Source organism: Pseudomonas sp. S3E12 (genome assembly GCF_001702295.1).
Classification (GTDB): Bacteria; Pseudomonadota; Gammaproteobacteria; order Pseudomonadales; family Pseudomonadaceae; genus Aquipseudomonas; species Aquipseudomonas marginalis.
This window is the reverse complement of record NZ_MBDT01000021.1, coordinates 398,383-607,926: the sequence shown is the minus strand read 5'-3', so window position 1 is coordinate 607,926 and position 209,544 is coordinate 398,383. Positions and strand designations below refer to the sequence as shown.

At 61.5% G+C, this 209,544-nt stretch carries 203 protein-coding genes, 9 tRNA genes, 3 pseudogenes and 1 riboswitch (1 of these 216 only partly in view); of the genes and pseudogenes, 151 read left to right on the top strand and 64 right to left on the bottom strand.

Annotated elements, in window-relative coordinates:
* Both BB029_RS33575 and BB029_RS32350 read left to right on the top strand, forming a co-directional pair.
* On the top strand, positions 1–192 hold a 192-nt coding region (locus BB029_RS33575), incomplete at its 5' end, for a hypothetical protein (RefSeq protein WP_218188809.1).
* A 159-nt stretch (positions 193–351) separates the two neighbouring features.
* Positions 352–3,099, top strand: coding sequence for a pentapeptide repeat-containing protein (locus BB029_RS32350; RefSeq protein ID WP_083236454.1), 2,748 nt, complete (start codon positions 352–354; stop codon positions 3,097–3,099).
* Between the two features lie 161 nt (positions 3,100–3,260).
* On the opposite strand, the gene BB029_RS19455 is transcribed toward BB029_RS32350, so the two are convergent.
* Positions 3,261–3,599, bottom strand: coding sequence for a DUF6124 family protein (locus BB029_RS19455; protein WP_065940417.1), 339 nt, complete (start codon positions 3,597–3,599; stop codon positions 3,261–3,263).
* 443 nt (positions 3,600–4,042) lie between these two features.
* A complete protein-coding gene (locus BB029_RS19450; protein ID WP_065940416.1) occupies positions 4,043–4,978 on the bottom strand; it encodes an alpha/beta fold hydrolase in 936 nt (311 codons plus the stop codon).
* A 96-nt stretch (positions 4,979–5,074) separates the two neighbouring features.
* On the opposite strand from BB029_RS19450, the gene BB029_RS19445 reads away from it, so the two are divergent.
* Positions 5,075–5,656: an ABATE domain-containing protein gene (locus BB029_RS19445; protein ID WP_065940415.1), complete on the top strand. Its 582-nt coding sequence runs from the start codon at positions 5,075–5,077 to the stop codon at positions 5,654–5,656.
* Between the two features lie 93 nt (positions 5,657–5,749).
* Positions 5,750–6,256: a peptide-methionine (S)-S-oxide reductase MsrA gene (msrA, locus tag BB029_RS19440; RefSeq protein WP_065940414.1), complete on the top strand. Its 507-nt coding sequence runs from the start codon at positions 5,750–5,752 to the stop codon at positions 6,254–6,256.
* Between the two features lie 45 nt (positions 6,257–6,301).
* On the opposite strand, the gene BB029_RS19435 is transcribed toward msrA, so the two are convergent.
* From BB029_RS19435 to BB029_RS19420, 4 genes are all read right to left on the bottom strand, one after another.
* Positions 6,302–6,748: a hypothetical protein gene (locus BB029_RS19435; protein ID WP_065940413.1), complete on the bottom strand. Its 447-nt coding sequence runs from the start codon at positions 6,746–6,748 to the stop codon at positions 6,302–6,304.
* Positions 6,749–6,847: 99 nt separating this feature from the next.
* Positions 6,848–7,078, bottom strand: a complete 231-nt coding sequence (locus BB029_RS19430; protein ID WP_065940412.1) for a hypothetical protein — start codon at positions 7,076–7,078, stop codon at positions 6,848–6,850.
* 244 nt (positions 7,079–7,322) lie between these two features.
* Positions 7,323–8,648 carry a glucarate dehydratase gene (gene gudD, locus BB029_RS19425; RefSeq protein ID WP_065940411.1) on the bottom strand — a complete coding sequence of 442 codons (1,326 nt, stop codon included), beginning with the start codon at positions 8,646–8,648 and terminating at the stop codon, positions 7,323–7,325.
* Between the two features lie 19 nt (positions 8,649–8,667).
* Positions 8,668–10,029, bottom strand: a complete 1,362-nt coding sequence (locus tag BB029_RS19420; RefSeq protein ID WP_065940410.1) for an MFS transporter — start codon at positions 10,027–10,029, stop codon at positions 8,668–8,670.
* A gap of 338 nt (positions 10,030–10,367) precedes the next feature.
* On the opposite strand from BB029_RS19420, the gene BB029_RS19415 reads away from it, so the two are divergent.
* The 3 genes from BB029_RS19415 to BB029_RS19405 all read left to right on the top strand — a co-directional run bounded on the left by BB029_RS19415 (position 10,368) and on the right by BB029_RS19405 (position 14,156).
* On the top strand, positions 10,368–11,078 hold the full coding sequence (locus BB029_RS19415; RefSeq protein WP_065940409.1) for a FadR/GntR family transcriptional regulator: 711 nt from the start codon (positions 10,368–10,370) through the stop codon (positions 11,076–11,078).
* Positions 11,079–11,091: 13 nt separating this feature from the next.
* Entirely contained in the window at positions 11,092–11,787 is a 696-nt protein-coding gene (locus BB029_RS19410; RefSeq protein ID WP_065940408.1) for a tRNA (adenine(22)-N(1))-methyltransferase TrmK, read from the top strand.
* Positions 11,788–12,098: 311 nt separating this feature from the next.
* Positions 12,099–14,156 (top strand): methyl-accepting chemotaxis protein, encoded by a 2,058-nt coding sequence (locus BB029_RS19405; protein WP_065940407.1) that lies wholly within the window; start codon positions 12,099–12,101, stop codon positions 14,154–14,156.
* A 153-nt stretch (positions 14,157–14,309) separates the two neighbouring features.
* Here the strand turns inward: BB029_RS19405 and BB029_RS19400 are convergent, their stop codons facing one another.
* A complete protein-coding gene (locus BB029_RS19400; protein ID WP_065940406.1) occupies positions 14,310–15,431 on the bottom strand; it encodes a lactonase family protein in 1,122 nt (373 codons plus the stop codon).
* 126 nt (positions 15,432–15,557) lie between these two features.
* Between BB029_RS19400 and BB029_RS19395 the strand changes: the two genes are divergently transcribed.
* From BB029_RS19395 to BB029_RS19385, 3 genes are all read left to right on the top strand, one after another.
* Positions 15,558–16,466, top strand: coding sequence for a hypothetical protein (locus tag BB029_RS19395; protein ID WP_065940405.1), 909 nt, complete (start codon positions 15,558–15,560; stop codon positions 16,464–16,466).
* A 536-nt stretch (positions 16,467–17,002) separates the two neighbouring features.
* Positions 17,003–17,461: a transposase gene (locus BB029_RS19390; RefSeq protein WP_065940404.1), complete on the top strand. Its 459-nt coding sequence runs from the start codon at positions 17,003–17,005 to the stop codon at positions 17,459–17,461.
* A gap of 131 nt (positions 17,462–17,592) precedes the next feature.
* Positions 17,593–19,332, top strand: a complete 1,740-nt coding sequence (locus BB029_RS19385) for an OPT family oligopeptide transporter (RefSeq protein ID WP_065940403.1) — start codon at positions 17,593–17,595, stop codon at positions 19,330–19,332.
* Positions 19,333–19,355: 23 nt separating this feature from the next.
* Here the strand turns inward: BB029_RS19385 and BB029_RS19380 are convergent, their stop codons facing one another.
* The 3 genes from BB029_RS19380 to BB029_RS19370 all read right to left on the bottom strand — a co-directional run bounded on the left by BB029_RS19380 (position 19,356) and on the right by BB029_RS19370 (position 21,881).
* Positions 19,356–19,982, bottom strand: a complete 627-nt coding sequence (locus BB029_RS19380; protein ID WP_065925058.1) for a glutathione S-transferase family protein — start codon at positions 19,980–19,982, stop codon at positions 19,356–19,358.
* 99 nt (positions 19,983–20,081) lie between these two features.
* Positions 20,082–21,338, bottom strand: a complete 1,257-nt coding sequence (locus BB029_RS19375; RefSeq protein ID WP_065940402.1) for a hypothetical protein — start codon at positions 21,336–21,338, stop codon at positions 20,082–20,084.
* A 162-nt stretch (positions 21,339–21,500) separates the two neighbouring features.
* Positions 21,501–21,881: a cupin domain-containing protein gene (locus BB029_RS19370; RefSeq protein WP_065940401.1), complete on the bottom strand. Its 381-nt coding sequence runs from the start codon at positions 21,879–21,881 to the stop codon at positions 21,501–21,503.
* A gap of 142 nt (positions 21,882–22,023) precedes the next feature.
* Here BB029_RS19370 and BB029_RS19365 point away from each other — a divergent pair, with 142 nt between their 5' ends.
* Positions 22,024–22,746, top strand: coding sequence for a hypothetical protein (locus tag BB029_RS19365; RefSeq protein ID WP_065940400.1), 723 nt, complete (start codon positions 22,024–22,026; stop codon positions 22,744–22,746).
* A gap of 98 nt (positions 22,747–22,844) precedes the next feature.
* Here the strand turns inward: BB029_RS19365 and BB029_RS19360 are convergent, their stop codons facing one another.
* The 3 genes and pseudogenes from BB029_RS19360 to BB029_RS19350 all read right to left on the bottom strand — a co-directional run.
* Positions 22,845–23,216 carry a hypothetical protein gene (locus tag BB029_RS19360; protein WP_065940399.1) on the bottom strand — a complete coding sequence of 124 codons (372 nt, stop codon included), beginning with the start codon at positions 23,214–23,216 and terminating at the stop codon, positions 22,845–22,847.
* A gap of 60 nt (positions 23,217–23,276) precedes the next feature.
* Entirely contained in the window at positions 23,277–24,230 is a 954-nt protein-coding gene (locus BB029_RS19355; RefSeq protein WP_065940398.1) for a hypothetical protein, read from the bottom strand.
* Between the two features lie 80 nt (positions 24,231–24,310).
* Positions 24,311–24,520: pseudogene (locus BB029_RS19350) on the bottom strand (VOC family protein); the annotation flags it as partial.
* A gap of 303 nt (positions 24,521–24,823) precedes the next feature.
* Here BB029_RS19350 and BB029_RS19345 point away from each other — a divergent pair.
* Positions 24,824–25,057, top strand: a complete 234-nt coding sequence (locus BB029_RS19345; protein WP_027604039.1) for a hypothetical protein — start codon at positions 24,824–24,826, stop codon at positions 25,055–25,057.
* On the opposite strand, the gene BB029_RS19340 is transcribed toward BB029_RS19345, so the two are convergent.
* Together BB029_RS19340 and chrA are read right to left on the bottom strand one after the other, a co-directional pair.
* Positions 25,038–25,274: a DUF6124 family protein gene (locus BB029_RS19340; protein ID WP_065940397.1), complete on the bottom strand. Its 237-nt coding sequence runs from the start codon at positions 25,272–25,274 to the stop codon at positions 25,038–25,040. The genes BB029_RS19345 and BB029_RS19340 overlap by 20 nt on opposite strands.
* Before the next feature lie 312 nt (positions 25,275–25,586).
* Positions 25,587–26,795 (bottom strand): chromate efflux transporter, encoded by a 1,209-nt coding sequence (gene chrA, locus BB029_RS19335; RefSeq protein WP_065940396.1) that lies wholly within the window; start codon positions 26,793–26,795, stop codon positions 25,587–25,589.
* Between the two features lie 129 nt (positions 26,796–26,924).
* Between chrA and BB029_RS19330 the strand changes: the two genes are divergently transcribed.
* From BB029_RS19330 to BB029_RS19315, 4 genes are all read left to right on the top strand, one after another.
* A complete protein-coding gene (locus tag BB029_RS19330; protein WP_065940395.1) occupies positions 26,925–27,497 on the top strand; it encodes a nucleotidyltransferase family protein in 573 nt (190 codons plus the stop codon).
* 68 nt (positions 27,498–27,565) lie between these two features.
* The gene (locus tag BB029_RS19325) at positions 27,566–28,006 is read left to right on the top strand and encodes a TspO/MBR family protein (protein WP_065940394.1); all 441 of its coding nucleotides are present in this window, start codon (positions 27,566–27,568) and stop codon (positions 28,004–28,006) included.
* Positions 28,006–28,932, top strand: a complete 927-nt coding sequence (locus BB029_RS19320; RefSeq protein WP_065940393.1) for an alpha/beta hydrolase fold domain-containing protein — start codon at positions 28,006–28,008, stop codon at positions 28,930–28,932. The genes BB029_RS19325 and BB029_RS19320 overlap by 1 nt, the downstream gene beginning before the upstream one ends.
* Positions 28,933–29,141: 209 nt before the next feature.
* Positions 29,142–29,681 (top strand): hypothetical protein, encoded by a 540-nt coding sequence (locus BB029_RS19315; RefSeq protein WP_074847333.1) that lies wholly within the window; start codon positions 29,142–29,144, stop codon positions 29,679–29,681.
* Positions 29,682–29,924: 243 nt separating this feature from the next.
* Here BB029_RS19315 and BB029_RS19310 read toward each other — a convergent pair whose 3' ends face one another.
* From BB029_RS19310 to BB029_RS19295, 4 genes are all read right to left on the bottom strand, one after another.
* On the bottom strand, positions 29,925–30,689 hold the full coding sequence (locus tag BB029_RS19310) for an ABC transporter ATP-binding protein (RefSeq protein ID WP_065940392.1): 765 nt from the start codon (positions 30,687–30,689) through the stop codon (positions 29,925–29,927).
* A complete protein-coding gene (locus BB029_RS19305) occupies positions 30,686–31,690 on the bottom strand; it encodes an iron ABC transporter permease (RefSeq protein WP_065940391.1) in 1,005 nt (334 codons plus the stop codon). Before BB029_RS19305 ends, BB029_RS19310 begins: the two co-directional genes overlap by 4 nt.
* Positions 31,687–32,697, bottom strand: a complete 1,011-nt coding sequence (locus BB029_RS19300) for an ABC transporter substrate-binding protein (RefSeq protein ID WP_065940390.1) — start codon at positions 32,695–32,697, stop codon at positions 31,687–31,689. The genes BB029_RS19305 and BB029_RS19300 overlap by 4 nt, the downstream gene beginning before the upstream one ends.
* A 113-nt stretch (positions 32,698–32,810) precedes the next feature.
* Positions 32,811–33,005: riboswitch (cobalamin riboswitch) on the bottom strand.
* A gap of 36 nt (positions 33,006–33,041) precedes the next feature.
* Positions 33,042–33,971 carry a DNA/RNA non-specific endonuclease gene (locus BB029_RS19295; protein WP_065940389.1) on the bottom strand — a complete coding sequence of 310 codons (930 nt, stop codon included), beginning with the start codon at positions 33,969–33,971 and terminating at the stop codon, positions 33,042–33,044.
* Positions 33,972–34,100: 129 nt separating this feature from the next.
* On the opposite strand from BB029_RS19295, the gene BB029_RS19290 reads away from it, so the two are divergent.
* Positions 34,101–35,162, top strand: coding sequence for a M4 family metallopeptidase (locus tag BB029_RS19290; protein WP_065940388.1), 1,062 nt, complete (start codon positions 34,101–34,103; stop codon positions 35,160–35,162).
* A gap of 14 nt (positions 35,163–35,176) precedes the next feature.
* Entirely contained in the window at positions 35,177–35,482 is a 306-nt protein-coding gene (locus BB029_RS19285) for a protealysin inhibitor emfourin (RefSeq protein ID WP_065940387.1), read from the top strand.
* A 2-nt stretch (positions 35,483–35,484) separates the two neighbouring features.
* Here the strand turns inward: BB029_RS19285 and BB029_RS19280 are convergent, their stop codons facing one another.
* The 3 genes from BB029_RS19280 to BB029_RS19270 form a co-directional block, all read right to left on the bottom strand.
* A complete protein-coding gene (locus tag BB029_RS19280) occupies positions 35,485–35,841 on the bottom strand; it encodes a response regulator (RefSeq protein ID WP_027604054.1) in 357 nt (118 codons plus the stop codon).
* 23 nt (positions 35,842–35,864) lie between these two features.
* The gene (locus BB029_RS19275) at positions 35,865–37,307 is read right to left on the bottom strand and encodes an ATPase domain-containing protein (RefSeq protein WP_065940386.1); all 1,443 of its coding nucleotides are present in this window, start codon (positions 37,305–37,307) and stop codon (positions 35,865–35,867) included.
* A 73-nt stretch (positions 37,308–37,380) separates the two neighbouring features.
* Positions 37,381–38,772, bottom strand: coding sequence for an aldehyde dehydrogenase family protein (locus tag BB029_RS19270; protein ID WP_065940385.1), 1,392 nt, complete (start codon positions 38,770–38,772; stop codon positions 37,381–37,383).
* Between the two features lie 103 nt (positions 38,773–38,875).
* Between BB029_RS19270 and BB029_RS19265 the strand changes: the two genes are divergently transcribed.
* Complete coding sequence (locus BB029_RS19265) at positions 38,876–39,748, top strand: LysR family transcriptional regulator (RefSeq protein ID WP_065940384.1); 873 nt, start codon at positions 38,876–38,878, stop codon at positions 39,746–39,748.
* On the opposite strand, the gene BB029_RS19260 is transcribed toward BB029_RS19265, so the two are convergent.
* Complete coding sequence (locus BB029_RS19260; RefSeq protein WP_016970937.1) at positions 39,745–39,954, bottom strand: hypothetical protein; 210 nt, start codon at positions 39,952–39,954, stop codon at positions 39,745–39,747. The genes BB029_RS19265 and BB029_RS19260 overlap by 4 nt on opposite strands.
* 101 nt (positions 39,955–40,055) lie before the next feature.
* Complete coding sequence (locus BB029_RS19255; protein WP_027604058.1) at positions 40,056–41,252, bottom strand: amino acid aminotransferase; 1,197 nt, start codon at positions 41,250–41,252, stop codon at positions 40,056–40,058.
* Between the two features lie 343 nt (positions 41,253–41,595).
* Between BB029_RS19255 and uvrB the strand changes: the two genes are divergently transcribed.
* The 13 genes from uvrB (at position 41,596) to BB029_RS19190 (ending at position 53,209) form a co-directional block, all read left to right on the top strand.
* A complete protein-coding gene (uvrB, locus tag BB029_RS19250; protein WP_027604059.1) occupies positions 41,596–43,611 on the top strand; it encodes an excinuclease ABC subunit UvrB in 2,016 nt (671 codons plus the stop codon).
* Positions 43,612–43,811: 200 nt separating this feature from the next.
* On the top strand, positions 43,812–45,293 hold the full coding sequence (gene gltX / locus BB029_RS19245) for a glutamate--tRNA ligase (protein ID WP_005789780.1): 1,482 nt from the start codon (positions 43,812–43,814) through the stop codon (positions 45,291–45,293).
* 147 nt (positions 45,294–45,440) lie between these two features.
* A tRNA-Ala gene (locus tag BB029_RS19240) sits at positions 45,441–45,516 on the top strand.
* A gap of 78 nt (positions 45,517–45,594) precedes the next feature.
* Positions 45,595–45,670, top strand: a tRNA-Glu gene (locus BB029_RS19235).
* A 50-nt stretch (positions 45,671–45,720) separates the two neighbouring features.
* Positions 45,721–45,796 (top strand) — tRNA-Ala (locus BB029_RS19230).
* Between the two features lie 79 nt (positions 45,797–45,875).
* A tRNA-Glu gene (locus tag BB029_RS19225) sits at positions 45,876–45,951 on the top strand.
* 181 nt (positions 45,952–46,132) lie between these two features.
* On the top strand, positions 46,133–46,672 hold the full coding sequence (locus BB029_RS19220; protein ID WP_065940383.1) for a TetR/AcrR family transcriptional regulator: 540 nt from the start codon (positions 46,133–46,135) through the stop codon (positions 46,670–46,672).
* 14 nt (positions 46,673–46,686) lie between these two features.
* A complete protein-coding gene (locus tag BB029_RS19215) occupies positions 46,687–47,520 on the top strand; it encodes an alpha/beta hydrolase (RefSeq protein ID WP_065940382.1) in 834 nt (277 codons plus the stop codon).
* Positions 47,521–47,559: 39 nt separating this feature from the next.
* Positions 47,560–47,994 carry a thioesterase family protein gene (locus tag BB029_RS19210; protein WP_065940381.1) on the top strand — a complete coding sequence of 145 codons (435 nt, stop codon included), beginning with the start codon at positions 47,560–47,562 and terminating at the stop codon, positions 47,992–47,994.
* Between the two features lie 55 nt (positions 47,995–48,049).
* The gene (locus tag BB029_RS19205; RefSeq protein ID WP_065940380.1) at positions 48,050–49,009 is read left to right on the top strand and encodes a tRNA-dihydrouridine synthase; all 960 of its coding nucleotides are present in this window, start codon (positions 48,050–48,052) and stop codon (positions 49,007–49,009) included.
* A gap of 488 nt (positions 49,010–49,497) precedes the next feature.
* On the top strand, positions 49,498–50,796 hold the full coding sequence (locus tag BB029_RS19200) for a hypothetical protein (protein WP_141696568.1): 1,299 nt from the start codon (positions 49,498–49,500) through the stop codon (positions 50,794–50,796).
* A gap of 97 nt (positions 50,797–50,893) precedes the next feature.
* Entirely contained in the window at positions 50,894–51,862 is a 969-nt protein-coding gene (locus tag BB029_RS19195; RefSeq protein ID WP_065940378.1) for a hypothetical protein, read from the top strand.
* Positions 51,863–51,934: 72 nt separating this feature from the next.
* A complete protein-coding gene (locus BB029_RS19190; RefSeq protein ID WP_065940377.1) occupies positions 51,935–53,209 on the top strand; it encodes a hypothetical protein in 1,275 nt (424 codons plus the stop codon).
* Positions 53,210–53,212: 3 nt separating this feature from the next.
* On the opposite strand, the gene BB029_RS19185 is transcribed toward BB029_RS19190, so the two are convergent.
* Complete coding sequence (locus BB029_RS19185; RefSeq protein ID WP_065940376.1) at positions 53,213–56,491, bottom strand: EAL domain-containing protein; 3,279 nt, start codon at positions 56,489–56,491, stop codon at positions 53,213–53,215.
* A 66-nt stretch (positions 56,492–56,557) separates the two neighbouring features.
* Positions 56,558–57,448 (bottom strand): LysR family transcriptional regulator, encoded by an 891-nt coding sequence (locus tag BB029_RS19180; protein WP_065940375.1) that lies wholly within the window; start codon positions 57,446–57,448, stop codon positions 56,558–56,560.
* A gap of 140 nt (positions 57,449–57,588) precedes the next feature.
* On the opposite strand from BB029_RS19180, the gene leuC reads away from it, so the two are divergent.
* The 19 genes from leuC to BB029_RS19085 all read left to right on the top strand — a co-directional run bounded on the left by leuC (position 57,589) and on the right by BB029_RS19085 (position 76,484).
* Entirely contained in the window at positions 57,589–59,007 is a 1,419-nt protein-coding gene (gene leuC / locus BB029_RS19175; protein WP_065940374.1) for a 3-isopropylmalate dehydratase large subunit, read from the top strand.
* A gap of 10 nt (positions 59,008–59,017) precedes the next feature.
* Positions 59,018–59,662 (top strand): 3-isopropylmalate dehydratase small subunit, encoded by a 645-nt coding sequence (gene leuD / locus BB029_RS19170; protein WP_027604069.1) that lies wholly within the window; start codon positions 59,018–59,020, stop codon positions 59,660–59,662.
* Positions 59,663–59,798: 136 nt separating this feature from the next.
* Positions 59,799–60,563 carry a class I SAM-dependent methyltransferase gene (locus BB029_RS19165; protein ID WP_065940373.1) on the top strand — a complete coding sequence of 255 codons (765 nt, stop codon included), beginning with the start codon at positions 59,799–59,801 and terminating at the stop codon, positions 60,561–60,563.
* A 52-nt stretch (positions 60,564–60,615) separates the two neighbouring features.
* Positions 60,616–61,698 carry a 3-isopropylmalate dehydrogenase gene (leuB, locus tag BB029_RS19160; protein ID WP_017530190.1) on the top strand — a complete coding sequence of 361 codons (1,083 nt, stop codon included), beginning with the start codon at positions 60,616–60,618 and terminating at the stop codon, positions 61,696–61,698.
* A 64-nt stretch (positions 61,699–61,762) separates the two neighbouring features.
* Positions 61,763–62,875, top strand: a complete 1,113-nt coding sequence (asd, locus tag BB029_RS19155; RefSeq protein WP_027604071.1) for an aspartate-semialdehyde dehydrogenase — start codon at positions 61,763–61,765, stop codon at positions 62,873–62,875.
* Positions 62,876–63,124: 249 nt separating this feature from the next.
* Positions 63,125–64,135 carry an aspartate-semialdehyde dehydrogenase gene (locus tag BB029_RS19150; protein ID WP_065940372.1) on the top strand — a complete coding sequence of 337 codons (1,011 nt, stop codon included), beginning with the start codon at positions 63,125–63,127 and terminating at the stop codon, positions 64,133–64,135.
* 163 nt (positions 64,136–64,298) lie between these two features.
* The gene (locus BB029_RS19145; protein ID WP_065940371.1) at positions 64,299–66,860 is read left to right on the top strand and encodes a FimV/HubP family polar landmark protein; all 2,562 of its coding nucleotides are present in this window, start codon (positions 64,299–64,301) and stop codon (positions 66,858–66,860) included.
* A gap of 140 nt (positions 66,861–67,000) precedes the next feature.
* A complete protein-coding gene (truA, locus tag BB029_RS19140; RefSeq protein ID WP_027604074.1) occupies positions 67,001–67,825 on the top strand; it encodes a tRNA pseudouridine(38-40) synthase TruA in 825 nt (274 codons plus the stop codon).
* A gap of 64 nt (positions 67,826–67,889) precedes the next feature.
* On the top strand, positions 67,890–68,522 hold the full coding sequence (locus BB029_RS19135; RefSeq protein ID WP_065940370.1) for a phosphoribosylanthranilate isomerase: 633 nt from the start codon (positions 67,890–67,892) through the stop codon (positions 68,520–68,522).
* A 243-nt stretch (positions 68,523–68,765) separates the two neighbouring features.
* Positions 68,766–69,686, top strand: coding sequence for an acetyl-CoA carboxylase, carboxyltransferase subunit beta (gene accD, locus BB029_RS19130; protein ID WP_027604076.1), 921 nt, complete (start codon positions 68,766–68,768; stop codon positions 69,684–69,686).
* Positions 69,683–70,990, top strand: a complete 1,308-nt coding sequence (folC, locus tag BB029_RS19125) for a bifunctional tetrahydrofolate synthase/dihydrofolate synthase (protein ID WP_065940369.1) — start codon at positions 69,683–69,685, stop codon at positions 70,988–70,990. Before accD ends, folC begins: the two co-directional genes overlap by 4 nt.
* The gene (locus BB029_RS19120) at positions 70,974–71,633 is read left to right on the top strand and encodes an SPOR domain-containing protein (protein WP_065940368.1); all 660 of its coding nucleotides are present in this window, start codon (positions 70,974–70,976) and stop codon (positions 71,631–71,633) included. Before folC ends, BB029_RS19120 begins: the two co-directional genes overlap by 17 nt.
* Before the next feature lie 196 nt (positions 71,634–71,829).
* The gene (locus tag BB029_RS19115) at positions 71,830–72,387 is read left to right on the top strand and encodes a CvpA family protein (RefSeq protein WP_003192538.1); all 558 of its coding nucleotides are present in this window, start codon (positions 71,830–71,832) and stop codon (positions 72,385–72,387) included.
* Positions 72,388–72,428: 41 nt separating this feature from the next.
* Complete coding sequence (gene purF / locus BB029_RS19110) at positions 72,429–73,934, top strand: amidophosphoribosyltransferase (protein ID WP_027604079.1); 1,506 nt, start codon at positions 72,429–72,431, stop codon at positions 73,932–73,934.
* A 65-nt stretch (positions 73,935–73,999) separates the two neighbouring features.
* A complete protein-coding gene (locus BB029_RS19105) occupies positions 74,000–75,211 on the top strand; it encodes an O-succinylhomoserine sulfhydrylase (RefSeq protein WP_065940367.1) in 1,212 nt (403 codons plus the stop codon).
* An 11-nt stretch (positions 75,212–75,222) separates the two neighbouring features.
* A complete protein-coding gene (locus BB029_RS19100; protein WP_027604081.1) occupies positions 75,223–75,987 on the top strand; it encodes an SDR family oxidoreductase in 765 nt (254 codons plus the stop codon).
* A 107-nt stretch (positions 75,988–76,094) separates the two neighbouring features.
* A tRNA-Val gene (locus BB029_RS19095) sits at positions 76,095–76,170 on the top strand.
* Positions 76,171–76,225: 55 nt separating this feature from the next.
* A tRNA-Asp gene (locus BB029_RS19090) sits at positions 76,226–76,302 on the top strand.
* Between the two features lie 105 nt (positions 76,303–76,407).
* Positions 76,408–76,484, top strand: a tRNA-Asp gene (locus tag BB029_RS19085).
* Between the two features lie 157 nt (positions 76,485–76,641).
* On the opposite strand, the gene BB029_RS19080 is transcribed toward BB029_RS19085, so the two are convergent.
* Complete coding sequence (locus tag BB029_RS19080; protein WP_065940366.1) at positions 76,642–77,925, bottom strand: FAD-binding oxidoreductase; 1,284 nt, start codon at positions 77,923–77,925, stop codon at positions 76,642–76,644.
* Positions 77,926–78,109: 184 nt separating this feature from the next.
* Between BB029_RS19080 and BB029_RS19075 the strand changes: the two genes are divergently transcribed.
* Both BB029_RS19075 and BB029_RS19070 read left to right on the top strand, forming a co-directional pair.
* Positions 78,110–78,186 (top strand) — tRNA-Val (locus BB029_RS19075).
* Positions 78,187–78,344: 158 nt separating this feature from the next.
* Positions 78,345–78,779, top strand: coding sequence for a hypothetical protein (locus BB029_RS19070; protein ID WP_065940365.1), 435 nt, complete (start codon positions 78,345–78,347; stop codon positions 78,777–78,779).
* Between the two features lie 39 nt (positions 78,780–78,818).
* Here the strand turns inward: BB029_RS19070 and BB029_RS19065 are convergent, their stop codons facing one another.
* Positions 78,819–80,246 (bottom strand): DHA2 family efflux MFS transporter permease subunit, encoded by a 1,428-nt coding sequence (locus BB029_RS19065; protein ID WP_083236453.1) that lies wholly within the window; start codon positions 80,244–80,246, stop codon positions 78,819–78,821.
* Positions 80,247–80,594: 348 nt separating this feature from the next.
* Here BB029_RS19065 and BB029_RS19060 point away from each other — a divergent pair, with 348 nt between their 5' ends.
* The 5 genes from BB029_RS19060 to BB029_RS19040 all read left to right on the top strand — a co-directional run bounded on the left by BB029_RS19060 (position 80,595) and on the right by BB029_RS19040 (position 84,191).
* The gene (locus BB029_RS19060; protein ID WP_065940364.1) at positions 80,595–81,311 is read left to right on the top strand and encodes a DUF969 domain-containing protein; all 717 of its coding nucleotides are present in this window, start codon (positions 80,595–80,597) and stop codon (positions 81,309–81,311) included.
* Positions 81,308–82,258: a DUF979 domain-containing protein gene (locus BB029_RS19055; protein WP_065927250.1), complete on the top strand. Its 951-nt coding sequence runs from the start codon at positions 81,308–81,310 to the stop codon at positions 82,256–82,258. The genes BB029_RS19060 and BB029_RS19055 overlap by 4 nt, the downstream gene beginning before the upstream one ends.
* 7 nt (positions 82,259–82,265) lie before the next feature.
* The gene (gene pcp / locus BB029_RS19050) at positions 82,266–82,871 is read left to right on the top strand and encodes a pyroglutamyl-peptidase I (protein WP_065940363.1); all 606 of its coding nucleotides are present in this window, start codon (positions 82,266–82,268) and stop codon (positions 82,869–82,871) included.
* A 63-nt stretch (positions 82,872–82,934) separates the two neighbouring features.
* Entirely contained in the window at positions 82,935–83,381 is a 447-nt protein-coding gene (locus BB029_RS19045) for an anti-virulence regulator CigR family protein (protein WP_065940362.1), read from the top strand.
* 132 nt (positions 83,382–83,513) lie between these two features.
* Entirely contained in the window at positions 83,514–84,191 is a 678-nt protein-coding gene (locus tag BB029_RS19040; RefSeq protein ID WP_065940361.1) for an HAD-IA family hydrolase, read from the top strand.
* A 19-nt stretch (positions 84,192–84,210) separates the two neighbouring features.
* On the opposite strand, the gene BB029_RS19035 is transcribed toward BB029_RS19040, so the two are convergent.
* The 3 genes from BB029_RS19035 to csrA form a co-directional block, all read right to left on the bottom strand.
* Positions 84,211–84,507, bottom strand: coding sequence for a hypothetical protein (locus BB029_RS19035; protein ID WP_065940360.1), 297 nt, complete (start codon positions 84,505–84,507; stop codon positions 84,211–84,213).
* A gap of 101 nt (positions 84,508–84,608) precedes the next feature.
* A complete protein-coding gene (locus BB029_RS19030; RefSeq protein WP_065940359.1) occupies positions 84,609–84,854 on the bottom strand; it encodes a hypothetical protein in 246 nt (81 codons plus the stop codon).
* Positions 84,855–85,065: 211 nt separating this feature from the next.
* Positions 85,066–85,260 carry a carbon storage regulator CsrA gene (gene csrA, locus BB029_RS19025; RefSeq protein ID WP_003192511.1) on the bottom strand — a complete coding sequence of 65 codons (195 nt, stop codon included), beginning with the start codon at positions 85,258–85,260 and terminating at the stop codon, positions 85,066–85,068.
* A gap of 263 nt (positions 85,261–85,523) precedes the next feature.
* On the opposite strand from csrA, the gene BB029_RS19020 reads away from it, so the two are divergent.
* Entirely contained in the window at positions 85,524–85,889 is a 366-nt protein-coding gene (locus tag BB029_RS19020) for a penicillin-binding protein activator LpoB (protein WP_065940358.1), read from the top strand.
* A gap of 30 nt (positions 85,890–85,919) precedes the next feature.
* Here BB029_RS19020 and BB029_RS19015 read toward each other — a convergent pair whose 3' ends face one another.
* The 3 genes from BB029_RS19015 to BB029_RS19005 form a co-directional block, all read right to left on the bottom strand.
* Positions 85,920–86,609, bottom strand: a complete 690-nt coding sequence (locus BB029_RS19015; protein ID WP_027604097.1) for an endonuclease — start codon at positions 86,607–86,609, stop codon at positions 85,920–85,922.
* Between the two features lie 4 nt (positions 86,610–86,613).
* Positions 86,614–86,865: a DUF1654 domain-containing protein gene (locus BB029_RS19010; protein ID WP_174557003.1), complete on the bottom strand. Its 252-nt coding sequence runs from the start codon at positions 86,863–86,865 to the stop codon at positions 86,614–86,616.
* Positions 86,866–87,062: 197 nt separating this feature from the next.
* A complete protein-coding gene (locus BB029_RS19005; protein ID WP_010209102.1) occupies positions 87,063–88,151 on the bottom strand; it encodes an asparaginase in 1,089 nt (362 codons plus the stop codon).
* 551 nt (positions 88,152–88,702) lie between these two features.
* Here BB029_RS19005 and BB029_RS19000 point away from each other — a divergent pair.
* Genes BB029_RS19000 through BB029_RS18970 form a run of 7 tightly spaced genes read left to right on the top strand, consistent with a single transcriptional unit; the run spans position 88,703 to position 95,670 of the window.
* A complete protein-coding gene (locus tag BB029_RS19000) occupies positions 88,703–89,662 on the top strand; it encodes a sugar ABC transporter substrate-binding protein (protein ID WP_065940356.1) in 960 nt (319 codons plus the stop codon).
* Between the two features lie 57 nt (positions 89,663–89,719).
* Positions 89,720–91,273 (top strand): sugar ABC transporter ATP-binding protein, encoded by a 1,554-nt coding sequence (locus tag BB029_RS18995; RefSeq protein WP_065940355.1) that lies wholly within the window; start codon positions 89,720–89,722, stop codon positions 91,271–91,273.
* Positions 91,270–92,247 carry an ABC transporter permease gene (locus tag BB029_RS18990; protein ID WP_065940354.1) on the top strand — a complete coding sequence of 326 codons (978 nt, stop codon included), beginning with the start codon at positions 91,270–91,272 and terminating at the stop codon, positions 92,245–92,247. The genes BB029_RS18995 and BB029_RS18990 overlap by 4 nt, the downstream gene beginning before the upstream one ends.
* 3 nt (positions 92,248–92,250) lie before the next feature.
* Complete coding sequence (locus BB029_RS18985; protein ID WP_065940353.1) at positions 92,251–93,273, top strand: LacI family DNA-binding transcriptional regulator; 1,023 nt, start codon at positions 92,251–92,253, stop codon at positions 93,271–93,273.
* A 23-nt stretch (positions 93,274–93,296) separates the two neighbouring features.
* Positions 93,297–94,214, top strand: coding sequence for a ribokinase (gene rbsK / locus BB029_RS18980; protein WP_065940352.1), 918 nt, complete (start codon positions 93,297–93,299; stop codon positions 94,212–94,214).
* Positions 94,211–94,615 carry a D-ribose pyranase gene (gene rbsD, locus BB029_RS18975; protein ID WP_065940351.1) on the top strand — a complete coding sequence of 135 codons (405 nt, stop codon included), beginning with the start codon at positions 94,211–94,213 and terminating at the stop codon, positions 94,613–94,615. Before rbsK ends, rbsD begins: the two co-directional genes overlap by 4 nt.
* Before the next feature lie 26 nt (positions 94,616–94,641).
* On the top strand, positions 94,642–95,670 hold the full coding sequence (locus tag BB029_RS18970; protein WP_065940350.1) for a nucleoside hydrolase: 1,029 nt from the start codon (positions 94,642–94,644) through the stop codon (positions 95,668–95,670).
* Between the two features lie 26 nt (positions 95,671–95,696).
* On the opposite strand, the gene BB029_RS18965 is transcribed toward BB029_RS18970, so the two are convergent.
* Positions 95,697–95,909: a hypothetical protein gene (locus BB029_RS18965; RefSeq protein WP_065940349.1), complete on the bottom strand. Its 213-nt coding sequence runs from the start codon at positions 95,907–95,909 to the stop codon at positions 95,697–95,699.
* Positions 95,910–96,063: 154 nt separating this feature from the next.
* Here BB029_RS18965 and BB029_RS18960 point away from each other — a divergent pair, with 154 nt between their 5' ends.
* Together BB029_RS18960 and BB029_RS18955 are read left to right on the top strand one after the other, a co-directional pair.
* Positions 96,064–96,369: a hypothetical protein gene (locus BB029_RS18960; RefSeq protein ID WP_027604107.1), complete on the top strand. Its 306-nt coding sequence runs from the start codon at positions 96,064–96,066 to the stop codon at positions 96,367–96,369.
* Positions 96,370–96,511: 142 nt separating this feature from the next.
* Complete coding sequence (locus tag BB029_RS18955; protein ID WP_027604108.1) at positions 96,512–96,832, top strand: I78 family peptidase inhibitor; 321 nt, start codon at positions 96,512–96,514, stop codon at positions 96,830–96,832.
* A gap of 73 nt (positions 96,833–96,905) precedes the next feature.
* On the opposite strand, the gene BB029_RS18950 is transcribed toward BB029_RS18955, so the two are convergent.
* Together BB029_RS18950 and BB029_RS18945 are read right to left on the bottom strand one after the other, a co-directional pair.
* Positions 96,906–97,118 carry a cold-shock protein gene (locus tag BB029_RS18950; protein WP_003234260.1) on the bottom strand — a complete coding sequence of 71 codons (213 nt, stop codon included), beginning with the start codon at positions 97,116–97,118 and terminating at the stop codon, positions 96,906–96,908.
* 289 nt (positions 97,119–97,407) lie between these two features.
* The gene (locus tag BB029_RS18945; protein WP_083236451.1) at positions 97,408–97,722 is read right to left on the bottom strand and encodes a hypothetical protein; all 315 of its coding nucleotides are present in this window, start codon (positions 97,720–97,722) and stop codon (positions 97,408–97,410) included.
* Positions 97,723–98,089: 367 nt separating this feature from the next.
* Between BB029_RS18945 and thrS the strand changes: the two genes are divergently transcribed.
* From thrS to BB029_RS18900, 9 genes are all read left to right on the top strand, one after another.
* On the top strand, positions 98,090–100,012 hold the full coding sequence (thrS, locus tag BB029_RS18940; RefSeq protein WP_048719014.1) for a threonine--tRNA ligase: 1,923 nt from the start codon (positions 98,090–98,092) through the stop codon (positions 100,010–100,012).
* A complete protein-coding gene (gene infC, locus BB029_RS18935) occupies positions 100,012–100,563 on the top strand; it encodes a translation initiation factor IF-3 (protein ID WP_015884933.1) in 552 nt (183 codons plus the stop codon). Before thrS ends, infC begins: the two co-directional genes overlap by 1 nt.
* Before the next feature lie 60 nt (positions 100,564–100,623).
* On the top strand, positions 100,624–100,818 hold the full coding sequence (gene rpmI, locus BB029_RS18930) for a 50S ribosomal protein L35 (protein WP_002553160.1): 195 nt from the start codon (positions 100,624–100,626) through the stop codon (positions 100,816–100,818).
* Between the two features lie 30 nt (positions 100,819–100,848).
* On the top strand, positions 100,849–101,205 hold the full coding sequence (gene rplT / locus BB029_RS18925) for a 50S ribosomal protein L20 (protein ID WP_003174975.1): 357 nt from the start codon (positions 100,849–100,851) through the stop codon (positions 101,203–101,205).
* Between the two features lie 109 nt (positions 101,206–101,314).
* Positions 101,315–102,331 (top strand): phenylalanine--tRNA ligase subunit alpha, encoded by a 1,017-nt coding sequence (gene pheS / locus BB029_RS18920; protein ID WP_017737822.1) that lies wholly within the window; start codon positions 101,315–101,317, stop codon positions 102,329–102,331.
* Positions 102,332–102,357: 26 nt separating this feature from the next.
* On the top strand, positions 102,358–104,736 hold the full coding sequence (gene pheT, locus BB029_RS18915) for a phenylalanine--tRNA ligase subunit beta (RefSeq protein WP_065940348.1): 2,379 nt from the start codon (positions 102,358–102,360) through the stop codon (positions 104,734–104,736).
* A 3-nt stretch (positions 104,737–104,739) separates the two neighbouring features.
* A complete protein-coding gene (gene ihfA, locus BB029_RS18910) occupies positions 104,740–105,042 on the top strand; it encodes an integration host factor subunit alpha (RefSeq protein WP_002553164.1) in 303 nt (100 codons plus the stop codon).
* Positions 105,023–105,379, top strand: a complete 357-nt coding sequence (locus tag BB029_RS18905; RefSeq protein WP_003174972.1) for a MerR family transcriptional regulator — start codon at positions 105,023–105,025, stop codon at positions 105,377–105,379. The genes ihfA and BB029_RS18905 overlap by 20 nt, the downstream gene beginning before the upstream one ends.
* A 90-nt stretch (positions 105,380–105,469) precedes the next feature.
* Positions 105,470–105,546, top strand: a tRNA-Pro gene (locus BB029_RS18900).
* Between the two features lie 79 nt (positions 105,547–105,625).
* Here the strand turns inward: BB029_RS18900 and BB029_RS18895 are convergent.
* Positions 105,626–106,804 (bottom strand): tyrosine-type recombinase/integrase, encoded by a 1,179-nt coding sequence (locus BB029_RS18895; RefSeq protein ID WP_065940347.1) that lies wholly within the window; start codon positions 106,802–106,804, stop codon positions 105,626–105,628.
* Positions 106,805–106,986: 182 nt separating this feature from the next.
* Here BB029_RS18895 and BB029_RS18890 point away from each other — a divergent pair.
* The 3 genes and pseudogenes from BB029_RS18890 to BB029_RS18880 all read left to right on the top strand — a co-directional run.
* Positions 106,987–107,205: pseudogene (locus BB029_RS18890) on the top strand (phage tail tube protein); the annotation flags it as partial.
* Between the two features lie 3 nt (positions 107,206–107,208).
* The gene (locus tag BB029_RS18885) at positions 107,209–107,589 is read left to right on the top strand and encodes a phage tail assembly chaperone (protein ID WP_065940346.1); all 381 of its coding nucleotides are present in this window, start codon (positions 107,209–107,211) and stop codon (positions 107,587–107,589) included.
* Positions 107,590–107,636: 47 nt separating this feature from the next.
* Positions 107,637–107,915, top strand: a complete 279-nt coding sequence (locus tag BB029_RS18880; protein ID WP_065940345.1) for a DUF1799 domain-containing protein — start codon at positions 107,637–107,639, stop codon at positions 107,913–107,915.
* Between the two features lie 193 nt (positions 107,916–108,108).
* On the opposite strand, the gene BB029_RS18875 is transcribed toward BB029_RS18880, so the two are convergent.
* On the bottom strand, positions 108,109–108,366 hold the full coding sequence (locus BB029_RS18875; RefSeq protein WP_065940344.1) for a hypothetical protein: 258 nt from the start codon (positions 108,364–108,366) through the stop codon (positions 108,109–108,111).
* Positions 108,367–108,465: 99 nt separating this feature from the next.
* Positions 108,466–108,801: a hypothetical protein gene (locus tag BB029_RS18870; RefSeq protein ID WP_065940343.1), complete on the bottom strand. Its 336-nt coding sequence runs from the start codon at positions 108,799–108,801 to the stop codon at positions 108,466–108,468.
* Between the two features lie 196 nt (positions 108,802–108,997).
* Between BB029_RS18870 and BB029_RS18865 the strand changes: the two genes are divergently transcribed.
* Both BB029_RS18865 and BB029_RS18860 read left to right on the top strand, forming a co-directional pair.
* Positions 108,998–109,495 (top strand): hypothetical protein, encoded by a 498-nt coding sequence (locus BB029_RS18865; RefSeq protein WP_141696567.1) that lies wholly within the window; start codon positions 108,998–109,000, stop codon positions 109,493–109,495.
* A gap of 109 nt (positions 109,496–109,604) precedes the next feature.
* Positions 109,605–109,847, top strand: a complete 243-nt coding sequence (locus BB029_RS18860; protein ID WP_065940341.1) for a hypothetical protein — start codon at positions 109,605–109,607, stop codon at positions 109,845–109,847.
* 78 nt (positions 109,848–109,925) lie between these two features.
* Here BB029_RS18860 and BB029_RS18855 read toward each other — a convergent pair whose 3' ends face one another.
* The 6 genes from BB029_RS18855 to BB029_RS18830 form a co-directional block, all read right to left on the bottom strand.
* A complete protein-coding gene (locus tag BB029_RS18855; protein WP_065940340.1) occupies positions 109,926–110,189 on the bottom strand; it encodes a hypothetical protein in 264 nt (87 codons plus the stop codon).
* A gap of 105 nt (positions 110,190–110,294) precedes the next feature.
* The gene (locus BB029_RS32985) at positions 110,295–110,588 is read right to left on the bottom strand and encodes a hypothetical protein (RefSeq protein WP_141696566.1); all 294 of its coding nucleotides are present in this window, start codon (positions 110,586–110,588) and stop codon (positions 110,295–110,297) included.
* 71 nt (positions 110,589–110,659) lie between these two features.
* Complete coding sequence (locus tag BB029_RS18845; RefSeq protein WP_065940338.1) at positions 110,660–111,364, bottom strand: endonuclease NucS domain-containing protein; 705 nt, start codon at positions 111,362–111,364, stop codon at positions 110,660–110,662.
* 63 nt (positions 111,365–111,427) lie between these two features.
* The gene (locus tag BB029_RS18840; RefSeq protein ID WP_065940337.1) at positions 111,428–111,721 is read right to left on the bottom strand and encodes a hypothetical protein; all 294 of its coding nucleotides are present in this window, start codon (positions 111,719–111,721) and stop codon (positions 111,428–111,430) included.
* Positions 111,722–111,973: 252 nt separating this feature from the next.
* Positions 111,974–112,243, bottom strand: coding sequence for a hypothetical protein (locus tag BB029_RS18835; protein ID WP_065940336.1), 270 nt, complete (start codon positions 112,241–112,243; stop codon positions 111,974–111,976).
* Between the two features lie 29 nt (positions 112,244–112,272).
* Positions 112,273–112,668, bottom strand: a complete 396-nt coding sequence (locus BB029_RS18830) for an Arc family DNA-binding protein (protein ID WP_065940335.1) — start codon at positions 112,666–112,668, stop codon at positions 112,273–112,275.
* Positions 112,669–112,701: 33 nt separating this feature from the next.
* On the opposite strand from BB029_RS18830, the gene BB029_RS32980 reads away from it, so the two are divergent.
* The 6 genes and pseudogenes from BB029_RS32980 to BB029_RS18805 all read left to right on the top strand — a co-directional run bounded on the left by BB029_RS32980 (position 112,702) and on the right by BB029_RS18805 (position 116,385).
* Positions 112,702–112,944: a hypothetical protein gene (locus BB029_RS32980; protein WP_141696565.1), complete on the top strand. Its 243-nt coding sequence runs from the start codon at positions 112,702–112,704 to the stop codon at positions 112,942–112,944.
* A 67-nt stretch (positions 112,945–113,011) separates the two neighbouring features.
* On the top strand, positions 113,012–113,443 hold the full coding sequence (locus tag BB029_RS33840; RefSeq protein ID WP_065940334.1) for a Rha family transcriptional regulator: 432 nt from the start codon (positions 113,012–113,014) through the stop codon (positions 113,441–113,443).
* Positions 113,444–113,653: 210 nt separating this feature from the next.
* The gene (locus BB029_RS18820; RefSeq protein ID WP_065940333.1) at positions 113,654–114,166 is read left to right on the top strand and encodes a KilA-N domain-containing protein; all 513 of its coding nucleotides are present in this window, start codon (positions 113,654–113,656) and stop codon (positions 114,164–114,166) included.
* A 95-nt stretch (positions 114,167–114,261) separates the two neighbouring features.
* Complete coding sequence (locus tag BB029_RS18815) at positions 114,262–114,591, top strand: hypothetical protein (protein WP_065940332.1); 330 nt, start codon at positions 114,262–114,264, stop codon at positions 114,589–114,591.
* Between the two features lie 448 nt (positions 114,592–115,039).
* Positions 115,040–115,534: pseudogene (locus BB029_RS18810) on the top strand (group II intron reverse transcriptase/maturase); the annotation flags it as partial.
* Positions 115,535–115,824: 290 nt separating this feature from the next.
* On the top strand, positions 115,825–116,385 hold the full coding sequence (locus BB029_RS18805) for a cytochrome b (RefSeq protein ID WP_065940331.1): 561 nt from the start codon (positions 115,825–115,827) through the stop codon (positions 116,383–116,385).
* Positions 116,386–116,574: 189 nt separating this feature from the next.
* Here the strand turns inward: BB029_RS18805 and bamA are convergent, their stop codons facing one another.
* Positions 116,575–118,941: an outer membrane protein assembly factor BamA gene (gene bamA / locus BB029_RS18800; RefSeq protein ID WP_065940330.1), complete on the bottom strand. Its 2,367-nt coding sequence runs from the start codon at positions 118,939–118,941 to the stop codon at positions 116,575–116,577.
* Between the two features lie 196 nt (positions 118,942–119,137).
* On the opposite strand from bamA, the gene BB029_RS18795 reads away from it, so the two are divergent.
* From BB029_RS18795 to BB029_RS18755, 9 genes are all read left to right on the top strand, one after another.
* Positions 119,138–119,821, top strand: a complete 684-nt coding sequence (locus BB029_RS18795; RefSeq protein WP_065940329.1) for a response regulator transcription factor — start codon at positions 119,138–119,140, stop codon at positions 119,819–119,821.
* Entirely contained in the window at positions 119,818–121,101 is a 1,284-nt protein-coding gene (locus BB029_RS18790) for an ATP-binding protein (protein ID WP_065940328.1), read from the top strand. The genes BB029_RS18795 and BB029_RS18790 overlap by 4 nt, the downstream gene beginning before the upstream one ends.
* A 57-nt stretch (positions 121,102–121,158) precedes the next feature.
* Positions 121,159–121,596 carry a hypothetical protein gene (locus BB029_RS18785; protein ID WP_065940327.1) on the top strand — a complete coding sequence of 146 codons (438 nt, stop codon included), beginning with the start codon at positions 121,159–121,161 and terminating at the stop codon, positions 121,594–121,596.
* Positions 121,597–121,851: 255 nt separating this feature from the next.
* Positions 121,852–122,520 carry a GntR family transcriptional regulator gene (locus tag BB029_RS18780; protein ID WP_065940326.1) on the top strand — a complete coding sequence of 223 codons (669 nt, stop codon included), beginning with the start codon at positions 121,852–121,854 and terminating at the stop codon, positions 122,518–122,520.
* A 64-nt stretch (positions 122,521–122,584) separates the two neighbouring features.
* Complete coding sequence (locus BB029_RS18775; protein ID WP_065940325.1) at positions 122,585–123,391, top strand: ABC transporter substrate-binding protein; 807 nt, start codon at positions 122,585–122,587, stop codon at positions 123,389–123,391.
* Positions 123,392–123,403: 12 nt separating this feature from the next.
* Entirely contained in the window at positions 123,404–124,180 is a 777-nt protein-coding gene (locus tag BB029_RS18770; protein WP_027607402.1) for an amino acid ABC transporter permease, read from the top strand.
* Between the two features lie 2 nt (positions 124,181–124,182).
* Complete coding sequence (locus tag BB029_RS18765; RefSeq protein WP_053129053.1) at positions 124,183–124,962, top strand: amino acid ABC transporter ATP-binding protein; 780 nt, start codon at positions 124,183–124,185, stop codon at positions 124,960–124,962.
* Positions 124,963–124,984: 22 nt separating this feature from the next.
* Positions 124,985–126,595 carry a gamma-glutamyltransferase family protein gene (locus BB029_RS18760; protein ID WP_065940324.1) on the top strand — a complete coding sequence of 537 codons (1,611 nt, stop codon included), beginning with the start codon at positions 124,985–124,987 and terminating at the stop codon, positions 126,593–126,595.
* A 122-nt stretch (positions 126,596–126,717) separates the two neighbouring features.
* Positions 126,718–129,123: a TonB-dependent receptor gene (locus tag BB029_RS18755; RefSeq protein WP_065940323.1), complete on the top strand. Its 2,406-nt coding sequence runs from the start codon at positions 126,718–126,720 to the stop codon at positions 129,121–129,123.
* Between the two features lie 112 nt (positions 129,124–129,235).
* On the opposite strand, the gene BB029_RS18750 is transcribed toward BB029_RS18755, so the two are convergent.
* Genes BB029_RS18750 through BB029_RS18740 form a run of 3 tightly spaced genes read right to left on the bottom strand, consistent with a single transcriptional unit; the run spans position 129,236 to position 133,681 of the window.
* Complete coding sequence (locus BB029_RS18750; RefSeq protein WP_065940322.1) at positions 129,236–130,168, bottom strand: sulfonate ABC transporter substrate-binding protein; 933 nt, start codon at positions 130,166–130,168, stop codon at positions 129,236–129,238.
* Complete coding sequence (locus BB029_RS18745; RefSeq protein ID WP_065940433.1) at positions 130,165–131,505, bottom strand: LLM class flavin-dependent oxidoreductase; 1,341 nt, start codon at positions 131,503–131,505, stop codon at positions 130,165–130,167. Before BB029_RS18745 ends, BB029_RS18750 begins: the two co-directional genes overlap by 4 nt.
* Positions 131,498–133,681, bottom strand: coding sequence for a TonB-dependent receptor (locus tag BB029_RS18740; protein ID WP_065940321.1), 2,184 nt, complete (start codon positions 133,679–133,681; stop codon positions 131,498–131,500). The genes BB029_RS18745 and BB029_RS18740 overlap by 8 nt, the downstream gene beginning before the upstream one ends.
* A 209-nt stretch (positions 133,682–133,890) precedes the next feature.
* Here BB029_RS18740 and BB029_RS18735 point away from each other — a divergent pair, with 209 nt between their 5' ends.
* Both BB029_RS18735 and BB029_RS18730 read left to right on the top strand, forming a co-directional pair.
* Positions 133,891–134,913, top strand: coding sequence for a LacI family DNA-binding transcriptional regulator (locus BB029_RS18735; protein ID WP_065940320.1), 1,023 nt, complete (start codon positions 133,891–133,893; stop codon positions 134,911–134,913).
* 29 nt (positions 134,914–134,942) lie between these two features.
* The gene (locus tag BB029_RS18730) at positions 134,943–135,557 is read left to right on the top strand and encodes a TetR/AcrR family transcriptional regulator (protein ID WP_065940319.1); all 615 of its coding nucleotides are present in this window, start codon (positions 134,943–134,945) and stop codon (positions 135,555–135,557) included.
* 457 nt (positions 135,558–136,014) lie between these two features.
* On the opposite strand, the gene BB029_RS18725 is transcribed toward BB029_RS18730, so the two are convergent.
* On the bottom strand, positions 136,015–138,765 hold the full coding sequence (locus BB029_RS18725) for a glycoside hydrolase family 3 protein (RefSeq protein WP_065940318.1): 2,751 nt from the start codon (positions 138,763–138,765) through the stop codon (positions 136,015–136,017).
* A gap of 507 nt (positions 138,766–139,272) precedes the next feature.
* On the opposite strand from BB029_RS18725, the gene BB029_RS18720 reads away from it, so the two are divergent.
* The 22 genes from BB029_RS18720 to BB029_RS18615 all read left to right on the top strand — a co-directional run bounded on the left by BB029_RS18720 (position 139,273) and on the right by BB029_RS18615 (position 163,623).
* Complete coding sequence (locus BB029_RS18720) at positions 139,273–139,500, top strand: hypothetical protein (protein WP_065940317.1); 228 nt, start codon at positions 139,273–139,275, stop codon at positions 139,498–139,500.
* Between the two features lie 128 nt (positions 139,501–139,628).
* Positions 139,629–141,359 carry a type II secretion system ATPase GspE gene (gene gspE / locus BB029_RS18715; RefSeq protein WP_065940316.1) on the top strand — a complete coding sequence of 577 codons (1,731 nt, stop codon included), beginning with the start codon at positions 139,629–139,631 and terminating at the stop codon, positions 141,357–141,359.
* Positions 141,356–142,558 (top strand): type II secretion system inner membrane protein GspF, encoded by a 1,203-nt coding sequence (gene gspF / locus BB029_RS18710; protein ID WP_065940315.1) that lies wholly within the window; start codon positions 141,356–141,358, stop codon positions 142,556–142,558. Before gspE ends, gspF begins: the two co-directional genes overlap by 4 nt.
* A gap of 20 nt (positions 142,559–142,578) precedes the next feature.
* On the top strand, positions 142,579–143,004 hold the full coding sequence (gene gspG, locus BB029_RS18705) for a type II secretion system major pseudopilin GspG (RefSeq protein WP_024076412.1): 426 nt from the start codon (positions 142,579–142,581) through the stop codon (positions 143,002–143,004).
* Positions 143,005–143,013: 9 nt separating this feature from the next.
* Positions 143,014–143,445 (top strand): type II secretion system protein, encoded by a 432-nt coding sequence (locus BB029_RS18700; RefSeq protein ID WP_065940314.1) that lies wholly within the window; start codon positions 143,014–143,016, stop codon positions 143,443–143,445.
* Positions 143,442–143,810, top strand: a complete 369-nt coding sequence (locus BB029_RS18695; RefSeq protein ID WP_065940313.1) for a type II secretion system protein — start codon at positions 143,442–143,444, stop codon at positions 143,808–143,810. The genes BB029_RS18700 and BB029_RS18695 overlap by 4 nt, the downstream gene beginning before the upstream one ends.
* On the top strand, positions 143,807–144,436 hold the full coding sequence (locus BB029_RS18690; RefSeq protein WP_065940312.1) for a prepilin-type N-terminal cleavage/methylation domain-containing protein: 630 nt from the start codon (positions 143,807–143,809) through the stop codon (positions 144,434–144,436). Before BB029_RS18695 ends, BB029_RS18690 begins: the two co-directional genes overlap by 4 nt.
* A complete protein-coding gene (locus BB029_RS18685; protein WP_065940311.1) occupies positions 144,433–145,158 on the top strand; it encodes a general secretion pathway protein GspK in 726 nt (241 codons plus the stop codon). The genes BB029_RS18690 and BB029_RS18685 overlap by 4 nt, the downstream gene beginning before the upstream one ends.
* Positions 145,155–146,198, top strand: a complete 1,044-nt coding sequence (locus BB029_RS18680) for a type II secretion system protein GspL (RefSeq protein WP_065940310.1) — start codon at positions 145,155–145,157, stop codon at positions 146,196–146,198. Before BB029_RS18685 ends, BB029_RS18680 begins: the two co-directional genes overlap by 4 nt.
* Positions 146,173–146,784: a type II secretion system protein GspM gene (gene gspM / locus BB029_RS18675; RefSeq protein ID WP_065940309.1), complete on the top strand. Its 612-nt coding sequence runs from the start codon at positions 146,173–146,175 to the stop codon at positions 146,782–146,784. Before BB029_RS18680 ends, gspM begins: the two co-directional genes overlap by 26 nt.
* A complete protein-coding gene (locus tag BB029_RS18670; protein WP_065940308.1) occupies positions 146,781–147,305 on the top strand; it encodes a general secretion pathway protein GspN in 525 nt (174 codons plus the stop codon). The genes gspM and BB029_RS18670 overlap by 4 nt, the downstream gene beginning before the upstream one ends.
* Positions 147,302–149,524, top strand: coding sequence for a type II secretion system secretin GspD (gene gspD / locus BB029_RS18665; protein ID WP_065940307.1), 2,223 nt, complete (start codon positions 147,302–147,304; stop codon positions 149,522–149,524). The genes BB029_RS18670 and gspD overlap by 4 nt, the downstream gene beginning before the upstream one ends.
* A 576-nt stretch (positions 149,525–150,100) precedes the next feature.
* Positions 150,101–152,494: a TonB-dependent siderophore receptor gene (locus tag BB029_RS18660; RefSeq protein ID WP_065940306.1), complete on the top strand. Its 2,394-nt coding sequence runs from the start codon at positions 150,101–150,103 to the stop codon at positions 152,492–152,494.
* Between the two features lie 15 nt (positions 152,495–152,509).
* Positions 152,510–153,475, top strand: a complete 966-nt coding sequence (locus BB029_RS18655; RefSeq protein WP_065940305.1) for an amino acid ABC transporter permease — start codon at positions 152,510–152,512, stop codon at positions 153,473–153,475.
* Positions 153,468–154,241 (top strand): amino acid ABC transporter ATP-binding protein, encoded by a 774-nt coding sequence (locus tag BB029_RS18650; RefSeq protein ID WP_065927298.1) that lies wholly within the window; start codon positions 153,468–153,470, stop codon positions 154,239–154,241. Before BB029_RS18655 ends, BB029_RS18650 begins: the two co-directional genes overlap by 8 nt.
* An 18-nt stretch (positions 154,242–154,259) precedes the next feature.
* A complete protein-coding gene (locus BB029_RS18645; protein ID WP_065940304.1) occupies positions 154,260–155,183 on the top strand; it encodes an ABC transporter substrate-binding protein in 924 nt (307 codons plus the stop codon).
* A gap of 12 nt (positions 155,184–155,195) precedes the next feature.
* Entirely contained in the window at positions 155,196–156,779 is a 1,584-nt protein-coding gene (locus BB029_RS18640) for an FAD-dependent oxidoreductase (protein ID WP_065940303.1), read from the top strand.
* Positions 156,780–156,790: 11 nt separating this feature from the next.
* Positions 156,791–157,213: a RidA family protein gene (locus BB029_RS18635; protein WP_027607428.1), complete on the top strand. Its 423-nt coding sequence runs from the start codon at positions 156,791–156,793 to the stop codon at positions 157,211–157,213.
* 222 nt (positions 157,214–157,435) lie between these two features.
* A complete protein-coding gene (locus BB029_RS18630) occupies positions 157,436–157,936 on the top strand; it encodes a DUF2165 family protein (protein WP_065940302.1) in 501 nt (166 codons plus the stop codon).
* Between the two features lie 36 nt (positions 157,937–157,972).
* Positions 157,973–159,079: an efflux RND transporter periplasmic adaptor subunit gene (locus BB029_RS18625; protein ID WP_065940301.1), complete on the top strand. Its 1,107-nt coding sequence runs from the start codon at positions 157,973–157,975 to the stop codon at positions 159,077–159,079.
* Positions 159,080–159,100: 21 nt separating this feature from the next.
* Entirely contained in the window at positions 159,101–162,184 is a 3,084-nt protein-coding gene (locus BB029_RS18620; RefSeq protein WP_065940300.1) for a MexW/MexI family multidrug efflux RND transporter permease subunit, read from the top strand.
* Entirely contained in the window at positions 162,181–163,623 is a 1,443-nt protein-coding gene (locus BB029_RS18615) for an efflux transporter outer membrane subunit (protein WP_065940299.1), read from the top strand. Before BB029_RS18620 ends, BB029_RS18615 begins: the two co-directional genes overlap by 4 nt.
* On the opposite strand, the gene BB029_RS18610 is transcribed toward BB029_RS18615, so the two are convergent.
* Together BB029_RS18610 and BB029_RS18605 are read right to left on the bottom strand one after the other, a co-directional pair.
* Positions 163,590–164,327, bottom strand: coding sequence for a nitroreductase family protein (locus tag BB029_RS18610; protein WP_027607433.1), 738 nt, complete (start codon positions 164,325–164,327; stop codon positions 163,590–163,592). The genes BB029_RS18615 and BB029_RS18610 overlap by 34 nt on opposite strands.
* A gap of 35 nt (positions 164,328–164,362) precedes the next feature.
* Positions 164,363–165,016, bottom strand: coding sequence for a metalloregulator ArsR/SmtB family transcription factor (locus tag BB029_RS18605; RefSeq protein ID WP_065940298.1), 654 nt, complete (start codon positions 165,014–165,016; stop codon positions 164,363–164,365).
* A 342-nt stretch (positions 165,017–165,358) separates the two neighbouring features.
* On the opposite strand from BB029_RS18605, the gene BB029_RS18600 reads away from it, so the two are divergent.
* The 7 genes from BB029_RS18600 (at position 165,359) to ribD (ending at position 172,511) form a co-directional block, all read left to right on the top strand.
* Positions 165,359–166,414, top strand: coding sequence for a class I SAM-dependent methyltransferase (locus BB029_RS18600; protein ID WP_065940297.1), 1,056 nt, complete (start codon positions 165,359–165,361; stop codon positions 166,412–166,414).
* Positions 166,414–167,307: a VOC family protein gene (locus tag BB029_RS18595; RefSeq protein WP_065940296.1), complete on the top strand. Its 894-nt coding sequence runs from the start codon at positions 166,414–166,416 to the stop codon at positions 167,305–167,307. The genes BB029_RS18600 and BB029_RS18595 overlap by 1 nt, the downstream gene beginning before the upstream one ends.
* A 74-nt stretch (positions 167,308–167,381) precedes the next feature.
* A complete protein-coding gene (locus BB029_RS18590; protein WP_027607437.1) occupies positions 167,382–168,413 on the top strand; it encodes an SUMF1/EgtB/PvdO family nonheme iron enzyme in 1,032 nt (343 codons plus the stop codon).
* Positions 168,414–168,423: 10 nt separating this feature from the next.
* On the top strand, positions 168,424–169,020 hold the full coding sequence (gene ribA / locus BB029_RS18585; RefSeq protein WP_065940295.1) for a GTP cyclohydrolase II RibA: 597 nt from the start codon (positions 168,424–168,426) through the stop codon (positions 169,018–169,020).
* A gap of 28 nt (positions 169,021–169,048) precedes the next feature.
* Positions 169,049–170,737, top strand: a complete 1,689-nt coding sequence (locus BB029_RS18580) for a WD40 repeat domain-containing protein (protein ID WP_065940294.1) — start codon at positions 169,049–169,051, stop codon at positions 170,735–170,737.
* 17 nt (positions 170,738–170,754) lie between these two features.
* Positions 170,755–171,411, top strand: a complete 657-nt coding sequence (locus tag BB029_RS18575) for a cyclopropane-fatty-acyl-phospholipid synthase family protein (RefSeq protein WP_027607440.1) — start codon at positions 170,755–170,757, stop codon at positions 171,409–171,411.
* The gene (gene ribD, locus BB029_RS18570) at positions 171,408–172,511 is read left to right on the top strand and encodes a bifunctional diaminohydroxyphosphoribosylaminopyrimidine deaminase/5-amino-6-(5-phosphoribosylamino)uracil reductase RibD (protein ID WP_065940293.1); all 1,104 of its coding nucleotides are present in this window, start codon (positions 171,408–171,410) and stop codon (positions 172,509–172,511) included. The genes BB029_RS18575 and ribD overlap by 4 nt, the downstream gene beginning before the upstream one ends.
* Here the strand turns inward: ribD and BB029_RS18565 are convergent, their stop codons facing one another.
* Positions 172,512–173,240, bottom strand: coding sequence for a trans-aconitate 2-methyltransferase (locus BB029_RS18565; RefSeq protein WP_065940432.1), 729 nt, complete (start codon positions 173,238–173,240; stop codon positions 172,512–172,514).
* 315 nt (positions 173,241–173,555) lie between these two features.
* Between BB029_RS18565 and BB029_RS18560 the strand changes: the two genes are divergently transcribed.
* Positions 173,556–174,890 carry an LLM class flavin-dependent oxidoreductase gene (locus BB029_RS18560; protein ID WP_065940292.1) on the top strand — a complete coding sequence of 445 codons (1,335 nt, stop codon included), beginning with the start codon at positions 173,556–173,558 and terminating at the stop codon, positions 174,888–174,890.
* A 3-nt stretch (positions 174,891–174,893) separates the two neighbouring features.
* Here the strand turns inward: BB029_RS18560 and BB029_RS18555 are convergent, their stop codons facing one another.
* Both BB029_RS18555 and BB029_RS18550 read right to left on the bottom strand, forming a co-directional pair.
* Entirely contained in the window at positions 174,894–175,379 is a 486-nt protein-coding gene (locus BB029_RS18555; protein ID WP_065940291.1) for a hypothetical protein, read from the bottom strand.
* Positions 175,376–176,290, bottom strand: coding sequence for an NAD synthetase (locus tag BB029_RS18550; protein WP_065940290.1), 915 nt, complete (start codon positions 176,288–176,290; stop codon positions 175,376–175,378). The genes BB029_RS18555 and BB029_RS18550 overlap by 4 nt, the downstream gene beginning before the upstream one ends.
* Positions 176,291–176,474: 184 nt before the next feature.
* Here BB029_RS18550 and BB029_RS18545 point away from each other — a divergent pair, with 184 nt between their 5' ends.
* Positions 176,475–176,963, top strand: a complete 489-nt coding sequence (locus BB029_RS18545) for a type VI secretion system tube protein Hcp (RefSeq protein ID WP_065940289.1) — start codon at positions 176,475–176,477, stop codon at positions 176,961–176,963.
* A 192-nt stretch (positions 176,964–177,155) separates the two neighbouring features.
* Here the strand turns inward: BB029_RS18545 and BB029_RS18540 are convergent, their stop codons facing one another.
* The 4 genes from BB029_RS18540 to BB029_RS18525 form a co-directional block, all read right to left on the bottom strand.
* Positions 177,156–178,619 carry an aldehyde dehydrogenase family protein gene (locus BB029_RS18540; RefSeq protein ID WP_065940288.1) on the bottom strand — a complete coding sequence of 488 codons (1,464 nt, stop codon included), beginning with the start codon at positions 178,617–178,619 and terminating at the stop codon, positions 177,156–177,158.
* A gap of 143 nt (positions 178,620–178,762) precedes the next feature.
* Positions 178,763–179,935 carry an FAD-binding oxidoreductase gene (locus BB029_RS18535; protein ID WP_065940287.1) on the bottom strand — a complete coding sequence of 391 codons (1,173 nt, stop codon included), beginning with the start codon at positions 179,933–179,935 and terminating at the stop codon, positions 178,763–178,765.
* Positions 179,932–180,339, bottom strand: coding sequence for a RidA family protein (locus BB029_RS18530; RefSeq protein WP_065940286.1), 408 nt, complete (start codon positions 180,337–180,339; stop codon positions 179,932–179,934). The genes BB029_RS18535 and BB029_RS18530 overlap by 4 nt, the downstream gene beginning before the upstream one ends.
* The gene (locus BB029_RS18525) at positions 180,329–181,465 is read right to left on the bottom strand and encodes a DSD1 family PLP-dependent enzyme (protein WP_065940285.1); all 1,137 of its coding nucleotides are present in this window, start codon (positions 181,463–181,465) and stop codon (positions 180,329–180,331) included. Before BB029_RS18525 ends, BB029_RS18530 begins: the two co-directional genes overlap by 11 nt.
* Positions 181,466–181,560: 95 nt before the next feature.
* On the opposite strand from BB029_RS18525, the gene BB029_RS18520 reads away from it, so the two are divergent.
* Positions 181,561–182,445 (top strand): LysR family transcriptional regulator, encoded by an 885-nt coding sequence (locus BB029_RS18520; RefSeq protein ID WP_065940284.1) that lies wholly within the window; start codon positions 181,561–181,563, stop codon positions 182,443–182,445.
* A 1-nt stretch (position 182,446) separates the two neighbouring features.
* Here the strand turns inward: BB029_RS18520 and BB029_RS18515 are convergent, their stop codons facing one another.
* Complete coding sequence (locus BB029_RS18515; RefSeq protein WP_065940283.1) at positions 182,447–183,160, bottom strand: cupin domain-containing protein; 714 nt, start codon at positions 183,158–183,160, stop codon at positions 182,447–182,449.
* 22 nt (positions 183,161–183,182) lie between these two features.
* Complete coding sequence (locus BB029_RS18510; protein ID WP_065940282.1) at positions 183,183–184,034, bottom strand: GNAT family N-acetyltransferase; 852 nt, start codon at positions 184,032–184,034, stop codon at positions 183,183–183,185.
* A gap of 1,421 nt (positions 184,035–185,455) precedes the next feature.
* Here BB029_RS18510 and BB029_RS18505 point away from each other — a divergent pair.
* The 12 genes from BB029_RS18505 to BB029_RS18450 all read left to right on the top strand — a co-directional run bounded on the left by BB029_RS18505 (position 185,456) and on the right by BB029_RS18450 (position 199,498).
* Positions 185,456–186,124 carry a haloacid dehalogenase type II gene (locus tag BB029_RS18505; protein WP_065940281.1) on the top strand — a complete coding sequence of 223 codons (669 nt, stop codon included), beginning with the start codon at positions 185,456–185,458 and terminating at the stop codon, positions 186,122–186,124.
* 23 nt (positions 186,125–186,147) lie between these two features.
* Positions 186,148–187,422, top strand: a complete 1,275-nt coding sequence (locus tag BB029_RS18500) for an FAD-binding oxidoreductase (protein WP_065940280.1) — start codon at positions 186,148–186,150, stop codon at positions 187,420–187,422.
* Between the two features lie 95 nt (positions 187,423–187,517).
* Positions 187,518–189,155, top strand: coding sequence for an ABC transporter substrate-binding protein (locus BB029_RS18495; RefSeq protein ID WP_065940279.1), 1,638 nt, complete (start codon positions 187,518–187,520; stop codon positions 189,153–189,155).
* A 13-nt stretch (positions 189,156–189,168) separates the two neighbouring features.
* Entirely contained in the window at positions 189,169–190,125 is a 957-nt protein-coding gene (locus BB029_RS18490; protein WP_065940278.1) for an ABC transporter permease, read from the top strand.
* Entirely contained in the window at positions 190,122–190,997 is an 876-nt protein-coding gene (locus tag BB029_RS18485) for an ABC transporter permease (RefSeq protein ID WP_065940277.1), read from the top strand. The genes BB029_RS18490 and BB029_RS18485 overlap by 4 nt, the downstream gene beginning before the upstream one ends.
* 1 nt (position 190,998) lies before the next feature.
* The gene (locus tag BB029_RS18480; RefSeq protein ID WP_065940276.1) at positions 190,999–192,837 is read left to right on the top strand and encodes an ABC transporter ATP-binding protein; all 1,839 of its coding nucleotides are present in this window, start codon (positions 190,999–191,001) and stop codon (positions 192,835–192,837) included.
* Positions 192,834–193,142 (top strand): (2Fe-2S)-binding protein, encoded by a 309-nt coding sequence (locus tag BB029_RS18475; RefSeq protein WP_065940275.1) that lies wholly within the window; start codon positions 192,834–192,836, stop codon positions 193,140–193,142. Before BB029_RS18480 ends, BB029_RS18475 begins: the two co-directional genes overlap by 4 nt.
* Positions 193,124–194,503 carry an NAD(P)/FAD-dependent oxidoreductase gene (locus BB029_RS18470; RefSeq protein WP_065940274.1) on the top strand — a complete coding sequence of 460 codons (1,380 nt, stop codon included), beginning with the start codon at positions 193,124–193,126 and terminating at the stop codon, positions 194,501–194,503. Before BB029_RS18475 ends, BB029_RS18470 begins: the two co-directional genes overlap by 19 nt.
* Positions 194,500–195,654, top strand: coding sequence for an FAD-binding oxidoreductase (locus BB029_RS18465; RefSeq protein WP_053138833.1), 1,155 nt, complete (start codon positions 194,500–194,502; stop codon positions 195,652–195,654). The genes BB029_RS18470 and BB029_RS18465 overlap by 4 nt, the downstream gene beginning before the upstream one ends.
* Positions 195,651–196,808: an acetylornithine deacetylase gene (gene argE / locus BB029_RS18460; protein ID WP_065940273.1), complete on the top strand. Its 1,158-nt coding sequence runs from the start codon at positions 195,651–195,653 to the stop codon at positions 196,806–196,808. Before BB029_RS18465 ends, argE begins: the two co-directional genes overlap by 4 nt.
* A gap of 117 nt (positions 196,809–196,925) precedes the next feature.
* Positions 196,926–198,386, top strand: coding sequence for an NAD-dependent succinate-semialdehyde dehydrogenase (locus BB029_RS18455; RefSeq protein WP_065940272.1), 1,461 nt, complete (start codon positions 196,926–196,928; stop codon positions 198,384–198,386).
* A 20-nt stretch (positions 198,387–198,406) separates the two neighbouring features.
* Positions 198,407–199,498, top strand: a complete 1,092-nt coding sequence (locus tag BB029_RS18450) for a tartrate dehydrogenase (RefSeq protein ID WP_065940271.1) — start codon at positions 198,407–198,409, stop codon at positions 199,496–199,498.
* 165 nt (positions 199,499–199,663) lie between these two features.
* Here the strand turns inward: BB029_RS18450 and BB029_RS18445 are convergent, their stop codons facing one another.
* Positions 199,664–200,590, bottom strand: a complete 927-nt coding sequence (locus BB029_RS18445) for a glyoxylate/hydroxypyruvate reductase A (protein WP_065940270.1) — start codon at positions 200,588–200,590, stop codon at positions 199,664–199,666.
* Positions 200,591–200,784: 194 nt separating this feature from the next.
* Between BB029_RS18445 and gabT the strand changes: the two genes are divergently transcribed.
* The 6 genes from gabT to BB029_RS18415 all read left to right on the top strand — a co-directional run bounded on the left by gabT (position 200,785) and on the right by BB029_RS18415 (position 207,539).
* Positions 200,785–202,077 carry a 4-aminobutyrate--2-oxoglutarate transaminase gene (gene gabT, locus BB029_RS18440; RefSeq protein ID WP_065940269.1) on the top strand — a complete coding sequence of 431 codons (1,293 nt, stop codon included), beginning with the start codon at positions 200,785–200,787 and terminating at the stop codon, positions 202,075–202,077.
* A gap of 48 nt (positions 202,078–202,125) precedes the next feature.
* Complete coding sequence (locus tag BB029_RS18435; protein ID WP_065940268.1) at positions 202,126–202,770, top strand: 2-haloalkanoic acid dehalogenase; 645 nt, start codon at positions 202,126–202,128, stop codon at positions 202,768–202,770.
* A gap of 45 nt (positions 202,771–202,815) precedes the next feature.
* A complete protein-coding gene (locus tag BB029_RS18430) occupies positions 202,816–203,304 on the top strand; it encodes an Lrp/AsnC family transcriptional regulator (protein ID WP_010449292.1) in 489 nt (162 codons plus the stop codon).
* 820 nt (positions 203,305–204,124) lie between these two features.
* Positions 204,125–204,895, top strand: a complete 771-nt coding sequence (locus BB029_RS18425; protein ID WP_256558398.1) for a DUF4198 domain-containing protein — start codon at positions 204,125–204,127, stop codon at positions 204,893–204,895.
* Between the two features lie 28 nt (positions 204,896–204,923).
* Positions 204,924–206,129 (top strand): DUF1624 domain-containing protein, encoded by a 1,206-nt coding sequence (locus BB029_RS18420; protein ID WP_065940267.1) that lies wholly within the window; start codon positions 204,924–204,926, stop codon positions 206,127–206,129.
* A gap of 69 nt (positions 206,130–206,198) precedes the next feature.
* Positions 206,199–207,539, top strand: a complete 1,341-nt coding sequence (locus tag BB029_RS18415) for an OprD family porin (RefSeq protein ID WP_371914626.1) — start codon at positions 206,199–206,201, stop codon at positions 207,537–207,539.
* Between the two features lie 7 nt (positions 207,540–207,546).
* Here the strand turns inward: BB029_RS18415 and BB029_RS18410 are convergent, their stop codons facing one another.
* Complete coding sequence (locus BB029_RS18410) at positions 207,547–208,371, bottom strand: 5'-nucleotidase, lipoprotein e(P4) family (RefSeq protein ID WP_065940265.1); 825 nt, start codon at positions 208,369–208,371, stop codon at positions 207,547–207,549.
* A gap of 105 nt (positions 208,372–208,476) precedes the next feature.
* Here BB029_RS18410 and BB029_RS18405 point away from each other — a divergent pair, with 105 nt between their 5' ends.
* Together BB029_RS18405 and BB029_RS18400 are read left to right on the top strand one after the other, a co-directional pair.
* Complete coding sequence (locus BB029_RS18405) at positions 208,477–209,202, top strand: response regulator transcription factor (protein ID WP_083236446.1); 726 nt, start codon at positions 208,477–208,479, stop codon at positions 209,200–209,202.
* Positions 209,202–209,544, top strand: the beginning of a protein-coding gene (locus tag BB029_RS18400; RefSeq protein ID WP_065940264.1) for a sensor histidine kinase. It continues 1,001 nt past the right edge of the window; only the first 343 of its 1,344 coding nucleotides appear in the window; its start codon is at positions 209,202–209,204; the stop codon falls past the right edge of the window. The genes BB029_RS18405 and BB029_RS18400 overlap by 1 nt, the downstream gene beginning before the upstream one ends.

Genomic DNA, 209,544 nt, shown 5'->3' with positions numbered 1-209,544 from the left:
GGGTGGGGGATGCGACGGATGGACGCGGGTGTTCTTAGGTTGGTGTTTATAGAGGGGGGCTTTCGGCCAATTGCGGCTACTTATGATCGGCAGCAATTGATTAGGCCATTCGGAGAGTCGACTGCAGTTGGAGTAATTGATCTCGTTGAACAACTTTTACCTGTGCAGGAAGGGATTTACGTCATTGGCTGAGTATACAACTGCTGTCATAGCATTCAGAAATGCGATTTTTGTAGTGGCTTTTTGATGCCTTGCGTGGCAATCTTGTACTGTTTTTTATTAAATCCTGATTAAAAATATTATCATACGATATTTTATAAAAATTATTTGGCGTGAAAAGGAATAAATAATATGCAAGGACTGGATTTGGACGCGTCGCTGAATGTATCAAAGCCAAAGTCTCTTCTAAATACTTCGCTGAAACTAGATGCCAAAGCATTGGCGGTATCGCTTGCAAAGGGAGTAGGACATGCTTTGCTTGGTAAGTTTGACGATTTAGCTGACGACGGTGTTGATGCAGCGTCTGCAATTGGATTTGAAAATAAAACTCCGGAACAACTTCTTTATCGATTGTTGCAGCGCTCTACATTGGCTGCGCTTTCGGGTCTTCTGCTCGATTCAAAAGATCAACTGCCAGAGCAATACGACTTTTCATCACTTGAGCCATTGCTTGAGGAAAAAATCCTTACATGCAAGGTGAATAACGATTTTTTCAAAAACCCGGTAAAATTCCAACTAATAAACTCTATTAAAGAAGCTATATTTGCTTGGCTTGTGGATGTTGGTGTCTCGCAGGCAAAATCGCACACAATCTCCTCGAGATTGCCTGGGTATTTTCCTCACGCCCTTCATAAAGAGTGGCAGTCTAACTCGGCAGTATATCAAGAAATTATTGCCTCCTTGAATTCTCCGTTTAGTTTATCCGTTGAGCGTGAGCTTTCTTGGAGGCTCTATGACGCCCAATTGCAACGTCGCTTAGAAGAGTCTGTTTTTGGCGAGCCGTTTGGTCTTAGGCAAATATATATACCACTTAATGCTTATTATGAGGAGTGTCCAGTAGCGACAGATATCTCAGATAATCACATGAGTAATCGTAAAATTGCTGTGCGACTTAATGAGGAACTCGATAGATGGTTGCTTACATCTAAAAAGGAGGATGCTGTTCGCGCGATAAGTGGAGGACCTGGTAGTGGGAAATCTTCCTTCTCAAAAATTTACGCAGCGCATGTATCAAAGCAAGGAAGGATTAAGGTTCTATTTATTCCACTGCATTACATTGATCCTTCGCGCGACTTTGCTGAAGAGGTTGGAAGGTTTTTGAGTGATGAGGGTATAATTAAAATTAACCCTCTGAAAAGGGAAGAACTCACTTCCGACCTTTTAATAATACTGGATGGTTTAGACGAACTTGCTAGTCAAGGCCGTGCAGCCGCTGAAACCGCGCGAGACTTTGTGCGCTCGGTGCAGTTGACTGTTGATCGGATTAACATGAATGGGTTGTGCGTTCGAGTTTTACTTAGTGGGCGTGAAGTGACAATACAAGGTTCTGAGAGTGAGTTGCGGCAAGTAAAGCAGGTTTTGACAGTTCTTCCTTATTATACTGACAACTCCGAAACGAGCCGAAGTCAGAGTGATTTTGAAGATCCAAAGTCGATTCTTTCTCAAGACCTTAGAGCGGATTGGTGGAGGAATTACGGTGGTTTGACGGGGCTAGGCTACAGTGGGCTTCCTGAAGATCTAAAACGCGCAGATCTTGATGAAATCACAGCGCAACCCTTATTGAACTACCTCTTGGCTCTAAGCTATTGCAGAGGGAAGCTAAATTTTTCTAAGGGTGTCAATCTCAATCAAATTTATGATGATTTGGTTGAGGCAATATATGAACGGGGATATGAGAATGGGCGGCGACATGGCCCGATAAAGCTTCTTAAAGAAGCTGATTTCTTCCTGATTCTTGAAGAAATAGGACTGGCTGCATGGCACGGTGACGGAAGAACGACGACCATTAGTGAAATTGAACACTACTGCGAGCTAGGTGGATTGAAGACGCAGCTTAATGTTTTTCAGGAAGGAGCGGAAGCAGGAATAACTTCGTTGCTAGCTGCCTTCTTCTTTAGGCAACATGGCTCACGTCCAAAAGGCGACCCAACCTTCATATTTACTCATAAGAGTTTTGGTGAGTATTTGACGGCGCGCCGACTCGTAAGGGCAATGCGAGAAATTGTAGAGGAAACTCATAGGCGGCAGGGAAGAGCGAGAGGTTGGGGGGAGGCAGAGGCATTGGCGTATTGGGTGGAAATGTGCGGTCCCGCTGCACTGTCTAAAAATATCCATGACTTTCTTCGATCGGAAGTAAAGCTCCAGACTCCGCTAGCTATTGACGCTATGCATAAATGTTTTGTTTCTCTATTTAACTATATTTTGGCAAATGGCATGCCAATGGAAAAAATTACTAAATTGGTGTCATTTCCCAAGGCATTGTTTCAGGCTCGAAATGCTGAAGAAGCTTTGTTTGCTGCGATGAATGCCTGTGCATTAGCATCTTCCCAAATAAGCGATATAGTTCACACTGATAAAACTGCTTTTGGAACATGGTTAAAACGCATTCAAGAGCAGAGGAGTGGCCCAGAGCATACCTTGGTCTTATCTTGCATGTCTTGGCTAAATCTATCCGGTCTTTCTTTAGATTTGGCAGATTTTTATGCGGCAGACATTTCCAATTCAAACTTTGAAGGTGCCAATGGCTTTAGAATTGTATTGGGAAGAGCGAATGGTACCAAAACAAATTTTAAAGGCGTGAGTTTTAATAACGCTTTTTTCTGTCTAGGAGACTTTGAAGGAGCCAATTTTGAAGGCGCTCGATTGCAAAAATCCAACTTTGACAATACTACTTGCACAGAAGCGAATTTTTCAGGGTCGAATCTGTCGGAATCAACATTTTATGAGGCAACTGTAATGGGGGCTATATTCGCAGGGGCCGATATTACTGGCGTTGAATTTGCTCTTGGTGAGCGGCCGCGATTCAAAAATATTAAAAAAAGAAATAAAACACGAAAGATAGCTATCGCAAATGATAGCTCCATAAGTATTGATGGTTGACTAGATTTTCACGATTTAGGTAATAGTTTAAAGCTTGGGCCTTTAGTTGCTTATCCGAAGGTTTTTTCTCAGTTATCAGTAAAGCGGGGTTAGACTACTATTTATTAATAGTGGTCTGACCCCTATTTCTTCTATTTCTGAAAAACGCAGCAGGTTAGCCGCTAGGTGAAGCCCCCCTCCCGCTCCATCAACTTATCCATCAGCAACACTCCCAACTCGCTGAGTTGGTGAATCGCCAACGCCACATCCCGCTGCTTCCCCGTCAGCTCATCCGACAGGTCCAGCAACAACGCAGTCACCGAAGAAAAAGTCTCATAGCTATTGGCAATCAGCACTTCACTGCTGGCATCGTCAGCAACGGTGAACAGCGTCGTCGAAGGTGGAGGAGGCGGCCCTGGCGGTTCGGCACCCGCGTTGAGATAGTGATCAATCGCACGATGCGCCGCCTGATTCAGTTTCAGGTCGGGGCCGTTCGGAGGGTTAGGCGTGACTTTGTACATGTGTGTTGTACCTGTTTTAGGGCCAACACCTTTTCGCTACTAAACAAGAGGGTGGCGGCTGTACGCAGGTTAGTAGACCGGGGAAACACACAAAGCCGGCGCGCCCGAGGGCGCCCTGCGCACAGCCACCATCAAGTACAGACAAGAACATCTGATCGATGAGGCTCATGCACTTTATGTTGTCACTCGGGCTACTAAACCCGATCACTGAGTTGTCAGCGACCGGGCCACCTTAGAGACGCTCACTCAAGCGCACAAGCCGGCGGATTCTGACGCAACTGTAGGTAACGGAGCAAGGCGCTGCAGCTTGCTGTAGGACATGTCCACAAGGTAGGCGCGAGCTGGCGTGCGAAGAATCTTGGAGCGCCGCGTGAAACCAGAGTCGCTGCGTTATCGTTGACGTTTTTCGCGAGCAAGCTCGCTCCTACATTGGGTTGCGTTGATCACTGGAGGTTCTTGTCCAGGAACGCCCGTATAACCGGAATGATCGCCTTCCCATGGGTTTCCAGCGCAAAGTGCCCGGTGTCATAAAAACGAATATCCGCCTTGGGGATATCGCGCTTCCACGCCTCGGCGCCGGCCGGCAGGAAGAACGGGTCGTTCTTTCCCCACACTGCGAGCAGCGGTGGCTGGTACTGGCGGAAGTAGGACTGGAAGGCCGGGTACATCGCGACGTTGGAGGCGTAGTCCAGCACCAGGTCGAGCTGGATGTCGGCATTGCCCGGGCGGGATATTTGCAGCCCTTCCAGCGTGTAGCCATCGGGTGACACCGAGCTTTTGTCGGCCACGCCTTCCAGGTACTGCCACTTGATCGAGGCGGGGGTGGGGAAGTCGTGCAGGGCCTCACGGTTTTGTTGGGTCGGGGCGTGCCAGTAGCGTTGGATGGGGGCCCAGCCAGCGCCCAGGCCTTCTTCGTAGGCGTTGCCGTTTTGGGAAATGATCGCGGTCACTCGCTCCGGATGGGCGACGGCCATGCGCCAGCCTACGGGGGCGCCGTAGTCGTGGACCATCAGTGCGTATTTATCGAGTTTGAGCTGTTCGGTGAACTGGCCGATGGTCTTCGCCAGTTGGCTGAAGGTGTAGGCGTATTCGCCGCGCGGCGGGGCTTCGGTGAAGCCAAATGCCGGCAGGTCCGGCGCGATGACGTGGTAGCGGTCGGCAAGCTCGGGCATGAGTTCGCGGAACATAAAGGATGAGGCGGCGAAGCCGTGCAGCAGCAACACGGTCGGCGCGCTGGGGTCGCCCGCCTCGCGGTAGAACACCTTTACGTCGCCGACCTGCTCGTAGCGGTAATGCACTGTGTTGTCTGCATGGGCTGCGCCGCTGATCAACAAGGAGGCGGTGAGCCCGGCTGCGGCCATGGTGTTGGATGAGGTCATGATATGGCTTCCTGTGTAACCGTTAAAGTTGATATTTGAAGGTTATGCCTGGATTTGGTAACCTGTCAAACATATTTTATTGGTTACAGGCTGCCCATGAATCCGAACAGCACTGCTTCAGGCGCACTTTTTCTGGCTGACAACCTTGCCCTCGATTTCATCAACTCCGAGTACGGGGTGGGTGATCAGCGCCATGACTGCTTCGTCGATGATCACAGTGTTATGAGCTGGCTGACCCAAGCGGGGCTGTTGCCCGAGCAGGTTGACCCGAAGGCGCCGAGTGGGCTGCTGGCCCTCGCTCGTTCGCTTCGCGCGAGTTCAAGGGCGGTGGTGAATGCGGCAATGACAGGCGTTCCCGTCGATCTCGCGGTGATCAACCAGGTGCTTGAAGCGGGGCGCCCGGTGAGCAGGCTGGAATGGGCGCAGGAGCAGAAGGCATTTCAGCTTGCCACGCATCCTCGGGACAGCAGCCCGGCCAGCCTGCTTGGGCCGGTGGCCGAGTCGTTGGTGGGCTTGGTCACGAACGATAAGTTTGAATTCGTCCGCCAGTGCGAGGCCCACGACTGCGTGCTGCTGTTCCATGACCTGAGCAAGTCGCACCGCCGTCGCTGGTGCAGCATGGCGACCTGCGGCAACCGGATGAAGGTGGCGGCGTTTCGTTCCAGGAATAAACCTTGAGTCGATAGGGGGCAGTTTTTCTTTGATTGAACTTGGTATTGCCCAGCATTGCCCCATAACTACCCCTGTCTCCATTAACCGCAAGGACAGACCATGACCAACCCAACCGAAACCGCCATCCTCGCCGGCGGCTGCTTCTGGGGCATGCAGGACCTGTTGCGACGCTACCCCGGCGTGCTGCAGACGCGCGTCGGCTATACCGGTGGCGATGTGCCGAATGCCACCTACCGCAACCATGGCAACCATGCCGAAGCGATTGAGATCGTGTTTGACCCGGCGGTGATTTCCTACCGGCAGATCCTTGAGTTCTTTTTCCAGATCCATGACCCCAGCACGCCGAATCGGCAGGGCAATGATCTGGGGCCAAGCTATCGCTCGGCGATTTACTACCTGAGCGAGCAGCAACGGGCGATTGCCGAAGATACCGCGGCTGACGTGGATGCCTCCACGCTGTGGCCGGGGCCTGTGGTCACGGAAATTGAGCCTGCCAGGGAGTTTTGGCAGGCGGAGCCGGAGCATCAGGATTATCTGGAGCGGATACCCAACGGCTATACCTGCCACTTCATCCGGCCGAACTGGAAGTTGCCCAAGCGGGCGTGAGCAGTCGCGGCGGTTCGAGCGAGTCGGTTGAAGGGGGCCCGCTCATTAGCCATTACAGCTCTGCTTGTTGATTTCGAACCGTCCAACCTCTTTTACGTGTTTGCTGCCGAATATGTAAATGAAGGTGCCACCCAATGAAATGATGGACTGGTCCCTTGGCATTTGCGCGGCGCAGACAGCCTGGGTGATGCTTGATTTCATCACGCCCAAGTCAACGTCCTCGGGATGGGTATCGTAATCGACCAACGTGTAATAGAACTTGAGGGCGTGACTGTTGGCCGCTTCCGCGCGAACGAAGGTTAGATGCTCGTCGATCTTTCGATTCCCGGGCGTCGTTCGTGCGGTCACGATGATGAGGTCGCTGAGGAAGCTGGGTTTGCTGGGCTGGGGTGTTTCCTGGAAGGCCTGTATGACTAAAACCCCAACCAGGCTCAAAAACAGTAACCCCCATGCCGAATACACAAACGCCTTTTTGGTTTTTGCTGTTGCCATGCCCTGGTTTCCTTGCGTTTGAGGCCCGCAGTGGCGGCGCGACTGTCTCACAGACTCAGTGGTGCGTTCCGATACCAAGGCAGGAACCCGCGAAATTGATCAGACGTGCACCGTTGGTGGCGTGAGGTCGGTTTCTTGCGCTTCGGGCGCGTCAGCAAGTTGTATGGCCGACAGCGCTTTCAGCTTGAAATAGGGGCCTGTGAAGCGTGTGCCTCCATCCAGTGTGGCGAGCGTGATCCGCTCTGAATCGCACCGATGGAATGGGGTGAACATACGTTTCTTGGGGGAGTAAACGCCTTCCTGCGTCTCGGAATACTTCAAGGCAAGCATCGCGTTACCCCTCCTGGGTTGAGTTTTCCTGATCGAGAACGGCTCGCATTTTACGCAAAGTGAAGCGGCTGTGCAGGACGTTTTCTTTGGGCTTCATCTCTATCGTTTGCCGCCTCAGCTTGCCCCCGATGGCGGAGTGTCAGTCGATACATGGCTGGCAAACACACCGCAATCGGGAGCAAGCCCCCTCCCACATTGGATTGATGGTGTTCTGGAGGCCGAGCCGCCCCCAGAACCCAGCGCTTCAGCGCACCAGGCAAGGCTGCTTGTTGTTATAACGCCACCCCGGAATCAGGAACTGCATCGCCACGCTGTCATCCCGTGCGCCGAGGCCCATGCCTTTGTACAGTTCGTGGGCCTTGGCCACGGCGTCCATGTCGATGTCCACGCCCAGGCCGGGCTTGGCCGGCACTTTCACATAGCCGTCTTCGATTTTCAGCGGTTCGCGGGTCAGGCGTTGGCCGTCCTGCCAGATCCAGTGGGTGTCGATGGCGGTGATGTCGCCCGGGGCGGCGGCGGCCACTTGGGTGAACATGGCCAGGGAAATATCGAAGTGGTTGTTGGAGTGCGAGCCCCAGGTCAGGCCCCACTCATGGCACATCTGCGCCACGCGCACCGAGCCTTGCAGGGTCCAGAAGTGCGGGTCGGCCAAGGGGATGTCCACCGATTGCAGTTGGATCGCGTGGCCCATTTCGCGCCAGTCGGTGGCGATCATGTTGGTGGCGGTTTTCAGGCCCGTGGCGCGGCGGAATTCGGCCATGACTTCGCGCCCCGAGTAACCGTTTTCGGCGCCGCATGGGTCTTCGGCGTAGGCGAGCACGTGGTGCTGGTCGCGGCACAGGCGGATGGCTTCTTTCAATGACCAGGCGCCGTTGGGGTCGAGGGTGATGCGCGCATCGGGGAAGCGTTCGGCCAGGGCGGTGACGGCTTCGATCTCTGCGTCGCCGCTCAATACGCCGCCCTTGAGCTTGAAGTCGTTGAAGCCGTACTTGGCCTTGGCGGCTTCGGCCAGGCGCACCACGGCCTCGCTGGTCAGGGCGGTTTCATGGCGCAGGCGGAACCACGCATCGTCGCTATCGGCCTCGTTGCGGTAAGCCAGGTCGGTGGCGCTGCGGTCGCCGACATAGAACAGGTAGCCGAGCATTTTCACCGCATCACGCTGCTGGCCTTCGCCGAGCAGGGCGGCCACCGGCACTTCGAGGAACTGGCCCAGCAGGTCGAGCAGGGCGGCTTCCATGGCGGTGACGGCATGGATGGTGATGCGCAGGTCAAAGGTTTGCAGGCCACGGCCCGCCGAATCCCGTGAGGCAAAGGTGCTGCGCATCTGGTTGAGGACGCGCTGGTACTGGCCGATGGGTTGGCCGATCACCAGGCTGCGCGCGTCTTCCAGGGTTTCGCGGATGCGTTCGCCACCGGGTACTTCACCGACGCCGGTGTTGCCGCTGCTGTCCTTGAGAATCACGATATTGCGTGTGAAGTAAGGGCCGTGGGCGCCGCTGAGGTTGAGCAGCATGCTGTCGTGACCGGCCACCGGGATGACCTGGAAGTGGGTGATGACGGGAGTATTCATGGCGAATTCCTAAAGAGGCTCAGAGAGATTTGCTGATGGCAGCGCCGGTGGGCATGGCGCCCGGCGAGGCCAATGCGGCAGCGGGCGAGGTCTTGGCGAAGAACACCAGGATTGCGGCGAGCACCGAGGTGCCGGCCAGGCCGTAGAGGCCGCCCTGGATCGAGCCGGTGGTCTGCTCCAGGAAGCCAAAGGTGGTCGGCGCAACGAAGCCACCCAGGTTGCCGATGGAGTTGATCAAGGCAATCACGGCTGCGGCGATGCGCACGTCCAGGTAGCCCTGTGGGATGGGCCAGAACAGCGAAGACGCCGACTTGAACCCAATGGCCGCAAAGCAGATCGCCACGAACGCGAAGATCGGCCCACCGGTGGTGGACATGAACATGCCAGCTGCGGCAATCAACAGCGCAGCCGCGACCCAGGCCTGCTGGAACTTGAATTTGCCCGACAGCGTCGCGAAGGCGTACATGGCGATGATCGAGATCAGCCACGGGATCGAGTTGAAGAAACCCACCTGCACATCGCTCAGGTCACCCATCTTCTTGATGATGCTCGGCAGCCAGAACGTCGCCGCGTAGATCGTCAGTTGAATGCAGAAGTACAGGGCGCAGAACAGCAGGATCTGACGGTCCCTGAGCAGCTTGCCGAGGGTCGGCTTGACGCTGGTCAGGGCTTCACGCTCGCGCTGTTCCTGGTCGATGGCGTTGACCAGCGCATCCTGTTCTTCGCGGGTCATCCATTTGGCGTCGTGGGGCTTGGAATCGAGCCAGAACCACACAAAGAAACCGATCACCACCGAGGCCAGGCCTTCGATGGCGAACATCCATTGCCAGCCGTGGAAGCCGAACCCTTCGATCTGCAGCAGCGCGCCTGACAGCGGGCCGGAGATCAGCGAGGCCACCGCCGAGCCGCTGAGGAAAATCGCAATGGCCTTGCCGCGCTCAACTCCCGGCAGCCAGCGCGTGAAGTAGTAGATCACCCCAGGGAAGAAGCCGGCTTCGGCCACGCCCAGCAGGAAGCGCAGGATGTAGAAGTGGGTTTCGTTCTGGATGAACGCCATCAGCGTGGCGACGATGCCCCAGGTGAACATGATGCGGGTCAGCCAGATGCGCGCGCCGACCTTTTGCAGCAGCATGTTGGAGGGCACTTCAAAGAGCGCGTAGCCGATGAAGAACAGCCCGGCACCGAAGCCATAGGCGGCAGCGCCGATGCCCAGGTCATGTTCCATGTGCGTGCGCACAAAGCCGATATTGACCCGGTCGATGTAGTTGAGGATGAACATGATCACGAACAGTGGGAGCACATGGCCCTTCACTTTGCTCACGGCGCGCGCGAGGACCGGATCACTTTCTGGTGCGGCAGATGCATGGCTTGAATTGTTCACAATTCAAAACTCCCCCTGATTGTTTTTATGCGGGTTTGCGTGTCTTGTTGATAGACATCATACAAGTGAGTTTCTGAGGTTCGCAATGCGGTCGTGAGTGATTTGTTCTTATAAGATCGTAGGGTTATCGGGTATTTTGGTTATTTGCTTAATGTTTATTGGGTTTTTTGGCGCGTTGAAGAGCGCTGGCTGTCGCGAGTTCTTCATGGTGACGATGATGAGATAAGGCAGGGCTAAGATTGGTTGTCATACAAGTCGGCTGACTTTTGAATCAACGCCGCCTCGTGCCCGATCGGGATGTTAAGCTCCCTCCAGCCCAACCCCGTGGACCCGCAACGATGCCCATTGACAGTGGACCTCCCGTCCGTAGACGCTCCAACAACCTGGCCCAAGGCGTGCTCGACGCCCTGACCCAGCGCATCCTGCTTGGGCAGTTGAAGCCCGGTGAAAAACTGCCGTCCGAATCCACCATCGTGCTCGAGCATGGGGTGAGCCGGACTGTGGTGCGCGAGGCCCTGTCCAAGCTGCAAGCCTCGGGGCTGGTGGAGACGCGCCATGGCATCGGCACCTTTGTGCTGGCGCAACAGGCCCAGCGAGGCTTGCGCCTGCATGTGGACACCGTCGCCAGCGTGCGCAACATGCTCGAGCTGCGCCTGGGCCTGGAAGTGCAGGCGGTGGCGCTGGCCGCTGTGCGCAGGTCCGACACGCAGCTGGCCCACATGCGCGCCGCTCTCGACGACTACCAGGCCTCGCTGGCCAATAACGACAGCTGCGTGGAAGAGGACAAGCGTTTTCACCAGTTGATCGCCGAAGCCACCGGCAACACGTTCTTCACCGAGATCATGCAGCACCTGGGCAATGCGATGATTCCGCGTACCCAGGTGAAGGGCGCCGAGCGCGGCGGGGCGGACTTTGCCAAGCTCGGGCAACTGGCGAACCTGGAGCATGAGGCGATCTTCAACGCGATCAAGCGCCAGGACCCGGATGCCGCAAGGGCGGCGATGGTGTTGCATCTGACCAACAGCCGGGATCGATTTTCCGGCGAATAAAAAGGAACGCAGGTTGAACGAACACACCTTGTCCATGCGCCTGGAGCGTGTGGCCGCGCAGGTGCCGATGGGCGCGCGGCTGGCCGATATCGGCTCGGACCACGCCTACCTGCCGGTGGCCTTGATGCGCCGTGGCGTGATTGAGGCGGCGGTGGCGGGCGAGGTGGCGAGCACGCCGTTCCACGCGGCGCAGCGCACCGTGCGCGAGAATGGCCTGGAGCAGCACGTCACGGTGCGCCTGGCCGATGGGTTGGCGGCGATAGAGCCGGCGGACGCGATCACCGCGATCAGCGTCTGCGGCATGGGCGGCGAGACGATCCGCGACATCCTCGACAGCGGCAAGGCCCACCTCAGCGGCCGCGAACGTCTGATCCTGCAACCCAACGGCGGCGAACAGCCGTTGCGCTACTGGTTGATGAGCAACGGCTACCGCATCCTCAGTGAGGAGCTGCTGCACGAAAACCGCTTCTACTATGAAATCATCATGGCCGAGCGCGCCGAACCCGTGGTGTACAGCGCTGAGGAGCTGTACTTCGGCCCCATGCACCTGCAGGCCCGCAGCCCGGCGTTCCTCGCCAAGTGGCAGCGTGCGTTGCGCCTGAAAAAGGCCGCCTTGGCGGGCTTTGACCAGGCTCGGCAACGGGTGCCGCAGGCGAAGGCGCAAGCCATCGCCCAGCAGGTCCAGTGGATTACCCGACTGCTGGCGTAAATAGGCCGCCGGACTCCCTTCAAGTTCTCCCCATGGGCGGCCGATAGGCTGTGGTGATTGAGGGCGTTTCAGTGCGCGCCTCGGGTGGTCGTCTCCGCAGGTGACGATGCCTGTGTCGCAACTGGGTGCTTTCGCCCCATTTTCGAGCACGCCTCGGGCCGTATTGGCGCGTCGCGTGCCCTGTTTCAGGGCTGTGCAGCAGCGGCCCGTATCTTGCTAGTGCCAACCTAATCAATGACATGGCATTTTGCCGTTAGTCATTTCAAGGCTTCGCCTGCCGTCTAACGCGTGGGTTGTTTTTGGGAGTGGACATGCACAGCCTTTTATCACCCGGTATCCGCCTGCTCGGACGTTTCGGCTTCGCACGTAAGTTCCAGATCCTGTTCTTCCTGTTCATGCTGCCCCTGGCGGGCAGCCTGTGGATGATCGGCCAGGACTATCGCGACAAATTAAGCGTGATTTCCAACGAACAGTCCGGCGTTCGCCAGCTGTTGGCCCTGGATGCACTGGACGGCCAGTTGACGGCGCAACGTAACCTGGCGGCGCGCTGGAAGGCGGCGGACATCCTGCACGCCCCGACACCGGAAGCGAAGGCGGCGATGGATAACGTCGATGCCAATTTCCCGCTGATCCTGCAAAGCCTGCAAGCCCTCGGCGAGGCGTTGAAAACCCAGAACGCCAGCGCTGATGTCCTGGCCCGCTTCGAAGCGTTGCAGGGCACCGTCAAGGGCATGGATTCGTCATCGCTGCGCACCGTCGGGTGGTGGCCGGACGGCTACGACCGCTTCACCACCGCGCTGACGGCGATGCAGGCGCTGCGCGAACAGATCGCCCTGGACGCCGGGCTGATCCTCGACCCGTGGCTGGAAACCTACATGCTCATGCAGATGGGCACCCAGCACGCGCCCGACCTGATCGAGCGCATCGGTCGCATGGCCAGCGTGGGGCAGTCGTCCATTTCTTCGGGGCAGTTCACCCTGCAGAGCCGTTTGCAGATGCGCGACTTGCGCAGCCGCATCGGCGATGCGCGCGACCAGTTGACCAAGGCCGCCTCTTCGCTCAAGGCCAAGCAGTTCGCGGGCATGGAACCCTGGACCGGACAGTACGACAACAGCCTGCAAGTGCTGGATAACGAACTCAAGGTGCTCGACGACGGCGTGTTTGGCGGCACCATCAAGCTCGACACCGCCGCCTTCGACCGCAGTGTCGACGCCATGCTCGGCAGCCTCGGCGCGCTGCGCAAGCAGTCGTTGACCTCTCTGGACGCGCGCCTGAGCTATTACCACGACCGTTCACTCAAGCAATTCATCCCGATGGCGGCGACATTCAGCCTGTTGGCCCTGGCGGCGCTGTACCTGTTCATGTGCCTGCAAGCCTCCATCCGCCGCAGTGCCAGCGGCATCACCACGTTGGCCGAGTCCCTGCGCGACGGCAACCTGTGCGTGGAAGTGGCGGTGGAAGGGCGCGACGAACTCGCGGCGATCAGCACCGCGCTGAACGTCGCGGTGGTGCAATTGCGCACCAGCCTGCTCGGCGTCAATCACGAAACCCAGCAGCTCGGCTCGGCGGTGCTTACCCTGAACTCGCAATCGGGCAGCACCCTCAGCGAAGTCGAAGACCAGCAGCACCAGATCAGCCAGATCGCCGCCGCTGCCACGCAGTTGGCCGCCACGTCCATGGGCGTCGCGCGCAGCTGCGAACAGGCCTCGGGCAGTGCCCAGCAGACCCGGCGCATCGCCGAAGACAGCAGCCGCGACAGCCAGCGCACCACCGCCAGCATCCAGCAGCTCAACCAGCGCCTGACCGACACCTCGGACGCCTTGCAGCAGGTCAGCCAGCAAGGCCAGCAGATTCAATCGGTGGTCGACACCATTCGCGGCATCGCCGAGCAGACCAACCTGCTGGCGCTCAACGCAGCCATCGAAGCCGCACGCGCAGGCGAGCAGGGCCGGGGCTTTGCGGTGGTCGCCGATGAAGTGCGCAGCCTGTCGCAACGCACCCAGGCCTCGACGGCGCAGATCGCCGGCACCGTCGACAGCCTGCGCGCCACCGTGAGCCAGGCGGTGACGCTGATGGGCGCCGCGTGCGAGCAGGCGTTGACCGATGCCGAGTCCGTCACCGGCCTGGGCACGCGCCTGGGCGAGATTGCCGGCGCGGTGCAGAACGTCACCGACACCCTGGCGCAAATCGCCACGGCGGTGGAGGAGCAGGCGGCGACGGCGGATGAGGTGAGCGGCAATATCCAGCAAGTCGACCAGGCCGCCGGGCGCCTGCTGGACGGCGCCCGCGCGGTAAACCGTGCGGCGGACACCTTGAGCAAGGGCAGCCAGGCGTTGAGTGATAACACCGCACGGTTTCGCCTGAGCTGAGGCCTGTACACCCTCAAGATCCAACCCTGTGGGGGTGTAGAGCCGTAGACATCGTTTACATCTGAAACCGGGGACATCGTTTACACATTTGAGGCCTGGACGCGGGTCATACCTCGGCCAAGCCTCCCCAAGGGATAATCACACAGGTTCAGGTCAGTTGGCCGAGGTATGCAGCACCTCAATCCACAGCGCCCCCTTGCCCGACGCCGCTTCCCCCACCCGCTTCAACGCACCGTTGGCGCTGACTGCATAGGTGCCGACCTTGTCGCTTTTCTCACCGGTCACCAGCAGCCAATGCCCGTTGGGGGAGAACGCGATATTGCGCGGCTGCTTCTCCTCGACCGGGTAGTTGTCGACATAGCGCAGGCCGCCCGTGGTCGTATCCACCGCAAACGCCGACACCGAACTGCTGGTGCGCTCGCTCATCAGCAACAGCCTGCCGTCCGGCGACAGGCGCAGGTCGGCCGCCCAGATGCGTGGTGTCGGGTCGTCTTTCAGGTCATTGTTGCGCGCGTCACGCACTTCACCATGGGCCAGTTTCAAACGCTCGGGAATGCCATTGGCCACGCCGATCTGCGTCAGCGCGCCGGTGCTGTCATCGATGGCAAATGCGGTGACGGTGCCGCTCATTTCACCGACCACATACAGGTACTTGCCGTTGGCCGAAAACGCCAGGTGCCGAGGCCCGGTATTGGCCGGCACGCTCACGAAGCCGCTGCCGATCGGGGTGAGTGCGCCGGTGGTGGCGTCGAAGCGGTATTGCAGCACATGGTCCGTGCCCAGGTTGCCGGCGTAGGCAAAGCGATTGCTGGGGTCGGTGCGCAGCGAGTGGGCATGCAGGCCGGTTTTGTAGGTGCGGATGGGGTCGGGCTTGTCGATGGGCTGGACGCTGAGGGTGTCGGCACCGTAGGACGCCGCGAGCAAATAGCGCCCGGCGCGATCAGTGGCCAGGTACGCCATGCTTTCGGCCAGTGGCGCCTTGGACTGCGGCGTCAGGCGGCCGGTTGTCGGGTCGATGCTGAAGCCCTGGACCTGAAATGGCTTGACCCGCAGGGCCGCGAACAAGGTCTTGCCGTCGGGACTGAGGGCCATGGGGTTGACCTGGTCGCCGGCCGTCACTTGCTCGACCAGGCTCAGGGCGCCATTGCTTTCGTCGAGGCGGTACTGGGAAATCAGCCCGTCGCCGGGGCTGGAGATATACGCAAACGTGGCGGCGTGGGCGTGGGCACTGAAGCCGCAGACAACGGCGGCGGCCAGGAGCAGGGGTTTGTTCACGGGTGGTCCTTTATTGTTATGGGCGTGATCGGTCATCGTATGACTGTGGGCGGGTCTCGGCAATGATTGTTTTATCGGTGCTCGGGGCGCTGTATCTCTGCCCGCGCCAAGGGCATGATGCGCTGCATGAATAACAACCCCGTGGCACTTTACTGGCGCTTCAAGGCCCCCGATCCCGGCATCGGCCCGCGCGAACAGGCACCCATGCTCGCCCAGGAGCAGGCCTGGGCACGTGAGCATGCAGCCGGGCATCACTTCAGTTGGATCGAAGTGCTGCTGCCGCCGCTGTGCTTTGGTGTGTTCCTGCCCAGCCTGGTGTTCATGCTGGGCGTGTGGCTGTACGGGGCCGCGTTTGCGCCAGGGCTGGACGTGGACCGTGTCATCGGCGACACGTTTGCCTGGCAGGTATTGGCGGCGGTGGTCTTTACGGCGGCCTGGGGGCTGCGCAACTACCTGCGTGATACCCGCGATCCCATCAAGCGCTACTGGCAGGCCATGCCGGACCAGGGCGTGGTCGAGCTGGAGCGCCACAGGCTGGTGTCGGGCACCAGCCTGTGGGCCTCGGACTACGATCCCGACTGCAACGCCCTGATGCAATGGAAAAACGGCCAGCTCGAACGCACCCAGAGCAGCGGGGTGTCGCAGTGGATCGTCGCCAAGACCACGGCGGGCCACTGGCTGGTATTCAAGGACGAATACCCCGGTGACTTCACGTACAACCGAGTCGGCCGCATGCCGGCACCGGACAAACAACTGCAACCCTGCCAGGACCTGGCCTTTACCTTCGCCCCCGGCACCAACCTGATGCTGGGCCGACGTTTCGACGGCGAACCGCTGCCCTTGCTGGACACCGGGTATTGGCTGGCGGCCGATGAGCTCAAGCGCCTTACCGCAATCGCCCATCACTGGGCGTTTTTCCCGCCAGACCGCTATGGCGTGGTCAATGCCCGGAACGCGCCGTGGGTGCAGCAACTGTTGGACAAGGCACAAGCCGATGGCGAGGTGGCCGGGAGAAAGGGTTTTACGCACGCTTAGTGGTGAGCGGGCTTTTTGTGGTGAGCGGACTTCTGTGGTGAGCGGGCTTGCCCCGCGCCGGGCCGCGAAGCGGCCCCATCAAGAACACCGCGCTTTTCCAGGTAAATCCTGATAACAGCTTTTGGGGCCGCTTCGCAGCCCAGCGCGGGGCAAGCCCGCTCACCACAAAAAGCCAGGTCACTCCAGGCTGGATACATTCAGTCACCCGATGACAGGTTTTCTGTAATGGGATGATCTTCTGTGATGGGGCGCCCGCGTAGTGGTGAACGGACTTTTTGTGATGAGCGGACTTCTGTGGTGAGCGGGCTTGCCCCGCGCCGGGCCGCGAAGCGGCCCCATCAAGAGCACCACGTTTTTCCAGGTAAATCCTGATAACAGCTTTTGGGGCCGCTTCGCAGCCCAGCGCGGGGCAAGCCCGCTCACCACAAAAGCCAGGTCACTCCAGGCGGATACATTCAGTCACCCGATGACACTGGCTCGCCAGCTACGGCGCGCTAGTGTTAATGCTCTTCAGGACGGTCCCCAGGAGCAACGGAATGCGCCCCACACCCCAATCCCATCGCCTGCGTCACGGCCGTTACTCTGAATACGGACGCAGTTACCTCATTACCGTTGTCGTGCATCACCGTCAGCGCCTATTCACCGACCTTTATCTGGGTCGTCTGCTGGTGGCCGAATTCCGGCAGGTTCATGAGCTGGGATTGGTCGACTCTCTGGCCTGGGTGATCATGCCTGACCACATTCACTGGTTGTTTGAGCTGAAGCAGAAGACCTTGCCCGACGTGGTGCGGCGTATGAAGTCGCGTAGCACGCTGACCATCAACCGGCGTCGTCAAAGCAAGGAGCGTGTCTGGCAACCCGGTTATCACGATAGGGCTGTCCGCGCGGAGGATGATGTTCGCAAGATGGCTCGCTACATCATTGCCAACCCTTTGCGGGCCGGGTTGGTGGCGCAGGTAGGGGATTATTCGTTATGGGATGCTGCATGGCTCTGATTGAGTAATTGATGGCGTGGAGGTTGAAGCCCGCTCACCACAAAAAGGCGCCCGCTTGCCGCATAGGAACCTTCAGGCCTTGAGGGGCTCACTTGTTATGTCGCCCTGTTCCCCTGCCGAAAGGAATCCGCATGCATGCCACCTCATCAACGGTCCCCCTTCATCCCCCCGTCGAACGCGAACTGAGCCTGCGCGCGGTCATCACCGGCACGATGCTCGGTATCCTGCTGACCCCTTCGAACGTGTATGCCGGGTTGAAGATCGGCTGGTCGTTCAACATGTCGATCATTGCCCTGCTGGTGGGGTATGCGATCTGGCAGGGCCTGGCCAAGCGCTCGTCCGAGCAACTGCCGTGGACGCTGCATGAGAGCAATATCAACCAGACCGTCGCCTCGGCCGCCGCTTCGATCATTTCCGGTGGGCTGGTGGCGCCGATCCCGGCCTATACCCTGCTGACCGGCAACCAGCTGGATGCGCTGCCGATGATCGCCTGGGTGTTCTCGGTGAGTTTCCTGGGCATCTGGATCGCCTGGTACCTGCGGCCTTCGTTGCTCAATGACAAGGCGCTGAAGTTTCCCGAAGGCATGGCCACCCTGGAAACCCTGCTGCATATCTACAACCATGGGCGCGAAGCGGCGACGCGCTTGAAGGTGCTGCTCAGCGCGGCGTTGCTGTCCGGGCTGGTGAAGTGGGTGGACACCTTTGTGTGGGCCTTCCCGCGTTGGTCGCCATCCGCCCAACTGGAGCGCCTGACCTTCACCGCCGACCCCTCGCTGTTGCTCCTGGGGTTTGGCGGCATTATCGGCATTCGCGTCGGCCTGACCCTGCTGCTCGGCGCCTTGCTCGCCTGGGGCGGCCTGGGCCCGTGGTTGCTGGCGCAAGGCCTGGTGAGCTTGCCGGCCGGCAGCAGCGGCCCGCAATTTGCGGCGTTGGTGGAGTGGTTGCTGTGGCCGGGAGTGAGCCTGATGGTGTGCTCAACCTTGGCGTCGCTGACGATTCGTCTGTGGGCGTTATACACCTCGACCAAGTCCGCCGGCGGGCAAGCCTGGAGCGTACCCAAACCGGGGCCGGCCGCTGGTTTTGTGCTGTCGATCGTATTGGTGGTAAGCCTGCAGGTGCTGTTGTTCGGCATCAACCTGTGGATGGCGTTGCTGACCATTCCCCTGGCGATCTGCCTGGCGGCCGTCGCCGCCCGCGTGGTGGGCGCCACCGGTATTCCGCCGATTGGCGCCATCGGGCAGTTGTCCCAGCTGAGCTTCGGCATCGTCGCGCCGGGGCAGGTGCCGATCAACCTGATGAGCGCCAACACCGCCGGCGGCTCGGCGGGGCAGTGCACCGACCTGATGAACGACTTCAAGGTCGGCAAGGCCATTGGTGCCACGCCGCACAAGCAAGTGATCGCCCAGATCCTGGGGATTTTCATTGGCAGCATCGTCGGGGTGTTTGCGTACCTGGCGCTGATTCCTGATCCGCAATCGATGTTGCTAACCGAGGAATGGCCGGCGCCGGCGGTCGCGACCTGGAAAGCCGTGGCGCAAACCCTCACCCATGGGCTGGATTCATTGTCGGCGAGCATTCGCTGGGCGATCGGTATCGCAGGGCTGGCCGGGGTGTTGCTGGGCGTACTCGACAGCCTGTTGCCCGCCCATCGCGCCCGCTACCTGCCCAGTGCCGCCGCGTTGGGGCTGGCGTTTGTGCTGCCAGCTTCGGTGTCGCTGATGATGGCCCTGGGGGCGGTGCTCACCTGGCTGGTGAGCTGCCGCTGGCCGAGCCTCACCGAGCGGTTTGCGATTACCGCAGCGGCGGGGTTGATTGCGGGAGAGAGCATCACCGGCGTGGGCGCTTCGCTGTGGCAGATGGCGGCGCCTTAGCCTCTGCGTAGAGGGCAAGCTACTCACTTGGCAAACGCATACTCCCCACCCTGTTCCAGCGCCTGGCGATAAGCCGGGCGTGCCTGGAACCGCTGCACCCACGCCGCCAGGTGCGGGTACGCCGCCAGCTTGCCCTGGGCCTTGGCGATTTCGCCGATAAAGCTCATCTGGATGTCCGCGCCGCTCACGTCATCCCCCAGCAGATACGGCGTGTGTGCCAGCGCCTCGTTGAGGTAACCGAGGTAATTGGCCACTTCCGATTCGATACGCGGATGCAGCGGTGCACCGGCATCGCCCAGGCGCCCCACATACAGGTTAAGCATCAGCGGCAGCATGGCCGAGCCTTCGGCGAAGTGCAGCCATTGCACGTACTGGTCGTAGGCGGCGGTGGCCGGGTCCGGCTGCAGGCGACCGTCGCCATGGCGGCGGATCAGGTAGTCGACGATGGCGCCGGACTCGATCACCACGTTGGCGCCGTCTTCGATCACCGGGGATTTACCCAGCGCATTGATCGCCTTGAGTTCCGGCGGCGCAAGGTTGGTTTTCGGGTCGCGCTGGTAGCGCTTGATCTCGTACGGCAGGCCAAGCTCTTCCAGCAGCCACAGAATGCGCTGCGAACGTGAGTTGTTGAGGTGATGGACAATGATCATGGGAACTCCGCGGGGCATGGGGTGTGTAGGAACAGACTGCTGCGGCAACGTAGAGTGCCCTGAATCAGCGGGATGTTTGCTTGGCAAACGTCCCTTCGATCAACGCACCACCTCGAACGCCGTGTATTCATACGCCGAGCGCATTTTGCTCGAGGTCGTTGCCAGCGTCACGGCAATGCCCAGGTCTTCGATAAATGCGCGCGAGGTTTTGTAGTCGCCTTGCTCGCACTCCAGCTTGATGGCGTCGCCGGTCAACGAGGCAAACACCTGTCGCGCCGGGAAGCGCTGGCCGACCTTGCAGCTCACAAAGGTCTCGAGCGGGGTATCGGTCGGTTTGCCGGGCACGTTCGCCATGTGCAGGTTGGCGCTCAGCGTCTGGCCAGGCGTCCAACTGCTCGGAATACTCAGCTCGGCTTCGCGGGTCAGCAGCACCTGGCCGTCGCCCACGCCGTTCATCTTCGACTTCAACTGGATCAGGTCCGCCTGCACCAGGCGCTCGACATGGAAGGTGTCGCTGTAGATCTCGTTCTTGTTCAGCAAGCCACCCACCGCCGTGAAGGTCACCGAGGTGGGGGTGTCGTTGCTGCCATCGCTTTTTTTCGACAGGTAGGTGTAGTTCAACGTCTTGAACTTCGGCTGTAGCAGGGCCGAGTCGAGGCGCTGGAGCACGCTGGCGGGGACGGCGACGTCGTTGATGCTTGGTTCCACGATAGTGCGCGGGTAGTCCACCGGTTGGATGTCTGGACGCGACCAGGCCAGCAGCGCCGCATCGACACCACCCTGCAACGAACAACTGATGCGCGATTGCGTGCCGTCGCTGCCCTCGGGCTCGACCAGCAGCACGCGCTCGACTTCGCGGGTGCCCGGCGCGGTGCCGGGCCGTGGCTTGATGGCCTGCCAGCGGTCGCCGACCTTGAGCTCGCTGCGGATGTAGGCGCCGTCGCCTTTTTGCAGGCGAGCCGGTTGGTCGAGCAGCGGGGCAAGGCGTTGGGCAACCTCGTCGATGTTGCCTTGCACAACAAAGCCCCAGTAATAGTAGAGCCCCAGGTTGCCGAGGTCGGTGGCCTCGTCGGCGTACGACAACAGCTTCAAGCCGGCGATGGGCGGCGTGCTGACCGGCACCGCGTTGGCCTTGCGGTCCGCGCGGTTGACCACCGCGATCCACGCGAAGTCTTTGTCCTGCTTGAGCGGTGCGTAGGCCTGCCAGGCGTCGCGGTGGCTGTTCAGGCGGCTGAAGAACGTCGCGTCGCAGCGGGTGAAGGCCTTGAGCGTGTCGGTCAGCGCGGCGTCGTCGGCGTGGGCGATGGAAGGCAGCAGCGCAGAGGCGAGGAGGAGGGCGGCGGTGGGCAACTTCATCGAGGGGATGTCCGTATCGGGAGCGGGAACTGGGCATTATCCAGAAATTACCCGCCAAAGGCTCGGTTCAATGACGGAGAGTATCTACACACCTTTGACGGCTGCCACCGCTCACTACAAAAGCCTCGCGCTGTAAGGCTATGGGTTCACCCGCGCCACTTTTCAGATCCACAGATCATTCGTGGCCGTACGTTCGCCGCCTTCATGGCCGGTATTCAAGATGCCCCGCGGTTCGATCATCATCAGCTTCACCTCACCTTCGGCGGCGGTCCGATGTTCAACGCCACGCGGGACCACATACAGCTCGCCCGCCGCCACGTACACCGGGCCTTCCGGCAGATCGATACGCAGCGTCCCTTCGAGCACCAGGAACGCTTCGTCGGTTTCCGGGTGCGAGTGCCAGATGAACTCGCCTTCGATACGCACCACCTTGAACTGGTAGTCGTTCATTTCGGCGACGACCCTGGGGCTCCACTGCGCGTCGATGAGCGATGCCTTTTGCGCGAGGTTTACCGGTTGTGCCGAGTGCTGTGACGTAGCCATGATCCATCCTCTGGTAGGTAAGACGGCCAGATTATCGAGGCCACGGGGCGCCTGGCTTGTACGATCCTGCAGGTTGGTCGTCTAAAGCTCGACCCTTTACCGTCGATAACCTGTATGAACCCGCCAATCATGGACCGATTAAATGGCTCTTTCCGTCAGCGCGGCCTATCTCCCGCCAGCCAACGTCAGCCTCGCACCTTCCGAGCAGAAACTCCTGGCCCAGCCACTGACGGCCGCCGCGAAAGACGCGTTGGCCAACGCCGCCCCGGCGGCCGTCTACCATCCCAGTGGATCAGCCAGCTCCCCCTTGGAACCGCTGGAGGCGGTCGACACCTGGGTCGGTCGTACCCAGTCGCGAGACTTTCCTCGCCGCGCTGAAATCTTCAACGGGGCGTTCAGTACGCTGAAGGCTTCCTTCAAGTCATTCGAGTCAGCGCTGTCGACCACCGCTCCCGACTTGGCCGGCAAAAAATACGGCTTCACCGTCGAAGCCGATGGCCGCCTGAAAGTGCTGGATTCGGCCAGCCAGCTCAGCCGCTCGGATACCCAGCGGCTGACGGATTTGCTCAATCAATCCCCTGGTCTGAAAACCGCAGCCGTTGCCTACCGGAATGCCGCCATCGACATGGTGGACGCCGATTCCGTCTGGTCGGGCCTGGGCTATTACAGCCTGACCAACGAAAACTTCGCCAAGACCCTTGATCTGGCGCCTCTACTCACGGATCACGACCCGTCGGACATCAAGGGGGCCAAGGACCGGACTTTTATCCAACAACTGCAATACAAAGGCGAGCGGGCGACGCAAGCGACGGAAGCGGCGATGTATGAGCGGCGTGGAATACAGCGGTTCAGTACGCAGGCGTGACCTGCCTGGTGGGGTAAAAATGCAGCCGTGCAGCGACCATCGCGAAAGCCCGCAGAAGCCCTGCCCATTGGTACAACCGGCGCCAGGAAGATGCGCACTCACACCTTGGCCGTATGCACCTTGGCCAGGCGCACGCGCCAATCGCCGTCATGGCGCAGGCGGCATTCTTCCTCGGAGTCGAAGTGTACGCAGCGCTCCATGGGCGCGCCGTGCACGTCCGCATCGTTGAGTGCAGCGGCGGTCAGCTCACGCATGCGTGGTTCTGCCCCAGTCGAGAGGGCGTGCTCCTTGCTGGCGCGGCTGTCGAACACCCAGATCACCCGCAGGCTTTGGGGGAAGGCGCTGTAGTCGACGGTGTGGGTCAGCCAATCGAAGCCGGGGATTTCAGTCTTGGCGGTTTCGCAGGCGTTGGTGAGGGCGGCGATGAGGCGGCGGTCGAGGCGAGCGGTTTCGCGATGGGTCAGGGGCATGGAGAGTCTGCAGGGGCCAAACGCCGGAGAATAGCAGCGTGCGCAAGGGGGTGGCAGTACTCATCTGGGATTGGCTTTCAGCCGGCCCAGTATCGCCGTGCGCAGGCAACCCCAGGCGATCAACCCGATAATCAGCACCTCGGCGATGCCGACAAGCAGGTTGAATGAAAAAACCATCGGTTGCTCAGCCCAGTAAAAACTTGTCGACCCCGTTCGAAGCCCGCTGACCCGCAGCCGTCCGGTCAACAGCGCACGCATCAATGCGATCACGTGAGTCAACTCCAGCACCGCCAGGAACGCACCCAGCAGAGTGAGCAGGGCGCGGGCGGGAAGGCCGAGTTTCTCGCTCGATTCGTGTGAAGAGGTGAGCTCTTTCGCCTTCGGCTTGACCCCCTTCGCCGCTCTGGCGCGGGCGGGAGCGGGCCTGTAGGCGGCGGTCGCCCTGGCCGCCGAATCGACCACGACCTCGGTGGGTACCGGCACGTTCAGGTAGTCGGCCAGCTCACGCAGCCACCTGTCGGTGCGTTGACTGCCCGGCACCACCGGCACGTTGTCGGTGGTCAAACGCTGCTCGCTGCCATCGCGCATCACCAGCCACAGCTGGGTATAGACTGGCTCGGCCTGTGGGCGGCGGCGAAGTTCGAGGGCATGGGGGGCATTGATGCTGAACACCGACTGCACCCGTTCGCGGCGGCCGAAAAAATTACGGGTGCGGCGCGTGCCTTCACCGTTGTGCCGCGATAACAGCAAGGTTTCGCGGGTGCCGGTGTACACCATCAGCAGCAGGCCAAGGGCAGGAATCAGCAGCAGGCCGAGCACGATCAGCAGCGAGGACAGTGGGTCCAGGTCTGCCAGTGGCGAGTGTTCAGCGCTGAACCCAAACACGACGAAGGCCAGCGGCAGGATGAAGGCCATTGCGCCGGTCAGCAGCACGAATGCGCTTTGCACCCGATTGCGCGAGTGGATGTGCAGGTCACCCTGGGCGGTGCGCTCGAAGCGATGGCCGATCAACATGCAGCTCTCCTGGTGCGCCGTTTTTAAGATTGCTCGAAAGTCTGTGACAGGCGGCGCATGTCGCAGCGCCGGATAGCTTACGGCTTGGTCAACGGCGCAGCCAGCCATTGACCCGCACCCGAATCAACCTGCTCAAGCATGACTTGAGCACCCTTCAAATCAAGGTATGCAAATCCATCTTCCAGGCGTTGATAAGCTACTTTAAAGCCCAGACGAGAAACCCAAAAAGCCAAGCTGCTATCCAGGTTGGTGACCATTAACTCCGGTACCAGTTTGTTACGTTCGAACATGAGATGACTTCCATTTCAAAAGGCTCGTTTTTGCGAACGGGCAGGTTTTTCGCCGTTGGCTTCATACCGCGACGGGAACGTGGCGAGCGCGATGATGTACCGTCGGGTGCGAATTATCGAGTCGCGTCGAGTGACAACATAATGGCCCAGAGTTTTTTACACACTCTGGGCCGGTTAGCGACCGTTGCTCTCGGGAGCATCCGCTTCTGGTCGAAAGCCCCCCCTTTCTAAGCCAACCGGTCTACCATGCCACCCCCGGCAGTGGTTGCACGCGCTACCGACTCAACTTTTAAAGGTATCGCAATGTCCATCGACCAAATCTCCCTCCCCAAAGGCGTAGGCCCTCACGCCGCCAAGCTTCTCGACGCCATCACCGGCGCCGCCACCCATGAAGAACTCAACCGCGCTGGCGGCAAGGCTGAAGGTTTTGTGCTTGGTCTGGAATCCACCAAAGCCATCAAGAGCCAAATCGCCGAGTCGTTGTATGTGGCCTACGACGATGCGGCGAGTAATCGTTCTAGTGAATTGAAGGGCTAGGCATTAACCGGAGCAGGGCGCTTCGCACGCCCAGCTCGCTCAGTTGGTGGATAGCGAGGGCGATGTCGCGGTGTTTGCCGGACAGGTCTTCGGACAAGTCGAGCAGCAGTATGCTGACTGAGGCGAAGGTTTCGTAGCTGTTGGTGATGAGGGTTTCGTTGCTGGCGTCGGGAGCGACACTGAAGAGAGCGGTTGAATCAGGTTTGACTTGAGACATAACGATATCCAGATGTGGGCCGTCACCTCGTCGCTACTAAACAAAAAGGTGGCAGCTGTACGCAGGTTAGTAGACCGGTGGATATCAAAGCCGGCGCGCCCGAAGGCGCCCTACGCACAGCCACCATCAAGCACAGACGCAATGTCTGACTGATGACGCTCATGCACTTTTTGATACCCAACTCAGGCTACTAAACCCGATCACCGAGAGATTCAGCGACCGAGCCACCTTAGAGACGGCCATCCCAGCGCACAAGCCGGCGGATTCTGACGCAAGCGTAGGCAAGGGAGCAAGGCACGGTGGCTACGCGGCTCACACCGTAAGACTTAATAACCATCCCGCCGCGCCGCTTCCTACAACCACCAGCCACGGTGGCAGTTTCCACACCATCAGCGCCACCAGGCCAATCAGCGCCAGGGCGACGTCCTGGGCGGTGAAGATGGCGCTGGTCCACACCGGTTGGTACAGCGCCGCCAGCAACAGGCCGACCACCGCCGCGTTCACACCCGCCAGCGCGGCTTGGGTGCGCGGGCTGCGGCGCAGGCTTTCCCAGAAGGGCAGTGCGCCCAGCACCAGTAAAAACGACGGTGTGAAGATCGCCAGCAGGCAGAGCAGGCCACCGAGCCAGCCGTTCGGCGCTTGGGTCATCGAGGCGCCGAGGAAGGCGGCGAAGGTGAACAACGGGCCGGGCATGGCTTGGGCAGCGCCGTAGCCGGCGAGGAATACATCGTTGCTCACCCAGTGGCGGGGCACGACTTCGGCCTGCAGCAAGGGCAGCACCACGTGGCCGCCGCCGAATACCAGCGCGCCGGTGCGGTAGAAGGCGTCGGTCACGGCCAGGGTTGGGTTGGGCAGCCACTGGGCGAGAATCGGCAGACTGGCCAGCAACAGCACAAACAACGACAGCCATAGCGCCCCGGCGCCACGGCTGATGGTCACGGGCAGGGCGTCGTGCGCGGTGGGCGGTGTGGGCTTGAACAGCAGCAGGCCGGCCATGCCCGCGATGAGGATCACGCCGACCTGACCCCACGCCGATGTTTGCAGCAGGGCCACGCAGGCGGCGAGCAGCATCACGGCCACGCGCGGGGCGTCGGTGCACAGGTTGCGCGCCATGCCCCACACGGCCTGGGCGACCACGGCGACGGCCACCACTTTAAGGCCATGCAACGCGCCGGGCGGGATGGCGGTGCTGTGCCGGGTGATGCCCAAGGCCAACAGGATCAACACCACGGCGGACGGCAGGGTAAACCCGAGCCACGCCGCCAATGCGCCGCCGTACCCCGCGCGCGACAGGCCTAGGGCGATGCCGACCTGGCTGCTGGCGGGGCCGGGCAGGAATTGGCAGAGCGCGACCAAATCCGCGTAACTGCGCTCGCTCAGCCAGCGCCGCCGGGTCACGAACGCGTCCCGGAAATAACCCAGGTGCGCAATCGGGCCGCCAAAGGAGGTAAGGCCCAGGCGCAGGAAAATCAGGAACACCGACCAGGGGCTTTCGCGGTGATCTGCGGGGGAGTGGGCCAAGGCGGGCGATCTCGGTGAGGGCAGGGCATCGCGGCACCTTAGCGAATTTTGATGACGTGAAGAAGCGGCGCCAGCGCTCAATGTTGTACCGTTGCTCCCCAGGACCGTACCGATGATGAAGGAGCCCCCATGACATTGACCGTCGACACCCTGCTCGAACTGGCCATGGCCAACCCCATCAACGCCGAAATCACTGCGCGCCTGCCTGACCTTGGTGTGGACCAGTGCATGCTCACCGCGGGCTGCCTGTTCCAGGCGGTGTGGAATCATCAGGCGAATCTGCCGGCTGACCAGGGCGTGAAGGATTACGACGTTTTTTACTTCGACACCGACCTGTCCTACGAGGCGGAGGATGCGGTAATTCGTGCGGCGGATGAACTGTTCAAAGACCTGGGCGTGAATGTCGAGGTCAAGAATCAGGCGCGAGTGCACCTTTGGTACGCTCAGCGCTTTGGTCGGCCTTACCCGCAGTTGCAGTCGGCGCGCGACGGGGTCGACCGTTATCTGGTGGCCGGTACGTGCATCGGCTTGGAGATTGCCACGGGCGACGTGTATGCGCCGTATGGGTTGGAGGACGTGGAACTGGGGATTTTGCGGATTAATCCACTGCATCCGGAACCGGCACTGTTTGAGCAGAAGGCGCGCAGTTATCAGGCGCGGTGGCCTTGGCTGAGGATTGTGGGGTTGGAGATACCGGAATGAATTGGCGCTGAACTTTTAGGTAGGTGTCGCACGTCCAAGCTTCAAATCACTCCCGCCAAGGACAGACGATGACCTTCTTTATCTTCCTGCTTGCCTGCGTCGCCGCCGCCAGTACCGGCGTCATTTTCAAACCCGGCGCCTGGTATGAATCCCTCGTCAAACCCAGCTTCACTCCACCCAATTGGCTGTTCCCGGTGGCCTGGACGATCATCTACCTGCTGCTGGCCTGGGCCGGCTATCGCTTGAGCCTGATCCCCGGCAGTCAAATGGTGCTGGCGCTGTGGGCCGCGCAAATTGCCCTGAATACCCTGTGGACGCCGGTATTTTTCGGCGCGCATCGCCTGCTGGCCGGGATGGTGATCATCGTGTTGCTGTGGATCACCGTGGCGGCGATGGTGGTACTGGCCGTGCGCCTGGACCTGATCACCGGGTTGATCCTGTTCCCGTACCTGGCGTGGCTGTGCGTGGCGGCGGCGCTGAATTTCTCGATCCTGCGTAATAACCGCTGATGGCTCACCAACCGTGGCCCGCCAGCGAGGCGGAACTGGCGCAGATGCGCCGCTTCAATCAGAAGCTCGCCTGGCTGCCGCGCTTCAAGATCCGCAATCGCGTTACGCCGCGTTTGATCCAGGCGCTGTTGCGCGTCAGTCAAACGCTCAAGCGTGCCATACCGGCTGAAAGCCGGATTGTCGACAACGTCCCGGTGCGCATCCTGCGGCCAAACGGCAAGCCCAAGGGCGTGGTGCTGGATATCCACGGCGGCGGCTGGGTGATCGGCAATGCGCAGATGGATGACGACCTCAACCTGGGCATGCTGCAGGCGTGCGACGTGGCGGTGGTGTCGGTGGATTATCGGTTGGCGGTGGATACGCCGGTCGAAGGCTTGATGGAAGACTGCCTGAACGCCGCACGTTGGCTGCTCACGGATGATGAATTTGCCGGGCTGCCGGTGATCGTCGTCGGTGAATCGGCCGGTGGGCATCTGGCGGCGGCGACGTTGCTGGCCCTCAAGCAATGGCCGGAACTGCTCAAGCGCATAAGCGGCGCGGTGCTGTATTACGGCGTTTATGACCTGACCGGTACACCGAGCGTACGCGCGGCCGGGCCTGAAACGTTGCTGCTGGACGGGCCGGGGATGGTGGAAGCGTTGCGCATGCTCACGCCGGAGCTGAGTGATGATGAGCGCCGACAGCCGCCGTTGTCGCCGTTGTATGGCGACTTTGAAGGGCTGCCCCGGGCGTTGATGTTTGTCGGGGAGTTGGACCCGCTCAAGGATGACACGCTGCTGATTGCCGAGCGGTGGCCCAACGCTGAAGCACACCTGTTGCCGGAGTCGGCCCATGGATTTATTCATTTTCCGGTGGCGATGGCGGATGGGGTGTTGGCCTATAGCCGACAGTGGATCACTCAGTGCATTGATGGCGAACAGGCATAACTGTATAGGCGCCTCTCTAAGGCTCACCCATTCCTCTGTGGTGAGCGAGCTTGCTCGCGTTGGGCTACGAAGCAGCCCCAAAACCAGCCAGTGCAGAGTAAGCCCGCGTCCCACAGAAAGCACCGATTCACCACTACCGCCTTATCTTTTATCAGCAGGCCGGGTACCCTCTTTTCTTCAAACATTCCCCCCCAAGCCAAGGAAAGCACGTGAAGATTCTCCAAGGAGCCATCGGTCTATCGGCGCTGTATCTGCTGGCAGGCTGTGGCCAGGTCACCGAAAAAACACTGACGTTCGATGTGCCCTATGGGATGTATGAAACCGTTCTGCGCCAGAACGTCACCGGAACAGGCCAGTTGACCTGCAAGGTCACCACCGACAACCAGGACCGCGGCGAAAAGTGGGTGCCGTCGGTGATTCTCGCGGCGGCCGAGGACGCTGCCGAGGACGACACCCTGTTTCTTTCCAGCTACACGCCCGCCGACAGCGACCAGCGTTTGTTCCAACTGCGCACCTTCAACAAAGCCAAGCCAGTCATCGATACCTTCTTCCATCGGGCCCCCGACCAACGCGGTGTGTATACGTTGCGCCTGACCTGGCAAGCGGACGGCGCCATTGGTTATCAGGTCGCCAGCGGTGGGGCCTGGGAAGAGAGGAAACTCGTCGACAAGCCCGGTTTTTCCGTGCGCCACGTGAGCGTACATGCCTCCGGTATGAAGGGCAGCGCTGTGTGTGAGTTGCGTGAGTGAACGCGCTGACGCTGAGACCGGCGACGGTGACTGATCTGCCGTTCTCCCTGTGGTGAGCGGGCTTGTCCCGCGTTGGGCTGCGAAGCAGCCCCGAAACCAGTCTCTACAGAGTGTCTGATACAGCGCATTCTTCTTGACTGGGGCTGCTACGCAGCCCAACGCGGGCAAGCCCGCTCGCCACAACAGCCTATCTACCACCGCCCCTCCCACAATAGAGTCTCGGGTGAAGTGGACATGTGCTGTTCAGTTAGACCGCAACCGCAGTATCTGCGCCCCATCAAACGGGTCCGTCAGGTAATGCGCCTGCACCCCGAATGTCTCCTGTAGTCGCTGTGGCGTCAGCACCTCCAGCGGCTTGCCCAGCGCGACCAGGCGCCCACGGTCCAGCACGGCCAGGCGATCGCAGGTCAGCGCCTGGTTCAGGTCATGCAGGGCGATGAGGGTGGTCACCGGCAAACCTTGCACGCCTTTCAAAATCGCCAGTTGATGCTGGATATCCAGGTGGTTGGTCGGCTCATCCAGCAACAGGATCTGCGGCCGTTGCGCCAGGGCGCGGGCGATGTGCACGCGCTGGCGTTCGCCGCCGGAGAGGCTGCGCCAGGCGCGGTGGCTCAGGTGGGTGGCGTCCACATCATGCAGGGCCTGGCGCACGATGGCGTCGTCGTCGCCGGACCATGGGCTCAGCGCCGACAGCCACGGTGTACGGCCCAACGCTACGGCGTCGAATACGCGGATGGCGTCGTCGGTGTCGGCCTGTTGCTCCACCACCGCCAGATGTTGGGCGATGGCGCGGCGGGACAGGTCGCCCAGGCGCTGGCCGCCCAGGTGCACGTCGCCGCTGGCCGGTGCGCGCAGGCCGGCGAGCAGTTTGAGCAGGGTGGATTTGCCGGAGCCGTTGGGCCCGACAATCCCCAGGGTTTCCCCCCGCTGAACCTCCAGGTGAATATCCTGCAGCAACTCCGCCTCACGCACCTTGAAGCCCAGGCCGGTGCAACTCAGTACGCTCATCGCGCATTCCTCCGGCCAATCAGGATCAGCGCAAACACCGGCGCGCCCACCAGCGCCGTCACCACGCCGACCGGAATCACCTGGCCCTTGATCAAGGTGCGCGACAACACATCGGCCGCAATCAAAAATAACGCGCCGCCCAGCGCACTGGCGGGCAGCAGGCGTGAATGCCCGGTGCCGAGCAGCAGGCGCACCGCGTGGGGGATCACCAGGCCGACAAAGCCGATGGAGCCGACAATCGACACCATCACCGCCGTCACCAGCGCCGCGCACCCCACCAGCACAACCTGCACGCGGCGTACCGGGATGCCCAGGGACGCGGCCGAATCCGTGCCGAAGGTGAACGCATCCAACGCGCGACGATGCCACAGGCACACCGCCAGGCCGGTGACCGCCACCGGCACCGCCAGCCACACCGATGGCCAGCGCACGCCGCTGAGGTTGCCCAGCAGCCAGAACATGATGCCGCGCGCCTGTTCGGAGCTGGCGGACTTGGTGATCAGGAACGCGGTAAGTGCATTGAACAGCTGCGACCCGGCGATGCCCGCGAGGATGATCTGCCCGGTGCCGCTGGACGAACCGCTGGCCCGCGCCAGCAGGATCACCAGGGCAAACGCCGCCATCGCGCCGACAAAGGCGCCGGCCGACAATGAAATCAGCCCGCCGCCCACGCCCATCAACGCCACCAGCACCGCGCCGGTCGAAGCCCCGGCGCTGATGCCCAGCAGGTACGGATCGGCCAACGGGTTGCGCAGCAACGACTGCAAAATCACCCCGCAGGTGGCCAGCCCCGCACCGCAGGCGGCGGCCACCAGGGCACGGGTGAGGCGGTAGTTCCACACCACGCCTTCATCGATCGGGTCCAGCACGTAACCGGCCGCCCACAGTTTGTTGGCGAGCACCTGTAGCACCACCTGGGGCGAGATGGCGGTTTCGCCGATGGCCACGCCGGCGAGCACGGCGATCAGCAATAGCGCCAGGGCGAGTAAGGTCCGGATCATTGCGGCAGGTCGTAGCCGTCGATGGCCGTGGCCAGGTGTTCAAGGCCGTCGAACATGCGGATGCTGGCCTGCAGCGCCAGGGCGTCGAGGATGATGATGCGGTTGTTTTTCACCGCGTCCATGTTGCGCGTGACCGGGTCGCTGCGCAGGAAGGCGAGTTTCTTTTCATGGTCGTCGGCGGGGTAGCGGCGGCGGTCCATGCGGGCGATCACCAGGAAGGTCGGGTTGGCCTTGGCGAGGGTTTCCCAGCCGACGGCGGGCCATTCTTCATCGGATTGCACCACGTTGTGCAATCCGAGGGTTTCGAGCATGAACTCCGGAATGCCCTTGTGGCCGGCCACGTAGGGGTCGCTGGCCAGCTCGGCGCTGGAGAACCACACCAGCGCGCTGGCCTGCTTGAGGCCTTTGCTCTGCACGGTGGCCACGGATTGGGCCAGGCGCGCCTGGAGCTCATCGTTCAACTGTTGGCCGCGATCCTGTACATCGAAAATCTGCGCCAGCTGGCGGATGCTCTTGTAGATCGTCTCGATACGGAACGGCTCCAGCCGCGTGCCGTCGGCGCCCACCAGGTTGTCCTTGCCTTCGCAGTCGGAGGGCAGCAGGTAGGTGGGAATCTTCAGGTCGTGAAACTGCTCGCGGGTGCCGACCACGCCCTGCGGGCCCACCACCCATTCCAGCTCGGCGGCCACCAGTTGCGGGCGCTTGGCGATTACCGCTTCAAAGCTGGGCTCGTTGTTAGCCAGGCGCTCGATGCGGTCGTTCTGCGCCTTGAACTGCGGCAACACGCTGTTGAACCACAGCGAGGTGCCCACCACGCGGTCAGCCACGCCGAGGGCATAGAGCATTTCGGTGGCGGCCTGGCCGATGGTCACGCTGCGCGCGGGCGCCTGCGGGAAGGTGAGGGTGCTGCCGCAGTTTTCCAGGGTCAGCGGGTAATGCGTGGGGGCGGCGTGGGCCAGGGCGCAGAAACCCAGGCCGCTGATCAGGGCGGTAACGCGTGGCAGCATGAGGCGATCTCCGTGTGAACCGTACGTGGAAACAGGGGAGGTACGGTTCGGAAATACGCCCTCGAACGCTGCCGAACGGGCAGGCAAGGAGGTCCTTCCCGGACACCCCGCCGGTTAGTGATTACTGGGCCGGCAGGTCTCCTGACTGATGCGTCGTCGCCACGCTCCGGCCTTCCCGGACGCGGTCCAGTGGCAGTGGGGAGCAGGCTCGGCACCTACAGTTGCGGGGGCAGTTCCGATTGACGCGGTGTACCGCGCTTCGGATTCCCTATTAGTCCCGTTCGGGAACCGGCGCGGTATGGTAGTTGATTAGGGCGAGGCGATACAGCCCGAAGGGCGCCCGGTCAGAGACGAATATCCTCGGGGCCGCGGATCAGCGCTTCAATTCGCGTGCCCGTGGCGCGCTCTTCGTTGCTGAAACCGTCGTAGTCCGCCAGGTTGGCGAAGCGGATACCGGTCAATTGTTCGATCTGGATCACGCTGCGCTGGTAGGTCCTGACCTGGCCGAACATCAGGTCGAGCTGACCCAGCTCGCGGCTTTGGTCGATCATATAGGCGCTGGCGGAGGGCTTGCCGTCATCGCTGAGGTAGGCCACCACTTTCCAGAACGCCTTGGGGATCCTGATACCACGGTAAAGGCGGTCGTCGTCGGCGAACACCGGGCCGCTGAACACCGTTGCCCGGGCTTTCCAACGTTGCGTGTTATTGAGGATGTAGTCCTCTAGTTCAAGCCAGGTCTTCTGGTTGAACCCGCTCATCTGCGGCGAGCAGTTGGTGAAGTGGAAGGTGTCGAGGTTGGCGGTGTTTGCCGCATCGCCCCAGTTGGGATCCTGGCGCCGTACCAGGTGGCCGCGGTCCAGGCCATTGCTGGCATAGAGCTCTTCGCCCACCTGGGCGCTGATCGGCAGGCGCCCATCGTAGGCCCAGGTGTCGTTGCTGCGGACTATCTCCACATGCTGCCCGCCATCGATATTGACGCCCACGTAGAGCGCCAGTCGTCGGGAACGGGACATCGTCACCGAGAAATGCGTGTAGTCCAAGCGCAGGGGTTGGACGTCATCCGTCAATGCCTCAGCGGCGGTGGGCCAGGGCACTGTGAAGCTGCTGAGAAAGTCCTCGGCGTAGCCGCGTCGGTCCTGTAGATCCTTGGCCGGAGTGACACGGGGCGTCGCCGCCCGGGCTTCCATCAGGGTGGGATTGGTCGCGATCAACGGGCGCAGATCGGCGAGTCGTGGGCGGTGCGCAAGATCGATTTTGGCTTTGCGGGCTGGCATGGGTAAGTCCTCCTTGGATAAACACGACTGCAACATAGATTGATGACAATTGATGACACGGGTTAACCCTGGGGGGCTATCCTCAAACGGTTACCGGAGCTACACCATATGCCAACAGGGAGCCAGCTAATGTGTGATCGCCACTACCGCAACCCGATTTTCTGCCTGATCCCACCGTACATGCTCGACCAGATCGCGCGTCACGGTGATAAGGCCCAGCGCGACATCGCGCTGCGCACCCGCGCCAAGGACAGCACGTTCCGTTCGCTGCGCATGGTCGCAGTGCCCGCCAAGGGGCCGGCCCACATGGCCCTGGTCATGGGTGCCGGCAAACGGCGCTCGATCTACAGCGCCGAAGGCACCGACAGCCTGCCGGGCAAGCTGGTCCGCGGTGAAGGCCAGCCCGCCAGTGGCGACGCCGCCGTGGACGAAGCCTATGACGGCTTGGGTGCCACGTTCGATTTTTTCGAAGAGGTGTTCGACCGCAACTCCATCGACGACGCCGGCATGGCGCTGGATGCCACCGTGCACTTTGGCCAGAACTATAACAATGCGTTCTGGAACTCGACCCAGATGGTGTTTGGCGACGGCGATGGGCAGTTGTTCAACCGCTTCACGGTGGCCCTCGATGTGATTGGCCATGAATTGGCCCACGGCGTCACCGAGGACGAGGCCAAGCTGATGTATTTCAATCAGTCCGGCGCGCTGAACGAGTCACTCTCGGACGTGTTCGGCTCACTGATCAAGCAGTATGCGTTGAAGCAAACCGCCGAAGACGCCGATTGGCTGATCGGCAAAGGGTTGTTCACCAAGAAGATCAAAGGCGTCGCCCTGCGTTCGATGAAGGCCCCCGGCACCGCGTTCGATGACAAGCTGCTGGGCAAGGACCCCCAACCAGGGCATATGGATGATTTTGTCCAGACCTACGAGGACAATGGCGGGGTGCATATCAATTCCGGGATTCCCAACCATGCGTTCTATCAAGTGGCGACCAGGTTGGGCGGGTTCGCCTGGGAGCGAGCAGGGCGTATCTGGTATGACGCGCTGCGCGATGCACGGTTGCGGCCGAACTCGGGGTTTTTGCGTTTCGCGCGTATAACCTACGATATAGCCGGTCGTCTCTACGGCGCGAATCAGGATGAGCACAAGGCGGTCAAGGAGGGCTGGAAAGCGGTTGGCATTAACGTCTGACGTGAGGAACAGCCATGCAAATTTCGATCAAGGAAAACGGCGGGCCGGCGTTTTTTCCGGGTTTGACCAAGCCTCGTACGGTGGAGTTGAACACGTTGCCCGAGCCGGATCAGCAAGAGTTGCGGCAACTGATCGAGGCTTCAAACTTCTTTCAGTTGCCGCAGAGCACAGCCCCAGAGCCCGGAAATCCGGGTCAGGTGCACTACACCCTGACCGTGAAGGAAGGCCAGCAGGAACATACGGTGTGCGTGCTCGCGCCGGTGAAGTCGCAGGCGCTGGATGGGCTGGTGCAGTGTGTGCGCCGGCATATCCGCAGTTGAGGTCACCCCAGCAGTTCCTTCACCTTGGTAATGAGCTTGTTGATGTCGAACGGCTTGTCCAGCACCGCATCGAACAGGTCTGAGCGCTGCATGCCGATATGGGCCTGCGCGCCGCTGATCAGGATAATCGGCAGATGCTTGACGGCCGGCAGCGCGCGCACCGCTTCGGCGAACTCCTCACCGTCCATCACCGGCATCATGAAATCGGTGATGATCAGCGACGGCCGTTCTCGCTCCAGCACCTCCAGCGCCTTTTTCCCATTGCCAGCTGTGACGACCATGAACCCCTCATCTTCCAGTGCGTAGGCAAGGATATCGGCGATCAAGTACTCGTCATCGACGACCAGGATAGTGGCCATGTCAATTCAACCTACCCAAAGACTTAAAAAGCTGAACCAGGCAGCGCTGAATTGGATGCAACTGAGGGGGCATTTCTTGAGACCTTTCTTAAGTCAACGGCTTGGTCACGGATCACCACCTCCAATAATGAGGGGTCATAAAAGCTGTCTCTGACCTTAAGAATGGAAAGCGTCCTTCTAAGTTCAGACTGAATCTCGAAGAAACGCATAAGCATGAGGTTGTCGGCAATGCTCGACAGTTCAGACGCGGGGGAAGTGACCTCCGAGCCGAACAGATCATGCATCTCCCACGTGGCAAACACCGTGACGCCCCTGGCGCGCAGTTCGTTCATCAGTGCGCTGTAGAAGTCGGTGATCCGTGCCGGGTTGTTGGAGACGCGGGTCATGCCGCTCAAGCTGTCGATGAACAGGCGCTTGATGCCCTTTTCCTCGACCAGGCGCAGCAATCGCGCACCCAGCCCGTCCAGCAGGCCTTCGGTGGTGGGCTGCCAGGCGATGGTCAGTGCGCCACTGTCTTCCATCTCCTGGATATCGATGCCCAGGGATTGGCCTTTGAGCCGCAGGCGCTGAGGGCTTTCGTAAAAGCCGAAGTGCAGGCCGGGGGCGTCTACCGTCGATTCCGAGAGGAACTTGAGGCCCAGGGTGGTCTTGCCAATGCCCGACGGCCCCATGACCAAAGTCACGCTGGAACTGTGCAGCCCGCCGCCGAGGATGCCGTCCAACGAGCCGATACCGCTGGCGATGCGCGTCAGGTCGGCGCTGTCGGGCGCGGACGGCCGGCCATAGAGGCTTTCCAGGCGCGGGTACACCACCAGGCCGTCGTCGTTGATTTCACACTCGTGCAGGCCGGTGAGCGCGCCGCTGCCGCGGGTCTTGCGCAACTGGATACGGCGCACGGAACGGGTGCCGAACAGTTCCTCGCCCATTTCGATCACGCCATCGACCATAGTGTGCTCGGGGCTGCCGTCATCCAGGCGTGAGCTGGTGAGGAACAACACCGTGCAACCGGCGAAGGCGGCATGCCCTTGCAGTTCGGAAATGAATTTTTTCGTGTCGATCGGCGAGTCAGCCTTTGAGCGCGCGTTCAACAAGCCGTCCACCACCATGACGGTGGCCCTCTGCCTGCTGATTTCACGCCTGAGCAGCTTGACCACTTCGTCGAGGCCTTCGTTTTCCAGGGTGTCGAAGGCGCTGACGAACTGGATTTCGGCGCCGACACGGGAGGCGTCAAAAAAGCTCAGGGTAGAGAGGAACTGGAAAAGGCGGTCGTGGGATTCCGCCAACAGCGTGGCAACCAGGACTCGGCCGCCATTACGCGCGTGATGAAACCCCAGCTGGTTGGCAAGGATGGTTTTACCTGAGCCGGGGCGGCCCTGAATGATGTAGGACGCCCCAGACACCAGCCCTCCCTTGAGCAGAGCGTCCAGCCCTTCGATTCCGCTTTGAAGGCGATTTAGCTTTTCCACAGTGCGATCCTGACCCTAAAAACATGCTGTTAAGCCGAGTGGACAGAATGCTAACGCCATTTGTTCACTGCTGCTACTTGCGATCCAGCCATACGGTCTGCGCATTGCAGAATTCGCGCAGGCCAAAATGCGACAACTCGCGCCCGAACCCGCTCTTCTTCACGCCGCCAAACGCCACCCGAGGGTCGGACACGCTGAACGCATTGATGAAGATCCCGCCGGTGTCCAGCTGGTTGGCGATGTCGCGGGCCTTGACCGGGTCGGTGGTGAAGAGGCTGGCGGTGAGGCCGAACTCGCTGTCATTGGCCAGGGCCACGGCGTGGTCGACGTCGCGGGCGGTGATGATCGAAGCCACGGGGCCAAACAGTTCCTGTTTGAACGAAGTCATCTGGTCGGTGACGTCGGCCAGTACGGTCGGCTCATAGTAGTTGGCGGCACCGGCGACTTTGTGGCCGCCCAGCAGCAGGGTGGCGCCTTCTTCCAGGGTGGCCTGGACCTGGCCGTGCAGCTCGTCGCGCAGGTCGAAGCGCGCCATCGGGCCGACGTAGGTGCTGGCCGAGGTCGGGTCGCCCATCACCAGCGCGCGGCTGGCTTCGACGAACTTGGCGGTGAAGGCGTCCACCACACCGGCCTCGATGATCAGGCGCTTGGCGGCGGCGCAGACCTGGCCGCTGTTCTGGAAACGACCGATCACGGCGGCCTGCACGGCGGCGTCGAGGTCGGCGTCGTTGAGTACGATGAACGGGTCGGAGCCGCCCAGTTCCAGTACGCATTTCTTCAGCGCGGCACCGGCCTGGGAGCCGATGGCCATGCCGGCGCGTACGCTGCCGGTGAGGGTGACGGCGGCGATGCGCGGGTCGGCGATGGCAGTGGATACGCCGTCCTGGGTCACGTTGATCACTTCGAACAGGCCTTCAGCGAAACCGGCTTTCTGCAACGCCGCTTTCATCAGGTAGGCGCTGCCCATCACGTTCGGCGCGTGTTTGAGCACGTAGGTATTGCCGGCGAGCAGGGTCGGCACGGCGCCGCGCAGCACTTGCCATACCGGGAAGTTCCACGGCATCACGGCGAGGATCGGGCCCAGGGGGCGGTATTCGATCCGGGCGCTGCCGTTGTCCACCAGGGTGGGTTCTGGGGCCAGCATGGCCGGGCCGTGGGCGGCATACCACTCGCTGAGCTGGGCGCATTTTTCGATTTCGGCGCGGGCCTGGGTGATGGGCTTGCCCATTTCCAGGGTGATCATCTGCGCCATTTCTTCGGCTTGATCGCGCAGGGCGCCGGCCAGGGCCAGCAGCAATTCGGCGCGCTGGCTGACCGGCTCGCGGCGCCAGGTGCGAAAGGCTGCGGTGGCACGGTCGAGGGCGGCGTCCAGTTGCGCGGCGTTTTCGTAGGCGTAGCTGCCGACTGTTTCGCCGGTGGCGGGGTTGATCGACAGGGCGTGGGTCTGGTGGGAAATAGCGTTCATGGCACCGTCCGGCTGAATGAGTGGAATGGGGTCAGCCTACGGGGATGCATGTTTTCTGGAAACTGAATAATATTAAGCAATACATTCACGATTGGAGAATGACTTGGACCTGGTGCAGCTGGAAATCTTCAAGGCCGTTGCCGAGCAAGGCAGCATCAGCGCCGCCGCGCAGTTGATTCATCGGGTGCCGTCGAACCTGACCACGCGCATCAAGCAACTGGAGCAGGATCTGGGCGTGGAATTGTTTATCCGCGAGAAGAGTCGCCTGCGCCTGTCGCCCGCCGGGTGGAATTTCCTCGGTTATGCGCGGCGTATTCTCGACCTGGTGCAGGAAGCCCGCGCGACGGTGGCGGGGGAGGAGCCCCAGGGCGCGTTTGCTCTCGGCTCCCTGGAAAGCACGGCGGCGGTGCGCATCCCGGCGCTGCTCGCGGCCTACAACCAGAAGCACACCAAGGTCGAGCTGGACCTGAGCACCGGGCCTTCAGGCACGATGATCGAGGGCGTATTGTCGGGGCGGCTGGCGGCGGCGTTCGTCGATGGGCCGGTATTGCATGCCACCCTGGAAGGCGTGGCGGTGTTCGAGGAGGAGATGGTGGTGATTGCGCCGCTGCACCACGCGCCTATCAGCCGTGGGCAGGATGTGAACGGGGAGAGCATCTACACCTTTCGCTCCAACTGTTCCTACCGGCACCATTTCGAGCGCTGGTTCGCACAGGACGGCGCGGTGCCGGGGAGGATCTTCGAGATGGAGTCCTACCACGGCATGCTCGCCTGTGTCAGCGCCGGGGCCGGCCTGGCGCTGATGCCCCGCAGCATGCTGGAAAGCATGCCGGGGTTTACCACGGTGAGCGTGTGGCCGCTGACGGACGGTTTTCGCACACTGCATACCTGGCTGATCTGGCGCCGGGGTACGGTGTCGCAGAGTTTGAACAGTTTTGTGAAGTTGCTGGAGGAGCAAGCTGTGGCGTCAGCCTAGCCGCCGAACTGGAAGGTGCCCATGGCCAGCTTGGCCATGATTGCCGTCGCGCCCAACTGCACCAGCCACAAGGCTAATCCACCCAGGAACACCCCGAGCGCCACCTGCAACACCAGGCTTTTCTGGCGCTTGGCTTGGGGCGCGCGCGGGGTGTAGTCGTGCAGTTCGTCGCGGTCGGCGCGCAGGTCCAGGTCGTCGTTTCTCATAGGGCTCTCACAGCAAAGGGGCGATCAGGGTTCAGTCTAGTGGGTTCGCCAATAAAAAGGGGGAAGCCATCGGCTTCCCCCTTCGTATGACGCCGTCAGGCTTATAGAACCTGAACAATCGCCTTTGTTACCGCAGCAATGTTCGACTGGTTCAACGCCGCCACGCAGATACGCCCGGTATCCAGCGCGTAGATACCAAACTCGCTGCGCAGGCGGGTGACTTGCTCAACGGTCAGGCCGGAGTAGGAGAACATCCCGCGCTGGCGACCGACGAAGCTGAAGTCGTGGCCCGGAGCAGCCTTGGCCAGCTCGGCAACCATCTGCTCACGCATGCCACGGATGCGCAGGCGCATCTCGGCCAGCTCGGCTTCCCACTGGGCGCGCAGTTCAGGGTTGTTGAGCACCGCGGCAACAATCGCTGCGCCGTGGGTTGGCGGGTTGGAGTAGTTGGTGCGGATCACGCGCTTGACCTGGGACAGGATGCGCGCGCTTTCTTCCTTGGAGTCGCCGACGATGGACAGCGCGCCCACACGCTCGCCGTACAGGGAGAACGACTTGGAGAACGAGCTGGAGACAAAGAAGGTCAGGCCCGATTCGGCAAACAGGCGCACGGCGGCGGCGTCTTCGTGGATACCGTCGCCAAAGCCCTGGTAGGCCATGTCGAGGAACGGCACCAGGTTCCTGGCCTTGACCACGTCCAGCACGTTCTGCCAGTCGGCCGGGCTCAGGTCGACGCCGGTCGGGTTATGGCAGCAGGCGTGCAGCACCACGATGGACTGGGGCGGCAGGGCGTTGAGGTCTTCGAGCAGGCCGGCACGGTTCACGTCGTGGGTGGCGGCGTCGTAGTAGCGGTAGTTCTGCACCGGGAAGCCGGCGGTTTCGAACAGGGCGCGGTGGTTTTCCCAGCTCGGGTCGCTGATGGCAACAACGGCGCCTGGCAGCAATTGCTTGAGGAAGTCTGCACCCAGCTTCAGGGCGCCGGTGCCGCCTACCGCTTGTACGGTGGTGACGCGGCCAGCGTTCAGCAGTGGCGATTCAGCGCCGAACAGCAGGGTTTGCACGGCCTTGTCGTAGGCCGCGATGCCGTCGATCGGCAAGTAGCCACGGGCGGCGTGTTGCGCCACGCGAATGGCTTCCGCTTCGGCAACGGCACGCAAGAGTGGAATCTTCCCCTCCTCGTTGCAGTAAACGCCCACGCCAAGGTTGACCTTGGTGGTTCGTGTATCGGCGTTGAATGCTTCGTTGAGGCCCAGGATTGGATCGCGTGGTGCCATTTCGACAGCGGAGAACAGGCTCATTTTTGCGGCAGCTCTATGGGGGAAGGGAGGGACGTGTCGCGCTCCAGCCGAATGCACTAGAGCGGTGCACAAACGGGGAGCTAGTATAGAGGCCATCACCGCTGAGGGCGACAACCGAAACGGCTTTTCGGCCAAGTTTTTCGGTTTATTTGCCGACCGTTAGTCTTATTGCAACATGGATCAATGACGGCAGGCGGGACGATTGCCTTGAAACCCGTCACATTCGCCACCACTTCTACAGCTATCATGGTTTTTTCCTACGACCCGCTCTGAAACTTCGCGGGTTGTGGTCTTTTTCGTCCCCGACGGGTTTACAGTCTGGGGTGACTTCAAGAGGTACGTTATGTCGGATTTCCAACTAGTCACCCGCTTTGAACCTGCCGGCGACCAGCCCGAGGCCATTCGCCAGATGGTCGAAGGCATCGAGGCCGGCCTGGCGCACCAGACGCTGCTCGGGGTGACCGGTTCGGGCAAGACCTTCAGCATCGCCAACGTGATTGCGCAGATCAACCGCCCCACGCTGGTGCTGGCCCCGAACAAGACCCTGGCCGCGCAGTTGTACGGCGAGTTCAAGGCGTTCTTCCCGAACAACGCGGTGGAATACTTCGTTTCCTACTACGACTACTACCAGCCCGAAGCGTATGTGCCGTCCTCCGATACCTTTATCGAGAAGGATGCGTCGATCAACGACCATATCGAGCAGATGCGGCTGTCGGCGACCAAGGCGTTGCTGGAGCGCAAGGACGCGATCATCGTCACCACGGTGTCGTGCATCTATGGCCTGGGCAGCCCGGAAACCTATTTGAAGATGGTGTTGCACGTCGACCGCGGCGACAAGCTCGACCAGCGCGAGCTGCTGCGCCGCCTGACCAGCCTGCAGTACACCCGCAACGACATGGATTTTGCCCGCGCCACTTTCCGCGTGCGTGGCGATGTGATCGACATCTACCCGGCCGAATCCGACCTGGAGGCGATCCGCATCGAGCTGTTTGACGATGAAGTCGAGAGCCTGTCGGCCTTCGACCCGTTGACCGGCGAGGTGATCCGCAAGTTGCCGCGTTTCACCTTCTATCCGAAAAGCCACTACGTGACCCCGCGCGAAACCCTGATGGGCGCCATCGAGGGCATCAAGGTCGAGCTGGCCGAGCGCCTGGAGTACCTGCGCGCCAACAACAAGCTGGTGGAAGCCCAGCGTTTGGAGCAACGCACGCGCTTTGACCTGGAGATGATCCTCGAGCTGGGTTACTGCAACGGCATCGAAAACTACTCGCGCTACCTCTCGGGCCGTGAGTCCGGCGCGCCGCCGCCGACCCTCTACGATTACCTGCCCGACGACGCGCTGCTGGTGATCGACGAGTCCCACGTCAGCGTGCCGCAGGTGGGCGCCATGTATAAGGGCGACCGCTCGCGCAAGGAAACCCTGGTGGAGTACGGCTTCCGCCTGCCGTCGGCACTGGATAACCGGCCGATGCGCTTCGACGAGTGGGAAGCCATCAGCCCGCAGACCATCTTTGTCTCCGCTACGCCGGGCAACTACGAGGCCGAGCATGCTGGCCGTGTGATCGAGCAACTGGTGCGTCCCACCGGCCTGGTCGACCCGGAAATCGAAATCCGCCCGGCGCTGACCCAGGTCGACGACTTGCTCTCGGAAATCACCAAGCGCGTGGCGCTGGAGGAACGGGTGCTGGTCACCACGCTGACCAAGCGCATGTCCGAAGACTTGACCGACTACCTCGCCGACCACGGCGTGCGCGTGCGTTACCTGCACTCGGACATCGACACCGTGGAGCGCGTGGAAATCATCCGCGACCTGCGCCTGGGCACCTTTGACGTGCTGGTGGGCATCAACCTGCTGCGCGAAGGCCTGGACATGCCGGAAGTGTCGCTGGTGGCAATCCTCGATGCGGACAAGGAGGGCTTCCTGCGTTCCGAGCGCTCGCTGATCCAGACCATCGGTCGTGCGGCGCGTAACCTCAATGGCCGGGCGATTCTCTACGCGGACCGCATCACCGGTTCCATGGAGCGGGCGATTGGCGAGACCCAACGCCGTCGCGACAAGCAGATTGCCTTCAACCTGGAAAACGGCATTACGCCCAAGGGCGTGTTCAAGGACGTTGCCGACATCATGGAAGGCGCCACCGTGCCGGGCTCTCGCAGCAAGAAGCGCAAGGGCATGGCCAAGGCCGCCGAGGAAAGCGCCAAGTACGAAAACGAACTGCGCTCGCCGAGTGAGATCACCAAGCGGATTCGTCAGTTGGAAGAGAAAATGTACCAGTTGGCGCGGGACCTGGAGTTCGAGGCCGCGGCGCAGACGCGCGATGAGATTGGCAAGTTGCGCGAGCGGTTGCTGGCTGTCTGATCTGCGGTGGCTGGACTGGCCTCATCGGGGGCAAGCCCCCTCCCACACTTTGACTTGTGAACACCGTCAAATGGGGGAGGGGCGGTGCGACGATTCGACTTGCCCCCGATGGCTGCGCCTCGGTTTTCCAGAAATCACCCAGGCTGTTACCATTCGCCCCTTGTTTCAATTTCAGTTATATCGCCCATTCGAGACCTGCCATGACCACCGTCCGCACGCGCATCGCGCCATCGCCTACTGGGGATCCCCACGTCGGCACTGCCTACATCGCCTTGTTCAACTACTGCTTTGCCAAGCAGCACGGCGGTGAATTCATCCTGCGGATCGAAGACACCGACCAACTGCGCTCCACCCGCGAGTCGGAACAGCAGATTTTCGATGCCCTGCGCTGGTTGGGTATCACCTGGGCAGAAGGCCCGGACGTCGGCGGCCCGCACGGTCCGTATCGCCAGAGCGAGCGCAGCGACATCTACAAGCAGTACACCCAGCAGCTGGTCGACATGGGCCATGCGTTCCCATGCTTCTGTACCGCTGAAGAGCTGGACCAGATGCGCGCCGAGCAACAGGCCCGTGGCGAAACCCCGCGCTACGATGGCCGCGCATTGCTGCTGTCGAAAGAGGAAGTGGCTGCCCGCCTGGCCGCCGGTGAACCTCACGTTATCCGCATGAAGGTGCCGAGCGAAGGCGTGTGCGTGGTGCCGGACATGCTGCGCGGTGACGTCGAGATCCCGTGGGACCGCATGGACATGCAGGTGCTGATGAAAACCGACGGCCTGCCGACGTACTTCCTGGCCAACGTGGTCGATGACCACCTGATGGGCATCACCCACGTATTGCGCGGTGAAGAATGGCTGCCGTCGGCGCCGAAGCTGATCCTGCTTTACGAGTACTTCGGTTGGGAACAGCCGCAGTTGTGCTACATGCCGCTGCTGCGTAACCCGGACAAGAGCAAGCTGTCCAAGCGCAAGAACCCGACCTCGGTGACGTTCTACGAGCGCATGGGCTTCATGCCCGAGGCGATGCTCAACTACCTGGGGCGCATGGGCTGGTCGATGCCGGACGAGCGCGAGAAGTTCTCCCTGCAGGAAATGGTCGATAACTTCGACCTGTCCCGCGTGTCCCTGGGCGGGCCGATCTTCGATATCGAGAAACTCTCGTGGCTCAATGGCCAGTGGTTGCGTGATCTGCCGGTGGAAGAGTTCGCCAGCCGCGTGCAGCAATGGGCCCTGAACCCTGAATACATGATGAAGATCGCGCCGCTGGTGCAGGGCAGGGTGGAGACGTTCAGCCAGGTCGCACCGTTGGCCAGTTTCTTCTTTGCCGGTGGCGTTAACCCGGATGCCAAGTTGTTCGAATCGAAGAAACTCTCTGGTGACCAGGTTCGCCAGTTGATGCAACTGATCCTGTGGAAGCTGGAAAGCCTGCGCCAGTGGGAGAAGGACGCGATCACTGCGACGATCCAGGCGGTGGTGGAATCCCTGGAGTTGAAATTGCGCGATGCCATGCCGCTGATGTTTGCCGCGATCACCGGGCAGGCCAGTTCGGTGTCGGTGCTGGATGCGATGGAAATTCTCGGCCCGGACCTGACCCGTTTCCGCCTGCGCCAAGCCCTTGATTTGCTTGGTGGTGTATCGAAGAAAGAAAACAAAGAGTGGGAAAAACTGTTGGGCGCTATCGCTTAAGCAGTCCGTTGCAGCGACGAAACCCAGGTTTTCCGGGGTTTCGTCGGTAAGTGATTGTTATCCCGGCAAAAAACTTTGGAAAATGTTGAAAATAAATTTGACACCTTTCCAAACCGCCATTAAGATTCGCCCCGTCCTCACCGATGAGGGGCTATAGCTCAGCTGGGAGAGCGCTTGCATGGCATGCAAGAGGTCAACGGTTCGATCCCGTTTAGCTCCACCAATTTACAGGTTCAAGGTCTGGCCACACCGTCCTTGAATCGATCAGCTCTCAGCGCTGGTCAGCTGTACAGAAGGTTTTGTCCCCTTCGTCTAGTGGCCTAGGACACCGCCCTTTCACGGCGGTAACAGGGGTTCGAGTCCCCTAGGGGACGCCAGTTTCAACAAGCAGTTCGAAAGGTCTGCTGCGCCGCGAGGCGAAAAATCCGGGGCTATAGCTCAGCTGGGAGAGCGCTTGCATGGCATGCAAGAGGTCAACGGTTCGATCCCGTTTAGCTCCACCAATTTACAGGTTCAAGGTCTGGCCACACCGTCCTTGAATAGATCAGTTATCAGCGCTGATCAGGTGTATAGAAGGTTTGTGTCCCCTTCGTCTAGTGGCCTAGGACACCGCCCTTTCACGGCGGTAACAGGGGTTCGAGTCCCCTAGGGGACGCCACGATTACCCGCTCTGCGGGATTTTTAAGGGTCATTCAATTATTGAATGGCCCTTTTGTTTGTCTGGCGTTTGGCCAATTCTCTCCCCCATTCCCTTTGCTTTGCTGACCAGTGGTCATGCTTGTCGCTTGCCAAATATTATTATGGTAATAATATTCAACCCATGAAAGTTGGAGGCAATGATGAGCGATAAAAAAGCGCAAACCCGCGAACGTATTCTGCAAGCCGCCAGCGCCGCATTGATCCAGCGTGGTCCGGCCGAGCCTAGCGTGGGCGAAGTCATGGGCGCGGCGGGGCTGACCGTCGGTGGTTTCTACGCGCACTTTGAAAGCAAGGACGCCTTGATGCTGGAGGCGTTCACCCAGTTGTTGGCGCGGCGGCGTGCATCTATCGACGATATGGACGCACAGCTGACGGGAGAGGAGCGCAGGGGCCTGGTGGCGGCGTTTTATCTGTCACGCAAGCATCGCGATTCAACAGTCCAGGCATGCCCGATCCCGGCCACCGTGGGCGAGATGGCGCGGCTGCCGGACGCCTTCCGCGAGGCGCTGAGCGAGCATGTGGAACTGATGGCGGCGCAGCTTGCCGCGAGTCCCGAAGACACTGACAAAGCCTTGGCTGATATGGCGTTGATGATCGGCGGGCTGGCCTTGGCGCGCGCCCTTGGGCCGGGCGAGTTGTCGGACCGAGTGTTACGCGCGGCCAAGTCGGCTGTGCGCTAGAAGAGGGTGCAAGGATGGGCGCGTTAACCTGGATTCGTCGCTTCAACGGCACGCTGGGGCACCTGGCGCCGCAAACGGTGGCCAACAAGATGCGGCGTGCCTTCATGACGCCGCGCGACCTGCCGCCACGTGACTGGGAGCTGCCGCTGCTGGCGCAATCGGAGCGCATCACCTTGCGTTTCGGCTTGTCGGCCCTGCGCTGGGGCCAAGGCCCTGCGGTGTTGTTGATGCACGGCTGGGAAGGCCGTCCAACCCAATTCGCCAGCTTGATCACCGCGTTGATAGACAACGGTTACTCCGTGATCGCCCTGGACGGTCCGGCCCATGGTCGTTCACCGGGACGGGAAGCTCACGTGCTGCTGTTCGCCCGAGCCATGCTGGAGGCGGCTGCCGAACTGCCGCCGCTGCACGCCGTGATCGGCCATTCCATGGGCGGCGCCAGTGCGATGCTGGCAGTGCAGTTGGGGCTGCGTACCGAGGCGTTGGTGAGCATCGCCGCACCGTCACGCTTCCTGGATGTGCTGCGCGGCTTTACCCATATGGTCGGTTTACCGGCGCGGGCACGCTCGGCCTTTATCCAGGAGGTGGAGTTGACGTTCGGCATGCCGCTCAAGCATCTGGATGTGGCGCACTACCAGATGAATATCCCCGGCCTGATCGTGCACGCCGAAGACGATACGTTTGTTCCGGTCAAAGCGTCTCAAGCCATCCACGAAGCCTGGTTCGACAGCCGCCTGCTGCGCCTGGAACAAGGCGGGCACCAGAAAGTGCTGGCCGATCCCAGGGTGATCGAAGGCGTGCTGGCGCTATTGGCCGGCTGTCGTCTACAGGACCGGCAAACCGCCTGATACACTGCTCCCGCCGACATCAATCGACTGGAGCAAGGCATGGGCTGGGATTTGGCAACGCCGTTTATCATCGATCTGCAGGTCGCGCCTGAAGACATTGACGGCCTGGGGCACGCCAATAACGCGGTATACGTGTCCTGGCTGGAGCGCTGCGCCTGGCGCCATTCCCAGCGCCTGGGGCTGGACCTCACCGAGTACCGCCGCCTGGACCGTGCCATGGCCGTGGTGCGCCATGAAATCGATTATCTGGCGGCAGGCTACGAAGGCGACGAGTTGCAGTTGGGCACCTGGATCGTCGATTGGGACCAGCGCCTGAAGATGACCCGTCGTTTCCAGCTGGTACGCCCGCGTGACGGTGCGACCTTGCTGCGGGCGCACACCACCTTTGTCTGCATCGAATTGTCCAGCGGTAAGCCCAAGCGCATGCCGGCCGAATTTCTCGACGGTTATGGTCCCGCCCTGACAGGGGGTTAACGGTTGCCGCGGGAAACCCAGTAAACTGCGCCACGATTTTTGTTGAGTGTTTTCCATGCAAATTGCTTTGGCGCCCATGGAGGGGTTGGTCGACAACATCCTGCGGGACGTGTTGACCCGCGTGGGCGGTATCGACTGGTGTGTGACCGAGTTCATCCGCGTCAACGACCGCCTGCTCACCCCGGCGTATTTCCACAAGCTTGCCCCGGAACTGCTGCACGGTGCCCACACCGCAGCTGGTGTGCCGTTGCGCGTGCAATTGCTCGGCTCCGACCCGGTTTGCCTGGCGGAAAACGCCGCCCTGGCCTGCGAGCTGGGTTCCGAGGTGATCGACCTGAACTTCGGCTGCCCGGCCAAGACCGTCAATAAGTCCCGCGGCGGTGCAGTGCTGCTCAAGGAGCCAGAGCTGCTCAACCAGATCGTCGAACACGTGCGCCGTGCCGTGCCGGCCCATATCCCGGTGACCGCCAAGATGCGCCTGGGCTTCGACAGTCCGGATGGCGCGCTGGTGTGCGCCACGGCCCTGGCCGAAGGCGGTGCGGCGCATATCGTGGTGCATGCGCGTACCAAGACCGATGGCTACAAACCGCCCGCCCACTGGGAATGGATTCCGCGGGTGCAGGAGGTGGTCAAGGTGCCGGTGTTCGCCAACGGCGATATCTGGAGCGTCGAAGACTGGCGGCGCTGTCGGGAGATCAGTGGTGTCGAAGACATCATGCTCGGTCGCGGCCTGGTGGCGCGTCCGGACCTGGCTCGGCAAATCGCCGCCGCGCGTGCAGGCGAAGACGTCGTGGAAATGACCTGGGCGCAAATGCAGCCCATGCTTCAAGACTTCTGGACCCAGTCGGTAGCACAACTGACCGAGCGTCAGGCTCCCGGTCGATTGAAGCAATGGCTGGCGATGTTGACGCGCAACTACCCCGAAGCTGTAGCGCTGTTTACCGCCCTGCGCCGCGAAACCGAACTGGGGCAAGTCAGTCGTTTGTTGGGTATGGATGCGCCTGCCGCTGCCTGATCTATAACGATACTGTTGATCACCTGCCGATGGTTCAAACAAGGCTCTTTATCGAAAGATAAGGAGCCTTTTGCGTTGCGGGATTTTTGAGTTGTGACTGAGTTGTTCTGAAAACTTCCGTAGTTATTCGTGCGACAGCTTAATTATGACTGATGATTTTTTGTGCCCGCTAACTATCACAGAACAATAGTTAATGGTGTTGTTAAGTATGTCTCCTAATTGCATGTCTGACGCTTTATTAATAGGTGTGTCACGCGAGTGTGACGTCGACGTGCGCTGAATCAGGCTTTTCTTGGAATTGCCATGAGGCAAAGTCTGAAAGTGCGTGTTGGTTTCCTTATGTGAGGTGCGATTTCTGGAACCCGATAGCCTCAGGCTCCACGAAAGTAGTGACTGTGAGGCAACGCTGTTGTCTTCCAGTCCACCTAAATTTCATTGCTGTCCCAGGCATTTAATGGCCGAGATGGCGCTGACGAAGGAACTTGCTTATGTCTCTCTCGATCAATAATTCACCTTCTATGAAACTTGATACGGCACGCGATGAAGTGCCGTCCTCAACACTCCCAAAGTCCAGCGTGCCATTGAGTACCTCCAAGACGGATTCAGCATGGACTTCATCTGCACTTTTTCCTGACAATGCCCGAACGACTCAGGGTGAAATGATGATCAGCGCGGGGGCGCTTTCAAAGTTGTTCGACATGCTTGAGCAAGTCTTCAAGTCCATGCGTGAGGTTATTTTAGGAAAAAATGTAACCCCTCAACCCGCTATCCCCTCCGATAAGGCACTCAAGGCCACACCGGATTCGTCTGACCCGCTGAAAATGAAGGCAGCTGCAGCCACGTTACCGAAGGCCTCGTCGGATTCGGCTGACCCACAGAAGATGAAGGCAGATGCAGGCACGTTACCGAAGGCCTCGTCGGATTCGGCTGACCCGCAGAAAATGAAGGCAGATGCAGGCACGTTGCCAAGGACCACGTCGGCTTCGACAGACCCACAGAAAGTGAAGGTAAATGCAGACCCGTTGGCGAAGACCCCGTCGGATACGACGAGCGAACTGAAAGTGAAAATTGACGACGGGTTGCTTCCAGGTACGTCACACAAGCCCACGTCACATGTTTCACCGGCGGTACCCGTGCCCAGCGTCAACGTGAGTAACGACTCGAATGCGCAGGTAAAGGTGGAGCTCAATATTGGTCGTTGTCACTGCCCTGACACTCCCGTCGAGCACGACAGAGGCAGGCTGAAGACCGTGCCCGACGCGGCGCCCAATCCTGTCCCGATGCCCAAGGCCGAGGTGACTCCACAACCCGAAGCCCGGGTGCCGGACACCAAGCCCGGCGTGCAGCCCAAGCCCGCGTTGATGCCCAAGGCCGAGGTGACTCCACAACCCGAAGCCCGGGTGCCGGACACCAAGCCCGGCGTGCAGCCCAAGCCCGCGTTGATACCCAAGGCCGAGGTGACTCCACAACCCGAAGCCCGGGTGCCGGACACCAAGCCCGGCGTGCAGCCCAAGCCTACGTTGATACCCAAGGCCGAGGTGACTCCGCAACCCGAAGCCAAGGTTCCGGGCAGCCATCCTGGTGTGCTGCACAAGCCTGAACCGATGCCCCAGCCCGGGGTAGTACCGCAACCCGACACGAAGATCGTGCCCCCGACTGATACCAAGCCGACGGTCACTCCAGATCAGCCAAAGCCTGAGCCTGACGTGACCAGCCCGGGCCCTGCTGAAAAAGATAACGATCTCAAAGGGTGGAGTTTTATCAATCGTCGTCGGCTGAAAACCTGACGCCAGGCATCGCAATTCAACTTCTTCGATAAATAAAAACAGTGTTTCTCCGGGGAGCTTAACGTCCGGAGAAACACTAAGAAAGTGGAGAGAAACCATGTCGTATTGCTCGATTGATAACATTGCACGCGTAGTGGATGTTCGGCAGGTGTTGAACAGCGATTTGTCGGCGCCTGCCAACGAACTCATGCCTTCATACCGCTTTAACCCCGTCGAGCCTGTCAAAGCCGCTGTCTCTACTCCTCTAGGCGTGCCACGAAGTAACACGGCAGTAGGGGCGGACTCAAATCCAGCTGCCAGCCTTATTGCCTTGTTCACTTCATTTTTCACGCAGTTGTTTAACCTTCTCTCGAATAAAACGGATAAGGTCGTTCCCGATAGTAAGCCGCTGTCCCAAATCACTCCAACTGTCGACCCACCGGCTCCGCCAGAGCCGCAACCGCAACCGAAACCGCAACAAAGTTTCCCCATAGCGAACTTGTCCGATAAACGAAATGGTGCCAAGCCGGATAATATCTGGAGTGGGTTTCGCCAAGGCCCGGATGGCAACTGTGTCACGGTATCGGCTATTAAGGCGGCCATGTACAAGTTCGGCCAAAGTCCAACGGATATCTATAAAGAGGTGGTCAAGACCAACAACGGTTATCGGGTGACGATGCGCGACGACTTTGTACTTAACTTGACGGATCAAGAGTTGAAGGTTGGCGCCGCAGGTTCGCTCTTTATCGGCTCCGATAAAGGCATGCTCAAGGACGCGCAATTTCTGTTCGCTGTCAGTGCCAAGCGTGCGCAGATGGAAAACAACGACGGCTGGGCGAGCCGCAGTTATCGCGCAGCAGTGCGAACATTGAACGATGGGGAGGATGATGATGGGCCGGGTGAGGGCTTCCTGCGTTTGGGGCTGCGCAAGCACATGAAGAGGGTCAACGTGCGTGACCTCGCCAAAGGCCAGTTGGGCATGTGCAATCGTGCCCGTCATTCGGTGGCCGTGATCAATGGCCGCGAAGAGATTTATGGGCGCCAAGGCTCGGCGCCGACACGTGGGGTCGCCATCGCGCTGGTGTGATGCGTGTGTGCAAGGCGTGCAGCCAGGGCCTCTGGCTGCACATTTCCAGTCCAGTCTTGAGTGAGCAGTCCCATGAACACTTTGATTGAGGGGCGTGGCCCGGTCATGGCCAATCGGCCGTATGAGTACGTTTCAAGTATTTCCAACACCAGGGCCGGGGTGAGACTTGATGATCCCGTGAATGCATTCAATGCCGCCGAACGTCGATTTGGCGAAAACTATGACTGCAGTACCCATGCGGCCGTTATCAAAATGATGATGATGACATTCGGTCGACACCCCACTGATGTATTCAATGAGGTCGTTCCCGCAGGTGACGGGTATGCCGTCACCATGAAAGACCAATACAACGTGCATGTTTCACAGGCGGAACTTGAACGAGCGGCACAGGCTTGCAGGTTCACAGGGCGGGACCCCGAGGCGGTGAAACACGCCAGCTTCATGTTCGCGGCCTTTGTGAAACGCAAGCAGCTGTCAGGCGGCTATGGGACGTTCGATGCCGCCCTGGCGAAGACCCTTGAGGGTGAGACAAGCAAGCGATGCCTGGAGGGCATGGGCGTGTATGGTTTGTCGCGATCCGTAGAGGCCAGCGATATGGTTGGCAGGGAGGCTGCCTGGGTACGGCAAACCCATGCCTTTGGCGCTGCGCTGGTGGTGAACGGCATCGTGTCCAACTATGGCCGGCAGGGGCGGACCGAGGGTGGTTATGGGTATGTGCTGTTTGATGATCGCCAGGTTCCATCGCACCCAGGTGTGGAGGTTTCCCTTGTACCAGAAAGCATCAGGCATGCGGATATCTGGCGCGGTTTTTATCAAGGGGCAGAGGGCAATTGTGTCACGGTGTCGGCAATCAAGGCCGCCATCACGCGATTCCCTGACGGCATCTATACGGCTATCCACAGGACACGCGATGGCTTTGAGGTGACGATGCGTGATGGCGTCCGGCTGCGGTTGACGGACGAGGAACTGAGGCAGGCAACCGCAGTCTCGAATTTTCTCGGCAGCGATCGGGTGTTGCTCGATTACGCCAACTTCCTCTACGCCGTCAGCGCTAAGCGCGCGCAAATGGAAAATAACGACTTCCGTGCCCGGCAAAGCTATCCGGTCGCCCTGGAAACCCTCAATGACGGTGAAGCTCCTGGCGAGGCACTCCGACGTCTGGGCCTGTTTGCCTACATGCGTAACAGCACGGTAGACGAGTTGGCCCAGGGCGCGATCGGGACGATGGAAGACGGTTGGCATTCCGTGGCGGTGGTCGGTGGCGCACTGGACCTGTATGGGCAAAAGCACGCGTTGCACACGTCGCCCTGGAAACGCAGGGCGTTGAGCGCGCTAAAGCTGGTGTGAGGCTTAGCCGAGCAATCGCCTGAACCCCTCGATCGGCAGTGGCCGACTGTGCAAATACCCCTGGAACAAATGGCAGCCCAGCTTTTGCAGGAACGCCAATTGCTCCGGGGTTTCCACGCCTTCGGCAATCACCGTCAGGTTCAGGCTGCGGGCCATGGCCACAATGGCGCGGATGATTTCGGCGTCGTTGGGGTCATGGGTCGCGTCGCGTACGAAGGACTGGTCGATCTTCAGCGCATCCACCGGCAAGCGCTTGAGGTACGTCAGCGATGAGTAGCCGGTACCGAAGTCATCCATGGCAAAACTGACACCGAGCTTCTTCAGGCGGCGCATCTTTGCCACGGTGTCGTCCAGGTTCTGAATCACGATGCCTTCGGTGATTTCCAGTTTCAGCAGGTTGCAGGGCAGTTGATGCCGCTTGAGGCTGCGCTCCACCCGTTCGACAAAGTCGTTCTGGCGAAACTGCCGGGGGCTGATGTTCACGCACAGGCTGAAATTCAGCGGGTCCACCAAGCCTTCGGCAATCAGCTGTGCAAAGGCGGCGCAGGCCTCATCGAGGATCCAGGTACCCACTTCGAGAATCAGGCCGCTGTCTTCCAGGACCTTGATGAATTCGGACGGTGACTGCGCGCCCAACTGCGGATGCTGCCAGCGCACCAGGGCCTCGGCGCCGACGATCTTGTTGCCGCGCGCGTCCACCTGGGGCTGGTAATGCACGCTGAACTCGCCGCGTGACAGGGCCAGGCGCAGGTCGGTTTCCATGCGCAGGCGCTCGCTGGCGGCCTTTTGCATGCTGTTGTGGAACATCTGCGTGGTGTTGCGCCCCGAATCCTTGGCCCGGTACAGGGCGATGTCGGCGCGCTTGAGCAGGTCCGCCGGGGTGGTGCCATGGTCGGGAATCAACGCCACGCCGATGCTTGGTGTGACCTGCAGGCGATGGCCATCGAGGAACATCGGCTCCGAAAGCAATTCGCGCAGGGTATCGGCCAGTTCCTGCACCTGGGTGCTGACTTGCGTGCGCGTGCCATCCAGGCCGCTGAGCAGTACCACGAACTCATCGCCGCCCAGGCGCGCCACCGTGTCCTCCATGCGCACGCTGGCTTCCAGGCGCGCGGTGACGATTTTCAGCACGGTGTCGCCCACCGGGTGGCCGAGGGAATCGTTGATGTGCTTGAAATGGTCGAGGTCGAGAAACAGCAGGGCACCGCGCAGGTTATGGCGCTTGAGCAAGGCGATCTGTTGGCTCAGGCGATCCATCAGCAGCGCACGGTTGGGCAGGTTGGTCAGCGGGTCGTGATAGGCCAGGTGACGGATCTGCGCCTGGGCGTTTTTCAGCAGGCTCACGTCCCGCGCGGTCAGCAGCAGGCACGGGGTTTCATTGAGGGTGATCGGCTCGACCGAGACTTCTACCGCCAACACGTCGCCGCGTTTGTTGTGCCAGAGCATTTCCAGGTGAGGGATGCGCCCCTTGATCTGCAATTCGGCCAACAAGGCGGAACGCTGGTTTTCATCGGCCCAGATGCCGATCTGGTACAGCGTCAAGCCAATGGCTTCTTCGGCGCGGTAGCCGGTGAGGCGGCAGAAGCCGTCGTTGACCTCCACATAACGGCCGGTGTCGCGCTCGGTGATGGAGATAGCGTCGGGGCTGGAATGGAAGGCCTTGGCGAATTTTTCCTCGCTGGCCTTCAGCGCGGCCTCCGAGCGTTGTTGCTGGGTGATGTCGCGCAAGGTGGTGACGATGCACGGCTGGTCGCCCACCTTGATCAGCCGGCTGGAAATCATGCAGGTCAGGGTTTGGCCGTTCTTGTGGTGCACCACGATGGCCACATTGCTCAACGCCTGGTCGCGAATCACCTGTTCGATACGCTGCAGGCGTTTGCTTGACTCGTCCCACAGGCCGATCTGCTCGGCACTCTTGTCGATCACCTCGGCCGCCGTCCAACCAAACGTCTGGGTGAAGGCGGGGTTGATCTCGATGAACGCGCCACTGTCCAGGCAGGTCACGCAGATGGGATCGGGGCTGGCCTGGAACAGGCTGGCGAACTTTTCTTCGGAGGCGGTCAGGCGTTGTTCGCGCTCCACCTGGTCGGTGATGTCCAGCAGGGTGCCAGCCATGCGCAGCGGCGCCCCTTGCTCGTCGCGGTAGAGGCGGGCGCGGCTTTCCAGGTAGCGCGAGCTGCCGTCGTCCAGTGGCACGCGGTAAGTCAGTTGGTAATTGCCGGCCGGGCCTTCGCGCAGGGTGCGATAAGCGTTGCGCATGTTCTCGCGCTCTTGCCTGGGCATGCCCTCGAAAAACGCCTCGAAGGATTCATGGAAGGGCTCGGGTGGCAGACCGTGCAGTTGAGCGGCGCGGGCCGAGCCGTAGAGCATGCCGGTGGGGATATGCCAGTCCCAGGTGCCCAGTTGCGCCGAGTCCAAGGCCAGGTCCAGGCGCTCCTGGCTGTCCTTGAGGGCATTTTCGGCGTTTTTGCGCTCGGTAGTGTCGAGAAAGGTGCTGATCAAGTAGGCCTCGCCCTCCAGCTCGACCTTTTGCGCACAGAGGGTGCCATCGTGGATCTGGCCGTTGCTGGCGCAGAACTGCACTTCCATGGTGATGGGTTCACCCTTGCGCTGGGTGGCCTGGACCATCTGCGCGCGTTGTTCGGGGTGGCGCCACAGGCCCAGGTCCAGGGTGGTGCGGCCAATGGCATCGGCCACCGGCCAGCCGAAGAGCATCTCGAAATACTGGTTGGCTTCGCTGATCAGGCCGTCGGACTGGCGGGTCAACAACACCATGTTCGGGCACAGGTGAAACAGCGTGGCGAAGCGTTTTTCGGAATGGCTGAGGGCGTGCTCCCGCTCGCGCTGGCGAGTGGTCTCGCGGATCACGCCGATCATGCGGCGCCGGCCGGCCTTGTCCGGTGCCAGGCTGCCATTGATCTCCAGCCAGTGATGGGTGCCGTCCGGCCATTGGATGTGATGGTGCATGGCCTGCTCGAAAGGCTCGCCGGCCAGCACCGCATGAAAGGCGCGCACCACCCGGGAGCGATCCGACGGCGCCAGCAGGTCGAGGTAATCCAGGTCCTTGGGCAGTGGTTGGCGCGGGTCGAAGCCGAACAGCGCCTGGGTGCCCCGTGACCAGCTTATTCTTCCGGTGTCGATTTCCCAGCACCACGCGCCCAGCCGGGCCGCATTCAGGGCTGCCAGCAGTTGCGGGGCGCTGTCCCAGCTTTGTTCCGCCTGCTGGGGGTCCAGGGCGTAGATGCGGGGCAGGGGGGGTAGAGGGTCGACAGGGTTGCGCATTATCAAAGGGCCTTGGCTCGATGGGCAAACAGCGCGGTTTTATTCACAACCTGGGGCCGCACGGCGTCATACCGGTATCACTGGCAGATCCACCTGTGCATCCAACAGGCTCATGAACGCCCGCGCAGCGTTCGACAGTGTCCTTTCGGTGTGCACGATATAGCCTAGCTGGCGACTGAGTTGTATGCCCGGCAAAGCGATACTCGCCACCTGCTCATCGAGCATGGTGCGCGGCAACACGCTCCAGGCCAGGCCGATGGAGACCATCATCTTGATGGTTTCCAGGTAGTTGGTACTCATCGCGATGTTCGGCGTAAGGCCCTGGGCCTCGAACAGACGGCTGACAATATGGTGGGTAAAGGTATTACCGCCAGGGAAAACCGCCGGGTGGCCGGCAATATCGGCCAGGCTGACCTCGCGGTTGCCGGTAAGGCTGTGCTCCGGCGCCACCACGAAATCCAGCGGGTCATCCCACACCGGTGTGGCGCGTACCAGGTGATGGGGGTCGGGCGCCAGGGTGATCACCGCCACTTCGGCGCGGCCGTGGAGGATTTCTTCGTAGGCCACTTCCGAATCGAGAAACTGAATATCCAGGGCCACGTTCGGGTATTCGCGGGTGAAGGTGCGCAGGATCGGTGGCAAACGATGCAGGCCGATGTGGTGGCTGGTGGCCAAAGTGAGGCGGCCGCTGACTTCTCCGGTGAGGTTGGTGAGGGCGCGGCGGGTGTCGTCCAGCACGTTGAGAATCTGATAAGCGCGCGGCAGCAAGGCCCGGCCGGCTTCGGTCAAGCCGACTTCACGGCCCAGGCGATCGAACAGTCGCACCTTCAATTGCTGTTCCAGGCCGGCGATGCGCTTGCTGATGGCCGGCTGGGTCAGGTGCAGGCGTTCACCTGCGCCGGAGAAGCTGCCGGTCTCGGCGATGGCAATAAAGGCATTGAGGTTGGCCAGGTCCATGGTTGTATTCCAGTTGGTAATCCAAAGCATAAAAAATATGAATTTGAGTTATTTAATGTAGCGCCATACCATCAGCCTCACAAGCCAAAGGGTTATTGAAAAGCCCGGCGCATAGAAACACCGCTGATGAGGACCGACTGATGGCCGGCAAAACGCTTTACGACAAGCTTTGGGATTCCCATGAAGTGAAACGGCGCGACGATGGCTCGTCGCTGATCTATATCGACCGTCACATCATCCATGAAGTGACCTCGCCCCAAGCGTTCGAAGGCCTGCGGCTGGCCGGGCGCAAGCCTTGGCGCGTCGACTCGATCATCGCCACCCCGGACCACAACGTACCGACCACCCCGGAGCGCAAGGGCGGGATCGACGCCATTGTCGACACCGTGTCGCGCTTGCAGGTGCAGACCCTCGACGACTACTGCGACGAATATGGCATCACCGAATTCAAGATGAATGACGTGCGTCAAGGGATCGTCCACGTGATCGGCCCGGAGCAGGGCGCCACCTTGCCGGGCATGACCGTGGTCTGCGGCGACTCCCACACTTCCACCCACGGTGCGTTTGGCGCCCTGGCCCACGGCATCGGCACCTCGGAGGTGGAACATGTGTTCGCCACCCAGTGCCTGGTCGCCAAGAAAATGAAGAACATGCTGGTGCGTGTCGAAGGCACCTTGCCGTTCGGCGTGACCGCCAAGGACATCGTGCTCGCCGTGATCGGCAAGATCGGCACCGCCGGCGGTAACGGCCATGCCATCGAGTTCGCCGGCAGCGCCATTCGCGACCTGTCCATCGAGGGCCGCATGACCATCTGCAACATGTCCATCGAAGCCGGTGCCCGCGTGGGCATGGTGGCGGCGGACGAGAAAACCATTGAGTACGTGAAGGGGCGCCCATTTGCACCGCAAGGCGCCGATTGGGACGCCGCGGTTGAAGCCTGGAAGGACCTGGTGTCCGACGCCGATGCGGTGTTCGACACCGTGGTTGAACTCGACGCTGCCCAGATCAAGCCGCAAGTCAGCTGGGGCACTTCGCCGGAAATGGTCCTGGCCGTCGACCAGAACGTGCCGGACCCGGCGCAGGAAGCCGACCTGGTCAAGCGCGGTTCCATCGAGCGCGCCTTGAAGTACATGGGCTTGAAGGCCAACCAGGCGATCACCGACATCCAGTTGGATCGCGTGTTTATCGGCTCCTGCACCAACTCGCGGATCGAAGACCTGCGCGCGGCGGCGGTGATCGCCAAGGGCCGCAAAGTTGCCTCGACCATCAAGCAGGCCATCGTGGTGCCAGGCTCGGGTCTGGTAAAAGCACAGGCTGAGGCCGAAGGCCTGGACAAGATCTTCCTCGAAGCCGGTTTTGAGTGGCGTGAGCCGGGCTGCTCGATGTGCCTGGCGATGAACCCGGACCGCCTGGAATCGGGCGAGCATTGCGCGTCCACCTCCAACCGTAACTTCGAAGGGCGTCAGGGCGCCGGTGGCCGTACCCACCTGGTCAGCCCGGCCATGGCCGCCGCTGCTGCCGTCAACGGTCGTTTCATCGACGTTCGCGAATTGATCTGAGGAAAACCCGATGAGAGCTTTTACCCAACACACCGGTTTGGTCGCGCCGTTGGACCGTGCCAACGTCGACACCGACCAGATCATCCCCAAGCAGTTCTTGAAGTCGATCAAGCGCACCGGTTTCGGCCCCAACCTGTTCGACGAATGGCGCTACCTGGACGTGGGCTACGCCTACCAGGACAACTCCAAGCGCCCGTTGAACAAGGACTTCGTGCTCAACGCCGAGCGCTACCAAGGCGCCAGCGTGTTGCTGGCCCGGGAAAACTTCGGTTGCGGCTCCAGCCGCGAGCACGCGCCGTGGGCCCTGGAAGAATATGGCTTTCGCAGCATCATCGCGCCGAGCTATGCCGACATCTTCTTCAACAACAGCTTCAAGAACGGCCTGTTGCCGATCATCCTGACCGACGAAGAAGTCGACGAGCTGTTCAAGCAAGTGGAAGCCGATGTGGGCTACCAGTTGACCATCGACCTGGCTGCGCAAACCGTGACCCGTCCGGACGGCAAGGTGTACCACTTTGAGGTGGACGCCTTCCGCAAACACTGCCTGATCAACGGCCTGGACGATATCGGCCTGACCTTGCAGGACGGCGATGCGATTGCCGCGTTCGAAGCCAGGCACCGGGCGAGCCAGCCCTGGTTGTTTCGTGACGCATAAATTGATGTAGGCAGGACCGGCTTCATCGGGGGCAAGCCCCCTCCCACCTTTTGAGTTGTGAATACATTCAAATGTGGGAGGGGGCTTGCCCCCGATAGGGCCGGTACCAGCAACACAACCCTTGAAGGATGCCACCATGACCAGCACCGCCCACACCCAAGTCGTGCAAAAACAATTCGGCGAACAGGCATCTGCCTACCTGAGCAGTGCCGTGCACGCCCAAGGCACCGAATTCGCGCTGCTCCAGGCCGAACTGGCCGGGCGGGGCGATGCGCGGTTGCTGGACCTGGGTTGCGGTGCCGGTCATGTGAGTTTCCATATGGCTCCATTGGTCAAGGAAGTCGTGGCCTACGACCTCTCCCAGCAGATGCTCGATGTGGTGGCCGCCGCTGCGCAAGATCGCGGTCTCACCAATATCGGCACCGTAAACGGCGCCGCCGAGCGCCTGCCGTTTGCCGATGGCGAATTCGACTTCGTGTTCAGCCGTTATTCGGCGCACCATTGGAGCGACCTCGGCGTGGCCCTGCGCGAAGTGCGCCGCGTGCTCAAGCCGGGCGGCGTGGCGGCGTTTATCGATGTCTTGTCACCGGGCAGCCCGTTGCTGGACACTTACCTGCAAACCGTCGAAGTGCTGCGCGACACCAGCCACGTGCGTGACTACTCCGCCGCCGAATGGATGCGCCAGCTCAGCGAAGCCGGCTTGCACGTACGCAACAGCAGCCGCCAGCGCCTGCGCCTGGAATACACCTCGTGGGTCGAACGCATGCGCACACCGCAAGTGTTGCGCGCCGCGATCCTGGAGCTGCAGCAGGCGATGGGCCAGGAAGTGCGCGATTACTACGAGATTCAGGCCGACGGCACCTTCAGCACCGACGTGCTGGTGGTCTGGGCCGAACGCTGATTAATTTTCCCGGCCTGCCCACGGGCAGGTCGCTCGATGAAATGAGGAACCCATGAGCAAGCAGATTCTGATTCTCCCTGGCGACGGTATTGGTCCGGAAATCATGGCCGAAGCGGTCAAGGTCCTGGAGCTTGCCAACAGCAAGTACAGCCTGGGCTTCGAATTGAGCCACGACGTGATCGGCGGCGCTGCCATCGACAAGCACGGCGTGCCCCTGGCCGACGAAACCCTGGACCGCGCCCGCGCCGCCGATGCCGTGCTGCTGGGCGCCGTGGGTGGCCCGAAATGGGACAAGATCGAGCGTGATATCCGCCCTGAGCGCGGCCTGCTGAAAATCCGCGCGCAACTGGGCCTGTTCGGTAACCTGCGCCCGGCGATCCTCTACCCGCAACTGGCCGACGCATCGAGCCTGAAGCCGGAAGTGGTGGCGGGCCTGGACATCCTGATCGTGCGTGAACTGACCGGTGGTATCTACTTTGGCTCGCCACGGGGCGTGCGCGAGTTGGAGAATGGCGAGCGCCAGGCCTACGACACCCTGCCGTACAGCGAGAGTGAAATCCGCCGTATTGCCCGCGTCGGTTTCGACATGGCCCGTGTACGCGGCAAGAAGGTCTGCTCGGTGGACAAGGCCAACGTCCTGGCCTCCAGCCAACTGTGGCGCGAAATCGTCGAAGAAGTGGCCAAGGACTACCCGGACGTCGAACTGAGCCACATGTACGTCGACAACGCCGCCATGCAACTGGTCCGTGCGCCGAAGCAGTTCGACGTGATCGTCACCGACAACCTGTTCGGCGACATCCTGTCCGACCAGGCGTCGATGCTCACCGGTTCCATCGGCATGCTGCCGTCGGCGTCCCTGGACACCAATAACAAAGGCATGTACGAGCCTTGCCACGGCTCGGCGCCGGACATTGCGGGCCAGGGTATTGCCAACCCGCTGGCGACCATCCTGTCGGTCTCGATGATGCTGCGCTACAGCTTCAACCTGAGCGACGCTGCGGACGCGATCGAGAAGGCCGTGAGCCTGGTGCTGGACCAGGGCCTGCGCACCGGCGACATCTGGTCGCAGGGTTGCACCAAGGTGGGTACGCAGGAAATGGGCGACGCAGTAGTCGCCGCGCTGCGGAATCTGTAATCTCTCGGGCCCGCTTGCAGTTGTTGCTGCAAGGCGGCCCACTTTTTAACAAGGTGTAGTTGCGATGAAACGTGTAGGTCTGATCGGTTGGCGCGGTATGGTCGGTTCCGTGCTCATGCAGCGGATGCTGGAAGAGCAGGATTTCGATCTTATTGAGCCGGTGTTTTTCACCACTTCGAACGTAGGTGGCCAAGGGCCGTCCGTGGGCAAGGATATTGCCCCGCTCAAGGACGCCTACAGCATTGAAGAGCTGAAAACCCTCGACGTGATCCTCACCTGCCAGGGTGGCGACTACACCAGCGAAGTCTTCCCCAAGCTGCGTGAAGCCGGCTGGCAGGGTTACTGGATCGACGCCGCCTCGAGCCTGCGCATGCAGGACGACGCCGTGATCATCCTCGACCCGGTCAACCGCAAGGTCATCGACCAGCAGTTGGATGCCGGCACCAAGAATTATGTGGGCGGCAACTGCACCGTCAGCCTGATGCTGATGGGCCTGGGCGGCCTGTTCGAAGCCGGCCTGGTCGAGTGGATGAGCGCCATGACTTATCAGGCAGCTTCCGGTGCCGGCGCGCAGAACATGCGTGAGTTGATCAAGCAGATGGGCGCGACCCACGCCGCCGTCGCCGATCAACTGGCCGACCCGGCCAGCGCGATCCTCGACATCGACCGCCGTGTGGCCGAAGCCATGCGCAGCGATGCCTACCCGACCGAGAACTTCGGTGTGCCATTGGCCGGCAGCCTGATCCCGTGGATCGACAAAGAGCTGCCGAACGGCCAGAGCCGCGAAGAGTGGAAGGCCCAGGCCGAGACCAACAAGATCCTCGGCCGGTTCAAGAGCCCGATCCCGGTGGATGGCATCTGCGTGCGCATCGGCGCCATGCGCTGCCACAGCCAGGCGCTGACCATCAAGCTGAACAAAGACGTGCCGATCGCCGATATCGAAGGGCTGATCAGCCAGCACAACCCCTGGGTCAAGCTGGTGCCGAACAACCGCGATATCAGCATGCAGGAGCTGAGCCCGACCAAGGTCACCGGCACCCTGAATGTACCGGTGGGCCGTCTGCGCAAGCTGAACATGGGCACCCAGTACCTGGGCGCATTCACCGTCGGCGACCAACTGCTGTGGGGCGCGGCCGAGCCGTTGCGTCGCATGCTGCGGATTTTGCTGGAGCGTTGATCGCTTGAAGCAATAATAGAAACCCGCGTTCTGGTGACAGGCGCGGGTTTTTTATTGTTCTTTCGGGCGCTATCGGGAGCAAGCCCCCTCCCACATTCAACCGAGTTCCAACCTTGAAATGCTGTTCACTGTGGGAGGGGGCTTGCTCCCGATAGCGCCATCAGCCACTCCACCAGCCCCAGGCTAATTGCCTCACTCCCGGCCACCCGGTAAAGTGCCGCTCCCCCCGCAATGCCCGAGGCAGCCCCCATGACCCAGACCTTTGAAATTGCCGTGATCGGTGCCACCGGTACGGTCGGCGAAACCCTGGTGCAGATTCTCGAAGAGCTGGCATTCCCGGTGGGCACCCTGTACCTGCTGGCGGGCAGTAACTCTGCTGGCGCGTCGGTACCGTTTCGCGGCAAGAACGTACGGGTCAAGGAGGTCGACGAATTCGATTTCAGCAAGGTGCAACTGGCCTTCTTCGCCGCAGGCCCGGCAGTCACCCTGAGCTTCGCGCCCCGTGCCACGGCGGCGGGTTGCTCGGTGATCGACTTGTCGGGAGCCTTGCCCGCCGAGCAGGCGCCCCAGGTGGTGCCGGAAGCCAATGCCCATGTCCTCGACGGCCTGGAAAAACCTTTCCAGCTCGGCAGCCCGAGCCCGTCCGCCACCAACCTGGCGGTGGTGCTGGCGCCGTTGCGCGGCTTGCTGGACATCCAGCGTGTCGCCGTCACTGCCAGCCTGGCAGTGTCTGCCCAGGGCCGCGAAGCCGTCAGCGAATTGGCACGTCAGACCGCCGAACTCCTGAACGTGCGCCCTCTGGAGCCCAAGTTCTTTGACCGGCAAATGGCCTTTAACCTGTTGGCACAAGTCGGCACGCCAGACGCCCAAGGTCATACCGCCTTGGAAAAGCGCCTGGTTCACGAACTGCGTGCAGTCCTGGAATTACCTTTGCTAAAGATTTCCGCAACTTGCGTTCAAGCACCGGTGTTTTTTGGCGATAGCCTGACTGTGTCATTGCAATTGGGCGCGGCGGTCGATCTCGCCGCCGTCAACCGCGCATTGGAGGCCGCGCCCGGTATCGAGCTGGTAGAAGAGGGTGATTACCCTACAGCCGTGGGCGACGCAGTCGGCCAGGATGTGGTCTACGTAGGCCGGGTGCGCGCGGGCGTGGATGACGCGGCTGAACTAAATCTGTGGCTGACGTCAGATAACGTACGCAAGGGCGCCGCCCTTAACGCCGTGCAGCTGGCGCAGTTGTTGATAAAACGCCTTGCGTAAAAGATACTTGGCGGCAATTTGTAGATTGATTCTAACCAGGCGCTATGCTTGGCCCCAAGCAGGAACAATTGCGCGTCGGTGACCTATCGGCTCGCCATGCCTTATGGCAAGCGGTTACCAACCTTCTCGCAGGCCGGGGAGTGTTCAAACAAAGGATGAGGCTATGGTTCAAGTTCGCAAACTGGTGTTAGCAATAGCGGCCGCCTCGGCGCTGTCCTCCGGTATGGCGCAGGCGCTGCAGCTGGGGGAAATGACCCTTAAGTCGACGTTGAACCAGCCGTTGTCGGTGGAAATCGAATTGCTCGATGTCGGTGGCCTCACGGCGTCCGAGATCACCCCGAGCCTGGCCTCATCCCAGGCATTCGTGGACGCGGGCGTCGATCGTCAGGCGTTTCTCGATGACCTGACGTTTACCCCGGTCATCAATCCCAGTGGTCGCAGCGTGGTGCGCGTCACCTCCAGCAAGCCGCTGCCGGATTCCTACGTACGTTTCCTGCTGCAGGTGCAATGGCCCAATGGCCGCTTGATGCGCGACTACAGTGTGTTGCTCGACCCTGCCAAGTTCGACCAGTCGGCTTCGACCTCCGCAGCACCTGCACCGCGCGTGGGAACGCCCGCCCGTACTGCGCCCGTTGTGAGCACGCCGGCCCAGCACACCACCACCTCCCGCGACACCCTGTGGGAAATTGCGCAGAAGCACCGCAATGGCGGCTCGGTGCAGCAGACCATGCTGGCCATTCAGGCACTCAACCCCGACGCCTTTATCGACGGCAATATCAACCGCCTGAAAACCGGCCAGGTGCTGCGCCTGCCGGACACCGTACAAAGCACGGCGTTGCCGCAACCTCAGGCAATCGCCGAAGTGAGGGTACAAAATGCCGCCTGGCGCCAGGGTCGGCGCGGGGCGACCAATCAGGCGGCCGGCAAGCAGCAACTGGACGCCACCAAGCGTGCCCAGGCCGGCAATGCGCCGTCGACCACCAATACCCAGGACAACCTGAGCCTGGTCTCGGCTGAAGCAGCCAAGAAAGGCGGCAAGGGCAAGGCCGGCGACAGCCAGGTCCTGAGCGACAAGCTGGCGATGACCCAGGAGCAACTGGACACCACTCGCCGCGATAACGAAGAGCTCAAGAGCCGTGCCGCAGATCTGCAAAGCCAGTTGGATAAACTGCAAAAGTTGATTCAACTGAAAAACGATCAACTGGCCCGTTTGCAGGCAGAAAAAGGCGACCCGGCCGTAGCGGCGACGGCAGCGATGCCTGCACAGCTGGCAAGCGACCCGGCCGCCACGCCGGCAGCACCCGCTGCACAGACCGCCGCGCCAACGCCAACCCCTGCTGCGCCGGCACCTGAAGCGGCTAAACCGGCCGCCGCACCTGACACCACCGAAGGCAAGTTCAATGAACTGCTGACCAACCCGGTTGTCCTCGGTGTGATCGGCGGCGCGGCTGGCCTGGTGGTGTTGCTGCTCCTGCTGCTGTGGGCGCGCCATCGCAACGCCCGCCGTGAAGAGGAAAAGCACTTGCGCATGGCGCGGGCGCTGGCTGAAGAGCCGGAATTTACCTCGAACATCGAACAGGACCTGCCGTCGGACAGTTTCGAAGGCCTCGAAGTGCCGCCGCCGAACGTCAAGCTGGCAGCGGCTCCGGCACCCGCTCCAGTGGTTGCGCCGGCGGTGGCGGTTCCGACGGTTGCCTCCGTGCTCGCGCCGCTGGCCGCTGCCGTGGCCCCGCAAAACGCCAACGATGCCCTGGCGCAAGCCCAGTCCCATATCGACCGTGGTCACCTGAACCAGGCCGCCGATGTGCTGGAACAAGCGATCAAGCACGAGCCCAAGCGCAGCGACCTGCGGTTGAAGCTGATGGAAGTCTACGGCCTGCAAAGCGACAAGGACGGTTTCGTGACCCAGGAGCGTCAACTGGTGGCCAATGGTGAGAACCATGCCCAGGTCGAGCAACTCAAGTCGCGCTTTCCTGCGATGGCGGTATTGGCGGCGGGCGTCAGTGCCGCGGTTGCCGCCGCGGCCCTCGACGCTCAGTACGTCAAGGACCTGCTGGAAGACAAACCGGCCGTCCCAGCCGCCGAGCCCGATGCACTCGACACCGATTTCGACCTGAGCCTGGATGAGCTGGAGGCGGCTTCGCCAGCCAACCTGGACGACGAACAGACGTTTGCAGCGCTCCTGGAGCAGCAATCGGCGTCCAAGGCCGACAAGGAAAACCTGTCGGACTTCGACCTGGATCTGCAGCCGAATACCCCGGCGTCCGAGCAGTCCGACGATGACTTCCTTTCCGGTCTTGAGGACCAGATGAAGGATGTGTCGGCAGTGGAGCCGCCGACGCTGACCCCATCGGCGCTGGATGACTTCGATTTGCCGGAGGATTTCGACCTGTCCCTGGCGGACGAGCCAGGCGAAGCCGCCAAGCCGGATGCCTTCGCTTCGGAGCTGGACGATGTCAACGCCGAGCTGGATCGCCTGTCCCAAAGCCTGGAGAATCCGCCCATCGAACCCTCCTTTACCGCCGAGGACGCGGCGCTGGGTGGGGATGAGCCGGAGTTCGACTTCCTGTCTGGCACGAATGAAGTCGCCACCAAGCTCGATCTCGCCCAGGCCTATATCGACATGGGTGATGCCGACGGCGCGCGGGACATCCTCTCCGAAGTGCTCACCGAAGGTGATGAGGCTCAGCGCGGCGAGGCCAAGGAAATGCTCGGCAAAATCTGAAGGTTGATGCCGGTGCGGTGTGGGAAGGTCAATCCCTAACAAAAGCGCACGCCACGCAGCTGCCGCATTTATAATGGCTGCCTTTGCGCAACTCATCAGGCTCTCAGTTCTTGGCAAATATAGATAACCCGGCCGCCGAAATGGCGGCCGCTGGCTTTTACCGCATCGCCCTCGGCGTGGAATACAAAGGCTCGCGCTATCGCGGCTGGCAGCGTCAGGCGTCAGGCGTGCTGACGGTGCAGGAAACCCTGGAGAAGGCGCTGTCGAAAGTGGCTGACTCCCCGGTGTCGTTGATGTGCGCCGGGCGTACCGATGCCGGTGTGCATGCCTGCGGCCAAGTGGTGCACTTCGATACCCAGGCCGAACGCACGATGAAGGCCTGGGTGATGGGCGCCAATATCAATCTGCCCCACGACGTCAGCGTCAGTTGGGCCAAGGTCATGCCTGCGCACTTTCATGCGCGCTTCAAGGCCATTGCCCGGCGTTATCGCTATGTGATCTACAACGACCAGATCCGTCCCGCGCACCTCAACGAAGAAATCACCTGGAACCACCGTCCGCTGGATGCCGAGCGCATGGCCGAGGCTGCGCAGCATCTGGTGGGGGTGCATGATTTCAGTGCGTTCCGTGCCGGCCAGTGCCAGGCCAAGTCGCCGATCAAGGAAGTCCACCACCTGCGGGTGACTCGCCACGGCAAGATGATCGTGCTGGACATCCGTGCCGGCGCTTTCCTGCACCATATGGTGCGCAACATTGCGGGCGTATTGATGACCATCGGTACCGGCGAACGCCCGGTGGAATGGGCCAGGGAAGTGCTGGAAAGCCGCATCCGCCGCACGGGCGGCGTCACGGCGCATCCGTTTGGCCTGTACCTCGTGGACGTGGAGTACCGCGACGAGTTCGAGCTGCCGCAGCGTTTCATCGGGCCACACTTCCTCACAGGGTTCAGTGAACTTGGCGGCTGACGCCCGGAATAGCTTTTGTTACCATCCGGGACTTTATCGGTCCAATCCCTGAGGTTTCTACGACATGCCTGCCGTTCGCAGCAAGATTTGCGGGATTACCCGCATAGAAGACGCGCTGGCGGCAGTCGAGGCGGGGGCGGATGCCATTGGCCTGGTATTTTATGCCAGGAGCCCACGGGCGGTGAATGTGTTGCAGGCGCGGGCGATCGTTGCGGCGCTGCCGCCGTTCGTGACCACCGTGGGCTTGTTCGTCAACGCCAGCCGCTGCGAACTCAACGAAACCCTGGATGCCGTGCAGTTGGATATGCTGCAATTTCACGGCGACGAAACCCCGGATCAATGTGAAAGCTACCAACGCCCGTATATCAAGGCGTTGCGGGTCAAGGCGGGTGACGATATCGCGAGGGCCTGCGCTGCCTATTCCGGCGCGCGTGGCATTCTGTTGGACACGTATGTCGAAGGCGTACCCGGTGGTACCGGCGAAGCGTTCGATTGGTCGCTGATCCCTGAAGGGTTGAGCAAGCCGATCATCCTGGCCGGGGGGCTCAACCCTGGGAACGTCGGTTCGGCGATTCAACAGGTCCGGCCGTATGCCGTGGATGTCAGCGGTGGGGTAGAGCAAGGCAAGGGCATCAAGGATCACGACAGGATTCGCGCATTCATGCAGGCGGTGCGCAACAGCTGTGTCGGGATGTGACGGCTGGCAGTCTGCCGCCGTCCATAACTACCACTGTGTAAAACAGCCCGGCGCCGCCTGAGGGAGGCCCGGAAATGAAGTGGCAACCTGCGCAGGCAGGCTGTCTGGAAGGCTGAGGATGCAGGCTGGAAATGGCAGGTCGAACGTCTGACCCCGTCCAGCCTGCGTCATCGCCACATATGAATTTAGCTCAAGGGCATACGCGGGGCTGTGTTCAAGCTACCGGTACTGGAGAAAGAAAGCATGAGCAACTGGTTAGTAGACAAACTGATCCCTTCGATCATGCGTTCCGAGGTGAAGAAAAGCTCGGTTCCTGAAGGTCTGTGGCACAAGTGCCCATCCTGCGACGCGGTGCTGTACCGCCCCGAGCTGGAAAAGACCCTGGATGTTTGCCCCAAGTGCAACCACCACATGCGTATCGGCGCCCGCGCCCGCATCGACATCTTCCTCGACGCCGACGGCCGTAACGAGCTGGGCGCCGACCTGGAGCCGGTCGACCGTCTCAAGTTCCGCGACGGCAAGAAGTACAAGGACCGCCTGACCGCTGCGCAAAAGCAGACCGGTGAGAAGGACGCGTTGATTTCCGTCAGCGGCAAGCTGCTGGGCATGCCGGTGGTGGTGTCGGCGTTCGAGTTCTCCTTCATGGGCGGCTCCATGGGGGCCATCGTCGGCGAGCGCTTCGTGCGCGCGGCCAACTACGCCCTGGAAAACCGTTGCCCGATGATCTGCTTCGCCGCCTCCGGTGGTGCGCGGATGCAGGAAGCGTTGATCTCCCTGATGCAAATGGCCAAGACCTCTGCGGTGCTGGCGCGTCTGCGCGAAGAAGGCATTCCGTTCATCTCCGTGCTGACCGACCCGGTCTACGGCGGTGTTTCCGCCAGCCTGGCGATGCTGGGCGACGTGATTGTCGGTGAGCCAAAAGCCCTGATCGGCTTTGCCGGCCCGCGCGTGATCGAGCAGACCGTGCGCGAAAAACTGCCGGAAGGCTTCCAGCGCAGCGAGTTCCTGCTGGAGCACGGCGCAATCGACCTGATCATTCCGCGCGGTGAGCTGCGTCCACGCCTGGGTAGCCTGCTGGCTCAGATGATGGGCCTGCCGACACCTGTTTACGTCGCGCCTAAAGTCGAGCCGATCGTTGTGCCGCCGGTGCCTGCGAACCTATGACCCAACGTACCCTGGGCGAATGGCTCGCCTACCTCGAGCAGTTGCATCCGTCCGCCATCGACATGGGCCTGGAGCGCTCGCAACAGGTAGCGGCCCGCCTTGGGTTGGGCCGGCCGGCGCCGCGTGTGATCACGGTGACCGGCACCAACGGCAAGGGCTCTACCTGTGCCTTTGTTGCCGCGCTGCTGCAAGCCCAGGGGCTGAAAGTAGGCGTGTACAGCTCGCCGCACTTGCTGCGTTACAACGAGCGGGTGCAACTCAATGGCGTCGAAGCCAGTGATGAGCAACTCTGCGAAGCCTTCGCCGCACTCGATGCCGGGCGCGGTGAGATTTCCCTGACTTACTTCGAAATGGGCACCCTGGCGGCGTTCTGGCTGTTCGAGCGTGCGCAGCTGGATGTGGTCGTATTGGAAGTGGGCCTGGGCGGACGCCTGGACACCGTCAACGTGGTGGATGCCGACCTGGCGCTGGTCACCAGTATTGGCGTGGACCATGCCGACTACCTGGGGGATACCCGCGAGTCCGTGGCCTATGAAAAGGCCGGGATTTTCCGTCCGGGCAAGCCTGCGCTATGCGGTGACCTGGATCCGCCGCTGCCCTTGTTGGACAAGGTGCGTGAACTGGGCTGCCCATTCTTCCTGCGGGGCCGCGAATTCAATCTTGAAATCGATGACCGGCACTGGCAGTGGTGCGGGCGGGATGCCCGTGGGCAGGCTGTGGAGCTGCGTGATCTGCCCTTGCTGAATCTGCCGATGGAGAATGCCGCACTCGCGCTGCAAGCCTATCTGTTGCTGGACCTGCCTTGGCAGGCTGAGCAGATTGCTGCGACGTTGCTGGCGACCCGCGTGGTAGGGCGCCTGGATCGCCGGGTGTTCGACTGGCACGGCAAGCGCCTGAACCTGCTGCTGGATGTGGGGCATAACCCCCATGCCGCCAGCTACCTGGCGCAACGCCTGGCGCGCACGCCGCCGTCGGGGTGTCGCCTGGCTGTATTCGGCTTGCTTGCCGATAAGGACCTGGAGGGCGTGGTTGCGCCGTTGCTGGACAGCGTCCAGGCTTGGGCGGTCGCGCCGCTGGATACGCCGCGCAGTCGTCCGGCCCATGAGCTTGAGATCGTGTTACAGAACCTTGGTGCGCCGGTGGCGTCGTATGCAAGCGTGACTGCTGCCCTGGAGGCACAGTGCGCGGTAGCGACGGCCGAGGACGAAATTCTGTTGTTCGGATCATTTTATTGTGTTGCCGAGGCGCTTGAGTGGTTGGCCCGGCGCTCCACGGAGGAAGCTGCACATGGCATTACTGGATAGCGCATACAAGCAGCGAATGGTTGGAGCCCTGGTGCTGGTGGCATTGGCGGTGATCTTCCTGCCGATGCTGTTTTCCCGCCAGGACGAGCAGCGCCAGGTGGTTGTCGAGGCTCCGGCTGCGCCCCAGGCACCGGCAGTGCCGCAAGTGCAGGTGGAGCCGGTGGTGGTGCCTGAGCCGCAGGCGTTGCCTGAAGAAGAGCCGGTGCCGACTGACGATGAGGTGGCTGCGCAGCAGGCGCCGTCGATGCCGGTGCAGCCAAGCGTGCCGGTGGTCAAGCCGACACCTGCTCCGGCGGTCGCCGCCAAGCCGGCGACGCCTGCGCCTGCGCCCAAGCCGGTGGTGCCGCAGCCTGCCGCGCCGGGCAAGCCGGATGTGGGTCAGAGCCGTATCGATCCGAATGGTCTGCCGATCAGTTGGTCGATCCAGGTGGCCAGCCTGGGCAATCGCGAAGGCGCCGACGCCTTGCAGAAGAAGCTGCGTGCCCAGGGCTACAACGCCTATATCCGTAGCGCCGACGGCAAGAACCGGGTGTTTATCGGGCCGCTGATCGAGCGCGCCGAGGCCGACCGGCTGCGGGATTTGCTGGACCGTCAGCAGAACCTGAAAGGCTTCGTCACACGCTTCCAGCCTGAGCGCGGCTGAGCCCGTATCGGTTTAAACCTGAAGTCCAATCAAATGTGGGAGGGGGCAAGCCTCCTCCCACATTGGTTTTGTGGTGAGGTTGAAATGTGATCGGCCCGCCACAATCTATTGATTTGCAAAGCAGCCGCAATCACAGCTTACCGACAGCCCGACGCTCTGCTAAAATGCGCCGCCTTATCCGTCCGTAGGCTCAAACGTGCCATTTACCTGGGTTGACTGGGCGATCGTTGCAATCGTCGCCATCTCCGCTTTGATCAGTCTAAGCCGCGGCTTCGTAAAAGAAGCACTGTCGTTGCTGACCTGGATCATCGCAGGAGTCGTAGCCTGGATGTTCGGCGGTTCATTGTCGGTCTACCTGGCCGGATACATCGAGACACCTTCGGCTCGCGTCATCGCGGGCTGCGCCATCATGTTCATCGCCACGCTGCTGGTGGGGGCAATGGTCAATTATCTTATTGGCGAGTTGATACGCGTCACCGGCCTCTCCGGGACCGATCGATTTCTCGGCATGGCCTTCGGTGCCGCGCGTGGCGCGTTGCTGGTGGTCGTGGCGGTCGGGCTGTTGAGCCTGGGGCCGGTACAGCAGGATTCGTGGTGGCAGGAGTCGGTACTCGTGCCAAAATTTCTATTGGTTGCAGATTGGTCCAAGAACCTCATCTTGGGGTGGAGCAGTCAGTGGCTGGCCAGCGGAATCAGCGTACCCGCTGATCTTCCGTTCAAGGAACACCTCTTGCCGGCCAAAACGCCGCAGTAAGTTGTGTTCAGTCAAGATTCATTAAGTAGGGGTTGCGTCGCATGTGTGGCATCGTCGGTATCGTCGGTAAGTCGAACGTCAATCAGGCGCTGTATGACGCGCTAACCGTCCTCCAGCACCGCGGCCAGGACGCTGCCGGTATTGTGACCAGCCACGACGGCCGGTTATTCCTGCGCAAGGACAATGGCCTGGTACGTGACGTGTTCCATCAGCGTCACATGCAGCGCCTCGTCGGGCACATGGGCATTGGCCACGTGCGTTACCCGACCGCCGGTAGCTCGACGTCGGCCGAAGCTCAGCCGTTCTACGTCAACTCGCCTTACGGCATTACCCTGGCGCATAACGGTAACCTGACCAACGTTGAGCAACTGGCCAAGGAGATTTACGAATCTGACCTGCGCCACGTCAACACCAGCTCAGACTCGGAAGTGCTGCTCAACGTGTTCGCCCACGAGCTGGCCCAGCGCGGCAAGCTGCAGCCGACCGAAGAAGATGTGTTCGCCGCCGTGATCGACGTGCATAACCGTTGCGTCGGCGGTTATGCCGTTGTGGCGATGATCACCGGCTACGGCATCGTCGGCTTCCGTGACCCCCACGGTATTCGCCCGATCGTGTTCGGCCAGCGTCACACCGACGAAGGCGTCGAGTACATGATCGCGTCCGAAAGCGTGTCCCTTGACGTGCTGGGCTTCACCCTGATCCGCGACCTCGCGCCGGGCGAAGCGGTGTACATCACCGAAGACGGCAAGCTGCATACCCGTCAGTGCGCTGTCGCGCCGAAACTTACCCCGTGCATCTTCGAACACGTCTACCTGGCGCGTCCGGATTCGATCATCGACGGCGTTTCGGTTTACAAGGCGCGCCTGCGCATGGGCGAGAAGCTGGCCGACAAGATCCTGCGCGAGCGTCCCGAGCACGACATCGACGTGGTGATCCCGATCCCGGACACCAGCCGTACCGCTGCGCTGGAATTGGCCAACCACCTGGGCGTCAAGTTCCGCGAAGGCTTCGTGAAGAACCGTTACATCGGTCGCACCTTCATCATGCCGGGCCAGGCGGCGCGCAAGAAGTCGGTGCGCCAGAAGCTCAACGCCATCGAACTGGAATTCCGCGGCAAGAACGTGATGCTGGTGGACGATTCCATCGTGCGCGGCACCACCTGCAAGCAAATCATCCAGATGGCCCGCGAAGCCGGTGCGAAGAACGTGTACTTCTGTTCCGCAGCGCCTGCCGTGCGTTACCCGAACGTGTACGGCATCGACATGCCGAGCGCCCACGAACTGATCGCACACAACCGCACGACCCAGGACGTGGCTGACCTGATCGGCGCCGATTGGCTGATCTACCAGGACCTGCCGGACCTGATCGAAGCGGTCGGCGGTGGCAAGATCAAGATCGAGCAGTTCGACTGCGCCGTGTTCGACGGTAAGTACGTGACCGGTGACGTCGACGAGGCCTACCTGAACAAGATCGAGCAGGCGCGTAACGACTCGTCGAAGATCAAGACCCAGGCGGTCAGCGCGATCATCGATCTGTACAACAACTGAGTAGACACCGGCCCTGAGGGGCCGGTTTTGTATCTTAAATAAAGAATTGAGTAAGGAGTCGCAGCATGAGTCAGGAATGGGATGCCGGTCGCTTGGACAGCGACCTCGATGGCGTAGCTTTCGATACCCTGGCTGTGCGCGCCGGCCAGCACCGTACCCCGGAAGGTGAGCACGGTGACCCGATGTTCTTTACCTCCAGCTACGTGTTCCGCACGGCGGCCGACGCCGCTGCGCGCTTTGCTGGCGAAGTGCCGGGTAACGTTTATTCCCGCTACACCAACCCGACTGTGCGCGCGTTCGAAGAGCGTATCGCGGCCCTGGAAGGCGCAGAGCAGGCGGTGGCAACGGCCACCGGCATGGCGGCGATCCTGGCGGTGGTGATGAGCCTGTGCAGTGCCGGCGACCATGTGCTGGTGTCGCGCAGCGTGTTTGGTTCGACCATCAGCCTGTTCGAGAAGTATTTCAAGCGCTTCGGTATTGAAGTGGACTACGTGCCCTTGGCGGATCTGTCCGGCTGGGATGCGGCGATCAAGTCCAACACCAAATTGCTGTTCGTCGAGTCGCCGTCCAATCCGCTGGCCGAGCTGGTGGATATCGCGGCATTGTCCGAAGTGGCCCACACCAAGGGCGCAATGCTGGTGGTCGATAACTGCTTCTGCACGCCTGCCTTGCAGCAGCCGCTGAAGCTCGGCGCGGACATCGTGGTGCATTCGGCCACCAAGTTTATCGATGGCCAGGGCCGTTGCATGGGCGGCGTGGTTGCAGGCCGCAGCGAGCAGATGAAGGAAGTGGTGGGCTTCCTGCGCACCGCCGGCCCGACCTTGAGCCCGTTCAACGCCTGGATCTTCCTCAAGGGCCTGGAAACCCTCAGCCTGCGTATGAAAGCCCATTGCGCCAACGCCCAGGCCCTGGCCGAGTGGCTGGAGCAGCAGGACGGTATCGAAAAAGTGCATTACGCCGGCCTCAAGAGCCACCCGCAGCACGCGTTGGCCCAGCGCCAGCAGCGTGGTTTCGGCGCCGTGGTGAGTTTCGAAGTGAAGGGCGGCAAAGAGGGCGCCTGGCGCTTTATCGATGCGACGCGCCTGATCTCCATCACGGCCAACCTGGGCGATAGCAAGACCACCATTACCCATCCGAGCACCACCTCCCACGGACGCCTGGCGCCGCAGGAGCGTGAGGCGGCCGGTATCCGGGACAGCCTGATCCGCATCGCGGTCGGCCTGGAAGATGTCACGGATCTGCAGGCTGACCTGGCTCGCGGGCTGGCTGCCTTGTGATCGAGTGGTCCCTGGAGGCCGCGGCGGCCAGTAATGGGCGCGTCGCCCTGGTGACGGGCGCGGCGCGGGGCATTGGCCTCGGGATTGCGGCATGGCTGATCAGCGAGGGCTGGCAGGTGGTCTTGACCGACCTCGACCGCGAGCGCGGTTCCAAGGTGTCCAAGGTGCTGGGCGAAAACGCCTGGTTTATCACCATGGACGTGGCTGACGAGAAACAGGTGGCCCAGGGGGTCGCCGAAGTCCTGGGGCAGTTCGGGCGCCTGGACGCGTTGGTCTGTAACGCTGCGGTGGCCGACCCGCACAATATCACCCTGGAAAGCCTCGACCTGGCCTACTGGAACCGTGTGCTGGCCGTTAACCTCAGTGGGCCGATGTTGCTGGCCAAACATTGTGCGCCTTACCTGCGTGCCCACGGCGGAGCCATCGTCAACCTGGCGTCGACCCGGGCTCGTCAGTCGGAGCCGGATACCGAGGCTTATGCGGCGAGCAAGGGTGGCCTGTTGGCGCTTACTCACGCCTTGGCGATCAGCCTCGGGCCGGAAGTGCGGGTGAATGCGGTCAGCCCTGGCTGGATTGATGCCCGTGATCCAGCTGCGCGGCGTGCCGAGCCTTTGACCGATGCCGATCATGCCCAGCATCCGGCGGGCAGGGTGGGTACGGTAGAGGACGTGGCAGCGATGGTGGCGTGGCTGCTGTCGCGCCAGGCCGGGTTTGTCACCGGGCAAGAGTTTGTGGTGGACGGTGGCATGAGCAAGAAGATGATTTACAGCGAGTAGGACGGGTAGCCGTCTTGTAGCCATTTTGTCTTTTTCAGAAAAACTTCAAGCAGGCTATTGACTTAGGTCCGCTACCTGCGTAAATTTCGCGGCCTCAACGAAGCAAAGGGTGATTAGCTCAGCTGGGAGAGCATCTGCCTTACAAGCAGAGGGTCGGCGGTTCGATCCCGTCATCACCCACCACTTCTTGAGAGTTTTGCCTTCGGGCAGGACGCAACGTTAAAGGTTGCACCGACGCGCAGCGGTAGTTCAGTCGGTTAGAATACCGGCCTGTCACGCCGGGGGTCGCGGGTTCGAGTCCCGTCCGCTGCGCCATATTTTCCAGGTTCGATTTATCGGGCTTGAGATTGAACAGCCAAGGCTGATCGATCAGATATTCAAAGACGGTTGAGGCGGTTTGCTCAGCCGGTCAAGCGATACGCAGCGGTAGTTCAGTCGGTTAGAATACCGGCCTGTCACGCCGGGGGTCGCGGGTTCGAGTCCCGTCCGCTGCGCCATATCTGCCTCAAGGCCCACTGAACGCCTTGAAGCACAAAGAAAGCCACTGGCTACTTTGATCCGATAGCAAAGACCCTGGTCGAAAGACCGGGGTTTTTTGTGTCTGCAATTTGGCAATTTTTTGCGGGAGCCGGCGAACCGGCTCCCATTGATTTGTCAGAAGCCCAGCTTATCCCGCAGCCCGTAGTACCAAGCTCCCAGTGCCGCAAACGGTGTGCGCAACAGTTGCCCGCCCGGGAATGGGTAGTGCGGCAGGTCGGCAAACGCATCAAAGCGCTCTGCCTGGCCTCTCAGCGCTTCCGCCAACACCTTGCCCGCCAGGTGGGTGTACGTCACGCCATGGCCGCTGCAGCCCTGTGAGTAGTAGATGTTGTCGCCCAGGCGACCGACCTGCGGCAAGCGCGACAGGGTCAGCAGGAAGTTGCCGGTCCAGGCGTAGTCGATCTTCACATCCTTGAGTTGCGGGAAGGCCTTGAGCATCTTCGGGCGGATGATTGCTTCGATGTTCGCCGGGTCGCGCGCGCCATACACCACACCACCGCCGAAGATCAGGCGTTTGTCACTGGTGAGACGATAGTAGTCGAGCAGGTAGTTGCAGTCCTCTACGCAGTAATCCTGCGGCAGGAGTGTCCTGGCCAGGTCATCCCCGAGTGGCGCCGTCGTGATCACCTGGGTGCCACAGGGCATCGACTTGGCCGCCAGCTCCGGCACCAGGTTGCCCAGGTAGGCATTGCCCGCGACGATGATGAACTTGGCCCTGACCTTGCCTTCGGCGGTGTGGACCACCGGGTTGGCGCCACGCTCGATGCGCACCGCCGCCGATTGTTCGTAGATCGTCCCGCCCAGGGATTCCACGGCTGCGGCTTCACCGAGTGCCAGGTTGAGTGGGTGGATATGGCCGCCACTCATGTCCAGCAGTCCGCCGACATAGTTGTCACAGGCCACTACCTCGCGAATGCGGCGTTCGTCCAGCAACTCCAGATGTGTATGGCCGTAGCGCTCCCATAAGCGTTTCTGCGACTCCAGGTGGCCCATGTGCTTGCTGTTGAGTGCCGCGAACACGCCGCCGTCCTTCAGGTCGCACTGGATCTGGTACTTGGCGACCCGCTCGCGGATGATCCTGCCGCCCTCGAACGCCATCTGCCCCAGCAACTGCGCCTGCTGGGGGCCGACGCTGCGCTCGATCACATCAATGTCACGGCTGTAGCTGTTGACGATCTGCCCGCCATTGCGGCCTGACGCGCCAAAACCCACCTTGGCGGCTTCCAGTACCGTCACGCGAAAACCGTTCTCCAGCAGGAACAGCGCGCTGGACAGGCCGGTATAGCCGGCGCCGATCACGCACACATCGGTTTCGACGTCGCCTTGCAGCCTTGGGCGCGGCGGCACGGCATTTGCGGAAGCGGCGTAATACGACTTGGGGTAGGGGGTGTTCGCCATTCTGGAACCTCTGTTTTATATTTTTTACGAGTGCCCCGATCCTACCTGAGTTGAAAATTGCCTGCCAGCCACCCCAAAAAGTGCGGTGCGCCGACTGCAAATAAATAATTCGCATATTCATAGGGTTAGCTGCAAAAAAGATGTTGACACCCCTCCGGAATTCCGTAGAATGCCGCCTCACAGCAGGCACGTAGCTCAGTTGGTTAGAGCACCACCTTGACATGGTGGGGGTCGTTGGTTCGAGTCCAATCGCGCCTACCAAACAAAATCCGCTCTGCTGGGCGGTCTGGAAGGGCTCACCGAAAGGTGGGCCCTTTTTTGTTGCCTGCGTTTTTTACTGTTGAAAATGCAGTGCCGCTCTAAAGTAATTCATCGATAGGCCGATGCAGTCGCAAATCTCTAATCCTTGGGTATCTGGCATGCTTATCACTGTTAGCAATACAGCCTCCTTATCAAGCACTCCAAACACTGTCAGCCCGAGTGGTCCCGCTGTCACCGAAAGCGCAAGCAGCACAAGCAACGCTGCCGTCAGTACCCGCGCTGATACTAAGGGTGCGGCAGGCGTAGCTGGGGGTGGCCAGGCGTCATCGAGCTCGCAGGAGTCCGATACTGTCAAACAGTTGAAGAAGCAGATCGAACAGTTGCAAAAGCAGCTTCAAGAGCAGCAACAAGCCTTGCAGAAAGCGCAGGCCAGCAACCAGAACGCAGAGGCCAAGGCTGCGGCTGTGGCGGCGGCTCAAGCGCAAATCGCCGCCACTTCTGCGGCGTTGCAGACGGTGACTTCGGCTCTGTTGCAAGCCGTCACTGCCGAGGGCAGCAGCAGCTCGGGGTCGATGGTCAGTACCACCGCCTGAGTACCGGAAAGTGTGTTGAGTGGCGAGCCGCGGTGTCTGTCATCGGCTCAGCACACTTTCCCCTGCTCCCACAGGTAACCGATAAACATCCGCCAGCGCGAATACTCCCAGCAGCGCCACGCCGACGAACGCCACGCGAAAATCCCCGACCTGTGCCTGCATCTCATGCCCCTGCAGGGTCATGGATGCCCGCAGCAGCAGCGCCGCCACCGTCACGCCCATCCCCATCGCCAGCTGGAATGACATGCTGAACAGCGCCGACGCCTCACTCATGCGCGGTTTGGGCACATCCGCAAAGCCGATCGAGTTGTAGCAGGTGAACTGCATCGAGCGGGACAACCCTCCCACAAACAACACGGCCGCGATCAGCACAAATGGGGTCTGCACCGTGAAAAGCGCGCAAGCGGCTATCGACACCACGCCGATTATCCCGTTCACCAGCAAGACCCGGCGAAACCCATAGCGGCGCATGATGGCCGTGGTGAACGGCTTCATCGCCAGATTGCCGGCGAATACCGCCAGCACCAGCAAGCCTGCGTCCACCGGGGACAAGCCAAAGGCGATTTGAAACAGCAGCGGCAGCAGGAACGGCAGGGCGCTGATGGCCAGGCGAAACAGCGAGCCGCCATAGATGCTCACGCGAAATGTATTGATGGACAGGGTCTCGAGCGGCAATAACGGGTCGCTGGCATGGCGGCAATGGTGAATGGCCCACACTGCCAGCGCGATGCCTGCCGCGACCAGCACGGCGCCTGGAATAAGGCGTTCACCGGTCTGGTTACCCAGCCATTCCAGCCCACCCAGCAGGGCCACACAGGCGCCTGCCAGCAGTACAAAACCCTTGGCATCGAACTGGCGCACGCTGGCTTCACGGTCTTCCGGTACCAGCCACAGTGCGGCGGCCAATGCCAGCACACCCAGCGGCAGATTCACGTAGAAGATCCATGGCCACGATGCATGCGTCACGATCAACCCACCGGCCAGCGGCCCCAGAATCGGCGCGACCAGGCCGGGCCAGGTAATGATCGCGATCATTTTCACCAAGTCTTTCTTATCCGTATTACGTAACACCGCCAAGCGTCCTACGGGCACCATCAATGCGCCGCCGATGCCCTGCAGAACGCGGGCGAACACGAACATCTCAATACTTTGGCTGAGCCCGCAGAGCAGCGAGGCGAGGGTGAACAGGATGATTGCGCCGGCGAATACCCGGCGCGCACCAAAGCGGTCGGCGACCCAGCTGGACAGCGGTATGAAGATCGCCACGGCGAGGATATAGGCGGTGATGCCGATGTTCATGTCGACCGGTGTCACCCCGAAGGCGGTCGCCATGGTCGGTAGCGCGGTGGCGATGACCGTGGCGTCAAGGTTCTCCATGAAGAAGGTTACGGCGACCACCAGGGCGATCAGACTGGTGTGTAGACTGAGGCGGTTTTGCGCGGCGGAATCTGGAGTGGCTGAGCTCACCGGTGCTGCCCTTTTTCAGTGAACGGTTTGATGAAGAAGGCCGACCAACTGCCCGATGCGCCGCGCACGATAAACGGGCGGCGTTAAGATGAGCGAATCCTTCATGGTCTGTCCACGTCTTGTTACTCGTGGGCTACTCAATTACCCACAAAATTTATTGGTTTGCAGCAACAATTTTTCTTGTTGGACACCTCCTGCTCCCAGGCAGCACAGTTGCCGCCACTGACGCTCGCCCTGACGGGCCAACAATAAAAAACCGAGCCGACTGCACGCCACTTCCTGCTGTGAACCCTTTGTTCACATCCTGCTGTAATGGCGCCGCAGCGCGCACTTAAGGACCTCTCCGCCATGCAAACTGTTGTGAACTTATGGCCGTTGATCGGCGTACTTGTGATCGTGGTTGGCTTTGTTTTGCGTTTCAATCCGCTGTTGGTGGTCACCGCCGCAGCTATCGCCACCGGGCTCGCTGCCCACTTCCCGCTGGAGAAAATCCTCGCCACTATGGGGGATGGTTTCCTACAGACTCGCGCCCTGCAATTGATCCTGTTGTTGCCCCTTGCCGTCATCGGTCTGCTGGAGCGCCACGGCTTGCGCCTGCACGCGCAGAACTGGATTGCGCGGTTTGAGCGCGCCACGGTCGGACGCCTGCTGATCATCTATCTGTTTGTACGCGAATCCACCGCAGCCATGGGCTTGACCAGCCTCGGCGGGCACCCGCAGATGGTGCGCCCGCTGCTGGCACCGATGGCCGAAGGCGCGGCGGAAAAGCGCTACGGCAAACTGCCGGACAAACTGCGTCACAAGGTGTTGGCCATGTGTGCGGCCACCGATAACGTCGGCCTGTTTTTTGGTGAGGACATCTTCGTCGCCTTTGGTGCGATTGCGTTGATGCATACCTTCCTGCTCGGTTCGGGGATTGATGTGGAGCCGCTGCACATTGCGGTGTGGGGTATTCCTACGGCGATTTGCGCCTTCATCGTTCACGCGATCCGACTTCATCGGTTTGACCGAAGACTGACCCGCGAGATGACGACCGCCGTGACCCCAGTGGAGGCCGCGCAATGATCATCTCTATCCAATACCTGTACTGGCTCGCCGGGGTCCTGCTGCTGATCACCGCCGGCATGATCCTGTTGGATCGAACCCATCCCAAGCGCTGGTCCAGCGCATTGTTCTGGCTGCTGTTCGCCATCCCGTTCCTGGTAGGGGAGCGCCTGCCCTCGGTGGTGGTCGGTGCAGGGGTGGTGGTGATGGCACTGATCGCCGGCCTGGGCGGCGTCGGCCGTGGCACCCATGCTGAGTTGCATGACAAGGCTTCGCGCGCCAGTGCCGGCCGCCTCGGGCACAAGCTGTTTATCCCGGCGCTGGCGATCCCCCTGACCACCGTGATCGGTTCGGTCTTGCTCAAGCACACCGAGATTGGCGGCGTACCGTTGCTGGACCCGAAAAACACCACCTTCGTGTCCCTCGGCATCGGCTGCCTGATCGCCCTCGGCCTGGCGTGCTGGCTGACCCGTGATACCCCGGTGCAAGCCTTGCGCGAATCCCGGCGACTCACCGAGGCCCTGGGCTGGGCCATGGTGCTGCCGCAGATGCTGGCGATGCTCGGCCTGCTGTTCAATGAAGCCGGTGTCGGCACGGCTGTCGCCCATGTCACCACCACCTACATCAACCTGGATTTCAAGTTGGTGGCGGTCATGGTGTACGTGCTGGGCATGGCGCTGTTCACGGTGATCATGGGCAATGGCTTCGCGGCGTTCCCGGTGATGACCGGGGGCGTCGGCGTGCCGGTGCTGGTGGGTATCTACGGCGGTAACCCGGCGGTGATGGCCGCCATCGGTATGTTCTCCGGCTACTGCGGTACGCTGATGACGCCGATGGCGGCCAACTTCAATATCGTACCGGCGGCGTTGCTGGAGTTGCCGGACAAGAACGCGGTGATCAAGGCGCAACTGCCGACCGCGTTGATGATGCTGGTGGTCAATATTGTCCTGCTTTATGTGTTGATGTGAGGCGACGATGCGAACTGTATTGCTGACGGGGTTCGAGCCCTTTGATCAAGACCTGGTGAATCCTTCCTGGGAAGCGGTGAGCCAGTTGGATGGCGTGCAACTCGACGATGATGTGCGCATTGTTGCGCGCCGATTGCCCTGTGCGTTTGCCACGGCGGGTGAGTGCCTGCTCCAACTGATCAGTGAACTGCGCCCGGCGATGGTCATCGCCACTGGGTTGGCCTCCGGGCGCAGCGAAATATCCCTCGAGCGAGTGGCGATCAACATCAACGATGCACGCATCCCCGATAATCTGGGGGAGCAGCCCATCGACACGGCGGTGGTGGTCGGCGGCCCGGCGGCGTACTTCTCGACTCTGCCGATCAAGGCCATGGCCAGGGCGGTGCGCGAAGCAGGGATTGCGGTGTCGGTATCGCAGACGGCGGGTACATTCGTGTGCAACCAGGTGTTCTACCGCTTGCAGCACGAACTCGCGGGCACCGGTGTACGCAGTGGTTTTATCCACGTGCCGAACCAGCTTGGAGCGGGTCTGGTCGATGGGCTGCGCATCGCGGTGTCGACGGCGTGGAATACCCCGGTGGATGTGCTGGAAGTGGGCGGTCAGGTGAGTTGACGTCCCACGGGGTGCGATAACCTCGACTACAGTTCAGCTACATTCCTGTGTTGGATCATCGCCATGATCAAGTGCCCGAAATTCGTGTCTGTTGCGCTTTCGCTTGTGTTGTTTGCCGCTGGCGGTATGGCCCTGGCTGATCCAGGCAATGGCAAGGGGCAAGGCAACGATAAAGGCAATGGTCACGGCGGACAGGGGCATGACAAGCCCAAGGGCAAAGGTGCAGCAAGCAGTCGCGGCCCCAGTGTAGACCGTGGCAGCGTGCTGAATGTGTTGGGCGGTTATCGCGACTACTGGAGCCCGGCGCCCGCCTTGCCGCCTGGCATCCAGAAGAACCTGGCCCGCGGCAAGCCGCTGCCGCCGGGCATTGCCAAGAAGCTGGACGGGCGTTTGTTGGGCCGCTTGCCCCATTACGAGGGATACGAGTGGCAGCAGGCGGGCACCGACTTGATACTGGTGGCCATCGCGACGGGCATCATCTACGAAGTCCTCAATGGCGCCCTCGATTGAGCTGGCGGTGTCGACCGCATGGCGCTCGACCCGCCGTGTTATTGCCGGCGTCGTTGGCGTTTACAAGCCGCCGGGTGATCCGTAGATTGCATTGCGTCGATTATTCGTTTCAGCTCACGAGGAAACCCCGCAGTGTCCATCCGAGGTTCAGCCGTATTTGCCCGCCCTTACCGCGCCTTTCTGTTCGATATGGATGGGACTCTGCTCAATTCGATTGCCGCCGCCGAGCGAGTATGGAGTATCTGGGCTGAACGCCATGGGCTGGAGGTGGCGACGTTTCTGGCCACCATCCATGGCGCCCGGGCGATCGACACCATCACGCGCCAGGCGTTGCCCGGCGTCGACCCGGAGGTTGAAGCGCAGTGGATTACCGAGGCTGAAATCAATGATGTGCAAGGTGTCGTTGCGATTGCCGGGGCCGTCGAGTTTCTGAACCGCTTGCCCGGCGATCAGTGGGCGCTGGTCACCTCTGCACCCAGGGAACTGGCGTTGCGTCGACTGCAAGCGGCGGGTATTACGCCGCCAGCGGTGCTGGTCACGGCTGAAGACGTGGCTATCGGCAAGCCGAACCCTGCCTGTTATGTGCTCGGTGCGCAGCGCCTGGGGGTATCAGCGCAGGATTGCCTGGTGTTTGAGGATGCGGCGGTGGGCATCCGTGCAGGGGAGGCGGCTGGAGCGGATGTGATGGTCGTGACTTCGACGCACCTCAAACCCATGGCGACGGAGCATCCTTCGATCGATGGGTATGAACAGCTGCAGGTGCAACGCAGCGCTGATGGCTTGCTCTACTTGGCGCGCGCGACGGGCTGAAGCAGCAAAACCGAGCCGGCTACCGGCCTCGGCCTGCTTCGCGGGTGGCTGGGTCAGGCGACGCCTGCATTCGATCACTGCGCATGCCTTGGCGTGACAGCACCATCTCCCTGAGAATCTCGTTGGCGAGCCGGGCAATCGCTTCGGCACCGCGATAATGCGCGCGCACGATTCCGGTGATTGCAAAGTGATCGGTTTCCGGACCGCTGAGCACGGCCGAGAGGGTGCCGTCGGCGTGCAGCGTACAGGTGACCGCGTAGCTGGGCAGGCGGGCTGCCAATTCAGATTCGATTTGGGTTTTAGTGAGCGTGTCCATCTGTACCGGCACCTTCTACTGACTGTGCAAACACACCCAAGAATAGGTCTTGTTGCAAGGCTGTAAATACCAGCGATCTGATAGCGAGTCAGGGGCGGGCGTCAGCGTACGGTTTTGCGCACGATGCGTTGGCACAACTTGCGCTGCACGGCCATCTGGATGGGCTTGAGGCAGAACATGAACAGGTAGCCACACAGCAGGAGTACCAGGTCCAGCCGCGAACGGGGCGCTTCGGCGCCCTCTATTTCAAGCTTCAGGCCATATTCCAAGCCGACAAAGACCAGCCCCGTCAGCAGGGCGATCATCCAGGATCTGGAAAAAAATGGCTGGGTGCTGCCTGGCATCATCGACGTGCTCCTAAGTGCACACGGATGGTGGAATATCAGTCAGAGGATTCGGTTGCAGGGGGGACAATAAGTTCCAGGTGTGAAGATAGTTTCATCTTGAGCATGGATGCACATGCGGCAAAAAGCGCTTCGCGCAACACAGACAAAAGCAGTCCGAGGAGGTTTTCGCCAGCCGTTACAGTGAACGAAAGGGCTGGCTACTGAGGGCGCTTCAAGGCGTCTGGTTTTTGTCCGGAGCGGTCAGGCCGGCCTGGATGCGCTGGTAAATCTCCTCGCGATGCACGGCAACATCCTTGGGTGCGTTGATGCCGATTCGTACTTGCTGGCCGCTGACGCCCAGGATGGTGATCGTAATGTCATCACCGATGTTTATGCTTTCACCGACTTTGCGGGTGAGTATAAGCATGGACTTCTCCTTGATTACTTTTAAGGACACATGTTTCAGACAGGGCAGGTGTCGTATGTGTGTAGCTTACTGCTAAGCGCGTCCCTGTGACTGCCTCTTTTAGGACGCATAGAGGCGACATTAATTCCCATGGCGGCATCATACAGGTCTGGGATACATCATTCGCATTGTTTAAGCCAACGTTTATGACGGCCAGAATAGACAGTGAATGATAAAGTCGCCTCTTTATCCGTTGAAGGAGCAGGGCAGTGCGTAAAGTAGCGATGGCAATTGCGGTGTTGGTATTGGCCGGTTGCGGTGAAGGCAAAAGCGTCGATGCCCCCAAGGCCAAGCCTGCCGTCACCGAAAGCCAGCCACAAACCGGCGCGATTGCTGCCCAGGAATGGGACCTGCGAGTAGGCCCACCGGACCATAAGCTGCAGGCAATCACCGACCTGACCGCCTGGTTGCTCGAACACGGGTTCAGTTTTTATATCGTGAAGGTCGACGGCAAGGACGAAGTGCTGCTGGGGCCATTTGCAACCAGGGCCGAGGCCGAGGCCAAGCAGACGCTGCTCAACGAGAAGATGGCGCGGGCCAAGAAAACCGACACGGTGTCCGAGATCATCGAGCACAAGGCCGCGCAGTAACAGCAGATCGGGCGGCAGTGCCGCCCCTGTTCAACCGCAGGCTTTCAGGTTAACCGGGCCGACAAACTCATTGCCGCGCCCCATCACGCACGCCACCGTTTGGTTCCGCTGGCGCTCCCAGGCTTGTACCGGATAGGTCTTGTTCCAGGCTTCGTACAACTGGCGATCCTGTTTCGACAGGCGCAAGCCGTACTGCTTGCTCATGTAGAAATACGTGCGTGCGATCATCCCGCGAATGGACGGGCGCGGCATGACCTTCTTGGCCTTGAAATCCACCTGGGTCAGGCACGAACCGTATTGCCCGCTTTGCACCGGCAGCCAGCCAAAACTGAAGTTACTTCGATCTCCATTGACCTCGCCGATGCTCGGCACCAGGTTGTGCAGATCCGCTTCGGCACGCTTGAATACGTCGTCATGGCGGGTGCAGTTCTTGCGTCCACCGTCCTGCCAGCACTGGCGCTGATGTCCGATCTGCCAGGCCGGAACAATGTGCTCCCACTCGATGCGCGCGGCACGGTTGGCGTTTTTGCGTGGGATGTAGCCGCAGGCTTTCAGGTCAACGCGGTTACCGGTGTATTTGCAGCCGCAATAGAACTCGGTGGATTGTGGCGCGTACAGCTTCCAGGCGACCTTTTTGGCTTCGCTGAAGGTTCGGGGCGCCTGGGCATGGGCAGTGACAGCAAAAAGCAGGCAGCACACAGCAATAAAACGGGCACTCATTGAATCATTCTTCCTTCGGCACAACCCAGAAAATCTGCACGCCGCCGTCATCCCGATAGGCGAGGGTGACGTTGTCGTTCTCCGCGATTTCCTCCAACAAGCGCTGCCACTCGTCTTCTGGCTCGTCCGGCAAGCGGAAGATCAAGGCTGCCTTGGCTTTTTGGGCGTTGGTGGAGTTGATGATCTTTTGCACACGAATGGCCAGGCGTTCGTAGGCATCAGGTGGGGTTAGGGCTGCGGAAGAAGACTTTGCCACGGAGTGTTCCTTAATAAGCTGTACGTGCATACAGTATTTAACTGTAGGCAATTTCGCAACTGCTTAAAATTCAATAAGTTCGTCTGACGGCGGTTTAGGCGAGTTGGTGTAAGGCGGGGAGGTGTTGGTTGCGGGATTTACACAGCAGGTAGAGGCGGGTNAAACCCGCCTCTACAGAGATGAGATGCCAGCAGGAATCAATATTCCCAGAACATCCGTTGCAGTTCTTTGCTGTCCTGGGTCTTGGTCAGGGCGACCATCGCCAGAATCCGCGCTTTCTGCGGGTTCAGGTCGAGGGCGGCGACCCAGTCGTACTTGTCGTCCGGCTGTTCGGCATTACGCAGCACCATGCCCCCGGCATTTACGTGGGAAGAACGGATGATCTGCACACCTTGCTTGCGCAATTCCACCAGCGCAGGAACCACTTTGGATGACACCGAACCATTGCCGGTGCCGGCGTGGATGATGGCTTTGGCGCCAGCCTGGGCCAGTGCCTTGTAGGCGGTGTCGCTCACGTTGCCGTAGCCGTAGGCGATTTCAACATCGGGCAGGCTCTTGATGTTCTTGATGTCGAACTCCGAGTCCATGGTGTGACGCTTGGCCGGCAGGCGGAACCAGTAGGACTTGCCTTCAACGACCATGCCCAGCGGGCCCCATGGGCTCTTGAAGGCTTCGGTCTTGATATTGATCATCTTGCTGACGTCGCGACCCGATTGGATCTCGTCGTTCATGGTCACCAGTACGCCTTTGCCACGTGCATCCTTGCTGCCGGCTACGGCTACGGCGTTGTACAGGTTGAGCATGCCGTCGGCCGACATGGCGGTGCCTGGGCGCATGGAGCCGACCACCACGATAGGCTTGTCGGTTTTTTCCACCAGGTTCAGGAAGTAGGCGGTCTCTTCCAGGGTGTCGGTACCGTGGGTGATCACGATGCCGTCCACGTCCTTGCTGTCGGCCAGTTCGGCGACGCGGCGACCCAGTTGCAGCAGGTTCTCGTTGTTGATGCTTTCGGACGCAATTTGCATCACTTGCTCGCCACGCACATTGGCGATCTGGCTAAGCTCAGGAACACCGGCGATCAATTGCTCGATACCGACTTTGGCAGCCTGGTACGTCGCACTGTTGGCGGCGCTGGCGCCCGCGCCGGCAATGGTGCCGCCGGTGGCGAGGATCACCACGTTGGACAGTTTGGTCTTGGATTCAACCTCCTTTGCCTGGGCGGCAACGGGGAACAGCAGCAGAAGGGCCAACGCCCCCGGAACAAAATTCTTCAATGCAGATTTCATTATTTTTCTCTCTGGTTTTTGATGAGTGCTGTAGCAGGTTCATCTAGAACACCTGGGCAGTGCTGAATGCCTCCAGGCGCTGTGTAGGAGCAGGATCTGTACCATGCCGAATATGTTCGAGCATATAAATTAACTTGTTGATATATATAAATTTTTACTGATTGGATGATGAGGTTTTGCTTGCTGGATGTCCGGCTTTCCGAACAACCTGGGGTGTGGCGTTCGGTTGTCCGAAAGTTATGACGAAAGAATCCTGCCTGTCGTGCCAAAACCTGTCGTTTCAGAGAACGACCGAACCCGGCAGATGTTTAAGAGCGACTCTCGCAGGGCGGAGAGCCGGGCTGGAGGTGTTGCATGAAAGGCCATGTTCTACCGTTGACAAATCTCGACAAGGTTCTCATAGTTTGATCAACGCAAACGTTTGCGAGATGTTTCATGGGACCCTCATTAGAGTCTCCTGTCAGCTCGTACCAGCCACCCGGGTGGGAGGGCCGCCGAAGTACACTTCGGTGCACGCGTTGCTCACAATAATCATAAGATCGGAGTGAACCATGAAGCTGCCATTCGCTGGACGTCTTCTTGCTGTCGCTGTGCTTGCTGCCGCATCCGCCGCCTTACCTTTCTCCCCTGCATTCGCTGCTGACGCTGCCGCCAAACCCAAGGTCGGCCTGGTGATGAAATCCCTCGCCAACGAATTTTTCGTGACCATGCAGGACGGTGCCAAGGCGTATCAGAAAGACCATGCCGCCGATTTCGACATGATCACCAACGGCATCAAGAACGAAACCGATACAAGTGCGCAGATCGATATCGTCAAGCAGATGATCCTGTCCAAAGTCAATGCCATCGTTATCGCGCCTGCTGATTCCAAGGCACTGGTAAAAGTGCTGGAGGATGCCTCTAAGGTCGGGATCAAGATCGTCAACATCGATAACCGCCTGGACCCGGACGTACTGAAAAGCAAAAAACTCGATATCCCCTTCGTCGGCCCCGACAACCGCAAAGGCGCCAAACTGGTGGGCGACTACCTGGCCAAGCAGCTGGCCGCCGGCGACAAGGTCGGCATCATCGAAGGTGTACCGACCACCACCAACGCCCAGCAGCGCACAGCAGGCTTCAAGGATGCGATGGATGCTGCCGGTATGAAGATCGTTTCCACCCAATCCGGCAACTGGGAAATTGACCAGGGCCAGAAAGTGGCCTCGGCCATGCTGAGCGAACACCCGGACCTCAAGGCGCTGCTGGCCGGTAACGACAACATGGCACTCGGCGCCGTCTCCGCCGTACGTGCAGCAGGCAAGGCCGGTAAGGTCCTGGTGGTGGGTTACGACAACATCGAAGCCATCAAGCCGATGCTGCAGGACGGCCGTGTGCTGGCGACCGCCGACCAGGCGGCTGCGCAGCAAGCGGTGTTCGGTATCCAGAACGCCCTCAAGCTGGTCAAGGGTGAGAAAGTCGATGCCAAGGACGGCGTGATCGAAACTCCGGTCGAACTCGTCCTCAAGAAGTAATCCTGGCAGCACCCAACAGCGTCTGCCCGTCCTGGGCGGACGCCTGGAGATTTTCCTATGTCATCTTCCGCCCCGAACGCTGTCCTCTCGGTCAGCGGTATCGGTAAGACCTATGCCCAACCGGTTCTGGCCGACATTACCCTCACGCTTAACCGGGGTGAAGTACTGGCGCTGACCGGTGAAAACGGCGCGGGCAAGAGTACCTTGTCGAAGATCGTCGGTGGGCTGGTTACCCCGACCACCGGGCACATGCAATTCCAGGGGCAGGATTACCGCCCGGCCAGCCGTACCCAGGCTGAAGCGTTGGGCGTGCGCATGGTCATGCAGGAACTCAATCTGCTGCCGACGCTGACCGTGGCCGAAAACCTGTTCCTGGATAATCTGCCGAGCCACTGTGGCTGGATCAGCCGCAAGCAATTGCGCAAAGCCGCGATCGAGGCCATGGCCCAGGTCGGTCTCGACGCCATCGATCCGGACACCCTGGTCGGCAGCCTCGGTATCGGCCATCAACAGATGGTCGAGATCGCTCGCAACCTGATCGGCGACTGCCATGTACTGATCCTTGACGAGCCAACCGCGATGCTCACGGCCCGCGAAGTCGAGATGCTGTTTGAGCAAATCACCCGCCTGCAGGCCCGGGGCGTGGCGATCATTTATATTTCGCACCGGCTCGAAGAACTGGCCCGTGTCGCCCAGCGCATTGCGGTACTGCGCGACGGCAAGCTGGTCTGCGTCGAGCCGATGGCCAATTATAACAGCGAACAACTGGTCACCTTGATGGTGGGCCGGGAGTTGGGTGAGCACATCGACCTGGGGCCGCGCAGCATCGGTGGCCCGGCCCTGACCGTAAAAGGCCTGACGCGCTCGGACAAGGTCCGCGACGTATCGTTTGAAGTGCGTGCCGGTGAGATCTATGGCATCTCCGGCCTGATCGGCGCCGGTCGTACAGAGCTACTGCGGCTTATCTTCGGGGCCGACCTGGCCGACAGCGGCACTGTGGCTTTGGGTTCGCCGGCCCAGGTGGTGAATATTCGCTCGCCGGTGGATGCCGTGGGTCATGGCATTGCCCTGATCACCGAGGACCGCAAGGGCGAAGGGCTGCTGCTGACCCAGTCGATCAGTGCGAATATCGCATTGGGCAACATGCCGGAAATTTCCGCTGGCGGCCTGGTCAATAGCCGTAACGAAACCGCCTTGGCCAAGCGCCAGATCGATGCCATGCGGATCCGCAGTTCCAGCCCGGCGCAATTGGTGTCCGAACTTTCCGGTGGCAACCAACAGAAAGTCGTGATCGGCCGCTGGCTGGAGCGCGACTGCTCGGTGATGCTGTTCGACGAGCCCACCCGCGGCATCGATGTCGGTGCCAAGTTCGACATTTATGCCTTGCTGGGTGAATTGACTCGCCAGGGCAAGGCGCTGGTGGTGGTGTCCAGCGACCTGCGTGAACTCATGCTGATCTGCGACCGCATCGGCGTGCTGTCCGCCGGGCGCTTGATCGAAACCTTCGAGCGCGACAGCTGGACCCAGGACGAATTGCTCGCCGCCGCCTTTGCCGGCTATCAGAAACGTGATGCGCTGCTCAACGACGCAGTGCTTAGGGATACCCCATGAAACTAACAACTTCCCCCGGTAAAACCGGCGGCAACTTCTACGGCCTGGGCACCTACCTGGGGCTGGCCGGTGCATTGCTGGCGATGATCGCGCTGTTTTCGGTGCTCAGTGATCACTTCCTGTCCTATGACACGTTCAGCACCCTGGCCAACCAGATTCCTGACCTGATGGTGCTGGCGGTGGGCATGACCTTCATCCTGATCATCGGCGGTATCGACCTGTCGGTGGGCTCGGTACTGGCGTTGGCGGCATCGACGGTCAGCGTGGCGATTCTCGGGTGGGGCTGGAGTGTCTTGCCGGCGGCCTTGCTCGGCATGGGCTGCGCCGCGTTGGCCGGCACTATCACCGGCTCGATCACGGTGGCCTGGCGCATTCCATCGTTTATCGTGTCCCTCGGCGTGTTGGAAATGGCCCGTGGCGTCGCGTACCAGATGACCGGCTCGCGCACAGCCTATATCGGCGATTCGTTTGCCTGGCTGTCCAACCCGATCGCCTTCGGCATATCGCCATCGTTTATCATCGCTTTGCTGGTGATCATTGCCGCCCAGCTGGTATTGACCCGCACCGTATTCGGTCGTTACCTGATCGGTATCGGCACTAACGAAGAAGCCGTACGCCTGGCCGGGATCAATCCCAAACCGTACAAGATTCTGGTGTTCAGCCTCATGGGCCTGCTGGCCGGTGTGGCGGCGCTGTTCCAGATTTCGCGCCTGGAAGCAGCAGACCCGAATGCCGGTGCCGGCCTCGAGCTGCAAGTGATCGCCGCAGTGGTGATCGGCGGCACCAGCCTGATGGGCGGGCGTGGTTCGGTGATCAGTACCTTCTTCGGTGTGTTGATTATTTCGGTATTGGCCGCCGGCCTGGCGCAGATCGGTGCCACGGAGCCCACCAAGCGCATCATCACCGGTGCCGTGATCGTGATCGCCGTGGTCCTGGATACTTATCGCAGCCGTCGCGCCAGTCGGCGAGGCTGAACCATGGCAACGATCAAGGATGTAGCCGCGATTGCAGGTATTTCCTACACCACCGTGTCCCATGTGGTGAACAAGACGCGCCCTGTGAGCGAGCCGGTACGGATCAAGGTTGAAGCGGCGATCAAGCAGCTCGACTACGTGCCCAGTGCCGTCGCGCGTTCGCTCAAGGCCAAGACCACGGCCACCATCGGATTGCTGGTGCCCAACAGCCTCAACCCGTATTTTGCCGAGCTGGCCCGGGGTATCGAGGATTATTGTGAACGTAACGGCTACTGCGTGATTCTCTGCAACTCCGACGACAACGCAGAGAAACAGCGTAGCTATTTGCGGGTGTTGCTGGAGAAGCGCGTCGATGGCTTGATCGTGACTTCGGTAGGCGGTGATGACAGCGGCCTCGCCGCAGGCTTGAGCGCCGTGCGCACGCCCATGGTGATTGTCGACCGGGCGCTGGATGGTATCGATGTCGACCTGGTACGCATCGACCACGAGGAGGGCGCCTACCTGGCGACCCGGCACTTGCTTGAGCTGGGGCATCGGGACATCGCCTGCATCGGCGGCCCGGGCCACACCCGCGTCGCGCAAATGCGCCTGGCGGGTTACCAGCGTGCGCTCCATGAAGCCGGTGTGGCGGTGGTGGCCAATCGCATCCAGGAAAGCGACTTCACCAGCACCGGCGGTTATGCTGCTGCCGTGCAATTGCTGGCGCAGAACCCGCCCAGCGCGATTTTTGCCAGCAACGACATGATCGGCTTCGGCGTGTTGCGCGCGGCGGCGGAGCGCAATATCCGCGTGCCCGGTGAACTGTCGGTGATCGGTTTCGATGACATTCAAATGGGCCGCTACGTGTACCCGGCGCTGACCACGGTCGGGCAGTCGATCCTGCAACTGGGCGAGACCGCGGCCGAGCTTTTACTGCGACGAATTGCAACCCCCCAACTGCCGATCGATCAACGCATCGTGACGCCGAGCATCGTGTTGCGTGAATCGACGGCGCCAGTCGCCGGTGTGTTCGCCCAATACCGCTGAACCGAATTGATGAGTACTGATGTATGCCAGCAAAAGTAGTGGTAATAGGCAGCTTGAACATGGACCTGGTCACCCGCGCGAGTCGGCTGCCCCGTGCCGGTGAGACCCTGATCGGCCAGACGTTTTCCACGGTCCCTGGCGGCAAGGGCGCCAACCAGGCCGTGGCATCGGCGCGACTGGGAGCCGATGTGGCAATGATCGGCTGTGTCGGTAGCGATGCCTATGGCACTGAACTGCGTGGCGCCTTGCTGGTGGAAGGTATCGATTGCCAGGCGGTGAGCACCGTGGACGGTTCCAGTGGCGTGGCCTTGATTGTGGTGGACGACAGCAGCCAGAACGCGATTGTGATCGTTGCCGGCAGCAACGGCGAGCTGACACCCGCCTCACTGCAGGCGTCCGATGCGGTGCTGCAGGCTGCCGACGTGATTATCTGCCAGCTGGAAGTGCCGATGGATACCGTGGGCTACACCCTCAAGCGCGGTCGTGAACTGGGCAAGACCGTGATCCTCAACCCGGCGCCGGCCAGCGGCCCGTTGCCCGCCGACTGGTACGCCTCGGTCGACTACCTGATTCCCAACGAAAGCGAAGCCAGTGCACTGAGCGGCGTGACAGTCGACTCCCTCGACAGTGCCAAAGTCGCGGCGACCCACCTGATCAAGGCGGGGGCGGGCAAAGTCATCATCACCCTGGGCGCCCAGGGCGCGTTGTTTGCCGATGGCCAGGGCTTTGAGCACCTGGTGGCGCCAAAGGTCAAGGCGGTGGATACCACGGCTGCCGGCGATACCTTTGTTGGTGGTTTTGCCGCAGCACTGGCCAGTGGCAAAAGCGAAGCCGAGGCCATCCGTTTCGGCCAGGTCGCGGCAGCCTTGTCAGTCACCCGTGCCGGTGCGCAACCCTCCATTCCTACGCTGCATGACGTTCAAGGTTTTGTGCTTTTATGAAAAAGACGCCTCTGCTCAATATCGCCTTGTCGCGTTTGATCGCATCCCTGGGCCATGGTGACATCCTGGTGATCGGCGACGCCGGCCTGCCAGTGCCGCCCGGGGTCGAGTTAATCGACCTGGCGCTGACCCAGGGCATTCCCGACTTCATCAGCACCTTGCGTATCGTGCTCAGTGAAATGCAGGTGGAAAGCCACGTGCTGGCGGAAGAAATCCTGCTCAAGCAGCCGCCCGCGCTGACGGAGCTGAACGCTTTGGCTGAACAGGCCGCCCTCGGCGAGCGACGTCTGCTCAGCCATGAACAATTCAAGCAACTGAGCCGTAACGCGCGCGCTGTCGTGCGTACCGGCGAGTGCCAGCCTTACTGCAATATCGCGCTGGTCTCCGGCGTCACCTTCTAGAGTTTCCCAACGACAAGGAGTGTTTTATGCAACGTGGTCTGCCAACCCTGAGAAATCTGTTTCGGAGTGTCCTGCTTTTGTCCGCACTCACTGCTGCCAGCGCCCAAGCGGCGGAAAAAATCGACTTGATCATCGACACCGACCCAGGCGCCGACGATGTGGTGGCCTTGCTCTTTGCCATGGCTTCCCCGGACGAATTGAACATTCGTGCGCTGACCACCGTCGCCGGCAACGTGCGCCTGGACAAGACCTCGCGTAACGCGCGCCTGGCCCGCGAGTGGGCCGGGCGCGAAGAAATCCCGGTGTACGCCGGCGCACCCAAGCCGCTGTTGCGCACACCGATCTATGCCGAGAACATCCATGGCAAAGAAGGTATTTCCGGCGTCACCGTCCATGAGCCTAAAAAGGGCCTGGCTGAAGGCAACGCCGTTGATTACCTGATCAAGACCCTGCGTGCGGCCAAGCCTCACAGCATCACCATTGCCATGCTCGGCCCTCAGACCAACCTGGCGCTGGCCTTGACCCAGGACCCGGAAATCACCCAAGGCATCAAGGAAGTGGTGGTGATGGGTGGCGCGCACTTCAACGGCGGCAATATCACCCCGGTTGCCGAGTTCAACCTGTTCGCCGATCCGATTGCAGCCGAGATTGTGCTCAAGAGTGGCGTCAAGCTGACCTACCTGCCGCTGGACGTGACCCACAAGGTGCTGACCAGCGAGGCGCGCCTGAAGAAGATCGCCGACATCAACAACAACGCGAGCAAGGTTGTCGGCGATATTCTCAATGAATACGTCAAGGGCGATATGGAGCACTACGGCATCCCGGGCGGCCCGGTACATGACGCTACTGTCATCGCCTATCTGCTCAAGCCGTCTTTGTTCACCGGACGTCAGGCCAATATGGTGGTGGACAGCCGCGAAGGCCCGACCTTCGGCCAGACCATCGTTGATTGGTACGACGGCCTGAAGCAGACAAAAAATGTGTTCTGGGTTGAGAGCGGCGACGCCCAGGGCTTCTTCGATCTGCTCACCGAGCGCCTGGCACGCCTGAAGTAACCCGGTCGACGTTCGCCAGTCGGTTCTTATTCACGCTCGGGGTCTGATGCCCCCATGTGATCGGCCGGGTATTTTTCGAATACCTGGCCGATGAATGCCTGTGCCGCCTGGGTGCCGAGTTCCTTGACCAGCAGGTCGATACCGATGATTGCCAGTTCCTCCGGGCTTCCGGGGCTGTAGGAACTTTGTCCTTGGGGCCATTTGGCTTTGATGTCGGCTTGGAGCGTTACGGTGGTCATGGAAGTCTCACGGGTTGAAATGCTGGGCAATGCGCTGGAACGCGGCTCTAACCGGCGCAGTTAATCATTTTGCGTGGGGTTTGGCACTGCTACTTAGGCATGAAGCAGGTGCTGTGCGACACTGTCCTCCTGTTTAATTGCCGGGGCGTACCGCGTGCAGATCGATTTGAATAACCCCGAGAACCTGACACTGGCCGCTGTGCGTCAACTGATCGCCAGTGCCAGTGATGACGAGCATACCCAGTTGCGTGTAACCAGGGCCGGAATTGCCTACATATCTTCTGGGGTGGTGGGTGGCACTGACATCGATGGCTTGCTGTTCCGCCTGGAGACCTGGGCCAAGGGTTCCGGTTATGTCGGCAATGTCGCGGCCAGCGACGAGGTCTGGGTTACACAGATTTTCAATGCGCTGAAGCAGAACTGGCCGAAGCCGCCGTTCGATTACATCGACATCTACTGATTACGCTCATATTTGGTCACGATTGATCGGGCGAATGCCTGCTGATAGTCGGGCAGACTTACCTGGCGGCGGTTTACGTTTTGAAACCTATCAGCCAGACCGCTGTCGCACGATCTCTGTTCATTTTTCAATAGGAGGCTTCATGCCTTGGAAGCTCGCATCATTCGGTACTTTGTTGGCAGCACTCGCGTTGGCGGGTTGCAGCACCCCGGGTGCCTCTGAGCCAGCCAAAGACGCCGCCGTGACCGATGCCGGTCATAGCCGCTGTGAGTCGAAGGCCGCCGAATTCAGCATTGGCCAGAAAGCCTCGCCGCAGTTGCTGGAGCAGGCCCGTACCCGCGCTGGCGCACAGAACGCACGGATCCTCAAGCCCAACGATATGATCACGCTGGAATACCGCTCCGACCGCCTGAACCTGAACACCGATGACAACCTGGTGATCACGCGCGTTAATTGTGGCTGATCGTTTCCAGGCTTTTGCAACGCCCATAAAAAACCCCGTCACATGGACGGGGTTTTTTTAGCTCAGCGGAGAATTACTCGCCGCGAACCTGTGCAGCTTGCATACCCTTTTGGCCTTTCTCAGCCACGAAGGAAACGGTTTGGCCTTCTTTCAGGCTTTTGAAACCGTCGCTTTCGATAGCTTTGAAGTGTACGAACAGGTCGTCACCGCCACCTTGAGGAGTGATGAAGCCGAAGCCTTTTTCATCGTTGAACCATTTAACGGTGCCGGTTTGGCGATTAGACATGGTGTATCTCCAAGAAACATATATTTTCAGTAGTGCTGTGCTGCTCAGGCCAACTGGGCACACTGGGCTATCATAGTCGAAATGTTCGGCTTGGGAGCCCCCCCAAGGCATTGTTTGCTAATCAATAGCGTTGCGTTTGCTACTTGTGTCGGCTGAAAGCCCCGATCTACGGGGCTTCGGCGCGAAATATCAGCTGGTAAAAAAAGCCGTAAAAGCTGCGTAATTTGTGCGAAATGGCAGTTTTCGTGCTGTTTTCCTGGCAAAACGGTCGTCTGATCCCAGGCCGGTCTTACTTTTTCTTCACGACTTTGCAGGACGAAATAGCCGTGACTGCCTTGTTTTTAAGCTCCGGGCTGGCGTTCTGGTTAGTCATGAGCTCTTTGATTTCCGCAGTGCTCAATTCGGCGTTGATCTTGTCGGCGCCACATTCGCAGTGGGTCTTGGCAGTCTTGACGTCTACGTTCTGGCTGGCGGCCGCGCTGCAGTCGCTGACGAAACTGTCACGGGCACCGGCTGGCCAATTGGATGGAGCGGCAGCCTGCGCGCCGAGGGAAAGGAGGCTCAGGGTAGCGGCGAAAGCGAGGGTCGAGGTAAAACGCATCATGGGATGCTCCTTTGATTCGAGGACGAACGGCGATTCTCAGTGGGTTTGAGGTGTGGCGTACAGCTCAAGTTCACTTTTGCAGCTATAAAGGCTGGAATTTGTATTTGCATCGGATACTGCCGGCGCGATGACCGTTCATCTGTGCTAGCATCTTCGGCTTGGCTAATTCCGGGTGCGCCATTTGCCGCCTTGCCATGTTTCTTTTCTGCTCACTCCAGTCACTGTGGTTCGATTATCGGTTGGCCGAAAGGCTCCTGCCGCTGTAAGGCAGGCGTTCATCATTGAACGGCCTGGTGTTGGATCTTGTACTGGCTCATCCCAACCCACGTGACCTTTGGTAGGGGTCACCACTAGGAGAGGAGGCGCCATGCCAACTATTACTCTTCCCGACGGCAGTCAACGTTCATTCGATCATTCGGTTTCCGTAGCCGAGGTCGCCGCATCCATTGGTGCTGGCCTGGCCAAGGCCACCGTGGCCGGCAAGGTCGATGGCAAGCTGGTTGACGCCAGCGACCTGATCACCTCCGATGCCAGCCTGCAAATCATCACGCCCAAGGATCAAGAGGGGCTGGAGATCATTCGCCACTCCTGCGCGCACTTGATTGGCCATGCGGTCAAGCAGCTGTATCCCACCGCGAAAATGGTGATCGGCCCGGTGATCGACGAAGGCTTTTATTACGACATCGCCTACGAGCGTCCTTTCACCCCGGACGATCTGGCCGCTATCGAACAGCGCATGCACGCCCTGATCGAAAAAGATTACGACGTCATCAAGAAAGTCACTCCGCGCGCCGAAGTGATCGACGTGTTCACTGCGCGTGGCGAAGACTACAAGCTGCGCCTGGTGGAAGACATGCCGGACGAGCAGGCCATGGGCCTGTACTACCACGAAGAATACGTCGACATGTGCCGTGGTCCCCACGTTCCGAACACGCGCTTCCTCAAGTCGTTCAAGCTGACCAAGCTGTCCGGTGCCTACTGGCGCGGCGACGCGAAGAACGAGCAGCTGCAACGCATCTACGGCACTGCCTGGGCTGACAAGAAGCAGCTGGCCGCCTATATCCAGCGCATCGAGGAGGCCGAAAAACGCGACCACCGCAAGATCGGCAAGCGCCTGAACCTGTTCCACCTCCAGGAGGAAGCGCCGGGCATGGTGTTCTGGCACCCGAACGGTTGGACCCTGTATCAGGTGCTCGAGCAGTACATGCGCAAGGTTCAGCGCGACAACGGTTACTTGGAGATCAAGACCCCGCAGGTCGTTGATCGCAGCCTTTGGGAGAAATCCGGACACTGGGCCAACTACGCCGACAACATGTTCACCACCCAGTCGGAAAACCGCGACTACGCCATCAAGCCGATGAACTGCCCGTGCCACGTGCAGGTGTTCAACCAGGGCTTGAAGAGCTACCGCGAGTTGCCGATGCGCCTGGCCGAGTTTGGTGCCTGCCACCGTAACGAGCCATCGGGTGCGTTGCACGGCATCATGCGGGTACGCGGCTTCACCCAGGACGACGCCCACATCTTCTGTACCGAAGAGCAGATGCAGGCCGAATCGGCCGCGTTCATCAAGCTGACCATGGACGTTTATCGTGATTTCGGCTTTACCGAAGTCGAGATGAAGCTTTCCACTCGTCCGGAAAAACGCGTCGGTTCCGACGAACTGTGGGATCGCGCCGAAGCGGCCTTGGCCGCAGCGCTAGACAGTGCGGGCCTTGCGTACGATCTGCAGCCGGGTGAGGGCGCCTTCTACGGCCCGAAGATCGAGTTCTCGTTGAAAGATTGCCTTGGCCGTGTCTGGCAATGTGGTACCTTGCAGCTCGATTTTAACCTGCCGATCCGTTTGGGAGCCGAATACGTCTCCGAAGATAACAGTCGTAAACACCCGGTTATGCTGCACCGGGCGATCCTCGGCTCGTTCGAACGGTTCGTCGGTATCCTGATCGAGCACTACGAGGGTGCGTTCCCTGCGTGGCTGGCTCCGACTCAGGCGGTGATCATGAATATCACTGATAAACAGGCGGATTTTGCTGCTGAAGTTGAAAAAACTCTCAACGAAAGCGGATTTCGTGCCAAGTCCGACTTGAGAAATGAAAAGATCGGCTTTAAAATCCGCGAGCATACTTTGCTCAAGGTTCCCTATCTTTTGGTTATCGGAGATCGGGAAGTCGAGATGCAGACTGTCGCTGTGCGTACTCGTGAAGGTGCTGACCTGGGCTCGATGCCCGTCGCCCAGTTCGCTGAGTTCCTCGCGCAAGCGGTTTCCCGGCGTGGTCGCCCAGATTCGGAGTAATTATTATTAAGCGTGAAATGAGACAAGATAAACGAGCTGCACCGAAAGCCCCGATCAACGAGAATATCTCGGCACGCGAGGTTCGGTTAATTGGCGCTGACGGCGAGCAGATTGGCATCGTCTCGATTGATGAAGCGCTTCGTATTGCAGAAGAGTCCAAGTTGGACCTGGTGGAAATCTCCGCCGATGCAATCCCACCCGTTTGCCGGGTGATGGACTACGGCAAGTCGATCTTCGAAAAGAAGAAGCAGGTTGCCGCGGCGAAGAAGAACCAGAAGCAGATTCAAGTAAAAGAAATCAAGTTTCGTCCAGGGACGGAGGAAGGGGATTACCAGGTAAAACTGCGCAACCTGGTACGTTTCCTGAGTGATGGGGACAGGGCCAAGGTATCCTTGCGATTCCGCGGCCGTGAGATGGCCCACCAGGAGCTGGGGATGGAACTCCTCAAGCGGGTTGAAGCTGACCTGCTCGAGTACGGTTCGGTCGAACAGCATCCTAAGATGGAAGGACGCCAGCTGATCATGGTCATCGCCCCGAAAAAGAAGAAGTAATCAACAGGGCACGGCAGGCCTTCTGATTATGTTTATCAACTGAATGCGGAGTATCCGAACATGCCAAAGATGAAGACTAAAAGTGGTGCTGCTAAGCGGTTTCTGAAAACTGCTAACGGTATCAAGCACAAGCACGCTTTCAAGAGCCACATCCTGACCAAAATGTCGACCAAGCGTAAGCGTCAACTGCGCGGTAGCAGCTTGCTGCATCCGTCTGACGTGGCAAAAGTCGAGCGCATGCTGCGCCTTCGTTAATTTTTGGATCAAGAATAGAGGAAGTAACTCATGGCTCGTGTAAAGCGTGGCGTCATTGCCCGTAAACGTCACAAAAAAATTCTGAAACTCGCTAAAGGCTACTACGGCGCGCGCTCACGCGTATTCCGTGTTGCCAAGCAAGCGGTAATCAAGGCAGGCCAATACGCCTACCGCGACCGTCGTCAGAAAAAACGTCAGTTCCGCGCTCTGTGGATCGCTCGTATCAACGCTGGTGCACGTGTTAACGGTCTGTCCTACAGCCGTTTCATCGCTGGCCTGAAAAAAGCGTCCATCGAAATCGACCGTAAGGTTCTGGCTGAACTGGCCGTGAACGAAAAAGCGGTGTTTGCTGCGATTGTCGAGAAAGCTAAAGCCACCTTGGCTTAAGTACCCCCGACAGTCACCCTGGGCTGCGCCTGTAGCCCAAGGTGGTAAACGTCATAAATAGGGGAAGAGCCTTCAAGCTCTTCCCCTATTTTGTATCTGGAGTCTGTACATGGAAAACCTGGACGCGCTCGTCGCTCAAGCTCTTGAGGCTGTGCAAAGCGCTGAAGATATCAATGCCCTGGAGCAAATCCGGGTTCACTACCTTGGCAAAAAGGGTGAATTGACTCAGGTGATGAAGACCCTGGGAAATTTGCCGGCTGAAGAGCGCCCGCAAGTCGGCGCGCTGATCAACGTTGCCAAGGAGCGTGTCACAGAGGTGCTCAATGCACGCAAGGCGACCATGGAGGAGGCCGATCTCGCGGCCAAACTCGCCGCCGAGTCCATTGACGTTACCTTGCCTGGCCGTGGCCAGGCCTCGGGCGGTCTGCATCCGATCACCCGGACTCTGGAACGTATCGAGCAGTTCTTCACCCACATCGGCTACGGCATTGCCGAAGGCCCTGAGGTCGAAGACGACTATCACAACTTCGAGGCGCTCAACATCCCAGGCCATCACCCGGCCCGGTCGATGCACGACACCTTCTATTTCAACGCAAACATGCTGTTGCGCACCCATACCTCGCCGGTACAGGTCCGCACCATGGAAGCGAACAAGCCGCCGATCCGCATTGTCTGCCCAGGCCGTGTGTACCGTAGCGACTCAGATATCACCCACTCGCCGATGTTCCACCAGGTCGAAGGCCTGTTGGTTGATCGCGACATCAACTTTGCCGACCTCAAGGGCACCATCGAAGAGTTCCTGCGAGTGTTCTTCGAGAAAGAGCTGGCGGTGCGTTTCCGTCCATCGTTCTTCCCGTTCACCGAGCCATCCGCAGAAGTCGACATGGAATGCGTGATGTGCAGCGGTAAAGGCTGTCGCGTCTGCAAGCAGACTGGCTGGCTGGAAGTGATGGGCTGCGGCATGGTTCACCCCAACGTGCTGCGCATGTCCGGGATCGATCCGGAAGAGTTCTCGGGCTTTGCCTTCGGCATGGGCGTTGAGCGTCTGGCCATGCTGCGTTACGGCGTGAACGACTTGCGTCTGTTCTTCGACAACGACTTGCGGTTCCTCGCGCAATTTCGCTAGTCGTAACGAATCTTTAGGAGAGCAGGATGAAATTCAGTGAACAATGGCTGCGCGGCTGGGTAAGCCCGCAGGTAGATCGCGATGCGCTGGTTGCGCGTCTGTCGATGGCCGGTCTTGAGGTCGATAGCGTTACGCCGGCCGCCGGTGTTTTCAGTGGTGTGGTGGTGGGCGAGGTGCTGAGCACCGAGCAACACCCCGATGCTGACAAATTGCGTGTGTGCCAGGTCAGCAATGGCGCACAAACGTTCCAGGTCGTGTGCGGAGCGCCTAACGTGCGCCCGGGCCTGAAGATCCCGTTCGCCATGATCGGTGCCGAACTGCCGGGCGACTTCAAGATCAAGAAAGCCAAGCTGCGTGGCGTCGAGTCCAACGGCATGCTGTGCTCCCAGGCAGAGTTGCAAGTAGGCGAGGGCAACGACGGCCTGATGGAACTGCCGGGCGATGCGCCAGTGGGCCAGGACATTCGTGTCTATCTGGAGCTGGAAGACGCCAGCATTGAGGTCGACCTGACTCCGAACCGTGGCGATTGCCTGTCCCTTGCTGGCCTGGCACGTGAAGTGGGCGCGCTGTACAACGCTCCCGTGACTCGTCCAGTGGTGGCCGCAGTGGCTGCGGCGCACGATGAAGTACGTCCGATCGAAGTACTGGCGCCAAGCGCTTGCCCGCGTTACCTGGGGCGTGTGATCCGCAACGTCGACCTGTCCAAGCCAACCCCGCTGTGGATGGTTGAGCGCCTGCGTCGCGCCGACGTGCGCAGCATCGACGCGGCTGTCGATATTACCAACTACGTGATGCTTGAACTGGGCCAGCCGCTGCACGCTTTCGATCTCGCTGAAATCAATGGCGGCATCCGCGTGCGCATGGCCGAAGAAGGCGAGAAGCTGGTCCTGCTTGATGGCCAGGAAGTCAGCCTGCGCGCCGACACCCTGGTGATCGCTGACCATTCCCGCGCCCTGGCGATTGCCGGTGTGATGGGGGGCGAGCACAGCGGTGTGTCCGCGACCACGCGCGATGTGTTTCTTGAAAGCGCGTTCTTCGACCAGATTGCCATCGCTGGCAAGGCCCGCTCCTACGGCCTGCATACCGATGCTTCGCATCGCTATGAGCGTGGTGTGGACTGGAAGCTCGCCCGTGAAGCCATGGAGCGCGCCACTGGCCTACTGCTGGAGATCACTGGGGGCGAGGCCGGTCCGATCATTGAAACCGTCAACGAACAATACCTGCCGTCCGTTGCGCCAATTACCCTGCGCGCCAAAAGTGTCGAGCAAATGCTTGGCCTGGTCATCGCACCGGCTGAAATCGAGCAATTGTTGTCGGCCCTCGGGTTGAACATTTCTGCGGGTGGGGAAGGGCAGTGGCATGTTGAAGTGCCAAGCCATCGCTTCGATATCAGCCTGGAAGTCGATCTGATCGAAGAGTTGGCTCGCCTGTACGGTTACAACCGCCTGCCGGTTCGTTACCCGCAAGCGCGCCTGGCACCGCAACCCAAGGCAGAAGCGCGTGCGCACTTGCCTGAGCTACGTCGTCTGCTGGTTGCCCGTGGCTATCAGGAAGCGGTGACCTACAGCTTCATCGATCCCAAGCAGTTCGAGCTGTTCAATCCGGGCGTCGAGCCGCTGCTGCTGGCCAACCCGATCTCCAACGACATGGCCGCCATGCGTTCGTCCCTGTGGCCAGGCCTGGTGAAAGCCCTTTCCCATAACCTGAACCGTCAGCAAGACCGCGTGCGCATGTTTGAAAGCGGCCTGCGGTTTGTCGGTCAACTCGACGGCCTGAAGCAAGAGCCGATGCTGGCCGGGGTTGTTTGCGGCAGTCGCTTGCCGGAAGGCTGGGCGCAAGGCCGGGATGCCGTGGACTTCTTCGACGTTAAAGCGGATGTGGAAGCGGTACTGGGCTTTGCCGGTGCACTGGATGACTTCACATTTGTGCCAGGCAACCACCCGGCGTTGCACCCAGGTCAGACTGCGCGTATCGAGCGCGAAGGTCGCCTGGTGGGCTTCGTCGGCGCCATCCACCCAGAGCTGTCGAAAACCCTTGGGCTCGACCGCCCGGTCTTCGTCTTCGAACTGGTCCTGGCTGAAGTGGCTTCGGGCAAAATGCCTAAATTCAGCGAGTTGTCGCGCTTCCCTGAAGTGCGTCGCGACCTGGCCCTGATCGCCGATCGTGAAGTCGCCGCTACTGCTGTTCTGGATGTAATCCGTGAAAATGCAGGGGAATGGCTGACAGACCTCAGGCTATTTGACGTCTATCAGGGTAAAGGCATTGATCCGCATAGAAAAAGCCTTGCAGTTGGCTTGACCTGGCAGCATCCATCGCGCACTCTTAATGACGATGAGGTGAATGCCACGACACAAAATATCCTCACCTCGCTCGAACAAAGGTTGAACGCCACGTTAAGGAAGTGACGTATGGGGGCTTTGACGAAAGCTGAGATGGCGGAACGTCTGTACGAAGAGTTGGGTCTGAACAAGCGCGAGGCCAAGGAATTGGTCGAGCTGTTTTTTGAAGAGATCAGACACGCTCTGGAAGACAACGAACAGGTCAAATTGTCCGGTTTCGGCAATTTTGACCTGCGGGACAAACGCCAGCGGCCTGGCCGCAATCCAAAAACGGGAGAAGAAATCCCGATCACGGCTCGCCGTGTGGTCACCTTTCGTCCAGGGCAGAAGTTGAAGGCCCGAGTTGAGGCTTATGCTGGAACCAAGTCATAACGACGAGCTACCCGTCATCCCAGGCAAACGCTACTTCACCATTGGTGAAGTCAGCGAGCTCTGTGCGGTAAAACCGCACGTGCTGCGCTATTGGGAGCAGGAGTTTCCTCAACTCAACCCCGTGAAACGCACTGGGAACCGTCGGTATTATCAGCGCCAGGATGTGCTGATGATCCGACAGATCCGTGCATTGCTGTATGACCAGGGTTTCACCATCAGCGGCGCGCGCCAGCGTATGTCCGGTGATGAAGCCAAAGACGACACCACCCAGTACAAGCAACTGATCCGCCAGATGATCTCCGAACTGGAAGATGTGCTGGTGGTTTTGAAGAAATGATTCAGGCTTTTAAAATACTTCCACATTTCAAAAGCTTGCGGTATATTCCTGATCGCTTCGTTGCGAAGCGAACCCAGTAACACGCCTAGTCGGGGCGTAGCGCAGTCCGGTAGCGCACTAGCATGGGGTGCTAGGGGTCGAGTGTTCGAATCACTCCGTCCCGACCATATAATTCAATGAGTTAGGCCAATGTTCACAGCATTGGCCTTTTTCATGTGCGTGACTTTTGCGTGACTTCTCTATTTTTCACGCCTGCTTCCTCTTCAAAATTGTCAGGACCGGTCCGCGAGAATCGGTTGCTGATACCATGTTCGCAGCTTCGATCAGATGCCCGAGCTCGGCGCCCGAGTAGTGACTGGTGATGCTGCCGTTCTTGTGCCCAAGCAGGGCCTTGCGATCTTCCTCGGTTACGCCTGCTGCACGCAGCCGGCGGCCAAATGTGTGTTTGAGGTCATGGATCCTGATGGATGCATAACCAGGGTGAGCTGGGCGAAGGTTTTCCTCCTGCCAGAGTTTCGCCGCTCTCACTCGCGCCTTCTTCCACGCCGAGTCATTCATTCGATGCATCGCGGTGCCGTTGTATGGGAAAACCCATTCCTTGCTAATGCCGCGCTGCCTTTCGATGATCGACCTGGCCACGTTGTTCAGCACCACCAGCCGCTCGTCACCGTTCTTCACGCCGGATCGCTCATGCCGACCACCAAAGTCGGCCGGTATCAGAAATACGCTGGTGCCGAGTTCTGGCACCGCGATCTCCCAATCCCACCTCAGCTTGCACACCTCCTGCTCTCTCGTGCCGGTGTTCACCTTGAACAGCGCCATCGTCTGTAGGTGCGCCGGCAACTCAGCAAAGAGAATCGACTGCTCCGGCCACGACATGGGGTACGGCTTGCGGCTCGACTTCTTCTCTTCCAGCTTCGTGAGCATCGGCACGCTATCCAGCCACGGCCTGCGCTCATCGTCTCGCCACTTCCTGGCACACAACGATAAAACCCGAACCACACGCTCGATCGAGATATTCACCGTTCTGTTGCTGACACCCTTCTTCACCTTTCCGCCTTCAAGCTTCTTCGTCGCTAACCGATCCTTGATGAATGGCATCAGGGCCTGGTCATCAATGTGCGTCAGTGGCATGTCGCCTATGAAGGGGTCCAGCTGGGAAAGGTGGTGTGCCGACAACTTGATTGACGGCTGGTCCTTGAACTCCAGTAGGAAGCGAGTCGCCGCCTCCCGCCAGGTTCTGACCTTCTTCACGCCGTACACCTTTTGCTGCCGGATCTGCTCCAACCTGAAGATCAGGTAGCGCTCCGCTTCTTCCCGGTCACCAGTTCCAGTGCTTTCGTAAAGTCGTTCTCCGTTGATTTTCTTGTCGATATGCCAGATGCCTTTCCTCTCGGAGAGCCCTGTGATCGATTTTCGCGCCATGATTTATCTCCTTTCTGGCGCTCGCTGCGGGGCGATTGTTGCTCCGTTGAGCCTTTTTTATCAATCGCCTTGGCCTCGACGTATGCCGTGGCCCAGTCGTCCAGCTCTTGCCGATCGAACCCGACGCCGTGGCCCCCAATGGGGAATTCGCTAACGTAGGGACGGACGGTTTCGTCGAAAACGACGATCCGTCCAAGCCATATGTGGCCGTCTGTGAGGCGGCGGACGATGATAAGCAGGCTCGCTTGCTTCGCCTGAACCTACCGGGCGGTAGCAGCATTATCTACAATGGCTACGTGTCGATCACTTCGACCCCGACCATGTCCCGTAACAACCTGATGACCCGTGTTATCAGCCTGGCTCTGACCGGCCGCCAAACCCGTTACGCGGCTGCGGTGTAACCCATGGCTAAGTTCAAGTTGATTCAGAAACCGACCTTCAAAGCGCCGGTGATGATCCAGCGCGCCGGCGCCAACGCCGAGAAGGTGGAATTCGAGTTCAAGTACCTGGACCGTACCGCGCTCGCCGAGTTGTACACCGGCTGGAACGAGCGTCACGACGAACTGGGCAAGCAGGTCGGCGACATGCACCTCAAAGCTTTCACCGCCGCCCAGATCGCACTGCAAGCCGATCAAATGCTGGATGTGGTTTTGGGCTGGGACATCGAAGAAGAGTTCACGCTTGAAAACGTACGCATCCTCGTTAACTCGATCAACTCCGCGCCCAAGGCAGTGCTGAACGCGTACGCCGAAGCCTTCAGCGAAGCCCGCCTGGGAAACTCCTAAGCGGCTCCCGCGCGCTGTATGAACCAGGGCCCTCAGATGCAGATCTGATGGCCTTCGGCTTGTCTCGCCAGGACATTCCCGACAAGGAAGTAGACATCTGGCCCGACAACTGGGACGCCTTCAGAGTCTTCGAGGCCATGAGCACCCAGTGGCGCACAGGCGCGTGCGGCGCTACGGGCATGGACTACAGCGTCCTCTCCGGGGTGATTCGGATGTGTGGCGTACCGATCAGCCAGCGACAAGCAATTTTCTGCGACTTCCGCAGCATGGAGGCTGAAGCCCTGCAATTGATGGCGGAACAGCGGGAAAGCGCGAGGGGCGCCTGATCCTCAGGCACAAAGATGCACAGTCAACTACATGATGCGGCCGGGCCGCGGAGATATTTATGATCAGATGCATTGCGAGTAAGGCAAGCTATATAAATGGCAAGCCACTCTGGGTGTTGTGTAAGGATGGTCACCTATTTCTTTCTGCTGACGCAGTGAATCAGGCGACCATCAGTAAGGCTTGCGTCAGGCTCTAGTTCCCATCTGTCTTCTTCGCAAACTCAGCTTCGCTCAACACAACAGGAGGCTTGGCGTTTGGGAATGTTGTTTTGAAGATTTCTTCGATCAACTCCACGCCGTGGCCGTTAGCGCGAGAACCTTCGAGCGCCACTGCAAGATGTCCTTGCGTTAGCTCCGGTGCCACTTGGGCTAACACTCGTGACAGTGCCATAACAGCATTAGTTAGTTGCAGAATCGCTTGATCAGGTTGGATTACGTATCCGTTACTCATTTGACCTCCAGGTCATAAACGCGCCGATATTGGCGCTTTCCCAGTCCTTGGGCTTGCAGGCGAAGGACTGGGGAATCCATTCGAGTTTTTCAGCGAGTTTTAATTGTGGCTCAAATCCCACTCATCACTGATCTCGGCAAGAGAATTAGGCGATTGATGGATGCGACGGGCGATATCCTCGAGCTCGTCATATTCGATCGGGGGGAGTTCGACCGCCACAGATCCACCAACACTTTCGCTGCGAACGACACTCACTGATTTGGAAATCGGGCGCGGAATCAATTTTTCGGTTATCCGCTGCTTCTCTAATTGGGTGCCAACCAACACCGCTTCGATGGCCTCCCTAGCTATCTGGCGGTTGGCTTCGGTATCTGGACCGTCACGCAAATTGTCAACTGCCTTACGAATGGCAGATGCCAAAGCTTGATTATTCATCGTCACATTAACTCCTTGTCGTGGATTTCCTTGAAAGGCATAACGCTACTACGGGGGAACCTAGTTCGGTTACTGGCATTCCATCCACACTGGATGCCTGGACAGGTGGGCACATGGGAGAGGGAAAAATGGCGATTCCTCTCACTCCCGCTACGATCTAGTTGTGGCAATAAGCCATACAGGGGAGGGAGAGGGTATGGAACGGGTAATGGTTTTATCGGTGATAGCAGTTTTGGCAGGGTGCTCAGGGAAAATTGTTACCTATGAGCAAGCTGACTGTAAGAGTGGTTGCGAGGGTGTTCCTTTTTTCCGACTAGTTCAGGTAAAGGAGCAATACATTCAGGACAAAATCCTGAATAAAGAAGGTGAAATGCTGCGTTACGCCGGCGGCGACAAAAGCACTGGCTGCTTTGCGGTCCAAATCACTGAAACGAAGCTAATACCGGCGGCAAAAGAAAGCTATATCCGTTACGAGGCCGGATGGCTCGAAACCTCTAAATTCTCGGTAGACCTTAAGGATAACGGTAGCTTGGCAAAGGTGGGCGCCGATTCGACGCCCGGGCTGAAGATGGCAGTGGATGCAGTGTCCACGCTCGCAACAGCGTATGGGACGGTGAAGTCTGCCGATAAGTCTAAACCAACAATTCAACTGCCTTACTGCAACGCTGGCAGAGTTCCTGTGATCGAAGGCTAATGAAAAGTTGTCGAGCCCAGCCAAGCCCCGCGCTGGGCTTTGTGCATCTGGCGAGTGGTATTCTCGCTGACTACCGTGCAGGTAGTACACTTACTGAAAAGGATGCCCTATGAAAGTCAAAGATCTGATCGAAGAACTGCAGAAGCTCGACCCGAATATGCAGGTGTTGGCTGCTTGCGAGGATGAGGGAGTGGTAGTGCCGGGTTACTTTGTGCGCCCCTTTGAAGTCACCGAGATCTCTGCGGTAAGCGTCGAAATAGATTCCGATGACAAGGGCCGTCGCACCATGTGTGCGGTCCCCGCCGAGGATGGTCAGAAATTTGCGGTAATCGAGATCACATCCTTTTTCTGATCATCACCCTAGCCAAGCCAGCCCGCCGATGTGGGCTTTGTTGTTGCTGGCGAGCATTAAAAAGCCCGGTGGACCGGGTTAGTCTTCGACTGCTTCAAGCTGCTGCCGATCGAACATCTCACTCAGTATCTTGGCGTGCTTGCGCTGCGTGACGGAGTAGAACATTTTTCGCCCCAGCAGAATGCTCTTCATGCTATAGGCTGAAATGAGCTGCCTCGTCGGGACAGAGATCTCTACGGTCGTGTCATCACGGGTGTCGGTCACTTCTAGCTGGTAGGACTCAATCAAATCGCCACGCTTGGTGTGGCCCAGGCATTTGAAGAGGAGGATGGGTTCGGACACTGCGACCTCCGAGATGAGCGGGCATTGATAGGCAAATGCTCTATGAGGCCTTGCTAGAGATGGGTTAATTGCATCCAGGTCAAATCATGCTAGGCGGCATGAGGCTTAATATCCAATCTGTACTGCGGTATTGATAATCGAGCGCAGGTGATCATCAAGGAACTGCCCATTGTGGAAATTCAAATAATCATGCAGAACATCGCTAAGTCCTTTGGCTCGGTTATACAGCTCATTACTAAGGGCTTCATTGAAAGGAATAATCTCGTACGCTGCTTTCAAGGCGGCTTCCGGCCAGCCATCAAGCGCCTCAATGACATGCTCTCTGATCAAATTTGCATCATTTCGAGTATTGGAAGCGTTCTGAAGAGCTCCGTCTAGTCCTGCGATGCGATAGGGCATTCCAATTCCTTATGGTAGGTGATGATCATAAGCTCAGCGGGCGCGCTATTTAGGAAGCGCATCCCATATCTCTACTCGTCGATCGCTACAGATTTAAATGCGAACTGCACCCTGTATTGGACGAGCATAAGGTCCGGTATGGCTTCGGTAGCGTACCGGACTGCCTCGGGAAACTCACTTGCGATCAACATTCCGCGAGGTCTCTTACCGTCTTGTCGGGCGTACCAGCCGAGGTAGCGAGCAATCTGGCCGACGGCAGAATCCTTCGCTTGGCCAACCTTCAGTTCAATAACAACACGACGACCTGATGCGTCCTCCGCAAGGATGTCGACTCGGCCTACCTCGATATTGACCTGCCGATCAATGAAACGAAGCCCTCTTTCGATGGAGTCTAGGTTGCGTACCAGATGGGTTTCGACGTCGCGCTCCAAGGTGATGGAGGTTTCGACAAGCTCCTCGATATTGGCGTCGTCCTCAACCGCGTATTCCTCTGCATGAGCTTCGAGCGATGGCCCCCAAGTGTTGACTCCGTGCTCTTTGGGGTCGTATCGGTAGAAACGTCCGTCATCAGATCGGTAGAGAAAGCGATCCGCCCATTTGTGGTGAATGTACGCTTTTGGATTGTTTACAGCGCACGCATATAGGTGTGCGGTCAGAGTTCCTGGTGTCCACTTTCCTGGAAAGCTGCTTTCGATGTGGTCCTTGATTTGTGTCCTTGTTACGCCGCCCGTTGCTTGTTCAACGAAGCTGCGAAGGGCTCCTGCCATAGTCGTCATGCTGAGTTCCTGATTTTTGCGTGTCGTGCGAAAAAGCCCGGCGGGCCGGGCACGGTCTATTGGCTACTGAAAATTCCGCTCAACGAACAATCCGTAGCAGCGTTTCGCTACTGTCGCTAAATACAAGCCGCTCAGAGCAACCAAACCTAGAAAGGCGAAGACCATGACTGCTTCCAGCGTCAGTCCGTGTTGTTTGGACCAGATGATCACGTCCTCAGTAACCGTTTTTGCCACCCACAGGTAGTAGGCGCCGGTAGCAAAACTTGGTAGGCCGATTAGTATCAGCGCCCAGTCGTTAAGCTCCGCCCAGGCCTTCTTTTTCTTACGGTTGTTCCATGCTGTTTTGACGAATCTCATAACGACTACTCCATGTGGGTGACTGAAAAGAACCCCGGCGAGCAGGGCTTGGGGTGTTCGCTCCAGTTGTGGTGATGATCACCATTACCGGTTCCTCATTGCGGCATCGGCGGCCAGCTTTTGGACTCTTCGACTACGTTGGCGAGTACTTCTTCGATAGTTGTCTTTTCGCCACGAGCCTCGGCATGAAAAAGCCCACCGATGTGGGCTTTTTGTTCTACCAAGAAAACTTAAGGATGCGAACGTCGGACCTCACTCTTGGTTTGGGCTCCAGCTAATGCTGAGCACCCCGGTATCCTCGTCGTACTTCACGGCGCACGGATTTTCCCCATCTGTGAGATTCGCGATTATGGGATCTGCAAACTCTACGTTGTCGCCTTTCAGCTTGTAAGTTGTGCTGTATTGCCCCGCTTTAGTCTGGTCGTTAATGTCGTAAAGGATAGATTCCATTACGTCGCGGAAATCATTATCGCGCTTTCCTTGCTCAGTCTTTTTCTGGAGGAACTCTTTATCAGTTGCCATGCATATCTCCTTGAGGTGCTGCGGGTTGACTACTTCTTCGGGTAGCGCTTGCGAGGCTTGGATTCCGTGTTTGGGATCTCGGCATCTTCTTCTTCGAATTTTCCAATGCCGCGCAAGGCTTTGATCATGGCTGACATGATCTTTTCTTCTTGTGCCGTCAGCGGGCCATCCAGCCCGGTGATCAGACGATCCTTGTGGATTTTCGTGCTTATCTCGGGGTTGGGGGCTGGACTGTAAAGCGGATGCTCAGGATTCATCCGGTCAAGATCGCTAACCCCCATTTCATCTGTTTCAGTAAAGCTTCGCTCTAGGCGATCAAGTATCTCGGCAGTAGCTGACCGCTTGTTTTGCTTGGCCGCGACCATTACCAAGTCCCGAAGATCCTCTGGTATGCGGAGGTTGAACTGTGGATCGCTGCGGCTCATCTCAAATCCGGTTCCATTTAATGGAACGAAATAATGCATCACGGTGGTATTGACGACAATGCATCACCGTTATACATTTATTTTGTGAATAACGGTGATGCATCTGGAGGGGGTATGAAAGTAAGGGAAATGGCGCAGGTGGTGTTTCGGGCGGAGCCGGATATCAAGGCTTGGCTTGAAAGAAAGGCTCTGCAAGAGGAGCGCAGCCAGAACTGGCTTGTGGGGAGGGTGCTAAGGGAGGCGATGCATCGAGATGAACAAACCAAACAGGCATGAAAAAGCCCCAAGCGCGCCAACGCTTGAGGCTCATGAAGCAGAACGTCTAACTATCAGGAAAAACGTCATGAGCAAGAATAACACAGTAGTTGACATGCGCAAATTCGTTGAGGCCCGAAATGGCGAGGTCTTCACTTCAACTCGGCAGGTCGCTGAAGCATTTGAAAAGCTCCACAACCACGTTATTGCCAAGGTCAGAGCGCTTGAGTGTTCGGCTCAATTTTTAACCGACAACTTTTCGTCGGTTCAGTTTGAGCATCGCGGCAACACCTATGAAGCCTTCGAGATGACCAAGGACGGCTTCATGTTCCTGGTGATGAGCTTCACTCCCGTTCCAATGGGCGCATTCGTTCTGACGCGACGGCAGTTCATGCAGTCAATGCTCGTTCACGGGGATATGCCAGTTTCGACGGCGGAAATGTTCGAGTTCGTAGCGCTGGCTACCGAGAATCTGCGTCGCCGGTCGCTCTACCAAGCTGCGCGGAGGGCGGTGGCGTGAACTTCACCCTTAAGGTTGGCGGTCGCGCCTTGATCCTCATGCCGGAGCGGCCAAATCTTGTCGGGCGCTCCGGCCAGTTGATCCGGAAGGCCGAAGAAAACTGGCTGATGCTGGTCGAGGGCAAGCGCTACTCGGTAAGCGAGAAGAGCCTCATGCAGCTGGACGGCTTTAACCCTGGCGCTCCGAGGCAATGTGTGCGGAGGTGGCAGCATGAATACAGGAATTATTCCGTTCCACTACGAGGGGCAGGCCGTCAGCTTCAATAGTGACGGCTGGATCAATGCCACTGAAGTGGCGGCGCGTTACGGGAAGAAGCCAATCAAGTGGCTAGAGCTGGCCAGCACGAAAAACTACATGGCGGCGCTTTCTCGGCACCTCGGTTTTGATGTCCGCAATTCGGACTTCAAAATGGTCGAGGCGTCCCGGGTTCGTGGTCGCGCCGGTACTTGGCTGTATCCAAAGCTTGCGGTTGCATTTGCCCGATGGCTGGATGACGACTTTGCGGTCTGGGCTGACCTTCATATTGATGCGCTCCTGCGTGGCGAGCTCAACGAAAAGCAACAATTTGACCGGGCATGCAAGGCCCTGAACGACGCTCAGAGCATTGCCAGCCTCAGCGGAAAAGAGCTTTCAAAGTTTCGGTGGAAAAAACCGAAGCTTGTGCATGACGTTGATTACTGGCGAGACCAATTGCAGCTCACGCTCGGCCTCGACGCAGCCTAGCCTCCCACTAACCCGAAGAACCCCGCCCATGCGGGGCTTTTGTGTTGCTCTCTCGTTGGTAATAAAGTTCCGCGATATCTCAACGAGGGAACGATATGAAAATGTTCGCGGGGGCTTTGGCGCTCGTAGCGCTGGCAGGGTGTGGCAATAGCGATGTGAATCAGGCAAGGGAAGAGGTTAGGCGTAACCTTTTTGATGCGGCGTCCGCGCAGTTCAGGAAAGAGAAGGTCTATCGAGTTGGCGATGAGGTTGTGGTCTGCGGCGAGGTGAACGCAAAGAACCGCGTCGGGGGATATGGCGGATTCGCAATGTATGTTGTTGAGGGTATTGGCCTGTACCCAGTCGCAAAATTCACCGCTGAGAGCCAGGCAGATATCAAAACCACCTGCCAGCTTGCTGAGAAGAACGCCAGCTTGAAGAAATAGCCGCAGAACCAATGTTCAAACAAGCCCGCCATCGAGCGGGTTTTTTATTGCGTGCGCCAGCTTGGCTGTGGTGGCCTCGCTGGTGACTTGGAGGTGAAAGTCCTCTACACACCCAGCAAGGGGAAGTGTTAGCTAGAGGCAAGGGTGTCGCGGGTGACCGCGAATCTGAAGGAAGCCCGAGGCAAAATGCTGGCCTGACGAACAGCAAGCGTATAGAGGCGGCGCAGCGGGGTAAGGGGGCGTGTTTCCCTAAAGCCCAATACTTGCACGGGACGCTGCGACGTAGATCCGACAGGCATAAGCAGGAAGGTCGCGCGAATTACCCTGAGAAATCTGCACGTTTGCCACAGTGCTACCGAGCGTCGAGAGGCGACGGGATGAACGTGCAGAAGTCAGCCGAGGCCTTAGTAAGTGGCGAATAACCCCGTCACCAAGGGCCAAACAAGTTATGCCGCCAGTAGGCGTCAAAGTCTCGTTGAATACCGAAATGCAGAAATTTCTCCAAGAGAAGACTGTTACTCCGAGTCCCGGACAGTATCCGAGGATGATGGCTGACAGCGCACAGGTATCGGCGGCGTCTGTGACGTGGAAGAACGCGGAGCCGGACACGCTGATGGAGCAGGTGCTTGCACCGGCCAACCTTAGGTGTGCGTATCAACGTGTGGTCAGCAACAAGGGCGCACCGGGTGCCGATGGCATGACGGTCGACGACTTGGCGGACTACGTGAAACAGTATTGGCCGACCCTCAAGGTGAGGTTGCTGGCTGGCGAGTATCACCCGCAGGGTGTACGCGCCGTTGACATCCCCAAAACCAAAGGCGGAACACGGCAACTGGGTATTCCCAGCGTCGTGGATCGCTTGATCCAACAGGCACTGCTGCAACAGCTCACGCCAATCTTCGATCCTCTGTTCTCGGACTACAGCTACGGCTTTCGTCCGGGTATGGGATCAACTTGGGTTGGTCTCGGTACTGGATACGATAAACCGGCTTAGCCGCATAGCTTGAACCGCCGGATACGGATCCCTACGTACGGTGGTGTGAGAGGACGGCGGATGTAAATCCGCCTCCTACTCGATCTGAAAAATACCACCGCTTTTTCTCACACTCATATTCCCCCTTTCATCTTCGCCCCCGAAAACCAAAAAACTCGATGGTAATCATCGGATTTTTGCGGTTTTTCCAAAAAGACTGTTGACCATAATCGTGGCTTCTTAACGGGAGGTATGTGCTGATGTCGAACGTAGAAAGCTACACAGCTACCGCAAAGTGGTTGCACTGGGGAATGGCGTTGATCTGGATGGTCGCCTGGCTTGTCGGGATCGTGGCGGTTCATTGGCGTGACGAATTCAACCCTCAGCACCAGCTCACCTTTCTCCATAAGGCGATGGCCAGCGTGCTTCTATTCCTTATCGTCCTGCGCGTTGTCTGGCGTCTTACCCATCCTTCCCCCGCAATGCCCGCGACAATGAGCCCACTGATGAAGCGGGGCGCTTTCGCTGGCCATCTGTTGCTGTACTGCATCGCGCTGGTGGGGCTGCCGATGTCCGGCTGGTATTGGAGTTCGGTCGCAGATAAACCCATCCTGGTCGCCGGTTTGTTCTTGCTGCCTCCACTCGTGGAGCCTGATCAAAGCCTGTACGACCTGGCGAAGTCGATTCACACCTACACCGCCTGGCTATGCGGGGTACTTGTAGGTGGACACGTGATCGTGGCCCTGAAACATCACTTTATTGACAAAGACAGGGTGCTCGCGGGCATGCTGCCCGGGCGTGCGACTGATGCACCAAGCTGATCGCAGCGATTGACCGTTCAGGTTTCGGAACGGCTCGTACGATAGGGCCTGACGTTGATGCATGCTCTAGAGGGGCTCGGGGCAGTGTTTTCATCAGGCTCAACGTGCGCTGAATGCCAATTGTCTACATCACCGCACAGGTGCTCTGGTACGGCGTTTCTTTACAAAAAATGATACATAGGCGCGCAATCAAAACGTCTGCCCCATGGAGAACTGAAACACCTGCTTGTCCGCGTTCTCCGGCGTGCGAATCGGATACGCCAAATTCACACTCAGCGGCCCCAGCGGGCTGTACCAGGTCACCCCAACTCCCACCGAACTGGCCATCTGGCCCAGGTCCACGCTGCCGCAGCCCTGTGTCGTGCTGAGGTAGCACTTGTCCGAATACACCGTCCCCACGTCCCAGAACAATGAGGTGCGCACGGATTTGTTGTCTTTGATGAAGGGCACCGGGAACAGGTATTCCGCGCCGCCGGTTATCAGGATATTGCCGCCCAGCGACTCGGTGTCCCGATCCGAGTAGTACGCCTGCCCGGCACTGGCGTAGGCACCGGTTGCCGGGGTGTTGCGCGGGCCGAGGGTGCCGCTTTCAAAGCCGCGCACCGTACCTTCGCCGCCGGCGGTGTAGGTTTCATAGAAGGGCAGCCCGTCCGTGGAGCCGTAGCCGCTGCCGTAGCCGAGCTTGGTGTGAAAGCGCAGTGATGTGTTGTTGCTGACAGGCAGGAACGTCTGCCCCGTGTAGTCGATTTTGTAGAAACTCAGGTCGCTGCCGGGCACCGTCACCATCAGGTTGAGGTTTTGCGAATGCCCGCGAGTCGCCAGCACGCCTTTGTTCAAGGTCGATTCCGACCAGCCAAGGTTGGCCTTGAAGTTGGTGAATTCCTTGCCTTCGCGCTCGATAAAGTCGTAGATCTCGTCGGCGCTGTAGGTGCCCGGTTCGATGCTGTCGTGTTGTACGGTCAGGCCAAAGTTCAAGCGCGAGGTTTCATTGATCGGGTAACCGAGTGTGGTGCCCAGGCCAAAACTATTGATGGCGTAATAGGACACCCCGTCATCGTAGTACTTGTTGTAGTCGGTCTTGCTGTAGAACGCGTTGTAACCCAGGCTCACCCCGTCGGTGGTGAAGTAGGGATCGGTGAAACCGATGTTGTACTTGCTCTGGTAGGACGAGCGGGTCAGCCCCAGGCTGGCGTAGTTGCCGGTGCCGAGGAAATTGTTCTGGGTGATCGAGCCGCCGAGGATCAGCCCCGAACTCTGGGCAAAGCCGACACTGGCGGTAATCGAACCGGACGCCTGTTCTTCCACGGCGTAGTTCACATCCAGCTGGTCGTCGATGCCCGCCACCGCAGGCGTCTCGACGTTCACCTCCTTGAAGAACCCCAGGCGCTCCAGGCGCACCTTGGACTGATCGATCAGGTAGGTTGACGCCCAGCCACCTTCCATCTGGCGCATCTCGCGACGCAGCACTTTGTCGTCGGTCTTGGTATTGCCGCGGAAATTGATGCGATTGACGTAGGCCCGCTTGCCGGGGTCGACGGAGAACGTGACGTCAACCGTGTGGTCTTCATCGTGAGCCTGCGGCACGCCGTTGACGTTGGCGAACGTGTAGCCTTCATTGCCCAGGCGGCGAGTAATCAGCTCCGAGGTGGTGGTCATCAGTTTGCGTGAGAACACCTGGCCCTTCTGCACCAGCAGCAAGGACTGGACCTGGTCCTGCGGGACTTTCAGCTCACCACTGAGCTTCACCTCCCGCACCGTGTATTTCTGGCCTTCCTGGATGTTCACGGTGATGTAGACGTGCTTTTTGTCCGGTGTCATCGAGACCTGGGTCGAGGTGATATCCATGTTGATATAGCCACGGTCCAGGTAATAGGAACGCAAGCGTTCAAGGTCGCCCGACAGCTTCTCCCGTGCGTATTTGTCGTCGTTCTTGAAAAACGATAGCCAGTTGCTGGTCTTGAGGGTGAACTGGTCGATCAGGGCATCGTCGGGGAACACCGTGTTACCCACTACGTTGATGTGCTGGATCGACGCCACTTCACCTTCGTCGATCTTGATTTTCAAGCCCACGCGGTTACGCGGCTGAGCCACCACCTGCGCGTCGACCGACGCCGAGTACCGGCCCTGGGCAACGTACTGGCGCTGCAACTCGTTGCGTATCCCTTCCAGGGTGGCGCGCTGGAAAATCTCGCCCTCGGCAAGGCCCGATTGCTTCATGCCTTTCATCAGGTCATCGGTGGCAATCGCCTTGTTGCCCTCGAACTCAATACTGGCAACCGAAGGACGCTCGACTACATTGATGATCAACACATCGCCTTCGCGGCTCAGTTGGATGTCCTGGAAGTAACCGGTCTTGAACAGCGCGCGGGTCGAGTCCACCAGGCGCCGGTCATCCGCTTCGTCGCCGACGTTCAGGGGTAATGCCCCGAACACGCTGCCCGCAGAGACCCGTTGCAGGCCGTTGATTCGAATATCCGAGATTTTGAAGCCTTGGGCGAGTGCCAGTGAGGCATTGAGCAGCAGCGCAACCGAGCAGAGCAGGCGCGAAAAATTCATCAAGATCTTTTCCAGAACACATCGACAAGCAGCGCCGGCACGCATGGACAACTCGCCGCGCGGCCGGACTGGTGAACATCCAGCATACGAGCGAGGGGCGTTTGGTGCGGTTAACCGAATGTCAAGTTAGGTAAAGTTTGGCCTGGGATGCCGATGCCGGGCCGATAATGCGCAACCCCCCACCGACGAGCCCGAGATGATCCGCGTACTGTTGGTCGACGACGACCAGGAACTGACTGACATGCTGAGCCAATACCTCGCGCGCGAAGGCTTTGAGGCCACGGCCGTGCACACGGGGGAGGAGGGCGAGGTGGAGGCGCTGTCGGGGCGCTACAGCATTGTGGTGCTGGACGTCATGCTGCCCCAGCGCTCGGGCATCGAGGTGCTCCGGCGCATCCGCGTCGTCAGCCAGGTACCGGTAGTGCTGCTCACCGCCCGTGGCGACAACATCGACCGCATCACCGGCCTGGAACTCGGCGCCGATGATTACGTGCCCAAGCCCAGCTCCCCGGGCGAACTGGTCGCGCGCCTGCGCGCCATCATGCGCAGGGTGCAGCCGGTGGGCCAGCCGACCACCGAAGTGATCACGACCGGCGCGCTGGTGTTGTGGCCCGGCAAGCGCCAGGCCCTGTGGAACGGCCTCGAGCTGGGCGTGACCAGCACCGAGTTCAGCCTGCTGGAAGAACTGGCCCGCAGTGCCGGCCAGGTGGTGAGTAAAAAGGATCTGTCACTCAATGCCCTCGGTTGCCCGCTGACCCGCTACGACCGGCGCATCGACGTGCATATCAGCAGCATCCGGCAAAAACTCGGGCCGCGCCCGGACGCCAAGGCCTGGATCCAGAGCGTACGCGGCCTCGGCTACTTGTTGATTGCCGAATGACCCGGCCCAGCCTGCTGTTCTGGAAACTGTTCCTGGCCTTCTGGCTGGCGACCACCTTGACCTTCCTGGTGGGCGTCGGCGTGCTTGAACTGGGCCGTTTCCAGCCGAATGACCCGCATGTGGAAGCCATGCTGGCGGCTGAAGACAAGCTGTTGCAAACGTTCGGTGTCGAGGCGGGCGGCCAGCTCCTGGCGGTGTGGGAGCGCCCGGCGGATGAGGCCATCGGCGTCTACAACAGTGCCGGGCAATTGCTGGTAGGTGGGCCGGTGACGCAGCCGGCCTATGAGCGAGCGGTCGTCAGCAAGGAAGGCCTGGCGCTGTCGATCAGGTCCACCCACGCGCCCGGTAACCCGCCCGGCCGGCCCTGGCACCAGATTCCGCTGATCATCGGCACGTTGATGAGTGCGCTGTTCAGCGGCTACATGGCCTATTACCTGGCCTGGCCCCTGGCTTACCTGAAGCGCGCCATGAGCGACGCAGCCCACGGACGCTTCGAAACCCGGGTCAAGCCGGCCATGGGCAAGCGTCGCGACGAGATCGTCGACCTGGCGGAAGACTGCGACCGCATGGCCAACCAGTTGAAGGTGCTGGTGGAGGCCCAGCAACAGCTGCTGCACGACATCTCCCATGAACTGCGCTCGCCGCTGACGCGCATGCAGGCGGCCATCGGCCTGTTGCGCCAGGACGCCGCTCGCCTGGAAATGCTCGAACGCATCGAGCGTGAATCCGAGCGCATGGACACCCTGATCGAAGCGTTGCTGACCCTGGCGCGCCTGCAAGGCCGTCCGGAAAGTATCGAGCGCGAGCCCGTGGATATTGTCGAATTGCTGGCGATGATCGTTGAAGATGCGCAGTTCGAAGCGGGCATCAAAGGCTGTCGCGTGCACCTGCAGGCGTGCCCGCCGTTTATCGCCTGCGTCAGCGGTGAGTTGTTGTACCGCTGCTTCGAGAACGTGATTCGCAATGCCGTGCGCTACACCCGGCCGGACACCACCGTGTGCGTGTCGGCGCAGGTCAACCACGATGCGAACCGCCTCACGGTACAGATCACCGACCAAGGGACGGGCGTCGACAATGACCGGCTGCGCAGCATTTTCCAGCCGTTCGAGCGTGGAGTGGGCGATGCCAGCGTGGGGTTTGGCCTGGGACTGGCCATTGCTGCGAGGGCCGTCCAGATGCACGGCGGCCACATCCTCGCGCGCAACGAGCCGGGCGGCGGGCTGACAGTGGAGATCACCCTGCACAGCGCGCGATCTTTACACGACATTACACTGGCTTGACCGCCCTGTACGTCGCGCCTCATTAGACTTATCGCCATTGATTGAGTGGAGGTGGCGATGTTTCAGGTGCATAAAAAGGGCTTCGTGCCCGGCAGGAAAATGGTCGACGGCCTGGTCCCTTACGACTTCTTTTGCGAAGACAGCCCGGCGATCAATCTGTTTGTGTTCACCGGCTCCACTACGCCGGGCGCCACCGTCGAAGAACAGACCCTGTGGGGCTTCACGCGGTTGGAACGTTTCGAGGCGATGAGCCACGCGTTGGTGAGCAACCAGCGGCATGCCGGCTGGTTTCAGAGCGTCAATGTGCTCACCGGGCCCAGCCACAACGGCACGCTAAGCGTGAAATTCCAGCGCGTGCTGAAAATCATCAAGCACGCCAGTCCGGCCCGCAAGGCCGACTACGAGATCCTCACCGACGAAGGCGACACCTATTTCACCCGCCAGGCGGTCGGCGAAAACAGCGCGCAAACCGTCATCTATTCGGCCGAGCCATAACGCCAGCGGTGGGGTGGATTCGCCTCAAGCAAAAGCATCTCGCCCACGGTCCGCTTGTTACTTCCGCCCACCAATGGGGCATCTTCTGCGCCATTGGGTAGCAAGTTCCCACGCGACTTTTCAACGCCAGCCCCAGCTTTTTCCCTTCTATCCGATCTGAATCAATCACTTGGCTCCTGTCCCAAGCCGTTGGCACGCATCCTGCTTTTTTGTATTCGTGGATAATTGGATACAAAAATTCAAAAGGTGCTGCCGATGCAATTCGCTCCCGCTTACGTTGACCGCCAGCCCCTCACCGCCGAGGAGGAGGCCTACAACTTTCTGCTCGATGCCATTTGCGGCGGCCGCTATCGCAAGGGCGACCGGCTGATCGCCGAAGACATCGCCAGCGAGATCGGCATGAGCCGCATGCCGGTGCGTGAAGCTTTTCGCCGCCTGGACGCCCAGGGCCTGGTGACCCTGCGGCCCAACCGTGGCGCAGTCGTCAGCGGTCTGGATATCGATGAGCTGCACGAAGTGTTTGAGATGCGCAGCGCCCTTGAAGGTCTGGCGGTACGCGTTGCCGTCGGCCGTATCGGTGAGCGTCAACTCGCGGCCCTGGAGCGCATGCTCGACGCGATGGACGACTACCGCGATGAGAGCGCCGCCTGGGTCAGCCGCCATCGCGCGTTCCATGAATACCTGTGCAGCCTCAGCGGTCGCCCGCGCCTGATGAAGCAGATTTCAGCGTTGTACTCCCTGGTCGAGGCGCCTATGCGCTTGTGGCTGCAGCACGGTGAAAAACCCCTCAGCGCCCGCCAGGAACACGCAGTGATCCTCGATGCGATCCGTGCCGGTGACGCCGCCCGCGCCGAAGCCGTGGTGCGCGAACACATCGAAGGCACCGTGCCGGCGCTGATCCAGTTCCTGCAAACCGAACAATAAGAAACACCCGCTGTGTTTTGACTTTAGTCCTGCCCCGTTATTCAACGAACTGGAGTGTCTGGTCATGCATAAATGCCGCGCCTTGCTGGTGGCTGTCTCCTTCGGTCTCTGTGCACAAGGGGCCTTTGCTGCGCCTCAAGTGCCGGATCGTCTGCAAAAAGTCGACAAACTTGTCTATTGCTCGGGGATGGATTCCCCGCCCCTGGTGTCCTTCGACGAAGCCCAGAAACCCCGCGGGCTCACCGTCGACCTGGGCCTGGAAATCGCCAGGCGCCTGGGCGACAAGCAAGTGCAATGGCGGGTGATTCCGTTCTCTGGGCTGGTGCCGGCGTTGCTCGCCCAGCAGTGCGACATGATCGTCGACCAGCTGTTCGACAAACCCGAGCGGCGCCAGGTGATCGACATCGTCAACTACATGTATTCCAGCCAGTCGGTGGTGGTGCCCAAGGGCAACCCCAAGGGTATCAAGGCGCTGGATGACCTGTCCGCGCACAAGGTCGCGGTGCTCAACGGCTCAACCATCAAGACCCTGCTCGATGCCCACAATGAAAGCCTGGCCAAGGCCGGCAAGCCCCCGATGAAACTGGTGGTCTACAACACCGACACCGATGCCTTCCAGGCCCTGCGCATCAGCCAGGTCGACGCCTACGGCACCACCGTGGAAACCGCCGGCTACTACGCGGCGATGGCCCCGGACCTGTTCCAGGAAGGCGTGCCGGCGTTCAGCCGCATCCTCACCGGCCTGGGCATGCGCAAGGACGACCCGCAACTCACTGCCGCCGTGCAGCAGATCATCAGCGACATGCGCAGCGATGGCAGCTATGTGCAGTTGCTGAACAAATGGCATGTCAGCAGCGACACACTCGACTGAGGCGTACCTGCGATGAATTTCAATTGGGATGTGTTCTGGCAGTACCTGCTGCAGCCCAGCGGGGTTTACCTCACGGGGCTGTGGCTGACCTGCCTGATCAGCGTACTGGCGATGCTGCTGGGCTGCGCGCTGGGGCTGGCGGCGGCGTTGTTGCGCTTGTCGAAGAACCCGCTGTTGCATCTGCCGGTGCGTTTTTATGTGTGGCTGATGCGCGGCACGCCGCTGCTGGTGCAGATCGTGTTTCTGTACACGGCACTGGCGGCGGGCGGGATTTTCCGCTTCGAAGATATCGAGCTGTTCGGCCTGATCGTCCCCGGCAATATCCAGGCGGCGATCATTGCCCTGGGCCTCAACGAAGGTGCCTATATGGCCGAGATCATCCGTGCCGGCATCGGCGCGGTGGACAAGGGCCAATATGAAGCCGGGCGCTCCCTGGGCATGGGCTTCGCCAAGTTGATGCGGCGCATCGTGCTGCCCCAGGCGTTCCGGGTGATCGTGCCGCCGCTGGGCAATGAGTTCAACGTGATGCTCAAGAACACCACCCTGGTCAGCGTGATCGGTGTGCAGGAACTGCTGCTCAGCACCCAGATGATCACCTCGGCCACCTTCCGGGTGTTCGAGCTGTACCTGGTGGTTGCCTTGTACTTCCTGACGCTGACCACCCTCTGGGGCTTTTTCCAGCGCTGGCTCGAAGCCCGCTTCAGCCAGTCCGACCGGCCTTCCGCGCCACCACCGGCAGCCAGCCGCATGTTCGGGCGCAGCACCCTGAAACTGCTGAGGGGACGATAACCATGGCGCACCAAAGTGAAGAGCTGATCATTGAGGCACTGGATATTCAGAAGTCGTTCGGCGAGTTGCAGATACTCAAGGGTATCTCGCTGCAAGTACGGCGCGGCGAAGTGGTGGTGCTGATCGGCGCCTCCGGCTCCGGCAAGACCACGTTTATCCGCTGCATCAACCTGCTGGAAGACATCCAGGGCGGGCGCATCCGCGTCAACGGCCGCGCCATGGGCTATCGCGAGCGCAGCGACGGCAGCCTGGTGCGCGATTCGGAGCGCAACATCGCCCGCCAGCGCCGCGACATCGGCATGGTGTTCCAGCGCTTCAACCTGTTCCCCCATATGACGGCGCTGGAAAACATCATCGAAGCGCCGATCCAGGTCCTCGGCACACCACGTGCCGAAGCGCTGGAACAGGCCCGTGGCCTGTTGGCGCGGGTCGGCCTGGCGGACAAGGCCAGCCACTACCCGTCGATGCTCTCCGGCGGCCAGCAGCAACGGGTCGCCATCGCCCGCGCCCTGGCGATGAAACCCCAGGCCATGCTGTTCGACGAACCCACCAGCGCCCTCGACCCGGAAACCGTCGGCGAAGTGCTGCAGGTGATGAAAGAGCTGGCCGAGGAGGGCATGACCATGGTGGTGGTCACCCATGAAATGGGCTTTGCCCGGGAAGTGGCGGACCGCGTGGTGGTACTCGACCAGGGCGAACTCATCGAACAAGGGCCGCCGGAACAGATCTTCAGCCACCCCAGTCATCCCCGTACCCGGGCGTTTCTCAGCCGTGTGTTATGACTTTTTTTGAAGAGCCTTTGCCATGTTGAAATTTTCTGCCCACGAGTACCCCTATCCGTCGCAGCGCCAGAGCGTCTTTGCCCGCCGTGGCATGGTCGCTGCGTCCCAACCCCTGGCTGCCCAGGCCGGTATCGAGATCATGCAAAAGGGCGGCAACGCCATCGACGCGGCCATCGCCACGGCGGCCGCGCTCACGGTGGTGGAGCCCACCGGCTGCGGCCTGGGCGGCGATGCGTTTGCCCTGGTGTGGTGCAAGGGCCAGTTGCATGGCCTGAACGGCAATGGTCACGCGCCGGGCGCCTTGAGTGTCGAGGCGGTCAAGGCTGCCGGGCACGACCGGATGCCGCTGTACGGCTGGACCCCGGTGACCGTGCCCGGCTGCCCATCGGCCTGGGCGGAGCTGTCGCAACGCTTCGGCAAGCTGGCGTTTGCCGAGTTGCTGCAACCGGCCATCCGCCTGGCCCGCGAGGGTTTCCCGCTGTCACCGGTGGTTGCCCATCAATGGCAGATCTCCTTGAACGAATTCAGCCCGCACCGCGATGAAGTGCTGCAAGCCTGGTTCGACACGTTCCTCATCGATGGGCGCGCACCCCAAGCGGGCGAGATTTTCCGCAACCCGGCCCAGGCGCGCACCCTGGAAGAACTGGCCGCCAGCCGTTGCGAAAGCCTGTATCGCGGTGCCCTGGCCGCACGCCTGGACGCCCACTCACGGGCCACCGGGGGATACCTGCGCGCCAGTGATCTCAAGGACTACCGCGCACAGTGGGTGGACCCGATCCACATCAATTATCGCGGTGTCGACGTCTGGGAAATTCCGCCGAGCGGCCAGGGCCTGGTGGCGCTGATGGCGCTGAACATCCTCGAAGGCTTCACCTTCGATCACCGCGACAGCCAACAGACCTGGCACCGCCAGCTCGAGGCCATGAAGCTCGCCTACAGCGACGGCCTGCACTACATCACCGACCCGCTGCACATGCGCGTGGCAGTGGCCGACCTGCTCAGCGACGACTACAGCGCGCGCCGTCGCAGCCAGATCGGCGAGCAGGCACAGGCGCCCAATCCCGGTGACCCGCACGCCAGCGGCACGGTGTACCTGGCCACGGCGGACGCCGAAGGCAATATGGTCTCGTTCATCCAGAGCAACTACCACGGCTTCGGCTCCGGCGTGGTGTTGCCCGACAGCGGCATTGCGTTGCAGAACCGTGGGCAGGAATTCAGCCTCGACCCGGCCCACGCCAACTGCCTGGCAGCAGGCAAGAAGACCTTCCACACCATCATCCCCGGTTTCCTCACCAAGGACGGCCAGGCCCTTGGCCCGTTCGGCGTGATGGGCGGCTATATGCAGCCCCAGGGCCATGTGCAGATGGTGATGAACCTGGTGGACTTCGGCCTCAACCCCCAGGCCGCACTGGATGCGCCGCGCTGGCAATGGCTGGGCGACATGAAGGTCGGCATCGAGCAGGGCGCCTCCCGCGACCTGGCCAATGCCCTGGCCCGGCGTGGTCACCAGGTGCAGATCGCCAGCGACCTCACCGACTACGGCCGTGGGCAGATCATCCTGCGCGACCCGGTCAGCGGCGTGCTGTGCGGCGGCACCGAACCGCGTGCGGATTCCCATATCGCGGTATGGTAGCCAAAGCAGGGCATGGCGCCGCCATTGCCCTGCCATTTTGAAAAAAGTTGGTCGAAGCCTGTCCCCTTTTTTCACCTCGCCTGTCATTCCAGGCAAGTGAACAAAATCGAGAGCTTCTTCCAATGCCCGCAGTCCAACCCTTGCGCTTGCGCCCGTTGCTCAAACTGAGCCTGATGCTGAGCCTCAGCGCCAGCCCCTTGTTCGTCCCCGTCAGCTATGCCGAAGACAGCGCCGCGCGCCGCAGCTACCAGGTGCCGGCCGGCAGCCTGAGTGCGGCGTTGACCCGTTTTGCCGGGCTGTCGGGGGTCAACCTGTCGGTGGACCCGGCGCTGGTCAGCGGGCGCAGCAGCAGCGGTTTATCCGGCGAATACGGCGTGGAAGAGGGCTTTGCCCGTTTGCTGCAAGGCTCCGGCCTGCAGTTGCAGCCCATGGGTGAGCAAGCCTACATGCTGGTGCCGGTGCCGGAGGGCGGCAGCCTGGAGCTGGCGCCCACGTCGATTCTCGGTACCACCGGCCTGTACGACGGCGACACCTACGCCGGTGGCCAGGTGGCGCGGCGTGGCTCGCAAGGCCTGCTGGGCACCCGGGACTTCATGGAAACCCCGTTCAGCATGACCACCTACACCCAGGACGCGGTGAAAAACCAGCAGGCGCGCACCCTCGGCGACCTGATCGCCAGCGACCCGTCGGTACGCGCCACCAACCCGGCCGGCGGGCGGTATGAGCAGTTCACCATTCGCGGCTTCAGCCTGTTCAACAGTGATGTGTCGTACAACGGCCTTTACGGCGTGCTGCCGACCTACACCATCGACATGGAGATGGCCGACCGCGTCGACATCTTCAAAGGCCCCACCCAGTTGATCAACGGCATCTCGCCGCGCGGCAGCGTGGGCGGCGGGATCAACGTGGTGCCCAAGCGCGCCACCGACAAGGACATCACCTCGTTCACCGGCACCTGGGCCTCCGACAGCCAGGCCGGTGGTGCGGTGGACGTGGGCCGGCGTTTCGGTGAAGACAACAAATTCGGCCTGCGCTTCAACGGCGTGAAGCAGTCCGGCGATACCGAATGGGACCACCAGAGCGTCGACCGTGAGATGGCCGTGCTGGGCCTGGATTTTCGTGGCGAGCGCCTGCGCCTTTCCACCGATATCGGCCGCACCGAGCGCGACACCGATGCGCCGCAGGAGCGTGTGCAAGTCGCGGCTGCCGCGCCGGTGCCCAGCGCCAACGATGTGCGCCGCAACTATGCGCAGTCCTGGAGCAAGGCCCGCACCAAGGACACCTTCGGTACGCTGAATGCCGAATATGACCTCAGCGATTCGGTGATGCTTTATGGCGGTGTGGGCGCGCGCAAAAGCAACCATGAGTTCCTGCGCCATGCTGTTTCGGTGACCAATGCGGCCGGTGATTTCACCGTGCAGCCTCGGGACTTCACCCGCGATGAAAACGTCCGTACCGCCACGGCCGGCGTGCGTAACTGGTTCCACACCGGGCCGGTGAGCCATGAGGTCAACCTGGCCGCCAGCTACTTCTATATGGACTTCACCAACGGCGGTGCGCGTTATGCCAACGCATCGAGCAATCTCTATAACCCCGTGCAAACCCCGACGCCGTCGGTGGCCACGCGCCAGGATGCGAAGGTTTATACCGAGAACAAGTTCAGTGGCGTGGCCTTGTCCGACACCCTGGGTTTCTTCGATGACCGCCTGTTGCTCACCCTCGGTGCGCGCTGGCAGCGCGTGATCGTGGACGACTGGAGCGACGGCATCAAAGGCGACACCAACTACGACGAAGAAAAGATCTCGCCTTCGGGCGGCCTGCTGTTCAAAGCCACCGACAAGCTGTCGCTGTACGCCAACTACATGGAAGGGTTGAGCCAGGGCAAGATCGCCCCGTCCACGTCGCGCAACGAAGACCAGATCTTCCCGCCGTTTATCAGCCGCCAGGTGGAAGTGGGCGCCAAGTACGACGCCGGCGCCTTCGCCGTGACCGCCGCGGTGTTCCGCATCAAGCAACCGGCCTACGAGACCAACGCCACGTCGCGACTGTTCGGTCCCAATGGCAAACGCCAGAACACCGGTGCGGAGCTGAGCGTGTTCGGCGAACCCCTCAAGGGCGTGCGCCTGCTCGGCGGTGTGATGTACATCGACAGCAAATTGAAGGACACCACCAATGGCGCCTGGGACGGCAACCGCGCGCCGGCCACCCCCAAGTACAACGTCAACCTCGGTGCCGAGTGGGATGTCCCGACCCTCCAAGGCCTGACCCTGACCAGCCGTGGCATCCACTCCAGCTCCCAATACCTGGATCAGTCCAACGTCAAGGAAATCGACGCCTGGAACCGCATCGACGTCGGCGCCCGCTACGCCTTCAAGGTCGATGACAAGCACATCACCCTGCGGGCGAACGTGGAGAACGTCGCCGACAAGCGCTACTGGAGTTCGGCCGGCGCATCGGATGACAGCGAGCCGGGGCTGACCCTGTCGACCCCGCGTACCTATCTGCTGTCTGCCACAGTCGACTTTTAGACGCGGATTAAAAATGTGGGAGGGGGCTTGCCCCCGATTGCGGCGGTTCAGTTGGAGTCATCCTTGACTGACACACCGCTATCGGGAGCAAGCCCCCTCCCACATTAGGATCTCAGTTGGCTTCAGATTTCCACGCAGCCTTCTTGACCTCAATGGCCTTGGGCAACAACCGATTCTGGAAAAACAGATCCGCCGTCGCCTGCTGCGCCTGAATGATCCCCTCATCAATCGGCAAAATCGGCGAAGGCGGGCGGTTGTCCATGTAGCGCGCAACCACCTCGGCGGGCAGGCCCATGAAGTCGGTCAGTACTTTCAGGCTGTCTTCGCGCTGGCTGCGGGTAAGGGCTTCGGCGGCGGTGAGTTCGTCGAGCAGGTCATGGATAAAGGCCCCATTGTCCCGCGCATACTCGCGCCGGGCGCTGTACACCGGACCCGACAAACCCAAGCCTTCGCCATTGACCAGCACATGGCTGGGGCTCTGGCTCAAGGCGAGTGACGAGTAGGGCTCCCAGATCGCCCAGGCATCGACGCTGCCTTGTTCGAACGCCGCTCGCGCATCGGCCGGGGGCAGGTACACCGGTTGGATGTCCTTGTAGCTCAGGCCGGCGTTGTTCAGCGCGCGCAGGATCAGGTTGTGGGAGCTGGAGCCCTTCTGGAACGCCACTTTCTTGCCCTTGAGGTCTGCGACCGAATGCAGCGGGCTGTCATTGCGCACCAGGATCGTCTCGGCGCTGGGCTTGGGCGGTTCGGCGCCGATGTAGACCAGGTCGGCCCCGGCGGCTTGGGCGAACAGCGGCGGGATGTCGCCGGTGGAACCCACATCCAGTGCCCCCACGTTCAGCGCTTCAAGCATCTGCGGGCCGGCGGGGAACTCGATCCACTTCACCTCCGTCTTCGGGAAACGCTTTTCCAGCAGGTCATGTTGCTTGGCGAGTACCAGGGCGATGGAACCCTTTTGGTAGCCGATACGCAGGGTGGCGGGGTCGGCGGCCAGTGCGGTTTGCGTCACCGCCAGCAGGGCCAGGATCAGTGCTGGAAACTTCATGCTTTACCCTCTGTAAATCGATGGGCCGGGCGCGCCAGGCCGAGGTTTTCGCGCAAGGTGGAACCGCTGTATTCAGTGCGAAACAGGCCGCGCCGCTGCAGCTCGGGTACCACCCATTGCGCGACGTCTTCCAACCCACCCGGCAAGTGCGGCACCAGGATATTGAAGCCATCGGCCGCGCCGTTTTCGAACCAGTTCTGCAGCTCATCGGCAATCTGTGCGGGCGTGCCGATCAGGCTGTAATGCCCGCGGCCCCCGGCAATTCGCCGACCCAATTGCGCGAGGGTCAGTTGCTCACGGTTGGCCAAGTCGCTCAGCAGTTGCTGGCGACTGCGTTGTCCGCTGTCGGTCAACGGCAGCGCCGGCAACGGTCCGTTCAGCGGGTAGCCGGACAGGTCGAAATTGCCCAGCATGCGCCCCAGCAACGCGACGCCCACCTCAGGTTCGACGAGATCCTGAAACGCCTCGAATTTGGCCTGGGCCTCGGCCTCGGTCGCCCCGACCACCACAAACACGCCGGGCATGATTTTCAGCGAATCCGGCCCGCGCCCGTACCGGCTCAAGCGGCCCTTGAGGTCTGCATAAAACGCCTGGGCATTGGCCAGCGAGGTCTGTGCGGTAAAGACCACCTCGGCGGTCTGCGCGGCCAGTTCACGGCCGGCTTCGGACGAGCCGGCCTGCACGATCACCGGCTGGCCCTGGGGCGAGCGCGCCACATTCAGCGGGCCCTTGACCCGGAAGTGTTCGCCCACATGGTCCAGCACATGCAGCTTCGCCGGGTCGTAATAGTTGCCGCTGGCCTTGTCGCGTACAAAGGCATCGTCTTCCCAGCTGTCCCACAGCCCGGTCACCACCTGATGAAACTCCCTGGCGCGGCTGTAGCGTTCGCCATGGCCGAGGTGTTCGTCGCGGCCAAAATTCTGCGCTTCGGCGGCGTTGTCCGAGGTCACCAGGTTCCAGCCCGCACGCCCGCCGGACAGGTGATCCAGCGAGGCGAATTTGCGTGCCACATGGTAGGGCTCGTTGTAGCTGGTGGTCGCCGTGGCGATCAGGCCGATGTTATCGGTCACCGCACTCAGCGCCGAGAGCAGGGTGAGCGGCTCGAAATGGTCCGAGCGCGCCATATGGCTGGCGATCGCGCCGGTGGCGGCGGCGATGCTGTCGGCCACGAACAGCGCATCGAACTTCGCCGCTTCGGCCACCCGTGCCAGGTGTTTGTACTGGGCGAAATCCAGCCCGGCATCCGCCGGCACGTCCGGGTGGCGCCAGGCGGCGACATGGTGCCCGGTGGCCATGAGAAAGGCGCCGAGTTTCAGTTGACGGCTCATGCTAGAAATCCTTGCGCAATTGCACGCCGAAGTAACGCTCATCGTCACGGGGTACGGCGCGGTAAATGTAGTTGCCACCGCTGGCCAGCAGCGGTGAGTAGGACTTGTCGGCGAGGTTCTTGGCCAGCAACGCCACGCGCCAGCCGTTGGTGTAGTCGGCCAGGGCCACGCTGGCGTTCCAGATGCCGTAGGCGCCTTGCTTGGTGTCGACGTTCTGGCTGATGTCGTACTGCACTTCGCTCTGCCAGCTGTAGTCGGTGCCCAGTTCGATGTCCAGGCCGTTATCCAGCGGGATCGTGTAGTCGGCGCGCACGTAGCTTTTCCAGTCCGGGCTGAAGGGCAGTGGCTTGCCGTTCACGTTACAGGTGGCCGCCGCACCGGCCGGGCAGGCGAACTCATCGATGCGCGCACGGGTGTAGGCCAGGGCGCCGGAAAGCTTGAGTTGCTGGGTGGCCTGCAGCGCGTAATCCAGCTCGACGCCTTCGGTGCTGACGCTGCCGGCGTTGATCAGGCGGGTCACGACCTGGCCGGCGACGGTGTCGAAAAAGTTCGCCTGGTAGTTGTCGTAGTCGCTGTGGAATACCGCCAGGTTGGTGGTCAGGCGGTTGTTCCAGGCGGTGGCCTTGATCCCGGCTTCCCAGGTGTTGGAGGTTTCCGGCTTGAGCGCGTCGGTGTCGCGCGGTTGCATATTGAAGAACACGTTGTAGGCCGGGCCCTTGTAGCCGCGCGAGTAGGTGAGGTAGCTGGTGACGCTGTCGCTGATGTCGTACTGCACCCCGAGGCGGCCGGACCAGCCGTCTTCGTCCACCGAGCCGGAGCTGGAGGTGGCCGGTTGAATCCCGCTGACCGTGGTGGCCGAGGTGGAGACGCGGCGGTGATCGTATTTCAGCTCATCGTGGGTGTAGCGCAGGCCGGCGATGCCACGAAAGCGCGAGGTGAAGTTCAGCGTGGTCTCGCCGAACACCGCGTAGCTGTCGCTTGTGGTGCTGTAGTCGGCGATGCCACGCTCGGTGCGCGTGGTGGTCGTGAGCGTGCGCTGATAGGTTTCCTCGTCCTTGCCGTGCATGTAGAACAGGCCGCCGACGTATTCCAGGAACTCACCCTTGGGCGAGGCCAGGCGCAGTTCCTGGGAGTATTGGTCGAAAGCCAGCTCGCCCTTGTCGGCGGTGCCGGGGAAGGCGGCAGTCACCGTGCCGAGGCGGTCGCCGTCCTGATATTGGGTGTTGTCCCAGCCGCGCCAGGCGGTGATCGAGGTCAGGGTGTAGTCGCCGAGGTTCCAGTCCAACTGAGCGGACAAGCCTTTATTGGTGTCCTCGACATGGCTGCGCGTATCGGTGTTGATGTCGCGGTTGTCGCCGGAGGCGCGCACCGGGCTCAAGGCATTGCTGAAGGCCGGGCTCAGGGACTTGCTGACCACGCCATTCGGCGCGTCGTCGTGGGACTGCATGTAGTCGGCGATCAGGGTCAGTTTCACGTCATCGTTGGGGGTGAATTCCAGCTTGCCGCGGATGCCCTTGTGGTTGTAGCCGTTGACCTCCTGGCCGTTGTGCTGGTTATCGACGTTGCCGTCGTAGCTGCCGAACAACGTGCTGATCGAGCCTTTGAGCACCTCCGGCACCAGGCTGCCGCCGATGCCGAAACGGGTGCGGCTTTCGTTGCCGCTGTAGTACGCCTGGTCGATATAGCCGTGGGTCTCGGCGCTGGGCGCCTTGCTGGTGATGTTGAGCACGCCGGCCGAGGCGTTCTTGCCGAACAAGGTGCCTTGCGGGCCGCGCAGCACTTCGATGCGTTCCAGGTCCAGCAGGTCGAGGGTGGCCTGGCCGGGGCGCGCATAGACCACGCCGTCGATCACCGTGGCCACTGTCGGCTCCACCCCAGGGGAGGTGGAAATGGTGCCCACGCCGCGCACGAACAGCGAGGTGTCCTTGTTCGAGGCGCCGGTGCGGAAGTTCAGCGACGGCACTTGCTGGGCGATGCTGGCCACGCCGTTGCGGTTGTCGCGCTCCAGTTGTTCGCCGTCCAGCACCGAGACCGCCACCGGGACTTTTTGCAGGGATTCTTCACGCCGGGTGGCGGTGACCGTCACCGCTTTGAGCGTGGGTTCCTGCTCGTCGGCGGCAAAGGCGCCGGGCACGGGGAGGGCGGTCAAACCGGCGAGAAGGAATAAGTGCGTGTGCCTGTGCATGGTGTGTTCGCTCGAAAAAATGCCCTGGACCGCTGCGGTTCTTACGACCGTCAGCGCCTGTGGAAACTGCCTTGGGCATTCGCTTGAGCGAGTAGCAGACAGCGCGCTTTGTTAGCGCTAACATCGGCATTATTGGTAGCTCGGGTTTAGAGCGTCAAAGACTTAAAAATTATTCCTATATTCTTTTTGGTTGTTAGTAGGATGGTCCCGTGAGCGAAGACAAACCGCGCAAGCGCCGTGGCGCCGGGCGCGTCACCTTGAACACCGTGGCCCGCCAGGCCGGGGTGTCGGCGATCACCGTGTCGCGCTACTTCAACCAGCCAGAGCAGGTCTCGCCCGAGCGCCGCGAGCGCATCGCCGAGGTGGTGGCCGAGCTGGGTTATGTGCCCAACCTGGTGGCCGGCGGGCTGGCATCGGCGCGGGGGCGGATCGTGGCGATGGTGATCCCGAACATCTCGGGGCCGATCTTCGCCAACACGATCCAGGGCTTCAGCGACACCCTCAGTCGCCATGGGTATCAGCTGTTGCTGGCGTCCAGTTACTTCAGCGCCGAGCAGGAAGAAAGCGCGGTGCGCGCGTTCCTCGGCTGGTCGCCGGCGGCGCTGGTGCTGACCAGCCGCTTCCACAGTGCGGGCACCGAAAAAATGATCGCCGACACCGATATCCCGGTGGTGGAAACCTGGGACTACGTGCCCGAACGCGCGCCGGTGCAGATCGGTTTTTCCCACTACGACGTCGGCGTCACGGCCGCGCGCTACCTGCATGGCAAGGGCTATCGGCGCATGGCCTTCGTGCAGAACAGCGCCACGGGCGACTTCAGCGCGCTGGAGCGGGGCGAGGGGTTTGCCGCGACCCTGATCGAACTGGGTGTACAACCCCGGGTCTTCGTCCCGGACGCCGACAGCGCGCCCTTCGAGGCCGGCAAGCAGGCGATGCAAGCCCTGATGAACCACGCCACCCCGCCTGACGCGATCTTCTTCGCCAATGACAACCTCGCCGCCGGTGGTTTGCTGGCGGGGCAGCGTTCCGGGTTAAAGTGCGCGGTGCTTGGGTTCGGTGACTACCCGTTTGCCGAAATGCTGTTGCCCAGCCTGAGTACGATCAAACCGCCGGCCCTGGAGATCGGCGTACTGGCGGCAACCCGCGTGCTGGAAAGCCTCGGCGTGTTACCGCATGCCGTACAGCGTTTGAACCTGTTGGATTGCCGCTTGATCGAACGGGAAAGCGCCTGAGCTTTTTTATCGCCCACTAGGACCTGCCCATGACCGAACCCGCCCCCAAGACCCGCCGCGCGCCCAAAGGTGAAAAACGCCGCGAAGAGCTGCTGGACGCGGCCCTGCAGGTGTTTTCCCTGGAAGGCTACAGCGGCGCCTCGATGGCCCAGGTGGCGGCGATCGTGGGTATTTCGGTGGCCGGGCTGCTGCATCATTTTCCCAGCAAGATCTCGCTGTTGATGGGGGTGTTGCAGCGTCGCGATGAGGTCAATCAACGGATTGCCGATGAGGTACGTGCGGAGAAAACCCTCAATGGCTTGCTCGGCAGCCTGCGTGCGATCAATCGTTCGAATGCCACGGCACCGGGCGTGGTGCGCGCGTTTACCATCTTGAATGCCGAAAGCCTGCTGGACACCCATCCGGCCTGGGCCTGGTTCCAGGCGCGCTATGCGGCGATTCACCAGCGCATGCAGGGGCAATTTGCCGACCTGGTCGCGGCGGGGGAGGTGCGCAGCGATGTGGACATCGCCGGGCTGGTGGAAGAAATCCTGGCCATGATGGATGGCCTGCAGATCCAGTGGCTGCGGTTTCCCGAGCAGGTGGACCTGGTGGCGCGGTTTGACAGCTACATCGCGCGGGTCGAGGCAGCCATCAGAACCTGAGTCGAACACAGTCAACATGTGGGAGGGGGCTTGCCCCCGATGGCGGCCTCTGGGCCGACCATCTGCTGGGGTTGGAATGAGTACATATCCGTTGCTGCGGTAACGGCTACTTAGGGTTCCGCTCTTACAGCGGGTCACTTTTGGAAGAGCGCCAAAAGTAACCAAAAACGCTTCGCCCCACCACTCGGCACCTCGCCTAGGCTCGGTGTGCCCGTAATCCGACAGTGATGTGGGGGGCCGCCGCCACGCGCCATCCATGGCGCGGGGCGGCTAAACCGGCATCCCTGCCGGTTTACCCCCCAAATCACTATCGAATTCCGGCCAGCGTGGTTTAACGGGGCGCCTGAGATCAAGATCAAGATCAAGGGCGGCTCGCTTCGCATCGTGGTTAGCGTTGGCTGCTACACAGTTGTGTAGATACCCATGCTCATCGGGGGCAAGCCCCCTTCCACAGGGATCAGTTGCCGGTAGCACTGCCCTGGCTGCTGTCATCGCTCATGTCATAGCCATCACCGTCGCTGGTGCCGCTGTTGCCTTCGTTTTGATGCAGCACACCGCCGGTCTTCACCGTCGATTCACGCAGCGTCGAGTTGAGCGCCGAGCGCGGCAGCGGGTTGCTGGTGGTGGTCGACAGTTCCTGGCGGAACGGGTTGACCAGCTTGGCGTTCAGGCGAATATCCTGGGACGACGCGCCCACCGACAGGTTGAAGCTGTCGGCATCCACCACCCACTGCTTGCTTGCCACGTCGTAGTAGGCCAGCGAGCGATCGTTGAGCTCGATGGTCACGCGCTTGCTCTCGCCCGGCTTGAGGAACACCTTCTTGTAGCCCTTGAGTTCCTTGATCGCGCGTTCGACTTTCGGGTTGTTCTGGCCCACGTACAACTCGGCCACTTCGGCGCCCGCGACCTTGCCGGTGTTGGCCAGGTCGAACGACACCTTGATCGGCGCACCGGCCACCGCTACCCCAGGGGTCACGCTGATGTTGCTGTAGCCGAAGGTGGTGTACGACAAGCCGTAGCCGAACGGGTAGAGCGGCTTGATGCCCTTTTTCTCGTAGCCGCGATAGCCCAGGAACAGGTCGTCCTTGTAGCTCATCTCGGCCAGGGTTTCCTGGTTGTCGAACTTGGGGAAGGTCGCGTAGATCGGGTTGTCTTCGATGTTGCGCTCGATGCTGATCGGCAGCTTGGCCGACGGGTTGACCTTGCCCAGCAGGATCTCCGCCAAGGCCTGGCCGCCGTTCTGCCCAGGGTAGAACGCATGCAGCGCGGCCGGTACCTGGTCGATCCAGTCGCTCATCTTCAGGCCGGTACCGCCGTGCAGGGTGACCACGGTATTCGGGTTGACCTTGGCGATGCTCTGGATCAGCAGGTTCTGGTATTCGGGCAGGTCGAAGCTGTGGTCGAAGCCTTCGCCTTCGTACTCATTGCTGTTACCGGCCGCGACCAGTACCGCGTCGTACTTGGCCAGGTCCTGCGGTGCCACCAGCGACGCCCAGCTCATCTGCACACCGACGAGGCCGCCCATGGTCGACAGGTAACCGTTGCGGCGTGAGTATTCCAGCTTGATGTCGACCGGTTTGCCGGCTTCCAGGTTGACCTTGGCAAACACCGGGATGGTCGGCGGAATGCTGTTGTTCGGCAGCGGTTTGCCGTCGCCGTTGTCGAGGACTTTCTTGCCGTTGACGTAGAGGCGCACGGCGCCGTCGGCACGCACTTTGAACACCTGCTCGCCGCTGACCGTCGGGGTGATCTGGCCGCTGTAGCGGATCGAAGTGGCGGCGGTATCGCCGTTCACTGGCAGGCTGTCGGTGGACCAGTCCAGGTCGACATGGGTGTCGGTGCGGCTGGCGGCCGGGTCGCCGGACCAGTTGGTGTTGCTGAAGAACTCGGTTTTCAGGCCTTTGACGCTGTTGCCATTGCCGTCGGCATGGGTCCAGGTCGAGGTGGCCGGGTCCAGGGACAGCCCGTCGATAAACTCGACCTTGGCGCCTGGTGCCAGTTGCTGCAAGCCGCTCAGCTCACTGATGTAGTTGGCGGCCATGACGTTGGCGCTGCCGAAACCGGTAGGCGGCGCGTACTTGGCCAGGGTGCCGACCACGGCGATGCGCTTGACCTTCTTGGCGTCGAGCGGCAGCAGGCTGTTCTGGTTTTTCAGCAGCACGATGCCTTCGCGGGCGGCGTTCAGGGCCACGCGGTTGCTGGTGGCGCTGTTCATGTTGTGGCTGGTCAGCGGCGCCTTGCTGTCGAACTTGTACAGGTAGATCTGCTTGAGGATACGGCGCACCTTGTCATCGATGGTCGCGCTGCTCAGCTCGCCGCTGTCCAGGTACGGCTTGAGGATGGTGCTGTTCATCTGGTAGCCCATCATGTCCAGGTCGGTACCCGCCTGTGCCGCCGGCAAGCCGTCGACCACTGCGTTGTAGTCGCTCTGCACGAAGCCCGGGTAGCCCCATTCGGTCTTGAGGATGTCACGCATCAGGTGCTTGTTCTGGCACGCGAACTCGCCGTTCACCTTTTGGAAGGCGCACATCATCATCGCGACCTTGCTGTTCTTCGAGGCGGACTCGAACGGCGGCAGGGTCATCTCGCGCAGCACGCGTTCGCTGATGATTTCATTGAGGTGGAAGCGGTTGCTTTCCTGGTCATTGGCGGCGAAATGCTTGGCATTGGCCCACACGCCACGGGACTGAATGCCGTTGATCACGGCCGGCGCCAGGCTGGCGCCGAGGAACGGGTCTTCACCGGACAGGTACTCGAACGCCCGGCCGCTGTACGGCATGCGGTACAGATTCACACCAGGGCCGGTGACGAACTGATAGCCGCCGCTGGCGGTGTCATAGCCCAGGGCACGGCCCAGGTCGATGGCGCGACGCGGGTTCCAGCTGGCGGCCAGGTTCGGCCCCGACGGGTAGACCACGCCCTGGGCGTTGCCTTCGCTGGTGTAGCGCACGCCCACACCGCCATCGGCGCCGTGGATCTGCGGGATACCGTACTGGGTCAGTGGCTTGACGTCCCAGCCACCGGTGCCGCCGATGTAGGCGAGTTTTTCTTCCAGGGTCATCTTTGCCAGGGTCTTGTCCGCAGCTTTTTCCGCGCGGCTGACCCGGCCTTCATCCAGGGCCGGGCTGGTGGCTGCATGCACCTGGGACACGGCCAGTGCCAGCAGGGCGAATGCCGACTGTGCACCGATCATTTTGCGTTTATTCATGGGTCTCTCCGACAACAGTTCAGTAAACAGGGCGCGCCGAGAAGTGCGTGTTGCACTGCACCTCGTCACTTTTTTTCGGGCAATAGTTGCCCGTGATCGCAATTTTTAACCGATGGCTAATTGCAACTATTTGGCGAATTTCGCAGTTTTATAAGTGTAATAATTGTATTAGTTATTGTTGTGGATAGTGTCTAAGTGATATCACGAGATGGCATTTTGAACCGCGAAAACCGCATAATTAAGGCAATTCTTGCGGTTATAAGTCAAACAAAAGCTAATTTTTGCGTGAAATAAGAAATATTTTCTTACCTTTCGGAACTAAGGCTAAACCTACCAGTCGATTGGTTTAAGAAAATTTATCGAGTCGTGGCTAACTAGTGGCATTGCTCGGTAGTTCTAAAGTGCCATGTTTACACAAGCTGTCATACACAACGCTTTGGTGTAGGGTCTTGATCGAGTTCAAGGCGCCACTTGGGCTATCTGCTGTTTTTGATCTGGAGAAAGTTGATGAAGATTTCCCTGTTGGGTGCCGGTGTTCTATTGGGCGTTGCGCTAAGTGGCGCGGCGATGGCGGCCGAGTCCACGGACGCCGATGCGAAATCCGGCGCCGCCGATTCCACGGTGCTGACCCAGGCCCACGATGCCAAGGCCGTCAAAAAACAGAAGGCTGAAACCACCAAGGGTGGGCGGCCGCTGAGCCAATCTGCTACCTCTAAAACAGCGCCAACCAAGTAAGCCTGACCCCCTGTAGGAGCGAGCTTGCTCGCGAAAGTATTCCAAGCGCATCGCGGCGTCGGATGTACCTTTTTCGCGAGCAAGCTCGCTCCTACAGGGGGCTCATATAGCCCCTCAGATTTTTACCCATGCCCAGCCCTTCAACGCCCATCGATGCCTGCCAACTGCACATCCCGCACACCGAACAGGTCTGCGCGTGGCTGATGCAGCACGCCGGCTTGAAAACCGTTGACCTGGAGCGCGCCCGACGCTTGTCCCAGGAGGGCGGTGACACCGAATTACTGGGTCTGCTCACGCGCCTGGGGCTGGTCTCGGAAGTGGAGCTGGCCCGGGCCTGGGCCGACCTGCTCGGCGCACCGCTGCTGCTGGCCGATGCGGCGCCGCCGCTGTTGGACCCATTGCCGGTATTGACCGAGCGTTTCATGCGCCACTATCAGGTGGTGCCCGTGGGCTGGAGCCAGGGCGGCCTGCGGGTACTGGCGGCCAACCCGTCGCTGGTGTATCCGTTCCAGGCCATGGCCTATGCCTGTGGCGTGCCGGTGTGGCTGGCGGTGGGGCCGCGCAACGAAGTCGAAACCCTGATCGAGCGTTACTACGGCCAGGGCCGTTCGGCCATGGGCACCCTGATCGAAAACCTCGACGAGCAGGGCGGTGCCCTCGAAGACATCGAACACCTCAAGGACATGGCCTCCGAAGCGCCGGTGATTCGCCTGGTCAACCTGATCCTGCAGCGCGCGGTGGAACATCGCGCCTCGGACATTCATATCGAACCCTTCGAAAACCAGCTCAAGGTGCGCTACCGCATCGACGGCGTGCTGCACGACGCCGAGGCGCCGCCGTCCAGTTCTTCGGCAGCGGTGATTTCGCGGGTGAAGATCATGGCGCGCCTGGACATCGCCGAGCGGCGCTTGCCCCAGGATGGGCGCATCATGCTGCGCATCCAGGGCAAGGAGCTGGACTTGCGGGTGTCCACCGTGCCCACCAGTTTTGGCGAATCGGTGGTCATGCGTTTGCTCGACCGCCAGACCGTGCAGTTCGATTTCCAGAGCCTGGGCTTCGATGGCCAGCGCCTGGAAACCTTCCTCGAAGTGCTCGAACGGCCCCACGGCATCCTGCTCGTCACCGGGCCCACCGGCTCGGGCAAGACCACCACCCTGTACACCGCGCTGTCGCGGCTCAATACCGCCGAGCGCAAGATCATCACCGTCGAAGACCCGGTGGAATACCAGCTTGAGGGCATCAACCAGATCCAGGTCAAGCCGGCCATCGGCCTCGACTTCGCCGGCGCGCTGCGCTCCATCGTGCGCCAGGATCCGGACGTGATCATGATCGGTGAAATCCGCGACCTGGAAACCTGCCGCATCGCCATCCAGTCGTCCCTCACCGGCCACCTGGTGCTCTCGACCCTGCACACCAACAGCGCGGCGGCGAGTATCACGCGCTTGCTGGACATGGGCGTCGAAAGCTACCTGATTGCCTCGACCGTCAACGGCATCCTCGCCCAGCGCCTGGTGCGGCGCCTGGACCCGGCCACCCGCGAAGCCTTCGAAGCACCCGCGGAATTGATCGCCGAACACGGCCTCGACCGGTTTACCGAGCAGCGCCCGATCCTGCTTTATCGCCCCCGCGCCGATGCGCCGGGCGGTGGTTACCACGGCCGCAGTGCGATCACCGAACTGCTGGTGATGAACGACGAACTGCGCAGCCTGTTGATGCGCCAGGCCGACGCCGCCACCCTCGAACAGGCCGCCCGCCGTGGCGGCCTGCGCACCTTGCATGAAGAAGGTCTGCGCCAGGCCGTGGCCGGTGTCACCTCACTTGAAGAAGTGCTGCGCGTCACCCGGGGAGAGGGCGCATGAGCCTGTTCAAATACCGCGCCCTCGACAGCCAGGGCCAGGCGCAAAACGGCACCCTCGAAGCCAAGGACCACGACGCTGCAGTCGCCGCCCTGCACAAGCGCGGTTTGCTGCTGTTGCAGATCGAGGTGGCGGGCGCCCAGGGCCTGCGCAAGGCCTTGGGTCGGGGCCAGTTGAACGGCGCGGCGCTGGTCAGTTTCACTCAACAATTGGCCACACTATTGGGCGCCGGCCAGCCGCTGGAACGTTCCCTGGGCATCCTGCTCAAGCAGCCCGGCCAGCCCCAGACCCGTGCGTTGATCGAGCGTATCCGCGAACAGGTCAAGGCCGGCCAGCCGTTATCCAAGGCGCTGGAGGCGGAGGGCGGCCAGTTCTCGCCGCTGTACCTGAGCATGGTCCGCGCCGGCGAGGCGGGCGGCGCCCTCGAAGACACCCTGCGCCAGCTCAGCGACTACCTGGAGCGCAGCCAGTTACTCCGGGGCGAAGTGATCAACGCGCTGATCTACCCGGCGTTTCTGGTGGTCGGCGTGCTCGGTTCGCTGGCGTTGCTGCTGGCCTATGTGGTGCCGCAGTTCGTGCCGATCTTCAAGGACCTGGGCGTGCCGATTCCACTGATTACCGAAGTGATCCTGGACCTCGGCCAATTCCTCGGGGCCTACGGCCTGGTGGTGCTGGCCGGGTTGATTGTCGGCGCCTGGGCCCTGGCCGCGCGCCTGCGCGATCCCCAGCGCCGCGAACGTTATGACCGCCGCGTGCTGGGCATCCGCATCATCGGCCCGTTGCTGCAACGGGTCGAAGCCGCCCGCCTGGCCCGCACCCTCGGCACGCTGCTGAGCAACGGTGTGGCGCTGCTGCAAGCGCTGGTGATTGCCCGCCAGGTCTGCACCAACCGCGCCCTGCAAGCCCAGGTCGCCCAGGCCGCCGAGTCGGTCAAGGGCGGCGGCACCCTGGCCAGCGCCTTCGGCAGCGAGCCGCTGCTGCCCGACCTGGCGTTGCAAATGATTGAAGTCGGCGAACAGGCCGGCGAACTCGACAGCATGCTGCTCAAGGTCGCCGCGGTGTTCGACGTCGAGGCCAAACGCGGTATCGACCGCCTGCTCGCCGCGCTGGTGCCGTCCCTGACCGTGGTCATGGCGGTGCTGGTGGCGGTGATCATGCTGGCGATCATGCTGCCGCTGATGAGCCTGACCAGCAATATATGAACCCTTAAGGAAACACGCTGATGCGCCATACCCGATTCAAGCCCGCCCGCCGCCAGGGCGGTTTTACCTTGCTGGAAATGCTCGCCGTGATCGTGCTGCTGGGCATCGTCGCGACCATCGTGGTGCGCCAGGTCGGCGGCAATGTGGACAAGGGCAAATACGGCGCGGGCAAGGCCCAGCTGGCCAGCCTGAGCATGAAGATCGAAAGCTACGGCCTGGACGTCGGTTCGCCGCCCAAGACCCTGCAGCAACTGGTCGACAAACCGGGCAACAGCGCCGGTTGGGCCGGGCCGTATGCCAAACCGTCGGACCTCAAGGACCCGTTCGGTCATGCCTTCGGCTATCGCTTCCCCGGTGAGCACGGTGCGTTCGACCTGATTTTCTACGGCCAGGACGGCCAGCCCGGCGGCGAAGGCTACAGCGCCGACCTGGGCAACTGGGAATAACCCACGACCATGGCCAACGCCCAACGCGGCTTTACCCTGCTGGAAATGCTGGTGGTGATCGTCTTGATCAGCATCGCGGCCGGGCTGGTGGGGTTTGGCCTGCAACAAGGCCTGCGCGCGGCCAAAGAGCGCCAGGCCGTCGGGCAGGTGGTCGAGGCGTTGCGCAGCACGCGGGCGCGGGCGATTGTCAGTGGCACTACCGAAAGTACGGTGTTCGATTTGCGCAACCTCAGCGTGCAGGCGCCGGGCCGTCCGAAAAAATACTGGCCGGCCGGGCTGCAAGTGACCCTGCACACCGCCGAGCAATCCGGCGCTGCGGTGGATTTCTACCCCGATGGCAGCTCCACCGGCGGCCACGTGTTGCTGGCCAACGGCAGTCGGCGTTGGCGCATCGACATCGGCTGGCTGACCGGCAGCGTCGAATCCAAGGCCCTGCCATGAAGCGCCAGGCGGGTTTCACCCTGCTGGAAATGCTCGCCGCGCTGACGCTGATGGCGATCTGTAGCACGGTGCTGCTGGTCGCCTTCGGCCAGAGCGCACGCTCGTTGTTGCAGGTGGCCCACAGCGACCGCCTGACCCATGCCGCCTTGAGTGTGATGGATCAGGAAGGCATGGGCCCTTTGGCCAGCGGCACACGCCAGGGCGAGTTGGACGGTATTGCCTGGCAACTGCGCATCGCCCAGCAGCCCAGTCGCGTCGGCCAGGCCCATCTGTTTCGCCTGGATCTCACCGTCAGCGAAGGCCCGCGCCAGGCCAGTTTCAGCACCTTGAAACTGCGCGCTGCCGGCGTCGGGGCCGGCTTGTGAAGGCGCGTCAGCAGGGCTTTACCTTGCTTGAGATCATGATCGTACTGAGCCTGCTCGGGGTGTTGCTGACCCTGGTCGGCGGCGCGTTGCTGGGGGCCAATCGCGCCGTGCTCAAGGCCCAGCGCTACACGGTCAGCCTGGATGAAATGCGCGCCGCGCAGCAGTTTCTGCGCACCGCCATCAGCGAGGCGTTGCCGCTGGACGTGACCGAGGACGACAGCCAGACCGATGGCTTTTTTGCCGGTGGGCCCCAGCGCATGCAGTTTGTCGCGACCTTGCCGGGTGTACTCGGTGGCGGGATTCAGCGCTTCACCTTGCAGTTGGTGGGCCCTGAATCGCGGCGCGATTTGCAGGTGGCGTTCGCGCGGTTTGAGTCTGAGGCACAGGTGAGTGTTCCGGCCTCGCGCAGTGAGCCGCAGGTGTTGTTGAAGGATGTCGAGGGCCTGCAATTCAGCTATCGCGGGGTGTCGCCCAAGGGCCAGGCCACCGGCTGGATCAGTGAGTGGCCGTGGACCAAACGCCTGCCTTACGCAGTGCGGATTGACGCACGGGTGAACGGGCCGGTGCCGTGGGTAACCCAGGTGGTTGCCCTGCGCCTGAACCTGTCCGGCGGGGCACCCGAATGATCCGGCATCAACGCGGTGTGGCCCTGCTGCTGGTGCTGTGGGTGCTGGCCTTGCTCAGCCTGTTGCTCGGCGGTTTGGCCGGCTGGGTGCAACTGGAAACCCGCCAGGCCGCCTGGCACCGCCAGCACACCCAGGCGGTGCTGGCGGCCGAGGCCGGGGTGGCGCTGGCGATGCAGGCCGTCGCCGACCCATTGCAGCGCAAGCAGTGGATTGCCGACGGGCGTGAAATTCCGCTGGTGTTCGACGATGCGCAGCTGCGCGTCAGCCTGCACAGCGAGCGCGGCAAGTTGTATTTGAACAGCGCCGAGGTGGGTGATTTTGCCCGCCTGGCCCTGGCCTGCGGTGCGACCCAGGTCCAGGCCAACCACCTCGCCAGGGCCCTGGAAGTACGGCGCAACCAGGGCCTGGCGCCGTTTCGGGTGGTGGAAGAGGTGCGCCAACTGCCGGGCATGACCCAGGCGCTGTACAGCGAACTGGTGCCCGAGATCAGCCTGTGGAGCGGCCTGGACCGGCCCGATCCGGCATTCGCCAGCGCCTTGATGCGCCGCGCACTGAACCTGCCGCATCAGAACGCGGTGGGGGCCGATCCCGGCGACGTGCTGGTGGTCAGCAGCCGCGCCCAACGCCCCGGCGGTTACCACGCCCAGGTGCAGGCCACCGTGTTATTGAGCCCCGCGCAAGGCAGCGCACAACCTTATCGAGTCTTACGTTGGCAAGAATGAACGAACAGTTAACCGCACGGCTTCAGGCGCTGGCGCAGCCTATCACCCAGCGCTGGCGCGGCAGCCTGCTGCAACTGGGCTGGCGCCTGTGGCTCAAGGAGCTGCGTGGCTGCCTGCCGGCATGGTTGTCGTTTGCCGAGATCCCCGAGCATGTCTACGCCTGGCCGCTGACCGCGGCGGTCGAAAAGCTGCCTGGCGAAGCGCGTCAGGTGCTGGTGCTGCCGCCTGAAACGGTGTTGGTGCAAACCCTGCAATTGCCCCCGGCGGCGGCGCGCAACCTGTCGACGGTGGTGGGCTATGAACTGGACCGCTTCACGCCGTTCGACGCCGCCCAGTTGTACTTTGTCGCGCGCCAGGAGCGCCGCACCCCCACGCACCTGCACGTCACGCTGGTGGCGATCCTGCGTGAGCGCCTCGACCAGATCCTCAATGACTGCGCGGTCCTCGGCTTGCAGCCCCATGCCGTGGATGTCGCCGAGAGCGCAGGCAAACCCATGGGCATCGACTTGCTGCCGGCGCCGTTGCGTCCCCGTCAGCGCCCCCAGGGCAAGGGCCTGCAACGCAGCCTGCCGTGGTTGTGCGGGGCCTTGCTGATTGCGGCGATGCTGCTGTGGCTCAACGACCGCCAGCGCGTGCTCGATGCCATGCAACACAGCGTGCGCGAGCAGAAAGCCCAGGTCGCCGAGATCCAGGCCCTGCGTCAGCAATTGCTCAATACCCGTGGCGCCGCCCAGTACCTGATTCGCCGCAAGGCCGCCCAACCGCCGTTGGCGGCGCTGCTCAACGAGCTGACCGCGTGCCTGCCCTCGGACACCTGGCTCGACCAGTTGGAAGTCAATGACGGCGCCGACGTGTCCTTCTCCGGGCAGAGCGCCAAGGCCAGTGCCCTGATCACCCGGATCAAGGGCTGCCACAGCCTGGAAAACGCCCAGTTCGAAGGGGTGATCCAACCCGATGCGCAAACCGGCAAGGATCAATTTTCCTTGCGCGCCCACCTGCACCAGGAGGCCGCCGATGCGCCGACCACTGACACCCCGTGAACGCCGTGGCGCGGCCCTGATCGCCCTGGCCCTGGTGCTCGGCGCCGGTTACTGGCTGTTGATCGACAGCTGGTTCGCCGGCCCCTTGCGTGCCATGGGCGAGCAGGCCGAGCAACTGCGTGAACAGCAGCAACGCTACGCCGGCGTGTTGCGCCAGGGCGACAGCCTGCGCCAACAGTTGGAACAGGCGCGGCAGGACCCGGCCAGCAGCACCAGCCTGTTGCCCGGCGACGACCCAAGCGCGGTGGCGGCGGACCTGATGCAGCGCATCGCCGACCTGATCAACAGCCGCGCCGGCCTCGGTGGCGGTTGCAGCCTGACCCAGCGCATGCCCATCACCCCGGAGCAGGACGACGCCGAGCCCTATCGCCAGGTCAAGGTCAGCCTGACCCTCAACTGCGCCATCGAGCCCTTGACCGCGATCCTGCATGAGCTGGAGTACCAGCGGCCGTTTCTGTTTGTCGATGAGATGAGCATTCGCCGCCCACCGAACGCGCCGGCCAGTGGCGGCGCCGGGCAACTGGTGGTGCACCTGTTGGTGCGCGGTTACCTGCAACCGGCCGCCGCCCGGCAGGTGCAGCGATGATCCATGCATTGCGTCCCCTGGAATGGCTGTTGCTCGGCGTCGCCGGGCTGTTGGGCCTGCTGATGGTCGGCATCCTCAGCAGCATCGGCGATGCGCCGCAGTGGTTGCCGGCGCCAGAGCCCGATGCGCGCGCCAACACCGCCGCCAAGGTGCTGGTGGCGCCGAGCGCGACCCTTGAAAGCCTGGCCGGCACCTGGCAGGCGCCGCTGTTCAGCCCCGACCGCAGCCCCGACCGTGCGGTGGGCCAGGCCGGTGTTTCCAGCCTGTCGAGCCTGGTGCTGACCGGGATCGTCCTCGACGGCGACCTGCGCGTGGCGCTGCTCAAGCGCGCCGATGGCCCGCCGCTCAAAGTCCGGCAGGGCCAGACCCTGCCCAATGGCTGGCGCCTGGAACAGCTGACGCCCCGCGATGCCCGTTTTGTCCTCGACGGCCGTATGCAAACCCTGAGCCTGCGGGCCCTGCGTTTGCCGCCGCCGTCCACCACACCCCCGATTACCCTTCCTCACGAGTCCACCCCTTGATCGATACCTTCCCTGGCGCCTTGCGCACCACCGTGTTGTGCCTGGCCACCGCCGTTTCCCTCGGTGGCTGCGGCACCTTCCCCGAGCATCTCGACCCGGACGAGGCCCTGCTGCATGAGGCGATGCAGGGCACCGGTTCGCAACGCCCACCCGTGGACCCGGCCAGCGAACAGGCGCCGGTCGACAGCGGCCAACCCCAGGCGAAGACACCGCCCCAGCGCCAGTTGATACGCGGCAACCAGCAGTTCGTGCGCCAACCGGCAGCAGTCTCGGCCGCCAAGGAGGAGGGCAGCGGCGACATCGTGTTCAACTTCGCCGACCAGCCGATCGAAGCGGTGATCAACAGCGTGATGGGCGACCTGCTGCACGAGAACTACAGCATCGCCCAGGGCGTGAAGGGCAATGTCAGCTTTTCCACGTCCAAGCCGGTGAACAAACAGCAGGCCTTGTCGATTCTGGAGACCCTGTTGTCGTGGACCGACAACGCCATGATCAAACAGGGCAACCGCTATGTGATCCTGCCGGCCAACCAGGCTGTGGCGGGCAAGCTGGTGCCGGAGATGCGCGTGTCGCAGCCCTCCAGCGGTTTGTCGGCACGCCTGTTTCCGTTGCGTTATATCTCGGCCACCGAGATGCAGAAACTGCTCAAGCCGTTCGCCCGCGAGAATGCGTTCCTGCTGGTGGACCCGGCGCGCAATGTGCTGAGCCTGGCCGGCACCCCCGAGGAACTGGCCAACTACCAGGACACCATCGACACCTTCGACGTGGACTGGCTCAAGGGCATGTCGGTGGGCGTGTTCGGCCTGCAACGGGCGTCGGTGGCCGAGCTGATGCCCGAGCTGCAAAAAATGTTCGGCCCCGACAGCGGCATGCCCCTGGCCGGCATGGTGCGCTTCTTGCCCATCGAGCGGACCAACTCGGTGGTGGCGATCTCGTCGCAGCCGCAGTACCTCAGTGAAGTTGGCGACTGGATCCACACCATCGACGAAGGCGGCGGCAACGAGCCGCAGATGTACGTCTACGACGTGCGCAACATGAAGGCCACCGACCTCGCCAAGTACCTGCGCCAGATCTACGGCACGGGCGCGATCAGGGACGACACCCCGGCCAAGGTCGCCCCCGGTTTGCGCACCGCGACCTTGTCCTCGCCGGGCACCAACAGCACCTCCGGCAGCACGCCCGGTGGCCTGAGCAACAACCTCAATGGCAACCCACCCGCCGCAGAGGATGAGGAGCAGGAGCCCGAGGCCGAGCAGGACACCGCCGAGCAGGGCGCGACTGAAGACGCCCCGGCCAAAAGGCTCGACGCCGGCACCCGTATCACCGCGCAGAAAAGCAGTAACCAACTGCTGGTCCGCACCCGCCCGGTGCAGTGGAAAGAGATCGAATCGGCGATCAAACGCCTCGACAATCCACCGCTGCAGGTGCAGATCGAAACGCGCATCCTCGAGGTCAAGCTCACCGGCGAACTGGACCTGGGCGTGCAGTGGTACCTCGGTCGCCTGGCGGGCAATTCCACCAGCACCACCGTGGCCAACACCGCCGGCAGCCAAGGCGCGTTGGGCGGCGGCGGTGCAGGGTTGGGCGCGACGGATTCGTTGTTCTACTCCTTCGTCAGCTCCAACCTGCAAGTGGCCCTGCACGCCCTCGAAACCAACGGCCGCACCCAGGTGCTGTCGGCGCCGTCGCTGGTGGTGATGAACAACCAACCGGCGCAGATCCAGGTGGGCGACAACATCCCGATCAGCCAGACCACGGTCAACACCGGCACCTCCGACACCACCTTGAGCAGTGTTGAATACGTGCAGACCGGGGTGATCCTCGACGTCGTGCCACGCATCAATCCGGGTGGCTTGGTGTACATGGACATCCAGCAGCAGGTCAGCGATGCCCAGGAGCAGCAGGCGTCCAGCAACGACACCCAGGCCAACCCACGTATCTCCACGCGCTCGGTATCCACCCAGGTCGCGGTGCAGAGCGGGCAGACGGTGTTGCTGGGCGGGTTGATCAAGCAGGACAACGCGGAGAGTGTCAGTGCGGTGCCTTACCTTGGGAAAATTCCGGGGTTGCGCTGGTTGTTTGGCAATACCAGCAAGTCCAAGGACCGCACGGAGTTGATTGTGCTGATTACCCCGAGGGTGATTACCAGCAGCAGCCAGGCGCGGCAGGTGACGGATGACTATCGCCAGCAGATGCAGTTGTTGAAGCCGGCTAACTGAAGTGTGGGAGGGGCAAGCCCTAATGCCAGTCAGTTAAGGCTTTTTGTAGGAGCGAGCTTGCTCGCGAAAAACTCACAGGCGCCACGTTCATTCAGGAGGCACGCGTTATCGTTGACGTTTTTCGCGAGCAAGCTCGCTCCTACAGGAGGCGATGTACGCGAGCCCCCTCCCACAGTTTGATATCCCGATATCAGATAGATCTGGGCCTGAGATAAAGACCAACCTCAAAAAGACATTATTTATATGAATAAAAAAACTAAAAAATAATAAAATTAGAGAATATTAGCTTATACCAAAACAGCATTATATTTTCAAAACCCATTCCGTTATGTTTGATCGCAACAGCCTACCCCTGACCTCGGATGGTACCCAGCGTGATTCAGATTCTGCGCGCCATAACCGGGGGATAGCCCCGCGGCAGAATCGTTGGAAGGGAGCTCAACGTATGTTGCCGACTCAAACCCCTCGACTGCCCCACACCTAGTCCCCAATCGCCGCAACGCCCCTGAAAAAATCGAGCACCGCGCCCGCCCGCGTGACTGCCCGACTTCGCGATTTGGAATGTCTGGAGTGGCTATGAAGCAAGTCTTACAACCGACCGCCATCCTGGCGCTGGCGATCCTGGCCAACACCGCCCAGGCCCAGGACGACAGCACCCTGTCCACCGTGGTGGTCACTGGTAACCGTGGCGCCGAACAACGTACGGTCACCAGCAGCCCGGTGCCGATCGATGTGGTCAGCGCCAGGCAACTGCAAAGCACCGGCAAGCCCGGTTTGATGGAGGCGTTGAGTGCGGTGATCCCGTCGCTGACCCTGCCGGAAAAAACCGGTTGGGACGCCAGCGGCATTGCCCGTGCGCCGAACCTGCGCGGCATGAGTGCCGCCGAGGTGCTGGTGCTGGTCAATGGCAAGCGCCGCCACACCGCGGCCACCCTGAACATCAACGGCATCAACACCGGCGCCGCGCCGGCAGACCTGGATTTGATCCCCATCAGCGCCATCGACCACGTCGAAGTCCTGCGCGACGGGGCCGCCGCCCAGTACGGCTCCGATGCCATCGCCGGGGTCATCAACGTAATCCTCAAGGCCGACACCAGTGGCACCTCGGTGACCAATGTCGGCCAGGGTTACGACGGCAAGAAACAGACCGTGCAGCAAAGCCTCAACAAGGGCTTCGAGATCGGCAACGGCGGCATCGTGCAGTTGGCCCTGGACGCGCGCAGCCAGAACGACGACAACAAGGCCAGCGCCAACGGCTACACCTACGCCCAGGCCTTTGAGCAGGCCGGCCGCTCCACCTACGGCGGCTACGGCACACCGAAGACCAACCTGCTGACCCTGGGCTACAACGCCGAATTGCCGATCGACGACAGCTTCAGCCTGTATTCCTTCACCACCTATTCGCGGCGCAAGGCCGAGCAGGGCCAGAACTTCCGCCTGCCGACCATTACCAACACCATTACCACCGGGCCTAACGGTTACCCCGGCGGCTACACGCCGACCTGGTATATCGACGAGGACGACTTCCAGGCCGCATTCGGCGGTAAAGGCACCGTCGGCGAGTGGGACTGGGACCTGTCCACCACCTACGGGCGCAACGAGGCGGAGCAGGGCACCACCCATAACCAGAACCCATCCCTGGGTGAGGCCACGCCGAACAGCTTCACCTCCGGTACCTGGATTTCCACCGAGCTGACCACCAACCTCGATTTCAAGCGCGGCTTCGACATCGGCCTGCAAAAGCCGTTGGACCTGAGCTACGGTTTCGAACATCGCCGCGACACCTACGAGGTGCAGGCCGGTGACTATGAGTCCTACGCCAACGGCGGCTACTGCGTGGCACCGGGTAACTGTGCGTCGTCCGGGGCCCAGGTCACCAACGGCATCTCGCCGGATGAAGAAAGCAGCGCCTCGCGCAACAGCCTCGCCAGTTACGTCGACGTGGGCTTCAACCCGGTGCCGGACTGGTACGTGGGCACCGCGTTTCGCTACGAGCATTACAATCAGGGCGTGGGCGCTACCCGCAGCGGCAAGCTGACCACCCGCTACGACTTCACCCCGCAGTTCGCCGTGCGCGCCACCGTGAGCAATGGCTTCCGTGCACCGTCCCTGGCCAACAGCCTGTTCAGTGCGCGATCCACCACCTATGGCGTGGTCGACGGCGTGTACCAATCGATCAACTACGGCGTGCTGCCGGTAGGTTCGGCCGCCGCCCAGGCCTTGGGTGCGCAGGAACTGAAACCCGAGCGTTCCACCAACTTCAGCCTGGGTTTCACCTTGACCCCCACCGATCGCCTGAGCTTCACCGCCGACGCCTACGTGATCAACCTGCGCGACCGCATCACCCTCACCGGCACCTTGCTCGGCCCGGAAATCACCCAGGTGCTGCAAGGCAATGGCATCACCTCCACCTCCGGCGGCCAGTACTTCATCAACGGTGCCGACACCCGCACCAAAGGCCTGGACCTGGTCGGCAACTACAGCCAGGACCTGGGTCCCTATGGTGCGCTGAAATGGACCGCCGCGTTCAACTGGAACCAGACCAGAATCCTCAATTACAAGGAATCCACCACGATCCTGGGCACGGCCTATGACCTGATGGACCGCCAGGCCCGCAACCTGATCACCGGCGTGCAGCCCAGCACCAAGCTGATCCTCGGTGGCGACTGGAGCATCGAGCGCTTCAACCTCAACCTGGCCCTGACCCGCTACGGCTCTTACAAAGAGGTCAACGTCTCCGCCGACCGCAGCCTCGACCGGGTCTACAGCGCCAAGTGGATCACCGACCTCGACCTTGGCTACAACCTCACCAAAGACCTCAACGTGGCCATCGGCGCCAAGAACCTGTTCGACGTCTACCCGAAAAAACAAGGTGTACCGAGCAGCACCATGGTCAGCAGCTACGGCACCTATTCGCCCTACGGTTTTACCGGCGGGTACTACTACACCCGCTTGACCTATGCCTTCTAGGCCGAGGAATACACCATGCCCATCGTTGCCAAATCCTATGACCTGATTGACACGCCCGGCGCGGTGCGCCAGGCCCGTGTGTCCACACCGATCAAAGCCCTGCAGGTGGTGCCCGCGCGACACCCCTGGCGCTGGGCCGGGTCGATCTTTGCCGCGCTGGTGCTGCTCGCCATCGGGCATTCCCTGGCCACCAACCCGCGCTGGGAGTGGGGCGTGTTCGGCCAGTGGTTCTTCTCGCCGTCGGTGCTGCGTGGCCTCGGCCAGACCCTGTTGCTGACGCTGCTGAGCACGGTGTTCAGCGCCATCCTCGGCACTGCGCTGGCGTTGGCGCGGCTGTCGGGCTCGCCGCTGCTGGCGGCGCTGGCCTGGGGTTACATCTGGTTTTTCCGCTCGATGCCGGCGCTGCTGGTGCTGATCATCCTCTACAACTTCGCCTACCTGTACGACCACATCGTCCTCGGCGTACCGTTCACCGGCGTAGTGTTCGCCGAGTGGTCGACGGTGGACGTGCTCAGCCAATTCACCGTGGCCGTACTGGGCCTGAGCCTGATGCAGGCGGCGTACGCGGCGGAGATCATTCGCGGCGGCCTGATCGGTGTGGATGCCGGCCAGCATGAAGCGGCGGCGGCCCTGGGCCTGCCGGCCTCGCGGCGCATCTTCCGGATCATCCTGCCCCAGGCGCTGCGCTCGATCCTGCCGTCGGGGTTCAATGAAATCATCGGCCTGGTCAAGGGCACCTCCATCGTCTACGTGCTGGCGCTGCCGGAGCTGTTCTACACCGTGCAGGTCATCTACAACCGCACCCAGGCGGTGATCCCGTTGCTGATCGTCGCCACCGTCTGGTACCTGATCATCACCACCGTGCTCACCAGCGCCCAGTACTACGTCGAGCGGCATTTCGCCCGGGGTACGGCCAGGGTGCTGCCGCCTACGCCGTGGCAACGCGTGCGCCGCTGGCTGAAGGAGAACACCCATGAGTGAAGCCCGCGCCGGCCGTATCCAGATCCAGGGCGTGGGCAAGCGCTTTGGCAATCAACAGGTGTTGAAAGACATCGACCTGACCATCGATCCGGGCAAGGTCACGGTGATTCTCGGGCCGTCCGGCTCGGGCAAGTCCACCTTGCTGCGCACCATCAACCACCTGGAAAAGATCGACAGCGGGCACATCACCATCGACGGTGAATACGTCGGCTATCGACGCAAGGGCGACCTGCTTTACGAGCTCAAGGAACGCGAGATTCTCAAGCGCCGTATCGACGTCGGTTTTGTGTTCCAGAACTTCAACCTGTTCCCGCACCTTACCGCCTGGGAAAACGTCGCCGAGGCGCCGCTGGCGCACAAGCGCTGGAGCAAGGCCGACGCCCAGGCCAAGGCCACCGCACTGTTGGCCAAGGTTGGCCTGGCGGACAAGGTCGATGCCTACCCACGCCAGCTTTCCGGCGGCCAGCAACAGCGCGTCGCCATTGCCCGCGCACTGGCGCTGGACCCCAAGGTGCTGCTGTTCGATGAACCTACCTCGGCCCTCGACCCGGAGCTGGTGGGCGAAGTACTCGACGTGATCAAGGGCCTGACCCAGCTGGGCGTGACCCTGGTGATCGTCACCCACGAAATCGGTTTTGCCCGCGAAGTGGCCGACCACGTGGTGTTCCTCTGCGACGGCGAGTTGATCGAAGAGGGCCCGCCCGAACAGATTTTCCGCCAACCCCGACATCCCCGCACCGTGGCCTTTCTCGGCAAGGTGCTTTAGTTCAAGGAGTGACTGCCCATGTTCATCAACACCACCCGCGTGGCCCTGCTGGCGCTGGCCGTCAGTGCTGCGCAAAGCGCATTCGCCGTGCAACAGGTCGACCTCAGCCCCGACCGCCCACGCATCCATGTGCCGCGTAACGAAGCGGCGATTGCGCAGATCCCGCCGGGCTTCAAGTTCGCCCAGCCGGGCAAGTTCACCGTGGCCGTGTCCGGCGTGGCCGGGCCGCCGCTGGCGCTGCTGGCCAGCGACGACAAGACCACCATCGGCAGCGAAGCCGACACCGCGCAACTGGTGGCCGACAGCCTCGGCCTGCAACTCAATGTGGTGCAGACCAGCTGGGAAGACTGGCCCCTGGGCGTCAGCTCGGGCAAGTACGACGCGGTGATCAGCAACGTCACCGTGACCGAGGCGCGCAAGAAGCGCTTTGACTTCGCCACCTATCGCCAGGATGTGCTCGGCTTCTACGTCAAGACCACCAGCAAGATCAGCGAGATCAAGCAGGCAGCCGATATTGCCGGGCTGAAGATCATCGTCGGCTCCGGCACCAACCAGGAAAAAGTCCTGCTGGCCTGGAACGAGGCCAACGAAAAGGCCGGCCTCAAGCCCGCGCTGCTGCAGTACTTCGACGACCAGGCCGCCGCGCAACTGGCGGTGCAGTCGGGGCGCAGCGATGCGCTGTTCGGGCCCAACTCGGTGTACGCCTATTCGGCGGCGATTACCGGCGGCATCAAGCGCGTCGGTACGGTGAACGGTGGCTGGCCATTGCAGGCGGACATTGCCGTGACCACCCGCAAGGACAACGGCCTGGTCAAGCCGATCCACACCGCCCTGGAAGGCGCGATTGCCGGCGGCCAGTATGAGCAGGTGCTGCAACGCTGGGGCCTGGATGTGGAGCGCGTCGACAAGTCGCTGATCAACCCACCGGGCCTGCCGGATTAAGGAGCAATCGACATGGGACTGACACGACGTGAAGCGTTGTCGAGCATCGCTGCGGTAGGCGGCGAAAAAGCCGTCAAGGATGCGCTGGCGGTACTCGGCCTGGGGCCGTCATCGCACCGCCGACCGCAACCGTTGAAACTCAAGGACGGCCTGGGGCAGGGCACCCGCGTGCTGGTGCTGGGTGCCGGGATTGCCGGGCTGGTCACCGCCCTGGAACTGACCCGCGCCGGGTTCAGCGTGCAGGTGCTGGAAGCCCGTGAGCGGGTCGGCGGTCGCACCTGGACAATCCGCCATGGCGACCGCGTGGACTACCAGGATGGCCGTACGCAGACCGCCGCGTTCGAGCCGGGGCATTACTTCAACGCCGGGCCGGCACGGATTCCCAGCCAGCACCGCACGATCCTCGATTATTGCAGTGAGCTGGGGGTGCCGCTGGAAGTGCTGGTCAATAGCAGCCATGGCGCCCAGGTGCGGCCGGATGTGCAAAAGCCGGCGTTCAGCGTCGGCCAGGCGATCAACGATGCGCGCGGGCATTTGTCCGGGTTGCTGGCCAAAGCGGTGCAGCGTGATGCCCTCGACGATGTGCTGAGCGCCGAGGAACGCACGCGGTTGCTGGCGTTTTTGCACGTGTATGGCGACCTGTCCCAGGAGCTGGCCTTCGAGGGCACGATCCGTTCGGGGCACCTGGAATCGCCTGCACATCCTGGCGCCTTGCCCGCCAGCCGCAGCCCGTTGGCACTGGACCAACTGCTGCACCCCGAACTGTGGGGCGCCTTGCTGCACACCGAATTCCCGGAATTCTCGGCGACCATGTTCCAGCCGGTGGGTGGCATGGACCGCATCACCGACGCCTTCTACCGGCGCGTCAGCGATCACGTGCAACTGGGCGCCCAGGTGCGTCAGATCCGTCAGTTGGAAGACGGCGTGGCCGTGACCTACCACGACCAACGCAGCGGTCGCGAGCAGGTGGTGCGCGCCGACTATCTGGTCTCGACCTTGCCGCTGCCGCTGCTGGCCAAGCTCGACACCGACTTCAGCGACCCGATCAAGGCAGCCTTGCTCAGCACCCGCAGCGACCAGGCCACCAAAGTGGCGTGGCAGTCCCCACGCTTCTGGGAAACCGACTACCGCACCTACGGCGGCCTGTCGTGGATCGAACACCCGGCGCGCCTGCTCTGGTACCCGAGCAACGACCTCAACACCCGCGAGGGCCTGCTGGTGGCCGGCTACGTGACCGGGGAGGGCGCCGATGTGTTTGGTGCGCGACCGTTCGACCAGCAGTACGCCACCTCCAAGGAGGCCGTGGAGTTGCTGCATCCGGGCTATTCCAAACACCTGCGCCACCCGCTGGCGGTGTCCTGGGAACAGATCCCCTTCAGCGAAGGCCCGTGGCTGCAACGCGAACACTTCCCCGCCGATGCCAGCGCCTTGCTCGAAGAAGGCCACGGCCGCGTGTACTTCGCCGGCGACGGCCTGGTGCAAAGCGGGGTGGGCATCTGGCAGGAATCGGCGGCCAACTCGGCGCGGCATGTGGTCGCGCAACTGGCTGAACGCGTGACCCAACAACGACAGGTCGCGGCACTCGCCGCCTCTTAAGGAGACACACCATGAGCGACAGCATTCAACGCACCAGCGTCGGCGATTTCCCGATCTCGCAGACCGTCACCGTACCGGCGTCCGCCAGCCTGATCTTTGTCAGCGGGACCTTGCCGGACCTGGTTGATCCAACGGTTCCCGGGGTGTTTGGCAACACCGAAGTGCAGACGGTTTCGGTGTTCAACAAGCTGCGCCAGATCCTGCGCCAGCAAGACCTGGACCTGGGCGATATCGTGCAGTTACGGGTATTCCTGGTCGGCGCCGAGGAAACGGGCGGCAAGCTGGATTTCGCCGGGTTGCAGCGTGGGTATACGCAGTTCTTCGGCACCCCCGAGCAGCCGAACAAGCCGGCACGCACCGCGTTGCAGGTCGTGGCGTTGCCATTGCCCGGTGCACTGGTGGAAATCGAAGCCATCGCCGCCAGGACGGCGTGATAATCCCTCGCAAGTAACCCCCCTCACAACCGCTTCCGGGCTTCGGCGTGACTGCGCCGAACGCCCCGGCGGGCGCCTGCCAGACAGCGTTTCCAACCTTCCTGAAGCCCCTCCCGCACAAAGATAAATCTTGTATTTAAACGCCTGCGACGTATTATCCAAGCAATGTCTTGTGTATATACCTGAGGCTGGATTTCCCTTTCGACAAATACGGAGGTTTGAATGACTGTGGAGGCAGGGTTACTGGGTCACTCGATGTCAGTGTTCCTGGGCGTACAGGCCGTTGGCTTGAGCCTGTGGCTGAGCATTGCGGTGCTTAACAACTGGCAAGCGTTTCGCAGCTCGGTAGGCGCGGTAGGCGCGACCATGGCCATGGAGCCGTTGCGCCAGAGCCCCGCCATCGATATTCCCTTGCTGGTGCGGGCCGTGCGTTCACCCCGTCTGCACCAACTGGCGCTGCTGGTGGTGCTGGCCCTGCAATTGGTCGCCGCGCTCGCGGCCTGGACCGGCAGTTATCAGTTGATCCTCGGCGACGGCCTGCTGTCGGCAAGGCCCTGGCTCAACCTCGCCCTCAGCGCGTTTTCGGCGTTTGTCTTCGCCATGTTGCTGGGGGGCTTGTGGTTCGGCTACTGGATTCGCCAGGAGGGGTTGCAACTGACTCACCTGGTGCTGTCGATCTGGGCGGTACTGGCCTTCTTCCTGTTCAACCACAGCTGGCTGTGAGCCGCGCGTAACGCACTCATCGTGATAAGGACGTCCATGAACAACAAGAAGATAACCAGCCTGGTGTTGATTCCGGTGGCGGTCATCGCGGTGGTGATGATGTCGCGCGCGCCGTCCCAGGCCCAATCCGCCGACGCCCCCGCCAGCGCCTTGACCAAGGTGGCCCTGGGGGCGGTGCAATTGCGCCCGGCCAATGTGTATTTCGCCGGCGTCGGTGAGCTGGAAGCGGCCTCCCAGGTGCAGGTTTCCGCCGAGGCAGGTGGGCGGGTCACCTTGATCAACTTCGAGTCGGGCCGCCAGGTCAAGGCTGGCGAGGTGCTGGTCAAACTCAACGATGCCCCGGAGCAGGCCGAGCAGTTGCGGCTGCAGGCCCAGGTGCGCAATGCCGAGATCATCCGCAAGCGGGTGACAGGGCTGGTCAGGGAAAACGCCGCGACCCAGGAACAGCTCGACAACGCCCGGGCCGCCCATGACATGGCCCTGGGCGAGTTGAAAAAAGTCCAGGCACTGATTGCCCAGAAGACTATCCGCGCACCCTTCGCCGGGGTGCTGGGGATTCGCCAGGTCAACGAAGGGCAGTACCTCAATGTCGGCGACCGCATCGTCAGCCTGGTCAATACCCAGGTGCTCTATGTCAATTTCTCCCTGGATGAGCAGCTCAGCCGCCGCCTGGTCGTCGGGCAAACCGTGGGCGTGCTGATCGACGCCTACCCTGACCGGGTGTTCAAGGCGCGGATCAGTGCCGTCGACCCGATGATCGGCCGCTCACGCACGGTGCAGGTGCAGGCCACGCTGGAGAGCCCGGACGCCCCCCTCAAGCCGGGCATGTACGCCAGCGTCAAAGTGGCCGATACCGAGGTGGCTGATGTGCTCACCGTGCCGGAAACGGCGGTGGCCTATACCGCCTATGGCGATACCGTTTTTCTCGCCCGCCCGGATAAGGGCGCCACGCTGGTGGTCAAGCGGGTGGCGGTGAAAATCGGCCAGCGCCAGGACGGTTGGGTCCAGATCCAGGAAGGCTTGCACGAGGGTGACCAGGTGGTGACCTCCGGGCAACTCAAGCTCAGTGACGGCATGGCGGTGCAGGCGACCGATGACACCCTGGCCCTGCCTGCGTCCAAACCGCCTGTGACGGGCATCTGATTCTTCGCCCAGAGAACGCTCATGACTTTCACCGATATTTTCGTTCGGCGGCCGGTGCTCGCGCTTGTCGTCAGTATTCTGATCCTGCTGCTGGGGATCATGTCCTTGTTGCAGCTGCCGATCCGCCAGTACCCGATGCTGGAAAGCTCCACCATCACCGTGACCACCGAATACCCCGGCGCATCATCCGACCTGATGCAAGGCTTCGTCACTCAACCGATTGCCCAGGCGGTGTCATCGGTGGAAGGCGTGGATTACCTGTCGAGTTCGTCGGTGCAGGGGCGCAGCGTGGTCACGGTGCGCATGGAGCTCAACCGGGACTCGACCCAGGCCCTCACGGAAGTCATGGCCAAGGTCAACCAGGTGCGTTTCCGGCTGCCGGAGCAGGCCTATGACCCGGTGATCGAACGCTCGTCCGGCGAGTCGACGGCGGTGGCCTATATCGGGTTCTCCAGCCCGACCCTGTCGACCCCGGCCTTGACCGATTACCTGGCGCGGGTGGTGGAGCCGGTGATGAGCACCATCGAGGGCGTGGCCAAGGTCCAGGTGTTCGGCGGGCAAACCCTGGCGATGCGCCTGTGGATCGACCCCGCACGGCTGGCCGCGCGGGGCCTGACCGCCGCCGATGTGGCCGACGCGGTGCGCCGCAACAACTACCAGGCGGCGCCGGGCAAGGTCAAAGGCCTGTTCGTGGTCGCCAACCTGCGGGTCAATACCGACCTGACCAACGTCAATGAATTTCGCGATTTGGTGCTGCGCAACGATGGCAACGGCCTGGTGCGCCTGAAGGATGTCGGCACCGTGGAGCTGGGCGCGGCGTCCAGCGAAACCAGCGCCACCATGGACGGCGTTTCGGCCGTGCACCTGGGGTTGTTCCCGACGCCCGGCGGCAACCCGCTGGTGATCGTCGACGGTATCAAGAAACTCCTGCCGGACGTGCGCAAGACCCTGCCGCCGGACGTCAAGGCCGAGCTGGCGTTTGAAACCGCGCGCTTTATCCAGACCTCCATCGACGAGGTGATGAAGACCCTGCTCGAGGCCTTGCTCATCGTGGTGATCGTCATCTACCTGTGTCTGGGGTCGTTGCGCACGGTACTGATTCCGGTGGTGACCATCCCCTTGTCGATGCTGGGGGCCGCGGCGCTGATGCTGGCGTTCGGTTTCAGTCTCAACCTGTTGACGCTGCTGGCGATGGTGCTGGCCGTGGGGCTGGTGGTGGACGATGCGATTGTGGTGGTGGAGAACGTGCACCGGCATATCGAGGAGGGCAAGACCCCGGTGGCGGCCGCCCTGATCGGTGCGCGGGAAGTGGCGGGGCCGGTGATCGCCATGACCATTACCCTGGCGGCGGTGTATGCGCCTATCGGCATGATGGGCGGCCTCACGGGGGCGTTGTTTCGGGAGTTCGCCCTGACCCTGGCCGGCGCGGTGATCGTGTCCGGCGTGGTGGCGCTGACGTTGTCGCCGGTCATGAGCTCGTTCCTGCTGCAGTCCAAGCAATCGGAAGGGCGCATGGCACACCTGGCCAACCGTTTCTTCGACGGCCTGGCGCTGCGTTATGCCAAGGTACTGGACCTGTCGCTGCGGCATCGCTGGCTCAGCGGGCTGTTTGCCTTGCTGGTGATGATCAGCCTGCCGTGGCTGTACCAGTTGCCGCAGCGGGAGCTGGCGCCCACCGAGGACCAGGCCGGGCTGCTCACCGCCATCAAGGCGCCGCAACATGCCAACCTGGAATACGTCGAGCGCTTTTCCGCCAAGCTGAATGAGGTCTATGGGCGCCTGCCGGAAACCGTCAGCACCTGGATCATCAATGGCAGCGACGGCATCGCCTCGAGCATTGGCGGCATCAACCTGACGTTGTGGGGCGAGCGCGAGCGCACCGCCGCGCAGATCCAGGTCGACCTGCAGGCGGCCACCAACGATGTGGAAGGCACCAGCATCTTTGCCTTCCAGTTGCCTGCCTTGCCGGGCTCCACCGGTGGCCTGCCGGTGCAACTGGTGCTGCGCAGTTCCCAGGATTACCGCGTGCTGTACGAAACCATGGAGCAGATCAAGCAGAAGGCCCGCGACAGTGGGTTGTTCGCCGTGGTCGACAGTGACCTGGACTACAACAACCCGGTGGTACAGGTGCGGGTGGACCGGGCCAAGGCCAACAGCCTGGGGATCCGCATGCAGGACATCGGCGAATCGCTGGCGGTGCTGGTGGGGGAAAACTACCTCAACCGCTTTGGCCTGGAGGGCCGCTCCTATGATGTGATTGCCCAGAGCCCGGGCAGTGAGCGACTGACGCCCGAAGCCCTGACCCGCCAGTATGTGCGCACGGAAGACGGCACACTGATTCCGCTGTCGACGGTGATCCAGGTGTCCGAGCACGTCGAACCCAACAAGCTGACCCAGTTCAACCAGCAGAACGCCGCGACCTTCCAGGGCGTGCCGGCGGCCGGCGTCACCCTGGGCGACGCCGTGGCGTTCCTGGAAGGCGTCACCGCCGAGTTGCCCGTAGGGTTCAGCTACGACTGGCAATCCGATGCGCGGCAGTACACCCAGGAAGGCAATGCGCTGCTGCTGGCGTTCCTGGCGGCGGTGATCGTGATCTACCTGGTCCTGGCGGCGCAGTACGAAAGCCTGATGGACCCGCTGATCATCCTGATCACCGTGCCGCTGTCCATCAGCGGCGCGCTGATTCCCCTGGCGCTGGGCTACGCCACGATCAATATCTACACCCAGATCGGTCTGGTGACCCTGATCGGGCTGATCAGCAAGCACGGCATCCTGATGGTCGAGTTCGCCAACGCCCTGCAGGCCCAGGAACACCTCGACCGTTCCGAGGCGATACGCAAGGCCGCGCAGATTCGCTTGCGGCCGATCCTGATGACGACGGCGGCCATGGTGGTCGGCCTGGTGCCGCTGCTGTTCGCCTCGGGTGCCGGGGCCAACAGCCGCTATGGCCTGGGGGTGGTGATTGTATCGGGCATGCTGATCGGCACTTGCTTCACCCTGTTCGTGCTGCCGACGGTCTACACCCTGCTGGCCCGCAAGCATTCCCTGGCGGCCGCGACCCCACGGGCCCAGTCCCTGGCGCAAACCCTGAGGAGTGAACCATGAAGCCCGGCAAAACTGTCACCACCGTGCTGGCGCTGACGCTGCTCAACGGCTGCATGGTCGGGCCGCATTACGAAAAGCCCGTAACCCCGCCGATCAGCCTGGTCACCGCGCAAAAGGCCTTGTTCGCCCAACAGGCGCCCGTGCAGGCCCAGTGGTGGTCGTTTTTTGACGACGCCGAGCTCGATCGCCTGATCGACACGGCGCTGGCGCATAACCATGACATCCGCCAGGCCCAGGCCAACCTGCTGGCCTCCCGCGCGGTGTTCGATGACCGCCGGCTCGACCAGTATCCCGGCGTCACCGCCCGTGCCGCCTATGGCCGCAGCCTGGAGCAGCAGTTGCCGTTCGACGGTGGGCCACCGGAGCGGATGCTGTCGCAGACCTATCGCGCCGGCTTTGATGTGCAGTGGGAGATCGATGTGTTCGGGCGTTTGCAGCGCCTGACCGCATCGGCCATGGCACGTTCCCAGGCAGCCCAGGCGGACCTGGCGCTGATGCAGTTGAGCATCGCTGCCGACGTGGCGCGTTATTACTACGAGCAGCAAGGCTTGAGCCGCAGCCTGGAGGTGGCCCAGGCCCAGGTCAGTGCCTGGCGCGAAACGCTCACGCTGACCAGCGCCCAGGTGCGCGCCGGCAGCGGCCAATTCGAGGATCAGCAAAACGCCCATGCCAACCTGCTGCTCAGTGAGGCAGCGATTCCACCGTTGCTGACGCGGATCCAGGAAACCGGTTATCGCCTGGACGTATTGACCGGCCAACCACCGCGTCAACAGCAGGCCCTGGCCAAGGCGCATTTCCTCGCGCCCCTGGCCCGGCAACTGCCCTTGGGCGATGTCGACCAGTTGATCCGCAATCGTCCGGATGTGGTCAGCGCCGAACGCCTGCTGGCCGCCAGCACCGAAGACGTCGGCGCCGCCACGGCGGACTTGTACCCACGCCTGAACCTGGGCGGTTTCATTGGCTTCTTCGCCCTGCGCGGCGGCGACCTGGGCAGCGCGTCCCGCGCGTATGAGCTGGCGCCGTCGGTGGACTGGCCGGCGTTTCGCCTGGGCAACGTGCGCGCACGCCTGCGCGGTTCCCAGGCCCAGGCCGAAGGTGCCCTGGCGCGCTATCAACAGTCGCTGCTCAAGGCCCAGGAAGATGTGGAAAATGCACTGATGCGCCTGGCGCAGGACCAGACCCGCCTGGGCGCGTTGCTGGCGTCCGCCACCCATGCCGAGCAGGCGATCGACATCGCCAGCAAACGCTACCGCAGCGGTTCGGGCACCTACATGGCGGTGCTGGAAAACCAGCGTGCGTTTTTTCTGATCAAGAAGGACGTGGCCGATGCCGAGACGGCGTCCTACCTCAACGCCATCGCGTTATACAAGGCGCTGGGCTGGGGCAGTGGCGGTGCGCAGCAGGCTCAATCAGCGGACAAACCATTGGCCAGCAACTGAGCCTTGAGATCGGGCCGGTAGTTACGTGCATACGTGCGGCCCACGGTGCTTGACCAGGACTGGCCGTCCGCACGGCCGATGATCTGCCAATGGCGCATCAGGTGCTGGTCATAGGCACTGATCGCCGGTGCCAGCGCGGCCGGGTTGTAGCGCTCGTCGTGACGGAAGGCTTCGATGCCCATGCGCGGTTTCTGCGCCGCCGGCTCGTGCACATGACCCAGGGCCAGGCCGCACAGGGCGAAGGTCTGCTCGGGCAGCCCGAGCAGCTCGATCATCGCCTCGGCGTTGGCACGAATGCCACCCACCGGTACCACGCCCAACCCCAATGAGCGTGCGGCGATCATCAGCGTGCTGAGGATGATGCCGCCGTCGGTGCTGGCGGCGATCAGCCCTTCCAAATGCCGCTGGATCTGCTGTTGCTGGCCATTGAGCGCGGCACCGACGGCGGTCTTGTGAAAGTCCACCACCAGGGTGATAAACACCGGTGCCGACGCGATCCAGGGCTGGCCGCCGGCTATTGCCGCAATGCGTTGGCGGGTGCCTGCGTCGCGCACGACCACCACGGAAATATGCTGGGCATTGAAGGACGTCGGCGCCAGGTGGCCGGCCCGCAAGATGGCATCCAGGTGTTCGTCGCTGACGGGCGTGGGTTGGAAGCTGCGCTCGCTGCGGTGGTTGGCGAGCAAGTCGATAGTCGGGGTCATGGCCTTATTCCTTTAGGGCGGTTGGTGTAGGGCGGTCAGGTGCGCGGTTGAATGTTATAGACGCAACGCCGGTCCCCGGAGATCAGGTGTTCGCAGCGTTCGACAAGGGTGTCGTCACCCATGGCTGCACGAAATATCTGCAGCTCCGAGCGGCAGAAACCCTGGCATTTGCGCGCGGCAGCGCAGATCGGGCAATGGTTTTCGATCAGCAGCCAACCTTCACCTGCGGGTTCCATATGCGCCATATAGCCGGCGAGTTCGCGGATGCGCACCAGGATGGCGACTTTTTCTTCCAGGGATGAGGCTTGCGAACACGCCTGGACGTATTCCTGGCGGTTGGTCGCTTCCATGCTGGTGATGATTTTCTCGATGCCGTCACTGCCAAAAACGCCCTCGATGGATTCGATCAGGTGCAGGGTCAGCACACTGTGGGAATCGGGGAATTTATTCTGCGCGGTGTCCGTCAGGGCCCACTTCAACGAAGGGCGGCCGGCCCCGGAGGTGGGGGCCGAAACGCCGACGATCAGCTCCGATGTCTGCAATTTCTGGATTTGTTGCCGGGTTGCCTCAAACGTGAGTTCCAGCAGGGACGCCAGTTCGGTGGTTTTCAGCGGGCCACGGGTCTTGAGCAAAAACAGGATGCGTTCAGCGGTGGATGACTGGGTATCGTCGGCAGGTCTGGAGGTCATAAATCGCGTGTAACCATGGGGAGTGAGGGCATCACTGGAGTTCGTCGACCTTTGGCGCCATCCATTGCGTAAGGGGTAGTGGGCATGAGCATAGTCATTTTTGCTGCTCAGGAAAATAATAAATAAATGGAATCAATAGGTAATTATAAATAGCAAATAATTATAAAAGGTTTGGCTTGCTTTTGTAGGACTTACGACTAGGATCGTAGCTAGCTTTTTGGAAGCTGCTCGTAAACATTCATTTGCACACGACTCCGGACCGTTAAAAAACACGCTGCGTCCCAAGCACTCATCGCTCGCCGACGCCAGTGAAGACAAAAACATTCAAGGAAGAGAATCTGTATGAATGCGCAAAAGCCGACGACCATCTATGAGCACGCCGATGAAGTAACCGCTCTGTCCAGCGTGGTCGACCTGGTAAAACTCTCCGACCAGTATCGACAATCCGCCATCCTTCACTTCGCCGTGGCGCAGCACCTTTTCGATCACACCGCCCGCCCGGCTACCGCCAAGGCGATCAGCCAGCAATTGAGCTGGGTGCCCAACAAGGCGAAGATCTTTCTCAATGGCCTGGTCGCCCTGGGCCTGTTGAAAAAGTCCGCCGACACCTATACCAACCAGCCCCTGGCCGAGCGTTTCCTGGTCAGCCGCAGCGCCGAGTTCATCGGCCCGATCATTGCCCACCAGCGCTTGCAGTGGCAGAACTGGCCACGCCTCGGGGAAATCCTGAGCAGCGCCGAGTCCATGGATTTCCAGCAGGAGAACCGCTTCAAGCACGACATCGCCGCACGTGATGCCTTCAACGATGCGATGGTGCGCTTCAGTCAACCCATGGTCGATGTGCTCAAGGAATTGCCGGTGTTCGATACCGCCAGCAAGGTCATCGACCTGGCCGGTGGACACGGCACCTATATCGCCGAAATCGCTCGGCGGCACCCTCAGGTCCAGGGCGAAATCTGGGACCTGGCCGCCACGCGCCAGTCCGCCGAAAGCACCGTTGAGAAGTACCAGTTGGCGGGGCGCCTGACGTTCAAGGAGCGTAACCTGCTGGACCTGGCCCGCTACGAAGGTGAAAGCGCCGACGTGATCATGGTCAATGATTGCCTGCACTATTTCACCCGCGAAGAAACCAGCACGCTGATCCGCTCGGCGGCCCAATTGGTCAACGACGGCGGTTCGTTGCTGGTGCTGAGCATGACCCTGGAAGACGATGAAATTCACCCGGCGCTGTCGGCGGATTTCTCCCTGCACATGATGGTCAACACGGTGCACGGCGAACTGCATCCCACCCGCTGGATCGCCGAACAGATGGTTGCCCAGGGCTTTGAGGTGGTCCAGGAGCCTATCGGGCGCTACAGCCTGTTGATCGGTCGCCGCACTGAGGGGAGGGTTGCCTGATGCTGCGCTTTATTACCTTGTACAGCTCCGACACGGCCGCACGTCTGAACGGCTTTCTCGAGTCGTTGAACACCTGCGCGAAAACCGCCGGTTTTGAACTGTGCGCGGCCGTTGAGGGCGCGCAGTTACCCCAGGCCGACGGGTTTATCCTGCTGGTGTCGGCGGCAGACAGCCTCGATACCCTCACTGCCCGGCTCGCGGCATTGGCCGATGGCTACCACAACAAGGCGGTCAGCATCGTGCGCCTTGCCGAAGGCAGCGCCGGGCAACCTGCCGGCGATCCGCTGAACGCGGCATTGCTGCAACGCACGGCCTGTTTCATTTACCCCCATGGCCTGGCGATCACTGACGCGGGCGTATCCACGGACACGGTGAAAAACTGGCTGGCCGGTTTCTCCAAATTCGCCGCCGCGATCAAAATGTGGCGGTCCCTGGAAGGCGTATCCATCGAGGCGGCCGCGCTGGAATCCCAGCGTCCGCAACTGACCCACATCAACATCCTCACCCGTAACCTGGAAGCCTCCCAGGCGTTTTATCGCGACATCTTCGGCGCCCACTATTGCTACAACCTGGGGCCGCGCAAAGTGGTGATGGAGTTGAACGGGTTCGACTTCTTCATCGAGCACAATCCCGACTTTGTCTACCCGCCGGGCTACCACATCGGCATTCGTGCGCTGCCGGAGGATGTCAAGCGCATCGCCGACAAGGTGGCTGCCGACGACAACATCACCCTGGTCAAGGGCAATGGCCCCGCGCCGGGTTATCACCACGGTCCGGACAACGTCCGCACGGCCGTGTACTTCGAAGATCCCGATGGCCTGGTGGTTGAGGTGTACTCCACCGAAATCGAGATGATCGAGACCAATCGAAGGTTGCTGCTCGACCGACTCTGATACCTGACTGATCCACACGCCGAGCGGTTTCGCGCTCGGTCGTGGATGTGTTCGCTCGGAATAAAGGTGTACCTATGACGAATCAATACGGTTGGCATTGGCCGACGCTGCCGAGCCCTTTGCCAAAGAACGTGTCTGATCGGGTATTGATGGGCTACCCGCAGGCTTACGTCGAATATGAACTGACCCGGCAAATCGCCGACGCCACCGGACAGCTGATGAGTGCGCCCATCGAGCAACTGCTGCGGGTGGTCGAGTCGGTTGCCGAACCCCTGGTGCGGCGTATCGCCGCCGGTGAAGTGCTGGGCTACAAGGGCGACCCGCGCATCGACGTGTTCAGCCCCGCCATGTGCGACGTTCCTGCCGCCCAGGTCGAGATCGGCCTGGAGCCGCAGCGCGTCGACGCGGTCATGACCGCCTACGCCGGGCTGGGCCTGGACCGCAGTTGGATCGAGAAAGAAACCCCCAACCATCGGGTCGACCTGGCGAGCTTTCGCATCGGTCGCTACCCGGTCACCAACAGCGAATATCGCGCCTTCCTGCTGGATACCGGTTATCCGTTCCTGCCGACCGGCTGGGCCTTTGGCCGCTTTCCCCAGCACCAGGCCAACCACCCGGTCTACAGCGTCAGCGACGTGGATGCCGACGCCTACGCCCAATGGCTGAGCCGACGCACCGGCCGGGCGTTCGCGCTGCCCAGCGAAGCACAGTGGGAATACGCCGCGGCAGGGCCGCAGCGCTCCCAGTTTCCCTGGGGCGAAACCTTCAATGTCGAGTACGCCAACACCATCGAGTTGGGGTTGCTCACGTCGACACCCGTCGGGGTGTTCCTCGAGGGCGCCTCGATGTTTGGCGCGCTGGACATGGCCGGCAACGTGGAAGAGTACGTTGCCGACGATTATCGGGCCTATCCGGGCGGGCCTGAGATCAACGATGACCTGGTGCTGGATGTTGGTAGGCACCGGGTAGCCCGTGGAGGCAGTTTCACCCGCTTCAGGGATCTTGCGCGCAATCAGCGCCGACATGGACGTTATCCAAGACCCATCTATGTCATGGGATTCCGTTTGGTAGAAAACCACTCTGGCCAGAACGCGACACTTCCATAGAGGCTATGCCATGGACACTCCAGTAACGCTTCATACGCAAGTTCCCATCTCCATTCTTGGCGGTGAGGTCAACGCCCACTTCTACGGGTTCAAGGGCTTTGACAAGAACAATGAACACTTTGCCGTCAAAGCCGGTGAGCCCGATGCCGATGTGCCCCTGGTGCGCGTGCATTCCGAATGCATCACCGGTGATGTATTCGGTTCCCAGCGCTGCGATTGCGGCCCGCAGTTGCAGGAAGCCCTGAAGGCGCTCGATGCCGAAGGCGGCTACCTGATCTACCTGCGCCAGGAAGGTCGAGGTATCGGCCTGTATTCGAAGTTCGAAACCTACCTGCTGCAAGACGCCGGCATGGACACCTACGAGGCCAACGTGAAGCTCAACCACCCGGAAGACTCGCGCAGTTTCGCCCCGGCGGTCGCCATGCTGCGGGCCCTGGATGTGCATCGCTGCCGGCTCCTGACCAACAACCCGGACAAGGTCAAGCAGTTGCGCGATGGCGGGATCGACGTGGTCAGCTCAGTGCCGACCGGGGTGTTCCTGACCAAGCACAACCACAACTACCTGCGATCAAAAGTCAGCAAGTCGAGCCACACCATCAAGCTTTGATTTCATCCTCCAGGAAAAGGACTTTTCGATGAGACACATAGGCCCTATCAGCGGCGTCGCCGCCCATGCTGGTGAGTTCATCGCCACCGCCGGCTACGACAACCAAGTCATTCTGTGGAATGCCCAGACCGGGCATTCGATCCACCGTGTCAGCCATGACCACCTGGCCAACCAGTGCGCGTTCAGTGCCGATGGCAAGTACCTGGTGAGCGCCAGCAGCGACTACACCGCCCGCGTCTGGGAAGTGCCGAGCATGCGCCTCAAGGCCGTGCTGTCGGGGCATGACGACGACGTGGAAATGGCGGTGTTCTCGCCGGACGGTGCGTCGATCGCGACCTGCTCGCGCGATCATCAACTGCGCCTCTTCGACCTCGACGGCAACCTCAAGGGCACCTGCCGGGGGCATCAGGCCGATGTGATTTCCGTGGTCTGGTCGCCGGATGGCAAGCGCCTGATTTCCAGCAGCGACGACGGCACTGTACGCCAGTGGGACACCAGCACCTTCGAGCAATGCGATGAAGTCGACATCGGCGGCGTCGAGACCGATACCGTCGCCATTACCCGTGCCGGCGTGGTGTTTGCCGGTGACGATGAAGGGCGCATCTCGATCATCCATGGGGGCGAGATCCGCTCCATTCCTGCCCACGATGCCGGGATCAAGCGCATTGTCTGGAATGATGAAAAACAGCTGCTGGTGACCTTGAGTTATGACCGCCTGGCGATCCTCTGGCGCTTCGATGGCACGCAGCTGGAGCGCCTGCGCAGCACCAATTTGCCGAGCATCGTCTGGCCGCGCAGCTGTGCGTTCGTCGGCAGTGACGCCTTGGTGTTCGCCACCTTCGGCTCGCGCTACGCCACCTGGGATTATGAACACGATCAGTGGACCGTGGACGGCATTCAGCCGGCGGTGAGTATCAACGCCGTGGTGACCACCGAGGGCGGGCAATACAGCATCGGTGACGCGGGCCTGCTGTTTCGCGATAACCAGCCCGTGAGCGGCGTCGGCAGCCTGTGCAACTTCCTGCTGCCGTTCGGCCCACTGTTGCTGACCGGTGGGCAGATGGGCCAGGTGTTCGATGCCCTCAGCGGGCGCCTGTTGTATCAGCATCGCTCGCCGCTCAATTGCGGCACCACGTTCCAGCGCAATGGCCAGCTTCATGCACTGATCGGAACCTACACCGGCGAAGGCCTGGTATTTGTCATCGCCGGCGATAACAGCCTGGAACTGGTGGCGTCGATCCCGATGCACGACAACGCGATCAAAGGCGTGGCCGCCAACGAGCATCACTTGTTCAGCGTGTGCGCCTCGGCCGCCGCCGCCCTGCACAGCATCAGCGACTTCAGTTGCGCGCGGCATATCGAAAATGCCCACACGCGTATCTCCAACGGTTGCTGCCGGGTCGACGGCGGTTTCGCCAGCATTGGTCGCGACCTGAAACTGCGCCTGTGGCTGGAGTCCGGTGACGAGGTCTATGACACGCCACACCGCAATTCCATCAAGTGCATTTGTGCCTCGGCCGACGGGGAAGTGATTGCCACCGCGAACTACAGCGGCACCATCGCGCTGTTCGACTTGCCCAGCCGTTCCTGGCAGCAAGTACAGCGTCCCACCGCCAGTGGCATCTCCTGCATCACCCACAGCGTGGCCAGCGATGATTTCCTGGCCAGTTCCTACGATGGCCAGATCTACGGGATCGCCACCCGTCGCGCCTCTTGACCCAAGGACTGCCTGATATGAGCAAGCAAGCGCAATTCATGGACGTATCGACGTACCGCCGGGCGCTCGACACCTCATTTGTCCACCGCTACAGCCATGGTGAAGATGAGTGGTCCTGGGACATCGGCATGGCCAAGGCCGCCCGGGTCTTCCTCGAGGCACTGGGGCCGACGCCGGACCAGCACATCCTCGACGTGGGCGTCGGCCGTGCGCGGGATGCCTCGGAGTTCATCCTGGCAGGGCACCGGGTGACCGGCCTGGACATCGTCGAGAACTCCAGCTGGCCGCTGCTGCGCAAGCGCTGGGGCGAGCGTCTCAGCCTGGTGTGCAGCGCCCTGCAGGATTGGCAGCCACCGGCGGGGGAGGCGTTTGACGGTGTACTCGACAATGGCTGCTTCCATCACCAGCATCCGGATGAATGGGACCGTTACCTGGCCAATATCCGCCAGTACGCGCGCCCTGGCGCGTTGATCGGGCTCAACGTCTTCGGCGTCGACGCGAGCAACCCGGAGCCGGGCTGGCGCGAGATGGATAACCAGCGTCAAGGTTATTTCTTCACCGAGCAGGGCGTGCGCGACACCCTGGAAGCGTTTGGTTTCACCTGGCAGGATCTGGTGGTGATCGAGCGCCAGCATGGTGAGGCGGTGTACCTGTTGGCGCTGGTTCGCACATGAGCCTGGCGCTGGCGCGCGACATGCACTTCATGCGGCTCGCCCTGAAACTGGCTGACCGCGGCGCCTTTACCACGGCGCCCAACCCGCGGGTCGGTTGCGTGATCGCCAAGGGCGACCTGCTGCTTGGCCAGGGCTGGCACGAGTGGGCGGGGCAGGCACACGCCGAAGTCAATGCCCTGCGCGAGGCGGGCGTCGATGCGCGGGGCGCCACCGCCTATGTCACCCTGGAGCCGTGCGGCGGTCATGGGCGCACGCCGCCCTGTGCCGACGCGTTGATCAGGGCCGGCGTGGCGCGAGTGGTGATCGCCAGTGTCGACCGCTCCCAGCATGAGCATCATGGCATTGAGCGGCTTGAGGCGGCGGGGGTGCTGGTCGAACACTTGCCGTGTCCGGAGGCGCGCGAGTTGAACCAGGGGTTTTTCTCGCGTACCGAACGCAAGCGGCCGTGGCTGAGGGTCAAGCTGGCCATGAGCCTGGACGGGCGCACGGCCCTGGGTAACGGGCAATCCAAATGGATCACTTCGCCCGAGGCCCGGGACGATGTACAAGTGTGGCGCGCCCGGGCCTGCGCGGTGCTCACCGGCAGTGGCACGCTGCTGGCGGACAACCCGCGCCTGACGGTGCGCCTGCCCGACCCGCACGCGGCGTTTTCCGTTCCGCTGCGGGTGGTGCTCGACCAGCATCTAAAGGGCGATGCCCAGGCCCATGTGCTGGATGGTGCGGCACCGACCCTGGTGTTTCATGGGCCCGGCGTCCAGCCGTTGCACCCGCCACCTGCGGGTGTGCGTTTCCGGCAGGTCGGGGTGGACGGCGAAGGGCTTGACCTGCGAGAGGTCATGATTGTCCTGGCTGAGGAGGGGTGCAACGAGGTCCAGGTCGAGGCCGGCCCGGTATTGTGTGGCGCCTTTGCGGCGGCAGGCCTGGTGGATGAATGGCTGGTCTACATCGCCCCGCTGTTCCTGGGCAGTGATGCACGGCCGTTGCTGGCGCTTGATGGCTTGACCGATCTGGGCCAGGCGCAACCCTTGTCGATCATCGAGCAGTGCCTGGTGGGGGCGGACATCCGGGTGCGATTGCGCCCGGTCGCCGCCCCGGCGTGATTATTTGCGGCAGGTCAAACCGATCTGCAGGCTGTTGCGCTCGAACAGCTGCCAGTACCCCGCACCCATGGTGGTGCGGCTGTGTTCGCTGATCAGCGGGGCGACCCAGGTGAGCTGGTTGAAACCGGCTACCCGTGCGGCTTCTTCGTACACGCCTTGCTCCCAGCGGTAGTAGGTAAACGGTGCGGGGGGCGATGACATGAACTGCGCATTGCAGCGAAACCCGCCGGCGACCGGGGTTTCATCGAACACCTCAATCCCATAGCGAGTGAAATTGCCTTTTTGCAGTTCGAACGACGGGTTGGCGGTGTAGGCCACCAATTGGCCGCCGGGCTTCAGGTTGTCGGCGGCCGACTGAAACATCTTGCTCAGTTCGTCGACACTGCTGGCATAGTTGAACAGCCAGGCCGCCGTCACCATGTCGTAGGCGCCGATACGGCCCATCTTCGCCACATCCCGCACTTCGTAGGCGATACCGTCGTTGGCTTGCCGCGCCTGGTAAATCATGTTTTCGGAAATATCCACGCCATGTACCTTGGCCGCCCCCCAGTCCTTCAACTGGCGACTGAAGAAGCCATGCCCACACGCCAGGTCCAGGATATGCAGGCCCTCGATATTACCGACCATGCTGCGGAAGGTGTCGACCTCGACCTTGCGCTGAGAGGCCCTGGCGGTGAAATCCTCGAACTGTTCACTGATGCGTTCGTACACTTCTTTGGATTCTTTCATCTGCATGCCACTCCTTCGAATATGCGGGCTGGGGGATGTGCAAGCCTTGGCATTTTTATGCAAGGTATGACTTGCGATATTAGGCCTAACGCCTCGATTTAACAAACGGCTTGGTGGGCGGTGCGCCTCGATCGGGTCAGCCTGCTGATAGGCGCGCGCTGGGTTGATTATGTGTTTGTGGAATATCTTCTATTGTTTTGATCATTATTTTTAATGATTAGCATAGATCCACAAAGCATTTCACAAGCCTGTCGATGGGCCTTATGGTCCTCCTCCACAGGTCAGCGTCGCTGCCATCCACGGAGGAATATCGTGATGTCCCACTTACCCCGGCAACTCAGGTTCGGTGCCATCCTCACCGGCGTCGGCACCGCGCAAAACGAATGGCTGCACCCGCAAATCCCCGGCGACGCCAGTGTGGACATCAATTGGTACCGCACCCAGGCGCAGCAGGCGGAAGCGGCAAAGTTCGACCTGGTGTTCATCGTCGACAGCCCCTACATCACCCCGGATTCGGCACCGCACTTTCTCAACCGCCTGGAGCCGCTGACCCTGCTCTCGGCCGTGGCCGGCGCCACCTCGAAGATCGGGCTGGTGGCCACCCTGACCACGTCCTATACCGAACCCTTCAACGTCGCCCGCCAGTTTGCCTCCCTGGACCTGATCAGCGGCGGCCGCGCCGGCTGGAACGTGGTCACCACCGGCCTGGAAGGCGCGGCCGGCAACTTCGGCCGTGAGCAGCATATCGACCACACCGAGCGCTATCGCCGCGCGGCCGAGCACCTGGAGGTGGTGCAAGGGCTATGGGATTCCTACGAAGACGACGCCTTCGTGCGCGACAAGGCCAGCGGCGTGTTCCTCGACCCGCAACGCCAGCATCGCCTGGATCACCATGGCGAGTTCTTCTCGGTGACCGGGCCGTTGAATATCGCGCGCTCAGCCCAGGGCCAGCCGGTGATTTTCCAGGCGGGCATTTCCGAATCCGGACGCAGCCTGGCGGCCAACTATGCCGAGGGCATTTTTGCCGGCGTGGGCAATTTCGAGGACGCCCAGGCCTACTACCGCGACATCAAACAACGCACCGCCGCCGCCGGACGCAACCCCGACCACGTGACCATCCTGCCGGGCATTTCGCCGATCATTGCCGACACCGACGAACAGGCCCAGGCCATCGACCGCGAACGCAATGGCGAGCTGGATTTGAACAAGGCCCTGGTGCAGTTGGGGCGACCGTTCAACTACCACGACTTCAGCCAGTACCCGCTGGACGAACCCTTCCCGGACCTGGGCGACCTGGGCAGCAACGGCTATCGCGGGCATGCCGAAAACATCAAGCAAGTCGCCCGCGACCAGCGCCTGACCCTGCGCGAGGCGGCGTTGCGCTTTGCCAAGCCGTTCTCGAGCTTTGTCGGCTCGCCCAAGACCGTGGCCGACGAGATCGAACGCTGGTTTGTCGAAGGTGCGGTGGATGGGTTCAATATCCACGTCGGCGCGCCGGATGACTTTGCGCGGTTTACCGACCAGGTGCTGCCATTGTTGCGCGAGCGTGGGTTGTTTCGCCGTGAGTACAGCCACAGCACGTTGCGTGGGCATCTGGGCTTGCCGGTGCCGGTGAATCGGCATACGGCGGCAAGGAGCGAGGCGGCCTGAGGGTCACCACCATTTCCAGCGGCCCTGTTGTTTCAGGGGCGCGATAACGCTGTTGCGTTTATGCCTGATTTCCAACATCTCTCGGCGCATTTGTCGTTGGCGTTTGCTGTTCAGGCATAGAAGTCCGATCAGCGGGCTTAGTAAGGCAAGGGTAAATAGGAGGTGATCGGGGCTGTAAAGGATTGTCGGTAATACAAGCAGTAAGTAGATGATGAACACCCCAACCTGAAGCCACACCCATCGTGGGTAACCGTGAAGGACCAAGCTCTGCGCGACGCCGAATACCGCACACGCAATCCCGCCTGCGATGAAGAACGCATTGCTGGTCAGTTCATCGGATGCGTGGGCGAAGTAGGTGAGATTCATCAGGGTGCCGGTGGTGGCAATCGAAAAGCACAAGGCTATAAGACCGCAAAACAACACCAGTCTGTGACGCGCCCAAAGAGGGCGAGGATCTATAAGGTAAAGGGGCTCCTGGCGGTTTTTCATTCGCTGAACTCTTCGTAGATACCGATGGCCAGCGTCTTGGTGTTTCCGGACATACCGCTGCTGGCGAGGCCCAGTGCTGCTGCAATGGCATCATTGCGATGGGTCGCGATGATGGGTTTTATCTTTGTTGCTGGAATGCGTTTTGGCGCGTTACGTGCGGCTTGCTTGAGCTTGAGGAGCTTGGGTGTCAGGCGCGGGTCTTGGATTATCAGGAGCTCATTCGTTAATTTTGCCCGTTCCTGTCGACTCAGCCCACGCAATACTTCTCTTAGTGGTTTACCTGTTGCGCGCTTGGACAGGTTGATGACTTTCACTGTCGTTACGGCAGAAGAGGCGACACCAAGTAAAGACACAGCATCGAGAGCTGCCATCACCCCTTCGTACCAAGCATTACTGTCCAGGTAGTCATTCATCTGCGGATCCCAAACTTCGTTTACCGTTCGATAGACTCCGGCGGCGCACTGGAACAACCCCGCTACTGCTGCTGCGGTGCCAATGAATGAGACAACAACACTTGCGCCACCCGTAAAAGGCATCAAGGCGATTCCGCTGTAAATAACATGCCAACTCAACAACGCCCCGGTACACGTCACCGTCGTCCTCAAAGCCTCCGCTACCCATTCCGACTCCCGAGGCTCATGCTCCAACATCCGCTTGAACTCCACCGGCCCCACATACCTCGGCGGTTCCCGCAGCACCACCTTGATCGGCCGCATACTGCAAATCGCCTGGAACTCACGCAGTACCACCACGTTGAAATCCCCATCGATATACACCACCCCCGCGCCGATCAACGTCGGGTCGGCGTCTATGGCGAAAAACAACCGCCGCAGGTCGAGGCTGCTTTCAATGCGTTGGCGTGTAGTGCGGTGGGCTGATGGGAATCCATCCTTGAACAGGGCGACGGTCATTCCTGAACTCCTTTTTTTGGGAGTTGAGAGAGTAAAGACGCCGCGACTGGGATGAGTGTCGGAAGCTTCGCCATTTGCAGTCGGGCACTTCCTGATGCGACTTTGACGTCTTGTAGGCCTGCTCCCGATTGAGGAAAAGTGCGCCCCACGTCACTTCCGGCGGACCACAGGACAAGGAGCCAACATGGCAGTCGATATGTTTTTGAAACTGGGCGATATCAAGGGTGAATCGCGGGACCAGGCCCATCGTGACGAGATCGACATTACCAACTGGGGCTGGGGTTTATCGCAAACGGGCTCGATGCATTCCGGCACGGGAGGCGGCTCGGGCAAGGCCGACTTTGCCAACCTGAACCTGACCAAACCCCTGGATAAATCCAGCCCCAACCTGATGATGGCCTGCGCCACCGGCAAGCATTACCCCGAAGCCAAATTGGTGGTGCGCAAGGCCGGCGGAGCCAGCCCGGTGGAATATCTGGTGATCACCTTGAAGGAGGTCATGGTGGTGTCCTACGGCACCCGCGCTGAAACGGACGATGATGTGTTGTACGACAGCATCGCCTTGAACTTCGCCACCGTCGACGTCAGCTATCAGCCGCAGAAGGCCGATGGTGCCAAGGACGGCGGGCCGGTGAAATTTGGCTGGAATATCCGGCAGAACGTCAAGGTGTGATGCGCTGAGAGGGCATAGGTACTGACACAACTTTTTAAACCCTGACACATCTCCCTGTGGTGAGCGGGACAAGCCCGCTCACCACAAGAATGCGGTCGCCTGAAATTGTTTATGCAAGACTCAAGATTTTAGAGTTAAAATTTAACCCTTTAAAATCAATAAGTTATTTTGATCTTGATAAAGGCCCATCACTCACTCGCCAAACCCGATAATCGCCTTGGTTTCCAGATACTCCTCAAACCCCTGCACCCCATACTCCCGCCCATTTCCCGAACGCTTGTAGCCCCCAAACGGCGCCATCGGATTCCACGCCGGATGGTTCAGGTGCACCTGGCCGGCGCGTATACGCGACGCCACCGCCCGCGCAAGCTCAAGGTCCTGCCCCTGAACGTGGGCGCCCAGCCCGTAGACCGTATCGTTGGCGATGGCGACGGCTTCATCCACCGTGTCATAGGCAATGATGCACAGCACCGGCCCGAATATTTCCTCCTGGGCAATGCGCATGGCGTTGTCCACGTCGGAGAAAACCGTTGGCCGTGTATAGAAGCCCTTGTCAAAACCCGCCGCCCGTCCCGGCCCACCGCACACCAGTTTGGCGCCCTCGTCGAGGCCGCCCTGGATCATGGTCTGGACGCGATGGAACTGGGCTTCGTTGGCGATCGGACCCAACTGAGTCTGTTCCGATTGCGGGTCGCCGACGATCAGTGCATTCGCGGTAGCCGCCGCCAGGGCTTCGACTTCGGCCAGGCGGTTTCTCGGCACGATCATGCGGGTCGGCGCGCTGCACGACTGGCCGACGTTGCGAAACGCCGACATCACCCCCAGCGGCACAGCCTTGGCGAAGTCGGCGTCGGGCAGCAGCACGTTCGGCGACTTGCCCCCCAATTCCTGGGTGACCCGCTTGACCGTCGGCGCGGCCGCCTGGGCAACCAATGCGCCCGCGCGGTTGGAGCCGGTGATGGAAATCATGTCGATATCCCCATGGGCGGCCATGGCCGCGCCGACGTCGGCACCGCTGCCGTTCACCAGGTTGAACACCCCAGGCGGCAGGCCGGCGTCATGCACCAGTTGGGCAAACAGCAGGGCGCTCAATGGCGACAGTTCGCTGGGTTTCAACACCACGGTGCAGCCTGCGGCGATGGCCGGGGCGACTTTTGCGGTGATTTGATACAGCGGCCAGTTCCACGGCGTGATCAGCCCGCACACGCCGATGGGCTCGCGCTCGATTGCGGTGCCGCCTTCCAAGGTCTGGAAGCGATAGCTGGACAGCAGGTCACGGGCGACTCGCACGTGTTCGGCCGCCAGCGGCACTTGCATGGCCCGCGCAAAACCGATGGCCGCGCCCATTTCCAGGGACAGCGCCTGTGCCAGCTGCTCTTTGCGTTCAAGGATCAGTGCGTGGATTTTCCCCAGCACCTGGGCTCTCGCAGCAGCCGGGGTTGCAGACCAACCGGCGAACGCCCCGCGTGCCGCCGCGACGGCCCGGTCGACATCCTCGGCAGACCCGCGCGCCACCTCGGCAACCACGGCTTCAGTGGCCGGGTTGACCACCGGCAGCGTCGCCGGGATCGCCGGGGACGTCCAACGACCGTTGATATAAAACTGGTGAGCCGTTTGCGCATCAACGCTGTAGCTGTTTGAAGATTGAGTTGTCATCCAACTGGCTCCCTGGAGCGGTAATAGGCGCTGCGAACGGCACGGCCCGGTGTCTGGATACGCTAGCAAAAGCCTCCCGCGCAAAGATGCCGTTATTCAGCGCTGCAAGGGATAATCTGCTGAATCTGGCAGGCTGGCGTGGCTCATATCAATTTTCCTGTGGTGGGGGCGTTTGCCGGCACCGTCGAAGGCTGGGTGAACCGCCGAATATCGAACGGGCTGATCAAGGTGCTGGTACTGCCGGTGCTGATCAGTTCGGCCATCACATCCCCCACGCCCGGGCCGAGTTGGAAGCCGTGGCCGCAGAAGCCGAAGGCATAAAACAGCCCGTCCACGCTGCCGCTGGGGCCCATCACCGGCAGGGAGTCGGGTGTATAGCTTTCGATGCCGCTCCACACGCGGATGATGTTCAGTTTCTCGGCGCCCGGTAATAGCCGTTTCATCTGGCGCATCTGGTTGAGCAGGCTCTCGGGCTTGAAAAATGCGCGGCGGTTGAGCATGTCCGGGGTGCAGCGGGCGCCGCCACCGATGATGATGTTGCCGCGCGGGATCTGGCGGAAGTAGATCACCTCTTCCTTGAGCTTGGTGAACACACCGATCACGGTTTTCAGCGCATAGGGCACCGGTTCCGTCACCGACATCTGCGGGCCGTTGGGCTCCAGCGGCACCGGCTCGCCGAAGCGCTCGGACAAGCGCGCGGCCCAGGCGCCGGCGGTAATCAACAATTGCTCGGCAACAAACAATTGACCGTCGGTGGTGGTGACGTGGAACAGGCCGTTGACCTTTTCCACGTCGGCGACTTCGGTTTTTTCCTCGATGCGTGCACCGAGGCGCCGTGCGGCGCGGGCAAACGCTGGCGCGGCCAGGCGGGGGTTGGCGTGGCCGTCGTGAGGCGCGTAGGAGCCGCCTTTCACCTCGGGGCCGAGGAAACCGAAACGCTGGTGCAACTCGGCGCCGCGATAGATTTTCAGGTCCAGTTGCGCGGCTTCCGGCGCGGCGGCGTAGGCCTCCAGTTCGGCGATTTCATCTTCGCGATAGCACACGCGCATGTGGCCGCTGGGGATAAATTCCAGGTCGTCGTCGATCAGCTCCGGCAGGCGCTTCCACAGTGCCCACGAACGGTTGGCCAGTTCCAGTTGCCCCAGGTAGCGGCCCTGGCGGCGCACATTGCCGAAGTTCACACCGCTGGCGTACTGACCGATCTGGTCGCGTTCCAGCAGCGTGACCGAGCAACCGCGGCGGCGCAGGAAAAACGCCGACGAGGCGCCCATGATGCCGCCGCCGATGATCAGCACAGCGCTTTTTGGCGGATTCATGCGGGCTGCTCCTGTGCGGCACGGGCCACCGCTTCGATTTCGATCAGGTAGCCATGGTGCAACACCGGCACGGGTACCACGGCGTGGGCCGGTTTATGTTCACCCAGGTAGCGCGCGTAAATCCGGTCGAAGGCGGGCCAGTGTTCGATGCCGACCACGTACACCGTTACTTTGAGCAGGTCACCGGGGCTCAGGCCCGCTTCACCGAGGATCGCCACCAGGTTATCCAGGGCAATCGAGGCTTGCACTGCGAACGGTTGCCCGGCGCTGTGCTCGCCATTGGCGCGTACCGGCAGTTGCCCCGACACATACAGCACGCCGCCATGCGCCACCGCCTGGGAATAGTGCCCGCCCGGCGGTGCCGCGTGGGTGCTATGAATCGAGTGGATGCGATTACCAGCCATGAAGGCGACTCCAGGTATGCACGCTGCCATCGGCCTCCACCGCGTGATAATCCGGGAATTGCGCGCCGGTGGCACAGGCATGGTTGGGCAGGATGCGCAGCCGACTGCCGATGGGGAATCGAGTGACAAGCGCGTCACTGTGGGCAGCGCCCAGGGTGACGATACCGTGTTCCTGGTTGGCAGCGGTGACCCGCGCGCCATCGATCCAGTCGCCCGTTTCGCTGCACACTTGGCCGTAACCGAAGTCCTGGTGCTGGCGCTGGGTGCCACGGTCACGGCTCATGGCCATCCAACCGGCGTCGGTGATGATCCAGCCTTTGTCCGGCTGATGGCCGATCACGGTGGTCAGTACGCTCAGCGCCAACTCATCGGCCTGGCACACGCCGATGTTGCGCATGACCAGGTCGAAGAACACATACACCCCCGCGCGCACTTCGGTGACGCCGTCCAGGTTCAGCGCCGAGAGGGCCGTGGGGGTGGAGCCGATGCTGACCTCGGGGCACGCCAGCCCGGCTGCGCGGAGGGTGTCTGCGGCGTGCACGCACAGTGTGCGTTCCTGTTCGGCCAGTGCTTGCAGGGGCTCAAGGCTGTCGAGCTCGTAACTGGAACCGGCGTGAGTCATCACGCCACGCAGGTGCAGGCCGCCGTCGCTGAGGATGCGTGCGACGTCGATCAGTACCGGGTCGTGGGCGGCTAGGCCGGAGCGATGGCCATCGCAATCGATTTCGATCCACACGTCGAAGCGTGCGTCATGCTGCTGTGCGAAAGCGACGATGGCCTCGGCGCCCGGGACGCTGTCGGTGAGCAGGCTGAGGTTGCAGCCTTTGCGCCACAGGGCCAGGGCCTGGGGCAGTTTGCCCGGGGCGATGGCCACGGCGTAGAACACATCGCGGATGCCGGCGGCGAAACAATGCTCGGCTTCCTTGAGGGTGGACACCGTGACACCGCTGGCCCCGGCGGCGATCTGGGCGTGGATCACCGGCAGGCACTTGCTGGTCTTGATATGCGGGCGCAAACGCACGCCCAGGCTGTTCATGCGCTCTTGCATGCGCTGGATATTGCGCTGCATCTGCGGGATGTCGACGAGCGCGGCGGGCGTGTCGAGGGAAGCAATCGGCGTGGGCATGGCGGAACTCGTGTGGCGGGGGACAGGCTGCACTCTACTCAGCTGTCGTTAACCTGTGGTTCAATCGAAGCTCATCAATCATTAAGTAAAATTGAATGATTTCCATCGAAGACCTGCGCCTTGCCGTGACCCTGGCCCGCTCGGAGTCGCTGAGCGCCGCCGCCCGCACCCTGAATGTGTCGCCGCCGGCGTTGTCCATGCGCCTGCGCAAGTTGGAGACGCTGCTCGGGCTGAGCCTGGCCAATCGCGATGCGCGGCGCCTCAGCCTGACGGCGGATGGCGAGCGTTTTTCGCGGGAGAGCGCGCTGTTGCTGGAGCAGCTTGAGGCGCTGCCGGAGTCGTTCCGGCACAAGGATGAAACCCTGGTGGGCACCTTGAGGGTGGCGGCGCCGTTTGGCTATGGCCGCCAGCGCATCGCACCGCTGTTGGCGCGGTTTGCCAAACTGCACCCGCAGCTGTGTTTGCACCTGGATTTGCGCGAGACGCCCTGGCCCGATCGCCATGACAGCGATGCGGTGATTCACATCGGCCATCTGAATGACAGCCTGTGGACCGCGCGGCCACTGACACCAAACGAGCGCTGGTTGTGCGCCAGCCCGGCCTACCTGCACGCCCACGGCGTGCCGTCTGCGCCGGACGAGCTGGCGTCCCATCGCTGCATCTGCATTCGGGAAAATGATGAGGACGTGACCCTGTGGCACCTGCGCAAAGGCCAGGACCGCAAGACCCTGCGCGTGGAACCTGCGTTGTTGAGCAACGATGGCAGCGTTGCCCGGCGTTGGGCCGAGCAAGGCTTGGGGCTGGTGCTGCGTTCGCAGTGGGACGTGAGTGACGCCGTGGCCAGCGGCAGCCTGGTACGTGTGTTAGCGGACTGGAGCTTTGACAGCGCACCGGTGCTGCTGCTGGTGCCGTCGCGCAAACTGCGCAGCCCGCGCGTACAGGCGTTGGTGACGTTTCTGGAAGAGGCGTTGAAGGCCTGAGTCACTTCACCGCGTAGACCTTGCGCACGTATACCGTGCTGGTCCAGGCGCAGGGCGCGCCCTTGGCCACGAACACGGTGTCGCCGGTATTCACCGTGACTTCGCCACCTTCGTTGCCCTGCAGGGTGACGCGGCCTTCGAGCAGGTGCATCAGTTCGTGCAGTTTGTGCGGGCGGCCGTGGCGAGCGTATGGCGTCGAGTCCCAGATGCCGACGCGCAGCTCGGTCACGGCATCGTCGAACAGGTTCAATGCGCGGCACTGCGGGGTGGGGCCGATCAGTATCTGCGGTTCCGGCGCGGCGGAGGGGTTGAGCAGGGTGTGCGGGTCGAGCAGGGTCAGGCCGGGGCATACCGGGGCATCGGCCTGCTCGACCGCGCAGAACGCCCATTCGCTGCCTGCACTGGCCTGTACCGTGAGGCGTGTGCCGAAGCCGATGACGGCGCTGGCGCCGACGTCCAATTCCAAGGTCTGTTCCGCGGCACTGAGCACGACATGGCCTGCATGTACCACCAGCGTTTCGCTATGGGGGAACTCTTCGACCACCGCTTCGCCGCTGAAGGACACCACGCCGGCGGACACGCCATCGTCGCCCATCCAGGCAAGGTGGCGGCTGTCGCCGAACGGGTCCAGCGCGCTCAAGGCGGCCTTGTTGAAAGGCGTGGCAACGCGGCTGCCGTCGGCGCGTGCCAACAGCAGGATACGGGGAGATGACATGGGGAGTGCTCCGGGAGAAAAGTCAGCCGATCGCCTGGGTGATCAGGGCAAATGGGTATACGCCTTGGCTGGCCTGGGGCGGCGTACCCAGGGCCATTTGCGCGACGGTGTCGATGTTCTTCAGGCCGGCCTGTTCGAGCCAGTCGCTGAGGCCGCAGGCGACGGGAATGTCGATGCGCACAAAGGTGTCCGGCACCTGGGCCAGCAAGGTGGCGATCAGGTACTTGGCCTGCTCGATATTTTCCGCTACCACCGGGCCGATGCACCGCCCACGCCCAAACGGCCGCAGCAGGGCGAAGCCGCGTAGGCGGCCGTCGCGTTCGATACCCACGGCGTGCTCCACCTGCAGGTCACGCAGCACTTCACGGCGGTCCATACCGCTGGCGGCCTTGGCCAGCGCGAGCAGGCTGGCGTGATCATCGGCGTTAAGCGCCCGGCAGGTTTCGCCGTCGGCCAGCGTCGGCAGGGCGGGCACCAACGCCTGGCCCTGATGCTGCTGCACCCGGCCGAACTCGACAAACCCCTGGCTGGCATACAACGGCGCGCCTGCGAGGGTGGCGTTGAGGACCGGCGTGCGCGTATCGCAAGCGGCAATGGCCTTCTCCATCAAGCGCCGGCCGATGCCCTGGCCCTGGTAGTCATTGCTGACGATCACCAGGCCGATGGTGGCGTAGTCGCCCTGGGGGCACGTGAACGCGCTGCCGATCAGCCGCTCGCCATCCATGACCACGAAGCCGTCGCTGACCCGTTGCAACATTGCCCAGTCTTCCAGGCGGTGAGGCCATTTGAGTTGCACCGACAAATCGTGGGCGGCCGGGAGATCGGCTGCGGTCATTGCACGGTAGAGATAAGTGGGGTGTGGCAGGGCGGACATGGCGAGCCTCCGTAGAACGTTGTTTTTTGTCGCGTCAGGGTGCTTGTATCCCACCTGGGTCAGGGGCTGGCAAGGGGGGCGGGAATATTCGGTAGATTCCTCGTGGAGTGTGGGGCGAGACCACAGTTACTACTTAATTGCGGTTGGGGGGCAGCAGCAAATGCCATGAGGTTGGCGTTGGAGCCAACTGTAGTAGGGCGGGTGTACACGGTACAAATTTGGGAGGAGGCTTGCTCCCGATGAGGCCGTGTCAGTGGATACATCTGTAGCTGACCCACTGCCATCGGGGCATTAGTACCTACACAATTTTTTTCAGTGGGCTGTGGCGAGGGAGCTTGCTTCCGTGGCGGCCTTCGGGCCGACCGCTTTTTTTGGGGGGTGAGTACATATCCGTTGCTGCGGTAACGGCTGCCTATGGTTCCGCTCTTACAGCGGGTCACTTTTGGAAAGACCCAAAAGTAACCAAAAGGTCTTCGCCCCAACACTCGGTGCCTCGCCTAGGCTCGGCATGCCCTCACTCCGGCTTTGGAGCGTGGGCCGCCGCGATGGGCCATCCCTGGCCCAGCGCGGCTAACCCGGCGTCCTGCCGGGTTAGCCACGCTCCAAAGCCTGCGTTCGGCCAGCGTGTTTGACGGGGCGATGCCAAATCAAAAACAAAAGCGAGGCGGCCTTAAAGCCGACCTGATTATTGAAGCGTGCGCGGTGTGGCTTCTACTTCCTTAATCGCTGACGAAGTCAGCAATCTTTTGATCTGGCTCTGGCTCTGGCTCTGGCTCTGGCTCTGGCTCTGGCTCTGGCTTTTGATCTTGATCTCAGGCGCCCCGTTAACCACGCTGGCCGAACGCAGGCTTGAATCCGTGGGTAACCCGGCAGGACGCCGGGTTAGCCGTCCTGGGCCAGGGATGGCCCATGACGGCGGCCCACGGATTCAAGCCGGAGTGAGGGCATACCGAGCCTAGGCGAGGTACCGAGTGGTGGGGCGAGGACCTTTTGCTTACTTTTGGGTCCTTCCAAAAGTGAGCCGCTGTAAGAGCGGAACCCTAGGTGGCCGTGACCGCAGCAACGGATATGTACTCAGTCAAACCCAACGACATGGTCGGCCCAAAGGCCGCCACGGAACCAAGCTCCCTCCCACCGTTCAACCCGCCACACTTTCTGCCGCCCCCACCCCCGTGCTTAAGCCTCTGCACCCCGAAAAGCCCCCTAAAAGCGCACAAACACTGGCCCTGCCCAAGCCTGGCGCGCACCGCAAAGTCTGCTGAGCCTGGCCACCAAAACGGTGGTTTGTATTGAGCGCAGGTCTTTTTAGACGGCATATGCTGATTTCACAGTGGTGTAATGAACCTGTGCTGCAACGAGGCCGACGCGCCGCCAGGGCAGCGAACGCTTGTCACACTCAACGAACTTCAGGACCGCACTCAATGAGCTTTCTTCGTCCCAAATTCATTACGTTCGACTGCTACGGTACGCTGACCAACTTCCATATGGGCACCATGACCCGCGAGCTGTTCGCCGATCGCATCACGCCCGAGCAGATGGACCAGTTCGTCAAGGATTTCTCGGCCTACCGCCTCGACCAGGTCATGGGCGACTGGCGCCCGTACGATGAAATCCTCAAGACCGCCCTGGCCCGTACCTGCAAGCGCTGGGGTATCGACTATCGCGAGGAAGGCCAGCTGTATTACGACGCCGTGCCGACCTGGGGCCCCCATGCGGACGTGCCGGCCGGGCTGTCGAAAATTGCCGACAAGATTCCCCTGGTGATCTTCTCCAATGCCAGCGACAGCCAGATCATGTCCAACGTCGACAAGCTCGGCGCGCCGTTCCACAAGGTGTTCACCGCCGAGCAGGCCCAGGCCTACAAGCCGCGCCTGGCCGCGTTTGAATTCATGCTCGACAACCTCGGCTGCGGCCCGGAAGACATCTTGCATGTGTCTTCCAGCTTCCGTTACGACCTGATGCCGGCCCATGACATGAAGATCAAAAACAAAGCCTTCGTTGCCCGTGGCCACGAAGTGCCGGGCAACGCGTTCTACGGTTACCAGCAGATCACCGATATCGGTGGGCTGCCGGCGCTGGTCGGTCTGTAACCGCACACCTCTGAGGGCAAGACATGGGCAGTGAATCCTATTGGCTCGACACCGCACCGGCGTTTACCGGTGCCCAGCTGGGCGGCTTGCCCAAGCAGGTCGATGTGGCTGTGGTCGGCGGTGGGTTCACCGGCCTGGCGGCGGCGCGGGCGTTGGCGCTCAAGGGCGCCAGCGTGGTGGTGCTCGACGCCGGGCGGGTGATCGGTGAGGCCTCGGGGCGCAACGGTGGGCAGTGCAACACCGGAGTCGCCCAGGATTACGCCGGGCTGCACGCCAGCCTCGGTGCCGCCAAGGCGCGCGCCTATTACCAGGCCTATGAAAGTGCCGTGCAGACGGTGGTGTCACTGGTCGAGCAGGAAGGGATCACCTGCGACCTGGTGCGCAACGGCAAGCTCAAGCTGGCGGCCAAGCCGATGCACTACGAAGGCCTGGCGCGCACCTGCGAGCTGATCCGTCAGGAGGTGGATGCCGAGGTCGAGCTGCTCAGTGCCGAACAGACCCGTGCTGAGGTCAATTCGGCGCAGTTTCATGGCGGCCTGCTGCAGCGCAACGGCGTGCAGATGCATGTCGGCCGCTTCGGCGTCGGCTTGGCCGAAGCGGCGGCGCGGCACGGCGCGATGATTTACGAGCATACCCAGGTCAAGGATTGGCAGGCCCAGGCCGGCGGCTACCAGGTCAACACCGCCAAGGGTTCACTGCACGCCGGGCAAGTCCTGCTGGCAACCGGTGCCTGCCAGCATGGCGACCTGGGTTGGTACCGCCGCAGGATTGTGCCGGTGGGCAGTTTTGTCATCGCCACCGAAGTCTTGTCCCAGGCGCTGATCGACCAGTTGCTGCCGCAACATCGCGCCTATGTGACCAGCCGCATGATCGGCAACTACTTTCGCCTGACCCCGGACAACCGCCTGCTGTTTGGCGGGCGTGCGCGGTTTGCCATGTCCGACAGCGTCTCCGACGCCAAGAGCGGCAAGGTACTGCAAGCGGCGATGCTGAACATGTTCCCGCAGTTGGCGCACGTGAAGATCGACTACTGCTGGGGTGGCCTGGTGGACATGACGTCCGACCGCCTGCCCCGCGCCGGCCAGCATGGCGGCGTGTTCCACTCCATGGGCTACAGCGGCCATGGCGTGCAGATGTCGGTGCACATGGGCCAGGTGATGGCCGAGGTCATGGCTGGCAATACCGCCGCCAACCCCTGGCGCGAACTGGAATGGCCGGCGATTCCCGGGCATTTCGGCAAGCCGTGGTTCCTGCCATTCGTGGGGGCTTACTACCGCTTCCAGGACTATCTGCACTGAGTTGCCGTTGTTGCGTCACCGTCGTTTGTGTTTCCAGGACGCTCCGGACATCCGTGAGCACTCGATTCTTCCGATTATCGACAGGTAGCCTTGCTATGACTGACAACAAAAACACCCCCGAACTCATCTCCGGCCAGGACAGCCTGCGGGTCTTCGAAAGTCTCAACCGTGGCATGTCGCGCCGCAACGCCCTGCAAATGCTCGGTGTGGCCGGTGTCGCCGCCGCCGGTGCGGGCAGCCTGTTCGGCGCCGCCGGCAAGCTGTTCGCCGACGAAGCCGCCGTGGCCGGCAAAGGCAAGCCGGGCGGCAAGATCCGCGTGGCCGGCATGTCCAGCTCCACCGCCGATACCCTCGACCCGGCCAAGGGCGCGCTGTCCACCGACTATGTGCGCCACTACATGTTCTACAACGGCCTGACCCGCTTCGATAAGCACCTGGTGCCGCAACTGGAACTGGCCGAGCGCATCGACAACACCGACGCCACCGTGTGGACCATTACCCTGCGCAAGGACGTGACCTTCCACAACGGCAAGGCCCTGACCGCCGCCGACGTGGTGTTCTCCCTCAACCGCCACAAAGACCCGCTGACCGGCTCCAAGGTCATGCCGTTGATGGAGCAGTTCGCCGAAATCAAGGCCAGCGGGCCGAACGAAGTGCAGATCCGCCTCAGCGCGGCCAACGCCGAGTTGCCGTCGATCCTCGCGGTGTCACACCTGTTGATCGTCCCCGAGGGCACCAGCGACTTCAGTAAAGGCATCGGCACCGGACCGTTCACCGTGGGCGAGTTCAAGCCAGGCGTGCGTTCGATTGCGGTGCGCAACAAGAACTACTGGAAACCGGGCCTGCCGTACCTCGACGAGATCGAGTTCATTGCGATTGCCGACGAGCCATCGCGGGTCAATGCACTGCTGTCGGGCGATGTGCACATGATCAACGAGGTCAACCCGCGCTCCACCACGCGCATCAAGGCCAGCGCCAAGCACCGCGTCGTCGACGCGCCGTCGGGCAACTACACTGACCTGATCATTCGCCAGGACCAACTGCCCGGCAAAAGCCCGGAATTCACCCAGGCCATGAAGCTGCTGCTCGACCGTGAGCAGGTCAAGTCCGCCGTATTCCGTGGATTTGCGGTGGTAGGCAACGACCACCCGATTGCGCCGGGTTCGCGCTACTTCAACACCGACTTGCCGCAGACGGTCTACGACCCGGAAAAAGCCAGGTTCCTGCTGAAGAAAGCCGGCATGGAAAGCATCACCATGCCCGTGATGGCCTCGCCTGCCGCCACCGGTTCGGTGGACATCGCCGTGCTGTTGCAGCAATCGGCCAAGCAGGCCGGGCTCAAGCTCGACGTGAACCGCCTGCCGAGCGATGGCTACTGGTCCAACCACTGGATGAAGCACCCGCTGAGCTTCGGCAACATCAACCCGCGGCCGAATGCCGACGTGATGTTCTCGCAGTTCTTCCAGTCCAAGGCGCCGTGGAACGAGTCCGGCTGGCAGAACGATCAGTTCGACCAGTTGCTGATGCTGGCCCGTGGCGAAACCGACGACGCCAAGCGCGCCAAGATGTATGGCGACATGCAGGTCCTGGTGCACGACCACTGCGGCATCGGCGTGCCGGTGTTCATCAGCAATATCGACGGCGTCGACCAGCGCATCAAAGGCTACGACAGCAACCCACTGGGCGGTTTCATGGGCTACATGTTTGCCGAGCAGGTGTGGTTGGACGCTTGAGGAGGGTGGTGGGATGAATAGCAATACACTGTGGTTGATCGGCCGGCGCTTCGGCGCCGGGGCCTTGACCTTGTTGATCGTGTCCATGGTCGTGTTCGCGATCACGGCGGTACTGCCGGGGGACGCGGCGCAACAATCCCTGGGCCAGTTCGCGACCCCTGAACAGGTGGCGGCCCTGCGCCTGAAACTGGGGTTGGACCAGCCCGGTGTGTTGCGGTACCTGCACTGGTTGATGAGCCTGCTCAGCGGCGACATGGGCGTATCGGTCTCCAACGCCATGCCGGTGGGTGAGTTGATGGCGGGCCGGGTGCCCAACACCCTGATGCTGGCGGGCGCCACGGCGCTGGTCTCGGTGCCGGTGGCGCTGGTGCTCGGCATCGGCTCGGCGATGGGCCGGGGCGGGCGCATCGACAGTTGCCTGAGCTTTGTCACCCTGGCGATGGTCGCGGTGCCGGAATTCCTGGTGGCGACCCTGGCGGTGCTGATTTTCGCGGTCAACCTCGGTTGGTTGTCGGCCCTCTCCTATGCCAGCGACATCAGTTCACCGCTGCAATTTCTGCGTACCTATGCCTTGCCGGTGATGACGCTGTGCTGCGTGATCGTCGCGCAAATGGCGCGCATGACCCGCGCCGCCGTGATCGACCAGCTCGACAGTCCCTATGTGGAAATGGCCCGCCTCAAAGGCGTCAGCCCGATCCGCATCGTGCTGCGCCATGCCTTGCCCAATGCGATCGGGCCGATTGCCAACGCCATCGCCCTGAGCTTGTCGTACCTGTTGGGCGGGGTGGTGATCGTCGAAACCATTTTCAACTACCCCGGCATTGCCAGCTTGATGGTCGATGCCGTGACCAACCGCGACATGGCGCTGGTGCAGGCGTGCACCATGTTGTTCTGCGCGGCGTACCTGGGCCTGGTGCTGCTCGCCGACCTGTGCGCGATCCTGTCCAATCCGAGGCTGAGAAACCAATGAACAACCTCATTGCGAAATCCAAGCCTGTCTCCTCCGCCCTGGCACTCGCCAAGGTGTCCAGCGGCCCGTCGTGGCTGGGGCTGCTGGGCGGCGTGGTGTGTGTCGCCTGGCTGCTGGTGGCGCTGCTCGGCCCGTGGCTGGCGCCCCATCCGGTGGGGGAGGTGGTGTCCGATAACATCTTCGAAGGCTTCAGCCTCGCGCATCCATTCGGCACCGATTACCTGGGCCGCGACATGCTCAGCCGGATACTGGTGGGCGCGCGCTTTACTGTCGGGCTGGCGCTGGTGGCGGCGTTACTGGCCAGCACCTTCGGCACCGGCTGTGCGCTGTTGTCGGTGGTCTCGCCCAAGTGGCTGGACGAGATCATCAGCCGCATCATGGATGCCTTTATTTCGATCCCGAGCAAAATGCTCGCGCTGATCATGGTCTCGGCGTTTGGCTCATCGGTGACGCTGCTGATCTGTACGGCCGTGATCAGTTATATCCCCGGCTCCTTCCGCGTCGCCCGCAGCATGGCGGTCAATATCGAAGCCTTGGAGTACGTGCAGGTCGCGCGTACCCGTGGCGAGCGCCGGCTGTACGTGGCGTGTGTGGAGATCCTGCCGAACATGCTCAACCCGGTATTGACCGACCTGGGCTTGCGTTTCGGCTACATCGTGCTGTTGCTCAGCGGCATGAGTTTTCTTGGCCTGGGCGTGCAACCGCCGGATGCCGACCTCGGCTCGCTGGTGCGGGAAAACATCGGCGGCCTCAACCAGGGCGCGCTGGCCATCATCCTTCCGGCGCTGGCCATCGGCACGCTGACCATCGGCGTAAATCTGCTGATCGACTATCTGTCCTCGCGACGCAGTCGACGCACGGGAGGCCATTGAAATGACTGAATTGATTCGCGTCGAAGACCTGCGCGTGGTCGCCTGTGGCGAGCGCGGCGAGGTGGAAATCGTCAAGGGCGTGAGCTTTGCCCTGAAACAAGGTGAAGTGCTGGCGTTGATCGGTGAGTCCGGCTCGGGCAAGACCACCATCGCCCTGGCCTTGCTGGGGTATGCACGGCGCGGCTGTCGCTTGTCCGGCGGCGTGGTGCAGGTCGGCGAGCACGACATGCTCGCCCTGAGCGAACACCAACTGCAGGGCCTGCGCGGCAACCGTGTGTCTTATATCGCACAAAGCGCCGCCGCCGCATTCAACCCGGCGAAAAGACTCATCGACCAGGTCATCGAAGGCGCACTGATCCATGGCCTGGGTACTCGGGCCGAGCTGTACGCCAAGGCTATCGGCCTATTCCGCGACCTGGCGCTGCCCGGCCCGGAACGCATCGGCCAACGCTACCCGCACCAGGTCTCCGGCGGGCAACTGCAACGGGTGATGGCGGCGATGGCGCTGATCAGCGATCCGCTGCTGGTGGTGCTCGACGAGCCGACCACCGCCCTGGACGTGACCACCCAGATCGACGTGCTACGCGCCTTCAAACGCGTGGTGCGCGAGCGCGGTGCCACGGCGGTGTACGTGTCCCACGACCTCGCGGTGGTGGCGCAAATGGCCGACCAGATCGTGGTGCTCAACGGCGGGCAGATCCTCGAACAGAGCGCCACGGCGCCGCTGCTCAATGCCCCGGCTCACGCCTACACCCGCAGCCTGCTGGCCGCCGCACGGCCCGACAGCAGCATTCGCCCGCCCTGCGGCGTCGCCGGGGAGGTACCGCTGCTGACCATCACCGGCCTCACCGCCGGCTACGGCAACAAGAACCTGCATGGCATGCCGTCGATTCGGGTCCTTGAAGACATCGACCTCACCGTGCGCCGTGGCCAGGCCATCGGCGTGATCGGCGAGTCGGGCTCGGGCAAGTCCACCCTGGCCCGGGTGGTGGCGGGGTTGTTGACCCCGGCCCTCGGCGGCCTGGCCTTCGACGGGCAACCCTTGGGCGGCAGCCTCGCCGAGCGCACCCCGGAACAATTCCGGCGGATCCAGATGGTGTTCCAGAACGCCGACACCGCGCTCAACCCCATGCACAGCGTGGCGGCCATCATCGGTCGGCCGTTGAAAATGTATTTCGGCCTCAAAGGCACGGCGCTGCAAACCCGCATCGGCGAACTGCTCGACCTGGTGCGCCTGCCCCGGGACCTCGCCGAACGGCGCCCGAATGAGTTGTCCGGCGGGCAAAAGCAGCGGGTCAACCTGGCCCGCGCGCTGGCGGCCAAGCCCGACCTGATCCTCTGCGACGAAGTGACCTCGGCCCTCGACACCGTGGTGGGTGCGGCGATTCTCGAACTGCTGCGCGACCTGCGCCAGCAACTGGGGGTGTCGTACCTGTTTATCAGCCATGACATTTCCACCGTGCGCGCGCTGTGCGATGACATCGTGGTGATGTACAGCGGCCGCAAGGTCCAGGCCGGCAGTCGCCAGGCGTTTGCCGAGCCGCCGTTCCATCCTTACACCGACCTGTTGATTCACTCGGTGCCCGAGTTGCGCCAGGGCTGGCTGGAAACCTGCGGTACTGCAGGCGACACGCTGCCGGCGCTCGGCGAGCGGGCCAATGGGTCGGAACTGTGCACCTTCCTCAATCGCTGCCCGGTGCGCGTCGACGGCCTGTGCAACCGCACCGCGCCGCCGCGCCGTCGCCTTGACGACGGTGGTGAAATCCTTTGCCACCACGACAGCGCCCACTTGCTGGATACCCAGCAGGGCGTCACCCTCACTGTGGGAGCCTATGCATGAACGCGCGTTTTGTGAGGCTGGCCGAACAGGGCCGGCCGACGGTCAGCCTGACCGTGGATGGCGCCGCCGTCCAAGCCCTGCAGGGCGACACCCTGATGGTTGCGCTGCTGACCCAGGGCAACGCGCTGCGCCAGTCGGAATTCGACAGCGGCCGCCGTGCCGGTTTCTGCCTGATGGGCGCGTGCCAGGATTGCTGGGTGTGGACCCGCAGCGGCGAACGCCTGCGCGCCTGCTCCAATGAAGTCCGTGACGGGCTGGATATCGTTACCACACAACCGGAGGCGACATGGCCACTGCACGGGTAGTTATTGTGGGCGCCGGACCGGCCGGGGTGCGCTGCGCCGAAACCCTGCTGACGGCCGGGATCAAACCGATCCTGATCGATGAAAACCGCCGCGACGGTGGCCAGATCTATCGGCGTCAGCCAGAAGGCTTCACCCGCGACTACGCGACCCTGTACGGCAGCGAGGCCGCCAAGGCCAAGGCCCTGCACCAGAGTTTCGACCGCCTGCGCGACGCCATCGACTACCGCCCCGACACCCTGGTGTGGAACCTCACGCCGGGGCAACTGTGCTGCGTGAGCCAGGGCCGCCACACCACGGTGGATTACGATGCACTGATCCTCTGCACCGGCGCCACCGACCGCCTGATGCCCATCGAGGGCTGGCAACTGGCGGGCACCTACAGCCTGGGCGGGGCGCAGATCGCCTTGAAAAACCAGGCCGTGTCCATCGGCCATCGCGTGGTGTTCATGGGCAGCGGGCCGTTGCTGTACCTGGTCGCCAGCCAGTACGTGAAGGCCGGCGCCGACGTGGCGGCGGTGCTCGACACCTCGCCTCTGAGCCTGCGCCTGAAAGCCTTGCCCAAACTGCTAGCGCGGCCTGGCGTGCTGTTCACCGGGATCACCCTGTTGGCGCAACTGTACTGCGCCAAGGTGGCGGTGCACCTCGGGGTCAAGCCGCTGCAAGTGATGGGCGACGCGGCCAATGGCGTGAGCGGTGTGCGCTTCGCCACCGGCAACGGGCAGGCCGTCACGGTGCAGGCCGATGCCGTTGCGCTGGGTTACCACCTGCGCCCGGAAACCCAGCTGGGTGACCTGGCCGGTTGTCGCATGGCGTTCGATGAGGCATCGAGCCAATGGTGGCTGGCCACGGATGGCGCCGGACGCACCTCGGTCAAGGGCGTGTACGCGGCCGGTGACGGCGCGAAAATTCGCGGCGCCGATGCCGCCGAGCATGCCGGGCGCCTGGTGGCGCTGGCGCTGCTGGAAGACCTGCAACAACCGGTCGACACCGGCCTGCGGGATGAGCAACAGCAGGCCCTGGCGGTGATGGATCAATTCCGCCTGGGCCTGGCCCAGGCGTTCCCGTGGCCGAGCGAACAGGCCAAGGCGTTGCCGGACAGCGCCATCGTGTGCCGCTGCGAGATGATCAGCGCCGGCGAGCTGCGCCGCACGGTGGAAGAGAAGGGCGCCTGCGAAGTCAATCGCGCCAAGGCATTCAGTCGTGTGGGCATGGGCCGTTGCCAGGGGCGTTATTGCTCCCAGGCCGGGGCCGAAGTGATCGCCGCCGCTGCCGGCGTGCCGGTGCAGGCGGTCGGACGCCAGCGCGGCCAGGCGCCGGTCAAACCGTTGTCGATGCTGATCACCGAGGAGGTCTCGTCATGAGCGTGCAAAAAGCCGATGTGGTGATTGTCGGCGGGGGTGTGATGGGCTCGGCGACTGCGTTTTTTCTGCGCCGTCGCGGGCAGTCGGTGATCCTGCTGGAACGCGACCAGATCGGCCAGTACGCCAGTGGCGTCAACTTCGGCAATGTGCGTCGGCAAGGGCGTTTCCTCGGCCAGTTGGCCTTGGCTAATCGCTCCTGGGCGCTGTGGAAACGCCTGCCGGAACTGATCGACGACGACCTGGAATTCATCCCCAGCGGGCATATGCGCGTGTGTTACCGCGAGGATGAAATTGCCGAGCTGGAGGCCTACGCCGCCGCACCGGAAGCGCAACAACTGGACCTGAAGATTTATCGCGGTGCCGAACTGCATCAACGCTTCGGCTTCCTCGGCCCGGACGTCAAGGGCGGCTCCTACGCGCCCCACGATGGCCATGCCAACCCGCGCCTGGCCGCACCGGCGTTTGCCCGCGCCGCCCGGCGCCTGGGCGCGCAGATCGAAGAGCGCACCGAAGTGGCCGAGGTGCAGAAAGTCGGCGCCGACTTCCAGGTCACCACCACCGATGGCCGCCAGTTCCACGCCGCGCAACTGTTGATCACCGCCGGCGCCTGGGGCCAGAAGCTCTCGGCGCAGTTCGGCGAACCGGTGCCGCTGGACACCCACGGCCCGCAAATGGCCGTCACCGAGCCGGTGCCTTATGCCTTGCCCACGGTGATCGGCGTGTACACCAAGGTGCCCGAAGAGGTGATCTACTTCCGCCAGATTCCCCGGGGCAATATCGTCATCGGCGGCGGCTACCGCAGCAAGCCGGACATGCTCAACCGCCGCGCCTACGTGGAACCGCGCAGCATCCTCAACCAGGTCAGCCAGATGCGCCGCCTGCTGCCGGGTGTCGGCAACCTGAACATCATCCGCGTGTGGAGCGGCATCGAAGGCTACCTGCCGGACTCGCTGCCGGTGATGGGCCCCAGCGGTACGGTTGACGGGCTGTTCTATGCCTTCGGGTTCTGCGGCCACGGTTTCCAGCTGGGCCCGGGCGTCGGCGATGTGATGGCCGAGCTGCTCGCCACCGGCAGCACCAGTACCCCGATCGAGCCGTTCTCCATCACCCGGTTCGCCCCACCTGCCGAGCAACGGAGCCAGGCCTCATGAAACCCCGCGTATTGGAGATTCTGAAACAGCTGATGGCCTTCGACACCGTGTCATCGGCGTCGAACATGGCCTTGATCGAGTATGTGCGCGACCTGCTGCTGTCCAAGGGCATCGACTCGCTGATCGTCAAGGACCCCAGCGGCAAGAAAGCCAACCTGTTCGCCAGCACCGGGCCCAAGGAACAGCCCGGCGTGCTGCTGTCCGGGCACACCGACGTGGTGCCGGCGGCGGGGCAGGCCTGGACCTTTCCCGCCTTCGCCGCCACCGTGCAGGACGGGCGCGTTTATGGGCGCGGCAGCTGCGACATGAAGGGCTTTATCGCCCTGGCCATCGACGCCATGCTGGATGCCGCCGACCACACGTTGAACCGCCCACTGCAACTGGCCCTGTCCCATGACGAAGAAATCGGCTGCGTCGGCGTGCGGCGCTTGCTCGACGTGCTGCACCTGGCGCCGGTGCGGCCGTTTCTGTGTGTGATCGGCGAGCCGACCAACATGCAGTTTGTACTCGGCCACAAGGGCAAAGGGTCCTACCGCACGTACTGCCGAGGCCAGGAGGCGCATTCATCCCTCGCGCCGCGCTCGGTCAACGCCATCCACGTGGCCTGCGACTTTATCGCCGCCCTGCGTGACAGCCAGCAGCAGTTGCAGCGCCACGGCGCCCAGGACAACGACTATGACGTGCCCTACAGCACCGTGCATGTCGGCCAGATTGTCGGCGGCAAGGCGCTGAATATCGTGCCCAACCTGTGCACCCTGGACTTCGAAGTGCGCAACCTGCCGGCGGACGACCTGGACGCGTTCCTGGAGCAGATGCGCGAGCGCGCCGAGGTGATCGTGCGTGAGGCGCAGAAGCTGTCCAGCGTGGCGGCCATCGAGATCGAAACGATCAACGTCTATCCTGGCCTCGACACCCATCCCAGCGTCGAGGCGGTGCGTTTTCTCAAGCAATTCGCCGCGCCGGGCACCGGCACCTCCAAGGTCTCGTTCGGCACCGAAGGCGGCCTGTTCAAGCAGCGCCTGGACGTACCGGTGGTGGTGTGCGGGCCGGGTTCCATCGAGCAGGCGCACAAGCCCGACGAGTTTATCGAGATCAGCCAGATGGACGCCGGCGAGCGCTTTTTGCAAGGCTTGCTCGGTTCGCTGACGGCCTAGCAGAGCCTGCCGTCCTGGGGTGAATTTCAGCACGGCACGCTGCTTTAACCGCGCTTTCGGCATCCTCGTTTGCGGCGCCTCCCTAGACTGGAGCGTGTCTCGGATCAGGACTCGACCATGCTCAAGAATCGCTTGCAAGACCCCAGCCTGCTGGCTGAACTCGCCTACGTAGATGGCCAGTGGATCGCTGCCGACAGCGGCGCCACCCTGGACATCCGCGACCCGGCCACCGGCCACTTGATTGCCCAGGTGCCGGCCATGGACGCGGTGGACACCCGCCGCGCCATCGAAGCCGCCGAGCGTGCCTGGCCCGCCTGGCGCGCACGCCCGGCTGCCGAACGTGCGGCGCTGCTGGAGCGCTGGTACCAGGCGATGATCGACAACCTCGATGACCTGGCGCTGATCATGACCTGCGAGCAGGGCAAACCCCTGAACGAAGCCCGTGGCGAAGTGCGCTACGGTGCCGGTTTTGTCAAATGGTTCGCCGAGGAAGCGCGCCGGGTCTACGGCGAAACCATGCCCGCGCCCAGCGGTGATCGGCGTTTGCTGACCCTCAAGCAACCGGTGGGCGTATGCGCCGCCATCACCCCATGGAATTTCCCCAACGCGATGATCACGCGCAAATGCGCGCCGGCGCTGGCCGCCGGTTGCCCGATCATCGTCAAACCCTCGGACCTCACGCCGCTGTCGGCCCTGGCCCTGGCGGTGCTGGCCGAGCGCGTCGGCATTCCGGCCGGGGTGTTCAATGTGATCACCGGCTTACCCGCCGGCATTGGCGAAGAGCTGACCGGCAACCCGGCGGTGCGCAAAATTTCCTTTACCGGCTCCACCGCGGTCGGCCGCCTGTTGATGCGCCAGAGCGCCGAGCACATCAAGCGCTTGAGCCTGGAACTGGGCGGCAATGCGCCGTTTATCGTGTTCGACGACGCCGACCTCGAACAGGCGGTGGCCGGGGTGATGCTCAGCAAGTTTCGCAACGCCGGGCAAACCTGCGTGTGCGCCAACCGTATCCTGGTGCAGGACGGTATCTACGCGCGTTTCGCGGCGCGGCTGGTGGAAGAGGTGTGCAAGCTCAAGGTCGGCAACGGCCTGGACGACGGCGTGACTATCGGCCCGCTGATCAACCCCGCAGCGGTGAGCAAAGTCGCGCGGCATATCGACGACGCCCTGAGCCAGGGCGCCCGGCTGCTGTGCGGCGCCGTCCCCAGCGGCGACAGCCAGTTCGTGCAGCCCACGGTACTCGGCGATACCCACGCCGGGATGTTGCTGGCCAATGAAGAAACCTTCGGCCCGGTGGCACCGCTGATGCGCTTTACCGACGAAGCCCAGGCCCTCGCCCTGGCCAACGCCACCCCGTACGGCCTGGGCGCCTACTATTTCACCCAGGACCTGCAGCGTTCGTGGCGTTTTGGCGAGGCCCTGGAGTTCGGCATGGTCGGGCTCAACACCGGGATCATCTCGATGGAAGTCGCGCCGTTCGGCGGCATCAAGCAATCGGGCCTGGGACGCGAGGGCAGCAAGTACGGCCTGGACGAATACCTTGAAGTCAAAGCCTTCCATATCGGCGGCTTGAACTGAATTTTTGCGAGGCATGCACCATGAGCAAGGCATTCAAAATCGCCGCGATTGCCGGCGATGGCATCGGCAAGGAAGTCCTGCCCGAAGGGCTGCGGGTACTGGAACAGGCTGCCAGGATCTGGGACCTGAACCTGAGCATCGAAGTGCTCGACTGGGCCCACTGCGATTACTACCTGGAACACGGGCAGATGATGCCCGAGGACTGGTTCGAGCAGCTCAAGGGCTTTGACGCGATCTACTTCGGCGCCGTGGGCTGGCCCGACAAAGTCCCGGACCATATTTCCCTGTGGGGCTCGCTGCTCAAGTTCCGCCGCGACTTCGACCAGTACGTGAACATCCGCCCGGTGCGCCTGTTTCCCGGCGTGCCGTGCCCACTGGCTGGGCGCAAGCCGGGGGACATCGACTTTGTGGTGATCCGCGAAAACACCGAGGGCGAATACTCCTCGGTGGGCGGCAAGATGTTCGAAGGCACCGAGCATGAATTCGTGCTGCAGGAATCGGTGTTCACTCGACGCGGGGTCGACCGCATCCTCAAGTTCGCCTTCGACCTGGCCCAGACTCGTCCGCGCAAGAAGCTGACGGCGGCGACCAAGTCCAATGGGATTTCCATCAGCATGCCTTACTGGGATGAGCGCACGGCGTTGATGGCGGCGAACTATCCCGAGGTGACATGGGACAAGCAGCACATCGACATCCTGTGTGCGCGCTTTGTGTTGCAGCCGGACCGCTTTGATGTGGTGGTGGCCTCGAATCTGTTTGGCGACATCCTGTCGGACCTGGGGCCGGCATGTGCGGGGACCATCGGGATCGCGCCGTCGGCGAACCTGGATCCGGAGCGGCGGTTTCCGTCGTTGTTCGAGCCGGTGCATGGGTCGGCGCCGGATATCTATGGGCAGAACATTGCCAATCCGATTGCGATGATCTGGTCGGGGGCGTTGATGCTGGACTTCTTGGGCAATGGGGATGGGCGGTATCGGGCGGCCCATGATGGGATATTGCGGGCGATTGAGGCGGTGATTGCGGAAGGGGTGGTGACGCCGGATCTGGGGGGGCGGGGATCGACTCAGGATGTGGGATTGGCCATTGCAAGTCGGTTGGCTGAGGCGAATTGATCAACGCGCGGCGGCCTTATAGCCGATCGGCGTTCTGCCTGATGTACTGGGTTAAAAATGTGGGAGGGGGCAAGCCCCCTCCCACATTTTGATCTGCATACATCAGGTAAACCTTGGCCTGCTCTTGCGGCCTTGGAACCGACTGCCTTAGAACCGAATAGGTACTCAATACCCCCGCAACCGATCCACCTCACCCACCATCTCCTCCCCCCGTTCAAACCGCCGAATATTCTCCAGCAACACCGCAAACGCACTCTCCGGTTGGGTCATCGCCGCAATATGCGGCGTCAACAACACCTGCGGATGCTCCCAGAACGGATGCTCCGGCGCCGCCGGCTCTTCCCGCAGCACATCCAGCACCGCCCCACTCAACTGCCCACTCTCCAACGCCTCGAGCAAATCCTCTTCAACCAGGTGCCCCCCACGGCCCATATTCACCAACCCCGCCCCCCGTGGCAGTTGCGCAAACAAGCGCCGGTCCAGAATCCCCTGGGTCTGCTCCGTCAACGGCAACACGCACAGCAAAATATCGCACTGGCTGAGAAACGCCGGCAGTTGCGCTTCCCCCGCATAACACTCCACCCCCGGCACCTGGTGCGCACTGCGCGCCCAGCCGGACAGGGCAAAGCCCAGGGGGGCCAAGGTCGCCAGAATCTGCTGGGCCTGGGCACCCAACCCCATCACCCCCACGCGCCGGTTCGCAGCCGGCTGCAACAGGTGCGCCTGCCAGCAGCGCGCCACCTGCTGCTGGCGGTAGCGCAACATATCCCGGTGCAGGCTCAGCACCGCCCAGCTGGCGTACTCGCACATGCCGCGGGTGATGCCCGGGTCCAGCAGGCGCACCACCGGCAGGCCCGCAGGCAGGCGATCAAGGTCCAACTGATCGACGCCGGCCGACAAGGCGAACAAGACCTTCAGGTTGGGCAGCACGCGGGCCAGATCTTCCGGTGCCTGCCAGGCGGCCAGGTAGTCGACCTCGGCGGGGTTGCCGAGGTCGGGCCAGGTGCGCCATTCGATGTCCGGCGCGTGTTGGGCAAACAGTGCCTGCCAGTGTCGGCCGCGCACCGGGTCAGCTTTGTAGAGCAAGGCCATGGGCATTTCCTGCTGGATAAACGGAAGCATCATCATCGCCCAAAGCCCGGCGCAGGATCTGTTGAAACGCGGGGCGAAAACAGTTGATCCGAATTTCTCACGGGGCAAGTTCGGCGTAGTTGGTTGCCCGCAGGCCGTACTCTGGACTGCATCGCAACCACCTTCCGGTTGCCGGACTCACGATGGGAAATGCCATGAATAGCAAAGTCGACGAAACCCCTCATTTGCTCCGTCAGCGCGAGCAGTTCGTGCCCCGTGGCCTGGTGACCGCGCACCCGCTGGTGATCGACCGCGCCCAGGGCGCCGAATTGTGGGACGTGGATGGCAAGCGTTACCTGGACTTCGTCGGCGGTATCGGCGTGCTCAACATCGGCCATAACCACCCCAAGGTGGTCGCCGCCGTGCAGGCCCAGTTGCAGAAGGTTTCCCATGCCTGCTTCCAGGTGGTGGCCTACCAGCCTTACCTCGACCTGGCCCAGCGCCTGTGTGAAATGATCGGCGGCCAGGAAGCCTATAAAGCGGCGTTTTTCACCTCCGGCGCCGAGGCGGTGGAAAATGCGGTGAAGATCGCCCGCGCCCATACCAATCGCTCGGCGGTCATCGCCTTCCGTGGCGGTTTCCACGGGCGCACGTTGCTGGGCACCACGCTCACCGGCATGAGCCAACCCTACAAGCAGAACTTCGGGCCGTTTGCGCCGGAGGTGTTCCATACCCCGTACCCGAACGCTTATCGCGGCGTGACCAGCGACATCGCGCTCAAGGCCCTGGATGAGTTGCTGGCGACCCAGGTAGCGCCGGAGCGGGTGGCCGCGATCATCATCGAACCGGTGCAGGGCGACGGCGGTTTCCTCACTGCGCCCCCTGAGTTTCTCCAGGCGTTGCGGGCGTTGGCCGACAAGCATGGCATCGTGTTGATCCTCGACGAAATCCAGACCGGCTTCGGTCGCACCGGCACCTGGTTCGGTTTCCAGCACGCGGGCATCCAGCCCGACCTGGTCACCGTGGCCAAGAGCCTGGCCGGCGGCTTGCCGTTGTCCGGCGTGGTCGGTAAGGCGCACATCATGGATGCACCATTGCCCGGCGGGCTGGGCGGCACCTACGGCGGTAATGCGCTGGCCTGTGCGGCGGCGTTGGCGGTGATCGACGCGTTCGAGCAGGAGCAATTGCTGGCGCGCAGCCAGGTACTGGGCGAGCGCCTGCGCCAGGGGTTGCTCGGTTTGCAGGCGCGCTGCTCGCGCATCGGCGATGTGCGCGGCACCGGCTTTATGTTGGCGATGGAGTTGATCAAGGATGACCCGGCCCGCACCCCGGATGCCGACCTCAATCAACGCCTGATCGATGCAGCCCGGGCCGGTGGTTTGCTGGTGATCAAGTGCGGGGTACATCGCAATGTGCTGCGCTTCCTCGCGCCGCTGGTGACCAGCGAAGCCCAGGTCGACGAAGCGCTGGAAATCCTCGACGGCGCCTTGGCACGGGTCTTGAACTGAGGCTGTGCCCGCTACGGGCCAACTGCGGCATTGGAGGCTTGACCCCACATGGGACTGACAGATTATCGAGCGTTGCTGATCGATTGCGATGAAGTGCTGGTGGATCGCGATTCAGGGGTGTGGGCGGCGTTGCAGCCGCTGCTCGACAGCCGTGGCGGGCAGCCGGCCAAGGATCAGGTTCTGGCCGAATTCAACACGCAGGTTGCCAGGCTCTACCCGCGTTTCGCCGAGCTGGGCTTCAGTGGCGTGTTGTGTTTTGCCCATCGCCAACTGGCCGAAAGTTGGGGGCTGCACGCCAGTTGGGAGGAGGGCATGAGCTTTGCTCGTTCGGCGGGCAATTGGTCGTTGTTCGAGGATGCGCCGGGGGCGATGCTGTACCTGCGCAAGTTCTACCGTTTGCTGGTGCGTGGCGACCGTGATGCCGAGGACCGCGGGGTGTTGTGCGAGCGATTGGGGATTGCACCGGAAGATTTCATTTCCCTCGCCGAAGACCCGCAATGGCTCACGGACCGAGGCGCGCAGCTGCAACCGGTGCTGCATGTGACGCGACCGTCGGTCGGTGCACATGGGGCGCTGGACCGCTGCTTGATCGGCCGCCACCGGGCGCGGCAGCCTTCGCCTTGTGCGGCGGAGTACTGCATCAACAGCATGGCGGATCTGGTGGCGCAGCATCAGCTGTCTTTACGGCGCTGATTTTGCTAGAAGATTGTCTTACAAACGGCAGTCAAGAGGTACGTGATGGAAGGGCAAGTCAAGCTGGACCGGATCGACATCAGTATTCTGGTTGAACTGCAAAAAGACGGGCGGATGACCAATGTCAGCCTTGCCGATGCCGTGGGCCTGTCCGCCAGCCCCTGCCTGCAACGGGTCAAGCGGCTGGAATCGGCCGGGTATATTTCCAGCTACAAGGCGCACTTGAACCTGGCCAAGATCACCGACTCGGTGACGGTGTTTACCGAGATCACCCTCAGCGACCACAAGCGTGAAGACTTCGCCAAGTTCGAATCGAATATCCGCCTGGTGGACGAGGTACTTGAGTGTCACCTGATCAGCGGTGGCTATGACTACCTGGTGCGTTTCATGACCCGCAGCATCCAGCACTACCAGGAAGTAGTCGAGAGCCTGCTGGACAAGAACATTGGCATCTCCAAGTACTTCAGCTACATCGTGATCAAGTCGCCGGTGCTCAAGGATGGTGTGCCGTTGCGCAAGTTGCTGCGGCACTGAAATCCGCGCGCTTTCCTGTGGGAGGGGGCTTGCTCCCGATGGCGGTCTGACAGCCGACCCGGATGTTGGCGTGGAATGAGTACATATCCGTTGCTGCGGTAACGGCCACTTATGGTTTCGCTCTTACAGCGACTCACTTTTGGAGAGGCCCAAAAGTAAGCAAAAGGCCTTCGCCCCACCACTCGGCACCTCGCCCAGGCTCGGTGTGCCCGTAATCCGACAGTGATTTGGGGGGCCGCCGCCACGCGCCATCCATGGCGCGGGGCGGCTAAACCGGCATCCCTGCCGGTTTACCCCCCAAATCACTGTCGGATTACGGCCAGCGTGGTTAACGGGGCGCCTGAGATCAAGATCGAAAGCAAGATCAAGGGCGGCTCGCTTCGCATCGTGGTTACTGTTGGCGGCTACGACGTTGTTAGATAGCTATGCCCCGACGGCGGTCTTTCAGCTGACCCCGCTTTATGGGGTGAACCGGTTCAAATGTGGGAGCTGGCTTGCCTGCGATGCAGGCACCTCGGTACATCAGGTACACAGCTTTGCGCAGGGTGTGGGAACGATCAAAGCTCACTGCTTTTGCACCTCAATTGGACACGCCCCCCCGTAGTCTCGGCTAAACGCCTCATCTCGACGCAACCCGCATAAAACACTTTTTCGGGCCCTTAAACAGTGGTCTGCGCCGATCCGTGGGTGCAATTCGGCGAAAAACGCAAAAGGGCCTGCGTTGTAATGCTTGCAGAGTGAGGGAGCGCAGGGTTGTGCGGTGTTTTCCAGCCGCGACAGCCTTGGGTTGAACACCACCAATCGGAGCGAAAAAATGCGAATGAGCAACGCAAAAGCACTGTTGGGTTATGGCGCGTTCATGTTGGCAACCGCCAGCGAGGCGCATCAGATTTGGTACGAACAACTTCCCGGTCAGCCCTTGGCCTTGTACTACGGGGAATATGACAAGAACGTACTGGAGGTGACACCGGGGGGAATGGACCGGTTCAGGCAGCTGCGGGCCTGGTCGATGGCCGACCGGTCGGCACCGCTGCAGCTGAGCCTGCAGCGCCAGGCGTTCCTGCTGGCGGAGCAGCCCGGGCAAGAGGATTCGTTGCTGGCGCAAGACCTGCACTATCCGATGTTCGATGTGCATGAAGGCGCCAAGACCGTGAAAGCCGCCTGGACCCCGGCCACGCGTTGGGTCGGTGACCTGCGGGCCCGTAGCCCGGAGCTGACCCTGGATATCGTCCCCACCGGCGTTGCCGATGCGGGCGGTGCGCAGTTCCGGGTGTTCTACGCGGGCAAGCCGCTGACGGGCCAGGAGGTTCTGCTGGAAACCGCCTCCGGTGAAGTCTTCAAGCAGCGCAGCGATGCCGCCGGCAACGTCAGCTTCGCGCTGCCCTGGCAGGGCACTTACGTGGTGGCCGTCGAGTACCAGGACAACAGCCCTGGGGAGCGTCTTGATCCGGTGGGCAAGCCCGAGCGGTTTGACGTCAAACGCTTCAGTTCGACGTTGTCGTTCTACCGCCAGCAAGGCCAGGCGCCGTTACCTCGCGCGCCGTCGCAACTGCCGGCATCGGAAGTCGCCAGGCTGAAAAAGTCAGCCTGATTCATTGCCTCCTTCATGAGTGATTGATATGACCCTTTCTTCAGGATTGGCCGGTCAGGCGGGCACTGTTGCGCCGACGCTTGCCCGCACGAACGTCACGGCGGCCACGCGCATGCTGGCTATCGATGCGCTGCGTGGTTTTGTGATGCTGTTGATGCTAATCGACCATGTGCGCGAAACCTTCTTGCTGCACCGGCAGGTCACCGACCCGATCGACGCCTTGAGTGTCACCCCGGACCTGTATTTCACCCGTATGCTCAGCGAGATCTGCGCCCCGGCGTTTATCTTCCTGACGGGCTTGTCGGCCTGGCTCTACAGCCAGAAACACAGCGCCCGCGAAACCTCGGTGTTTTTGCTCAAGCGCGGGCTGTTCCTGGTGTTCCTGGAAATCACCTTCGTGTGCTTTGCCTGGAACGCCGAGTTCCCACCCAAGACGTTGTGGCTGCAAGTGATCTGGTGTATCGGCCTGTGCATGATCGTGCTTGCCGGTTTGCTGCACTTCAAGCGCGCCTGGCTGATCGTGCTGGGGGTGGCGATTGTCGCCGGGCATAACCTGCTCGACGGAGTGACGGTCGGGCCGGAGTCGCCGTTCTTCGTGCCCTGGTCGATCCTGCATCAGCGGGTGTTTATCGACATTACCGAATTCACCCGCGCCCGCACCACGTACCCGATATTGCCGTGGATCGGTGTGATCCTGCTGGGCTGGGGCATCGGCCCGTGGTTTGGCAAGGCGATGCCGTCGGCCGAGCGTATCTCGCGCCTGGTCAAGCTGGGTGCAGGCTTGCTGGTTGCGTTTGTGTTTATCCGCTACCTCAACGTGTATGGCGAGAAACCCTGGGTGCAGACCGGTGACGCATTGCGCACCTTCATGAGCTTCATGAGCGCGAAGAAATACCCGCCGTCGCTGATGTTCCTGATGCCGACCCTGGGCCTGTCGCTGCTGTTGTTGGCACTGTTCGAGAAGTGGCAGGCCCGCTGGGCCACTGCAACCCTGGCGATCTACGGTGGGGCGCCGATGTTTTTCTACTTGCTGCACCTGTACGTGCTCAAGGCCATGTACCTGGTCGCGCTGGCGATCTGGGGCGCCAACCAGGGCACCTACTACGGTTTTGACGACCTGCCGATGGTGTGGTTGTGGAGCGTGATACTCGGGGTGTTGCTGTTCTTCCCGACACGCTGGTTCGCCGACCTCAAGCAGCGTCGTCGCGACATCGCGATTCTCAAATACCTCTGACGGAACCAACGGTGTTCTGCGCCCTGCGGAACACCTTTGCCTGACACGTTCTGGAGTCAAACCGTGAAGATGCTATCGACCCGCACCCTGCTATTGGCACTGGGAGGGCAGAGCCTGCTCGCCTTCGCCGCCGAACAAGACACCGCCAACGGCTTTATCGAGGACAGCCAGTGGAACCTGCTCAACCGCAGTGTCTACGACCGCCGCGACTACCGGCATGGCGCCCTCAGCAACGGCGCACGCAACGCCTACAAACCTCGATCCCAGCGCAGCGACCTGGCGGAAGAATGGGCCTATGGCCTGATGGCTGACTACGCCTCGGGTTTCACCACCGGCACCCTGGGTTTTGGCCTGGATGCGCACGTTTATTCCGCCTGGCAACTGGACAGTGGCGGTGGGCGCGCCGGGAAGGCACGGCTATTGGCGGTGGACAATGACGGCCACCCCAAGGAGCAGTTCAGCCGCGGTGGCGCAGTTGCCAAACTGCGCATTTCCTCCACCGAATTGCGCTACGGCGAGCAGCGGGTGAAAACCCCGGTGTTTGCCTCGTCCGACAGTCGCTTGCTGCCCGAAACAGCAACGGGATGGTGGTTGACCAGCCGCGAGTTGCCGTCCACCACCCTGTTCGCCGGGCACTTCAATGAGAGCACCGACCGCAACGCCAGCAGCCATGACCGAGGATTTGTCGTCAACTATTCCAACGGCAAACAAGGCGATCGCTTTGACCTGGTGGGCGTGCGCAATACGGCCATCAAGGGGCTGAGCGCCAGCGTGTTCAGTGCTGTCTATGAAGACACCTGGCGCCAGCATTACCTGGGGGCGGTCTACACCCGGCCGCTGTTTCCCGGCCAGGCACTGACCGTTGACCTGAACCTGTATCGCACCCAGGACACCGGCAAGGCGTTGTCGGGGCGCATCGATAACACCACCTGGAGCCTGCTCTCGACCTATCGGCTCGGCGCCCACAGTGTGGGCGTGGGCTATCAGAAAGTCCGTGGCGACACGCCGTTCGACTACGTGACGCGGGGGGCGATTTACCTGAGCAACGCCGTGGCGCTGTCCGACTTCAACGCTCCCCGGGAAGCCTCGTGGCAGGCGCGCTATGACCTGGACCTGGCGGGCCAAGGCATTCCGGGCCTGAGCCTGGCGGCGTTGTATGTACGTGGCAGTGGCATTGACGGCCGCCACATGGATCCTCGCGGCGGCTACCAATGGCTTGGCTACGGTGATGGGGGCAAGCACTGGGAACGCGACCTGCAAGCACGCTACGTGGTGCAGTCCGGTGTCGCGAAAAACCTCGCCTTTACCCTGCGCCATGCCGTGCACCGGGGCAATGCGGCCCAGGCGGAGCTGGATGCCAACCAGATCCGCCTGGCGGTCGAGTACCCGTTGGGCGGGCGCTTGCACTAGGTCGGCGTTACTCCTGCAACTGCAACGCCTGCTGCTTGAGCTGGCGTTTCTGCGCGAACGGCAGCTTTTCATCATCCCCATAGGGCGCGCTGTACCAGTTGCCGTAAGTCGGGTTGGGCAGCAAAAACCAGCGCTGCCCGAGCCAGTTCACATAGGGTTCGACGGCCTTGCGCTGGGCCTCGAGGGTGTTGCGTTCGGCCTGGACGAAATCCCCCAGGGAATCACCGGCCATCAACAGCACGCGAGCCTGGCTGGCGACCCATTGGCGGCGGCAGTTTTTGCCGTAGCCGGCGCTTTCGCAGTGCCCGGTAGGCGTGCTGGCGGCGAGCACCTGTTGATTGCTCTCCACCGGAAAGCCGCGCAGGCGCAGGTTGGCCACCGTGGCCGCGACCTGGCGGTGTTCGCGGTTGGTCAGGTAGTAAACCGTGATGCCTTTTTGCTTCGCCGCTTGCAGGAACGCCACGGCACCGGGAAGGGCCTGGGCCTTGGCCTGGTCGACCCAGGTGTTCCAGCGGTCGTAGCCATACACCTGGTTATGGATGACGTCGCGGGCATTGAGCGGCACGTTGTCCAGCAGGGTTTCGTCAATATCCACCACCACTGCCGGTGGCAGGCCGCTCAGGTTTCGGGGCGGGAAGGGCAACGCGTCCCAGGTCGGATCTGCCAGAGCCACATCAAGCTGGCGGGTGGCGTTGGCGAACACCTGGCGATAGATCAACTCGTGTTCGATGGAGGTCTGGGTCCAGAGTACGGCGTCGAGCTGGTCGTTGGCCGGCGGCGTTTGTTGGCAGCCTGCCAGCAGGCACAGGCTGGCGAAGATCAGGGGTCGCATGCAGAGGTCTCGCAGGGAAAGGGCGCGTGGGCCGCACCTTAGCCTAATCCCGCGTGGATTCACCACATTGCGAAATGTTTCGCCGGATGCGAAACTGACGTAATTGTGAATACTTATCATCTATCACCAACCTTATCGCCGGCCCCGCGCATCCTGATCATCGAGGATGACGTGGAGCTGTGCACGCACCTGAGCAACCATTTGAGCCGTCGCGGCTTTGCCTTGAACAGCACCCATTGCGGCGACCAGGGTTTGGACCTGGCGCTGCATTCGCCGGTGGAGCTGATCCTGCTGGACATCATGCTGCCCAATGAAAGCGGCCTTAACATCCTTGCACGCCTGCGGCATGCGCGCGGCACCCCGGTGATCCTGATGTCGGCGCTGGGCGCCGAGCAGGATCGCATCACCGGCTTCAGCCAGGGCGCCGATGACTACTTGCCCAAGCCGTTCAGCCTGGCGGAACTCGATGTGCGCATCGATGCCTTGCTGCGTCGCGTGGCGATTGATTGCGGGGTCGCGAAACCGCTCGCCCGGCATTCCACATCGGGACTGGACAGCGACGCACGCGATTTCACCTGTAACGGCCGCGCCGCCGGGCTGACGGCTTCGGAATTCCGTCTGTTGTGCACGCTGCACGCACACCGGGGCGAGACGCTGAGCAAGGCTTTCCTCTACCAACAGGTGCTGCATCGCCCCTACACCCGCCTGGACCGTGGCCTCGATGTGCATGTGTGCAACCTGCGCCGCAAGCTGGCGGCCATCGATGTGCAGGGTATTCGCATCGACGCGGTGCGCCATCAGGGCTACGTGCTGCTGTGCGACAGCGCCTGATGCCGCGCCGTCATCCGCTGCTGTGGAAAATGGCGGCGCTGCAAGTGTGCTTCTGCCTGCTGCTGGTGTGGCTGGTCTGGAGCTGGGGTTTGCAGGTGGAGCGCAACACCTACTTTCTGGAACAGCCGGATCGCATCGCGCTGGCTGCGTATGCCGCCGAGGCGGAACAGCTGGCGGCCAGTGGCGATGCCCAGGCGCTGGAGCGCTGGCGACTGGCGTTGCAGCAGCGCGAGCACACCTGGGTCGCGGTGCTGGATGACTACTTGCACAGTCTGGGCACCACGCCGCTGACGGCCGAACAGGTCGGCCACCTGACTTTCATGCGCAAGCTCAGTTGGCCGA

Excerpts from the sequence above, each read along its gene's own strand:
- BB029_RS19035 (WP_065940360.1), bottom strand. The coding sequence starts at position 84,507 with ATGGACACGCTCACTAAAACCCAAATCGAATCTGAATTGGCAGCCCGC.
- csrA (WP_003192511.1), bottom strand. The coding sequence starts at position 85,260 with ATGCTTATACTCACCCGCAAAGTCGGTGAAAGCATAAACATCGGTGAT.
- gspM (WP_065940309.1), top strand. The coding sequence starts at position 146,173 with ATGCGCCGACCACTGACACCCCGTGAACGCCGTGGCGCGGCCCTGATC.
- BB029_RS19190 (WP_065940377.1), top strand. The coding sequence starts at position 51,935 with ATGAACACTTTGATTGAGGGGCGTGGCCCGGTCATGGCCAATCGGCCG.
- BB029_RS18765 (WP_053129053.1), top strand. The coding sequence starts at position 124,183 with ATGGCGCACCAAAGTGAAGAGCTGATCATTGAGGCACTGGATATTCAG.
- BB029_RS18475 (WP_065940275.1), top strand. The coding sequence starts at position 192,834 with ATGAACGCGCGTTTTGTGAGGCTGGCCGAACAGGGCCGGCCGACGGTC.
- BB029_RS18495 (WP_065940279.1), top strand. The coding sequence starts at position 187,518 with ATGACTGACAACAAAAACACCCCCGAACTCATCTCCGGCCAGGACAGC.
- purF (WP_027604079.1), top strand. The coding sequence starts at position 72,429 with ATGTGTGGCATCGTCGGTATCGTCGGTAAGTCGAACGTCAATCAGGCG.
- BB029_RS18625 (WP_065940301.1), top strand. The coding sequence starts at position 157,973 with ATGAACAACAAGAAGATAACCAGCCTGGTGTTGATTCCGGTGGCGGTC.
- BB029_RS18450 (WP_065940271.1), top strand. The coding sequence starts at position 198,407 with ATGAGCAAGGCATTCAAAATCGCCGCGATTGCCGGCGATGGCATCGGC.
- BB029_RS32985 (WP_141696566.1), bottom strand. The coding sequence starts at position 110,588 with ATGCCCTATCGCATCGCAGGACTAGACGGAGCTCTTCAGAACGCTTCC.
- BB029_RS19070 (WP_065940365.1), top strand. The coding sequence starts at position 78,345 with ATGCTTATCACTGTTAGCAATACAGCCTCCTTATCAAGCACTCCAAAC.
- BB029_RS19295 (WP_065940389.1), bottom strand. The coding sequence starts at position 33,971 with ATGCCAGCCCGCAAAGCCAAAATCGATCTTGCGCACCGCCCACGACTC.
- BB029_RS32350 (WP_083236454.1), top strand. The coding sequence starts at position 352 with ATGCAAGGACTGGATTTGGACGCGTCGCTGAATGTATCAAAGCCAAAG.
- accD (WP_027604076.1), top strand. The coding sequence starts at position 68,766 with ATGAGCAACTGGTTAGTAGACAAACTGATCCCTTCGATCATGCGTTCC.
- rplT (WP_003174975.1), top strand. The coding sequence starts at position 100,849 with ATGGCTCGTGTAAAGCGTGGCGTCATTGCCCGTAAACGTCACAAAAAA.
- gspE (WP_065940316.1), top strand. The coding sequence starts at position 139,629 with ATGCCCAGCCCTTCAACGCCCATCGATGCCTGCCAACTGCACATCCCG.
- BB029_RS19120 (WP_065940368.1), top strand. The coding sequence starts at position 70,974 with ATGGCATTACTGGATAGCGCATACAAGCAGCGAATGGTTGGAGCCCTG.
- BB029_RS19415 (WP_065940409.1), top strand. The coding sequence starts at position 10,368 with ATGCCCATTGACAGTGGACCTCCCGTCCGTAGACGCTCCAACAACCTG.
- ihfA (WP_002553164.1), top strand. The coding sequence starts at position 104,740 with ATGGGGGCTTTGACGAAAGCTGAGATGGCGGAACGTCTGTACGAAGAG.
- BB029_RS18455 (WP_065940272.1), top strand. The coding sequence starts at position 196,926 with ATGCTCAAGAATCGCTTGCAAGACCCCAGCCTGCTGGCTGAACTCGCC.
- BB029_RS18685 (WP_065940311.1), top strand. The coding sequence starts at position 144,433 with ATGATCCGGCATCAACGCGGTGTGGCCCTGCTGCTGGTGCTGTGGGTG.
- BB029_RS18755 (WP_065940323.1), top strand. The coding sequence starts at position 126,718 with ATGCCCGCAGTCCAACCCTTGCGCTTGCGCCCGTTGCTCAAACTGAGC.
- BB029_RS18905 (WP_003174972.1), top strand. The coding sequence starts at position 105,023 with ATGCTGGAACCAAGTCATAACGACGAGCTACCCGTCATCCCAGGCAAA.
- BB029_RS19320 (WP_065940393.1), top strand. The coding sequence starts at position 28,006 with ATGGCTCACCAACCGTGGCCCGCCAGCGAGGCGGAACTGGCGCAGATG.
- BB029_RS18815 (WP_065940332.1), top strand. The coding sequence starts at position 114,262 with ATGAAAATGTTCGCGGGGGCTTTGGCGCTCGTAGCGCTGGCAGGGTGT.
- BB029_RS18805 (WP_065940331.1), top strand. The coding sequence starts at position 115,825 with ATGTCGAACGTAGAAAGCTACACAGCTACCGCAAAGTGGTTGCACTGG.
- BB029_RS19310 (WP_065940392.1), bottom strand. The coding sequence starts at position 30,689 with ATGAGCGTACTGAGTTGCACCGGCCTGGGCTTCAAGGTGCGTGAGGCG.
- BB029_RS18990 (WP_065940354.1), top strand. The coding sequence starts at position 91,270 with ATGAAACTAACAACTTCCCCCGGTAAAACCGGCGGCAACTTCTACGGC.
- pheS (WP_017737822.1), top strand. The coding sequence starts at position 101,315 with ATGGAAAACCTGGACGCGCTCGTCGCTCAAGCTCTTGAGGCTGTGCAA.
- BB029_RS18595 (WP_065940296.1), top strand. The coding sequence starts at position 166,414 with ATGCTGCGCTTTATTACCTTGTACAGCTCCGACACGGCCGCACGTCTG.
- BB029_RS18530 (WP_065940286.1), bottom strand. The coding sequence starts at position 180,339 with ATGGCTGGTAATCGCATCCACTCGATTCATAGCACCCACGCGGCACCG.
- BB029_RS18660 (WP_065940306.1), top strand. The coding sequence starts at position 150,101 with ATGAAGCAAGTCTTACAACCGACCGCCATCCTGGCGCTGGCGATCCTG.
- BB029_RS18425 (WP_256558398.1), top strand. The coding sequence starts at position 204,125 with ATGAGCAACGCAAAAGCACTGTTGGGTTATGGCGCGTTCATGTTGGCA.
- BB029_RS19300 (WP_065940390.1), bottom strand. The coding sequence starts at position 32,697 with ATGCTGCCACGCGTTACCGCCCTGATCAGCGGCCTGGGTTTCTGCGCC.
- BB029_RS18465 (WP_053138833.1), top strand. The coding sequence starts at position 194,500 with ATGAGCGTGCAAAAAGCCGATGTGGTGATTGTCGGCGGGGGTGTGATG.
- pheT (WP_065940348.1), top strand. The coding sequence starts at position 102,358 with ATGAAATTCAGTGAACAATGGCTGCGCGGCTGGGTAAGCCCGCAGGTA.
- BB029_RS18830 (WP_065940335.1), bottom strand. The coding sequence starts at position 112,668 with ATGAGCCGCAGCGATCCACAGTTCAACCTCCGCATACCAGAGGATCTT.
- BB029_RS18630 (WP_065940302.1), top strand. The coding sequence starts at position 157,436 with ATGACTGTGGAGGCAGGGTTACTGGGTCACTCGATGTCAGTGTTCCTG.
- BB029_RS18480 (WP_065940276.1), top strand. The coding sequence starts at position 190,999 with ATGACTGAATTGATTCGCGTCGAAGACCTGCGCGTGGTCGCCTGTGGC.
- BB029_RS19260 (WP_016970937.1), bottom strand. The coding sequence starts at position 39,954 with ATGAGAAACGACGACCTGGACCTGCGCGCCGACCGCGACGAACTGCAC.
- BB029_RS18610 (WP_027607433.1), bottom strand. The coding sequence starts at position 164,327 with ATGACCCCGACTATCGACTTGCTCGCCAACCACCGCAGCGAGCGCAGC.
- BB029_RS18420 (WP_065940267.1), top strand. The coding sequence starts at position 204,924 with ATGACCCTTTCTTCAGGATTGGCCGGTCAGGCGGGCACTGTTGCGCCG.
- gabT (WP_065940269.1), top strand. The coding sequence starts at position 200,785 with ATGAATAGCAAAGTCGACGAAACCCCTCATTTGCTCCGTCAGCGCGAG.
- msrA (WP_065940414.1), top strand. The coding sequence starts at position 5,750 with ATGACCAACCCAACCGAAACCGCCATCCTCGCCGGCGGCTGCTTCTGG.
- BB029_RS18885 (WP_065940346.1), top strand. The coding sequence starts at position 107,209 with ATGGCTAAGTTCAAGTTGATTCAGAAACCGACCTTCAAAGCGCCGGTG.
- BB029_RS18750 (WP_065940322.1), bottom strand. The coding sequence starts at position 130,168 with ATGAAGTTTCCAGCACTGATCCTGGCCCTGCTGGCGGTGACGCAAACC.
- BB029_RS18505 (WP_065940281.1), top strand. The coding sequence starts at position 185,456 with ATGAGCTTTCTTCGTCCCAAATTCATTACGTTCGACTGCTACGGTACG.
- BB029_RS18445 (WP_065940270.1), bottom strand. The coding sequence starts at position 200,590 with ATGGCCTTGCTCTACAAAGCTGACCCGGTGCGCGGCCGACACTGGCAG.
- BB029_RS18985 (WP_065940353.1), top strand. The coding sequence starts at position 92,251 with ATGGCAACGATCAAGGATGTAGCCGCGATTGCAGGTATTTCCTACACC.
- BB029_RS18490 (WP_065940278.1), top strand. The coding sequence starts at position 189,169 with ATGAATAGCAATACACTGTGGTTGATCGGCCGGCGCTTCGGCGCCGGG.
- BB029_RS18725 (WP_065940318.1), bottom strand. The coding sequence starts at position 138,765 with ATGAATAAACGCAAAATGATCGGTGCACAGTCGGCATTCGCCCTGCTG.
- BB029_RS19150 (WP_065940372.1), top strand. The coding sequence starts at position 63,125 with ATGACCCAGACCTTTGAAATTGCCGTGATCGGTGCCACCGGTACGGTC.
- BB029_RS18600 (WP_065940297.1), top strand. The coding sequence starts at position 165,359 with ATGAATGCGCAAAAGCCGACGACCATCTATGAGCACGCCGATGAAGTA.
- BB029_RS18580 (WP_065940294.1), top strand. The coding sequence starts at position 169,049 with ATGAGACACATAGGCCCTATCAGCGGCGTCGCCGCCCATGCTGGTGAG.
- BB029_RS18790 (WP_065940328.1), top strand. The coding sequence starts at position 119,818 with ATGACCCGGCCCAGCCTGCTGTTCTGGAAACTGTTCCTGGCCTTCTGG.
- BB029_RS19030 (WP_065940359.1), bottom strand. The coding sequence starts at position 84,854 with ATGATGCCAGGCAGCACCCAGCCATTTTTTTCCAGATCCTGGATGATC.
- BB029_RS19430 (WP_065940412.1), bottom strand. The coding sequence starts at position 7,078 with ATGCTTGCCTTGAAGTATTCCGAGACGCAGGAAGGCGTTTACTCCCCC.
- BB029_RS19435 (WP_065940413.1), bottom strand. The coding sequence starts at position 6,748 with ATGGCAACAGCAAAAACCAAAAAGGCGTTTGTGTATTCGGCATGGGGG.
- BB029_RS18645 (WP_065940304.1), top strand. The coding sequence starts at position 154,260 with ATGTTCATCAACACCACCCGCGTGGCCCTGCTGGCGCTGGCCGTCAGT.
- BB029_RS18590 (WP_027607437.1), top strand. The coding sequence starts at position 167,382 with ATGACGAATCAATACGGTTGGCATTGGCCGACGCTGCCGAGCCCTTTG.
- BB029_RS18510 (WP_065940282.1), bottom strand. The coding sequence starts at position 184,034 with ATGTCCGCCCTGCCACACCCCACTTATCTCTACCGTGCAATGACCGCA.
- BB029_RS18875 (WP_065940344.1), bottom strand. The coding sequence starts at position 108,366 with ATGAGTAACGGATACGTAATCCAACCTGATCAAGCGATTCTGCAACTA.
- rbsK (WP_065940352.1), top strand. The coding sequence starts at position 93,297 with ATGCCAGCAAAAGTAGTGGTAATAGGCAGCTTGAACATGGACCTGGTC.
- BB029_RS18620 (WP_065940300.1), top strand. The coding sequence starts at position 159,101 with ATGACTTTCACCGATATTTTCGTTCGGCGGCCGGTGCTCGCGCTTGTC.
- BB029_RS19020 (WP_065940358.1), top strand. The coding sequence starts at position 85,524 with ATGGCAATTGCGGTGTTGGTATTGGCCGGTTGCGGTGAAGGCAAAAGC.
- BB029_RS18515 (WP_065940283.1), bottom strand. The coding sequence starts at position 183,160 with ATGTCATCTCCCCGTATCCTGCTGTTGGCACGCGCCGACGGCAGCCGC.
- BB029_RS18835 (WP_065940336.1), bottom strand. The coding sequence starts at position 112,243 with ATGGCAACTGATAAAGAGTTCCTCCAGAAAAAGACTGAGCAAGGAAAG.
- BB029_RS18760 (WP_065940324.1), top strand. The coding sequence starts at position 124,985 with ATGTTGAAATTTTCTGCCCACGAGTACCCCTATCCGTCGCAGCGCCAG.
- BB029_RS18520 (WP_065940284.1), top strand. The coding sequence starts at position 181,561 with ATGATTTCCATCGAAGACCTGCGCCTTGCCGTGACCCTGGCCCGCTCG.
- BB029_RS19195 (WP_065940378.1), top strand. The coding sequence starts at position 50,894 with ATGTCGTATTGCTCGATTGATAACATTGCACGCGTAGTGGATGTTCGG.
- BB029_RS18655 (WP_065940305.1), top strand. The coding sequence starts at position 152,510 with ATGCCCATCGTTGCCAAATCCTATGACCTGATTGACACGCCCGGCGCG.
- BB029_RS19370 (WP_065940401.1), bottom strand. The coding sequence starts at position 21,881 with ATGGCTACGTCACAGCACTCGGCACAACCGGTAAACCTCGCGCAAAAG.
- BB029_RS19005 (WP_010209102.1), bottom strand. The coding sequence starts at position 88,151 with ATGAAATCTGCATTGAAGAATTTTGTTCCGGGGGCGTTGGCCCTTCTG.
- BB029_RS19455 (WP_065940417.1), bottom strand. The coding sequence starts at position 3,599 with ATGTACAAAGTCACGCCTAACCCTCCGAACGGCCCCGACCTGAAACTG.
- BB029_RS18860 (WP_065940341.1), top strand. The coding sequence starts at position 109,605 with ATGAAAGTCAAAGATCTGATCGAAGAACTGCAGAAGCTCGACCCGAAT.
- BB029_RS18680 (WP_065940310.1), top strand. The coding sequence starts at position 145,155 with ATGAACGAACAGTTAACCGCACGGCTTCAGGCGCTGGCGCAGCCTATC.
- thrS (WP_048719014.1), top strand. The coding sequence starts at position 98,090 with ATGCCAACTATTACTCTTCCCGACGGCAGTCAACGTTCATTCGATCAT.
- BB029_RS19105 (WP_065940367.1), top strand. The coding sequence starts at position 74,000 with ATGAGTCAGGAATGGGATGCCGGTCGCTTGGACAGCGACCTCGATGGC.
- asd (WP_027604071.1), top strand. The coding sequence starts at position 61,763 with ATGAAACGTGTAGGTCTGATCGGTTGGCGCGGTATGGTCGGTTCCGTG.
- BB029_RS19205 (WP_065940380.1), top strand. The coding sequence starts at position 48,050 with ATGCAAATTGCTTTGGCGCCCATGGAGGGGTTGGTCGACAACATCCTG.
- BB029_RS18485 (WP_065940277.1), top strand. The coding sequence starts at position 190,122 with ATGAACAACCTCATTGCGAAATCCAAGCCTGTCTCCTCCGCCCTGGCA.
- BB029_RS19325 (WP_065940394.1), top strand. The coding sequence starts at position 27,566 with ATGACCTTCTTTATCTTCCTGCTTGCCTGCGTCGCCGCCGCCAGTACC.
- BB029_RS32980 (WP_141696565.1), top strand. The coding sequence starts at position 112,702 with ATGCATCACGGTGGTATTGACGACAATGCATCACCGTTATACATTTAT.
- gspG (WP_024076412.1), top strand. The coding sequence starts at position 142,579 with ATGCGCCATACCCGATTCAAGCCCGCCCGCCGCCAGGGCGGTTTTACC.
- BB029_RS19045 (WP_065940362.1), top strand. The coding sequence starts at position 82,935 with ATGATCAAGTGCCCGAAATTCGTGTCTGTTGCGCTTTCGCTTGTGTTG.
- BB029_RS19380 (WP_065925058.1), bottom strand. The coding sequence starts at position 19,982 with ATGATCATTGTCCATCACCTCAACAACTCACGTTCGCAGCGCATTCTG.
- BB029_RS19385 (WP_065940403.1), top strand. The coding sequence starts at position 17,593 with ATGCATGCCACCTCATCAACGGTCCCCCTTCATCCCCCCGTCGAACGC.
- pcp (WP_065940363.1), top strand. The coding sequence starts at position 82,266 with ATGCGAACTGTATTGCTGACGGGGTTCGAGCCCTTTGATCAAGACCTG.
- BB029_RS18535 (WP_065940287.1), bottom strand. The coding sequence starts at position 179,935 with ATGAATCCGCCAAAAAGCGCTGTGCTGATCATCGGCGGCGGCATCATG.
- BB029_RS18840 (WP_065940337.1), bottom strand. The coding sequence starts at position 111,721 with ATGAGATTCGTCAAAACAGCATGGAACAACCGTAAGAAAAAGAAGGCC.
- argE (WP_065940273.1), top strand. The coding sequence starts at position 195,651 with ATGAAACCCCGCGTATTGGAGATTCTGAAACAGCTGATGGCCTTCGAC.
- BB029_RS18895 (WP_065940347.1), bottom strand. The coding sequence starts at position 106,804 with ATGGCGCGAAAATCGATCACAGGGCTCTCCGAGAGGAAAGGCATCTGG.
- BB029_RS19345 (WP_027604039.1), top strand. The coding sequence starts at position 24,824 with ATGTCCATCGACCAAATCTCCCTCCCCAAAGGCGTAGGCCCTCACGCC.
- BB029_RS18470 (WP_065940274.1), top strand. The coding sequence starts at position 193,124 with ATGGCCACTGCACGGGTAGTTATTGTGGGCGCCGGACCGGCCGGGGTG.
- BB029_RS19270 (WP_065940385.1), bottom strand. The coding sequence starts at position 38,772 with ATGAACGCTATTTCCCACCAGACCCACGCCCTGTCGATCAACCCCGCC.
- BB029_RS18995 (WP_065940355.1), top strand. The coding sequence starts at position 89,720 with ATGTCATCTTCCGCCCCGAACGCTGTCCTCTCGGTCAGCGGTATCGGT.
- BB029_RS18615 (WP_065940299.1), top strand. The coding sequence starts at position 162,181 with ATGAAGCCCGGCAAAACTGTCACCACCGTGCTGGCGCTGACGCTGCTC.
- BB029_RS19185 (WP_065940376.1), bottom strand. The coding sequence starts at position 56,491 with ATGCGCAACCCTGTCGACCCTCTACCCCCCCTGCCCCGCATCTACGCC.
- BB029_RS19215 (WP_065940382.1), top strand. The coding sequence starts at position 46,687 with ATGGGCGCGTTAACCTGGATTCGTCGCTTCAACGGCACGCTGGGGCAC.
- BB029_RS18415 (WP_371914626.1), top strand. The coding sequence starts at position 206,199 with ATGCTATCGACCCGCACCCTGCTATTGGCACTGGGAGGGCAGAGCCTG.
- BB029_RS18845 (WP_065940338.1), bottom strand. The coding sequence starts at position 111,364 with ATGACGACTATGGCAGGAGCCCTTCGCAGCTTCGTTGAACAAGCAACG.
- ribD (WP_065940293.1), top strand. The coding sequence starts at position 171,408 with ATGAGCCTGGCGCTGGCGCGCGACATGCACTTCATGCGGCTCGCCCTG.
- BB029_RS18540 (WP_065940288.1), bottom strand. The coding sequence starts at position 178,619 with ATGACAACTCAATCTTCAAACAGCTACAGCGTTGATGCGCAAACGGCT.
- BB029_RS18650 (WP_065927298.1), top strand. The coding sequence starts at position 153,468 with ATGAGTGAAGCCCGCGCCGGCCGTATCCAGATCCAGGGCGTGGGCAAG.
- BB029_RS18770 (WP_027607402.1), top strand. The coding sequence starts at position 123,404 with ATGAATTTCAATTGGGATGTGTTCTGGCAGTACCTGCTGCAGCCCAGC.
- leuC (WP_065940374.1), top strand. The coding sequence starts at position 57,589 with ATGGCCGGCAAAACGCTTTACGACAAGCTTTGGGATTCCCATGAAGTG.
- BB029_RS19255 (WP_027604058.1), bottom strand. The coding sequence starts at position 41,252 with ATGAGCCTGTTCTCCGCTGTCGAAATGGCACCACGCGATCCAATCCTG.
- BB029_RS19180 (WP_065940375.1), bottom strand. The coding sequence starts at position 57,448 with ATGGACCTGGCCAACCTCAATGCCTTTATTGCCATCGCCGAGACCGGC.
- BB029_RS33840 (WP_065940334.1), top strand. The coding sequence starts at position 113,012 with ATGAGCAAGAATAACACAGTAGTTGACATGCGCAAATTCGTTGAGGCC.
- BB029_RS19365 (WP_065940400.1), top strand. The coding sequence starts at position 22,024 with ATGGCTCTTTCCGTCAGCGCGGCCTATCTCCCGCCAGCCAACGTCAGC.
- leuD (WP_027604069.1), top strand. The coding sequence starts at position 59,018 with ATGAGAGCTTTTACCCAACACACCGGTTTGGTCGCGCCGTTGGACCGT.
- BB029_RS18955 (WP_027604108.1), top strand. The coding sequence starts at position 96,512 with ATGCCTTGGAAGCTCGCATCATTCGGTACTTTGTTGGCAGCACTCGCG.
- truA (WP_027604074.1), top strand. The coding sequence starts at position 67,001 with ATGGCGGCCGCTGGCTTTTACCGCATCGCCCTCGGCGTGGAATACAAA.
- BB029_RS18640 (WP_065940303.1), top strand. The coding sequence starts at position 155,196 with ATGGGACTGACACGACGTGAAGCGTTGTCGAGCATCGCTGCGGTAGGC.
- BB029_RS19445 (WP_065940415.1), top strand. The coding sequence starts at position 5,075 with ATGAATCCGAACAGCACTGCTTCAGGCGCACTTTTTCTGGCTGACAAC.
- BB029_RS19285 (WP_065940387.1), top strand. The coding sequence starts at position 35,177 with ATGCAAATTTCGATCAAGGAAAACGGCGGGCCGGCGTTTTTTCCGGGT.
- BB029_RS19395 (WP_065940405.1), top strand. The coding sequence starts at position 15,558 with ATGAATAACAACCCCGTGGCACTTTACTGGCGCTTCAAGGCCCCCGAT.
- BB029_RS18965 (WP_065940349.1), bottom strand. The coding sequence starts at position 95,909 with ATGACCACCGTAACGCTCCAAGCCGACATCAAAGCCAAATGGCCCCAA.
- BB029_RS18700 (WP_065940314.1), top strand. The coding sequence starts at position 143,014 with ATGGCCAACGCCCAACGCGGCTTTACCCTGCTGGAAATGCTGGTGGTG.
- BB029_RS19080 (WP_065940366.1), bottom strand. The coding sequence starts at position 77,925 with ATGGCGAACACCCCCTACCCCAAGTCGTATTACGCCGCTTCCGCAAAT.
- BB029_RS18670 (WP_065940308.1), top strand. The coding sequence starts at position 146,781 with ATGATCCATGCATTGCGTCCCCTGGAATGGCTGTTGCTCGGCGTCGCC.
- BB029_RS19340 (WP_065940397.1), bottom strand. The coding sequence starts at position 25,274 with ATGTCTCAAGTCAAACCTGATTCAACCGCTCTCTTCAGTGTCGCTCCC.
- folC (WP_065940369.1), top strand. The coding sequence starts at position 69,683 with ATGACCCAACGTACCCTGGGCGAATGGCTCGCCTACCTCGAGCAGTTG.
- rpmI (WP_002553160.1), top strand. The coding sequence starts at position 100,624 with ATGCCAAAGATGAAGACTAAAAGTGGTGCTGCTAAGCGGTTTCTGAAA.
- BB029_RS18605 (WP_065940298.1), bottom strand. The coding sequence starts at position 165,016 with ATGACCTCCAGACCTGCCGACGATACCCAGTCATCCACCGCTGAACGC.
- BB029_RS18970 (WP_065940350.1), top strand. The coding sequence starts at position 94,642 with ATGCAACGTGGTCTGCCAACCCTGAGAAATCTGTTTCGGAGTGTCCTG.
- BB029_RS19220 (WP_065940383.1), top strand. The coding sequence starts at position 46,133 with ATGAGCGATAAAAAAGCGCAAACCCGCGAACGTATTCTGCAAGCCGCC.
- BB029_RS18550 (WP_065940290.1), bottom strand. The coding sequence starts at position 176,290 with ATGACCGTCGCCCTGTTCAAGGATGGATTCCCATCAGCCCACCGCACT.
- BB029_RS18560 (WP_065940292.1), top strand. The coding sequence starts at position 173,556 with ATGTCCCACTTACCCCGGCAACTCAGGTTCGGTGCCATCCTCACCGGC.
- BB029_RS18575 (WP_027607440.1), top strand. The coding sequence starts at position 170,755 with ATGAGCAAGCAAGCGCAATTCATGGACGTATCGACGTACCGCCGGGCG.
- gspF (WP_065940315.1), top strand. The coding sequence starts at position 141,356 with ATGAGCCTGTTCAAATACCGCGCCCTCGACAGCCAGGGCCAGGCGCAA.
- BB029_RS19145 (WP_065940371.1), top strand. The coding sequence starts at position 64,299 with ATGGTTCAAGTTCGCAAACTGGTGTTAGCAATAGCGGCCGCCTCGGCG.
- BB029_RS19060 (WP_065940364.1), top strand. The coding sequence starts at position 80,595 with ATGCAAACTGTTGTGAACTTATGGCCGTTGATCGGCGTACTTGTGATC.
- BB029_RS19330 (WP_065940395.1), top strand. The coding sequence starts at position 26,925 with ATGACATTGACCGTCGACACCCTGCTCGAACTGGCCATGGCCAACCCC.
- BB029_RS19355 (WP_065940398.1), bottom strand. The coding sequence starts at position 24,230 with ATGTTGATCGGCCATCGCTTCGAGCGCACCGCCCAGGGTGACCTGCAC.
- BB029_RS18545 (WP_065940289.1), top strand. The coding sequence starts at position 176,475 with ATGGCAGTCGATATGTTTTTGAAACTGGGCGATATCAAGGGTGAATCG.
- BB029_RS18780 (WP_065940326.1), top strand. The coding sequence starts at position 121,852 with ATGCAATTCGCTCCCGCTTACGTTGACCGCCAGCCCCTCACCGCCGAG.
- BB029_RS19000 (WP_065940356.1), top strand. The coding sequence starts at position 88,703 with ATGAAGCTGCCATTCGCTGGACGTCTTCTTGCTGTCGCTGTGCTTGCT.
- BB029_RS18720 (WP_065940317.1), top strand. The coding sequence starts at position 139,273 with ATGAAGATTTCCCTGTTGGGTGCCGGTGTTCTATTGGGCGTTGCGCTA.
- BB029_RS18565 (WP_065940432.1), bottom strand. The coding sequence starts at position 173,240 with ATGAAAGAATCCAAAGAAGTGTACGAACGCATCAGTGAACAGTTCGAG.
- BB029_RS19055 (WP_065927250.1), top strand. The coding sequence starts at position 81,308 with ATGATCATCTCTATCCAATACCTGTACTGGCTCGCCGGGGTCCTGCTG.
- BB029_RS19305 (WP_065940391.1), bottom strand. The coding sequence starts at position 31,690 with ATGATCCGGACCTTACTCGCCCTGGCGCTATTGCTGATCGCCGTGCTC.
- BB029_RS19210 (WP_065940381.1), top strand. The coding sequence starts at position 47,560 with ATGGGCTGGGATTTGGCAACGCCGTTTATCATCGATCTGCAGGTCGCG.
- gudD (WP_065940411.1), bottom strand. The coding sequence starts at position 8,648 with ATGAATACTCCCGTCATCACCCACTTCCAGGTCATCCCGGTGGCCGGT.
- BB029_RS18410 (WP_065940265.1), bottom strand. The coding sequence starts at position 208,371 with ATGCGACCCCTGATCTTCGCCAGCCTGTGCCTGCTGGCAGGCTGCCAA.
- BB029_RS19405 (WP_065940407.1), top strand. The coding sequence starts at position 12,099 with ATGCACAGCCTTTTATCACCCGGTATCCGCCTGCTCGGACGTTTCGGC.
- BB029_RS18795 (WP_065940329.1), top strand. The coding sequence starts at position 119,138 with ATGATCCGCGTACTGTTGGTCGACGACGACCAGGAACTGACTGACATG.
- BB029_RS19375 (WP_065940402.1), bottom strand. The coding sequence starts at position 21,338 with ATGAAGTTGCCCACCGCCGCCCTCCTCCTCGCCTCTGCGCTGCTGCCT.
- bamA (WP_065940330.1), bottom strand. The coding sequence starts at position 118,941 with ATGAATTTTTCGCGCCTGCTCTGCTCGGTTGCGCTGCTGCTCAATGCC.
- BB029_RS18870 (WP_065940343.1), bottom strand. The coding sequence starts at position 108,801 with ATGAATAATCAAGCTTTGGCATCTGCCATTCGTAAGGCAGTTGACAAT.
- BB029_RS19390 (WP_065940404.1), top strand. The coding sequence starts at position 17,003 with ATGCGCCCCACACCCCAATCCCATCGCCTGCGTCACGGCCGTTACTCT.
- BB029_RS19360 (WP_065940399.1), bottom strand. The coding sequence starts at position 23,216 with ATGCCCCTGACCCATCGCGAAACCGCTCGCCTCGACCGCCGCCTCATC.
- BB029_RS19290 (WP_065940388.1), top strand. The coding sequence starts at position 34,101 with ATGTGTGATCGCCACTACCGCAACCCGATTTTCTGCCTGATCCCACCG.
- BB029_RS18740 (WP_065940321.1), bottom strand. The coding sequence starts at position 133,681 with ATGCACAGGCACACGCACTTATTCCTTCTCGCCGGTTTGACCGCCCTC.
- gltX (WP_005789780.1), top strand. The coding sequence starts at position 43,812 with ATGACCACCGTCCGCACGCGCATCGCGCCATCGCCTACTGGGGATCCC.
- rbsD (WP_065940351.1), top strand. The coding sequence starts at position 94,211 with ATGAAAAAGACGCCTCTGCTCAATATCGCCTTGTCGCGTTTGATCGCA.
- BB029_RS19450 (WP_065940416.1), bottom strand. The coding sequence starts at position 4,978 with ATGACCTCATCCAACACCATGGCCGCAGCCGGGCTCACCGCCTCCTTG.
- BB029_RS19015 (WP_027604097.1), bottom strand. The coding sequence starts at position 86,609 with ATGAGTGCCCGTTTTATTGCTGTGTGCTGCCTGCTTTTTGCTGTCACT.
- BB029_RS18865 (WP_141696567.1), top strand. The coding sequence starts at position 108,998 with ATGGAACGGGTAATGGTTTTATCGGTGATAGCAGTTTTGGCAGGGTGC.
- BB029_RS19165 (WP_065940373.1), top strand. The coding sequence starts at position 59,799 with ATGACCAGCACCGCCCACACCCAAGTCGTGCAAAAACAATTCGGCGAA.
- BB029_RS18950 (WP_003234260.1), bottom strand. The coding sequence starts at position 97,118 with ATGTCTAATCGCCAAACCGGCACCGTTAAATGGTTCAACGATGAAAAA.
- BB029_RS18730 (WP_065940319.1), top strand. The coding sequence starts at position 134,943 with ATGACCGAACCCGCCCCCAAGACCCGCCGCGCGCCCAAAGGTGAAAAA.
- BB029_RS18430 (WP_010449292.1), top strand. The coding sequence starts at position 202,816 with ATGGAAGGGCAAGTCAAGCTGGACCGGATCGACATCAGTATTCTGGTT.
- BB029_RS18525 (WP_065940285.1), bottom strand. The coding sequence starts at position 181,465 with ATGCCCACGCCGATTGCTTCCCTCGACACGCCCGCCGCGCTCGTCGAC.
- BB029_RS18695 (WP_065940313.1), top strand. The coding sequence starts at position 143,442 with ATGAAGCGCCAGGCGGGTTTCACCCTGCTGGAAATGCTCGCCGCGCTG.
- BB029_RS19280 (WP_027604054.1), bottom strand. The coding sequence starts at position 35,841 with ATGGCCACTATCCTGGTCGTCGATGACGAGTACTTGATCGCCGATATC.
- leuB (WP_017530190.1), top strand. The coding sequence starts at position 60,616 with ATGAGCAAGCAGATTCTGATTCTCCCTGGCGACGGTATTGGTCCGGAA.
- BB029_RS18635 (WP_027607428.1), top strand. The coding sequence starts at position 156,791 with ATGAGCGACAGCATTCAACGCACCAGCGTCGGCGATTTCCCGATCTCG.
- BB029_RS19135 (WP_065940370.1), top strand. The coding sequence starts at position 67,890 with ATGCCTGCCGTTCGCAGCAAGATTTGCGGGATTACCCGCATAGAAGAC.
- BB029_RS18945 (WP_083236451.1), bottom strand. The coding sequence starts at position 97,722 with ATGATGCGTTTTACCTCGACCCTCGCTTTCGCCGCTACCCTGAGCCTC.
- uvrB (WP_027604059.1), top strand. The coding sequence starts at position 41,596 with ATGTCGGATTTCCAACTAGTCACCCGCTTTGAACCTGCCGGCGACCAG.
- BB029_RS18500 (WP_065940280.1), top strand. The coding sequence starts at position 186,148 with ATGGGCAGTGAATCCTATTGGCTCGACACCGCACCGGCGTTTACCGGT.
- BB029_RS18820 (WP_065940333.1), top strand. The coding sequence starts at position 113,654 with ATGAATACAGGAATTATTCCGTTCCACTACGAGGGGCAGGCCGTCAGC.
- BB029_RS18775 (WP_065940325.1), top strand. The coding sequence starts at position 122,585 with ATGCATAAATGCCGCGCCTTGCTGGTGGCTGTCTCCTTCGGTCTCTGT.
- BB029_RS18785 (WP_065940327.1), top strand. The coding sequence starts at position 121,159 with ATGTTTCAGGTGCATAAAAAGGGCTTCGTGCCCGGCAGGAAAATGGTC.
- ribA (WP_065940295.1), top strand. The coding sequence starts at position 168,424 with ATGGACACTCCAGTAACGCTTCATACGCAAGTTCCCATCTCCATTCTT.
- BB029_RS18880 (WP_065940345.1), top strand. The coding sequence starts at position 107,637 with ATGGCCTTCGGCTTGTCTCGCCAGGACATTCCCGACAAGGAAGTAGAC.
- BB029_RS19200 (WP_141696568.1), top strand. The coding sequence starts at position 49,498 with ATGTCTCTCTCGATCAATAATTCACCTTCTATGAAACTTGATACGGCA.
- BB029_RS18435 (WP_065940268.1), top strand. The coding sequence starts at position 202,126 with ATGGGACTGACAGATTATCGAGCGTTGCTGATCGATTGCGATGAAGTG.
- BB029_RS18555 (WP_065940291.1), bottom strand. The coding sequence starts at position 175,379 with ATGAAAAACCGCCAGGAGCCCCTTTACCTTATAGATCCTCGCCCTCTT.